The 227,798-nt window shown below is 61.2% G+C and carries 214 protein-coding genes, 2 tRNA genes, 1 other RNA gene and 1 riboswitch (2 of these 218 cut by a window edge); of the genes, 135 read left to right on the plus strand and 82 right to left on the minus strand.

Annotation, left to right across the window (positions count from 1 at the left end):
* Positions 1 to 109, minus strand: partial view of a porin family protein gene (locus DWU98_RS07035; protein WP_115495093.1) — the 5' end (the start) only. Its footprint begins 491 nt before the window's first position; only the first 109 of its 600 coding nucleotides appear in the window; its start codon is at positions 107 to 109; its stop codon lies beyond the left edge, outside the window.
* Positions 110 to 385: 276 nt separating this feature from the next.
* Here DWU98_RS07035 and tkt point away from each other — a divergent pair, with 276 nt between their 5' ends.
* Positions 386 to 2,380, plus strand: coding sequence for a transketolase (gene tkt / locus DWU98_RS07040; RefSeq protein WP_115494789.1), 1,995 nt, complete (start codon positions 386 to 388; stop codon positions 2,378 to 2,380).
* Positions 2,381 to 2,483: 103 nt separating this feature from the next.
* Here the strand turns inward: tkt and DWU98_RS07045 are convergent, their stop codons facing one another.
* Genes DWU98_RS07045 through DWU98_RS07060 form a run of 4 tightly spaced genes read right to left on the minus strand, consistent with a single transcriptional unit; the run spans position 2,484 to position 4,614 of the window.
* On the minus strand, positions 2,484 to 2,897 hold the full coding sequence (locus tag DWU98_RS07045; RefSeq protein ID WP_115494790.1) for a hypothetical protein: 414 nt from the start codon (positions 2,895 to 2,897) through the stop codon (positions 2,484 to 2,486).
* Complete coding sequence (locus DWU98_RS07050) at positions 2,894 to 3,382, minus strand: Mpo1 family 2-hydroxy fatty acid dioxygenase (RefSeq protein ID WP_230474739.1); 489 nt, start codon at positions 3,380 to 3,382, stop codon at positions 2,894 to 2,896. Before DWU98_RS07050 ends, DWU98_RS07045 begins: the two co-directional genes overlap by 4 nt.
* A complete protein-coding gene (locus DWU98_RS07055; RefSeq protein ID WP_115494791.1) occupies positions 3,382 to 3,714 on the minus strand; it encodes a DMT family transporter in 333 nt (110 codons plus the stop codon). Before DWU98_RS07055 ends, DWU98_RS07050 begins: the two co-directional genes overlap by 1 nt.
* 3 nt (positions 3,715 to 3,717) lie before the next feature.
* Complete coding sequence (locus tag DWU98_RS07060; RefSeq protein WP_115494792.1) at positions 3,718 to 4,614, minus strand: phosphoribosylaminoimidazolesuccinocarboxamide synthase; 897 nt, start codon at positions 4,612 to 4,614, stop codon at positions 3,718 to 3,720.
* Positions 4,615 to 4,705: 91 nt separating this feature from the next.
* Here DWU98_RS07060 and DWU98_RS07065 point away from each other — a divergent pair, with 91 nt between their 5' ends.
* The 8 genes from DWU98_RS07065 to DWU98_RS07100 all read left to right on the plus strand — a co-directional run bounded on the left by DWU98_RS07065 (position 4,706) and on the right by DWU98_RS07100 (position 12,908).
* Entirely contained in the window at positions 4,706 to 5,029 is a 324-nt protein-coding gene (locus DWU98_RS07065; RefSeq protein ID WP_115494793.1) for a c-type cytochrome, read from the plus strand.
* Positions 5,026 to 5,835, plus strand: coding sequence for a co-chaperone DjlA (gene djlA, locus DWU98_RS07070; protein WP_115494794.1), 810 nt, complete (start codon positions 5,026 to 5,028; stop codon positions 5,833 to 5,835). Before DWU98_RS07065 ends, djlA begins: the two co-directional genes overlap by 4 nt.
* 76 nt (positions 5,836 to 5,911) lie before the next feature.
* Positions 5,912 to 6,580 carry a ribulose-phosphate 3-epimerase gene (rpe, locus tag DWU98_RS07075; RefSeq protein ID WP_115494795.1) on the plus strand — a complete coding sequence of 223 codons (669 nt, stop codon included), beginning with the start codon at positions 5,912 to 5,914 and terminating at the stop codon, positions 6,578 to 6,580.
* 737 nt (positions 6,581 to 7,317) lie between these two features.
* Positions 7,318 to 8,007 (plus strand): proteobacterial dedicated sortase system response regulator, encoded by a 690-nt coding sequence (gene pdsR / locus DWU98_RS07080; protein ID WP_115494796.1) that lies wholly within the window; start codon positions 7,318 to 7,320, stop codon positions 8,005 to 8,007.
* Entirely contained in the window at positions 8,007 to 8,591 is a 585-nt protein-coding gene (locus tag DWU98_RS07085; protein ID WP_196239482.1) for a hypothetical protein, read from the plus strand. The genes pdsR and DWU98_RS07085 overlap by 1 nt, the downstream gene beginning before the upstream one ends.
* Before the next feature lie 10 nt (positions 8,592 to 8,601).
* Positions 8,602 to 10,608 carry an ATP-binding protein gene (locus DWU98_RS07090; RefSeq protein WP_115495095.1) on the plus strand — a complete coding sequence of 669 codons (2,007 nt, stop codon included), beginning with the start codon at positions 8,602 to 8,604 and terminating at the stop codon, positions 10,606 to 10,608.
* Between the two features lie 146 nt (positions 10,609 to 10,754).
* Positions 10,755 to 12,230 (plus strand): anthranilate synthase component I, encoded by a 1,476-nt coding sequence (trpE, locus tag DWU98_RS07095; RefSeq protein WP_115494797.1) that lies wholly within the window; start codon positions 10,755 to 10,757, stop codon positions 12,228 to 12,230.
* Between the two features lie 36 nt (positions 12,231 to 12,266).
* Positions 12,267 to 12,908, plus strand: a complete 642-nt coding sequence (locus DWU98_RS07100) for a hypothetical protein (protein WP_115494798.1) — start codon at positions 12,267 to 12,269, stop codon at positions 12,906 to 12,908.
* Between the two features lie 26 nt (positions 12,909 to 12,934).
* Here DWU98_RS07100 and DWU98_RS07105 read toward each other — a convergent pair whose 3' ends face one another.
* Positions 12,935 to 14,050, minus strand: coding sequence for a hypothetical protein (locus DWU98_RS07105; protein WP_115494799.1), 1,116 nt, complete (start codon positions 14,048 to 14,050; stop codon positions 12,935 to 12,937).
* A 352-nt stretch (positions 14,051 to 14,402) separates the two neighbouring features.
* On the opposite strand from DWU98_RS07105, the gene DWU98_RS07110 reads away from it, so the two are divergent.
* The 5 genes from DWU98_RS07110 (at position 14,403) to DWU98_RS07130 (ending at position 18,697) form a co-directional block, all read left to right on the plus strand.
* On the plus strand, positions 14,403 to 15,002 hold the full coding sequence (locus DWU98_RS07110; protein WP_115495096.1) for an anthranilate synthase component II: 600 nt from the start codon (positions 14,403 to 14,405) through the stop codon (positions 15,000 to 15,002).
* Positions 14,999 to 16,051, plus strand: coding sequence for an anthranilate phosphoribosyltransferase (trpD, locus tag DWU98_RS07115; RefSeq protein ID WP_115494800.1), 1,053 nt, complete (start codon positions 14,999 to 15,001; stop codon positions 16,049 to 16,051). Before DWU98_RS07110 ends, trpD begins: the two co-directional genes overlap by 4 nt.
* A 51-nt stretch (positions 16,052 to 16,102) precedes the next feature.
* Positions 16,103 to 16,897 (plus strand): indole-3-glycerol phosphate synthase TrpC, encoded by a 795-nt coding sequence (trpC, locus tag DWU98_RS07120; RefSeq protein ID WP_115494801.1) that lies wholly within the window; start codon positions 16,103 to 16,105, stop codon positions 16,895 to 16,897.
* A 17-nt stretch (positions 16,898 to 16,914) separates the two neighbouring features.
* On the plus strand, positions 16,915 to 17,601 hold the full coding sequence (locus tag DWU98_RS07125) for a haloacid dehalogenase-like hydrolase (protein ID WP_230474740.1): 687 nt from the start codon (positions 16,915 to 16,917) through the stop codon (positions 17,599 to 17,601).
* Between the two features lie 145 nt (positions 17,602 to 17,746).
* The gene (locus DWU98_RS07130; RefSeq protein ID WP_115494803.1) at positions 17,747 to 18,697 is read left to right on the plus strand and encodes a bifunctional helix-turn-helix transcriptional regulator/GNAT family N-acetyltransferase; all 951 of its coding nucleotides are present in this window, start codon (positions 17,747 to 17,749) and stop codon (positions 18,695 to 18,697) included.
* A 170-nt stretch (positions 18,698 to 18,867) separates the two neighbouring features.
* On the opposite strand, the gene crp is transcribed toward DWU98_RS07130, so the two are convergent.
* Complete coding sequence (crp, locus tag DWU98_RS07135) at positions 18,868 to 19,563, minus strand: cAMP-activated global transcriptional regulator CRP (RefSeq protein WP_115494804.1); 696 nt, start codon at positions 19,561 to 19,563, stop codon at positions 18,868 to 18,870.
* A gap of 297 nt (positions 19,564 to 19,860) precedes the next feature.
* Here crp and speD point away from each other — a divergent pair, with 297 nt between their 5' ends.
* A complete protein-coding gene (gene speD, locus DWU98_RS07140) occupies positions 19,861 to 20,646 on the plus strand; it encodes an adenosylmethionine decarboxylase (RefSeq protein WP_115494805.1) in 786 nt (261 codons plus the stop codon).
* A gap of 175 nt (positions 20,647 to 20,821) precedes the next feature.
* On the opposite strand, the gene coq7 is transcribed toward speD, so the two are convergent.
* Entirely contained in the window at positions 20,822 to 21,475 is a 654-nt protein-coding gene (gene coq7, locus DWU98_RS07145) for a 2-polyprenyl-3-methyl-6-methoxy-1,4-benzoquinone monooxygenase (RefSeq protein WP_425480219.1), read from the minus strand.
* Positions 21,460 to 22,689: a (Fe-S)-binding protein gene (locus tag DWU98_RS07150; RefSeq protein ID WP_115494806.1), complete on the minus strand. Its 1,230-nt coding sequence runs from the start codon at positions 22,687 to 22,689 to the stop codon at positions 21,460 to 21,462. The genes coq7 and DWU98_RS07150 overlap by 16 nt, the downstream gene beginning before the upstream one ends.
* Before the next feature lie 123 nt (positions 22,690 to 22,812).
* Between DWU98_RS07150 and rplM the strand changes: the two genes are divergently transcribed.
* From rplM to DWU98_RS07180, 6 genes are all read left to right on the plus strand, one after another.
* Positions 22,813 to 23,241 carry a 50S ribosomal protein L13 gene (gene rplM / locus DWU98_RS07155; protein ID WP_115494807.1) on the plus strand — a complete coding sequence of 143 codons (429 nt, stop codon included), beginning with the start codon at positions 22,813 to 22,815 and terminating at the stop codon, positions 23,239 to 23,241.
* Positions 23,242 to 23,250: 9 nt separating this feature from the next.
* Positions 23,251 to 23,643: a 30S ribosomal protein S9 gene (gene rpsI / locus DWU98_RS07160; RefSeq protein ID WP_115494808.1), complete on the plus strand. Its 393-nt coding sequence runs from the start codon at positions 23,251 to 23,253 to the stop codon at positions 23,641 to 23,643.
* Positions 23,644 to 23,710: 67 nt separating this feature from the next.
* A tRNA-Gln gene (locus DWU98_RS07165) sits at positions 23,711 to 23,784 on the plus strand.
* Positions 23,785 to 24,265: 481 nt separating this feature from the next.
* Positions 24,266 to 25,774, plus strand: a complete 1,509-nt coding sequence (locus DWU98_RS07170) for a hypothetical protein (RefSeq protein ID WP_147293249.1) — start codon at positions 24,266 to 24,268, stop codon at positions 25,772 to 25,774.
* A gap of 272 nt (positions 25,775 to 26,046) precedes the next feature.
* The gene (locus DWU98_RS07175) at positions 26,047 to 28,773 is read left to right on the plus strand and encodes an alpha-L-rhamnosidase (protein WP_230474755.1); all 2,727 of its coding nucleotides are present in this window, start codon (positions 26,047 to 26,049) and stop codon (positions 28,771 to 28,773) included.
* Positions 28,774 to 29,301: 528 nt separating this feature from the next.
* Positions 29,302 to 32,181, plus strand: a complete 2,880-nt coding sequence (locus DWU98_RS07180; protein WP_115494811.1) for a TonB-dependent receptor plug domain-containing protein — start codon at positions 29,302 to 29,304, stop codon at positions 32,179 to 32,181.
* A 237-nt stretch (positions 32,182 to 32,418) separates the two neighbouring features.
* On the opposite strand, the gene DWU98_RS07185 is transcribed toward DWU98_RS07180, so the two are convergent.
* From DWU98_RS07185 to DWU98_RS07215, 7 genes are all read right to left on the minus strand, one after another.
* Complete coding sequence (locus DWU98_RS07185) at positions 32,419 to 32,883, minus strand: GNAT family N-acetyltransferase (protein WP_115494812.1); 465 nt, start codon at positions 32,881 to 32,883, stop codon at positions 32,419 to 32,421.
* Between the two features lie 158 nt (positions 32,884 to 33,041).
* The gene (rpiA, locus tag DWU98_RS07190) at positions 33,042 to 33,680 is read right to left on the minus strand and encodes a ribose-5-phosphate isomerase RpiA (RefSeq protein WP_115494813.1); all 639 of its coding nucleotides are present in this window, start codon (positions 33,678 to 33,680) and stop codon (positions 33,042 to 33,044) included.
* A 48-nt stretch (positions 33,681 to 33,728) separates the two neighbouring features.
* Positions 33,729 to 34,181: an EVE domain-containing protein gene (locus tag DWU98_RS07195; RefSeq protein ID WP_115494814.1), complete on the minus strand. Its 453-nt coding sequence runs from the start codon at positions 34,179 to 34,181 to the stop codon at positions 33,729 to 33,731.
* Positions 34,178 to 34,786: a 5-formyltetrahydrofolate cyclo-ligase gene (locus DWU98_RS07200; protein WP_115495098.1), complete on the minus strand. Its 609-nt coding sequence runs from the start codon at positions 34,784 to 34,786 to the stop codon at positions 34,178 to 34,180. The genes DWU98_RS07195 and DWU98_RS07200 overlap by 4 nt, the downstream gene beginning before the upstream one ends.
* 73 nt (positions 34,787 to 34,859) lie before the next feature.
* A non-coding RNA gene (ssrS, locus tag DWU98_RS07205) (6S RNA) lies at positions 34,860 to 35,045 on the minus strand.
* A gap of 6 nt (positions 35,046 to 35,051) precedes the next feature.
* Positions 35,052 to 35,390 (minus strand): cell division protein ZapA, encoded by a 339-nt coding sequence (locus DWU98_RS07210; RefSeq protein WP_115494815.1) that lies wholly within the window; start codon positions 35,388 to 35,390, stop codon positions 35,052 to 35,054.
* The gene (locus DWU98_RS07215) at positions 35,383 to 35,607 is read right to left on the minus strand and encodes a TIGR02449 family protein (RefSeq protein ID WP_115495099.1); all 225 of its coding nucleotides are present in this window, start codon (positions 35,605 to 35,607) and stop codon (positions 35,383 to 35,385) included. Before DWU98_RS07215 ends, DWU98_RS07210 begins: the two co-directional genes overlap by 8 nt.
* A gap of 100 nt (positions 35,608 to 35,707) precedes the next feature.
* Between DWU98_RS07215 and DWU98_RS07220 the strand changes: the two genes are divergently transcribed.
* From DWU98_RS07220 to DWU98_RS07230, 3 genes are all read left to right on the plus strand, one after another.
* Positions 35,708 to 36,274, plus strand: a complete 567-nt coding sequence (locus tag DWU98_RS07220) for a UPF0149 family protein (RefSeq protein WP_115494816.1) — start codon at positions 35,708 to 35,710, stop codon at positions 36,272 to 36,274.
* Positions 36,271 to 37,581: an aminopeptidase P N-terminal domain-containing protein gene (locus tag DWU98_RS07225; protein WP_115494817.1), complete on the plus strand. Its 1,311-nt coding sequence runs from the start codon at positions 36,271 to 36,273 to the stop codon at positions 37,579 to 37,581. Before DWU98_RS07220 ends, DWU98_RS07225 begins: the two co-directional genes overlap by 4 nt.
* Before the next feature lie 344 nt (positions 37,582 to 37,925).
* Positions 37,926 to 39,992 (plus strand): phosphocholine-specific phospholipase C, encoded by a 2,067-nt coding sequence (locus DWU98_RS07230; protein WP_115494818.1) that lies wholly within the window; start codon positions 37,926 to 37,928, stop codon positions 39,990 to 39,992.
* A gap of 66 nt (positions 39,993 to 40,058) precedes the next feature.
* Here DWU98_RS07230 and pepQ read toward each other — a convergent pair whose 3' ends face one another.
* Complete coding sequence (gene pepQ / locus DWU98_RS07235; protein WP_115494819.1) at positions 40,059 to 41,378, minus strand: Xaa-Pro dipeptidase; 1,320 nt, start codon at positions 41,376 to 41,378, stop codon at positions 40,059 to 40,061.
* Positions 41,379 to 41,493: 115 nt separating this feature from the next.
* Between pepQ and DWU98_RS07240 the strand changes: the two genes are divergently transcribed.
* A complete protein-coding gene (locus DWU98_RS07240) occupies positions 41,494 to 42,612 on the plus strand; it encodes a hypothetical protein (RefSeq protein ID WP_158545002.1) in 1,119 nt (372 codons plus the stop codon).
* A gap of 41 nt (positions 42,613 to 42,653) precedes the next feature.
* Here the strand turns inward: DWU98_RS07240 and DWU98_RS07245 are convergent, their stop codons facing one another.
* From DWU98_RS07245 to rph, 6 genes are all read right to left on the minus strand, one after another.
* Positions 42,654 to 43,445 carry a DUF3050 domain-containing protein gene (locus DWU98_RS07245; protein ID WP_230474741.1) on the minus strand — a complete coding sequence of 264 codons (792 nt, stop codon included), beginning with the start codon at positions 43,443 to 43,445 and terminating at the stop codon, positions 42,654 to 42,656.
* A 343-nt stretch (positions 43,446 to 43,788) separates the two neighbouring features.
* Positions 43,789 to 44,127 (minus strand): PilZ domain-containing protein, encoded by a 339-nt coding sequence (locus DWU98_RS07250; RefSeq protein WP_115494821.1) that lies wholly within the window; start codon positions 44,125 to 44,127, stop codon positions 43,789 to 43,791.
* Positions 44,124 to 46,499 carry a DUF1631 family protein gene (locus DWU98_RS07255; protein WP_230474742.1) on the minus strand — a complete coding sequence of 792 codons (2,376 nt, stop codon included), beginning with the start codon at positions 46,497 to 46,499 and terminating at the stop codon, positions 44,124 to 44,126. The genes DWU98_RS07250 and DWU98_RS07255 overlap by 4 nt, the downstream gene beginning before the upstream one ends.
* Before the next feature lie 87 nt (positions 46,500 to 46,586).
* Positions 46,587 to 47,750, minus strand: a complete 1,164-nt coding sequence (gene hemW, locus DWU98_RS07260; RefSeq protein ID WP_115494822.1) for a radical SAM family heme chaperone HemW — start codon at positions 47,748 to 47,750, stop codon at positions 46,587 to 46,589.
* A gap of 1 nt (position 47,751) precedes the next feature.
* A complete protein-coding gene (gene rdgB, locus DWU98_RS07265) occupies positions 47,752 to 48,351 on the minus strand; it encodes an RdgB/HAM1 family non-canonical purine NTP pyrophosphatase (protein ID WP_115494823.1) in 600 nt (199 codons plus the stop codon).
* Between the two features lie 38 nt (positions 48,352 to 48,389).
* The gene (gene rph, locus DWU98_RS07270) at positions 48,390 to 49,118 is read right to left on the minus strand and encodes a ribonuclease PH (RefSeq protein ID WP_115494824.1); all 729 of its coding nucleotides are present in this window, start codon (positions 49,116 to 49,118) and stop codon (positions 48,390 to 48,392) included.
* Positions 49,119 to 49,192: 74 nt separating this feature from the next.
* On the opposite strand from rph, the gene DWU98_RS07275 reads away from it, so the two are divergent.
* From DWU98_RS07275 to DWU98_RS07305, 7 genes are all read left to right on the plus strand, one after another.
* Entirely contained in the window at positions 49,193 to 50,050 is an 858-nt protein-coding gene (locus tag DWU98_RS07275; RefSeq protein ID WP_115494825.1) for a YicC/YloC family endoribonuclease, read from the plus strand.
* Entirely contained in the window at positions 50,047 to 50,694 is a 648-nt protein-coding gene (gene gmk, locus DWU98_RS07280; RefSeq protein WP_115494826.1) for a guanylate kinase, read from the plus strand. The genes DWU98_RS07275 and gmk overlap by 4 nt, the downstream gene beginning before the upstream one ends.
* A gap of 88 nt (positions 50,695 to 50,782) precedes the next feature.
* Positions 50,783 to 51,619, plus strand: coding sequence for an ABC transporter ATP-binding protein (locus DWU98_RS07285; protein ID WP_115494827.1), 837 nt, complete (start codon positions 50,783 to 50,785; stop codon positions 51,617 to 51,619).
* The gene (gene mlaE / locus DWU98_RS07290; protein ID WP_115494828.1) at positions 51,616 to 52,389 is read left to right on the plus strand and encodes a lipid asymmetry maintenance ABC transporter permease subunit MlaE; all 774 of its coding nucleotides are present in this window, start codon (positions 51,616 to 51,618) and stop codon (positions 52,387 to 52,389) included. Before DWU98_RS07285 ends, mlaE begins: the two co-directional genes overlap by 4 nt.
* A gap of 37 nt (positions 52,390 to 52,426) precedes the next feature.
* Positions 52,427 to 53,302 carry an outer membrane lipid asymmetry maintenance protein MlaD gene (gene mlaD / locus DWU98_RS07295; RefSeq protein ID WP_115494829.1) on the plus strand — a complete coding sequence of 292 codons (876 nt, stop codon included), beginning with the start codon at positions 52,427 to 52,429 and terminating at the stop codon, positions 53,300 to 53,302.
* 23 nt (positions 53,303 to 53,325) lie between these two features.
* Positions 53,326 to 54,009 carry an MlaC/ttg2D family ABC transporter substrate-binding protein gene (locus tag DWU98_RS07300; RefSeq protein WP_115494830.1) on the plus strand — a complete coding sequence of 228 codons (684 nt, stop codon included), beginning with the start codon at positions 53,326 to 53,328 and terminating at the stop codon, positions 54,007 to 54,009.
* Positions 53,996 to 54,304 carry an STAS domain-containing protein gene (locus DWU98_RS07305; protein WP_115494831.1) on the plus strand — a complete coding sequence of 103 codons (309 nt, stop codon included), beginning with the start codon at positions 53,996 to 53,998 and terminating at the stop codon, positions 54,302 to 54,304. The genes DWU98_RS07300 and DWU98_RS07305 overlap by 14 nt, the downstream gene beginning before the upstream one ends.
* Before the next feature lie 79 nt (positions 54,305 to 54,383).
* Here the strand turns inward: DWU98_RS07305 and DWU98_RS07310 are convergent, their stop codons facing one another.
* Entirely contained in the window at positions 54,384 to 55,199 is an 816-nt protein-coding gene (locus DWU98_RS07310) for an MlaA family lipoprotein (RefSeq protein ID WP_230474743.1), read from the minus strand.
* Between the two features lie 265 nt (positions 55,200 to 55,464).
* On the opposite strand from DWU98_RS07310, the gene rpoZ reads away from it, so the two are divergent.
* The 5 genes from rpoZ (at position 55,465) to recG (ending at position 61,396) form a co-directional block, all read left to right on the plus strand.
* Positions 55,465 to 55,755 carry a DNA-directed RNA polymerase subunit omega gene (gene rpoZ / locus DWU98_RS07315; protein WP_115494833.1) on the plus strand — a complete coding sequence of 97 codons (291 nt, stop codon included), beginning with the start codon at positions 55,465 to 55,467 and terminating at the stop codon, positions 55,753 to 55,755.
* Positions 55,756 to 55,888: 133 nt separating this feature from the next.
* Complete coding sequence (locus DWU98_RS07320; RefSeq protein ID WP_115494834.1) at positions 55,889 to 58,057, plus strand: RelA/SpoT family protein; 2,169 nt, start codon at positions 55,889 to 55,891, stop codon at positions 58,055 to 58,057.
* Between the two features lie 170 nt (positions 58,058 to 58,227).
* Positions 58,228 to 58,719: a GNAT family N-acetyltransferase gene (locus tag DWU98_RS07325; RefSeq protein ID WP_115494835.1), complete on the plus strand. Its 492-nt coding sequence runs from the start codon at positions 58,228 to 58,230 to the stop codon at positions 58,717 to 58,719.
* A 97-nt stretch (positions 58,720 to 58,816) separates the two neighbouring features.
* Positions 58,817 to 59,200, plus strand: coding sequence for a RidA family protein (locus tag DWU98_RS07330; protein ID WP_115494836.1), 384 nt, complete (start codon positions 58,817 to 58,819; stop codon positions 59,198 to 59,200).
* An 81-nt stretch (positions 59,201 to 59,281) separates the two neighbouring features.
* Positions 59,282 to 61,396: an ATP-dependent DNA helicase RecG gene (recG, locus tag DWU98_RS07335; RefSeq protein ID WP_115494838.1), complete on the plus strand. Its 2,115-nt coding sequence runs from the start codon at positions 59,282 to 59,284 to the stop codon at positions 61,394 to 61,396.
* 82 nt (positions 61,397 to 61,478) lie between these two features.
* Here the strand turns inward: recG and DWU98_RS07340 are convergent, their stop codons facing one another.
* Positions 61,479 to 61,958, minus strand: coding sequence for a hypothetical protein (locus DWU98_RS07340; protein WP_115494840.1), 480 nt, complete (start codon positions 61,956 to 61,958; stop codon positions 61,479 to 61,481).
* Complete coding sequence (locus DWU98_RS07345; RefSeq protein ID WP_115495102.1) at positions 61,955 to 62,320, minus strand: tlde1 domain-containing protein; 366 nt, start codon at positions 62,318 to 62,320, stop codon at positions 61,955 to 61,957. Before DWU98_RS07345 ends, DWU98_RS07340 begins: the two co-directional genes overlap by 4 nt.
* A 148-nt stretch (positions 62,321 to 62,468) precedes the next feature.
* Between DWU98_RS07345 and DWU98_RS07350 the strand changes: the two genes are divergently transcribed.
* The 3 genes from DWU98_RS07350 (at position 62,469) to DWU98_RS07360 (ending at position 65,257) form a co-directional block, all read left to right on the plus strand.
* A complete protein-coding gene (locus DWU98_RS07350; RefSeq protein ID WP_115494842.1) occupies positions 62,469 to 63,398 on the plus strand; it encodes a nucleoside hydrolase in 930 nt (309 codons plus the stop codon).
* Between the two features lie 81 nt (positions 63,399 to 63,479).
* The gene (locus DWU98_RS07355) at positions 63,480 to 63,725 is read left to right on the plus strand and encodes a type B 50S ribosomal protein L31 (RefSeq protein WP_115494844.1); all 246 of its coding nucleotides are present in this window, start codon (positions 63,480 to 63,482) and stop codon (positions 63,723 to 63,725) included.
* Positions 63,726 to 63,961: 236 nt separating this feature from the next.
* Entirely contained in the window at positions 63,962 to 65,257 is a 1,296-nt protein-coding gene (locus DWU98_RS07360; protein WP_115494847.1) for a citrate synthase, read from the plus strand.
* Positions 65,258 to 65,320: 63 nt separating this feature from the next.
* Here DWU98_RS07360 and DWU98_RS07365 read toward each other — a convergent pair whose 3' ends face one another.
* Together DWU98_RS07365 and DWU98_RS07370 are read right to left on the minus strand one after the other, a co-directional pair.
* On the minus strand, positions 65,321 to 65,998 hold the full coding sequence (locus tag DWU98_RS07365; protein ID WP_115494848.1) for a hypothetical protein: 678 nt from the start codon (positions 65,996 to 65,998) through the stop codon (positions 65,321 to 65,323).
* Between the two features lie 72 nt (positions 65,999 to 66,070).
* Positions 66,071 to 68,602 (minus strand): penicillin-binding protein 1A, encoded by a 2,532-nt coding sequence (locus tag DWU98_RS07370; RefSeq protein WP_115494850.1) that lies wholly within the window; start codon positions 68,600 to 68,602, stop codon positions 66,071 to 66,073.
* A 406-nt stretch (positions 68,603 to 69,008) separates the two neighbouring features.
* On the opposite strand from DWU98_RS07370, the gene DWU98_RS07375 reads away from it, so the two are divergent.
* The 11 genes from DWU98_RS07375 (at position 69,009) to DWU98_RS07425 (ending at position 81,431) form a co-directional block, all read left to right on the plus strand.
* On the plus strand, positions 69,009 to 70,067 hold the full coding sequence (locus DWU98_RS07375; RefSeq protein WP_115494851.1) for a pilus assembly protein PilM: 1,059 nt from the start codon (positions 69,009 to 69,011) through the stop codon (positions 70,065 to 70,067).
* Positions 70,067 to 70,765 (plus strand): PilN domain-containing protein, encoded by a 699-nt coding sequence (locus DWU98_RS07380; protein ID WP_115494854.1) that lies wholly within the window; start codon positions 70,067 to 70,069, stop codon positions 70,763 to 70,765. Before DWU98_RS07375 ends, DWU98_RS07380 begins: the two co-directional genes overlap by 1 nt.
* Positions 70,765 to 71,433 carry a type IV pilus inner membrane component PilO gene (locus DWU98_RS07385; RefSeq protein WP_115494856.1) on the plus strand — a complete coding sequence of 223 codons (669 nt, stop codon included), beginning with the start codon at positions 70,765 to 70,767 and terminating at the stop codon, positions 71,431 to 71,433. The genes DWU98_RS07380 and DWU98_RS07385 overlap by 1 nt, the downstream gene beginning before the upstream one ends.
* Positions 71,434 to 71,438: 5 nt before the next feature.
* A complete protein-coding gene (locus DWU98_RS07390; RefSeq protein WP_425480220.1) occupies positions 71,439 to 71,969 on the plus strand; it encodes a pilus assembly protein PilP in 531 nt (176 codons plus the stop codon).
* 55 nt (positions 71,970 to 72,024) lie between these two features.
* The gene (locus DWU98_RS07395; protein WP_115494860.1) at positions 72,025 to 74,187 is read left to right on the plus strand and encodes a type IV pilus secretin PilQ; all 2,163 of its coding nucleotides are present in this window, start codon (positions 72,025 to 72,027) and stop codon (positions 74,185 to 74,187) included.
* A gap of 125 nt (positions 74,188 to 74,312) precedes the next feature.
* The gene (locus DWU98_RS07400; protein WP_115494862.1) at positions 74,313 to 75,305 is read left to right on the plus strand and encodes an AAA family ATPase; all 993 of its coding nucleotides are present in this window, start codon (positions 74,313 to 74,315) and stop codon (positions 75,303 to 75,305) included.
* Positions 75,302 to 76,231: a DUF58 domain-containing protein gene (locus DWU98_RS07405; RefSeq protein ID WP_115494864.1), complete on the plus strand. Its 930-nt coding sequence runs from the start codon at positions 75,302 to 75,304 to the stop codon at positions 76,229 to 76,231. Before DWU98_RS07400 ends, DWU98_RS07405 begins: the two co-directional genes overlap by 4 nt.
* Positions 76,228 to 76,731, plus strand: a complete 504-nt coding sequence (locus DWU98_RS07410; RefSeq protein ID WP_115494866.1) for a DUF4381 family protein — start codon at positions 76,228 to 76,230, stop codon at positions 76,729 to 76,731. The genes DWU98_RS07405 and DWU98_RS07410 overlap by 4 nt, the downstream gene beginning before the upstream one ends.
* Entirely contained in the window at positions 76,724 to 77,701 is a 978-nt protein-coding gene (locus DWU98_RS07415) for a VWA domain-containing protein (protein WP_115494868.1), read from the plus strand. The genes DWU98_RS07410 and DWU98_RS07415 overlap by 8 nt, the downstream gene beginning before the upstream one ends.
* On the plus strand, positions 77,698 to 79,656 hold the full coding sequence (locus DWU98_RS07420; protein ID WP_115494871.1) for a tetratricopeptide repeat protein: 1,959 nt from the start codon (positions 77,698 to 77,700) through the stop codon (positions 79,654 to 79,656). The genes DWU98_RS07415 and DWU98_RS07420 overlap by 4 nt, the downstream gene beginning before the upstream one ends.
* A 2-nt stretch (positions 79,657 to 79,658) precedes the next feature.
* Entirely contained in the window at positions 79,659 to 81,431 is a 1,773-nt protein-coding gene (locus DWU98_RS07425) for a BatD family protein (protein ID WP_115494874.1), read from the plus strand.
* Here DWU98_RS07425 and DWU98_RS07430 read toward each other — a convergent pair.
* Positions 81,418 to 81,939: an O-acetyl-ADP-ribose deacetylase gene (locus DWU98_RS07430; protein ID WP_115494876.1), complete on the minus strand. Its 522-nt coding sequence runs from the start codon at positions 81,937 to 81,939 to the stop codon at positions 81,418 to 81,420. The two genes, DWU98_RS07425 and DWU98_RS07430, sit on opposite strands and share 14 nt — an antisense overlap.
* Before the next feature lie 45 nt (positions 81,940 to 81,984).
* On the opposite strand from DWU98_RS07430, the gene DWU98_RS07435 reads away from it, so the two are divergent.
* Positions 81,985 to 82,491 (plus strand): MarR family winged helix-turn-helix transcriptional regulator, encoded by a 507-nt coding sequence (locus DWU98_RS07435; RefSeq protein WP_115494878.1) that lies wholly within the window; start codon positions 81,985 to 81,987, stop codon positions 82,489 to 82,491.
* A 52-nt stretch (positions 82,492 to 82,543) separates the two neighbouring features.
* Here DWU98_RS07435 and DWU98_RS07440 read toward each other — a convergent pair whose 3' ends face one another.
* The 3 genes from DWU98_RS07440 to DWU98_RS07450 form a co-directional block, all read right to left on the minus strand.
* Positions 82,544 to 83,989: a M20/M25/M40 family metallo-hydrolase gene (locus DWU98_RS07440; RefSeq protein ID WP_115494880.1), complete on the minus strand. Its 1,446-nt coding sequence runs from the start codon at positions 83,987 to 83,989 to the stop codon at positions 82,544 to 82,546.
* Between the two features lie 87 nt (positions 83,990 to 84,076).
* Positions 84,077 to 84,475, minus strand: a complete 399-nt coding sequence (mscL, locus tag DWU98_RS07445; RefSeq protein ID WP_115494881.1) for a large-conductance mechanosensitive channel protein MscL — start codon at positions 84,473 to 84,475, stop codon at positions 84,077 to 84,079.
* Positions 84,476 to 84,580: 105 nt separating this feature from the next.
* Complete coding sequence (locus tag DWU98_RS07450) at positions 84,581 to 85,267, minus strand: fumarylacetoacetate hydrolase family protein (protein WP_115494883.1); 687 nt, start codon at positions 85,265 to 85,267, stop codon at positions 84,581 to 84,583.
* Positions 85,268 to 85,608: 341 nt separating this feature from the next.
* Here DWU98_RS07450 and DWU98_RS07455 point away from each other — a divergent pair, with 341 nt between their 5' ends.
* From DWU98_RS07455 to DWU98_RS07475, 5 genes are all read left to right on the plus strand, one after another.
* A complete protein-coding gene (locus DWU98_RS07455; RefSeq protein ID WP_115494885.1) occupies positions 85,609 to 86,844 on the plus strand; it encodes an efflux RND transporter periplasmic adaptor subunit in 1,236 nt (411 codons plus the stop codon).
* 222 nt (positions 86,845 to 87,066) lie between these two features.
* Positions 87,067 to 87,753: an ABC transporter ATP-binding protein gene (locus DWU98_RS07460; RefSeq protein ID WP_115494887.1), complete on the plus strand. Its 687-nt coding sequence runs from the start codon at positions 87,067 to 87,069 to the stop codon at positions 87,751 to 87,753.
* 11 nt (positions 87,754 to 87,764) lie between these two features.
* Positions 87,765 to 88,934 carry an ABC transporter permease gene (locus DWU98_RS07465; protein WP_115494889.1) on the plus strand — a complete coding sequence of 390 codons (1,170 nt, stop codon included), beginning with the start codon at positions 87,765 to 87,767 and terminating at the stop codon, positions 88,932 to 88,934.
* Between the two features lie 14 nt (positions 88,935 to 88,948).
* The gene (locus DWU98_RS07470) at positions 88,949 to 90,265 is read left to right on the plus strand and encodes an ABC transporter permease (RefSeq protein ID WP_115494890.1); all 1,317 of its coding nucleotides are present in this window, start codon (positions 88,949 to 88,951) and stop codon (positions 90,263 to 90,265) included.
* 799 nt (positions 90,266 to 91,064) lie between these two features.
* Positions 91,065 to 92,159, plus strand: coding sequence for a fimbrial protein (locus DWU98_RS07475; RefSeq protein ID WP_147293251.1), 1,095 nt, complete (start codon positions 91,065 to 91,067; stop codon positions 92,157 to 92,159).
* Positions 92,160 to 92,229: 70 nt separating this feature from the next.
* On the opposite strand, the gene yedA is transcribed toward DWU98_RS07475, so the two are convergent.
* The 3 genes from yedA to DWU98_RS07490 form a co-directional block, all read right to left on the minus strand.
* A complete protein-coding gene (yedA, locus tag DWU98_RS07480) occupies positions 92,230 to 93,135 on the minus strand; it encodes a drug/metabolite exporter YedA (protein WP_115494894.1) in 906 nt (301 codons plus the stop codon).
* Positions 93,136 to 93,508: 373 nt separating this feature from the next.
* Positions 93,509 to 94,378: a methylated-DNA--[protein]-cysteine S-methyltransferase gene (locus DWU98_RS07485; protein WP_115494895.1), complete on the minus strand. Its 870-nt coding sequence runs from the start codon at positions 94,376 to 94,378 to the stop codon at positions 93,509 to 93,511.
* Positions 94,379 to 94,446: 68 nt separating this feature from the next.
* Positions 94,447 to 94,725, minus strand: coding sequence for a hypothetical protein (locus DWU98_RS07490; protein ID WP_115494897.1), 279 nt, complete (start codon positions 94,723 to 94,725; stop codon positions 94,447 to 94,449).
* A 76-nt stretch (positions 94,726 to 94,801) separates the two neighbouring features.
* Here DWU98_RS07490 and DWU98_RS07495 point away from each other — a divergent pair, with 76 nt between their 5' ends.
* Entirely contained in the window at positions 94,802 to 95,146 is a 345-nt protein-coding gene (locus DWU98_RS07495; RefSeq protein ID WP_115494898.1) for a Rieske (2Fe-2S) protein, read from the plus strand.
* 188 nt (positions 95,147 to 95,334) lie between these two features.
* Here the strand turns inward: DWU98_RS07495 and DWU98_RS07500 are convergent, their stop codons facing one another.
* The 5 genes from DWU98_RS07500 to DWU98_RS07520 form a co-directional block, all read right to left on the minus strand.
* On the minus strand, positions 95,335 to 97,152 hold the full coding sequence (locus tag DWU98_RS07500) for an SLC13 family permease (protein ID WP_115494899.1): 1,818 nt from the start codon (positions 97,150 to 97,152) through the stop codon (positions 95,335 to 95,337).
* Between the two features lie 309 nt (positions 97,153 to 97,461).
* The gene (gene trmB, locus DWU98_RS07505) at positions 97,462 to 98,157 is read right to left on the minus strand and encodes a tRNA (guanosine(46)-N7)-methyltransferase TrmB (RefSeq protein WP_115494902.1); all 696 of its coding nucleotides are present in this window, start codon (positions 98,155 to 98,157) and stop codon (positions 97,462 to 97,464) included.
* Between the two features lie 160 nt (positions 98,158 to 98,317).
* The gene (locus DWU98_RS07510; RefSeq protein WP_115494903.1) at positions 98,318 to 99,118 is read right to left on the minus strand and encodes a thiazole synthase; all 801 of its coding nucleotides are present in this window, start codon (positions 99,116 to 99,118) and stop codon (positions 98,318 to 98,320) included.
* Between the two features lie 10 nt (positions 99,119 to 99,128).
* A complete protein-coding gene (gene thiS / locus DWU98_RS07515; RefSeq protein ID WP_115495103.1) occupies positions 99,129 to 99,329 on the minus strand; it encodes a sulfur carrier protein ThiS in 201 nt (66 codons plus the stop codon).
* A 120-nt stretch (positions 99,330 to 99,449) separates the two neighbouring features.
* A complete protein-coding gene (locus DWU98_RS07520; protein WP_147293252.1) occupies positions 99,450 to 101,342 on the minus strand; it encodes a DUF6600 domain-containing protein in 1,893 nt (630 codons plus the stop codon).
* A 204-nt stretch (positions 101,343 to 101,546) separates the two neighbouring features.
* Here DWU98_RS07520 and DWU98_RS07525 point away from each other — a divergent pair.
* The 5 genes from DWU98_RS07525 (at position 101,547) to DWU98_RS07545 (ending at position 105,306) form a co-directional block, all read left to right on the plus strand.
* Positions 101,547 to 101,620, plus strand: a tRNA-Gly gene (locus DWU98_RS07525).
* A 41-nt stretch (positions 101,621 to 101,661) separates the two neighbouring features.
* Positions 101,662 to 102,114, plus strand: coding sequence for an ATP-dependent zinc protease family protein (locus DWU98_RS07530; protein ID WP_115494908.1), 453 nt, complete (start codon positions 101,662 to 101,664; stop codon positions 102,112 to 102,114).
* Positions 102,111 to 103,043, plus strand: a complete 933-nt coding sequence (gene rimK / locus DWU98_RS07535) for a 30S ribosomal protein S6--L-glutamate ligase (protein ID WP_115494909.1) — start codon at positions 102,111 to 102,113, stop codon at positions 103,041 to 103,043. Before DWU98_RS07530 ends, rimK begins: the two co-directional genes overlap by 4 nt.
* Before the next feature lie 309 nt (positions 103,044 to 103,352).
* Positions 103,353 to 104,039 carry a response regulator transcription factor gene (locus DWU98_RS07540; protein WP_115494911.1) on the plus strand — a complete coding sequence of 229 codons (687 nt, stop codon included), beginning with the start codon at positions 103,353 to 103,355 and terminating at the stop codon, positions 104,037 to 104,039.
* Positions 104,023 to 105,306, plus strand: coding sequence for a sensor histidine kinase (locus tag DWU98_RS07545; protein ID WP_115494913.1), 1,284 nt, complete (start codon positions 104,023 to 104,025; stop codon positions 105,304 to 105,306). The genes DWU98_RS07540 and DWU98_RS07545 overlap by 17 nt, the downstream gene beginning before the upstream one ends.
* Before the next feature lie 121 nt (positions 105,307 to 105,427).
* Here DWU98_RS07545 and DWU98_RS07550 read toward each other — a convergent pair whose 3' ends face one another.
* Positions 105,428 to 106,810 (minus strand): L-serine ammonia-lyase, encoded by a 1,383-nt coding sequence (locus DWU98_RS07550; RefSeq protein WP_115494914.1) that lies wholly within the window; start codon positions 106,808 to 106,810, stop codon positions 105,428 to 105,430.
* Positions 106,811 to 106,886: 76 nt separating this feature from the next.
* On the opposite strand from DWU98_RS07550, the gene DWU98_RS07555 reads away from it, so the two are divergent.
* Positions 106,887 to 107,165: a glutaredoxin family protein gene (locus DWU98_RS07555; RefSeq protein WP_115494916.1), complete on the plus strand. Its 279-nt coding sequence runs from the start codon at positions 106,887 to 106,889 to the stop codon at positions 107,163 to 107,165.
* Positions 107,166 to 107,256: 91 nt separating this feature from the next.
* Here DWU98_RS07555 and DWU98_RS07560 read toward each other — a convergent pair whose 3' ends face one another.
* The 3 genes from DWU98_RS07560 to DWU98_RS07570 are packed head-to-tail and all read right to left on the minus strand — an operon-like array spanning position 107,257 to position 109,030.
* A complete protein-coding gene (locus DWU98_RS07560) occupies positions 107,257 to 107,811 on the minus strand; it encodes a YceI family protein (RefSeq protein WP_115494917.1) in 555 nt (184 codons plus the stop codon).
* Positions 107,812 to 107,849: 38 nt separating this feature from the next.
* Positions 107,850 to 108,419 carry a cytochrome b gene (locus tag DWU98_RS07565; protein WP_115494919.1) on the minus strand — a complete coding sequence of 190 codons (570 nt, stop codon included), beginning with the start codon at positions 108,417 to 108,419 and terminating at the stop codon, positions 107,850 to 107,852.
* Complete coding sequence (locus tag DWU98_RS07570) at positions 108,416 to 109,030, minus strand: YceI family protein (protein ID WP_115494922.1); 615 nt, start codon at positions 109,028 to 109,030, stop codon at positions 108,416 to 108,418. The genes DWU98_RS07565 and DWU98_RS07570 overlap by 4 nt, the downstream gene beginning before the upstream one ends.
* A 103-nt stretch (positions 109,031 to 109,133) precedes the next feature.
* Between DWU98_RS07570 and DWU98_RS07575 the strand changes: the two genes are divergently transcribed.
* Positions 109,134 to 112,793: a hybrid sensor histidine kinase/response regulator gene (locus tag DWU98_RS07575; protein WP_230474744.1), complete on the plus strand. Its 3,660-nt coding sequence runs from the start codon at positions 109,134 to 109,136 to the stop codon at positions 112,791 to 112,793.
* Between the two features lie 70 nt (positions 112,794 to 112,863).
* On the opposite strand, the gene DWU98_RS07580 is transcribed toward DWU98_RS07575, so the two are convergent.
* Positions 112,864 to 113,286: a DNA polymerase III subunit chi gene (locus DWU98_RS07580; protein ID WP_115494925.1), complete on the minus strand. Its 423-nt coding sequence runs from the start codon at positions 113,284 to 113,286 to the stop codon at positions 112,864 to 112,866.
* 60 nt (positions 113,287 to 113,346) lie between these two features.
* Positions 113,347 to 114,840 carry a leucyl aminopeptidase gene (locus DWU98_RS07585; RefSeq protein WP_115495105.1) on the minus strand — a complete coding sequence of 498 codons (1,494 nt, stop codon included), beginning with the start codon at positions 114,838 to 114,840 and terminating at the stop codon, positions 113,347 to 113,349.
* Positions 114,841 to 114,936: 96 nt separating this feature from the next.
* On the opposite strand from DWU98_RS07585, the gene lptF reads away from it, so the two are divergent.
* The 4 genes from lptF (at position 114,937) to ltaE (ending at position 118,695) form a co-directional block, all read left to right on the plus strand.
* Positions 114,937 to 116,040: an LPS export ABC transporter permease LptF gene (gene lptF / locus DWU98_RS07590; protein ID WP_115494926.1), complete on the plus strand. Its 1,104-nt coding sequence runs from the start codon at positions 114,937 to 114,939 to the stop codon at positions 116,038 to 116,040.
* An 18-nt stretch (positions 116,041 to 116,058) separates the two neighbouring features.
* Entirely contained in the window at positions 116,059 to 117,165 is a 1,107-nt protein-coding gene (gene lptG, locus DWU98_RS07595) for an LPS export ABC transporter permease LptG (protein ID WP_115494927.1), read from the plus strand.
* Positions 117,166 to 117,181: 16 nt separating this feature from the next.
* Entirely contained in the window at positions 117,182 to 117,607 is a 426-nt protein-coding gene (locus tag DWU98_RS07600; protein ID WP_115495106.1) for a putative toxin-antitoxin system toxin component, PIN family, read from the plus strand.
* Between the two features lie 71 nt (positions 117,608 to 117,678).
* Positions 117,679 to 118,695: a low-specificity L-threonine aldolase gene (gene ltaE / locus DWU98_RS07605; protein ID WP_115494928.1), complete on the plus strand. Its 1,017-nt coding sequence runs from the start codon at positions 117,679 to 117,681 to the stop codon at positions 118,693 to 118,695.
* A gap of 63 nt (positions 118,696 to 118,758) precedes the next feature.
* Here ltaE and DWU98_RS07610 read toward each other — a convergent pair whose 3' ends face one another.
* Positions 118,759 to 120,030, minus strand: coding sequence for a polyhydroxyalkanoate depolymerase (locus tag DWU98_RS07610; RefSeq protein ID WP_115494929.1), 1,272 nt, complete (start codon positions 120,028 to 120,030; stop codon positions 118,759 to 118,761).
* A gap of 149 nt (positions 120,031 to 120,179) precedes the next feature.
* The gene (locus tag DWU98_RS07615) at positions 120,180 to 120,680 is read right to left on the minus strand and encodes an RDD family protein (RefSeq protein WP_115494930.1); all 501 of its coding nucleotides are present in this window, start codon (positions 120,678 to 120,680) and stop codon (positions 120,180 to 120,182) included.
* 91 nt (positions 120,681 to 120,771) lie between these two features.
* Here DWU98_RS07615 and xerD point away from each other — a divergent pair, with 91 nt between their 5' ends.
* The 7 genes from xerD (at position 120,772) to DWU98_RS07650 (ending at position 130,406) form a co-directional block, all read left to right on the plus strand.
* Entirely contained in the window at positions 120,772 to 121,695 is a 924-nt protein-coding gene (gene xerD / locus DWU98_RS07620) for a site-specific tyrosine recombinase XerD (RefSeq protein ID WP_115494931.1), read from the plus strand.
* Positions 121,696 to 121,818: 123 nt separating this feature from the next.
* Entirely contained in the window at positions 121,819 to 122,607 is a 789-nt protein-coding gene (locus DWU98_RS07625) for a thioredoxin fold domain-containing protein (protein WP_115494932.1), read from the plus strand.
* A 104-nt stretch (positions 122,608 to 122,711) separates the two neighbouring features.
* Positions 122,712 to 123,590 (plus strand): DNA ligase, encoded by an 879-nt coding sequence (locus DWU98_RS07630; protein WP_115494933.1) that lies wholly within the window; start codon positions 122,712 to 122,714, stop codon positions 123,588 to 123,590.
* Between the two features lie 236 nt (positions 123,591 to 123,826).
* On the plus strand, positions 123,827 to 127,687 hold the full coding sequence (gene purL, locus DWU98_RS07635) for a phosphoribosylformylglycinamidine synthase (protein ID WP_115494934.1): 3,861 nt from the start codon (positions 123,827 to 123,829) through the stop codon (positions 127,685 to 127,687).
* 89 nt (positions 127,688 to 127,776) lie between these two features.
* Positions 127,777 to 128,433 carry a hypothetical protein gene (locus DWU98_RS07640; protein WP_147293253.1) on the plus strand — a complete coding sequence of 219 codons (657 nt, stop codon included), beginning with the start codon at positions 127,777 to 127,779 and terminating at the stop codon, positions 128,431 to 128,433.
* Positions 128,434 to 128,646: 213 nt separating this feature from the next.
* On the plus strand, positions 128,647 to 129,513 hold the full coding sequence (locus DWU98_RS07645; RefSeq protein WP_115494936.1) for a glycosyltransferase family 2 protein: 867 nt from the start codon (positions 128,647 to 128,649) through the stop codon (positions 129,511 to 129,513).
* On the plus strand, positions 129,510 to 130,406 hold the full coding sequence (locus DWU98_RS07650; RefSeq protein ID WP_115494937.1) for a DMT family transporter: 897 nt from the start codon (positions 129,510 to 129,512) through the stop codon (positions 130,404 to 130,406). Before DWU98_RS07645 ends, DWU98_RS07650 begins: the two co-directional genes overlap by 4 nt.
* A gap of 24 nt (positions 130,407 to 130,430) precedes the next feature.
* On the opposite strand, the gene DWU98_RS07655 is transcribed toward DWU98_RS07650, so the two are convergent.
* The 3 genes from DWU98_RS07655 to DWU98_RS07665 all read right to left on the minus strand — a co-directional run bounded on the left by DWU98_RS07655 (position 130,431) and on the right by DWU98_RS07665 (position 133,327).
* Positions 130,431 to 130,913 (minus strand): DUF2127 domain-containing protein, encoded by a 483-nt coding sequence (locus DWU98_RS07655; RefSeq protein WP_115494938.1) that lies wholly within the window; start codon positions 130,911 to 130,913, stop codon positions 130,431 to 130,433.
* A 137-nt stretch (positions 130,914 to 131,050) separates the two neighbouring features.
* On the minus strand, positions 131,051 to 131,239 hold the full coding sequence (locus DWU98_RS07660; RefSeq protein WP_115494939.1) for a YbdD/YjiX family protein: 189 nt from the start codon (positions 131,237 to 131,239) through the stop codon (positions 131,051 to 131,053).
* A gap of 3 nt (positions 131,240 to 131,242) precedes the next feature.
* Entirely contained in the window at positions 131,243 to 133,327 is a 2,085-nt protein-coding gene (locus tag DWU98_RS07665) for a carbon starvation CstA family protein (protein WP_115494940.1), read from the minus strand.
* A 600-nt stretch (positions 133,328 to 133,927) separates the two neighbouring features.
* On the opposite strand from DWU98_RS07665, the gene def reads away from it, so the two are divergent.
* Positions 133,928 to 134,467: a peptide deformylase gene (def, locus tag DWU98_RS07670; protein WP_115494941.1), complete on the plus strand. Its 540-nt coding sequence runs from the start codon at positions 133,928 to 133,930 to the stop codon at positions 134,465 to 134,467.
* 85 nt (positions 134,468 to 134,552) lie between these two features.
* Here the strand turns inward: def and DWU98_RS07675 are convergent, their stop codons facing one another.
* The gene (locus DWU98_RS07675; protein ID WP_115494942.1) at positions 134,553 to 135,383 is read right to left on the minus strand and encodes an undecaprenyl-diphosphate phosphatase; all 831 of its coding nucleotides are present in this window, start codon (positions 135,381 to 135,383) and stop codon (positions 134,553 to 134,555) included.
* Between the two features lie 117 nt (positions 135,384 to 135,500).
* Between DWU98_RS07675 and DWU98_RS07680 the strand changes: the two genes are divergently transcribed.
* The gene (locus DWU98_RS07680; protein WP_115494943.1) at positions 135,501 to 136,673 is read left to right on the plus strand and encodes an acyltransferase family protein; all 1,173 of its coding nucleotides are present in this window, start codon (positions 135,501 to 135,503) and stop codon (positions 136,671 to 136,673) included.
* Between the two features lie 16 nt (positions 136,674 to 136,689).
* Here DWU98_RS07680 and DWU98_RS07685 read toward each other — a convergent pair whose 3' ends face one another.
* The 5 genes from DWU98_RS07685 to DWU98_RS07705 form a co-directional block, all read right to left on the minus strand.
* The gene (locus tag DWU98_RS07685) at positions 136,690 to 138,699 is read right to left on the minus strand and encodes a S1 family peptidase (RefSeq protein WP_115494944.1); all 2,010 of its coding nucleotides are present in this window, start codon (positions 138,697 to 138,699) and stop codon (positions 136,690 to 136,692) included.
* Positions 138,700 to 138,792: 93 nt separating this feature from the next.
* The gene (gene pyrF, locus DWU98_RS07690; protein ID WP_115494945.1) at positions 138,793 to 139,605 is read right to left on the minus strand and encodes an orotidine-5'-phosphate decarboxylase; all 813 of its coding nucleotides are present in this window, start codon (positions 139,603 to 139,605) and stop codon (positions 138,793 to 138,795) included.
* Positions 139,606 to 139,835: 230 nt separating this feature from the next.
* Positions 139,836 to 141,497, minus strand: coding sequence for an energy-dependent translational throttle protein EttA (gene ettA, locus DWU98_RS07695; protein WP_115494946.1), 1,662 nt, complete (start codon positions 141,495 to 141,497; stop codon positions 139,836 to 139,838).
* A 453-nt stretch (positions 141,498 to 141,950) separates the two neighbouring features.
* The gene (locus tag DWU98_RS07700) at positions 141,951 to 142,805 is read right to left on the minus strand and encodes a TolC family protein (protein ID WP_115494947.1); all 855 of its coding nucleotides are present in this window, start codon (positions 142,803 to 142,805) and stop codon (positions 141,951 to 141,953) included.
* 108 nt (positions 142,806 to 142,913) lie between these two features.
* On the minus strand, positions 142,914 to 144,503 hold the full coding sequence (locus DWU98_RS07705) for a dermonecrotic toxin domain-containing protein (RefSeq protein WP_147293254.1): 1,590 nt from the start codon (positions 144,501 to 144,503) through the stop codon (positions 142,914 to 142,916).
* Positions 144,504 to 144,670: 167 nt separating this feature from the next.
* Here DWU98_RS07705 and DWU98_RS07715 point away from each other — a divergent pair, with 167 nt between their 5' ends.
* The 3 genes from DWU98_RS07715 (at position 144,671) to nrdR (ending at position 147,539) form a co-directional block, all read left to right on the plus strand.
* Positions 144,671 to 145,612, plus strand: coding sequence for a hypothetical protein (locus DWU98_RS07715; RefSeq protein ID WP_115494950.1), 942 nt, complete (start codon positions 144,671 to 144,673; stop codon positions 145,610 to 145,612).
* A gap of 121 nt (positions 145,613 to 145,733) precedes the next feature.
* Complete coding sequence (gene glyA, locus DWU98_RS07720; protein ID WP_115494951.1) at positions 145,734 to 146,987, plus strand: serine hydroxymethyltransferase; 1,254 nt, start codon at positions 145,734 to 145,736, stop codon at positions 146,985 to 146,987.
* A gap of 21 nt (positions 146,988 to 147,008) precedes the next feature.
* Complete coding sequence (gene nrdR, locus DWU98_RS07725; protein ID WP_115494952.1) at positions 147,009 to 147,539, plus strand: transcriptional regulator NrdR; 531 nt, start codon at positions 147,009 to 147,011, stop codon at positions 147,537 to 147,539.
* Between the two features lie 145 nt (positions 147,540 to 147,684).
* Here the strand turns inward: nrdR and cysK are convergent, their stop codons facing one another.
* A complete protein-coding gene (gene cysK / locus DWU98_RS07730) occupies positions 147,685 to 148,641 on the minus strand; it encodes a cysteine synthase A (RefSeq protein WP_115494953.1) in 957 nt (318 codons plus the stop codon).
* 147 nt (positions 148,642 to 148,788) lie between these two features.
* Here cysK and ribD point away from each other — a divergent pair, with 147 nt between their 5' ends.
* The 35 genes from ribD (at position 148,789) to DWU98_RS07905 (ending at position 188,100) form a co-directional block, all read left to right on the plus strand.
* Complete coding sequence (gene ribD / locus DWU98_RS07735; protein WP_115495107.1) at positions 148,789 to 149,958, plus strand: bifunctional diaminohydroxyphosphoribosylaminopyrimidine deaminase/5-amino-6-(5-phosphoribosylamino)uracil reductase RibD; 1,170 nt, start codon at positions 148,789 to 148,791, stop codon at positions 149,956 to 149,958.
* Positions 149,959 to 150,036: 78 nt separating this feature from the next.
* A riboswitch (FMN riboswitch) is annotated at positions 150,037 to 150,212 on the plus strand.
* A gap of 129 nt (positions 150,213 to 150,341) precedes the next feature.
* Positions 150,342 to 150,983, plus strand: a complete 642-nt coding sequence (locus DWU98_RS07740; protein WP_115494954.1) for a riboflavin synthase — start codon at positions 150,342 to 150,344, stop codon at positions 150,981 to 150,983.
* Between the two features lie 86 nt (positions 150,984 to 151,069).
* A complete protein-coding gene (gene ribBA, locus DWU98_RS07745; RefSeq protein WP_115494955.1) occupies positions 151,070 to 152,161 on the plus strand; it encodes a bifunctional 3,4-dihydroxy-2-butanone-4-phosphate synthase/GTP cyclohydrolase II in 1,092 nt (363 codons plus the stop codon).
* A gap of 47 nt (positions 152,162 to 152,208) precedes the next feature.
* Entirely contained in the window at positions 152,209 to 154,419 is a 2,211-nt protein-coding gene (locus DWU98_RS07750; protein WP_115494956.1) for a beta-glucosidase, read from the plus strand.
* Positions 154,420 to 154,478: 59 nt separating this feature from the next.
* Entirely contained in the window at positions 154,479 to 155,429 is a 951-nt protein-coding gene (gene ldcA, locus DWU98_RS07755) for a muramoyltetrapeptide carboxypeptidase (RefSeq protein ID WP_115495108.1), read from the plus strand.
* 88 nt (positions 155,430 to 155,517) lie between these two features.
* A complete protein-coding gene (gene ribH / locus DWU98_RS07760) occupies positions 155,518 to 155,979 on the plus strand; it encodes a 6,7-dimethyl-8-ribityllumazine synthase (protein ID WP_115494957.1) in 462 nt (153 codons plus the stop codon).
* Positions 155,979 to 156,425 (plus strand): transcription antitermination factor NusB, encoded by a 447-nt coding sequence (gene nusB, locus DWU98_RS07765; RefSeq protein WP_115494958.1) that lies wholly within the window; start codon positions 155,979 to 155,981, stop codon positions 156,423 to 156,425. The genes ribH and nusB overlap by 1 nt, the downstream gene beginning before the upstream one ends.
* Before the next feature lie 235 nt (positions 156,426 to 156,660).
* Positions 156,661 to 157,620, plus strand: coding sequence for a thiamine-phosphate kinase (gene thiL / locus DWU98_RS07770; protein WP_115494959.1), 960 nt, complete (start codon positions 156,661 to 156,663; stop codon positions 157,618 to 157,620).
* Complete coding sequence (locus DWU98_RS07775; protein ID WP_115494960.1) at positions 157,617 to 158,114, plus strand: phosphatidylglycerophosphatase A family protein; 498 nt, start codon at positions 157,617 to 157,619, stop codon at positions 158,112 to 158,114. The genes thiL and DWU98_RS07775 overlap by 4 nt, the downstream gene beginning before the upstream one ends.
* A 226-nt stretch (positions 158,115 to 158,340) precedes the next feature.
* On the plus strand, positions 158,341 to 159,093 hold the full coding sequence (locus DWU98_RS07780; RefSeq protein ID WP_115494961.1) for a hypothetical protein: 753 nt from the start codon (positions 158,341 to 158,343) through the stop codon (positions 159,091 to 159,093).
* 26 nt (positions 159,094 to 159,119) lie between these two features.
* Positions 159,120 to 159,920 (plus strand): hypothetical protein, encoded by an 801-nt coding sequence (locus tag DWU98_RS07785; RefSeq protein ID WP_147293255.1) that lies wholly within the window; start codon positions 159,120 to 159,122, stop codon positions 159,918 to 159,920.
* A gap of 128 nt (positions 159,921 to 160,048) precedes the next feature.
* On the plus strand, positions 160,049 to 160,819 hold the full coding sequence (locus DWU98_RS07790; protein ID WP_115494963.1) for a hypothetical protein: 771 nt from the start codon (positions 160,049 to 160,051) through the stop codon (positions 160,817 to 160,819).
* A 39-nt stretch (positions 160,820 to 160,858) separates the two neighbouring features.
* On the plus strand, positions 160,859 to 161,827 hold the full coding sequence (locus DWU98_RS07795) for a potassium channel beta subunit family protein (RefSeq protein WP_115494964.1): 969 nt from the start codon (positions 160,859 to 160,861) through the stop codon (positions 161,825 to 161,827).
* Positions 161,828 to 161,906: 79 nt separating this feature from the next.
* The gene (hemP, locus tag DWU98_RS07800; RefSeq protein WP_115494965.1) at positions 161,907 to 162,125 is read left to right on the plus strand and encodes a hemin uptake protein HemP; all 219 of its coding nucleotides are present in this window, start codon (positions 161,907 to 161,909) and stop codon (positions 162,123 to 162,125) included.
* A gap of 124 nt (positions 162,126 to 162,249) precedes the next feature.
* Positions 162,250 to 162,819: a hypothetical protein gene (locus DWU98_RS07805; protein WP_115494966.1), complete on the plus strand. Its 570-nt coding sequence runs from the start codon at positions 162,250 to 162,252 to the stop codon at positions 162,817 to 162,819.
* A gap of 169 nt (positions 162,820 to 162,988) precedes the next feature.
* Positions 162,989 to 164,260, plus strand: coding sequence for an efflux RND transporter periplasmic adaptor subunit (locus tag DWU98_RS07810; protein WP_115494967.1), 1,272 nt, complete (start codon positions 162,989 to 162,991; stop codon positions 164,258 to 164,260).
* Between the two features lie 129 nt (positions 164,261 to 164,389).
* Entirely contained in the window at positions 164,390 to 165,112 is a 723-nt protein-coding gene (locus tag DWU98_RS07815) for an ABC transporter ATP-binding protein (protein ID WP_115495109.1), read from the plus strand.
* Between the two features lie 177 nt (positions 165,113 to 165,289).
* Positions 165,290 to 166,600, plus strand: coding sequence for an ABC transporter permease (locus DWU98_RS07820; protein ID WP_115494968.1), 1,311 nt, complete (start codon positions 165,290 to 165,292; stop codon positions 166,598 to 166,600).
* 15 nt (positions 166,601 to 166,615) lie between these two features.
* A complete protein-coding gene (locus DWU98_RS07825) occupies positions 166,616 to 167,848 on the plus strand; it encodes an ABC transporter permease (RefSeq protein WP_115494969.1) in 1,233 nt (410 codons plus the stop codon).
* A gap of 40 nt (positions 167,849 to 167,888) precedes the next feature.
* Complete coding sequence (locus DWU98_RS07830) at positions 167,889 to 169,205, plus strand: ABC transporter permease (protein ID WP_115494970.1); 1,317 nt, start codon at positions 167,889 to 167,891, stop codon at positions 169,203 to 169,205.
* Positions 169,206 to 169,215: 10 nt separating this feature from the next.
* The gene (locus DWU98_RS07835) at positions 169,216 to 170,442 is read left to right on the plus strand and encodes an ABC transporter permease (protein ID WP_115494971.1); all 1,227 of its coding nucleotides are present in this window, start codon (positions 169,216 to 169,218) and stop codon (positions 170,440 to 170,442) included.
* 50 nt (positions 170,443 to 170,492) lie between these two features.
* The gene (locus DWU98_RS07840) at positions 170,493 to 171,818 is read left to right on the plus strand and encodes an ABC transporter permease (protein ID WP_115494972.1); all 1,326 of its coding nucleotides are present in this window, start codon (positions 170,493 to 170,495) and stop codon (positions 171,816 to 171,818) included.
* A gap of 16 nt (positions 171,819 to 171,834) precedes the next feature.
* Positions 171,835 to 173,091, plus strand: a complete 1,257-nt coding sequence (locus DWU98_RS07845; RefSeq protein WP_115494973.1) for an ABC transporter permease — start codon at positions 171,835 to 171,837, stop codon at positions 173,089 to 173,091.
* 28 nt (positions 173,092 to 173,119) lie between these two features.
* A complete protein-coding gene (locus DWU98_RS07850) occupies positions 173,120 to 174,421 on the plus strand; it encodes an ABC transporter permease (RefSeq protein WP_115494974.1) in 1,302 nt (433 codons plus the stop codon).
* A 9-nt stretch (positions 174,422 to 174,430) separates the two neighbouring features.
* Positions 174,431 to 175,639 (plus strand): ABC transporter permease, encoded by a 1,209-nt coding sequence (locus tag DWU98_RS07855; RefSeq protein WP_115494975.1) that lies wholly within the window; start codon positions 174,431 to 174,433, stop codon positions 175,637 to 175,639.
* Between the two features lie 9 nt (positions 175,640 to 175,648).
* Positions 175,649 to 176,953 (plus strand): ABC transporter permease, encoded by a 1,305-nt coding sequence (locus DWU98_RS07860; RefSeq protein ID WP_115494976.1) that lies wholly within the window; start codon positions 175,649 to 175,651, stop codon positions 176,951 to 176,953.
* 1 nt (position 176,954) lies between these two features.
* The gene (locus DWU98_RS07865; protein ID WP_115494977.1) at positions 176,955 to 178,184 is read left to right on the plus strand and encodes an ABC transporter permease; all 1,230 of its coding nucleotides are present in this window, start codon (positions 176,955 to 176,957) and stop codon (positions 178,182 to 178,184) included.
* A gap of 10 nt (positions 178,185 to 178,194) precedes the next feature.
* Positions 178,195 to 179,520, plus strand: coding sequence for an ABC transporter permease (locus DWU98_RS07870; protein ID WP_115494978.1), 1,326 nt, complete (start codon positions 178,195 to 178,197; stop codon positions 179,518 to 179,520).
* Positions 179,521 to 179,532: 12 nt separating this feature from the next.
* Positions 179,533 to 180,750 carry an ABC transporter permease gene (locus tag DWU98_RS07875; protein ID WP_115494979.1) on the plus strand — a complete coding sequence of 406 codons (1,218 nt, stop codon included), beginning with the start codon at positions 179,533 to 179,535 and terminating at the stop codon, positions 180,748 to 180,750.
* Between the two features lie 41 nt (positions 180,751 to 180,791).
* The gene (locus DWU98_RS07880; protein WP_230474746.1) at positions 180,792 to 181,955 is read left to right on the plus strand and encodes an alpha/beta fold hydrolase; all 1,164 of its coding nucleotides are present in this window, start codon (positions 180,792 to 180,794) and stop codon (positions 181,953 to 181,955) included.
* Between the two features lie 142 nt (positions 181,956 to 182,097).
* Positions 182,098 to 183,441, plus strand: a complete 1,344-nt coding sequence (locus DWU98_RS07885; protein WP_115494980.1) for a sigma-54-dependent transcriptional regulator — start codon at positions 182,098 to 182,100, stop codon at positions 183,439 to 183,441.
* 282 nt (positions 183,442 to 183,723) lie between these two features.
* Complete coding sequence (locus tag DWU98_RS07890) at positions 183,724 to 185,097, plus strand: sensor histidine kinase (protein WP_115494981.1); 1,374 nt, start codon at positions 183,724 to 183,726, stop codon at positions 185,095 to 185,097.
* A gap of 56 nt (positions 185,098 to 185,153) precedes the next feature.
* Positions 185,154 to 186,098 (plus strand): SPFH domain-containing protein, encoded by a 945-nt coding sequence (locus tag DWU98_RS07895; RefSeq protein WP_115494982.1) that lies wholly within the window; start codon positions 185,154 to 185,156, stop codon positions 186,096 to 186,098.
* Between the two features lie 11 nt (positions 186,099 to 186,109).
* Positions 186,110 to 186,556, plus strand: a complete 447-nt coding sequence (locus DWU98_RS07900) for an NfeD family protein (RefSeq protein WP_115494983.1) — start codon at positions 186,110 to 186,112, stop codon at positions 186,554 to 186,556.
* A 281-nt stretch (positions 186,557 to 186,837) separates the two neighbouring features.
* Positions 186,838 to 188,100, plus strand: coding sequence for a threonine/serine exporter family protein (locus tag DWU98_RS07905; RefSeq protein ID WP_115495111.1), 1,263 nt, complete (start codon positions 186,838 to 186,840; stop codon positions 188,098 to 188,100).
* A gap of 124 nt (positions 188,101 to 188,224) precedes the next feature.
* On the opposite strand, the gene DWU98_RS07910 is transcribed toward DWU98_RS07905, so the two are convergent.
* The 3 genes from DWU98_RS07910 to DWU98_RS07920 all read right to left on the minus strand — a co-directional run bounded on the left by DWU98_RS07910 (position 188,225) and on the right by DWU98_RS07920 (position 191,131).
* On the minus strand, positions 188,225 to 188,557 hold the full coding sequence (locus DWU98_RS07910) for an H-NS histone family protein (RefSeq protein WP_115494984.1): 333 nt from the start codon (positions 188,555 to 188,557) through the stop codon (positions 188,225 to 188,227).
* Positions 188,558 to 188,867: 310 nt separating this feature from the next.
* Positions 188,868 to 190,565, minus strand: coding sequence for a proline--tRNA ligase (locus tag DWU98_RS07915; protein ID WP_115494985.1), 1,698 nt, complete (start codon positions 190,563 to 190,565; stop codon positions 188,868 to 188,870).
* Between the two features lie 119 nt (positions 190,566 to 190,684).
* The gene (locus DWU98_RS07920; RefSeq protein WP_115494986.1) at positions 190,685 to 191,131 is read right to left on the minus strand and encodes a DUF4124 domain-containing protein; all 447 of its coding nucleotides are present in this window, start codon (positions 191,129 to 191,131) and stop codon (positions 190,685 to 190,687) included.
* A 300-nt stretch (positions 191,132 to 191,431) separates the two neighbouring features.
* Between DWU98_RS07920 and pssA the strand changes: the two genes are divergently transcribed.
* From pssA to rimI, 3 genes are read left to right on the plus strand one after another with little or no spacing between them, the layout of a single operon-like run.
* A complete protein-coding gene (gene pssA / locus DWU98_RS07925) occupies positions 191,432 to 192,205 on the plus strand; it encodes a CDP-diacylglycerol--serine O-phosphatidyltransferase (RefSeq protein WP_115494987.1) in 774 nt (257 codons plus the stop codon).
* On the plus strand, positions 192,202 to 192,693 hold the full coding sequence (locus tag DWU98_RS07930; RefSeq protein ID WP_115494988.1) for a hypothetical protein: 492 nt from the start codon (positions 192,202 to 192,204) through the stop codon (positions 192,691 to 192,693). The genes pssA and DWU98_RS07930 overlap by 4 nt, the downstream gene beginning before the upstream one ends.
* Positions 192,693 to 193,163 (plus strand): ribosomal protein S18-alanine N-acetyltransferase, encoded by a 471-nt coding sequence (rimI, locus tag DWU98_RS07935; protein WP_115494989.1) that lies wholly within the window; start codon positions 192,693 to 192,695, stop codon positions 193,161 to 193,163. Before DWU98_RS07930 ends, rimI begins: the two co-directional genes overlap by 1 nt.
* A gap of 425 nt (positions 193,164 to 193,588) precedes the next feature.
* Here the strand turns inward: rimI and DWU98_RS07940 are convergent, their stop codons facing one another.
* Positions 193,589 to 194,122 (minus strand): Hcp family type VI secretion system effector, encoded by a 534-nt coding sequence (locus DWU98_RS07940; protein ID WP_115494990.1) that lies wholly within the window; start codon positions 194,120 to 194,122, stop codon positions 193,589 to 193,591.
* 229 nt (positions 194,123 to 194,351) lie between these two features.
* Positions 194,352 to 197,159: a valine--tRNA ligase gene (locus DWU98_RS07945; RefSeq protein WP_115494991.1), complete on the minus strand. Its 2,808-nt coding sequence runs from the start codon at positions 197,157 to 197,159 to the stop codon at positions 194,352 to 194,354.
* 285 nt (positions 197,160 to 197,444) lie between these two features.
* Here DWU98_RS07945 and DWU98_RS07950 point away from each other — a divergent pair, with 285 nt between their 5' ends.
* Together DWU98_RS07950 and tsaB are read left to right on the plus strand one after the other, a co-directional pair.
* Entirely contained in the window at positions 197,445 to 198,395 is a 951-nt protein-coding gene (locus DWU98_RS07950) for a hypothetical protein (protein ID WP_147293256.1), read from the plus strand.
* A gap of 27 nt (positions 198,396 to 198,422) precedes the next feature.
* Entirely contained in the window at positions 198,423 to 199,121 is a 699-nt protein-coding gene (gene tsaB, locus DWU98_RS07955; RefSeq protein WP_115494993.1) for a tRNA (adenosine(37)-N6)-threonylcarbamoyltransferase complex dimerization subunit type 1 TsaB, read from the plus strand.
* Between the two features lie 19 nt (positions 199,122 to 199,140).
* Here the strand turns inward: tsaB and DWU98_RS07960 are convergent, their stop codons facing one another.
* Positions 199,141 to 200,178, minus strand: a complete 1,038-nt coding sequence (locus DWU98_RS07960; RefSeq protein WP_115494994.1) for a YeiH family protein — start codon at positions 200,176 to 200,178, stop codon at positions 199,141 to 199,143.
* Positions 200,179 to 200,268: 90 nt separating this feature from the next.
* On the opposite strand from DWU98_RS07960, the gene DWU98_RS07965 reads away from it, so the two are divergent.
* A complete protein-coding gene (locus DWU98_RS07965) occupies positions 200,269 to 201,180 on the plus strand; it encodes a LysR substrate-binding domain-containing protein (RefSeq protein WP_115494995.1) in 912 nt (303 codons plus the stop codon).
* A 34-nt stretch (positions 201,181 to 201,214) separates the two neighbouring features.
* On the opposite strand, the gene ptsP is transcribed toward DWU98_RS07965, so the two are convergent.
* From ptsP to DWU98_RS08025, 12 genes are all read right to left on the minus strand, one after another.
* On the minus strand, positions 201,215 to 202,960 hold the full coding sequence (gene ptsP / locus DWU98_RS07970) for a phosphoenolpyruvate--protein phosphotransferase (RefSeq protein ID WP_115494996.1): 1,746 nt from the start codon (positions 202,958 to 202,960) through the stop codon (positions 201,215 to 201,217).
* A gap of 125 nt (positions 202,961 to 203,085) precedes the next feature.
* Positions 203,086 to 203,355, minus strand: a complete 270-nt coding sequence (locus tag DWU98_RS07975; RefSeq protein WP_115494997.1) for an HPr family phosphocarrier protein — start codon at positions 203,353 to 203,355, stop codon at positions 203,086 to 203,088.
* Entirely contained in the window at positions 203,348 to 203,740 is a 393-nt protein-coding gene (locus tag DWU98_RS07980) for a PTS sugar transporter subunit IIA (RefSeq protein WP_115494998.1), read from the minus strand. The genes DWU98_RS07975 and DWU98_RS07980 overlap by 8 nt, the downstream gene beginning before the upstream one ends.
* Before the next feature lie 43 nt (positions 203,741 to 203,783).
* Positions 203,784 to 204,677 carry an RNase adapter RapZ gene (gene rapZ, locus DWU98_RS07985; protein ID WP_115494999.1) on the minus strand — a complete coding sequence of 298 codons (894 nt, stop codon included), beginning with the start codon at positions 204,675 to 204,677 and terminating at the stop codon, positions 203,784 to 203,786.
* Between the two features lie 4 nt (positions 204,678 to 204,681).
* Positions 204,682 to 205,632, minus strand: coding sequence for an HPr(Ser) kinase/phosphatase (gene hprK, locus DWU98_RS07990; protein WP_115495000.1), 951 nt, complete (start codon positions 205,630 to 205,632; stop codon positions 204,682 to 204,684).
* Positions 205,633 to 205,878: 246 nt separating this feature from the next.
* Complete coding sequence (gene hpf / locus DWU98_RS07995) at positions 205,879 to 206,202, minus strand: ribosome hibernation-promoting factor, HPF/YfiA family (RefSeq protein ID WP_115495001.1); 324 nt, start codon at positions 206,200 to 206,202, stop codon at positions 205,879 to 205,881.
* Between the two features lie 165 nt (positions 206,203 to 206,367).
* Positions 206,368 to 207,846 carry an RNA polymerase factor sigma-54 gene (locus DWU98_RS08000; protein ID WP_115495002.1) on the minus strand — a complete coding sequence of 493 codons (1,479 nt, stop codon included), beginning with the start codon at positions 207,844 to 207,846 and terminating at the stop codon, positions 206,368 to 206,370.
* Between the two features lie 142 nt (positions 207,847 to 207,988).
* The gene (lptB, locus tag DWU98_RS08005) at positions 207,989 to 208,708 is read right to left on the minus strand and encodes an LPS export ABC transporter ATP-binding protein (protein WP_115495003.1); all 720 of its coding nucleotides are present in this window, start codon (positions 208,706 to 208,708) and stop codon (positions 207,989 to 207,991) included.
* 9 nt (positions 208,709 to 208,717) lie between these two features.
* Positions 208,718 to 209,347, minus strand: coding sequence for a lipopolysaccharide transport periplasmic protein LptA (lptA, locus tag DWU98_RS08010; RefSeq protein WP_230474747.1), 630 nt, complete (start codon positions 209,345 to 209,347; stop codon positions 208,718 to 208,720).
* Positions 209,298 to 209,960, minus strand: coding sequence for an LPS export ABC transporter periplasmic protein LptC (gene lptC, locus DWU98_RS08015; RefSeq protein WP_115495112.1), 663 nt, complete (start codon positions 209,958 to 209,960; stop codon positions 209,298 to 209,300). The genes lptA and lptC overlap by 50 nt, the downstream gene beginning before the upstream one ends.
* Positions 209,957 to 210,499, minus strand: a complete 543-nt coding sequence (locus DWU98_RS08020; protein ID WP_115495005.1) for a KdsC family phosphatase — start codon at positions 210,497 to 210,499, stop codon at positions 209,957 to 209,959. The genes lptC and DWU98_RS08020 overlap by 4 nt, the downstream gene beginning before the upstream one ends.
* 17 nt (positions 210,500 to 210,516) lie before the next feature.
* On the minus strand, positions 210,517 to 211,527 hold the full coding sequence (locus DWU98_RS08025) for a KpsF/GutQ family sugar-phosphate isomerase (RefSeq protein ID WP_115495006.1): 1,011 nt from the start codon (positions 211,525 to 211,527) through the stop codon (positions 210,517 to 210,519).
* Between the two features lie 186 nt (positions 211,528 to 211,713).
* On the opposite strand from DWU98_RS08025, the gene DWU98_RS08030 reads away from it, so the two are divergent.
* Positions 211,714 to 211,953: a BolA family protein gene (locus DWU98_RS08030; RefSeq protein ID WP_115495007.1), complete on the plus strand. Its 240-nt coding sequence runs from the start codon at positions 211,714 to 211,716 to the stop codon at positions 211,951 to 211,953.
* A 46-nt stretch (positions 211,954 to 211,999) separates the two neighbouring features.
* A complete protein-coding gene (gene murA / locus DWU98_RS08035; RefSeq protein WP_115495113.1) occupies positions 212,000 to 213,259 on the plus strand; it encodes a UDP-N-acetylglucosamine 1-carboxyvinyltransferase in 1,260 nt (419 codons plus the stop codon).
* 94 nt (positions 213,260 to 213,353) lie between these two features.
* Here the strand turns inward: murA and DWU98_RS08040 are convergent, their stop codons facing one another.
* From DWU98_RS08040 to purM, 3 genes are all read right to left on the minus strand, one after another.
* A complete protein-coding gene (locus DWU98_RS08040; RefSeq protein ID WP_115495008.1) occupies positions 213,354 to 214,055 on the minus strand; it encodes a DUF3108 domain-containing protein in 702 nt (233 codons plus the stop codon).
* Positions 214,056 to 214,096: 41 nt separating this feature from the next.
* Entirely contained in the window at positions 214,097 to 214,759 is a 663-nt protein-coding gene (purN, locus tag DWU98_RS08045; RefSeq protein WP_115495009.1) for a phosphoribosylglycinamide formyltransferase, read from the minus strand.
* Positions 214,760 to 214,849: 90 nt separating this feature from the next.
* Positions 214,850 to 215,920, minus strand: a complete 1,071-nt coding sequence (gene purM, locus DWU98_RS08050) for a phosphoribosylformylglycinamidine cyclo-ligase (RefSeq protein WP_115495010.1) — start codon at positions 215,918 to 215,920, stop codon at positions 214,850 to 214,852.
* Positions 215,921 to 216,017: 97 nt separating this feature from the next.
* On the opposite strand from purM, the gene DWU98_RS08055 reads away from it, so the two are divergent.
* The 6 genes from DWU98_RS08055 (at position 216,018) to DWU98_RS08080 (ending at position 220,396) form a co-directional block, all read left to right on the plus strand.
* On the plus strand, positions 216,018 to 217,010 hold the full coding sequence (locus DWU98_RS08055; protein ID WP_115495011.1) for a DUF2066 domain-containing protein: 993 nt from the start codon (positions 216,018 to 216,020) through the stop codon (positions 217,008 to 217,010).
* 45 nt (positions 217,011 to 217,055) lie between these two features.
* Positions 217,056 to 217,595, plus strand: a complete 540-nt coding sequence (locus tag DWU98_RS08060) for a CDP-alcohol phosphatidyltransferase family protein (RefSeq protein ID WP_230474748.1) — start codon at positions 217,056 to 217,058, stop codon at positions 217,593 to 217,595.
* A 63-nt stretch (positions 217,596 to 217,658) separates the two neighbouring features.
* On the plus strand, positions 217,659 to 218,807 hold the full coding sequence (locus DWU98_RS08065) for an AI-2E family transporter (protein WP_425480221.1): 1,149 nt from the start codon (positions 217,659 to 217,661) through the stop codon (positions 218,805 to 218,807).
* Positions 218,804 to 219,514 carry a DnaA regulatory inactivator Hda gene (gene hda / locus DWU98_RS08070; RefSeq protein ID WP_115495014.1) on the plus strand — a complete coding sequence of 237 codons (711 nt, stop codon included), beginning with the start codon at positions 218,804 to 218,806 and terminating at the stop codon, positions 219,512 to 219,514. Before DWU98_RS08065 ends, hda begins: the two co-directional genes overlap by 4 nt.
* Before the next feature lie 50 nt (positions 219,515 to 219,564).
* Entirely contained in the window at positions 219,565 to 219,963 is a 399-nt protein-coding gene (locus DWU98_RS08075; RefSeq protein WP_115495015.1) for a VOC family protein, read from the plus strand.
* Between the two features lie 70 nt (positions 219,964 to 220,033).
* Complete coding sequence (locus tag DWU98_RS08080; protein WP_115495016.1) at positions 220,034 to 220,396, plus strand: VOC family protein; 363 nt, start codon at positions 220,034 to 220,036, stop codon at positions 220,394 to 220,396.
* On the opposite strand, the gene DWU98_RS08085 is transcribed toward DWU98_RS08080, so the two are convergent.
* A complete protein-coding gene (locus DWU98_RS08085) occupies positions 220,385 to 221,188 on the minus strand; it encodes an inositol monophosphatase family protein (RefSeq protein WP_115495017.1) in 804 nt (267 codons plus the stop codon). The genes DWU98_RS08080 and DWU98_RS08085 overlap by 12 nt on opposite strands.
* A gap of 123 nt (positions 221,189 to 221,311) precedes the next feature.
* Here DWU98_RS08085 and DWU98_RS08090 point away from each other — a divergent pair, with 123 nt between their 5' ends.
* Positions 221,312 to 222,073 carry an RNA methyltransferase gene (locus DWU98_RS08090; protein ID WP_115495018.1) on the plus strand — a complete coding sequence of 254 codons (762 nt, stop codon included), beginning with the start codon at positions 221,312 to 221,314 and terminating at the stop codon, positions 222,071 to 222,073.
* Between the two features lie 89 nt (positions 222,074 to 222,162).
* On the opposite strand, the gene DWU98_RS08095 is transcribed toward DWU98_RS08090, so the two are convergent.
* Positions 222,163 to 223,485 carry a hemolysin family protein gene (locus DWU98_RS08095; RefSeq protein WP_115495019.1) on the minus strand — a complete coding sequence of 441 codons (1,323 nt, stop codon included), beginning with the start codon at positions 223,483 to 223,485 and terminating at the stop codon, positions 222,163 to 222,165.
* A 160-nt stretch (positions 223,486 to 223,645) separates the two neighbouring features.
* On the opposite strand from DWU98_RS08095, the gene DWU98_RS08100 reads away from it, so the two are divergent.
* Together DWU98_RS08100 and DWU98_RS08105 are read left to right on the plus strand one after the other, a co-directional pair.
* Positions 223,646 to 224,275, plus strand: a complete 630-nt coding sequence (locus tag DWU98_RS08100; RefSeq protein ID WP_115495020.1) for a DUF47 domain-containing protein — start codon at positions 223,646 to 223,648, stop codon at positions 224,273 to 224,275.
* Between the two features lie 57 nt (positions 224,276 to 224,332).
* Positions 224,333 to 225,457, plus strand: a complete 1,125-nt coding sequence (locus tag DWU98_RS08105; protein ID WP_115495021.1) for an inorganic phosphate transporter — start codon at positions 224,333 to 224,335, stop codon at positions 225,455 to 225,457.
* A 6-nt stretch (positions 225,458 to 225,463) separates the two neighbouring features.
* Here DWU98_RS08105 and DWU98_RS08110 read toward each other — a convergent pair whose 3' ends face one another.
* The gene (locus DWU98_RS08110) at positions 225,464 to 225,868 is read right to left on the minus strand and encodes a hypothetical protein (RefSeq protein ID WP_115495022.1); all 405 of its coding nucleotides are present in this window, start codon (positions 225,866 to 225,868) and stop codon (positions 225,464 to 225,466) included.
* Positions 225,869 to 225,949: 81 nt separating this feature from the next.
* Between DWU98_RS08110 and DWU98_RS08115 the strand changes: the two genes are divergently transcribed.
* Together DWU98_RS08115 and recQ are read left to right on the plus strand one after the other, a co-directional pair.
* Positions 225,950 to 226,285 carry an MGMT family protein gene (locus tag DWU98_RS08115; RefSeq protein WP_115495023.1) on the plus strand — a complete coding sequence of 112 codons (336 nt, stop codon included), beginning with the start codon at positions 225,950 to 225,952 and terminating at the stop codon, positions 226,283 to 226,285.
* 159 nt (positions 226,286 to 226,444) lie between these two features.
* On the plus strand, positions 226,445 to 227,798 hold the 5' portion of the coding sequence (gene recQ / locus DWU98_RS08120; protein ID WP_115495024.1) for a DNA helicase RecQ. Its footprint extends 461 nt past the window's final position; the window shows 1,354 of its 1,815 coding nt (coding positions 1-1,354); it begins with the start codon at positions 226,445 to 226,447; the stop codon falls past the right edge of the window.

Consider the following 227,798-nt stretch of genomic DNA (forward strand, 5'->3'; position numbering starts at 1 on the left):
CATACCAGCCTTGCTGAGCCGTCTGAGTGGGGGCGCTCTGCGCAAAAGCGGCGGGAACGGCGGCAAAACCCACCGCAGCAAGGGCCATAGCAAACAACGTCTTCTTCATGGAGTACTCCTTGTCATGCATTGATCAGGGCGGTCGGCGCGAGGGGGGAAGCCGAAGCCCCGTACGCACGTTTGGGGGTGTGCGTAGCCATCAGATGAGGCCGTCCGGAAATGATTCAATACCGATGAGTACAGTATTAAGTATCGATTAAGTCTGTAGAAAAAAGCGGTGAATACCTGCGCCACCACGGCGTACTTCCCGACAAGCCGGACGACAGAAAGCGAACGATCAGCGACAATAGCCACTTTTGCCGCCAGCCTTCGGAGATCAAACCTGATGACGTCTCGTCGCGTACTTGCCAACGCCGTCCGCGCTTTAGCCATGGATGCTGTCGAGGCAGCCAAATCCGGTCACCCCGGCATGCCGATGGGCATGGCTGACATCGCCGAAGTGCTCTGGAACGATTACCTGAAGTTCAATCCGACCAACCCGAAGTGGCCCAACCGCGACCGTTTCGTGCTCTCCAATGGCCATGGCTCGATGCTGCAATACGCGCTGCTGCATCTGACCGGTTTCGACTTGCCGATGGCCGAGCTCAAGCGCTTCCGTCAGCTGCATTCCAAGACCGCGGGCCACCCTGAAGCCAGCGAAACGCCCGGTGTGGAAACCACCACCGGCCCGTTGGGGCAGGGCTTCGCCAACTCGGTCGGTCTGGCGCTGGCCGAAAAGCTGCTCGCCGAGCATTTCAATCGCCCGGGCCACACCATCGTCGATCATCACACCTACGTGTTCATGGGCGATGGCTGCATGATGGAAGGTGTATCGCACGAAGCCGCTTCGCTGGCAGGTAAGTTGAAGCTCGGCAAGCTGGTTGCGATTTACGACGACAACAACATCTCCATCGACGGTGAAGTGGAAGGCTGGTTCACCGACGATACGCCCAAGCGCTTCGAAGCCTACGGCTGGAACGTGATCCCTCATGTGGACGGCCACGATGCCCAAGCCGTGAAAAAGGCCATTGCCGAAGCCACGGCGCAAAGCGAAAAACCCACGCTGATCTGCTGCAAGACCATCATCGGCTTCGGCGCCCCACATAAGCAGGGTAAAGAAGAATCGCACGGCGCCGCGCTCGGCAAGGACGAAGTCGCCGCCGCGCGCGACGAACTCGATTGGCGCTATCCGCCCTTCGAAATCCCGGCGGACATTTACGCCGCGTGGGACAAGAAACAGATCGGCGCAGAGCGCGAGCAGCAGTGGAACGAATTGTTCGCCACATACGAAGCCGCGCACGCGGAACTCGCCGCCGAATTCCGCCGTCGCACGGTGGGTGAACTGCCGGCGGATTGGGCCAAGCAGTCGCAGGCTTATATCGACAAGGTCAACGCCGATGGCCCCGACGTGGCTTCTCGCAAAGCCTCGCAGATGGCGCTGGATGCGTTCGGCCCGCTGCTGCCGGAAATGATCGGCGGTTCAGCCGATCTGGCCGGCTCCAACCTCACCATGTGGAAAGGCAGCAAGAGCGTCACCGGCCCGGATGGCAACTACGTGCACTACGGCGTGCGCGAATTCGGCATGAGCGCCATCGCCAACGGCCTGGCGCTGCACGGCGGCTTTGTTCCTTACGATGGCACCTTCCTGGTGTTCTCCGATTACGCGCGCAACGCGGTACGCATGGGCTGCCTGATTCCTGCGCACGTCATCCACGTCTACACGCACGATTCCATCGGCCTGGGTGAAGACGGCCCGACGCATCAGCCGGTCGAGCACCTCAGTTCGCTGCGCCTGATTCCGAACAACCGCGTGTGGCGTCCCTGCGATGCGGTGGAATCGGCGGTGTCGTGGAAGGTGGCGATCGAGCGCAAGGGTGAGCCGTCGTGCCTGATTTTCTCGCGCCAGACGTTGAAGCATCAGCAGCGCACCGCACAGCAAATCGCCGACATTTCGCGCGGCGCCTATGTGCTCTCCGATCCGGCCGATACCAAATTCAAGGCGATCCTCATTGCCACCGGCTCGGAAGTGGAGCTGGCGATGGAAGCGGCCCGCACGCTCGCGCAGCAGAACGTGCCGGTGCGCGTGGTGTCGATGCCGTGTACGGAAGCCTTCGACGCGCAGCCACTGGAATACCGCGAAGGCGTGCTGCCCCGCTGGTGTCGCGCACGCGTGGCGGTGGAAGCGGCCAGTGCCGATTTCTGGAGCAAGTACGTGGGCCTGGACGGTGAAGTGATCGGCATGACCACCTTCGGTGCTTCTGCGCCCGCACCAGCGCTGTTCGAGTACTTCGGCTTCACTGTGATGCACGTAGTGGATGCGGTGAAGCGGGTGGTTGGCTGATCGCTGTGTTTTAGCTCGTCGTCCCGGCAAGCGCCGGGACCCAGCGACGTCGCTCTTCTGGGTAGAAAAGACACTGGGCCCCGGCGTTCGCCGGGGCGACGAATCAAGTGCTTGCCAGCGTAGTGGCTATTCCGAAAACGATCGCCATCACCACCGCCACAGCAACGCACGCGCTACCCACGCGAATCCGCCGTGCATCCACGCGCGGAATCAGCCGCCACAGCGCTAGCACGCCAATCAGCATCGAGAGCACGAGCGACACGCGAAATGCGTTGCTGGCCATTAACGGCGCCAGCGGCGGACGCGTGATGCCTGTTTGCGCCGCCACGGCCGCTCCGATCAACAATGTCAGCAAGCTCCAGATCAGGCACGCGAGATAGGTTCGGTTGAACACCACCGGTGTGCCTTCGCTCCAGCGCAACACCAACCATGCAATCGCACTCGGTACCACCGCGCCAATACTGCCGAAAAGCACCCACCAGATAAGACTGCTGAGCAGTGCTAGCAAACCCGTCATGGACGATCCTTCACGCCGATTCGATCAAGAAATTTATCCATCAGCCACGCAGGACCGATAAGCAGGTAGGCCAGATCGGTAAAGAAGCTCGGTCGTTTTCCTTCGAACACATGACCGATGAATTGACCGATCCACGCCACCACAAAAACACCCGCACCCAGCCAGCGCATGCGCACTGGGCCAAGCGTGTCGAACAACTGGAAGCAGATCAATGCCAGCACCGCCAGCGCAATGAGCAACGCCGCGCCCAGCCGATGCGAATGCTTCCAGTACCAGGTGAACGCCAGAACGATCGCGAACACAGCGCATGCACCGGGACGCAGCAGCGATTCGGGCACGGGAATCGTCCATAGCAGCGCGAGCACGCTCCACACGATCAACGGTACGCATAGCCAATGGAGCAGCCGGTTGATCGGGTGCTGGTGATCGTGGCTGTAGCTGTCGAGCCAATCGCGCATGCTGCGTTGTTCGGCGGTCGACTTCATCAATGCGCGGCGCTCTTGGAGAAAAGGTTGAGCACCAGCACGCCGGCAACGATGAGGCCAATGCCAAGCATCGCAGCAGGATCAAGCTTCTGCCGATACAGCACGACACCGATGAACGCGATCAACGCCGTGCCTGCACCCGACCAGATCGCATAAGCAATCCCAAGCGGCACGCTGCGCAGTGCGAGGCTGAGGCAATAGAACGCCGTGCCGTAACCGGCGATCACCACTACGGCAGGTACGAGTTGGGTAAAGCCTTGCGAGGCTTTCAGTGCGCTCGTTGCGATGACTTCGGCAAGGATCGCGAGGCTCAGATACAGCCAGGCATGCATGGGTCAGTCCAGCGTGATGCCGGCCAGGCGCTGCAACGCCTCGCTGTATTTCGCGGATGTGCCTGCGATGACGTCCTTCGGAACGTTGGGTCCGGGCGCTTTCTTGTTCCAGTCCAGTGTTTCCAGGTAATCGCGCACGAACTGCTTGTCATAACTGGGTGGACTGATGCCCACCTTGTACTGATCGGCGGGCCAGAAGCGCGAGGAATCGGGCGTGAGCATTTCATCCATGACGTACAGCGTGCCGTGTTCGTCCGTGCCGAACTCGAACTTGGTGTCCGCAATGATGATGCCGCGTTCGGCCGCATAGGCGGCCGCCCATTGGTAGATGGCTAGCGTGGCATCGCGCACCTGTTCGGCCAGATCCTTGCCGACGGCGGCGATCACCGCGTCGAAACTTACGTTTTCGTCGTGATCGCCTACGGCGGCCTTCGTCGACGGCGTAAAGATCGGCTCAAGCAGCTGCTGTGCCTGGCGCAGCCCGGCAGGAAGCGTGATGCCGCACAGCGAACCCGTTGCCTGGTAATCCTTCCAGCCCGAACCGATCAGATAGCCGCGCGCGATCGCCTCCACCGGCACCGGCTTCAGGCGGCGCGTGACCACGGCGCGCTTTTGATACAGCGCCACATCCGTGCCCGGCGGCAGCACTTCTTCCAGCGGCGTATGTAGCAAGTGGTTGGGCATGATGTGCGCGGTCTTGCCGAACCAGAAGTTGGAAATCTGCGTGAGCATTTCACCCTTGCCGGGAATCGGATCGGGCAGCACCACGTCGAAGGCGGAAAGACGATCCGTGGCGACGATCAGCAAGCGGTTGCCCGACAGCGCATAGACGTCGCGCACCTTGCCGCGATGGATCAGGTCCAGGCCAGGCAGATTCGATTGCAGCAGGGTGGTAGGCACGGTGCGCTCCGGTGGGTGGGACTGGCTATTGTACCGGGCAGGCCACTGGACGCTGCTAGAATCGGTGGCTTTGATGCCTGTGTGCTTCCCGATGCAACTCCTACTGATCGCGGCACTCGGTTTGACCTGTGCCACGCCGGCGCTCGCCGCTGATCTGCCGCCCAAGCCCGTGCGGCTGGGTTTGTGCGCGGCGTGCCATGGTGAAACCGGCATGGCGCAGATACCCGGCGCGCCCAACCTGGCCGGACAGCGCCTGGATTATCTGCGCAAGGCCCTTCAGGAATACCGCGACGGTACGCGCAACGTACCGCTGATGCGCGCCGCGATCGGCCCGGTCAGCGATGCGGAACTGGATCAACTGGCGCGCTGGTACAGCGCGCAGGCACCGCAACCACAGGCTCACGCGCAACCATGAGCTACACCTATACGTTCTGGTTCGCCATGGCGGGCCTGCTGCTTGGCCATGGCTTCGTGGGCATGGGCGTGGGTGCGATCGTCGGCTTCGTGCTCGATAATTTGCGCTTCACCCAGCGGCGCACAGCCATTCCCGAAGCGGGTGGCTATATTTCGCCGCTGTTCGCGTTGCTGGGGGCCATCGCAAAATCCGACGGGCGTGTGTCCGAAGCGGAAATCGCCATCGCCGAACGCATCATGGCGCGCATGAGCCTGGACGCGGACGCGCGCCAGCAGGCCGTGCAGGCTTTCAACCGCGGCAAGCAGCCGGAGTTCGACGTCACCGGCCCGATCAACGCATTGCGCCAATGGGCGGGATTGCGTCGCGACCACGCGTTTCCTTTGCTTGATGTCGTGATCGAAACGGTGTTGGCCGAAGGCAGTCCGTCGCCGGAAAAAATGGCGATTCTTCGCCAGCTCGCCTTCGCCCTGCGCATCAGCGACATGGAATTGATGGCGCTGATGGCGATGAAAGGCTACGTGTGGCATGGCGCCGCCGGCGCGGGCGGGCGGGCATATGGCGCGGGCGGCGGCGGTTACGTACCACCGCAACGGAATACACTGGGGCCCGATCCCTACGCTGTGCTGGGCATCACGCGCGACGCCGACGAGCGCGCGATCAAGCGCGCCTATCGCAAACTCATCTCCGAACACCACCCCGACCGCCTGGGCGACCTGCCCGAAGAGATGCGCAAGCGCGCCGAAGGGCGCGCCAGCGAAATCAATGCGGCATACGAGCGGATCAAGGCCGAGCGCGGGTTCAAATAGGCCAAACCGGTCCCGGTACAATGGCGGCCTCGCGCCCCATTGCGGCGCGGCTTCTTACTGTTGGATGTGAGCCGCCATGAGCAAACAAGCCCCCGTTATCGCACCCTCCATTCTTTCCGCCGATTTCGCGCGCTTGGGGGAAGACACCGCCAGGGCGCTGGCCGCAGGCGGCGATTGGGTGCATTTCGACGTGATGGATAACCATTACGTGCCCAACCTCACCATGGGACCGATGGTGCTCAAGGCGTTGCGCGATTACGGCATCAGCGCGCCGATCGACGTCCATCTGATGGTCAAGCCAGTGGACCGCATCGTGCCGGATTTCGCCAAGGCCGGCGCCAGCCTGATCAGCTTCCATCCCGAAGCGAGCGAGCACGTGGATCGCACCATCGGGCTCATCAAGGACGCCGGATGCCGCGCAGGCCTGGTGTTCAACCCGGCAACCCCGCTGAACTGGTTGGACCACGTGCTCGATAAGCTCGATCTGGTGCTGATCATGTCGGTGAACCCCGGCTTCGGCGGCCAGAAATTCATTCCCGAAGCGCTGGAAAAACTGCGTCGTGTGCGGCGTCTGATCGACGACAGTGGCCGCTCGATCCGGCTGGAGGTGGACGGCGGCGTCAGCGCGGACAACATTGCCGACATCGCCGCGGCCGGTGCCGACACCTTCGTGGCCGGCTCGGCCATATTCGGGGCGCCCGATTACCCGACGGTGATCGGAAAGATGCGCGCCGCCATCGGCTGAAGGGTTCTCCAGAACGCGCTCTCCAGAACACGCTCTCCAGAAAAAGAGAAACCCGGCACAGGGGGAAGGCTGCGCCGGGCTGGAGGGGCGTCGGAAGACGCCTAGAGGAGACACCATCGACAGATGCAGCCTACGCGTCGGCTGAAGGACGGGAGGCTCGGCCGTCAATCAGACTCTGCAAGTTCCACGGCAATGGACAATGCGTCTGCCACCTATTCGGACCGGCTTCCCTGCCAATGGTTCCACCCCGACGCAAATTTTTTGAATAAAAAAACCCCCTCCGAAAGGGGAAGGGGAAGTAACACGTCGGACGAGGAACGATCGGAAAAACGGCTTAACTACGCGGTTTGGGTTGTCCGGTGGATCCGTCTCGCCGGATGGCGCGACCGACGAACCTCCCTGTGCGCCGGTCGCGCCTGCCTTCCACGGCATGCATCACACGGGAAACTCAATGAAAAGCCATCACGATGGCCAACAGCAGGGAGCCTAGAGCCAGCACCACGCGCAGCGGCTCGAACGTGCGAAGTTCGGCATTCGGATCAACGGAAGGGTCTGCGCGCATGGGTGGGTTTCTTAAGTGGCGTTGGCGATATGAAACCCCGATGCGGGGCGCCATGGCCGGCGCGTCAGGGGCGATCGAACGACGGAATGTGGCAGAACCCGGGCAAGCTCCTCGGCCGGCTTGCGCTGGCCGGTTCCGCATAGCAACCTGCGCGCCATCGTCATGAGGAGTCCACATGGGACGCAACATCGCCATCGTCGAAGATGAACCCCTTATCCGCGCCAACTACGTCGAAGCCCTGAACCGCTTCGGCTACGACACGCGCGGCTACGGCTCACGGCAGGATGCCTCCAACGCCTTCGCCATCCGCTTGCCGGAACTGGTCATCATCGACATCGGCCTGGGCGACGAACCGGAAGGTGGCTTCGACCTGTGCCGCGAGCTGCGCGCGAAATCGGCCACGCTACCGATCATCTTCCTCACTGCGCGCGATTCGGATTTCGATGTGATTTCCGGATTGCGTCTGGGCGCCGACGATTACCTCAGCAAAGACACCAGCCTGCACCAGCTTGCAGCACGCATCGCCGCCTTGTTTCGCCGCATCGAATCGTTGAAGGCGCCGGCCTCCAGCGAAACCGTCATCGGGCACGGGCCGCTCAAGCTCGAATCCGAACGCATGCGCGTGAGCTGGAACGATGTGGAAGTACCGCTCACCGTCACCGAATTCTGGATGGTGCACACGCTGGTGCGTTTTCCCGGGCACGTGAAAAACCGCGACCAGCTCATGCGCGAAGCCGAATTGGTCGTGGACGACGCCACCATCACCTCGCACATCAAACGCATCCGCAAAAAATTCATCGCGGTAGCTGCCGATTTCGATGCCATCGAGACCGTGCACGGCGTTGGCTACCGGTGGCGCCCCTGATGCGGCGACCATGGCTATTCGCCGGCCTGCTGCTATGCGCGGGTTCGACCGTCGCCGCGCAGGCCGATCAGACCATTCATGCCGACGGCCCCGCCGCTGGCACCGCGCCCGCCTGGAGCATCAGCACCGCGGCGCCTGCAGGCTGGACGGGCGACTGCTGCACCTACGCGCGCGCCATCGGCGTCAACTACGTGCTCTACCAGGGCGCATGGACCGGCAAACCGGAGCGGGTGATGGTACTCAACGTCTGGCCGTCCAAACTCCCCACGCTGGATGCGGAATTGCAGGACGATCGCAAGCAATACCTCGCGCACGACCCGCACGGCAAAGTAGGCATCTTCGCCATCGACAATCGCCGCATGCCATGCCGCGGCGTGCTGTATTCGGGCAGCGATCACATCGACGACGCCATCGTGTTCTGCGATCCGGGCAAAGCCGCCGGCGTTCGCTATAGCTGGTCGATGGCGATTGATGCGAGCGATCCCATGCGGCAGTCCTTGCTCGATGCATTCAAACGTGTGGCGCAGCGTTCCACCTATACCTTGAGCGCTCAGGTTTCGGGGTCTGACGGCAAATCACGGTAGATTGTCGTCCGTGAGCCTCCGCCAAAAACTCCTGCTCGTTGCCCTTTGCACCCTCGCACTGCCCATTGCGGGGTGGTTGTATGTGCGGCAGATGGAAGCCTTGCTGCGACAAGGCCAGGAGCAGGCGTTGACGGCGACGGCCACGGCGGTAGCGCGCAGTTTGGCGGTTACCGACGTTCCGCTGCCGCAGCCAGGACGTGGCTGGTATGTGCAGCAGGCGGTCAACCCCATCGTGATCGACGGTTACGGCGATGATTGGGCGCCGATGACGCCGTGGAGCCAACCACTCGGCAAGCAGGGCAAGCTGCTGCTGGCGGAGGACGACAATGGTTTCTACATGTACATCGACGTACGCGTGGCGCGCCGCACGCGTGCCGATGCGGACGATGCCAACGCCTTGTCCGCCGATCACATCATTCTCGATCTGGAGCAGGGCGCGCAGCATCGGCGCTACCTGATTGCCAGTGCGGCACCGGGCGCGTTTACTGCGTTGACGCTTGATCCGCCGGCGGGTGATCTGCCGGATCGGGTGATCGGGCAATGGCAGGAAGATGGCAGCGGCTACGACGCCGAATTGCGTCTGCCGCGCGGTCTGGGCTTGAGTGCGCTGGGGGTGGGTATCTATACCGCTGCCAACGGCGGTGATCCGCTGGCGGAAGATACCCGTCCGCTCTTGCGTTACTCGCCGGATCTTTCCCAGGAGCTGGCCCAGTTGGCGCCACAAGGCGCGCGCGCGCGCCTGCTCGCTCCGGCCGGCTGGTTGCTGGCGCAGAGTGGGCAGCTTACGACCTCCGGTCCGCAGCCGAGTTGGTGGTCGTCGGTGATGTATCGCTCGCTGCTCGCCAATCCGTTGGAAGATGCCGAAGCATGGACCAGCGACGCACCGCGCCTGGATCTGCCCGAGGTACAAACGGCGCGCCGCGGTGCGAGCAGCACGGTATGGCGACAGGGCGAAGAGCGTGACAGCGTGGTGCTGGCCACCACCGTGCCGGTCGTGCGCGGCCAGGACGTGGTCGCCGTACTGCTGATGGAACAGGCCAGTCGTGCGGTGCCGTTGCTGGCCAATCGTGCGTTCCTCAGCCTGCTGGTGACCAGCTTCGGCGTGATGCTGGTGGCTGGCGCTATCTTGCTTTTCTTCGCCACGCGCCTGAGTTTGCGACTCGGCCGGCTGCGCGATGCGGTGGAACGCGCGCAACTCGACGATGGCCGTCTGGATGGCCAAATGATCCAGGGGCATTTCCCGATGGCCGAAGCCGAAGACGAAATCGGCGATCTGGCGCGAAGCTTCCAGAAGCTTTTCGAAGCCGTGGGTGGTTATACCGATTACTTGCGCACGCTGGCGTCGAAACTCTCGCACGAGCTCAATACGCCGCTGGCAATCGTGAAATCCTCGCTGGATAACCTCGAACACGCCGAACTCTCAGACGAGGCGCAACCCTATCTGGCGCGTGCGCGCGATGGCGTGGCGCGCCTGGGTACGCTGGTCCGTGCCATGAGCGAAGCCAGCCGGATGGAACGCGCCATTGCCGCCGCCGAACCGGAGGACGTGGACCTGGTCGATGTGGTGCGCGGTTGTGCCGACGCTTACCGCCCACTGGCGGGGGCGCGGCGGCTGGAATGCATGCTGCCCGAGCAGCCCGCTCATCTGCACGGCGCGCCGGAGTTGATTGCGCAGGCGTTGGATAAGCTGTTCGATAACGCCCTATCGTTTACACCCGCTGACGGATGGCTGCGACTAAGCCTGCGTCCGCTCGATGACGGCGCCGAGATCGAGCTGGCTAACCAGGGGCCGCCACTGCCGGCTGCCATGCAGGGGCGCCTGTTCGATTCGCTGGTCAGTCTGCGCGACAAGGCCACGCCGGGCGATGCGCCACACCTGGGCCTGGGCCTGTACGTGGTGAGATTGGTCGCTGAACGCCATGGCGGCGTGGCCGCTGCGCGCAACCTGGACGACGGCAGCGGCGTGGCTTTCAGCTTGCGCTTGCATGGAATGCCGAGGCAACGGCTGGTGAGCTGAGTTTTATTTCAGGCGTGTGCCACCGCCCATCGCCCCGGCTTTCGCCGGGGCGATGGTTAATCGACAGCCGTCCGTTCGGGATGAGAGGGAAAGGGCTCAGATCGCCTACAATCGCTGTTCCTGCGTTTCACCGGACTCCCCTCAACGTGATTTCCCGCGACGAATTTGCAGCGCTCGCAGCGCAAGGCCACACGCGCATCCCGCTGGTGCGCGAAGTGTTCTCCGATCTGGACACGCCGCTGTCGGTGTACCTGAAGCTGGCCGATGGTCCGTACACGTTTCTGTTCGAATCGGTGGAAGGCGGTGCAACGTGGGGGCGCTATTCGATCATCGGCCTGCCGGCCAAGCGTGTTTATCGCCTGCGTGGGCACGAGCTGGAAGTGGAGGATGCGGGCGAAGTGGTCGAGCGCCGTCATCTGGACGATCCGCTCGCCGAAATCGAAAAACTGCGCCAGCAGTTCGATGTGCCGCGCCTGCCGCAATTGCCTGCGTTTAGCGGCGGCCTGGTGGGTTACTTCGGGTTTGAGACGATCGGCTATATCGAACCGCGCCTGGCGCGATGGGATCGGCCCGATGAACTGGGCACACCCGACGTACTGCTGATGCTGGCCGAAGAAGTGGCCGTGTTCGACAACCTCAAAGGCCGTCTTTATCTGATCGTGCATGCCGATCCATCGCAGCCGCAGGCGTATGCGCAAGCGCAGCGACGGCTCGATGCGCTCACGCATCGCTTGCGCCAGAGCGGCTCGGCCTACCCGCAGCTCACGCAATCGACCGCGCTCAACGAGAGCGATTTCAAATCCTCCTTTACGCGTGAAGCGTTCGAGGCGATGGTGGAGCGCGCCAAGGAATACATTCGCGCGGGCGACATCTTTCAGGTCGTACCATCGCAACGCCTGAGTGTCGGTTTCAACGCACGGCCGGTGGATGTGTATCGCGCATTGCGTGCGATGAATCCCTCGCCGTACATGTATTTTGTCGATCTGGGCGATACGCAGATCGTCGGCTCCTCGCCGGAAATCCTGGCACGCATGAAAGACGGCAAGGTCGTCGTGCGCCCGCTCGCTGGTACCCGCAAGCGCGGTGCCACGGATGAGGAAGATCGCGCACTCGAAGAGGAGCTGCTGGCCGATCCCAAAGAGCGCGCCGAGCACGTGATGCTGATCGATCTGGGTCGCAATGACATCGGACGCATCAGCGAAACCGGAACGGTGGAAGTCAGCGAATCGTTTGTCGTCGAGCGCTACTCGCACGTGATGCACATCGTTTCGCAAGTGCAGGGTGTCGCCAAGCCCGATCTCAGCTACATGGATGTGCTCAAGGCCACATTCCCTGCCGGCACGCTGAGCGGTGCGCCGAAGATTCGCGCCATCGAAATCATCCAGGAACTGGAACCCTACAAGCGCAATATCTATGCGGGCGCCATTGGCTGGATCGGCTGGTGGGGCGATGCGGATACGGCCATCGCCATCCGTACCGCCGTGATTCAGAACGGCCGTCTGCACGTGCAGGCTGGCGCAGGTATTGTGTACGATTCGGACCCGGCTTCAGAGTGGGAAGAGACGATGAACAAAGGCCGTGCATTGTTCCGTGCCGTGGCGCAGGCCGCCAAAGGGCTGTGACCCATGCGATCCATTGCTCAAGGCTGTAGCTGTTTCATGGCGCTATTGACGTTGACGTGTGCATCGCCATTGCTGGCGCGTGAAGCATCACAAACCTGGCCGGATACACCGCTCAGCCGCACGCAGGCGCTGGCTGAGCTGCAAACGTTAAACGCGCTTCTGCTCAGCCATCCCAGTGCCACGCTGACGCTGGAGCACTGGTGTGCCACGCATCATCTGGCGCCGCAGGCGAAAGTCATTGCCCAGCGTGTGCATGGTGCGGATAAGCCGCTGCCCGATGGCGCGCGCGCATTGCTCGGTATCGGTGCGGATGAGCCGGTGCGCTACCGTCGCGTTGCACTGAGTTGCGGCGAAGTCGTGTTATCGGATGCGGACAATTGGTACGTACCCTCGCGCCTGACTGCCGACATGAATCACCGGCTCGATACGTCCGACGTACCCTTCGGTAAGGTTGTGCAGCCACTGCATTTTCGCCGTCAGACGCTTTCCGCCGAGCTGTTGTGGTCGCCGTTGCCTGAAGGCTGGGATATGGGTGCGCCATTGCCGTCGACGAGTGACAAACCGTTGGCGATTCCCGATCACGTGCTACAGCACCGCGCGGTGTTGTATACCGCCGGCAATCAACCTTTCAGCCTGGTGATCGAAAGCTACACGCGCGATGTACTTGCGCGGCCCTGACGGTGCGTTGGGCTTGACGATTCACGCTATGGCCGTGGATCTAGCCATCGCCGCTTGAAGCGGTGGTCGGTGCTTGCGGATGCTACCAGCCGCATCTGGCCGATCAATCCAATAGCGGTGAGCGACGCGGCGAATGTAAAAAAGCGGTAGGTGTTCGCGGGGAAGAGCAAAAGATGGATGGCGACGAATGCCATCGGGATGATGAATATCGCGCCAAGAAGACGCCTGTCGGAGGGATGTGTTCGGCGTCCATTCCTCATCAAAAACCATAGGGCGAGGCCATAGATCACCATCTGCGGCTGCATCGTAAAACGGTAGGCCATCGAGCCGTATGGCCTGAGATAGTCGCCGATGGCCCGCGAAGGAACCAGCGTGGCGGGATAGGCTGTCTTGTGGATCAGTGATGTATTGAACAAGGTCAACCATCCATAAGCACCGTTACATCGCACGATCAGCCAATACAGCATCAAGGTGACTGCCATCGATGCGAGCGCGTACTTCTTGTGGCCGAAGATGAAGGCGTGGCCGAGAACCAGCAATGAGAGCAGCAGCAGGTCGGTTCTGATCGATGGCAACAACGCCGCGAGAACGAAGACCAGCATGCTGCCCCTGATTAGCGCGTAGACCGTCAGCAAAGAGAAGAAGCAAGCCAGCGCATCCGGTGTCGACAAGCTGGCGATGTCGAGGAATCCAGAGAACGCGACGACCACGGGAACGGCAACGGCCGGCGCACCGGTTTCATGCCCAAGCAAGCCAAGCAGCATGACCGAAAGCGCCGCAAACACGGCGCTCACGACGTAGGTCGATCGGGGGTAGCTCAGTCCCGTGGCATGAGCCATGCGGATCAGCCCGATATACAGCACGCGAATGCGATAGAACGGCAACTGTTGCGCCAGCGACAACGGATCGCGATAAACGGTTTGCCGATACTCGCCCTGTGTTACCAATAGATCGAACGTACTCGCGTTGACCTCGCTTCTCAAGCTGTCGTAGGTCACCGTGTTGAGGTCGGCGCCGTGATAGCCCTCGGCGCTGAGCGCCGCGGCTACGTAGCCAATCATGTCCCAGTTGTAGGCGGGCTTCTTCAGCCCGAAGCACAGCACGATCAGTGCGACGCATGCCGTCAGGACCAGCGCGGGCATACGTATGGAAGGCCTCGTGAGGCGCGCGGCGCTCGTTTTGTCGGTAGCCGTCGAAGGCATGCGAAAAACACCGGGTAGGAATCAGTGATGTGTGCCTCCTGCAGCGTATTCCCGTTGCGGTGGGGCGCAAGGAGGCTTGCATCGTTGGGGTCTGAAGGATTTGGCGACGCCCCCTGCGCAATATTATTGAGAACTACTCTCATTTGCTGATGAATTTGCCCTGCGTTCTTTGCGCACATGACGGTTTGGCATGAACAGGTCGACGCAAAGCAGATGACGGCACTAAAGGCCATCGCGCACAATGACCGCTCTGCCGCAGCGCGGCACGGCTCCCCCGCAGGATTCCCCACCCATGTTGCTGATGATCGATAACTACGACAGCTTCACCTTCAACCTCGTGCAGTACCTGGGCGAGTTGGGACAGGAGGTGAAGGTGGTGCGCAACGATGCGCTGGAGGTAGCGAACATCCGCGCGCTTAGGCCCTCGCACATCATGATTTCGCCAGGTCCTGGCACCCCGGACGATGCAGGCGTGTCCTTGGCGGTGTTGCGTGAGTTGAGTACGGAGATTCCGGTCTTCGGTGTGTGCCTGGGCCATCAGGCGATCGGCCAGGCATTCGGTGGCAAGGTGGTTCGCGCCAAGCAGATCATGCATGGCAAAACCTCCCCGGTGCGTCACCTGGGCACGGGCGTGTTTGCGGGTTTGCCCGATCCGTTCGAAGCGACGCGTTATCACTCGCTGGTGGTGGAGCAGGGGTCGTTGCCCGATTGCCTGGAAATCACCGCGTGGACCGAAAACCCGGATGGTTCCATCGACGAGATCATGGGCCTGCGCCACAAGACGTTGCAGGTGGAAGGGGTGCAGTTCCATCCCGAATCGATCCTCACGCAGCACGGTCATGACATGTTGCGCAATTTCCTGGGGCTGCCGTTGCAAAAGCTCGCCGCATGACCGGGCGCGCCATCACCATCACGCCGCAGGAAGCGCTACAGCGCACGATCGAGCATCGCGAAATCTTTCACGATGAAATGATCGCGCTGATGCGCCAGATCATGAGCGGTGAAGTGAGCCCGCTCATGACCGCCGCGATCATCACCGGCTTGCGCGTGAAGAAAGAAACCGTGGGCGAGATCACCGGTGCTGCCACGGTGATGCGCGATCTCTCAGCGAAAGTGGATGCGCCGCCGCATCCGCATTTCGTGGATATCGTGGGTACGGGTGGAGACGGCGCCTCCAGTTTCAATATTTCCACAGCGTCCATGTTCGTGGCGGCGGCGGCCGGTGCACGCATCGCCAAGCATGGTGGACGCAGCGTTTCGTCCAAGTCCGGCAGTGCGGATGTGCTCGAAGCGCTCGGCGCGTGCATCGAGCTGACGCCTGCGCAGGTGACGCAATGCATGGTCGAAACGGATATCGGCTTCATGTTCGCGCCCAATCATCATCCGGCGATGAAAATCGTCGCGCCGGTGCGCAAGGAAATGGGCGTGCGCACGCTGTTCAACATTCTGGGCCCGCTGACCAATCCTGCCGGCGCCCCGAACATTTTGATGGGCGTTTTTCATCCGGATCTTGTCGGCATCCAGGTACGCGCCTTGCAAGCGCTCGGCGCGCAGCACGCGCTGGTGGTGTGGGGGCGCGATGGCATGGACGAGATTTCGCTGGGTGCCTCGACCCTGGTCGGCGAACTTCGTGACGGCGAGGTGCACGAGTACGAGGTGGAGCCCGAGGATTTTGGCCTGGCCATGGCCTCCAGCCGCAACCTGCGGGTGGAAAACGCCCAGGAGTCCAAGGCCATGCTGCTCGATGCCCTGGAAAATCACCACGGCGTGGCGCACGACATCGTCTGCCTGAACGCCGGGGCCGCGCTGTACACGGCCGGGCTGGTCGCTACCATTGGCGGCGGCATCGAGCTGGCCCGGGCGACCATCGCTAGCGGCGCGGCTCGTGCCAAAATGGAGGCGTTCGTGGCAACGACCCGGAAACTGGCGGGTGGTTGCTAGCCTCGTCGTCGCCCTTGTCGTTTTCCCTCTCGCACGTGCCGATCAGTACTCATGACCGACATTCTTCAACGCATCCTTGCCCGTAAGGTGGAGGAACTCGCCGAGCGCAGCGCCAAGTTGCCGCTGAAGGAATTGTCTGCCCGCGTGGCCGACATGCCCGATACGCGCGGCTTCGCGGCCGCGGTCGAGGCGAAGATCGCCGCGGGCGAAGCGGCGGTCATCGCCGAGGTAAAAAAGGCGAGCCCGAGCAAAGGCGTGATTCGCCCCGACTTCGACCCCGTATCGATTGCGCGCAGTTACGAACTCGGCGGCGCTGCATGTCTGTCGGTGCTTACGGACAAGGATTTCTTTCAGGGCAGCGAGGATTTTCTGCGACAAGCGCGCGCCGCGTGTTCGCTGCCGGTGTTGCGCAAGGATTTCGTGATCGATCCCTACCAGGTCTACGAGGCGCGTGCGATCGGTGCCGATTGCATTCTGTTGATTGTTGCCGCGCTGGGTGATGCGGACTTGCTGGAGTTGTCCTTGCTGGCCGCCGATCTGGATCTGGATGTGCTGTGCGAAGTGCACGACGCCGAAGAACTGGAACGCGCACAGGCCGTGCCGGTACCGCTCATCGGCGTCAACAACCGCAATCTGCGCACGTTCGAAACATCACTGGAAACCACACTGGAATTGCAACAACTCATGGAATACGACCGCGTCCTGGTGGCGGAGTCCGGCATCCATACGCCTGATGATGTGGCGCGCTTGCGCGAGGCAGGCATCAACGCATTTCTGGTCGGCGAGGCATTTATGCGCGCCGCCGATCCTGGGCAGGAACTGAAGCGGCTGTTCGATACGCACTGATCATGGTTACAGGGGAAATGACTGATGCGCCGGTGCAAGCCGGTGGCGATACCGATGCATCGCGCACGGTGTTGTTCGATTTTGATGGCGTGCTGTTCCAGGGCGACGCCTTCGAACTGTTTATCCGCCATCGCTACGCCAGCTCGCCGATGCACAAAGTGCTGGCGGTGTTGACGATGCCCTGGTGGTTGTTGTGCGGCATCTGCTCTCGCAGGTGGGCGGCGCGGGCGCTGGTGCATGTGGCGCTTTGCGGGCTTGGCGCGCAGCGCTATCAAGGTGTCGCGGAAGCGTTTGCCGATCAGATCGTGCGCCGCCCGCGTGCGTTTTACCGCGATGGTTTGAATGCGCTGCGCAAACACCTTGCAGATGGCGATGAGGTCATCATCGTTACCGGTTGCGAGCGCATATTGGTAACGCGGCTGTTGCAGCAGCTTGGCCTGCCCGAAGTCACCATCGTCGCCTCGCAACTCAAACCCGGTTTGTTCGGCATGCGCACGCATGTGCACAACGTAGGTCGTCGAAAGATCCAGGGCCTTGCCGCCAAAGGCGTTGAGCGCTGGCGGCTTGCCTACAGCGATTCGTTCCAGGACATGCCCATGCTCAAGCAGGCGAGCGAGGCGGTGCTCGTCAATGGCACGCCCAAGTTGTGCAAGCGGGTGGAGAAGGCGATGGGTCGGGCGATCACGCGGGTGGCGTGGTACTGAAGCTTGCCTGTTGTCCATTTTTTCCACGCGCCGTCATGCCCGCTTTCGCAAGCGCGGCGGCGATGAGGTCACTGGGGCCCTCTCTTGTAATCCTTGACGTGCAGAGATACGTTAGTGCTTACGTAAGTGCTAACGGATACCCTGAATGTACCTTGCATCCCTTGGCAAACTCGCCCTTGGCAGCCGCCTGAAAGCCCTCAGTGACCACTTCTACGGCGCCGCCGACGAGGTCTACCAGACCCTGGGCGCCACGATCGAATCACGCTGGCTTCCGGTCTTGCGCTATCTATGGGATGTCGGGCCCAGCTCGGTCACGGAGGTGGCCGATGCCATTGGCCAGACGCACTCGGCGGTCAGCCAGCTCACCGACAAACTGGTGCATGCGGGCATGGTCCGACGTCAGCGCGATCCGGCCGATGGCCGCCGCACGGTATTGGTACTTACGGAGAAGGCACATGCTTCCCTCGCCGAGCTTGGCCCCATCTGGTGCGCCGTGCGGCGTGGCGTAACGTTCTCGCTGGAGGAGCATGCAGCGCAACTGCTGGATGCCATCGAGGCATGCGAACGCGCTTTGCAGGAACGCCCGGTCGTCCAGGCGATCTTGGCCGAGCACGCGGCCATCGAAGCCAGTCCGGTGGAGGTTGTGCCGTATGCGCCGGAGTTGCGCGAGCACTTCCACCGCTTGAACGCCCAATGGCTGGAGCGCTATTTCCGTATCGAGGAGATCGATGGCGTCGTGATGAGCGACCCGGAGCGTTACATCCTGCAACCGGGTGGTGCGATCTTTTTCGCCCGCTTGGGCGAGGACATCATCGGTACGTGTGCGTTGTTGCAGGAATCGCCCGGCGTGTTCGAACTCACCAAAATGGGCGTCGATGAAACATTTCGCGGCTTGGGAGCGGGCAAGCGCCTACTTGATGCGTGCATTGCCGAATTCCATCGACGCGAAGGGCACACGCTGTTTCTGGAATCCAACAGCGTCCTCAGGCCCGCGCTGCGCATGTACGAGAAGGCCGGCTTCGTATTGCAGCCGTCAATACGCCCGGGCTCGCACTACGAGCGGGCGGATGTGTACATGGTCTATCAGGATCGTTGACCGAACGCTCTGTGGAACGGGATTGGAGCCGAATCCTGCGGTGTCACTCCGGCGAAAGCCCTGGTCCAGCAACTTTCCCGTATGTATCGCTAAAAACGCCAGCCCCGGCTTTCACTGGGGCGGCGAGATAACACTTGGATTTCACGTCCACGAATGGAAGCGGAAAAAGCTTAGCGTGTGCCGCGCACCACGATGGTCTTGCCCGACACGTCGATCATCCCTTGCTCTTCAAGCTGCTTGAGCACGCGGCCCACCATCTCGCGCGAGCAACCCACGATGCGGCTCACTTCCTGACGCGAAATGCGGATCTGGGTGCCTTCGGGATGACTCATCGCATCCGGCTCCTGACACAGATCCAGCAGGGTGCGCGAGATGCGGTTGGTGACATCCATGAACGCCATGCGGCTGACCTGGCGCGAGGTACGCAGCAGGCGGTGAGTGAGCTGCGCGCCGATAGCGAAGAGGATCTTCGGGCATTCCTCGCGCAGCGGACCTTCCATCAGCTGGAACAGGCGCTCGTAGCTGATTTCGGCCATTTCGCATGGGCTGCGTGTGCGCACCATCGATTCGCGCTGCGCTTGCTCAACGAACAGGCCCATCTCGCCGATGAACTGGCCACGGCTGATGTAGGCGAGGATCAGTTCGCGACCTTGCTCGTCCTCGGTGCAGACGGCCAGCGAGCCTTCGATCACGTAGTAAAGGGTGTTGGCGGGGTCGCCGGGGCGGATGATGGCGGTCTTGCCCGGGTAGCGGCGCCGATGGCAGAGCCCAAGGAAACGTTCCATGGAGGCGGGGTCGGGCGCAAAGCCCAGCGGTGCCTGTGAACGTTCGAAGGCCTGTTGTAACTGGTATTTCAGTTGCACCACAGAAGTTTCCCCAAGCTGAGTTGGTCTCAAGGGCCGCCTTCCCGCGACCCGACTCTACGCGCCGTCCCTTGCAGCCCAGGCATTATGGCAAAGACGATGAATGCGGTGTGAGCTTTAAAGGTTCTGTTTTTATCCAATTTGACGCATAATTTGCAGTCTTCCGGACGGCGGCCGCTGCCATCGTTCGTTCACAAGGGGCGTGCAGGATAAGGGTCCAGCACGCTTTTCCAATCAGCGGGGACCCTTGTAGCTAACCCGCCTCACCTGTCGGCCGTGACCCGGCCATGGAGTGTCGCCGTGGTGAAACCCCTCCCGCGCCTGCGCCTGCAGGGCTTCAACAACCTTACCAAAGCCCTCAGCTTCAATATTTACGACATCTGCTATGCGGTGTCGGAAGATCAGCGCCAGCGCTACATCGAGTACATCGACGAGCAGTACGACGCCGATCGTCTAACGCAAATTCTTACTGACGTGGCCGAGATCATCGGCGCGAACATCCTCAACGTGGCCCGCCAGGACTACGATCCGCAGGGTGCGTCGGTCACCATCCTCATTTCCGAGGAACCGGTGGTGGAGAAGCTCGGCCGCGACACGATTTCCGATGCCGTGGTCGCGCACATGGACAAGAGCCACATCACCGTCCACACCTATCCGGAAACGCATCCGCACAACGGTATCGCGACCTTCCGCGCGGACATTGATGTTGCCACCTGCGGTGTGATCTCACCGTTGAAGGCCCTGAACTACCTGATCGACAGCTTCGAGTCGGACATCGTGGTGTGCGACTACCGCGTGCGCGGTTTCACGCGTGACGTGAGGGGCAAGAAGCACTTCATCGATCACAAGATCAACTCCGTGCAGGACTATCTGGCACGCCACATCCGCCAGAAATACGAGATGTTCGATGTGAACGTGTATCAGGAAAACATTTTCCACACGAAGATGCACATCAAGGACTTCGATCTGGATACGTATCTATTTGAAGCGCACGCGGACGACCTGTCGTTCAAGGAGCGCCAGAAGATCGAGCAGTTGCTTCGTCGCGAGATCGAGGAGCTGTTCCACGGGCGCAACTTGATGTAACGAAAAACCCGCCGAAAGGCGGGTTTTTTCTTTTGCCCTCGTTCCCCCTTTGTGGGGAGGATCGAGATGAGGGGCAATGCTCGCCCCAAGTTTCCTGCCATCTCACCGTCATTCAGCCCCGGCCTTCGCCGGAATGACGGTGAGTCAAAACTTAGGCTGATTTAAGCGTAAGGACTCAAACCCGATACGCCACCGTCTTCATCACCATCGACGTGGCCTGCATCATCTGCGGAATCGGAAACGGTAACGCAATGCCGCCACGCTCCCGCGCACGCTGCGCATGCAGCGCCTCCTCGTCTTGCATCTGTTTTAGCACCGCACGCGAACGCTCATCCTGCGCCGGCAGCTTGTCCATATGCTCGGCCAGATGTGCTTCAACCTGCTTTTCGGTTTCCACCACGAACCCAAGGCTCACCTTGTCACCCGCCAGCGCGGCCAGCGCGCCGATCGCATAGCTGCCCGCATACCAAAGCGGATTGAGCAGGCTCGGCTGGCTGTCCAGCTCGTGCAGGCGTTCTGCACACCAGGCAAGGTGGTCGGTTTCTTCGGCGGCTGCGGTGTTGAGGTGTTCGCGGTTTTCTTCCTGGCGTGCAAACGCCGCCTGTCCGTCGTACAGCGCTTGCGCGCACACCTCGCCGGTGTGATTCACGCGCATCAGGCCGGCGGCGTGGCGGCGTTCTTTGTCGTCCAGCTCCGCCGCGGCGACGCCGTGCGCAGGCGAATGACGATGTGCTTCCGGTGTGCCGGCCACGGTTTCCAGCGCGCGCTCGATGCCGGCCAGCAAGCGGTCGAGGGGAGTAAGCGTACGTGCGTTCATGACGGTATCCATTGCTGTGCGAGCAGGGTCAGTGGATGCAAAGTAGGCACGGTGGACGCGTGTTCGTCCAGCCCCGCGGCCAGATGCATCCGGCAGCCGATATTGGACGACAGAAGCCCTTGCACATCCAGCGTTTCGATGTGCGATAGAACGTTTTCCCGCAGCTGCGCGGCGCGTTCCGGGAACTGCAGCACATGGCTACCGGCGGCGCCGCAACAGTAGGGCGGGGTGGGAAGACGTTGCACGTCCAGTTGAGGAATGTGCTGCAGCAAGGTCAGCAAGGCACCATCGCTGCGCGCCACATTCGCTTGCGTGCATGGGACGTGCAGCGCAAACCGCGCGGGCAGCGGGCGAAAAGACAATGCGTCGGCACGCTCAGCCAACAGGCGGCAGGCATCTTCCACGCGCACATCCGGCAACGCGAAACGCAATGTGCTCAGGCAACCGGGTGACACGGTGACCAGATAATCCGCCTGGGCATCAGACCACGCTTGTCGAACGCGTGCGGACGCTGTCTCGGCCGCGCGGCTGGCACCATCGTGCAGGTCCAGTGCGCCACAACAAAATGCGGGCAGTCGAACCACGCGATATCCGGCCGCGATCAGCAACACCTCCACGGCGCGCTCCGCCTCGGCATCCTGCACGCTGGCCACGCATCCGGGAAATAGCGCGACGGTGCTCCCTCCCCCACCAGGCAGGGGAGGGCTGGGGCGGGGTAGCTTGAGCTTGCCTTGGACCCCAGCCCCCGCACCCCCGCGCAATAACGCCAAAGCAGCTCGCCAAGGGGCGTACTTCCGTCCAGGCACGAGAGAGCCAGCCCAGCCTGCCGCCCCTGTCCACCGGGCCAGCCGCGCCAGCCGCGCCAGCCATCGATTCAGCCGAGGCTGCTTCACCGCTTCCAGCAAAGCTGCTGGCCGCTGTGGCGCGGGTCCAAGCAGCCCCCGCGTCTGCACCAGCAACGCCTCATACTGGACTCCCGCCGGGCAAACCCGCTCACAGCTCAGGCAGCCCAGGCAGTGGTCCAGCGGTTCGCGCAACTCAGGGGTGACTGAGACCTGTCCCCGCGCCAGCGCCGCCGCGATGGCAATTCGCCCACGCGGCGACTCGGCCTCATTGCCGTCGAGGGCGTAGGTAGGGCACACCGGCAGGCATAAACCACACTGCACGCATTGGTCCGCCAGCACAGCGATGCGGGCTTGGGGGTTCTCAAGAAGCATACCGTTCATGCTATCATTCGCGACTCGCAGCCCACTTGGGCTTGCGCGGTAGATGAAAGCTTCGCTATCATCTCGCGCCTTTATTCACCGATTCCGCTTACCGCCCTACTGGCGGCAGACAGGTATTCCGAAATGAAAACGTTCAGCGCCAAGCCGGAAAGCGTCAAGCGCGACTGGTACGTGGTTGATGCCACGAACAAGACGCTCGGTCGACTCTCGTCCGAGATCGCGCGTCGCCTGCGCGGCAAGCACAAGCCCGAATTCACCCCGCACGTCGACACCGGCGACTATATCGTCGTGATCAACGCCGGGAAGGTGGCTGTCACCGGCGCCAAGCTGGACGACAAGATGTACCACCGTTTCACCGGCTACGTCGGCAACCTCAAGACCACCAGCCTGAAGGATCTTCTGGCTACGTATCCTGAGCGCGTCATCGAGATCGCCGTGAAGGGCATGCTGCCGAAGAACCCGCTGGGCCGCGAAATGTACCGCAAGCTCAAGGTGTACGGCGGCGCCGAACATCCGCATACCGCCCAGCAGCCGAAGGCGCTGGAAATCTAAGGAAGCATCATGGCGATTCAGCAGAATTACGGCACCGGCCGCCGCAAGACCTCCGCAGCCCGCGTGTTCCTGCGCAAGGGCACCGGCGCAATCGAAGTGAACGGCAAGAGCCTCGATGAGTTCTTTGGCCGCGAAACCTCGCGCATGATCGTGCGTCAGCCGCTCGAACTCACGCAGAGCGCCGACAAATTCGACATCAAGGTCACCGTTGCCGGTGGCGGCATCACCGGCCAGGCCGGCGCCATCCGCCTCGGCATCGCCCGTGCCCTGATCGAATACGACGAAAGCCTCAAGCCCTCGCTGCGTAAGGCCGGCTTCGTGACCCGCGACGCCCGCGAAGTCGAGCGTAAGAAGGTCGGTCTGCACAAGGCACGCCGCGCTACCCAGTTCTCGAAGCGCTAATCCTCACCCGAGGCAACGCTTCGACCGATCGGTGCACCAAGTCAGAGCGCACCGCCCGGAGAGACATTGGGAGATCGTCTAACGGTAGGACAACGGACTCTGACTCCGTTTATCTAGGTTCGAATCCTAGTCTCCCAGCCAAATACAAAAGCCCGCCCGCAAGGCGGGCTTTTGTATTTGGCTGGGAGGGTTCAGGAGGCGGAGTTGTTCGACAAATTTGTCGGGAACAAATTTGGACAGCGCGCAGCACTGGCCTCGGAGCGCGTAGCGCGGAGGGGTGAGCCCCATGGATGGGGTGAACAATCCTGGTCTTCAGCCAAACAGGCTTCCTAGGTTTTCCAAGGAAGCTTAGGAAATCAAAAAGCCCCGTTTAAGAGCGGGGTTTTTTTGTTGCTTATCGTCCAAAGTCATCTCGCGTTTTCGCAGAAAATGTTGCGAACTACCGGCGCTCCACCACAACCCTGACGAGTGCCACGCCAGCGTAGTGGTCAGGCCATAAATCCATGGTCGTGAGCCGAAACCCCTTCTTTTCTGCTACACGACAGGCCGCCTTGCACAGTCGCCCAGGCCGGCCTACAGTGGTCCGACTGCGGTGCGGGAGCACCCATAAGGGGGCGAGGCCATGGATCACAGTCCATTCGGTGGGGCGTTTCATCCCATAGCCATACCGGAAGTGAGAAGCCTCAGCGAGGGACAGACTCGCTCGCAGCAAATGCAGCCGTTTGCCTTACGACCCAAGAGCACCGCGTTCAGCGTGTTCGAAGGCACCACCACGCATGCGATGCCCGCGCAACAGACCAGCTGGACACAGCACGTGGCGGAAACGCCGATCCAAGGGCTAAGCACCAAATATGTCAAGCTGTTCACGTCCATGGGCTCGGTCGCCAATTTGACCAGAGCCAACAAGACATTGGTCAAAGGCGAAGGCGCATATGCCGGAACCAAGGCCTTGCAGTCGGCACAAACCGCGGCCAGTTTGCTGCGCATCAATGAAACGACTACGGCGTTCGGCAAGGAAGCCATAGGCGTTCCGACGCACGATGTCGGTGCCGGCATCATGGCCGAAGTACTGGCGCAGAAATGGGATGCAAAAACCCGAGGGGCTTCACTAGGCACCACCGGACTGCGAAAGACACTGGAAGCCAAGTACAAGCAGCTTGATTCCGTGGATGCGATGCGCAAGCAGGGAAAGGATGCAGTGTTGTCGCAGGTGTCCACCTCCCGCAGTGATGCAGCGTTGCGAGCGAGCGAGCGCGCTGCCGCAAAGGGCATTACAGATCCATCGGCAGTCAGTGCCTATGTGCAGAAAAAATTCCAGAAGCACGGGCTTGGCCCTGTTCCCGATGGCGTGTTGCCACTTGCGCAGCCGGGGCCTTTTAGCGGCGGTTTCTATCCGATCGTTCCGCAGCGGGTAAAAAGCCTGGCGTCGGTGCAGCAAGCGTCATGGGAATCGCAACCGTTCGTCGTGCGGCCTGGTGCAAGCCAGTCTCGCGTCTATGAAGGCAGCACCACGCAGATTGCGCCCACACAGGGGACGAGTTGGGAGCAGCACATCGCCACCCCTTCGCAGGACATGAGCTCCAAGTACACCAGCCTTTTCCCGAGCCTACTCGGCGTCTCCGACCTCGGACGCGCGAACAAGGCGTTGGTAAAAGGTGGTAGCGATACGCTAAGCCCGGAGCCAGGAAAGAATATTTGGCGCGGCAAAAGCTACAGCCCGCAAGCGCAACTCACAGCGACATTGTTGCGCGTGAACGAAACGACCACGGCGTTCGGCAAGGAATCGCTGGGCTCGCCAACGCACGACGCCGGAACCGGCATCATGGCCGAAGCACTTGCCATAAAGTGGCAGGCGAAGACTCAAGGCCAAGAGGTGAACACGACTAAACTAGGTGTCCATTTGACGGAAAAATTTCCGCAGTTAGATACCGTGGAGAAGATGCGCAAGCAAGGCCCGGACGCCCTGGTGGGACAAATAGCGCAGTCACGCATGAATGCAGCCGTGATGGCAGCGCAACGTGGCCACGCGAAGGGCAAGTCCGATATCAACGAATACGTGCAGCGCAAATTCGCCAAGCATGGACTGGGACAGGTTCCGAGCGGATGGGCGGCGAAATTCAAATCGCTTTGATAGGTATCTGATGAGGGGAACATAACGGCCGCGACCTGCGGCCGTTGTTACATGTGACAGGCGTGGATGAACGAATGTCCGATTTCTTTCGCCATACCCAAGACGGCTGGCGGATTGCTGAAGGCGCCGAATCCCATGTTTACACCCACCCATACAACGGGCTAAATAAAGCCCTTTCGAACGCAAATCGACAAGTCGTCTGCGCCGATCCCTGGCAGCGCGCATCGGTTGGGTATGTAGAGGCGAGCAAGGTGGCACTCACTCACGTGTTTATGATCACGCGTCGGCTCCGCGGTGGCGTTTTTCCCTTCGTGATGCTCTGGGTGGTCGCTTCGGCTGTGCATGCTGGGACTGATCTACAACTCCAATCCCTTACCACTGAGCATCAAACCCAGCCGCTAGCCATCGATGTCGCCTCGCCACGCTTCGCGTGGATCGTGACGCATGCGCCACGTGGGACAACTCCCGAGGCTTACCGTATTGAAGTGGCGCGCAGCACCGCATTGCTGGCGGTGGACCACCCTGACGTATGGGATAGCGGTCGCGTTGCGAGCAGGACCTCCTTCGACATCGATTACGCGGGACCGCCGCTTGCGCCCTCGAGCCGTTATTACTGGAAAGTGAGCGCGCAGACCTCGGCGGGCGAAGCTAGCGCCATATCCTGGTTCGAGACCGGGCCTTCGTCGCAGGAATGGTCGCACGCCGCGTGGATCGGCAAACCTCCTGGCCGAAGCATGGCCGCGCCATTGCTGCGGCGCGTGTTCCCTGTAGAAAAGGATTTGGTGTCGGCGCGGCTGTATGTGGCCGCGGGTGGCTACGCCGATGTGTCGATCAACGGACGTCCAGCGGGCAACGCCGTACTTTCGCCCGATTTCACTGACTATGACAAGCGCGTGCTTTACGTCGCGCGGGACGTAACGGCCCTGCTACGGCAAGAATCGGCCAATGCCATCGGCATCGAACTCGGGCGTGGCTATTACGGCCTGACCAACGCGGACGTTTGGCATTGGGAGAAAGCTCCCTGGCATGGCGAGCCGCGTGTACGCGTGCTCTTGAAACTTTGCTACGCGAATGGCCATTGTCAATTCACCGGAACGAATGCGGATTGGCGCGTGCACGATGGCCCCACGCTGCTGGATGATGTGTATGGCGGCGAAACCTACGACGCCCGCCGCACACAATCGGGTTTCGACACCACGAACTTCGACGACCATGACTGGCGAGCGGCCGCCGTGCTGCTCGCACCCAAAGGTATGCTGCAAGCGCAGCGCGAACCACCGGTGCGTGTAACGCAAACCCTTCAAGCGACCGCGGTGAACAAGCTGCGCAATGGCGGCTATGTGTTTGCTTTTCCGCGCGTCATTGCCGGTTGGGTCACGGTGACCGTGCGAGGGCAAGCCGGAGATACCATCGTTCTGCATTACGGCGAAAAGCTGCTCCCCGATGGCAGCGTCGACGATCGCGATGAGCACCACTACTTCGCGCATGGCTTGCAAACAGATCGTTTCACGCTCGCAGGAAAGGGCAGCGAGCAGTGGCATTCACATTTTTCCTGGAAAGGCTTCCGCTACGTACAAGTCGATAACTGGCCGGGTGCTGCACCGTCGCTTGGCGCGATGACGGCCCAGGTCATTCATACCGACGTATCAGTCATCGGCCATTTCAGCAGCAGCAATGCGTTGCTCAACTGGATCCACACCGCTGCTGTCGACACCTTGCTCAACAATCTCTACGGCATCCCCACTGACACGCCGATGTACGAGAAGAACGGCTGGACGGGCGATGGCATGCTCGGCGCGGACATGATGCTGCGCAACCTGGGCGCGGACACGTTGTTGACCCAGTGGGTGCAAGACATTGCCGACGCACGTAATGCCGCAGGTGCACCGTTGCTCATCGCACCTAACCCCGGATGGGGCGACGTGCGTGCGCCGCCGTGGCATGCCGCCTATGTGCTGGTGCCGTGGTCGTTGTATTGGCAACGGGGCAATCGTGCCGTGCTGGTGGATAACGTCGATGGCATGGCGCACTATGTCGACCTTGAATGTTCGCGTTCGCCCGATGGCATTGCCGATACTGCGCTGGGTGATTGGGTAAGCCCGAACACATCCGCTGACGGCGGCAACGCACCGGAGGACAAACGCGTTGCTGCGACGGCGTATCTGTATCGCATGGCCGAGACGATGGCGAAGATCGAGCGCGTGCTTGGCGACGATAGTGAAGCACAGCACTTCGACGCGATGGCCACGCGCGTGCGCGACGCTTTCAATCGGCAATTCTTCGACTCATCAAAAGGCCTTTATCGCGGTGAGAGTGATGATGGTGTAAGGCAAACACATCAATTGCTGGCACTTGGCTTTGGCCTCGTGCCTGCAGCGCAACGCACGCGTGTCGCGAACGCTCTGGTGCAAGCCGTGCATGCGCATGATGATCATCTGGATACCGGTGCGCTGGGCACCAAGCTGCTGCTGCCGGTGCTTACGGCGACTGGTCATGCCGGGGTGGCGTGGATCGTCGCAACGCAAACCCGTTTTCCGAGCTGGGGTTATTGGCGCGCGCATGGCGCGACCAGCTTGTGGGAGCACTGGAAGCTTCAAGCGCGATCGCGTGACCATTACTTTCTAGGCACCATTGATGATTGGTTGTTTGGGGATGTTGCCGGGCTGCAGCCGCTGGCACCTGGATGGCAGCGTATAGCCATCCATCCTGCACTTACCGCCTGGTTGAATCATGCCGAGGCAGACACTGTTACGCCTTATGGCCGTGTCGCCGTGTCGTGGTCTCGCGGCGCAGATGGGCTGCAATTAGATATTGAAGTGCCCGTTGGGAGTACCGCCGACGTACGCATACCGGCAGCAAAGCCAGCGACGATCGTGGAATCAGGGCGAGCGCTGTCGACGTTGCCATGGATTCATGCGTTGCACACCTGCGGCACCGACACGTGCTTCGATCTGGCGTCGGGGCGTTATCACTTTACACAAGTCGCGGCGCAGAAGTGATCCGCAAGCCGCCATCGCTCGTATTCCGTGTATGCGAACGGATGGGTTTGTGGCGCTATGGAAAGGTCGTTAAGGACACCGGATGTCCTGCTTGCGCTTTCGCTGCTCATTGATGCTCGGAACGGCGCGAAAGAACATTTGCATGCGCCGTAGTATGGAGCACTGATAATGCGCATCTGACGCACTGTATCTTCTGCGCGAAATAACTAAAACGTATCGGGCAACGAAATCCCTACCTGCAATTCGCGCTATTGCACACAAATCATAAGTGCGCGTGTTTGCTAGGAAATATTCTTACTACGAGCATGCCCGAAGACATTTGCAAAAGTATTTCGTCTTTCGTAAACATGACGTAAGCCTGAGCTCGGCAATGGAACGTTGCCAAGAGTTTTGGCTTTGGGGAAAAACGTCGCTATCGATTCTGCTCCGCTTTAGGGGGCCGAACGCGTGCGCCTTGTAGGTTACGAGGAGCGCTAGGGAAGGTGTCCGCGGAACAACTAAATCAACCGCAGATCGAGGGAGCCTTCCATGTTGAGAACACCTATCGCTGCAGCCGTGCTCGCTGCACTGTCGTTTGCCACGGTCGCCAACGCCAGCGCAGATACCACTCCATCCGTCGGCCAGGGCGCCGCGGTCGAGAACGTCGCGGTACAAGCGTCGCCTCAGGACACTTCTTCTTCGTCATCGGACTCATCCAACGCCGATAAAAAGGCCAAGCGGCTCGATACCGTTGTCGTCAGCGGATCGTTGATCAACAACGCGCAAATCCAGACCGCCACACCCACGTACACGATCACCGCGCAGGACATCAAAGCGCGTGGTTTCAATTCGGTGACCGAAGTGCTGCAGAGCTCGGTATTCGCTACCGGTTCGGTGCAGGGCCCGCAGGAGAGTGGTGGCTTCACGCAAGGTGCGCAGACAATCAGCCTGTACGGCTTGAATCCCGAATACACGCTTACGTTGATCGATGGCAAGCCGATTACGCAGTTCGGCCAGCTCTACAACGGGCAAAGCAACTTCACCAATATTTCGAACATTCCGCTGTCGATGGTCGATCACATCGACATCATTCCTGGTGGCGGTTCATCCATTTACGGCTCGCAAGCGATCGCCGGCGTGGTCAATATCGTGACCAAGCAACATATGGATGGCTTTGAAGTGCTGGTGCGCGCCGGTGGTTACGACGGTGGCGGCGGCGCGAGCCAGCGTCTGGCTATTTCGTTCGGTCACGATTACGGCAAGCTCAACGTGCTCGGTTCATTCGAATTCGACAATCAGTCGCCGATCTGGGCTTATCAGCGCAGCTTCACCGCGACCACGCCGCACGATGAGCCGGTGGCCACGATTCCCGATTACGGCAACATCTTCAATTACACCGGCGCGATTCAGGGCTATATCAGCCCGCCGAATGGTTGCAGCGGGATGAGCGGCCTGTTCAATGGCACGACCAACGAGACCACGTCTGCCGTCGCCGGCCGCTACGGCACGTATTGCGGTTCGACACATGTGCTGGGCTACACCACCATGCTCAACCAGAGTCGCAGCTATGACGGTATGCTGAAGCTGCGTTATGACGTGAACGATCACGTGCGTCTGTACAGCGACATCCTGATGGATGCACAGACCCAGAAATTCACGCCCGGCTCGGATTTCATCTGGTGGGGACCGATCGATTACCCCTCTGGCCTGATCGAAGATGCGAAGACCGGTGACATCCTGGATCCCGAACGCATCTTTGCCCCGGAAGAAGTGGGCAACAACTACTACAACGAGTTGACCCGTCAGTTCGATCTTATGTACCAGGCGGATGTTGGTGCGAACGGTACGTTCGGCGATTCGAACTGGAACTGGGATGTTTACTTCGTGCGCTCCGGTGACCGCACCAGCGAAACCTCGCCGGAACGCCTCGCGTCGGCGGTCGACAATTACTTCAATTCGATCCTCGGGCCGTCAGTTGGCTCAGATCCGAATACGGGGTTGAACATGTACAACCCCAACTATGCGGCGTTCTTTACACCGCTGACGCCGGCCCAGGTGGCCAGCTTCACGGTGCCCATCGAACAGAACTCCAATACCTGGGTTAACAACACCCGCGCGACGGTCAGCAATGACAGCCTGTTCCATCTGCCGGGTGGCGATGCGGGTTTTGCAGCGTTGATTGAGGGTGGCAGCGAGGGTTGGTATGAGCCCGCCAATCCGCTGGTCGCCAATGGCGATATCTGGGGTCTCACTGGTACGTCCGGCGGCGGCACACGTAACCACGTTGCGTCGGCCTTCCAATTGAACCTGCCGGTGCTAAAGCCGCTTACGTTCGATCTTTCCGGCCGTTACGATCATTACTCGCTTCCGTCGGGCGGCCAGACCAATGGCAAGTTCACCTTCAAGGCGGGTGTTGAATACCGCCCGTTCGATACATTGCTGCTGCGTGGTAACTACGCCACGTCGTTCCTGGCGCCGGACATGTCTGCGTTGTATCTGGGCCCCAGCGGCAATTATCAGGACGTGACCGACTATTACCTGTGCCAAGTTCAAAACGGCGGCAAGGATTGCGCCGCGGACTTCCAGGAACAGGTGAATGGCACCTTGTACTCCAACAAGGGCCTCAAGCCCACCACGGCCAAGAGCTGGACCGGCGGTTTTGTCTGGGCGCCGCTCACCAACATGAGCTTCAGCACGGACTTCCTGCACATCGCCATCACCAACGAAATCGCACCGCAGCCGGCCGATCTGTTGATGCGTCAGGATTCGCAGTGCTTGCTCGGCCAGCTTCCCACCACCTCGCCGGTGTGTCTGGCAGTGCTTGGACCGAACGGTAACGACGGCCAGGTCGTGCGCAATTCGGTGACCGGCATGGTCGATACGATCACCCAGTACTACATCAACATTTCCAACGAAGTCACCGACTCGATCACCTCTGAGTTCAAGTATCAGTTCACCCCAACCCGAGTGGGTACCTTCGGCCTGCAGTTCGATTACAACGACATGCTGAAGCATTCCTATCAGATCTACCCGGGCAGCATGCCGATCAATCAGTTGACCAACCCGCTGTACAGCTCTGAGTTCAAGAGCATCGTCAGCGGCGCGTTGAACTGGTCGTTCCACGACAAGTACTCCAGCACCTTGTACTGGCACCGCTATGGCGCCTCGCCCAACTACACCGGCATGGTGGACGGCCCCAATTACCCTGGTGCGGGTCACGTGGCCCCGTGGATTACGTTCAACTACAGCTTCAGTTATGTGCCGGTGCCGGGTCTGGAACTTTCGCTGCTAGTGAACAACCTGCTCAACAGGATGCCGCCCAAAGATCCGAGCTTCACCGCGTTCCCGTTCTTCAACACTGAGAACTACGACGTATACGGGCGCGAAATCATGGCGCAGCTGGATTACCAGTTCGGCGGTACCAAGTAAATTTGTAATGCCCCCGACTAGGCCGGGCTCGCAAGGGCCCGGCACTTTTTTGAGCCTCGCCGACCTTTGGGGGTGGAGATTTCCACCTCGGCACTCTTTATGATGCCCCCGATCGCTCCACGTTGAGGATGGCAACAGCGCAGGTGGCAAAGCCTAGCGCGATAGACGGCGCACCTGCGTTGTGTAAATCGACCGCTGCTGCTTACGCTGGTACAAAAGAGCCGGTAGCGCGGCCGGCTACAGCACCAGCGCTAAAAACTTCGTCCCCTCGATGGGGTTGAACACATAAGGCTCGATCGGCTCGAAGCCCATCGAGCGATACAGCCCCTGTGCGGTTGCCATGCTGGGCAAGGTATCAAGACACATGCGCGTGTAACCGGCTGCACGTGCTTCTTCGCAAAGCCGTTCGGCGAGCTTTCGTCCGAGTTGCATGCCGCGTGCTTGAGGTCGCACGTAAAGGCGTTTCATTTCGCAGCTCTTCTCGTGCAGAGGACGAAGCGCGACGCAGCCGAGCACTTCATTGCCTTGCCATGCGAGCAACAGGCGACCTGCCGGTGGCGCATATTTGCCAGGCAAGGAAGCGACTTCATCGTCAAAACGCTGAAAACCAAGATCGACGCCGAGGCTGTCTGCGTATTCGCGGAACAGCCGATAGACCTCACCGGCGTCTTGCGGAAATACAGCGTGCCTGATGTCTAGCATGACCAAGCTGCCTGTGTGAGAACTAGGTAGGCGATGCGACAACACTCATCGCGGCGACGCATACAGATAAGCAGGCGCGATTGCCGTAGCCCGCCATTTCCATTTCCAGGGCGCACACAATTTACCGGATGCCAGCGCGCCCGATATCGCGCGCTACGTCACATCAACGTGCCGCCCATCAACACCACATCGGCCGGACGTCGTGCGAACAGACCTACCGTAACGATGCCGGGAATCTGGTTCAGCTCGCTCTCCAGCGCTACCGGATCGGCAATCTGCCAACCGTGTACGTCAATCACCCAGTTGCCGTTGTCGGTGATGACGCCATCGCGCCAGACCGGGTTGCCGCCGCGTTTGACGATTTCGCGACCGACCAAGCTGCGCGCCATGGGGATCACTTCGATCGGCAGCGGGAATTTGCCAAGCAGGTTCACGCGCTTGCTGGAATCGATGATGCAGACGAATTTCTGCGCAGCTTCGGCAATGATCTTCTCGCGTGTCAGTGCGGCACCGCCGCCTTTGATCAGGCGTTTGTGCAGATCGCATTCATCAGCGCCGTCGACATACAGCGCAAGCGGGCCGGTGGCGTTGAGGTCGAACACGGGAATGCCGTGTTTCTTGAGTTGTGCGGTGGATTGCTCGGAGCTGGAAACCGCGCCCTGAATGCGATCCTTGATGCCAGCCAAGGCATCAATGAAGAAGGCGACGGTGGAGCCGGTGCCGACGCCGACGATCGCACCGTCTTCGACATACTTGATGGCGGCTTCGCCAGCCAGACGCTTTTCGTCGTTGCTCATGGTGAGGTCCTGAGACGCTGAGAGAAAGTTGTGCGCGGGAAAGACGGCTTATTCAAGCTCCAGAATGTACGTCCACTCCGCTGCATTCACGGGCATCACCGACAGGCGATTGCCTTTGCGCAGGAGCGTCATGCCTTCCAGCTTCGGATGATTCTTCAGCTCATCCAGCGTTATCACCCGCGTGAGCTTCTTGACGAACGCCACGTCCACCAGCATCCAGCGCGGGTTGTCGCGCGAGCTGGCGGGGTCGAAATACTTGCTCTTGGGATCGAACTGCGAGGGGTCGGGATACGCGTCAGTGACCACTTTGGCAACGCCCGCGATACCCGGCTCGGCGCAATTGGAGTGATAGAAGAATACCCCGTCGCCCACGCGCATCTCGTCGCGCATGAAATTGCGGGCCTGGTAATTGCGCACGCCATCCCATGCCTCGCGTTTCTTGCGCTTGAGGTCGTCAATGGAGAAGGTGTCCGGCTCGGACTTCATCAACCAATGATTCATGCGCTCTGCTCTCCTGCATGGCATTCGATGAGTTCGCGGTCGGTGGCAATGAAATCCAGCGCGATGTCCCAACGCTCGGCGGCGATGTCCTCCAATTCCTGAAAATCGTACGCAATGCCTACCAGCAAGGGTTCGGTAGGGCGTAGTTGATCCTTCAGGAAAGCGAAGCTGCGGTCGTAGTAGCCGCCACCATAGCCCAGGCGGTTGCCTCGGCGATCGAAGGCGAGCAGGGGCACGAATACCAGGTCGAGCTGGAAGGGAGCGAACCATTCATGTGGCGCCACCGGTTCAGGAATGCCGAAACGGTTGGGCTGGACCGGCTCGCCCGACGACCAGGGGGCAAAGCGCAGCAGGTTGTCCTGCCCGATCATCGGCAACAGGAACTGTTGCCCGCGCGTGGCCAGGGGCGGAATCACCAGGTTGAGCGGCAGCTCGCCGTCGCAGGCCCAGTAGCCGGCAACACGCTTGTCGGTGTGGTACTCGGGCAGGTGCTCCAGGCTGCGCCGCAAGCCCTGGGCGGCGCCGATGCGCTGGGGAGGGGTAAGGGCGCGGCGGCGTTCGGCCAGGCGCTGGCGTAGTTCACGACGTCGTGCGGCGGTATCCACGTCGCGCGTCTCCTCCAGGATCGTCCGGCCCCCGCTCCCGGACGCCATAGGGCGCCCGGGTGGGAATGAGGTGGCGTCAACCGCGATGCCGCTGCCCACCAAACGACCTTGATCCAAGCGGGATCAGGTGGGAGGGAAATTAAGGCCTAAAGGCTTTCCGCACGCGGCGGACATGCACAACAACCTTAAGTAACCGTCCCGGGTCGTATATAGGAACAAGGCAAATGTAAGAGTGTGCTGGCGCACACCGCAGAAAACGCCGTAGCTATTTTAGTTGCGCATCGAGTGCTGCTTCAAGCTTTCGGCGCAATGTCGCCAGACCGTCGGCGATATCCGATTCAGCAACGTTAGTGTTGCCGGTCGATGTCGCGTGCTTTTGCAGCTGCAAATATTCGTGCGTAATGCTGATGGCGGCGAGCACGGCAAGCCGGTCGAAGCCTGGCGTCTTGGCATGGCTGCGCAATTCGCGCATCTTGCGATCGAGAAAGCTTGCCGCTTCCAGCAAGCCCGCGCGCTCGTCCGGTGGGCAGGCGATCAAAAACTCGCGGTCGATCAGCCGCAGCGAAACCGGTTCGTTGATGGGCGTGCTGATGACGTCAGCCATTGTTCTCGAGCGCCTTGAGTCGTTGGATCATCGCTTCAACCCGGCTGCGCGCTTGTTCGTTGCGGGCCAGGAGACCCGCGCGTTCGCTCGCCAGTTGCTCCTGGCTGTGACGCAGGCTGCGGTTTTCTTCGCTTAGCCGATGGACGTGCTCAAGCAGCCGATCAAGCTGCTGACTTAGGGCGGCAAGCTCGTGTTGGGCGACGTCGGGAGTCTTCATGCGTGGAACTATATCAGGACCTTGGAAGAAATCTGCGAGGCAAATCGCTCGCGCACGGGAGTGCATTAAACTTGTGCCTTAGACCTTAACGGAACCCACGATGAGCGCCGCCGAACCTATCGGTTACGAGGAACTGGACCAGGTTGTCTCGCATCTGCGATTGTCCATTCCGGCCAGTGAGTTACATGGTTCCCTATGTGGTTTTCTGGCTGCCGGTGGCAGGCCGCGGGGTAAGCGGTGGGTACTTGCGGCACTGCAACTTGAACCGGCCGATACCACCGTTCCGGACGCCGATCACGACGTACTCGATCAACTGGCCCGCCAGAGCGAAGACGAACTGGCCGATCCGGAATTGATTTTCGAACCCCTCTTGCCGGCTGACGATCACCCCCTCCCTGAACGTGCGGATGCGCTGGTGGATTGGTGTCGCGGCTTCCTGGGCGGCTTCGGTCTGGGTGGCCCGGATGTGCACGGGCGCTTGTCCGAAGAAGCGCAGGAGATTTTGCGCGATCTGGCCAGCATCGCTTCATCCTCGCTGGATCTGGGTGACGTCGATGAGGATGAAGATGCGCTGATCGAAGTGCACGAATTCGTGCGCATGGGCGCCATGCTGCTGTTTACCGAGTGTCACATTTCCAATCATCCTTCCAGCGGCACGTTGCATTGAACATTGCTCTTGAGGAATTCGCCCGGCGCCGCCGACAACTGATGAAAATGGCGGGGGACGATGCAGTGGTGCTGATCGCCACTGCACCCGAGCGCATGCGTAATGCCGACGCCGCGTGGCCATACCGGCAGGATTCGGATTTCCATTACCTCAGTGGTTTCCCCGAGCCCGATGCCGTGCTTGCCTTGTTGCCCGGGCGCCAGCATGGCGAAGTCGTAGTGTTTTGCCGGGAGCGCGATCCGGAACACGAGCGCTGGCACGGGCCATCCATCGGCACCGAGCACGCTGTGGCCGAGTACGGCATGGACGATGCTTTCCCCATCGACGATATCGACGACATCCTGCCCGGCATGATCGAAGGCCGGGCGCGCGTTTATTGCCATTTCGGCCGCGAGCCGCAGTTCGATGCGCAATTGCTGGGCTGGATGCGTCGGCTGCGGCAATTGCGCGGTGGTGGTGTGGTGCCGAAAGAATTCGTGGCGCTCGGCCATCTTCTGCACGATCTGCGCCTGTACAAATCGCGTGCCGAACTGAAGCTGATGCGTGCGTCGGCCACCATCGCCGCGGAGGCGCATGTGGCGGCGATGAAAATGGCGCGACACAGCCGTTATGAATACGAAGTGGAAGCCGAACTCTTGCGCGTGATGCGCAGTCGTGGCGCCGTAGCGGCGTTTCCGCCCATCGTCGCCAGCGGCGTGAACGCTTGCACCATGCATTACCAGGCCAATCGCGCGCCGCTGCGGCAAGGCGATCTCTTGTTGATTGACGCGGGCGCGGAGCTGGAATGCTATGCCTCCGACATCAGCCGCAGCTTCCCGATCAATGGCCGCTTTAGTCGCGAGCAACGTGCCTTGTACGAGGTTGTGCTCACGGCGCAACAGGCTGCGATCGACGAAGTAAAACCGGGGCGTTCTTACAGCACGGCTCATGATGTGGCCATTCATGTGATCACCGAGGGCTTGTGCGCACTGGGCCTGCTCAAGGGCGATCCGGCCGAGGTCATCGCGCAGGGCAGCTACAAGCGATTTTTTCCAGCCAAGACCAGCCACTGGTTAGGCCTGGACGTGCACGACGTGGGTGATTACCGCGTGGACGGCGAGCCGCGTCTGCTTGAGCCTGGCATGGTGCTTACCGTGGAGCCAGGCATCTACATCGCACCGGATGACACGACTGTTCCCGATGCCTGGCGCGGCATCGGTATTCGCATCGAGGATGACGTGGCGGTTACGCGTGATGGCAATGACGTGCTGACCGTGGATGTTCCGAAAGGGGCGGAGGAGATTGAGGCAGTGCTGGCTGGGCGGTGATGAGCGCACTCCTTTCGATCACATTGTCCTCCCGCACCGTCATTCCGGCGCAAGCCGGAATCCAATTAGGCATGTAGTGCGGAGCAGGCCGCATAAAGCGTTTTGTGGGCTTCGCACTGCGTATGCAACTGGGTTCCGGCTGCGCCAGAATGACGATGAGGTAACACTGCACATTACGCTAGTGCGGGTGCAACGTATGCGGTGCGTGAAGATCGCTCGCCTGTTGTTGCAACCCCTGTGAGCTGCTGCCTGGTTCTCGTAGGATTCCCGCGAATGTCGCATGATTGCAACCTTGACACCGCAGCATCGCGCGGCGTCATCGATGCGCACGCCAGGGATATAGCATGACTTCAATGAATCGCCGCGAGTTTCTCAAGCTGCTTGGAAGCACGACGGCTGCATCAATGCTTCCAGCCAGCATCGCGCGCGCACTGGAAATTCCGGCCAACCGTCGCACGGGCACGATCGAAGATGTCGAGCACATCGTCATCTTGATGCAGGAAAACCGCTCCTTCGATCATTACTTCGGGTCCTTGAAGGGCGTGCGCGGGTTTGGTGATCCGCGTCCTGTGAATCTTTCTAGCGGCAAGTCGGTGTGGTACCAGCCCGACGGTTCCGACTATGTGCTGCCGTTCCACCCCGCAGCGCCGGATCTTGGCTTGCAATTCCTCGAAGACCTCGCGCACGACTGGACGAGTACGCACGCCGCCTGGAACGCTGGCCAGTACGATCAATGGGTACCGAGCAAAGGTACGACCACCATGGCGTATCTCACGCGCGAGGACATTCCTTTTCATTACGCACTCGCCGATGCGTTCACCATCTGCGATGCCTATCACTGTTCAGTGATGGGCCCGACCGATCCGAATCGCTACTACATGTGGACCGGCTGGGTGGGCAACGATGGCGAAGATGGCGGCCCGGTGATCGACAACGCCGAGGCCGGGTACAGCTGGTCCACCTATCCTGAGGTGCTGCAGAAGGCGGGCATCCGCTGGAAAATCTATCAGGATGCCGGCACTGGCCTGGATGCCGCCGGCTCCTGGGGTTGGACCGACGATGCCTATATCGGCAACTACGGCGACAACGCCCTGCTTTACTTCAATCAATACCGCAATGCGCAGCCAGGCAGCGCGTTATATCAAGGTGCGCGAACCGGTACGAGTCTTTCCGCCGGTGGCACGCTGTTCGATGAGTTGCGCAGTGATGTATTGGGCAACACGCTGCCGCAGGTGTCATGGATCGTCGCGCCGGAAGCGTATACCGAGCATCCCAATTGGCCGGCGAATTACGGCGCCTGGTATATCGGGCAAGTGCTGGATGTATTGACCAGCAATCCGGATGTTTTCAGCAAGACGGTGCTGTTGGTTACCTATGATGAAAACGACGGCTTCTTCGATCACATGGTGCCACCCTGCGTGCCACCGTCCGAGGCGCAGGGGCAATCGACCGTATCGACAGCCAACGAACTGTTTCCCGGCAGTGCTTATTCCCCCAGTGGTCCGTATGGACTGGGACCGCGCGTGCCGATGATCGTGGTATCGCCGTGGAGCAAAGGGGGGTGGGTATGTTCGCAGGTGTTTGATCACACCTCCATCAACCGCTTCATCGAATGCCGCTACGGGGTACCGGCGCCGAACATCACTGCATGGCGCCGGACTGTGTGCGGCGATCTGCTCAGCGCATTTGATTTTTCCAAACCCGATGGCACACGAGCGCCGCTGCCAAGCATCGCGGCGTACATGCCTCCGGATGATCTGCGTCATCCTGACTATGCGCCCAGGCCACCGCCGTATCAGGCGCTGCCGCCACAGGAACCGGGCGTGAAACCCGCGCGCGCATTGCCCTATGACTTATGCGCAGACGCTCGTTGGGACAATGGTCAGCTGCGCGTTGACTTCCAGAACCATGCAGGCGCGGGTGCGTGCTTTCATGTGCGTGCTAACGGCACATCAAGCGGCCCGTGGTATTACACCGTGGAAGCTGGAAAATCACTTTCCGCCGCATGGCCCTTGCAGGATGCCTATGCGTTGCAGGTCTACGGGCCGAATGGTTTCGTGCGTGGTTTCAAAGGGAATGCCCATTCACGCAAGACGATGTTGCGGATAAGCAGCCGCTGCGAACGGGGGCGGCTTGTGCTGACGCTCGCGAACGAAGGTCGCGAGTATTGCAACATCATGCTTGAAAACCTCTACAACGGCGAATCAATCTCGTACGTGCTTCAGCCGGGTGAACACGCTGAGAGACCTTGGTCCCTCGGTGATAGCTATGGTTGGTACGATCTGGTCGTGCGCAGCGATGCGGAGGCGGGCTACGTGCAACGTCTTGCGGGTCATGTCGAAACAGGTGAGCCCAGTGTCACCGATCCGGCGATCGGGCAGGCACGCTGGTTGAATGGGCAAAATCTCTAGCGGTTCGCTTGACGCACCGCCTGCCAGATACGACTGGCAGCCGTTGCGCTTTCAGCCATGCGGATGTCAGCTGAGCGATGCAAACGCGTTGCGAGTCAGATTTTCCGGTTCACCACCCGTGCATACCACATCGTCCTCGATGCGGATGCCGCCGTAGGGTCGGAAGGCATCGACCTTGTTCCAGACGATATCGCTGGATACAGGCTTGCCGCGAAGTTCTTCCAGCAGCATGTCGATGAAGTACAAGCCCGGCTCGATGGTGACCACCATGCCCGGTTCCAGCGCACGCGTCATGCGCAGATAAGGATGGCCTTCCGGACGAGGAATGCTACCCCCGCTTTGGCTGGCCTGGAAGCCGGCGACATCGTGCACTTGCAGGCCGATGGGGTGGCCCAGCCCGTGCGGAAAGAACGCTGACGTCACACCGGATTGCACTGCGCTTTGGGCGCTCATGCGAATCAAGCCGTGTTCGCGCAGTACCTCGGCTAGCACGTGATGGGCGTGGATGTGCAGTTCCGGATAGCTTTGCCCGGCCGTCACTTTCGCGGCAAAACCTTGCTGCGCGCGCTCGACGCTGTCGATCAATGCCTGGAACGCATCATGACCTGTTGCGGCATAGGTGCGCGTGATGTCGCTGGCATAACCGGATGCGCTAGCGCCGGCGTCGATCAGAAACGACCGGCTTTGTTCCGGCGGTACGCGGTCGAAGTGGGTGTAGTGCAGCACTGCACCGTGTTCGTTGAGTCCCACGATGTTGGCGTAAGGCAGCTCCGCATCGGTTTGGTCGGCGGCGGCGAGATAAGCCATGTGAATGCCAAATTCGCTTTCGCCGGCGCGAAATGCTCGTTCGGCCGCGCGATGCGCCCGCGCGCCCGTGCGACTGGCCTGGCGCATCAAGGCCAGTTCATAGGGTGTCTTGTAGCTGCGGTGCCAATGAAGATCATCGATGACGGCCTGCGGATTGTTTGCGTCCACACCGTCGATGTGCGGGCATTCGGGCGCGATCACCGCGCGGTTGCCCTTGGGCAGCGCGGCGACGGCTTCGGCGTGAGTGCGCACCACGGTAATGTCGAAATGGTCCACCCAGTAGCCGCTCGGCGCGGCCGGCACCACCTGCCAATAGTCGCGCGGCTGCACGAAGATCAGTTTCGGCTTGCCGCCAGGTGTGTAGATCACCCAGCTTCCAGGGGCGTCGGTCAGCGGCAGCCAGTGCCTGAAATGCGGGCTGGCGACGAAGGGGTAGTCTTGATCATCGAGAAATTTGCGCAGCGGCGTGCTGGCAGCCACCAGCAGATGATCGAAACCAGCCTGAGCCAATGCACGGTCCGCGCGCTCGCGCAGCGTGGCGATATGTTGGGCGTACAGCGGGGCAAGATCGTGATGCATGTGAGGGCCTTGCGATGCATTGGTCTCCAGCGTGCGAGTGTAGCGCGGGGCGGTGGCGAAGTCAGATTGCGCTTACATATTGATGAGTGATCACGCAATGCACGAATAGGCATGCATGAAGCGCTACAGCGGCCCCGCGGGGAGTACGCTGGATCGCATTTGCGCCGGCGCGCTCAGACAGCGAGAGAGACATCGCCTCATGAATGATACGACGCCTGTAATGCCTTCGCGATCAATGACAAACGAACCGTCCATGGACGTACCCGGCGTCGTTTTCACACCCGCCATCACACCTGAAAACCTGGGTGCGCTCATCCATAACGAAAAACTCGGCCGTCCCGTCCGCGTGCGTGGCTACGCAACCGATCTGCGAGTCTGTGAAGACGATCCAGAGCACTATCGCTGCGGCCGGCTCACCCTCGATGACAGCTCCATCGCCTTTCGAGTGCGGGCCGATACGTTGCTCGCCGAAGGAGAGCCTGCCGTCATCGTTGGCGTATTACATGTCAACAGCAAGCGGTGGGCGCTGGAGCTTCGGGGCCATTTTGAATCCGCCTGGCGACCGGCACCGCGCGTCCCTGTCGTGGTCATTCCACCCCGTCAGCGTTTACGGGTGTCGCTGACGGAATTCGCACGCCACCATTCCGTTACGGCGCTGGGATTTCTCGCAACGAAAACTGGTTGGGATGAAATGTACGCCACCGGACCAATGACGCAGCTCGCACAGTGCCATCGTGTGCCCATGTCGTTCACGGATGAAGACAGGTCCATCGAAAGCGTCACATGGCTGGCCAGGCTGCCCGCCATCAAGGCCATCGCGGTCGTGCGTGGCGCCGGGGAAAAGCTGACTTCGTTGGGCAACTCGCCGCGCCTGGCCAAGGCGCTCGTTGAGACGGGTTTGCCTTTTTATGTCGCCTTGGGCTGCCCTGGTGACGTATTGCTCTTGGATAAACACGCCGACGAATGCTTTGTCGCGGCACCGGACTTTGCAAGCCACCTGCGCGACCTCGAACGTGAACGTGTCGGCCACCAGAACGCCGACAGCATGGTTCAACAGCTACGGGCCGAACTGGTGGATATCAAACAGTCGATGCGCGATACCGAAGTGCGCCACGGTGAAGCGCTGCAGTCGTTGCAAGCGCAGCATGCCAGCGACAGCAGACACCGCATGCGCAACATGATCGTGGCTGCGATGCTGATGGTGCTTGGCTTGCTGTTATGGGAACTGCTGTGAGGCAAATCGGCAGGCGCCCGCGAAGGGGCGCCTGCGCGTGCTCATGCGGGCGCGTGGCTCAGCTGGCGTCTTTTCTCCAAGTGAGCCAGTAGGCCGTCCCACAGCGCAATGCGGGCGTGAAGCGCCTCAAGTCCGGCTTCCAATGCCGCTGAGTGCATGGCCACGTCGCCGTTGGAGACTTCGCGAATCAGCGTGCGCGCTGCTGGCCCGTGTTCGCCGGAATCCACCTCGATGTGGCGATCGAGGTAATAGGTCATGAGTGGAATGGTGGTGCGATCGATGTGCCACGCATCGAGCAGTTGGCGAAACATGTCGGGGATGACATTCTCCCGACCGTAGAAAAAGTCGCCGAGCACTTCGTGCGTGGGCTTTTCCAGGCACGTGCGCATCGTTGCCATCACAAATGACTGCACGGGTACGGGGGGCGCGATGGCCGCCAGGGCTTCGCCGACGTCCGCGCCGGTGCGCAGCAATGCCATCAGCCGATCGACCTGCTCGGTCGATGCACCGATGTCGCGCATGGCATGCAGATACAGGTCATAGTGGCTGAGATACCCAAGAGGCGTCTCGTCGCATTCCTCTCCGAGCACGATCTCGTTGATGAGGCGTGCAGCGTTGACGTTGATGGGTGCGATCCAGGGCACAGCTACCGTGGTGAGATCGGCCTGCAAGCGTTTGACCAGCGACATGAAATCCCACACCGCGAATACATGCCATTCCATGAAAGTCCGCAGTTCATCGATCGAGTGGATCGATTTGAACACCGGGTGATTGGCCAGGATGTCGTGCTGGATGGCGAGGGATGATTCCAGCGATTCGATGCTATTTACCATCATCATTCCTTGAATCAAATAATCATTTACTGGGGACGAGGCCACCCACGCGCGCATGCGTTATGTGCGGACAAGGATGGAGTGGATCGTCGTGATGGAACACGGAAACGCATTCCGTGCCAGAGGATTCTGCACTCAGCCAGCCAGATGCAGGGCCAGGATTGACGAGGTGACATCGTCGGCAATCACCGACGACTTACCGAGGACAATGGGAGACAGGGGCGCAAGAAACAGCAACACGTCGTGTGCGTGCTTCAACGGATTGCGTACGTCTTGACCGACGTGCCGTCAGTCTTGCGCTTCGCGGCCATGCTGCAAAGAGGAAAGCTAGGCGCGATCTATCTCAGGCGTGCAGCAGCCATCGCTCCAGATGCGCGGCATCGGACGTGCCGATGGCGATGATGCGGTAGCCCGACCATATCTGGCCCGGTGTAGCTGCCGGTTCATGCCATTGTTCCTGAATGCCTACTTCAATGGCCGGCATGCTGCCGTCATGGGCGGGCAGCGGCAGGTTCACCTGGTAGATGGCCTCGCTGCGCGGCGCATGATGGCTGATCAGCAGCATGCCGTTGCTGGAAAGATTGCCGACATGGCCGAGCGGCTGGCCGGTGATCACGTCGGTCACCGTGACGGCATAGTCTGGACGCTTGCGTGGTGCGCGACGTTGTTCGGGCGTGTTCATGGGCGCGCTTCCGGCAGCGGCGATGCGGGTCGCAGCAAGTTAGCGGTCAATGCATGCCAGGCGCGGTCGAGAAGGCCTTCCTGCTGCGGCGGCAGTTCGCGCACGCGGCCTTCAGCAATCGCGCGCGCCAGTTCTTGCAGGTTCATCATGTCGCCGCGCTGGCCGCGACGGTTGACGAACAAGCTGTTGCCTGACAAGGGCGAGAACCACGCCAGCTTGTATTGCGAGGTTTTGCCGGTCGTCGCGTCGGTGAATTCGAACCACGTGCCGAATGGCAATTGGCGCAGATGATTGTGGATGCGCGCCTCGCGCAAGCCGAGCGGCGGCACCACGGCCGCCTGCGTGGGCGGTTGTGGCGTTTCCTGGCTGCGCTGTTCGCCCAGCCGCTGGCGTTGTTTCAGGCGAATCGCCAGGTCGGTGGCGCTGGGCGCATCAGTCATGCGCGGAGCGGGGGTACGCGGCTTTGCGGCCGGGATGGGCGGGATTTCCGCCGCAGGTGGCGGTGCGGATGGCGCGAGTTCGACGTTGACGACCGGCTCGTGCACAGGCGGTGGGGGGATCTCGGCAACCGCCGGGGCGGTCTCGGCCGATGGCGTCGCCTCGGCGCTGATCAGGCGCTGCGCCACCTGTTCGGCTTCATCGGCATGCATGCCAATTTGTTGCAAGCCTGCTTCCACTTCCTGACGGAGCGCGGCCGGATCGCTCACCGGGAACTGGCCGAGCAATTGGTCGGTGATGCGCAATTGATGGCGGAACGCATCGCTGTGTTCGTCGTGGCGAAGAAGTGTCAGCGCCAGCACGTCGGTCCATGCGCGTTCGAGCAGGGTGCGTAGCAAGCCGCGCGGCGAGGCGGTGGCGAGGCGCTCGGTCATCAGTTCGTCGGCTCGATGCCGTGCCTGTTCCAGGCGCTCGCGACCTTGCATCGCTTCCACATGGCGACGTTCGGTCGCCTGCGCTTTGCGCACCAGTTGCCCGAGGTGATGTTCGATATCCGCCAGCAAGCTGGTATAGAGGCCAGCGGTGGGCGGTTCTTGTTGGGCGCGATCGACGAGCTGTCCGAGTTTGGCAACCAGTTGGTGATCGGTTTCGCCGTTGGGACCGTCGACCCAGTTTTCCATGGTATCGGCGAGCCTGCCCAGCAACTGGCGCGCGGGATGTTCATGCTGGTTGAAGAAATCGCGATCGGAAACGGCCAGGCGCAGCAGCGGCAATTGCAGACCGCCAAGCAGTGCATTTGCATCCGGGCCGTGATGCAACTGTTGTGCGAGTTGTTCGAACAACATCGCCACCAGTTCCACCGTGTCGCCTTGCTCGGGTGTCAAATGCATGCGCGCCGCGCCGGGCGGTAGACCGATGTTGAGTTGATACAGCAGTTCTTCGTGAAGGCGTTGCGCGCTGCGCAGCTCGCGGCTGGTGCGATCGGTGACCTGGACCATGTGCTGCTGCAAGGCCGAGAGCGCGGTTTGCAGTTCGTCCGGTGAAGCGGTGCGTTCACTGGATGTGGGTATGGGGCCGCCAGTGGTGCGCTGTCTTGCGAGCATGTCGCGCAAGGTTTCAAGCACGGCAATCGGTTCGCTGCCGTGCTCAGCGGCAGGGGCGGGTGTCGCTTGCGCCGCGGCGGGAGCGGCTGGCGGCGGGTTGGCATGCGCCGGGCCGTGACTCGGCCGCACGGCTGCGAAGGCGCGCAGTTGCGGCAGGATGCCATCGGCCAGCAACTTGGCATTGATGCCTTCGTACAGCGATATCAAGGTGCCGCTCACGCTGCTTTCGAATACCTGCAGCAAGATAAGGCGATGCTCCAGCGGAAGGTTGAACGGCTCGCTCGCGATGCGCAGGATGCGCGCCATATTTTGCGGGCCGGGTGGTAGTTGCTTGCCTTCCAGCGGTGGCGATGCCACCAATACGGCCAGTCGATAGGAGAGCTCGTACAGAAGCTGCCCGTTCTGCGCTTCGCTGCGCGCGGCGAGTTTTTCAACCGCAGCGTTGAGCTCGTGCTCAGTGCGATCGAGCAATGTGAGTGATTGCAAGGCCAGCGGCTGGGCCGCCTGGTCGTCTTGCGTATCCGCCATGGCTTCGAAACTCGCGCGCAACTTGGCGGAGAACGCCTGGATAAAAGCGTTGCGCCCTTGCTGCACCAGTTGGCGGCTGTCGAAGCAGCGTTGCTGTTCGAGATGATTGCGCGATCGCTCGGCCTGGTCGTACAGGCGTTTGTCGAAACGGTCCAAGCACAGCCGCAGCGTGGGCTCGACCCAGTGATCGCACAGTGTGCAGGCCACGTCGATCAGCTTGCGCACGCGCAAAGGCATCCGGCCCGGGTCGGCGTGTCGGCCGCTGGCAGCGAACGGTGGATGGACCTTCGGCTCGACATCCATGACTTGCGACCCCTTCAGTTCCCCAGGCGGAGTGTATGCCTGTTGAGGGGTCTCGTCATTGGGCGCAATGGCATACCCCGCGCGGAGTTAGTCCAGGAAGCTGGCCATCACGTCATTGAGAAAGCGCTGGCCCAGGGGCGTGGTGCGCAGATAGCGCGGATCATCATCCAGCCATTCTTTTTGACGGCCGGCGGCGAGGCGGCTGGCAATTCGATCGAGGGGAATGCCAGTGCGGGCGGGGAAGTCCTCCAGCGGGACGCCGTCCACCAGCCGCAAGGCGTTGAGCATGTATTCGAATGGCAGCTCGTCGGCTGGCACCGCAGCGTGACCGCCTATGCGGGCCGGGCCGCCCGCGGCTTCGAGGTAGGCGGTGGGATGGCGGATTTTCCAGCGCCGCAGGACAACACCGGAAGCGGTGTCCGTGATCTTGCCGTGCGCACCCGCACCCAGGCCCAGGTAATCGCCGAATGTCCAGTAATTGAGGTTGTGTGCACAGCGCTGCCCGGACCTTGCATAGGCGGATACTTCGTATTGCGCATAACCGGCATGAGTCAGTTGCGTCTGGCAAGTCTCCTGCATCGTCCATGCGGCATCGTCGTCGGGCAGCGGCGGCGGGTGGGTGGCGAAGACCGTGTTGGGCTCCAGGGTGAGCTGGTAATGCGAGACATGCGCTGGCTGCAGCGCCACCGCGCGATCCACATCGGCCCATGCACCGGATAGGGTTTGCTCGGGCAGGGCGTACATCAGGTCGAGATTGATGTTGTCCAAGCCCGCATCCTGCGCGGATTTCACCGCGGCCTCCGCTTCTGCCGACGAATGGATGCGCCCAAGACGCCTGAGTTTGTCATCGTCGAAACTCTGGATGCCGAAGGAGATGCGATTGACACCGGCTGCCAGGTAACCATCAAAACGTCCATGCTCGACCGTGCCTGGATTGGTTTCCAGGGTGACCTCGCACGCGTCTTGGAACGGCAGGCGCGCGCGTGCACCGTCCAGGAAGCGGGCAATCAGTTCCGGCGCGAACAGGCTGGGCGTACCGCCGCCGAAAAACACGCTGACGATGGGGCGGCCATGCAGTGCATCGCCCATGTCGCGTTGGTCGGCATCGAGATCGGCCAGCAGCATTTGCACGTAGTGCGCATAGGGCGGCTCGCCGCGCAGGCCATGCGAATTGAAATCGCAGTAGGGGCATTTTTTTACGCACCACGGCATGTGGACGTACAGCGCCAGTGGTGGTGCGGATAACGGCATCTCAGTCGCGCCGTTCGGCTAGGCGCGCATGCAACGTGGCCATGGCCTGGCCGCGGTGGCTGAGGCGGTTTTTTACGTCGCGATCGAGTTCCGCCGCGCTCAGCGATTGGCCGTGCGCAAGGAACAGCGGATCGTAACCGAAGCCCTGTTCGCCACGCGGTGCATCGAGAACGCGCCCATGCCAGCGGCCCTCTGCGATCAACGGTGCGGGATCCTCGGCGTGCCACAGAAGCGCAAGCACGCAGATGAAAAACGCACCACGCTGCTCCTGCGTAACGCCATCCAGTTCGCGCAACAGGCGCGCATTGTTGGCGTGCGCGTTGCCGTGGTTGCCGCTGTAGCGCGCGGAGTAGAGCCCCGGTGCGCCGCGCAGATGCGCTACGCAAAGTCCTGAATCATCGGCCAGTGCAGGGAGCCCGGTGATCTGCGATGCATGCCGCGCCTTGAGCAGCGCGTTTTCGACGAAGGTAAGGCCGGTTTCCTCGGCATCGTCCACGCCCAGTTCGGCTTGCGGGATTACCTGAAAATGGCTGTCGGCAAGCAAAGCGTTGAATTCCGCGAGCTTGCCGCGGTTGCTGCTGGCCAGGACGATGCGTTGCATGGAAACCTTCGTATGGAAATAAGAATGCCGCGCCCAGATCAGCCCAGCTCCAGCGCCGCGCGCTGCAAGCCAACCAGCTCGGTGATGCCTTTTTCAGCCAGATCGAGCATGGCGTCCATTTCGCTGCGACGGAAGGCGTGACCTTCGGCGGTGCCTTGAACTTCAATGATGCCGCCGCCGTCGTTCATCACCACGTTCATGTCGGTATCGCAGTGGGCGTCTTCGGCGTAATCCAGATCGAGCACCGGCATGCCCTGATAGACACCGACGGAAACGGCCGCCACGGCGCCGATGATCGGGTTGCGGCGCAGGTTCTCGCGCTTCATCAGTGAATTCACCGCATCGACCAATGCCACGTAGGCGCCGGTGATCGCTGCGGTACGCGTGCCGCCGTCGGCTTGGATGACGTCGCAGTCCAGCGTGACGACGCGCTCCCCCAGTGCCTGGCGATCCACGCAGGCGCGCAGGCTGCGGCCAATCAAGCGTTGGATTTCCATCGTGCGGCCGCCCTGGCTGCCACGCGTGGCTTCGCGCTGCGTACGGGTGGCGGTAGCGCGGGGCAGCATGCCGTATTCGGCGGTGACCCAGCCTTCACCCTTGCCGCGCAGCCACAGGGGCATCCGGTCTTCGATGCTGGCGGTGCACAGTACGCGGGTATCGCCAAAGGCGACCAGCACGGAGCCTTCGGCGTGGCGGGTGTAGTGGCGCTCGATGGAGATAGTGCGCAACTGGTCGCTGGCGCGACCGCTCGGGCGGGACACTGTCATGGCATGGTTGGGCAAGTAAGGGTCCTACAGTTTACCATTGACCACTTTCCATACTCTCCAGGGCCAAGGTTTCCATGATTCGCAGCATGACCGCTTATGCGTCCGCCGAAGTCGCCACACCTGCCGGGGCGCTGACGTGCGAGCTGCGCGCGGTCAATCATCGTTATCTGGAACTGAGCCCGCGCCTGCCGGAAGACATGCGCAGTGTCGAATCCGCGCTGCGCGAGCGCATCGCCACCCGCCTTTCGCGCGGCAAGGTGGATGTGATCGTGCGCCGGGGCGAGTCGCGTGGCGAATCCTTGCAGGTCGACAACGCCATGATTGGCCGCCTGTCCGAATTGGCCTCGGACATGGAAGCCCGCTTTCCGAGCATGCGCATCGAATTCACGGAGTTGTTGCGTTTTCCAGGCGTGCTGCAGCATGCGCAGGTCGATCAGGACGCGCAGCAGGGTTTGATGCTGGAGGTACTCGATCGCGCCCTGGATGCGTTCACCGCCACGCGCGAGCGCGAGGGTGCCAAGCTGGGCGATATGCTGCGTGAGCGCTTGGATGCGGTCGAACGTGTGGTCGCCGACGTACGTGGCTGGATGCCCGAGATCCGTGCCGCCTTGCGCGCGCGGCTGGAATCGCGCCTGGCCGATCTCAAGCAACCGGCTGACCCCGGCAGGCTGGAGCAGGAGCTGGTGTTGCAGGTCACGCGTTCGGATGTGGATGAAGAACTGGATCGCCTCAGCACACACATTTCCGAAACGCGTCGTGTGCTGGGTCTGAAGGAACCGGTTGGCCGGCGCCTGGATTTTCTGATGCAGGAATTCAACCGCGAGGCAAACACGCTGGGGTCCAAATCGGTCGACGCACGCACCACCAATGCCGCGGTGGAGCTGAAAGTGCTGATCGAGCAGATGCGTGAGCAGGTGCAGAACATCGAATGAGTGCGCCTACTTCAACGCTGGGAAGCAACGAAGGCACCTTATTCATCGTGGCCGCCCCCTCGGGTGCCGGCAAATCCACGCTGGTCAATGCCTTGCTCGAACGCGAGCCGGAGATTTCGCTGTCGACCTCCCACACCACGCGTCCGCCGCGTTCGGGCGAGCAGTACGGCCGTCACTATTATTTTGTTGAACGCAGCGAGTTCGAGCGCGAGGTCCTCGAGGGTATCTTTCTCGAGCACGCACAAGTACATGGAAATTTCTACGGTACGTCGCGCAGGACCGTGCAGGATCTTTTGCAGCACGGGCGTGACGTATTGCTGGAAATCGACTGGCAGGGGGCGGCGCAAGTACGCCAGAAAAAGCCCGATTGTGTGAGCGTATTCATCCTGCCACCCTCGCGCGCCGAACTGGAGCGCCGGCTGCGCGGGCGCGGCTCGGACAGCGAGGAAGTGATCGAACGGCGCCTGCGCAATTCGCGCGGCGAGATCGCTCACGCGCACGAGTTCGACTACATCATCGTCAACGACCGGTTCGAGGATGCGTTGGACAGTCTTCAAGCCATCGTGCGGGCCGTACGCCAGCGTAGCGTGTTGCAATGTCAGCGCCACGAAAGCCTGATCCACGAGCTATTGACCGAAAGCTGAACGAAAGCCCGGGATTACTGTACTGGGCCGCATAGCATTAGGCAGCCAGTTCAGTTACCGTTTCCACTTTCCCCCCACTCCCCAGGCCATGACAGACACCGTCCAAGCCCAACCCGACGATCGTGCCCTCGTGCGCATCCGTGGCCTGACCACGGTGCTCAACGGCAAGACCGTGTTCGACAAGCTGGATCTGGATATCCCGCGTGGCAAGGTGACGGCCATCATGGGCCCCAGCGGAACGGGCAAGACCACCCTGCTCAAGCACATCACCGGGCAGATGCGTGGCGACGCCGGCCAGGTGATGGTGGCGGGAAAGAACGTGCCGGAGCTGTCGCGGGAAGCGCTGTTCGAACTGCGCGAGCGGATTGGTTACCTGTTCCAGAATTCCGCCTTGCTGACCGATTTCGACGTGTTCGAAAACGTGGCCTTTCCGCTGCGCCAGCACACCAAATTGCCGGAAGTGCTGATCCGCAACATTGTGCTCACCAAGTTGCAGGCGGTCGGCTTGCGTGGCGCAGCGTCGCTGCTGCCCAGCGAGCTTTCCGGGGGCATGGCGCGCCGCGTGGCGCTGGCGCGTGCGATCGTGTTCGACCCCATGTTGATTCTGTACGACGAGCCCTTCGTTGGCCTCGATCCGATCGCTCTCAACCAGGTGCTCAAGCTCATCCGCACGCTCAATGAGACGCTGGGCATCACCAGTGTGCTGGTGGCGCACGAACTGGAGGCGATCAAGCAGGTCGCAGATCGTGTGTACTTGATCGCCAATGGCAAGGTCGTCGCGCAGGGCGACCCCAAGACCATTGCCAATGACGGCTCACCTTGGACGCGCCAGTTCTTCGGCGGCGAGGCCGATGGCCCGGTGCCGTTCCAATATCCGGCCGACGATTACGGGCAGGCCCTCGGTTTCAGGCAAGGTGCGGCATGAGTGCGCAACTAGGGCGCGAGAACATTCTCATCGGGTCGCTGGCGCAGATTGGCCGCTGCGGCCTGTTCCTGTTGCGCATCCTTACGGCGATTCCGCTAAGCATGCGCTATGCGCGTGAAACGGTACGTCAGTTGTGGTTCGTCGGCGCGATGAGCCTCACCATCATCATGACCTGCGGACTGTTCGTGGGCATGGTGCTGGGGCTGCAGCTTTATCACGTGCTAGCCATTTTCGGAGGCACGTCGGCTACGGGTTCCGTGGTGGCGCTGGCGGTGTATCGCGAGCTCGGGCCGGTGGTGACCGCGTTGCTTTTCGCGGGTCGCGCCGGGACATCGATCACCGCAGAAATCGGCCTGATGCGTGCGACCGATCAAATCGCTGCGATGGAAATGATGGCGGTGGATCCCATCGCCTACGTGATTGCGCCGCGTTTTCTGGCCGGCCTGGTCGCGATGCCGTTGCTGTGCTGCGTGTTCTGCGGCCTTTCGATCTTTGGCGGTCATCTGGTGGCGGTGGATTGGCTGGGCGTCGACAATGGCACGTTCTGGTCGAACATGACCGCGAACGTGAACGTATGGAACGACGTGGTCAACGGCCTGATCTGGAAAAGTCTGGTGTTCGGCGCGGTGATCTCGCTGATCGCCGTGTTCCAGGGCTATACCACGCCGCCGACCAGCGAAGGCGTGGCGTACGCCACGACACGCACGGTGGTGACCTCATCGATTGCGATTCTCGCGCTGGACTTCGTGCTCACTGCTTTCCTGATGTGACCTTTATGACCTACTGCTTTTTCCTGAGGACTTTGTCGTGAGCCAGAGAAAATCCTATGCCGTCGGCACCGGCTTGTTCATCGTGCTCGGCTTTGCCGCGCTGGCTTACCTTGCTACGCAGACAACCTCGGTCGTCAACAGCCACCAGGGCGCAAGCTATACCGTGGATGCGCAGTTCTCCGACATCGGACAGTTGAAGGAACGTGCGCCGGTGAAAGTGGCGGGCGTGCGCGTGGGTCAGGTGCAGTCCATCACCTTGGATCCGGGCAAGGCCGTGGCCGATGTCACACTGTTGATCGACAAGAAATTCAGCCAGATTCCCGCCAACTCCGTCGCCACGATCTACACCAGCGGCTTGCTGGGCGATCAATACGTCGGCCTGCAATACGGCAACGCCAAGGCCTATCTGGCTAATGGTAGTCACGTCGGCCTGACTAAGTCGACGCAGCCGCTGGAAGAAATGCTGAGCAAGTTCCTGGGTTCGAACGGTGCCGCCGATGCCATCGGGGGCACTTACAAGGTCACTGCGCACTTCACCAATGTGGGAGCGCTGACGGTCGGTGCTCCCGTGAAGATGGCGGGGGTGGCCATCGGCAGTGTGTCCGACGTGAAGGCCGATCCGGTAAAGCTGGACGCCACCGTCACGATGTCCATCAACAAGCAATACAACCAGATTCCGGATGATTCGGCCGCAGCCATATTCACCAGTGGTTTGATCGGCACTCAGTATGTTGCGATCCAGCCCGGTGGTTCGCCCAATTCGCTCAAGGAAGGCGACCAGCTGGTGCTGACACAGTCGGCCGTGCAGTTGGAAGATTTGATCGGCAAGTTCCTGGTCAGTGGTTCGCCCAGCGGCAATAACAACAATGCCGGTGGCAACGGTTCATCCAATCAGCCTGCCGGCAAACATTGAGCCGGCTTTACGAGGAGTCATCCATGTTGCGTCACCTGGCTATTGCCACCGCCATCGCTCTGGGCAGCGTCGTGATCGCCGCGCCGGCTTTCGCGCAGAGCGCATCCAGCGCGCAGCCGTCCGACGCGGCGACGCCGGAAGCTGTCGTGCAGGAGATTACCCACCAGATGGATACGCAGATCGCCGACCAAAAGGCGCAACTGCAGAACAACAAAACCAAGCTGGTGTCACTGATCAACCAGATCTTCAAGCCGCACTTCGACACCGACTGGGCGTCGATCCTGGTGCTGGGCATGCATGCACGCGAAGCTACGCCTGATCAGCGTTCGCGCTTTGCCAAGGCGTTCTACTCCTCGCTCACCAATCGCTATGCGGAAGGCCTGCTCAGTTACAGCAAAGGTTCGGTGAAGGTGCTGCCGTTCAACGGTGAACTCAACGACAAGTACACCGTAGTGAAGACCCTGGTGACCACTGACGACAAAAAGCAGATCGCAGTGAACTACGTATTCCACAAAACCGCTAATGGTGAGTGGATGGCGTACGACGTCATCATCGAAGGCATCTCCTACATCACCAACTATCGCAACCAGGTCGATGCTGAGATCAAGAAAGAAGGTCTCGACAAGCTGATCCTGGATCTAGAAACGCAAGGCGACAAGGCGTTGCAACAAATGGACCAGGAAAACAAGGGCAATGGCGCCAAGTAAATCCGGCCAATTCCTGCTGACCACCGATGCGCCCGATACGGTGCGTGCGACCGGTACGCTCAACTTTGCCACCGCAGCGAGTGCGCTTGCCGCGATGCGTGACGCGTTTGCCAAGAGTGATCACCCTACGCTGGATCTTTCCGGCGTGGACACGTGCGACAGCGCCGGCCTGGCCTGTGTGTTGGCGGCGTTATCAGGTGCGGATCAGGCGGGTCATCACGTGACTGTTTGCCACGTACCGGCCGGCATGCTTGCGCTGGCCCAGGTGTGTGGCGTCGAACCTTTGTTGCACTGATTGGCGGTCTAGCAATACAAACAAAAAACGGGGCCTCGATGAGGCCCCGCTTTTTTATACTCAGGCATGCGCCCGTCGGTCATTGATTGCCTGACGGTTGGCCCGACTTGTTCTGCTGCTGTTTTTGCTTCTGTTCCCACTGCTGCTGTTCTTTCAGGAGCTCGGAGGGGTCGAAGTTCTGGTTGCTGTTGTTCGAGCCCTGGCCCTGTTGCAACTTCAGCATCACGTCGGCTGGCGGATTGCCGTCGTAGATCTTGTTCAGACGGCTTTGGCGCCACGCATCGCGCACGAAGGCATAGGGATCGTAGGCGGTTTGCAGAAACTGGTCGGCATCCAGCAGCTGTGCGCGCATCTGGATGAAGTACACCACTTCGGGGATGTAGTACTGACCCCAGTGGAATTTGTGGTTACGTTCGAAGTAGCTCAGCGGGTCGAACAGGTAGCCGTCCACCGGATACTGCCAGACGTCGCGGAAGGTCGATGGACCTAGTAGCGGCACCATCAGGTAGTCGCCCTCGGGCACGCCCCAGCGGGCCAGGGTGATGCCGAAGTCAGTTTCCTTGAGCGGAATCTGCATCTTCGAAGCGGGGTCGAAGAAGCCGGCCACGCCCACCGTCATATTGATCAGCAAGCGGCCGGTATCGGCCATCGCATCGCTGGGCCGCGCCTGCAGCAGATTGTTGGCGATGCTGATCGGCAGCTTGATGGTGGTGAAGAAGTTGCTGATCGAGGTCTGCACCGGTTTGGGCGTGACCTTGGTGTAGCCCACGGCCACCGGACGCAGGACGTGCTTATCCAGCGCCATGTTGAAGGCGTAGCTCTTGCGGTTGAATTTCTCCAGCGGGTCGTCGGTGCGGGGTGGGGCGATGGCGCAGCCTGCGAGCAGCATGAGCATGGCGAACGCTGGTAAATGACGACTTAGTGCGGCAAGGCGAGGCAGGGAAGGCATCGAGTAGGGGTCCGCTGCAAGGGGTCGGGGAGGATTAATTGTACTTTTTAGTTCTATATTGTGCACGCTTACGAACTCATTTCGAGCTGGCATGCGGCGGGCGGGCATGATAGAGCTTGTTCATCATGGCCGCGAGCCTTCGCGTTGCCAGCAGGGTAGCCGGTCGATAAACTGTAAGGCCGCATAAGTTTTTATAGTTCAAGGATTTCCCATGGCCCGTATTACCGTGGAAGACTGCCTAGAGGTAGTCAACAACCGTTTCGAATTGGTGCTGATGGCGACCAAGCGTGCCCGCCAGCTCGCCAAGGGGGCCGACCCGGCAGTCAACCCCGATAACGATAAGCCGACCGTGTTGGCGCTACGTGAAATCGCCGACCGCCGCATCGACCAGATCACGATCGACGAAATCGACCGCGCCGAGCGCGAGCGTGCCGAGCGCGAAGCGCTGGAATGGGCCGCGCAGGAAGTGGACGACGACATCTCCAAAGGTGGAGATGACTGATGGATAGCGGTGGCTGTCGAAAGCGCACGCGTCGATCCGGTCGCACCGGACCGACGAGCAGCGCTTCGCGCCCCCGCATCCCTCAGTTCAACCCGGGCAGCGAGGCGATCGCCTGAACGGGCCTCGCGATTCCATGACCGCGGCCACGCATCCCGCATCCGTGGATACATCAGCGTTGCCCCCCTACGTATTGGCGCTGAAAGAGCGTCTTGCCTACCTGCCCGAGCAGAACGTGGGGCGTGTGCTGCGTGCCTACCAGGTGGGCGCGGTGGCGCACGAAGGGCAGACGCGCAAAAGCGGCGAGCCCTACATTACGCACCCCATCGCGGTAGCCGGCATCCTGGCCGAGTTCGGCATGGATGCGGAAACCATCATCGCCGCGATACTGCACGACACGCTTGAAGACACCGCACTCACGCGCACCGAGATCGCCCGCGAATTCGGCGAGCCGGTGGCTGAGCTCGTCGATGGCGTCACCAAACTAGACAAGATGCGCTTTTCCAACCGCCAGGAAGCCGATGCGGAAAGCTTCCGCAAGATGCTGCTGGCAATGGCGCGCGACTTGCGCGTGATCCTGATCAAGCTTGCTGATCGCCTGCACAACATGCGTACGCTTGGCGCCAAGGATACCGGCTCCCGCCATCGCATCGCGCGTGAAACGCTGGAGATCTACGCGCCCATCGCGCAGCGCCTTGGCATGAACAAGATCAAGGCGGAATTGCAGGACCTGGGCTTTCGCGCGCTTTATCCGGACCGCTACCGCGTGATCAGCGAGCGCATTCGCGCGGCGCTGGGCAACCGGCGCGAGGCGATGGGCCGCATCGAAGGCGCACTCACCACACGCCTGGTCGACGAGCATATTCCGGTGCGCGTGGTCGGACGCATCAAGTCGCCGTGGAGCATCTATTCGAAGATGCGTAACGAGCACAAAAGTTTTGCGCAGCTCATGGATGTCTACGGTTTCCGCGTCGTCACTGACAGCGCCATGAGCTGCTATATGGCGCTGGGTGTGGTGCATGCGCTGTACAAGCCGGTGGATCGTCGCTTCAAGGATTTCATCGCAATTCCCAAAGCCAACGGTTACCAGTCGCTGCACACGGTGCTGCTCGGGCCGTTCGGTGCACCCATTGAAGTACAGGTTCGCACCGAGGAAATGGATTCGGTCGCCGAACGCGGCGTGGCGGCGCACTGGGCCTATAAAACCGATAGTGGTCCGGCCAACAGTGCCCAAGCACGTGCGCGTGAATGGCTTGCTTCGCTCGCCGACAGCCAGGCGAACACACCGGAACCGGCGGAGTTCATCGAGAACGTCAAGATCGATCTGTTCCCGGATGAAACCTACCTGTTCACGCCGCGTGGCGACATCCTGTCCCTCCCGCGCAACGCCACGGCGCTGGATTTCGCGTACGCCGTGCACACCGATGTGGGTGACCACGCGGTCGCTGCGCGTATTGACAAGAAGCTATTGCCGTTGCGCACGCGACTGGAATCGGGACAACTGGTCGAGATCATCACCGCGCCCTCGGCGGTGCCCAATCCCGCATGGCTGGAATTTGTGGTCACGGGCAAGGCGCGCACGGCGATCCGCCAATACCTGAAACACTTGCAGCATGAGGATGCGGTCGATTTCGGCCATCGCATGCTCGACCGTGCGCTCGATGCGCTTGGCACCAGCCTGGACGCCATTGCGCCGGCTGCATTGGAAAAATTCCTGCACAAATCCAAGTTCAAACGATTGGAAGAACTGCTGGCCGAGATCGCCTTGGGCAATCGCATGCCTGATCAGGTGGCCAGTCAACTCGTCGCCTCGCGCGGCACGGCCAGTTCGCGCGGTGCGCAAATCACGCATCCGACCGAGAAGATCCACATCACCGGCGCCGAGCGAGGTGTGCTGAGTTTCGCCAACTGCTGCCATCCGTTGCCGGGCGACGAGATCATCGGCTACCTCTCGCCGGGCAAGGGCATCGTCGTACATCGCGCCGAATGCCCGAACATGGCCGAGCTGCGCAAATCGTCCCCCGAGCGTTGCGTGGATATCGAGTGGGATCGCGACGTACAAGGCGATTACCGCGCGGAGCTGCGTATCGAAGTCATCAACCGGCCGGGCGTGCTCGCCACCGTGGCTGCGGCCATCGCCGCCGCCGATTCCAATATCGAGAACGTGGAATACGTCGAGCGCGATATGGCGGCCGCCACGCTGCTGTTCACCATCGAAGTGAAGAACCGCAAGCACCTGGCCGACGTCATTCGGCGCGTGCGGCGCACGGGCGTGGTGAGTGGTGCGTACCGCTACCCGCTTTGAGCCATGCCGGGTGCTGTTTCGATAGGTGGGTCGCCCAGTTAGCAGTGCTTGACGAAACAGGGTGGTCGAGCTGCGAGTCTTGAGGAATCCCGATATAAACCCTATGGTCTTTCCAAGGGATTTTGTGCGCGCCGAACGCCCGTGCGCATATCTAGGGTAAGGACACAATCATGTATGACATAGCATGGGTCAGCGAGGCAGACCTCGACGGTATCACCACGCTGCTGCAGAACAACGCACCGTCACGTGGAGGTGCGCTGACCGGCGAGTTTCCACGCGACAAGGTTGTGCTCATGACGCAGGGTGATGCGCGGGTCATCGTGGCGCATCGAGAGGGCAACGTCGTCGGCGTCTTGTTCAGTTCTTCAAAACGCAACGTGTCTGCGCCGTCGGTTCGAGCGATGCTCGATGCGTGGCCCGGCAGCGACGATGCCTACATCTACGGCCCGGCGTGCATCGCCGACACCGAGCGCGGCCAAGGTCTACTGGCGAAGCTGTATACGGTCTTGCGGGATTACTATCCAAATCGCGAGGCGGTGCTTTTCATTCGCGCCGACAATGTCGCGTCCATCCGTGCGCACGAGCGTTTGGGCATGCATGAGGTCTCTCGTTTCCTCTTCGAGGGGTTCTGCTATCTGATATTTAGCGATCGTGCGGTCTGAGCGCTACGAACGAAACCTGAGGCCAATCGCATAGATCTCAAATGATCGTTTACCATCGTGCCTTGCTGCAGCAGGCAGCTTCCAAGGTAACGCCGACATGCCCACAACCATTATTTCTACCGACCGCGCTCCGGGTGCCATTGGTCCTTATTCCCAAGCCGTGCGCGCCGGCAACACCGTGTATTTCTCCGGCCAGATTCCGCTGGACCCGGCAACCGGCAAGCTGGTCGAAGGCGATATCGCGGCACAGACGCGTCGCGTTTTTGACAACCTGACGGCGGTGGCCGAGGCGGCTGGCGGTTCGCTGGCCAAGTTCGTGCGCGTCGGCATCTATGTGACCGACCTGGCCAATTTTGCGACGGTCAACCAGGTGATGGCCGACTACTTCCAGGCGCCATTTCCTGCGCGCTCGACGATCGAAGTGTCGGGATTGCCCAAGGGCGCACAGGTGGAAGTGGATGCTGTAATGGTGCTGGACTGATCGGCGGGCACGCGGGCGGCTGACATCTCTTGTCGGCAGTCTCACCCGCTTGCGCCGGCGTAGTCGACCAGGCTTGCATCAATGGCCGCTCCGAAAACTCAATCTCTGACTGCGACGCGTGACGACCCGGGCAAGTTGCCCGTCTCCGCGCTCGTGGGCGTGGGGCCGGCCTTGGTCGAGGCACTTGCGCGCCTGGGGCTTCATAGCGTGCAGGATCTATGGTTCCACCTGCCATTGCGTTATGAGGACCGTACGCACCTCACGCCGTTGGCGGATCTTCGCCCAGGTATGCGAGCGCAGGTAGTGGGTACGGTGGAAGCGGTGGAAAAAGGTTTTCGCTACCGCCCGCAACTAAAGGTGGCGATCGGCGATGGTGTGATGGAGACGCTGTTGCTGCGTTTCTTCCATTTCAACCGTGCGCAAGCCGAACAACTTCGTGTTGGCATACGTCTGCTCTGCTACGGCGAGGTACGCCAAGGGTCGGGCAGCCTGGAAATGGTGCATCCGCAATATCGGCGTTTGGCGGACGATGCGTCGGTCGAGCTCGACGAGCGTCTCTCGCCGGTTTATCCCACCACCGAAGGGCTGGGACAGAAGCGGTTGGGCACTGTCATCGCCAAGGCGTTGCAGCAACTTCCGGACGACGCGCAACTGGAGCTGATTCCGCCACCACTGTGCGCGAAATTCGGGCTTACGTCGTTGCGCGAGGCGTTGCTATATGTACATCGCCCGCCGCCGGATGCGCGCATGGATCAACTGATCCAAGGTCGTCACCCTGCACAGCAGCGCCTGGCATTCGAAGAACTGCTCACCCAGCACATGAGTCTCAAACGCCTGCGTGCAGCAGTGCGTGAACGACGCGCTCCCGTGTTGGGTGATGACGGCGTGCTGCGGCAACGCTGGCTGGAGGCGTTGCCTTTTCAACTCACGGGCGCGCAACAGCGCGTGATCAAGGATGTTGCCACGGATATCGCGCAACCACGTCCCATGCTTCGCCTCGTGCAGGGCGACGTGGGGTCTGGCAAAACGGCCGTGGCATGTGCAGCGGCGCTGGCTGCAGTGGAAGCAGGGCGCCAGGTTGCGCTGATGGCACCCACGGAGCTTCTGGCGGAGCAGCATCTTCGCAACTTTCGTCATTGGTTGGATCCTTTGGGGATTCACGTCGAATGGCTGGCCGGTAAGCAGCAAGGCAAAGCGCGCCAGCAGGCCATGCGTCGCGTGTTGGAAGGTGCACCGGTGGTGATCGGCACGCATGCCTTGATGCAGGAGGGTGTGGAGTTCGCGCGCCTTGGGCTGGTGATCGTGGATGAGCAGCATCGCTTTGGCGTGCAGCAACGTCTGGCGCTGCGTGATAAGGGTCTGGAAGGTGAGCTTGTGCCGCATCAATTGGTACTTACGGCGACACCAATTCCGCGCACGCTGGCGATGAGTGCTTACGCCGATCTGGATATCTCTGCCATCGACGAACTGCCACCGGGCCGCACGCCGGTGCAAACCGTAGCGATTTCAAACGCGCGCCGCAGCGAAGTCATCGACCGCATACGCGCTGCCTGCACGGAAGGCCGTCAGGCGTATTGGGTCTGCACACTGATCGAAGAATCCGAACAACTGCGCGCCCAAGCTGCCGAGGCCGCACACGCCGAACTCACGCACGCGCTGGCCGATTGTCGTGTTGGCCTGATCCACGGACGCATGAAGCCCAAGGAAAAGCAGGCCATCATGGATGCGTTCAAGGCCGGCGAGTTATCCGTGCTGGTTGCTACCACGGTGATCGAAGTGGGCGTCGACGTACCCAATGCCAGCCTGATGGTCATCGAAAACAGCGAGCGCCTCGGTCTCGCGCAACTGCATCAGCTACGTGGTCGCGTAGGACGTGGCGCCATCGCTTCCAATTGCGTCCTGCTTTATCAACCGCCGCTGGGACAGCTTGCGCGTGAGCGCTTGCAGGTGATGCGCGAAACCAACGACGGTTTTCGCATCGCCGAAAAAGATCTGCAGTTGCGCGGCCCGGGCGAAGTGCTCGGCACGCGCCAGACTGGCCAATTGAGTTTTCGCATGGCCGATCTGTCACGCGATGCGCATCTCTTGCCGGCGGTACAGCAGGTCGGCGAGCAAATGCTCGATCGTCATCCCGAGCGGGCCGCACGCTTGATCGATCGCTGGATTGGCGGTGCCGCGCGCTATGTTGGCGCATAGGAGCCTGGATGCCCCGTGTAGCATGAGAGGCAGTCCCTTCCTGTGGATTATGAGTGGCTACCTACTTCGGACGAAACCGTCGTTAGGACTTGCTCAACGCTTCGAGGCAGCGTGACTGTATTTTTGTATCGACACCTTTGGCGGATGCGACGGCTCTTAAAGCTTTGACTTTATAGTCTTTCGGTACTTCTTCGATGAAGGGGATGCCGCAAACGCGCGATATCGCCAGGATGTGGCGATCACCTTCGACCGGATCAACGATCTTCAGCACCACGGATGGATTTCTTGGCAATGCATAGGCAAGGGCAATAACCAAGCCTTCTGCGTTAGCGCCATCTGCGCCCAGGGCTAGCTTCGGTGCAAGCGCGACCCAATCAGCGTTGCCGCCCTCGATTTTGTCGAAAAGCTGTTCGGAGGCCTGATCATCCAGAGACGCGAAGAAATGCCCCGCTCCTTCTCGCTCAATGGCGGCTGCCACTTGAACGGGAGTTGTTATAGGTTGGGCTGCCAATGTGATCGCCGGCAGGCTAAGCGCGATCCCCAGCAAGAAGTACTTTGTCATGGCACCACCTTCAGTTGGCGATCTCCACTCGTCCAAACCTTCTCGCGAATAATTCTGTCCATGATTATGCAGTCGTTCGACGCAGAGCCTGGATGCCTTGTGCTGTCTCCATGCAGAAAAAAAGCATCTCGACCCAAAGTTCGTGTACCCGGCTCGGGAGTGAGTGACATGGCAAAATTTCCAACGTGGTCGGAACGATGCGGAGAACCGATCGTGTAGTAACCCTCAGGAATTGTGCCGGCGTCACGAACCGTTTGCATGGGGAAATTGTTCTTGCCTGCGCCATATCCCGAGTATCCGTGGCCGACGATGTGCTCGTTATGAGTCAGGGTTCCGGTGGTCTGGCTATACGTCCAAGTCATTTGAAAGTCCTTGCTGACATCGTTGCGGGTGACGACGCTAAAATGTCGGCGCGGTATCCTAAATAAGGCAATGACCGTGAAATGAGTAAGAGAGACCGCGCCTTGTGCTCTTTTTTTCCCCAACTAGCATCTTTATCCATTTGTGCGCATGACTAAGCCCCAACTCCTGATCGACACCGACCCGGGCGTGGACGATGCCCTTGCCATCCTCATGGCGCACGCGCACGCCGATGTGCTCGGCTTGAACATCGCGGCCGGCAATGTCGGTCTTGCACACACTGTGCGCAATGCGCGCACGCTGGTGGACTTATTGGGCGCGTCGACGCCGGTCTTTGCGGGGTGTGCGTCACCGCTGGTGCGCTTGCCGGAGGAAGATGCGGCATTCGTGCACGGTCGCGATGGAATGGGTGACGTCGGATTTCCGGAGCCAGTTGTTGGCGCTACCGATGAACACGCCGCGCTGGCTCTGCTACGCCTCACACGCGAGCGCCCGGGTCAAATCACGCTGGTGGCGCTGGCGCCGCTCACCAATATTGCATTGGCGCTTAAGCTGGATCCTTCGTTGCCAACGCGCGTGAAGCGCCTCGTGGTGATGGGTGGTGCCGTTACAGGCCATGGCAACACCGGTCGCGTACCGGCGGAATTCAATGTCGGGTTCGATCCTGAGGCGGCACACGTCGTGTTCGAAGGCTTTCCCCACTTCGATCTGGTGGACTGGGAACTCACCTTGCGCCATGCCTTCGATGAGGCGGAATTCGATCAATGGCTAACGGCCGGCGACCATCGTGCCGACTTCTTCGGGCGAGTGTTTCAGGTGGCGCGCCAGAGCAACCGCCGCAGCGGCCGAAAGGGCATCATTGCCGCCGACGCCCTGGCCATGGCCGTGGCCATCGACCCTACCGTGGTGAGGCGCAGCGAGCAGCGTCACGTGGGCGTCGAGCTGGATGGCCGTCTCACGCGCGGCGCAACCGTGGTGGACTGGGCGCATCGGCTGAGGCTGCCGGCGCAGGCCAACGTGGTGCTGGAGCTGGATCAGGCCAAGTTCGGCGCCATGGTGCAGCGGGCCTTAGGGGCCTAGCGGCAGGCAGTCCTGTGGCTTGACCAAGCCTTTGAGTGGCCGATACAATACCGCTCTTTTCACGCACGCTTTGAGTCCGTCATGAAGCCCGATATCCATCCGAATTACCGTCAGGTGGTGTTCCAGGATCTCTCGTCCGAGTTCGCGTTTCTGACGCGTTCGACGATTGCCGCCAAGGAAACCATCAAGTGGGAAGACGGCAACGAGTACCCACTGATCAAGGTGGATATCTCCAGCCATTCGCACCCGTTCTACACCGGCAAGCAGAAGGTCCTGGACGCCGGTGGTCGCGTGGACAAGTTCCGCCGCCGGTACGCGCAGAAATAATTGCCCGAAACCCGTCGTCCGCGGCGGGTTTACGAATTCCGCACAAGGCAGGCCTCGCGCCTGCCTTGCTTTTTTTGTGTCTGTCAATCCGACCATGCGCTGTCGGATCGTTTTGATGGTGATGTGCGATAATGGATCGGTTGCATCGGCGCTTCCCCACGTCGATGCGTCTTTCCCTCACCGGCTGGTGCCGTTTTGCGGTCGCCCCGGTGGCGACCCATGCGTAGGAGGTTTCTGTGTCCGATTCCAAATCCGTCAAGCTGGTTGATGAGTCCAACGGCCGTAACAGTGAGCTCCCTTTGCTCACCGGCACGCTTGGCCCCGCCTGCATCGACATTGCCCCCTTGTATAAGGACACCGGGCATTTCACCTACGATCCCGGTTTCGGTAGCACCGCTAGCACCAAGAGCGCCATCACTTACATCGACGGCGATCAGGGCGTGCTGATGTATCGCGGATATCCGATCGAGCAGCTGGCTGAGAAGTCCAGCTTTGTCGAGGTGGCTTATCTGCTGCTGCATGGCGAACTGCCGAACAAGACCCAGTTCTCCGCCTTCGAAAACGAGATCACGCATCACACGATGATGCACGAGTCGCACAAGAATTTTTTCCAGGGCTTCCATCACGATGCTCATCCGATGGCCATGCTGGCCGCATCGGTCGCGTCGCTGTCGGCGTTCTATCACGATGATCTGAATGTCGATAATCCGGAAGACCGCAAGCTTGCCGCGATCCGGCTGATCGCCAAAATGCCCACCATCGCTGCGGCCTGCTATCGCTATTCGATCGGTTGGCCGTTCCGTTATCCGCGTAACAATCTCGAGTATGTCACGCGCTTCCTGCACATGATGTTCGAGGTGCCGAGCGAACCACTGGAACTGAGCCCGGTGTGTGCAAAGGCGTTGGATCTGTTGTTCATCCTGCACGCCGATCACGAGCAGAATGCGTCCACGTCCACCGTGCGCCTGGTTGGCTCCACCGGCGCCAATCCGTACGCATCCATTGCTGCCGGTATCACGGCGCTGTGGGGGCCCGCACATGGCGGTGCGAACGAAGCCGTGCTCAAGATGCTTGAGGAGATCGGTTCACCCGACAATGTCGAAACCGCTGTCAAGCGTGCCAAGGACAAGAACGATAACTTCCGCCTGATGGGCTTCGGCCATCGCGTGTACAAGAACTTCGATCCGCGCGCGAAGATCATCCGCGAGATGTGCCACAAGGTGCTGGCGGAGATGGGCGTCAACGATCCGCTGCTCGACGTGGCCATGAAGCTGGAAGAGGCGGCGCTCAAGGACGATTACTTTGTCGAGCGCAAGTTGTATCCGAACGTCGACTTCTACTCGGGCATCATCTACAAGGCGCTGGGCATCCCCACCGAAATGTTCACCGTGATGTTCGCCATCGCGCGTACTGCGGGTTGGATCGCGCATTGGATCGAGCAGCACGAAACGCCAGGTTCGCGTATCGGCCGTCCGCGCCAGCTCTATGTCGGCGCCGCCCAGCGCGATTATGCGAGCATCGACAAGCGCTAAGCAAAGAGGTCTAGCCGTCCATATAAAAAACGCCCGGCTTGCCCGGGCGTTTTTTTATGCCGCTTATTTAAGTGCGGCGCCTAGTTTGCGTTCGAACTCATCGTGCTCGTCGCTGTCCTCGGTCAGCATGATTTCCACCGACGCCAACGATACGCGCCGCATGGGCTTCTCATCCACGCGGTCCAGGGGCGCTTGCCTGAGCGCATTATGCGGAAGTACGGTGATGTCGAACGGCAGATTGTCCGCGGCGAATAGCAGTACGGGGTACTCCACCTGTTCGTCGCGACTGATGCGCAGGCGGCGTGTTTGCGTTTCGTACGGCACGCCATGCTCGCGCAGATAGATGCCGACGGCTTCTGGATCGTCGCTGAAAACATGCAGGCAAACGGCTGAATGCGCATCGGCTGTGCCTTCCAGCACCGCGCCGACCAGTCGAGGTTCGAAGCTTTCCAGGAAGCGCATTGCTTCGATCGCGGCCTCGCGGCGTTCTCTGAGCAGTTTGGGTTGGCTTTCTGATTGAAACAGGCGTTGATGTTCGCGTAAGGCCTGTTCGATTTCGTGGTTGCGGGGAAGCGCCTGTTCGTCCTGGACGCCGAGTCGTTCGGCGGCTTTGCGTTTGGCGCGCTGGAAGTCGCGGATGCCGTGTTCGCTCATCAGGCGCGCCGCCTCTTGGGCGACGCGTAACCGGCTGCGTTGCACACGGTCTTGCGCGTGGATGCGATGGTGTTCGCCTCGTGCCATGCTGCGACCCTCGTATCGTTGTGTGCGGTAAGGGTGCTCTCGTTGAGAGCACCTTCAGACTACCGGAAAACCTCAGAAGATGTCGTTAGTCTGTTGTTGATCTTGGTTTTGTTGTTGTTGCAGAGCCTGGTTATGCAATCGGTCGATGTCTTCCACCTTGAAGATTTCCTGCATGGCGTTAGGGTCGTCCGCCGAGGTGGGCAGGCCAGTGTCGCGATTGATGAGCGTGGTGGTGATGCCGGGTGGCATGGGCAGGCTCTTTTCGGGGGCACCCTTGAGCGCGTCGCCCATATAGTCGATCCAGATCGGCAGCGCGGCCTTGGCGCCGAATTCACCCTTGCCCAACGAGCTGAAATCGTCGAAACCCACCCATACGGCCGTCGCAAGGTCGCCGTTGAAACCTACGAACCAGGCGTCGCGGTGGTCGTTGGTCGAGCCCGTCTTGCCGGCCAGGTCCTGACGATTGAGCGCCTTTGCTGCATACCCGGTACCCATCGGGGACTGGATGACATCCTTCATCAGTGAGGTAATGAGGTAGTCATTACGGATGTCGATGACGTGCGGCGCCAATACCGGTGGTGCCTTGCCGCTGTTGTGCACGTCGGCCGGCAATGCCGTTTCGCCCGCCATCGCCACGCTGGCGGCAGGTGCGGGGGCATTTGAAGAACTTGCTGACACGCCATTGGTCAGCATGTTCGCCGGCGGCGGCGCGGGTGGCGTGTTCTGCAGCAATCGTTCCGAACAGTCGGCACAGGCGCGCGCGGGATTGGCGACATACACCGGCTTGCCGTCGCGATCATCGATCTCGCTGATGAAGTACGGCGTGACCAAGTAACCACCATTGGCGAACACGGAAAAACCACGCGCCATGCTCAGCGGAGACACCGAAGCTGTGCCCAGTGCCATCGACAGGTTGTTCGGCAATGCATCGAGCGGGAAGCCGAAGCGTGTAACGTAATCGCGCGCATAACGTATGCCGATGGAGTCGAGCAAACGTACCGAAACCAGGTTCTTCGACTCGATCAATGCCTCACGCAGACGCATGGGGCCGGCGAACTTGTTGTCGTCGTTGCTGGGCGTCCACAAGCCGTTCGGCTGCGAGGGGTCGGGTAGCGCAATGGGCGCGTCGTTGATGATCGAGGCCGGCGTGTAACCACGCTCGAAGGCGGCCGAATAGATGAACGGCTTGAAGCTCGAACCCGGCTGACGTGCCGCCATCACTGCACGGTTGAATTTGCTGCGCTGGAAGTTGAAGCCACCCACCAACGACTGGATAGCCCCGTCTTCGGGATTGAGCGACACCATCGCAGCCTGTGCTTTCGGGATCTGCGTGAGCTGCCAGGCACCCTTGTCGTCCTGGATCACGCGGATGATGTCACCGGGTTTGAGCACGCTATCGACCTTGGTCGGTGCGGGGCCGGTGTGGTTTTCGTTGATGTAGGGACGTGCCCAATCCATGGCTTTGAGGTCGAGCTTGACGACCTGCTTGCTCGGCAGGAACACCGAGGCCTCCGTGGGCGAGGAGGCAATGACCAGCCCGGGCGTGAGGCCCGCCACGTCCATATAGCTGGACAGCAGACTGCTGTAATCGGTATCGCTGGCACCGGGCGGCAGTTCTTCATGCGCTTCGGGGCCACGCCAGCCGTGGCGGTGGTCGTAGATGGAAAGCCCGTCGCGCACGGCGGCAACCGCCTCTTGCTGACGGGTGCTGATGACGGTGGTCCTTACGACGTAGCCCTCGGTGAGGGCGTCGTTGCCGAGGCGGTCCAGCGCTTGCAATCGCGCCATTTCGGCCAGGTAGGGGGCGTCCACCTGGATCGGTTGCTCGTGCGGCGCCGCATCGTCTGGGGCGTTGATCGCCTGCGCGTACTGCGCCTGGTTGATGTATTTGTGTTCCAGCATCTGGCCCAGCACCCAGTTGCGGCGGGCGATCAGGCGCGACGTATTGGTCAGCGGATTGACCGCCGAAGGGAGCTGGAAGGTGGAGGCGATGGCCGCACACTGGGCAATCGTGAGCTGGTCCAGCCGTCGGCCGTAGTAATACTCCGCCGCGGCCGCCACCCCGTAGGAGCGATGGCCGAGGAACATCTTATTGAGGTAGAGCTCAAGGATCTGGTCCTTGGTGAGCTCGTTTTCCATGCGCAAGGCGATGAACATCTCGATCAGCTTGCGGGAGTAGAGCTTTTCCGGGCTCAGGAAGAAGTTGCGGGCGACCTGCTGGGTAATGGTCGAGCCGCCCTGGGTCTTATTGCCGCCGGAGGCCACCACATGCAGGCCGGCGCGCAACACGCCGCGCCAATCCACCCCGGGGTGGGTATAGAAGTCGGCATCCTCGGCCGAGAGCACGGCATGCTTGACCATGTCCGGCACCTGGTCGATGGAGACCGGGACGCGGCGCGTTTCCCCGAAGGTTGCAATCAATTTGCCGTCCGCACTCACTACCCTGAGGGGTACCTGCATGTGGTAGTCCTTCAAGATGTCTACAGAAGGAATGCGGGGGGAAACCAGCCAATAGGCCACCCCGATGGCTGCGGTAATCAGCAGAAGTCCGCTGAAACCCAGGATCAGCAGCCAGCGCAGGAAGGCTTTCAAGAATCGCGTCATGAGGTTAGGGGTGCTCTTCTTATTTGATGGGGCGTTAGCGGGCTAGGGGCGTCGGCAGGCCAGGGGGCCGCCAGGACGAGAGGCGGGAGGGGTGTGCGGGCAGGGCGGCCCCAGCGCTGGGATGGTAGTGGCGAGTTTATGTCCGTATTGGTACAGAGCATCCCATAGCGAGACTTAAGTCAAAACAGGTCAAAGTATAGATGTAGCAGTATGTGCGGCATCAGCAACGGGTTAGCAAAACCTTAATCGCGGAACGGGGCGGGTTGGTCTAAATGTGCAGACCATCACGCCAAAAGTCTCGAAGAAGTTCGCGTAGGCCGTTGCTATTGCGTTAATTTTTCGATCTAATGACCCGGCAATCCTGCCAGTATCTGGCGGAAGCGCCAGGGGTCAAGGGGGAATCGTCGTGGGGCTCTTTACACCCAAGAAGCCGCCGCTCGTGGGCGTCGACATCAGTTCGACGGCCGTCAAGCTGCTGCAGCTCAGCCAGACCGGAGGCCGCTATCGCGTTGAGCATTACGCGATCGAGCCGCTACCCCCTAATGCCGTCGTCGAAAAGAACATCGTCGAAGTCGAGGCGGTGGGCGAAGCCGTGCGCAGGGCGCTTGCGCGTTCGGGCGCAAAGATCAAGCACGCGGCGGCAGCAGTGGCCGGTTCGGCAGTGATCACGCGCATCGTGCCGATGGCGGCGGAACTCTCCGACGACGATCTTGAAAGCCAGATTCAGGTCGAAGCCAATCAATACATTCCGTATCCGATCGATGAAGTGAGCCTCGATTTCGAGGTGCTCGGCCCGGTGCGTGACAATCCCGAAATGAACAATGTGTTGTTGGCCGCGTCGCGCACGGAAAACGTGGATATGCGCGTAGCGGCATTGGACCTGGGCGGCCTTACCGCACAAGTGATCGACGTCGAAGCCTTCGCCATGGAGAACGCATTCACGTTGATCGCCGATCAATTGAACGTTGGGCGCGATGCACTGGTGGCAGTGGTCGATATCGGCGCGACCATGACCACGCTGTCGGTGTTGAAGAACCAGCGCACCATTTATTCGCGCGAACAGGTGTTCGGTGGCAAGCAGCTCACCGACGAAATCATGCGGCGCTATGGCCTCTCGTATGAGGAAGCCGGCCGCGCCAAGCGCAAGGGTGGTCTGCCCGACTCCTATGAGACCGAGGCGCTGCAACCCTTCAAGGAATCGCTGGTGCAGCAGATCAGTCGCCTGCTGCAATTCTTCTATGCAGGCAGCGAGTTCAGCAAAGTGGATCAGGTGGTGCTGGCAGGTGGCTGCGCGTCCATCGATGGCATCAGCGCGATGCTGGAAGAGCAACTCGGTCTGCCATGTGTGGTGGCCAATCCGCTGGCGCGCATGTCGCTTTCCAATCGCGTGCAGGCGCAGTCACTGACGCAGGATGCGCCGGCGCTGATGATCGCGGTCGGGCTCGCCATGAGGAGTTCAGACTGATGGCACACATCAATCTACTCCCCTGGCGTGCCGAGCGCCGCAAGATTCGTCAACGCGAGTTCTTCATGCAGCTGGGCGTGGTCGCCCTGGCTGCCATCGGCGTCCTCGTCGTATGGTGGTTGTGGATGGACTTGCGCATCGACAACCAGAACGATCGCAATGCCTATCTGAAAGACCAGATCAAGTTGGTCGATACACGGCTCGCAAAGATCCAGGATCTGGAAAAGGTCCGTGCGCAGTTGCTGGCGCGTAAGCAGATCATTGAGCAACTGCAAGCCAATCGTTCGCAGATGGTGCACTTGTTCGATGAACTGGTGAAAACCATTCCGGGCAGCGTGCGCCTGACGTCCATCAAGCAAGCCGGTGACCAGATGGTGCTGGACGGCGTGGCGCAATCCAACGCCAGCGTTGCAGAGTACATGCGCAATATCGAAGCATCGCCGTGGATGGGGCAGACCGACCTCAGCAAGACTGAGCACAGCCACGATGCATCGCGTATGCCCTATACCTTCGGCCTGACCGTGGCGCTCGCCAAACCCAAGGATGACGGCACAGGGGCTTCGTCCAGCGATACCCCGGCGTTATCGAGCACCAGCGCCTTGGCGCCACAAGCCAAGGCGAGCCTGACGACACCCCCCGCAACGGCGCCTACGCCGGCCAAGCCAGGCATCACGCCAGCTAAGGGAGGGGCGAAGTAATGAAACTCTTCGACGATCTGCGCAATCTCGACCGCAACAACATCGGCGGCTGGCCGAAGTCAGTCAAGACGTTTTTCACGGTGTTGCTGTTCCTGGTGATCATGCTCGTGGGCTGGTACATCGTTATCAGCGATCAGCAGGACACGCTGCAAAACCTCGCTGGTCAGGAAACGAAGCTCAAGCAGGAGTTCTCCGATAAGCAGGCCAAATCGGTCAACTTGGAAGCCCTGCAGCAGCAGCTGGATGAAATGAAGGACATGCTGCGCCAGTTGCTGCGTCAGCTACCCAGCAAGACCGAAATGCCTGAACTGTTGGTGGACGTTTCGCAGACGGCTCTTTCGGCCGGCCTTCAGCAGGAACTGTTCCAGCCTGGCACGGAAGTTCCGAAGGACTTCTACGCGGAGAAGCCAATCCAGCTCAAGATGATCGGCACTTACCATCAGTTCGGCGCCTTCATCAGTGGCGTGGCTTCGTTACCGCGCGTGGTGATTCTGACCATGCATGACGTTTCGCTAACCCCGCTCAATCCTGCGGGCAAGGGTGCCGAACCCGCGGCCAACCAGCTGCTGGTGCTGCAGGGAACGGTCAAGACCTACCGCTATCTCGATGATTCCGAAACCAGTGAGGCGAAAAACAGCAAGGTGAAGAAGCCCGGGGGGCGGAAATGAGAGCCATGATCGCCATGCGGCCCGTCCGCCTGATCAAGCTGTGCTTGCTGATCGCTACCGCGCTTGTGCTGGCTGGTTGTACACGCGGCATGTCGGACCTGCGTGACTGGGTGGCGCAGGAAAAAGCCAAGCGCGGCGCGCCGATTCCCCCGCTGCCGGTCATCAAGACCTTCGAAACCTTCAGTTATAGCGACCAGGACAAGCGCGATCCCTTCAGTCCTAGCGAGGACGAGTTGAACCAAGGCAACGGCCCGCGGCCGGATGCGGGTCGCCCGCGCGAGCCGCTCGAGGCCTTTTCGCTGGACAGCCTGAGGATGGTTGGCACGATCGGTGCTGGTTCGAACATAGAAGCATTGGTCAAGGATCCCGGTGGCGTGATCCATCGCGTGCACGTTAACGAATACATGGGCCAGAACTACGGCCGCGTCACCGCCATCAGTGGTGATCACGTCGACCTGGTCGAATTGGTTTCCAACGGCAATGGCGGCTGGGCGGAACGTCCGGCCAGCATCGCGCTCGAAGCGCAGGCGAAATAGGAATACAGGGGCTGATGCAATGACTAATTCCATCCAAACAGTCCGGAGTCGCGCCATGCGCCTGGCCAGCCGTTGCCTGATCACCTTCATGGTGCTGGGTGCCGCCTTGTGGGCGAGCGCTGCCCTGGCGACCAGCACGCTGCAAGACATCACCTATAAGACGCTGCCAGGTGGTCGCGTCCAGCTGCGCATGAGCTTCGACAGCAGCCAGGTCCCGCAGCCGAACATCTTCACGACCGAAAATCCACCACGCATTGCGATCGATTTTCCAGACACGGCCAACGATGCGGCGCGCCACCAGGATATCGGTGTCGGCACGACTTCAGGCGTGTCGGCAGTGTCGGCCGGTGGACGCACGCGCGTCGTTGTCGAGCTGATGCAGTCCTCGTCGTATAAATCAAGCGTGGAAGGCAATAGCCTGGTCCTGGTCGTCAACAACGGAACGGTGACGCAACCGGTGACCACGGCCGCCACGATCGATCCCTCCAAGGCGTTGCCTTCGGCCTTGAACGGACCGGCCATTACGAATATCGATTTCCAGCGCGGCGCTAACGGCTCGGGTCGTGTGGTGATCAACTTCAGCGGTTCGGGCGCTAATGCGAACATGCATCGCCAGGGCGATACCCTGGCCGTGGACGTCAGCAACGCCCAACTGCCCGTGAGCCAGGCGCAGCGCTTGAACGTATTGGACTTTGCCACACCGGTGCAGTCGATCTCGCCGAAGTCCACGCCTAATGGGGCGCACATCGACATCACGTTCAGTGGCGATGTTGAAGCGTCCTCTTATCAGACGGGCAGCCAGTACGTTGTCGAAGTGACGCCCAAAAAGCAGGAGTCGAAGAACACCAACCCCGGCTCCGACGCGCAGCCGGTGTACACGGGCAACCGGGTGACCTTCAACTTCCAGGACATCCCGGTGCGTTCGGTGCTGCAATTGCTGGCCGATTACTCCGGCGTTAACATGGTGGCCTCCGACACGGTGGGCGGCAGCATCACGTTGCGCCTGAACAATGTGCCTTGGGATCAGGCGCTCGACGTGATCCTGCGTGCCAAGGATCTGGACAAGCGCCGCGATGGCAACGTGATCTGGATCGCTCCGCAGAAGGAATTGGCCGATTACGAGCAGAGTGTTGCCGATGCGCGCTTCAAGGCGCAGGACAATGCGCCGCTCGTCACTACTTACATTCCGATCAGCTACGGTAAGGCGCAAGACATCGCCAAGTTGCTCACGACGGGGAGCATGCAGAGCGTAGCCGGGGGTGCCGGCGGCAGTGGTACCGCGAGTCAGCACCGAGGTTTCTTGTCCCCCCGCGGCAGTGTCACGTTCGATCTACGCACCAACACCCTGCTCATTAACGACACAGCCGAAAAGACGGCCGAGATACGTTCGATCGTTGCGCAGTTGGATCGCCCCGTACAGCAGGTACTGATCGAATCGCGCATCGTGATCGCGACCGACGACTTTGAGCGCGATCTGGGCGTTCAATGGGGCGTGAACGGCAACCGCACCAATCCCAGCGGCCAGGTTTTGCAAGTCGGCAGCGCTTTGGGTAGCACACAAGGCAACAACGGCTCGTCAGCCACTCTGGGCTCGGGCGGTTTGAACGTAAACTTGCCGGCGAGCCCCACCACCGGCACCGCATCGCAACTCGCCGCCGCCATCCTCGGCAAGAACTACGCCTTGGATCTGGAGCTCTCCGCGGCACAAACCGAAGGCCGCAGCCAGCTCGTTTCCAGCCCGCGCGTCATCACCGCCAACCAACAGGAAGCGGATATCCGCCAAGGTCAGGAAATCGGCTATGTGACGTTCCAGAACACCAGCGGCGGCTCGGGCACGAGCGGCACGGCGACGGTCGCGTTCAAGGATGCGGTGCTCGAACTGAAGGTCACGCCGACGATCACCGCCGACAATCGCGTCTACCTCGCGATCAACGTGAACAAGGATTCGCTGGACCATTACATCAACGTCACCGGCAGCGGCCAGGTACCGGTTATCGACACGCGTTCACTCAATACGTCGGTGTTGGTGGATGACGGCCAGACCGTCGTGCTTGGCGGCATCTACGAAGTGACCAAGACCGACAGCGTCGCCAAGGTGCCGGGCTTGGGCGACATCCCGGTCCTGGGGTATCTGTTCCGCAGCACGCAGCACATCAACGACAAGGACGAATTGCTAATCTTCGTCACCCCGCGCATCCTCAGCGATAGCCTGCAATAAGCGCGGATCGGTGTTAAAAAAGGGGCGGCCCGCAAGCCGCCCCTTTTGCGTTGCGAGGCCACATCCGCGCAAACTTTCCTACGCAGCTGTGGTCTCAACCCCACCCAGCAGTACAGGATTCTCGGATGGATATGCCCCAAGTCCCCACGCCCGGGCGTCTGCAACAAGCGTTTTCCCGTCTCCGCGATGACCTGCGGCAACACATCATCGGCCAGCCGCGGCTCATCGATTGCCTCTTGATCGCCTTGCTGGCCGATGGCCATCTTCTGGTGGAAGGTGCGCCCGGCCTGGCGAAGACCACGGCCGTCAAGGCACTGGCGACTCGCATCGAGGCGGATTTTCACAGAGTGCAATTCACGCCGGACTTGCTGCCCGCCGACCTTACCGGCACCGACATCTTTCGCCCGCAGGCGGGCACTTTCGAATTCGAACGCGGCCCGCTGTTTCACAACATAGTGCTGGCCGATGAAATCAACCGCGCGCCGGCGAAAGTACAGTCGGCGCTGCTGGAAGCCATGGCGGAGCGGCAGATTACCGTGGGGCGCAACACGTGGCGCTTGCCAGAGTTGTTCATGGTGATGGCAACGCAGAACCCGATCGAACAAGAAGGCACGTTTGCACTGCCGGAGGCACAACTGGACCGCTTCGTCATGCATGTCACGATCGGCTACCCGGATGCCGCGGCAGAACTCGCCATCCTGCGCCTCGCGCGTGAGCAGGCAGGCAAGCCCGCGCTCGCAGCTTCCATGGTAGCGTCCGTATCGCAGGAAGACGTATTTGCCGCGCGCGAAGAGGTGTTGCGCGTGCACATGGCATCCGCGCTGGAGCAATACCTCACGCAGCTCGTGCTTGCGACGCGTGACGCCGGGCGTTACGGCCCAGAGTTGAAGCGCTGGATTGCCTGGGGCGTCAGCCCCCGCGCTACCATCGCGCTGGATCGCTGCGCACGCGCACACGCCTGGCTGAGCGGCCGCGACTTCGCGTTGCCCGAAGACGTGCATGCGATCGTCTACGAGGTGCTGCGCCATCGCGTGCTGCTCAGTTACGAGGCCGAGGCCGAAGGCATTCGCAGCGATAAAGTCGTCAGTCGTTTGCTGGATCTCGTTCCGTTGCCGTGAACGCCGTCGTTGATAATCCGTCCGATGGCGATGGCCGCGTTAGTGTCTCGCTGGCCGAACTCATCGCCTTGCGCGCACGTGTGGCGCGACTGCGCGTGCCACCGCAAGACAGCCGCGCTACACGCGTAGGTACGCAAACGAGCCGTTTATATGGCCGTGGCATGGACTACGCCGAGTCGCGTGCCTATCAACCTGGCGATGACGTACGTCGCCTGGACTGGCGCTTGACCGCACGCATCGGCCGGCTTCACACCAAGCTCTTTCAGGAAGAACGCGAAGGTCAATTGCTGATCCTGCTTGATCGTCATGCGACCATGCATTTTGGTACACGGGTGCGCTTCAAATCGGTACAAGCAGCACGCGTGGCCGCCACCGCAGCCTGGTATGCCACCAAGGCGGGTGAACGAGTTGGCTTGATGACCTTCGGCGAAAGCGAGTATCTGCAACGCCCCCGTGGCGGTGTACGCGGCGCCCTGGATGTATGCGGTGCGTTGGCACGCAGTGAGGTGGGTCGCGCGCAGAATCGATCGCTTTCGTATGCACTTGGGCAAGTTGCGAAGCTGCAGCATGGCGCCAACCGCGTTCTATTGATCAGTGATGGGCAAAGTTGCGACGACGCGGCGCGGCTTCGACTTCCACAATTGATGCGGCACACCGCTGTGCGCATCCTGATTGTTGCCGACGTGCTCGAGCTGCAACCGGTGCCAGCCGGCAACTACCCCATCGAACACGATGGCGAGCGTCGCCACATGACATTGCAATCTAAGCCGCAGCGCGAGGCATTTCAGCAAAGCCTGGGCGCCGGACAGACTCGGCTCGCAGCCATGGCGGCCTCGCTGGGCATTCCGTGGCATACCATCGATACCGCTGCCGATCCTATCGATGCGGTCGCATCCCTCTTGCGCAATGGGGGAGGTCATCGATGAAAGGGCAGTTTCCACAATCGTCGGCCGACCTGCCACTGCGCGATATTCATCTTCCGCCCCCGCCGTCATGGTGGCCGCCTGCGCCGGGTTGGTGGATGCTGTTTGCGCTTGTCTGCATAGCCTGCATCATCGGCTTTGTCATTTATCGGCGTATGCGACGCGCGCGGATGTGGCGAGCGCGAATCATGAGCGAAGTGCGGTCATTGGCGACGCGTCATGTCGACGACGATGCTGCCTACGCTGCCGCGCTGCATCAGCTTCTGCGTCGCGCCGCATTGCGCTACGCGTCCGATGCACACCATTTGCAAGGTGAGCCGTGGCGGTGCGTACTGGCACAGGTACCTGTCGACGCGACTACGCTCGATGTGCTGATGACACTTGAGGCACGCATGTATCAGCCGCACGCGCCGTTCGATCGGGATGCAGCCGGGCACGCCGTGCATCAGTGGCTGCACGCCGCATGGCGGCGCGTAAAGCCGGTGGAGTTTGGGCATGCCTGAATTTGCGTGGCCATGGATATTTGTGCTGTTGCCGCTGCCGTGGTTGATCTGGCGTGTGTGGAAGCCGGTGTCACCAGGGCAAGCGCTGCGTCTGCCGCATGCGTCCTTGTCGTGGGGCCTGGGTGAACACGTTTCACCGCGCAACGCGGCCCCTTGGTTGCTGGCGTTGGGTTGGCTGAGTTTGCTCGTCGCCGGGGCGAGACCACAAATCGTAGGGCCGCCGCAAGCGCAGACACGCAGTGGCCGCGCCATGATGCTGGCCGTCGATCTGTCCGGCAGCATGGAGACGCCGGACATGGTGCTGGGTGGGCAGCAGCTCAGTCGTTTCGGTGCCGTGGAAGCGATCGCAAACGACTTCATTTCCCGGCGCAGCGGCGATGAGCTTGGCCTGGTCTTATTTGGCACCCATGCGTTTCTCGTCACGCCGCTTACATACGATCTCAATGCGGTGCGCGCGCAATTGCAGGGTGCGGCAGTGGGATTGCCCGGCACGCAAACCGCCATCGGCGATGCGATCGCCATTGCGGTGAAACGGCTGGCGGCGTTGCCACAGCAGGCGCGCGTGCTGATCCTGCTCACTGATGGGGTTAACAATTCCGGCAGCATTTCGCCACGGGACGCGGCGCGTGCCGCCAAAGCCGCAGGCGTGCGCGTCTATACCATCGGGATTGGCGCCACACGCATGACGGTGCCTGGTCTGTTCGGTGACAGCGTGATCAACCCGTCGGCCGATCTCGACGCAGACATGCTCACCTATATCGCTCATGAAACCGGGGGCCAGTTCTATCGCGCTACCGACGGCAATCAGCTTGCCGATGCCTATCGTGCCATCGATGCACTGGAGCCGATGCCGCAGCAGGGTCCCACGTTCCGTCCGCGGCATGACCTGTTCCGCGTGCCGCTTGCGGTGGCGGGCGTGTGTCTGCTGTTTGGTTTGCTGTGGCCGCGTTTGAAAGGGGCGAGCGCGTGAGCGAAGCCCTGCATCAGTTTCATTTTCTCCAGCCTATGTGGTTGTTGGGATTGCTGGCGTTGCCGTTGTTGATCTGGTTTGGCGCACGCAGTGATGCGTCGCACCGTGCCCTCAGCCGACTGGCCGACCCAGAACTGTTGCCACATCTGGTGAGCGGTACATCGCAACGCACGCGGCTACCGTCGGCATTGCTCGCTGTGGGATGGACGCTGGGTGTTCTCGCGCTGGCAGGCCCTAGCTGGAGCCGCATGGCCGAACCGATGTTTGCCGACCGCGCGGCGCAGGTTGTCGCGATGTCGCTATCGAGCCACATGTTGGCGCGCGATGTACCGCCAAGCCGTATCGAGCGTGCACGGTACAAGGCACGCGATCTATTGCAGGCCAATCACGACGGCTTGAACGGTCTGATCGGTTATGCCGGACAATCCTTTGTGGTGGCGCCGTTGACCGGCGACGCCCACAGCCTCGATACCTTGCTCGATGCCATGTCACCCGATGTCATGCCTGTCGACGGCGACAACGCCGCGCAAGCCATCGAACAGGGTGTCACCCTGATCCATGGTGCCAAGCTGAGCACCGGCGCAATCGTATTGATCACCGACGATGCCGACGACGCTGCTCAGGCTGCGGCCCGTTCGGCCCGAGCGTCCGGTGTGCACGTTTCGGTGCTGGGCATCGGCACGTCGCAAGGCGCACCCGTGCAACTGGCAGACGGCAGTTTCGCGCACGATGATCAGGGCAACATGATTGTTGCTCGTCGCAACGATCTAAACCTGCATGCACTCGCAGAGGCTGGCGGTGGTCGTTATCTCCCTATGACGGAAAATGGCGATGACGTGGCCGCGTTGCACGCTACCTTGCGTACACCCGGGCATGCATCGCTGGCACAAGGCCAGGAAAACGACGTGTGGCAGGATCGCGGCCCGTGGTTATTGCTGCCCTTGCTGCTGATCGTCGCCATGGCGTTTCGGCGCGGATGGGTTTTACTGTTGCCGCTGGTGCTGCTACCGCTGTTGCCGACGACAGCCAAAGCGTCGGGCTGGCAAGACTGGTGGCTTCGCCCGGACCAACAGGCAGCAAGCGCCTTGCAGCAAGGAAACGCCGCCAAAGCACAGCAGCTTGCCGAGGATCCAGCATGGCGCGGCGCGGCGGCATATCGCGCCAAGGATTACGCCGCAGCCGTGCAGGCGCTGGAACACGCCAACAATGCGGAGACGCAATACAACCTCGGCAATGCGCTTGCCAGGCTTGGCCGGTACCCGGAGGCGATCAAGGCCTACGATCGCGCGCTGCAAGTCAATCCGCACAATGAGGATGCGCGCACCAACCGCAGGCTTGTCCAAGAGGCCATGCGCCAACCTCCGAAAAACAAGTCCTCGTCGCAGCAGCAGTCGGGCAGTCAGAGCGGACAGAAGAATCCCAGTGGCCAGAACGGCCAATCCTCAGGGCAGTCGCAAAGCGGCCAGTCTGGGCAATCTGGCCAGCCACAACAGGGTCAGCAAGGCGATCAAAATAAAAACGATGCAGGCCAGAGTGGGCAAGATCAAAACGCTTCGGCGAGCAAACAGGGTACACAAAATCAGAATGCGCAGAACGCCGCGTCAGGTCGCGATCAACAACAACCGCGGCAGGACGCTAGTCACGCATCCAGCCAGGATGCTTCCAACCAGACACCTGCGCCGACGTCCAGCAACGAGCGGGAACAGGCAGAAAAAGCCCAACAAGGTTTGCAGTCGCAGTTGAATCAGGCACTGGCCAAAAAAGAACAGACAACGGCTGCGACGCCCACCCACGAGCTGGGCGCCATCGACAGCGATGATCCGCTGTCAAAACTGCCCAACGACGTGCGCCAGGATCTGCAACGCGTACCCGATGATCCAGGTGCGTTGCTGCGTAAGAAGTTTGAATTGGAATACCGCGAGCGCATGGGCGCGCAGCCGGTGGGAGGAAATTGAGCATGCGCCGGATATCACACGACCTGCGCACCCTCCAGGCAACGCGCTGGCGCTGGCTGGTGCTGCTCTGCCTGCTCGTGTCGTGGAATGCCTTCGCAACGAGCGTGCAGGCTACGCTGGATCGCAACGATGTACGCCTGGGCGAAACCGTTACGCTCAATCTGCGCATCGACGGCGATGCGAATGTGAATACGCCCAATCTCAGTGCGCTGGATAGCGATTTCGAAGTACTGGGCACATCCACCAACAGCACACTCAATATCGTCAACGGACAGCAGAGCTCCGAGTTGATCATAGGGGTCGCGCTGCGACCCAAGCACACCGGCGATCTGCAGATTCCGTCGTTGACCGTGGCCGGCAACCCAACGCAGCCGCTGACTTTGCACGTCGATCCTCCGGATGCATCGGCTGCCGCCAATGCCGGCAAGGAAGTGTTCGTCGACGTCACAGCGAATCCGAATCACGTTTATGTCGGACAGCAACTGCTCTACACGGTACGCCTCTTCTTCGATGTCAATCTCAACAGCGGCAATCTCGCCGATCCACAAGCCAGTGGCGTGGACCTGCGCAAACTCGGCAATGACGTGGATTACGAGTCGGTGCGCAACGGTCGTCGCTATCACGTCATCGAGCGACGCTATGCGTTGATTCCGCAACGTGCCGGACCGTTGACCATTCCTTCCATCGAATTCCAGGGCGAAGCGACTGACCCCACCAGCCCGAACGATCCGGGTGGCTTCTTCAACCCTGGCGGATTGTTCGGCAACACCACACCGGTGACCGCCGACTCGCCACCCGTCAACATCGATGTGCAAGCGCCGCCACCGGCCTGGGGTAAAACCACATGGTTGCCGGCGCGATCGCTGACGCTCAGCCTCGAAGGCGTGCCCAGCGATAACAAGCTCACCGTAGGCCAGCCACTCAATCTGCGCATGGTCGTGGAAGCGACGGGCCTCTCGGGCGATGCGTTGCCGGAGCTCAGCTTGCCGACGATTGATGGCGCGACGGTGTACCCCGATCAATCCAACACCACGACGCACGACGACGGTCAATGGCTGACCGGGCACCGCGAACGCAGCTTTGCGATTTTTCCGCAACGCACCGGGACACTCACCCTTCCACAAATCACGCTGACCTGGTTCGATGTGCAAACCGGGCAGAAGCGTGTCGCGACGCTGCCTGCGCACAGTTTCAATGTCGTCGCCGCGGGTGGCGCACCTGCTGCAACATCGTCATCGACGCAGCCTGCTGCGATGTCATCGCCGACTGCGGCCAGCAGCGTCGCTTCCTCGCTGGCAGCATCGCCTGCTGCGACGGCGCCGTCGATGGTCTGGCGCTGGGTTGCGTTGGGCAGTATTGCGCTGTGGTTGATCAGCATGGTGCTGTTCGGTGGGTTGTATTGGCGTCGGCGTTCATCGACGCTGGCGTCGGCGCACAAGAAGACCGACGACAGTACCGATTCAGCACGCGCACAACGCCAGGCGTTTACGGATGCCGCGCGCGGCAGCGATCTCGCCGTGCAGGCGCGACGTTTGCTTGCCTGGGCACGCGCCGAGCGGCCTGCTTTGCGAAACCTGGGTGAGGTCGCTGAAGCGCTGGCCTCCGAGGAGCAACGTGCGGCCATCGCGCTGTTGCAGCGTGAGCAGTACGCGAGTGTTTCCGCGCAGAAGCGCATCGATCTCGCCGCTCTCTTTGCCAAGGGGTTTGCGTGGCGGACGGATGACGTCCAGGCAGATTCGCCGCTACCGCCGCTTTATCCGTTCAAGCTTGATTGAGTGTTGCTTGCCAGATTGAGGCCATCCGCTCGTCGAAGCAGCAAAGCTGTACGTCCATCGAGGCATGCGTAGCTGGCAATTCGCGCAGGGTGGCGACGGCGACGCGAGCGGCCTGTTCCGGTGGGTAGCCATACACGCCGCAGCTGATGGCCGGAAAGCCGATGCTTCGAACGCCATGTTCAACGGCCAGCCCGATGCAGGATCGATAACAGTGCGCCAGTGCGGCCGCCTCCCCACGAAGGCCACCGTGCCAAACCGGCCCTACGGTGTGGATGACATAGCGCGCAGGTAACGCGAAACCGGACGTGATGCGCGCCTCCCCGGTAGGGCAGCGCACACCGGGCGCCACTTGCGGCAGAGCCCTGCAAGCTTCGAGCAAGGCCGGGCCGGCCGCGCGGTGGATAGCGCCGTCCACCCCGCCGCCGCCCAGCAGGGCCGGGTTGGCCGCGTTCACGATGGCGTCAACGGCCAAGCGGGTGAGATCGGCGGTAACGACACGCATGGGCATGTTTCGGCTTATGCTTGCATGAAAGCGATACTCAGGCGTTGCATCATGCCAAAGACGGAAGACATTTCCTTCGGTTACTTGCTGAACGACATTACCCTGCTGTTCCGCAAGCATTTTGACCGCCGCGCGGTGAAATTCGGTTTGACGCGTGCACAGTGGCGCGCCACCAAGGTGCTCTATCACCGGGAAGGCCTGCGGCAGACAGAGCTGGCTGAGTTCCTCGAAATGGAGCCGATCGCGGTGGGCCGCGTTATCGACCGCCTGCAGGCAGCCGGCTTCGTGGAGCGGCGGCCCGATCCCAAGGACCGCCGCGCCTGGCGCCTGTACACCACGGCCCAGGCGAGCGAGGTGATCGATGACATGGAGCGCATCGCACACGAATTGCGCCGCGAATGCACCGCTGGCGTCACCTACGAAGAAATGGTGCAGGCGATGAACGTGCTCACACGTTTGAAGGAAAACCTGCAGATGCTCGATGGGGTGGAGCCACCCATGGAAGAGCAGCAGGGCGAGAGCGAGGCGGCCGTTCCTTCAACCCTGCAAGGGCCTTAAATTTCGCACCCTCCCCCGGCTGGCAGGGGAGGGCTGGGAAATGGCGCGGCGGTTATTCTTCCGCCCCGTCGTGCGCAAACGCGCCAGGCGCTGAACCGAAATCACCATTGGCCTGCGCCGCCATGTAGGAGAACACGGCGTACACCGCCACGTTCTGCGCCAACTGCTTCGGATCGATCTTGTCCAGCGTGTCGTTGGCGGTGTGGTGCCAGTCGAAGTAGTAGGTGCCGTCCTGGGTAAGGCTGAGCGCGGCCATGCCTTTACCGTGCATCTGCGAGAGATCCGAGCCGCCGCCGCCAGGCCGCTTGGGGTCATAGGCCACGCCGATCGGTGCCAGCACCTTGGCGATCTGCTCGATGGCACCGCGCGCTTGCGGCTTGACGCTGGCGCTCATGCGCCAGACGGGACCTGAGCCGAAGTCCGACTCGCTGCCGAGCTGGAACGTGCTGACGTCGGCCGCGTGCTTCTCTGCGTAGGCTCGACCGCCCCACAGGCCCATTTCCTCGTTTGCGAACGCGATCACGCGGATGGTGCGTTCGGGGCGTTGCGGCAGGTCGTGGATCACCTTGGCCGCGCCTGCCGCGATCGCCACGCCAGCGCCATCGTCGATGGCACCGGTGCCAGGATCCCAGGAATCCAGATGCCCGCCGATGGCGACGACCTGGTCGGGGTATTTGCTGCCGGTGATCTCGCCGATCACATTCGCGCCGGTGTATTGCCCTTCGATGCCGCAATCCAGATCAAGCTTGACCGTGACCGGCTTGCCATAGGCCAGCACGCGCTCGAGCTGATCGGCGTCCGGGTTGGAGAGCGCGGCGGCGGGAATGCCTTTGTCGCCCGGCTTGAAGCCGGTGACGCCGGTATGCGGTATGCGTTCGTTCGCATCGGTGCCGGCCGAGCGCAGGAGATAGCCGGCGGCGCCTTTGGCCTCGGCGATGACCGGCCCTGCCACGCGGATCGGCGAGCCGATGCGGCCGTAATCGCGTCCATCCTTGTACCGCTGCATACGTTCGCCGATATAGACGATCTTGCCTTTGACGGTGGCCGGATCGGCGGCCTTCAAGGCATCAAGGTTGGGAAATTGCACGACCTGCGCGGTCAAGCCGCCTTTGGGCGTGCCCGGCGAATAGCCCAGCGCGATCAGCGTGAGTGGCTGCGGAAAGGGCGCAACGATCGCGCCGTGCTCGCTGTGGCGTACCCACAGTGGGTAGGTCACCGGTTCGGTGTACACCTTATCGAAGCCCAGCGCCTTGAATTTCGCGATCATCCACGCGCGTGCGCGCGGATCGTTCGGGCCGCCGGCGAGGCGTGCGCCGATCTCGGTGGTGAGGCCTTCCACCAGCTTGTAGGCGGTGTCGTCATGCATGGCCTTATCGCGCAATTGCTCGGCCGTCTGCACGGCTGCCGCGGGGATGGTGGTGGGCGCATCCGCGGCGCAAGCAAGGCCGGTAGCCAGCATCAGGCTGGCGGCGAGCAGTGTGAGGGAAGGACGATGCATGGGCGACTCCTGATGACGAGCCTCGCATTATGAGACTCGCATCAGGGCACGCTTAGGCCGAAAGTCATGCCCGTGCAGGCAGGCCGATTATTTGTTTTTCAGCAAATCGCGAATTTCCGTGAGCAGCGCCACTTCCGGCGGCGTGGCTGCAGCGGCCTTGGTATAGAACTTATTGACGATCTTCACCAGGATGAAGATGGCGAACGCCACAATCACGAAGGCAATGATGGCGTTGATGAAGCTGCCGTAGCCGACCGCCACTTCCGGAATCTTATGCGCGGGATTGCTGTTGTCGGCGGGCCTGATCACCCATTTCATCGCGGAAAAATCGATACCGCCGGTCGCCCAGCCGAGCGGCGGCATGATGATGTCATTGACCAGCGACGTCACGATTTTGCCGAACGCCGCACCAATGACCACACCCACTGCCATGTCGACCACGTTGCCGCGCATGGCAAATTCCTTGAACTCCCGCAACATGCTCATTGTCGTCTCCCAGGTTATGTGCCCGATGGCGTGATGGACTGTAACGATGCTCCGATTAATACCTCGTGGGCGGCCTCATGGATCCATCGCGACGATAACCCTTCATCACACGATGCGCCCTTCAAGTACCGCAATATGTTCCAGTTCTGCACGAAAGTGATCGCCGCGCGCGAGCGCCGCAACCCCTGCCGGCGTACCGGTGAACAGCAGATCGCCTGGCTTGAGTTCGAACAGCGTCGAGAGCGTGACGATGATATCCACGACACTGTGCACCATCTCCCCCAGGCGACCTTGCTGACGCAACGTGCCGTTTACATCCAGGCTGATGCGCGTGTCGGCGTGAGGCGAGGCCTCCTGCGCCATGCGCAAGGCGGACACCGGCGCGGAATGATCGAACGCCTTGGCTACGTCCCAAGGGTGCGCTTTGGCCTTCGCCAATGACTGCAGATCGCGCCGGGTCAGGTCAAGCCCGACGCCATAACCGAAGATGGCCGCCGTCGCCTGTGCGGCATCCAGGTTTTTGCCGCCGGCCTTCAAGGCCACCACCATCTCTACTTCGTGATGAAGATCAGACGTGGCCGATGGATACGGTACATCGGCGCCGTCAGCGACCACCGCGTCGGCCGGCTTGCAGAAAAACATCGGTGCCGAGGCATCCACCGCCGCGCCCATCTCACGTGCATGTTCGGCGTAATTGCGGCCGATGCAGAACACGCGGCGAACAGGAAAGCGCTCCTCGCTGCCGAGGATGGGCAGGCTAGGAATGGCGGGGGGATCGATGACGTAGCACATGCAATAGGTTCCTGATTAGCGTCGGGCTCTTGGCCACGCAAAGGCCTGCTTCTGCAAGGAGGTTAGCAGCTCTGTACGGCCGGTTGGGAGGAAGGCAGCCATGACAGGTATTTCTCAAATGTCAGCAGTCAATGCACGCCATAGCGCGAAGTCAATCCCACGCAAGGAAAAATGCGGCAGCCTATGCAACCTTGTGCGAGGGGTGGCGATGATGTCGATTCGCTGCTTCCTCGCGCGTCATAGACATGACAGATGTCATCGGCAAGGGTTGATGAGCGCACGTAGCGGCTAAATGCCAGGCTCGTTATCGTGCATGCATCGGGGACAACGGGATAAAAAGCGTGAGCAACACCGATCTTCTGAAGGAACTGCGGATCGAGCGTCATCAGCGCGATGACCACGGAAAGGGTTCAGGCCGCTGGCCGTGGATCATTGGCGTGGTTGTGCTGGTGTTACTGGCGGCGGGCGCAGGCATCTGGTGGTGGTCCGGTCACCGTGCCGTATCGGTGCATGTTGCGCAGGCCGTCGCGGCCAGTGCCGACCCTTCCGCCGGCGCGGTGCTGCAGGCGACCGGTTATGTCACCGCACGCCGTCAAGCGACCGTATCGGCCCAGATCACCGGCACGCTCACTGCGGTGTTGATCGAAGAAGGCGATCACGTCAAGGACGGCCAGATCCTGGCAAAGCTCGACGATAGCCAATACAAAGCCGCACTCGACACGGCGGTGGCGCAAGCCAAGGCGGCGCATGCATTGGTGAATCAATATCAAGTGCAGTTGGCGCAGAACCTGCGTGATGCATCGCGCGATGAAACGCTGGCCAAGCAAGGGCTGGTATCCAAACAGGCCGCCGAGCAGGCACGCACGCTCGCCGACAGTGCGCGCGCGCAACTCATCTCGCAGCAGAAGAATGCGGTTGCGATGGATGCGCAAGTGGTCGAGGCGCAGGTCAACTACGATTACTGCTACATCCGTGCGCCATTCGACGGCGTGATCACCACCAAGGATGCGCAGGTCGGCGAAGTGGTGTCGCCGTTCTCCGCTGGCGGCGGTTTTACGCGCACCGGCGTTGGCACCATCGTGGATATGGATTCATTGGAAGTCGATGTCGACGTCAACGAGGCGTACATCGGCCGCGTCACCCCCAGCATGCCGGCCGAAGCCGTGCTCGATGCCTATCCGGATTGGCGTATCCCCGCGCACGTCATCGCGATCGTGCCGGCAGCCGATCGCGGCAAAGCCACCGTGAAAGTGCGTGTGGCGCTGGAAAAGAAGGATGCTCGTCTCGTCCCGGACATGGGGGTGCGCGTTTCCTTCCTGGAAACAAAACCGGCTGTGGCGACACAAGCGCCCAAGGGTGTGCTCGTGCCGGCCAAAGCCATCGTAAAGCGCGATGGCAACGACAGCGTATTCATCGCTTCGAATGGCAAGGTACATCGGCAGGCCGTGCAGCCAGCGACGCAGGCGTTTGGTGACATGCGCCTGATACCCGATTCGGTGAATGTGGGCGACAACGTCGTGGTATCGCCGCCGGATGATCTGCACGACGGCTCGAACGTAAGCGTGCGAACGCCATGAATCCGCGCGCGCCGGTTTTCTTTCAGTGTAGGAATCTGCGCAGTTTCCTGCGTAGAAGTCCTGCCTTGTCGTCATTCCGGCCTTCGCCGGAATGACGGTCAAGTAAACGTAGATAGCACCGCAAGGTATGCAGACGGGTAGGCAGCTTGCGGGCAAGGGCAAGACATAGGCGGCGTGCATTTCTGACACACGTCCAATGCATTCACTCGGGAGGTTGTAGCTATGGGTACGTTGATCGAGATCCGCGATCTTTCCAAAGTCTATGAACGCGGCAGGCAGCGAGTCGAAGTACTGCACCACATCAATCTCAACATTGCCGAAGGCGATTTCCTCGCACTGATGGGCCCGTCCGGTTCCGGTAAGACGACGCTGCTCAATCTGACGGGTGGCCTCGACACGCCAAGTGGTGGCAGCATCACCGTCGGCGGAGCGCGGATTGACCAACTGGGTGCCGGTGCGCTTGCGCGTTGGCGCGCATCGAACGTGGGCTTCGTGTTCCAGTTCTACAACCTCATGCCGATGCTGAGTGCACAGCGCAATGTCGAGCTGCCGCTATTGCTGACCAAGCTCTCGGGCGCGCAGCGGCGCAAGAATGCGGCCATCGCGTTGCAGCTGGTGGGCCTGGCGGATCGCGCTTCACACAAGCCGTCCGAACTTTCCGGTGGTCAGCAACAGCGCGTGGCGATCGCGCGCGCCATCGTGTCCGATCCGACCTTGCTGGTCTGCGACGAGCCTACGGGCGATCTGGATCGCCAATCGGCTGAAGAAGTGCTGGGCCTGCTGCGTCAGCTCAATCGCGAGCATGGCAAAACCATCGTGATGGTGACCCACGATCCGAAGGCCGCGGAGTATGCCGATCACACGCTGCATCTGGATAAGGGCACGCTGGTCGAACAGGCTGTGGCCTGAGGAGGTTTGCGATGAAATACCTTCATCTCATCTGGGCGGCGCTGTTCAGGCGCAAGGCGCGGACCTTTCTTACGCTGGTATCGATCGCGGCGGCGTTTTTGTTGTTCGGGATGCTGGATGCCGTGCGTACCTCGTTCGATCAGGCCGGCAAGAGCGCCAATGGCGCGCAGCGCTTGCAGACCGGATCCAAGCTATCGTTCATCGATACCTTGCCGCAGGGTTTGGGTGTGCAGATCGCCACCGTGCCTGGCGTGAAGTCGGTGGCTTATTCCAACTGGTTCGGCGGTGCCTATCAGGATCCGCACAATCAGGTCTTCACGTTCGCCGTGAGCGACAACTACATCGACCAGTACCCGGAAGTTTCGGTCAGCACCGATGCGCGCAAGGCGTTCATGGATACGCGCACGGGCATTCTGGTCGGCGACAAGTTGATGGAGAAATATCACTGGAAGATCGGCGACCAGATTCCGCTGCAATCGAACATTTTTCCGCAGCAGAATGGCAGCAAGGACTGGACCTTCAACATTGTTGGCGTGCTTCATCCCACCGAATCCAGTGTGGCGTTCTATAGCCAGATCATCCTGATGCACTGGAAGTACTTCGACGATGCGGTGATGAAGGGTTACAACAATGGCCAGGTTGGTTGGTTCGTCACACGCGTCAATGACGTGAACCAGGCCGACAAGGTGGCCAGAGCCATTGATGCGCTTTCCGCCAATTCCGATCATGAGACACGCACACAGACCGAAGCGGCTGCGACGGCGTCCTGGATGAAGCAGTTGGCGGATATCGGACTGATCGTCGGTTCGATCATGGGGGCAGTGTTCTTTACGCTCCTTTTGCTTACCGGCAACACGATGATGCAAGCGGTGCGTGAACGCACGTCAGAGTTGGCGGTGCTGAAGACGCTGGGTTTTTCCGATCGCGGCGTGCTGAGCATGGTGCTGGCCGAATCCGTGCTGATGGTGCTCCTGGGTGGCGTGATCGGTATTGGGTTGGCGGCATTGCTGATTCCAGGCGTGAGCGCGAGCAGCGGTGGCATGCTGAATCTGCCGACGGTGGGTACCAGTAGCTGGTTGCTGGGCATCGTGCTGATGGTGGTGATCGGCCTGATCGTAGGCGTCATTCCCGCATGGCGGGCGATGCGTCTGAACATCGTCGATGCGCTGGCCGGTCGATAACAGGAGACAAGGACATGAAGTTTCTATTCAATCTCGTGGTGCTGGTGCTCCTGATTATCGCGCTATGTCTGTGGGTGGCGTTGCCATGGTATGGGGTGGCTGCGCTGGCTGTGATATTCGTCGTGTGGATGGCGATCAGCCGTCGGGGCCGACAAGCTGCATCTGTTACCGGCGTGGGCGTCAGCACGCTCAGGCAGCGCTTGGGTTCTTCGTCAGTGGTCGTGATCGGCATTGCCGGCGTCGTGGCGGTGCTGGTCGCGCTGCTGGCGATGGGCGAAGGCTATAGCGAAACGCTGCGCAAAACCGGCAGCGACGATACGGCCATCGTGCTGCGTGGCGGTTCGGCCAGCGAAGTAAGTTCCGTGTTGACTCGCGATAGCATTCTGGTGATCGAACAAGCCCCCGGCATTGCGCGCGACAAGCAGGGCAAACCGATCGCTTCGGGTGAGATCGTGGTGGCGGCCAACTTACCGGTCAAAGGCGGTGCGCCGGACGATGAAGGCAGCGTGCAAGTGCGCGGCGTTGGCGATCAGGCATGGGCGCTGCGCCCCAACGTGAAGATCATCGCCGGCCGCGCGTTCCAGCCGGGCATGCGCGAACTGGTGGTCGGGCAGGGTGCCCAGCGGCAGTTCGCGGGGCTGGAGCCAGGGCATGAGGTGAAGCTCGGCACGCAGACCTGGAACGTGGTCGGTGTATTTGCCTCGGATGATGCGTACGACTCGGAAATCTGGGGCGATGCCAACGTCATCGCGGAAACCTATCGCCGTGGCAGCAGCCGCACCTCGGTTTTCGCCAAGCTTACCGATACCAAAGGCTTCGATACGTTCAAGGCAGCGTTGGCGAGCGACCCGCGTTTGCAGGTGGATGTGGATACCACGCTCAACTACTTCAGCAAGCAATCCGAAGGCATGAGCAAGGTGATGCGCGTGATGGGCATTACCGTAGGTTCGATCATGGCCATTGGCGCCATCTTCGGTGCGCTCAATACCATGTTCGCCGCCGTCGCTGCGCGCGCACGCGAAATCGCCACGTTGCGCGCCATCGGCTTCCGGGGCGTGCCGGTGGTGGTGGCGGTCATGCTGGAAACCATGATGCTGGCCTTGCTTGGTGGCGTGGTCGGTGGCTTGCTCGCGTGGCTGATATTCAACGGATGGACTGCATCCACCTTGGCGGCCGGCACCACCGGGCAACTTGCATTCACGTTCAGCGTAACGCCGTCCCTGCTCTGGGAGGGGCTGAAGTGGGCGCTGGCGATCGGCTTTGTCGGCGGATTGTTTCCAGCATTGCGTGCCGCACGCTTGCCCGTTACCACTGCTTTGCGTGAGCTGTGACGCCGTCAGTGTGTCTACCCGTTCTTCCGTCCTTCCCCGGTGTGCGGGGAAGGGTCGTTTTATCTGTCGTGTGCCGATCGGATTCGTTCAAGTAGCTTGCGGCCCGAGAGACTACAAACGGCGACTTACCCTGCGGCGCCTCGCCATTGGTTTTATCGCTTCGTTAAAACGTTGATCGGCAATGCGCGTGCTTGCGCTGGATAGCCAAGCACCGATCGCCCTGCGTTCAATGCGCGCATCAATAGGGTGGCGTGCGCGCGCATTTTTTCCCGCGAAGCCTATAGGCGGTGGAAACGGTAACTCCCCATGCGCCGGGAATGGCGCATTGGGTGAAGTAACTATGTAACGCCATACGCAATGGCGAAGGCACCATCATCTATCGCACGGACGGTCATGCATACGCGTCATGCGCGTATCGCGGCCCACAAGCCGATAGGGCGATAGGGATGGTCTTGGCAATGAGTGAGTACGGTTCTGGCTAAGCGTGCTCTTTTTGCGCGGCGTCCGGTGAATCGGTGCATGTCGTCGATCGCTGCACGATCCGCCTTGGGAGGGACTAATCTTTTTTCAGAATTTCCTGATAGTGAATCGAGCAACGCTGTGGATAATTGCGCGGTTGCCCATGGATGAAATATCGGAATTGTTCCAGCAGCGAGGCTTCGTGTCGAATGTCCTCAAAGACCTGCATCGTGCTGTGCCGTGTGGTCCGTTCGCGTTCTTACTGGCGTGGTGCAGCGTTGCAGTTGAACATGCATCAAATCATTTGACGCTTTTAAGAAAAAAATGAAAAGGATCGAACTTGATCACCATGTCAGCGAACAAGCAAATTTATGATTTTTTATCGCTAGCTGACTTGCGATGCGATGGATCTCTTCGTGATGGGAAACGGAAAATGGAATTTTGCAATGTGAAATTGTTACTCCGCTCAAGCGCACTGCGTGGTTTGCTCTTGGCGCTTGGGTTCGTTGGCATGCTTCTGCTCGGGCAGAATGCACGCGCGCAGGGTTGCCTGACAACGCCGTCTGGGAATACGAGTCAAACTTATAGTGTGCCAACCCCGCTGACCTTTGACCCAAAGACGCCAAACGGTACGGTGCTCTTTAGCCGAACGGTGACCTTTCCTGGCTTTAACGTGAGCTGTATCGGAGCGACGGCGACGTTGGTCTATTCGTTTGCAGGACTCATAGCTCCAACGAATGGTGTATTTCCGATAGCAGCAGGAGGGCAGCCAGCCTACATCGGAGTGCGCGTCACGTTTAATGGTTCGCCGGTGACCTCCAACCCGGTCACCGCCAGGACGATCTCGGGAAACGTGAATATAGGGTCGAATACCTATACATACGAATTTATCAAGATGGGGCAGCCGCCCTCTAACGTGACCAACCTTTTGATGCCATGGGTAAAGGCCGATGTGCTATTAAATGGGACTAACAATCTTGCAGAACCCAATTATTGGGCACCTAGTTCATCGTTAACCATCATTCCGTTGGTCCGGACATGCACAACCACCACGTCTAATATCACGATCCCATTGGGAAGCGTGGCGGCCCGCACACTCGGCGCCATCGGCAGTACCTCGCCAACGAGCAGTCCGCAGAGCATTTCCCTTAGCTGCAGCAACAATCCAAGTGTCAGCATGGTATTGAAGGCCACCCAGGCTGCGGGTCAAAGCAATAACACGGTAGTAGGCCTCACTTCCGCATCATTGGCGCAGGGCGTGGGCGTGCAATTGCTTTACAACAATAACCCTCTGGCGATTAATGGCTCGGTCACGATCAGCAATGCGGCCGGTGCGACCTTAAACGTGCCGATCGCGGCCCGCTATTACCGCACGGGAGCTTTGACCCAAGGTTCGGCGAACGCCGCTGTAACCTTGCAATTCACCTACAACTGAACGTTCAAACACATGATGTCGATGCATTTGACGCCATGTGTGAGTCGCGCGCACCAACCACTCAGTGCATTCACCGCCGCCGCGCCAACGTAATGATGACCACGCCGAGCAGGATCACGGCCATGCCGGCGAGGTCGTAGGGGCCTACCTTCTCACCCAGCAGCAACACGCCAAACAACACGGCGATAGGTGGATTGACATAGGCATAGCTGGTCGCAAACGCGGGCCTTGCATGCTTGAGTACATAAAGATAGGCACTGAATGCAACGAGTGAGCCGAACACGACCAGATAGGCAGCGGCCAACGTAGCGTGCACGGTGGGATGCGATGGTAACCGCTCGCCGCTTGAAAGACCGACGATAAGAAGTGCAATGCTGCCGCAGAGCATTTGCGCTGCCGTGTTCATCATGCCTACTGGCATGTCTTGGCGACGGCTCCACACGGAGCCGAACGCCCATGCCATGGATGCAACGATGAGCGCGACAGCGCCAATATGCGAACCGGATAACGCGCTGCCGAAATTGAGGACAATCACGCCGACGAAACCAATCAGCAGGCCAAGCGTTTCGCGTCGTGTTGCCCACTCTCCATACAAGCCTGTAAAGACGGCTGCAAACAGCGGCATGGTGGCAACCGCGACCGCGGAAATACCCGAACTCACGCTTTCTTCGGCATAGCACACCAGGCCATTGCCAAAACCCAGCAGCAACACGCCCGTTACGGCTGCGTTCCGCCACTGGCGCGCGTTGGGAAGCGCTGTTCCGCGTAAGCGCAGATAGCCAAACAGCAGCAAGCCGGCGATGGCGAAGCGAACCCCGGCAAGCAGGAAGGGCGGGTAGCTCTCCAGCGCGATGCGTATGCCCAGGTACGTGGAGCCCCAGATGATGTACAGCGCGAACATCGACAGAGGCACCCAGGTGCCTGCGCGGTTTTGCGCGTGCGTTGTGGAAAGCGTGTTGGTGGCGGAGTCGTTCATGAGATGTCTGCTGGGCGGCAGACGTAACGATACCTGGGTGGCGGGTATCGCAGTAGCGAAAGGCTTGCAAGATTGCGTTGATGGGCAGTCAAAGCATGGGCGATGCAGCCCTGTCTGTGCATCCTCGTGAAGGATTTTCAGTGCCTCAGCGTCATTCCGGCGAAGGCTGGAATCCAGTACAAATACGCGTCCGAAGGACACAAGATTCTTGTGTTGAGTGCTGCGCACGACATGTTTGCACTGGATGCCTCGCTTCTCAATGCCGGCATCAATGTGCCCTCCCCGCCTACTGGCCTTCGCCGGAATGACGGTGAGGCAAGGTTGTTGTGGGCGGAAATATTAGTGATCAATGTCCGGAGAGGGTGGATTGAGATCAGGGGGATTCGCCCGCGTTACGCTGCTCTTCCTGTGCCAACAACGCGCGCTTGCGCTCCACGCCCCAACGCCACCCGCCTGGCGAGCCATCCTCGCGCACGATGCGGTGACATGGAACGATCAGTGCCAGTCGATTGTTGCCGCAGGCCTGGCCCACCGCGCGCGCTGCACCCGGCTTGCCGATTTCCGCGGCAAGTTCGCCATAGCTTTTGGTGATGCCGGCGGGGATACGCGTCAGCGCTTCCCACACGCGCCATTGAAATGCTGTGGCGGCGACATCGAGCGGCGGCATATCCGGCGCTTCGCGATCGCTCCAGCCCAGCTGGCTTGCGATACGGGCGATCACGGCATCCAGCCATTCTTCGCGGCCGTTGTCGACGCGCTCGCGGCTGGCTTTTGGAAATTCATCGGCCAGCCGTTGTTCCAGTTCTTCATCGTTCGCACCGAGCGTCACCGCGCAGATACCTTTCGCGGTGGCCGCCACCAGCAACTGGCCTAGCGGTGTGCCAGTCGTGGTGTAACGGATGCTCGCGCCTGCACCGCCCGCGCGATAGCTGGCCGGCGTCATGCCGAGCAGGCGATTGGTATGTTCATACACGCGGCTGCCGGAACCGAAACCGGCGTCGTAGACCGCGTCGGTGACGGCTGCGCCTTCACGCAGCGCACTTTTGAACTGGCCGAAGCGACGCGCGCGATGGTATTCGGCAGGACTCATCCCATAGCGGCGCCGAAATGCCCGTTGAAGATGACTCGGGCTCAGTTTGGCTGCATGCGCCAAGGCGTTGAGCGAGGGCGCTTCTGTGGCGCGCTCGATCAGCGCGCGGACGCGTTCCAGCGGAGCTTCAAGGGTGGCGAGGGAGGTGCGCATGACAGTACCCGAAGGGGATTTGCCGTCAGCTTAGAGGGGCTGCCCAGATGCAGCTATCCGAATCTTGCTTAGTGATGTGTCACCGGGCGGGAGCTGTGGATGACCACGTATTCGCCTTCCAGCACTTCCGGCTGGCGAGCCTGCTGAGGGGCGGCACCGGGTACTGCGGCGCGACCGCGCTTCCATTGCCGCCATACCAGCCACAGTGCACCGCCAACGGTCAGCACGCCGGCGACAACCAGCCCGAATACCATCAGCACGCCGATCACAACCAACCCCAGCACCACAGACAACGCCTGGGCGAGCGGGTGACGGCGACGATGCAGGAACGGTAGAACGACGCGCATGTTAAAAATCCGTATGGTAAAATCAACGACTTACGTGCGTAACGATGAGGCCACGGGGCCTCCAAGACAAGTGCCGATGGAAACAGCCGCCAACCCGCGCCGTCTATGCCGGCTCCATGAGATGCCCGACGGCGAAGCGATCGCGCTGGACGTAGCGCTGCCGGAGGGCGTAGAGAGCGTGATCCTTTTGCGGCGGGGCGAACACGTCAATGGGTGGCTGAACATTTGCCCGCATGCGGGCAGGCGGCTGGATTGGGCGCCGGGTAAATTTCTGCTTTCCAAAGGCATGCTGGTGTGTGCCGCGCATGGTGCATGTTTCAACACGGACAACGGGGCATGCGTGAGTGGTCCGTGCCGGGGTGAAAGCTTGCGGGCGATACCGGTGCGCGTGGAACACGGAGATGTCGTGCTGGACGCGTAATGCGCTTTGCGCACTGGCTCTTCGCCGCTGCAGGTTTCTCCAGGACGTGTCTCGGCGTCACTCCGGCGAGACGAATACCACTGTTTGTGCGCTCGGGATGGCTCGCCGGGCAGTAGTTGTTTCTTGCCGTCATTCCCGCTTTTTCGGGAATGACGGCCTTGAAGAGAATATAAGCGGCCCCGCTGGCATCAACGGTACATAAGGTTGATGGCCACCAGCGTGATCACCAGCACGATAAACGTGAGGGGCACGCCCGCGCGCAGGAAGTCCCTGCTGCGGTAGTCGCCGGGGCCGGTCACCATCATCAGCGCCGGATGGCCGGAACTCAGCAAAAACGTGTTGGACGAGGACACCGCCACAATCAACGCATAGGCCGACGGATTGCCGCCGGTCGCCACCGCCACGCTGATCGCCACCGGCACCATCATCACCGTCGCGCCGACGTTGGACATCACCTGCGAGAACAGCAAGGTGAGAATCGCCAGCGACGTCTGCAGGACCCACGGCGATGCGTGCCCCAAATGCAGCAATACTTCCTGCGCTACCCATGCGGCGGTGCCGGTGGAATCCATCGACCAACCCAGCGGAATCAGGCAGGCGGTAACGAAGATGGTTTTCCAGTTCACGGCCCGGTACGCCTCGTCCATGTTCAGCACGCCCGAAAGCAGCATGCCGACCGCACCCGTCATCATGGCAATGGAAAGGTCCAGGTTGGTGAACAAGGCAAGGCTTTTGGCCAGCAGAAAGAAACCGACCGCCTGCCATATTTTGTTCGGGCGCTGCTCTTCGCGCGGGATATCGGTAACGACGACGAGATCTTTGTCTTCGGAGACGTCCTGCAGGGCTTTCCAGCTCGAATGCAGCACCAATGTATCGCCGGTGCGCAGGCTCACAGCGCGCAGATCGTCGCGATAGACCTGATCGCCGCGCGTCACCGCCAGCACGGAGATCCCGTAGCGCTTGCGTAAACGCAATTCGCCGACCGACTGCTTGAGGAAGCGCGAGTTGGGCGGAATCACCGCTTCGGAAATACCCGCGCGCGTGGGATTGAACAGCTCGCCCAATTGCCGCATGCGCGGCGATACGCGGCAGAGCTGATTGTTGGCGAAGCGATTGAGTTCATCGCGCGGGCCCAACACGCCTAGCACCGAACCGACCCAGATCACCTGATCGGCCGGCGGCGCCATGCGCGCGTCGTTGCCGCTCTTGATCGCCAGGATCAGCGGCGCACCATGCAATTGCTCCACTTCGCCGATGCTCATGCCGACCAGCGGGCTTTCGGCGGTGACGGTGAGTTCCGCCGTTTCACCGACAATGCCGTAGGTTTCGGCGAAGTAGCTTTCGGTACGGCCCGGCGTCACCTTTTGCCGTTCGTCCTCGCGGTTAGGCAACAGCTTGTTGGTGTAGAGGTAGAAGAACAGCACACCCGCCACGGCCAGCGCCAAGCCCACCGGAGTGACGCTGAAGAGTCCGAACTTAGGTACCGTTTGCGCACCGGGGGGTAGGTTGGCGTTGGCGCTGGCGATCAGGTCGTTGAGCACGATCAGCGGCGAGTTCGCGATCAGCGTGGTGTTGGTGGCGGTGAGAATGCAGAACGCCATCGGCAGCAGCAGGCGCGAAATCGGCACGCCGGTGCGTGCGGACAGACGGCTGGTGACGGGAATCATCAGCGCCGCGAGGGCCTGGCTTGGGATCACCGCGCTGAAGAGGCTGGTGACGGCGTTGATCACCAACCCAAGGCGGGACTCCTTGCCACGCGCCATGCGCATCACGAATTGCGCGGTGAGGCCGAGCACGCCGGCACGATCCAGCCCGGCGCCCATGATCATGATCGCCATGATGGCGATCACGGCGTTACCGGCAAAACCATTGAACACGCGGTCGGAGGGAATCAGGCCGGTAAGGCCGATCACCACCACCACCAGCAGCGCCACCATGTCGGCGCGGATCCACTCCAGCACCAGCATGAGCATGGTGAAGCACACCAGCCCCAGCACGAGAATCATCTCGGGGGTAAGGGTCAGCGCCACTGTCGACCGTCCCTGGCGGGCGCTTGGGGCTGTATGCGTCGGGGCAACGATTGCTTCACGCGATGACTCATCCCTGTTTAGCGCGGAAGTATAAGTCTGCTTAGGTGCTTGCTGGTGAACCGCGGCCGCATCGAGGAGCGTCGCACCTGCGATAGATCGGCCACCTCCCCCGCGTGCAGGGGCGGGGCGGGGTGGGGTTGTGTGAGCTTGCCGCGCAGGTGGCTTTCATCGCGAGATGGCCTCACCCCCCCCAGCGCTCCCCTGGTGCAGGCGAGGGCGTACATGTCAGGCTTTTCGATACAGCAAATCCCACACGCCATGCCCGAGTTTCAATCCGCGGCGCTCGAAATGTGTTTCGATGCGCCAGTCCGGTTTCTCGGAAAATTGGCCAGGCGCCAGCTCATTGCGCCAATCGGGCGATGCTTCCATCACCTCCAGCATGTGCTGCGCATACGGCTCCCAATCGGTCGCCAGATGAAGCAGGCCGCCAGCGGCCATACGCGTCGCAAGCAGTGCAACGAACGGCGGCTGCACGATCCGCCGTTTGTTGTGGCGCTTCTTGTGCCATGGGTCGGGAAACCAGATGCGTGCCTCGGCCAGGGTGCCGGGAGCGATCTCGTTTTCCAGCACTTCCACCGCGTCGTGCTTGTAAAGCCGCACATTGCTGGCGTTTCGCGCGGCCAAGGCATTCATGAGCCGGCCCACGCCGGGGCCGTGCACTTCAATGCCAAGGTAGTCGCGCGCTGCATCGTGCTCGCTTGCCCACGCCAGGGCTTCGCCATTGCCGAAACCGATTTCCACTACGCGCGGCGCACGGCGACCAAAATGCGCGTCGAAGTCCTGTGGCTTGCCCGTGTAATCCATGCCGAAGCGCGCCCAATGCGTTTCGAACGCGCGTTGCTGAGCGGGTGTCATGCGACCTTCGCGCAGGACGAAACTGCGGATGCGGCGGAGGTGTGCGTTGTCGTGGTCGTCGGTCATAGGGAAGGCTAACTCACCCTCTCCCCGGAGGGGAGAGGGCTGGGCCGAGCGGACGCTCTTGCGTTGAAATGAAATCGAAGCGCGGTTTCCGTTGGGGCTTGAGGCAAGCCTTGACTCCTCATCCCGTCCCTCCCCCGGAATAGAGACGATGTAGCGCGTGTCAGCCGATCGTGCCGTCGATCGGGCTCGATGCCGACGCAAACCGCTTGCGCGGAATCCGTCCTGCGCGAAATGCAGCGTGACCTGCTTCGACGGCCAGCTTCATCGCGTGTGCCATCAGCACCGGGTCTTTCGCGCCGGCAATGGCGGTATTCATCAGCACACCATCGCAACCCAGTTCCATCGCAATGGCAGCGTCGGAGGCGGTGCCCACCCCGGCATCGACGATCACCGGCACCTTCGCGTTCTCGACGATTTCCAGCAGGTTGTATTTGTTCTGGATCCCTAAGCCCGAGCCGATGGGCGCGGCCAGCGGCATGATCGCCACGCAGCCGATGTGCTCCAGTTTCTTGGCGAGGATGGGATCGTCGCTGGTGTAGACCATCACATCGAAGCCGTCGGCCACGAGTTGTTCGGCGGCCTTCAAGGTTTCCACCACGTCGGGAAACAGCGTGCGCTCATCGCCCAGCACTTCGAGCTTTATCAGCGTATGGCCGTCCAAAAGTTCGCGCGCCAGGCGGCAGGTGCGTACCGCATCCACGGCGTTGTAACAGCCGGCGGTGTTGGGTAGCAGGGTGAATTCGCCGGGCGGCAGTGCGTCGAGCAGGTTCGGCGCATTCGGATCCTGGCCCAGGTTCACGCGGCGGATGGCTGCGGTGACGATTTCCGCGCCGGCGGCCAAGGTGGCGCGGCGGGTTTCGTCCAGATCCTTGTATTTGCCGGTGCCGGTGAGCAGGCGCGAGCGATAGCTCTTGCCGGCAATGACCAGGGTATCCGTCGTGTCGTGCGTTTTGATGTTCATATGCCAGTGCTCAACCACCGCCGATGGCGTGGACGATTTCTACCTTGTCGCCATTGCGCAGCGCATAGGCGCTGTGCTGACTGCGCGGCACGATTTCATGATTGACTTCCACAGCCACGCGTCGTCCGGCATAGCCGGCTTCGTTGAGCAATTGCGTAACCGTGAGGTCGTCTGCGCAGTCCTGCGGATGGCCATTGAGGGTGATATGCATTCGGCCATTGTAGCGGCAGGTGTCCGGCTTTAGCCCGTTTTCATGGGTTTCACCCAGCGAACACGGCATTTTGACCGCGAAAAACGGCCGTGCTCTGTACCGAGCACGGCCGCGCGGGAACTAATGCTTGTTGTCGTCCCTCGCCGGCGGCGAAGAGTGCGGGTGCGGCGGCGCGCTCTGCGGGTGCGATTGCGGCTGCGGACGACCCATCTCCGGATGCGCATAGACCGGTGGCTGATAAGAGGGCCGCATCGGTTCATAGGAGGGGTTGGGCTCGTAAGGACGCGCTTGCTCCTGAGGCACGTACTGATGGGCCCGCTCTGCCGCTTCGAAGCGCTGCTGCTCCGATTCGATTGACGGCGTCGGCGCATAGTGCGGCGCCTGCTGAATCTGCTGGGCCGGCGCGAAATGCGGCACCTGCGGCAGGGTCGCCTGGTGTGGTTCGGGCGTGGCGTAATGCGGAAACGCTTGTCCCGATACCACCCTTGGTGCCGCGTTCGGTTGCACTTGGAGCACGCGCACATTGGCGGCCGGCCGAGCCGTGTTTGCCGCCATCGCCGCTGCAGGTGCATTCACCGCGACAACCGGGCGGCTGAAGCCTGCTGCCGGCAGCGGGTGGGTATGTGCCACGCGCGGCTGACCGAAGCTTGCTGGTGAGGGGCGCTGCAAGCTAGCCGGTGACACCACCGCAGCGCCGGCCACTTGCCGCGCATCCATGTGCATCTGGTTGCCTTGCACGTTGCGTGCACTGGCAAACGCCTGGGCGGAGACGGCCGTAAAGGCGTGCGGCACATCGCGGTTCACATAGTTCACGCCGGTGACCGGACGTCCTGCGCGATAGAACCCGTATTGATGATCGATGGCGCCGACCAACGCCGCATGGTTGTAACCGCGGCCTATCGCGATATTACTGGTGTTGACGTTGGCGTAATAACCGCGCGAGGCGTGATACCACGGGTTGTACACCTCGTGCGGACCCAGCGGGAACCAGCCTACCGGGCCGCCACGGCCGATGCCCACAAAGGCCACCAGTGCTGGTGCGTAGATGGATCTGACCCCTCTGGGGCCGGGCATCCATCCCCAGCGATCGTGCAGGAATGCCCAGCGGCCATAGTGGTACGGCGCAAAGCCCCACGGCATCCCGTCCACCCAGGTCCAACCCCACGGGCCAATCCACACCCAGTGGCCAAAGGTGTAGGGCGCCCAGCCGACGGCCACCCCAGCGGGGTACCACACGGCGCCGTAGTCGTCGTCCTCTTCCCAATCACCGTATTGATTCAGATCCTGGCCGCCCACGACGTCGTTGGATACGTACTGAGCATTGGCGGTGTTGGCGTATTGCGCATCGCGGTCATTGCACCAGGCGTCGAATTCGTCGCGGCTGTCGATCTGGCTGACCGTCATCCCGTTCAAGGATGAATCGGTGAATGCATAACTGCGCCCGCTGAATACTTGCCGCTGCGCGTTGTTTTCGCCGTAGACGATGCCACCACCCCCGAACACGGTGACGGTGCTGCCATTTCCATTGGGGCCCACGTCGATGCGAAAGGTGCCGGGTTGGTTGATCACCAAGGCAAGCGTCGGTGTATCGATCTCGTAGGTGGCGCCCTCATCGAGGGATTGCACGGTGATGCTCAGCGTGCCTTGCGTCAGTTCGAACTGACCGATCTGGCCGTTGAGATTGAGCACACCGATATCGGTCTGGCCATTGATGCGCAGGGCCGCGCCGCCCAGGTCCAGCTCGGCGCGCGCACCGGGGCCGCCCGATAGCTTGTCGCCATTGGTCAGCGGCCGGTTGATGTCGGCGGCGCTCCACTCGGTGCTGCCGGCCGGGAGCAGCCCCAAGTCGCCTTGCGCGTAGGAAAGGCGCGCGACCCGTGCTGGCGGATCGCCGGAGGCTGGATCGTTGCTATCGGTCTGGGCCTGCGCCACGCCCGTAGCGAGCAGTAGCAAGCAGGCCAGTAAAACGGACCATCCTCTGGAAAATGACGTCGCATTCCTCGGTACAGGCATAAGTTCCTCCGTTTGCTGACCGCACGTGTCCGTGTATGTGCCAATCATCTTGCGCAGGGATCATGAGCGCTGGCTTAGGGGCGCAGCGACCGTTGCCTGCGGTTTATAAAAACGCATAGGCGCGTATTTTGTGGACCGGAAGGACGCGCGGTGTTGATGCAGGATTCCCAAAGGCCGCATCGGCCGGTTACCATCGCCCACCACGCGGGTGTAGCTCAATGGTAGAGCTGTAGCTTCCCAAGCTACTGACGAGGGTTCGATTCCCTTCACCCGCTCCACTCTCTCCCCCCGAGATTCAGACCCGACAGCGTGAGCTGACATGGCGGACGTGATCACCCTCGGCTGGCGGGAACGGCTGGCATTGCCTCAGTTCGGCATCGCCTCGCTCAAGGCCAAGCTCGATACGGGCGCCCGAAGCAGCTCGCTGCACGTGGATCAATTGGAAACCTTCACACGTGATGGTCAAACCTGGCTGCGCTTCATGGTTGGGCTGGGCCGGCGAGCCGTGCGGCAGGTGCAATGCGAGGCGCCTGCGTGCGACCGTCGCGTGGTGGTCGATACCGGCGGCGGGCGCAGCGAGCGCTGGTTCATTCGCACCGAAGTGATGCTGGCGGGCGAGCGATTCGAAGTTGACATAAATCTGACGGATCGTCGGCACATGCTGTTCCCTATGCTATTGGGGCGCACGGCATTGGTCGGGCGCTTCACGGTTGACCCCGCACGTTCTTACACCCTGCCCAAGTACGCGCACACGATGGTGGATAAACCATGAAAATCGCTGTCCTTTCGCGCAATACGCGACTTTATTCCACGCAGCGATTGGTTGAAGTTGCCCGCGAGCGCAGACACGTAGTGCGCGTGCTCGATCCGCTGCGCTGCTACGTGCGCATTGCGCCTGGCGAGGTGGAAATCCGTTACAAGGGTAAGGCGCTGCACGATATCGATGCGGCCATTCCACGCATCGGTACATCGAGCACGTTTTACGGCACGGCCGTGCTGCGCCAGCTGGAAATGATGGGTGTGTACACACCCAATCCTTCCGATGCCGTGTTGCGCGCACGCGACAAATTGCGCTGCCTGCAGATGCTTGCCGCCAGAGGCCTGGACATGCCTGTAACGGTATTTGGCGACAATCCAGACGACACCACCGATGTGCTGGACATGCTGGGTGACCCACCGCACGTGATCAAACTCAACGAGGGTAGCCAGGGTACGGGCGTGGTGCTGGCCGAAAAACGCAGTGCGTCGCAAAGCGTGGTGGAAGCCTTCCGTGGTTTGTACGCCAACTTCCTGGTGCAGGAATTCATCGCCGAAGCCAAAGGCAGCGATCTGCGCTGCTTCGTGGTCGGTGGCGAAGTGGTCGCGGCGATGCAGCGCGATGCGGTGCCGGGTGAATTTCGCGCCAACCTGCACCGTGGTGGCACCGCGGTGGCCGCCGAACTAAGTCCGGCGGAGCGCAGCATCGCGATCGCCGCTGCCGAAGCGCTGGGGCTGGGCATCGCCGGCGTGGATCTGCTCCGTTCCAAACGCGGGCCGCTGGTGCTGGAGGTCAATGCTTCGCCGGGTTTGGAAGGGATCGAGGCGGCATCGGGTGTGAACGTCGCCGAACACATCATCTGCCACCTGGAGCGGCACGTTGCGAAGGGATCGAAGCGGGTCACGGTTCCGGCGTCCCAATCGGGCAGTCGATCCGCGCGTTAACCAAGCGGTGAGTGCGGGTTAACTGTCGCGTAACTGCCGTCCGCCTATAAAGGCACCACTGTTTGTTTGCTCGCCACTTCAATCGCAAGGGCGACAGCAGACGACGGTATCGGGGCAGTAGCTTCAGCCCGGATGCAGCGACGCACGGTCGCCGTATCCGGGCTTTTTCTTTGTGGATACGGCCTTTCGTTACGGTTCCTTTCCCTCCGATGAGCGATTGTTAAGGATGGCGCTTAACATTTGCGCCATTCACTCGTTAAGCTTGGAACACCCCCCGGCCTGTGCGCCGGTTGCGTAGCGGAGAAACGCATGCGCGTTCTAGTTATTGAAGATAACAGCGATATCGCGACCAATATCGGCGATTACTTGGAAGATCGCGGCCATGTCGTGGACTTCGCAGGAGATGGCGTCACCGGCCTGCATTTGGCGGTGGTCCACGACTTCGACGTCATCGTGCTCGACCTCACCCTGCCGGGCATGGATGGCTTGGACGTGGCTCGCAAGCTGCGCCACGAGGCCCATAAGCAGACCCCCGTGCTGATGCTGACGGCCCGCGATGCGCTCGAACAGAAGCTCACTGGCTTCGAATCGGGCGCGGACGACTACATGACCAAGCCCTTCGCCCTGCAGGAGCTGGCTGCGCGCCTGGAAGTGCTGGCGCGGCGTGGCAAAGGTCCGCAGAGCCGGGTGCTGAAGGTCGCCGACCTCACCTACAACCTGGACACCCTTACGGTGACCCGCGACGGCAAATCCATCCAGCTCAACCCGATCGGCTTGAAGCTGCTGCAGGCGCTGATGGAAGCCAGCCCCTCCGTGGTCACGCGCCAGGATCTGGAACAGAAGGTGTGGGGCGAAGAACTGCCCGACAGCGACAGCCTGCGTGTGCACATCCACGGTCTGCGTGCCGCGATCGACAAGCCGTTCGAAAAGGCCTTGATCCACACCAGACACGGCATCGGTTACCGCATGGTCGATCCGGATGCAGTCCAGGCGTAAGCTGCGTTTTCGGCTGCTGGTCTCGTTCGCGCTGTTCGGTTTTGGCCTCAGCGCGTTGTTTGCCATGGCCTCACTGTATGTGCGCGCCAAGGTCGAAGATCAGTTGGTAACGGCTGCGCTACAAGGTGACATCGATCAAGGCGTAGACAAAACGCTCGCCGGTCAGATGGGTCAGTCAGAGCTGATCGAGGCTTGGATCCAGAGCGATCGCACGCTCTACAAAATGCCGTTGGCGTGGCAAAACCTGGATACCGGTGTCCATGATTTGTACGGTGTAGATGCCAGCGGACATCTCAAACATTACAAGTTGGCAGTACGTCGGAAAGATGGTGTCATTGGTTTCGAACGCTACGACATCAGTCGAGAGGATCTTGGCAAGCGGCAGTTGATTACGGCATTGAGCACGGCGGTAGTGCTTTTCAGCCTGCTCTCGCTGGCCATCGGGCTGTGGCTTTCGCGGAAGGTCCTCAAACCAGTCACCGAACTCGCCAGAAGACTGCGTGACTTCCGTAAGAGCGGACGTGCGGAGCCTCTCGCGCAACATTTCGCAGATGACGAAGTAGGCGAGCTGGCACAGGCCTTGGACGAATATTCCACGCGCCTTACCGCCATGGTCGAGCGCGATCGCGAATTCAACTCCGACGTCAGCCATGAACTGCGCACGCCGTTGGCAGTGATTTCCAGCACCACGGAGTTGTTGCAAGGTTCGCCCGATCTCACCGACAAGCTGCGCGAACGCTTGAAGCGCATCGAGCGTGCATCGCGTCAGGCTACGGAGTTGATCGAAGCGCTGTTGCTGCTCTCCCGTGCCGAGCGTCGCGGCCCTACGCGTGGCGAAACCACCGATGTCGCGAAGCTGGCTGCCGATGTCATCGAAAGTCAGCGGCCGCAGATCCGCGATAAACCCATCGAAGTCGAACTGCTGCAACAGGATTTGGTGACGGTGAATGCCCCAGCATCGGTGTTGTCGGTGGCACTCACCAACCTGATTGGCAACGCCATCAAATACACGCTCGAAGGCCGCGTCAAAGTAGTGGTGGACAAAGGCCGCGTCGACGTGATCGACACCGGCCCCGGCATCAAGCCGGAAGATGCGGAGCGCTTGTTTCAGCGAGGCGTGCGCGGCGAAGGTGCGGGCGGTAGCGGTGCAGGCCTGGGCCTGGCGATCGTGCGTCGTTTGTGCGAACTGTACAGCTGGGACGTGTCGATGAGGCCGCGTACGGATGGAAATGGCGCCGTCGCTACCATTGTTTTCGAGCGGTCATGATTTAACGGCTGGTCGCCGTTGCACGAAACTCCCTATTGCTCCAGCGTCATTCCGGCCTTCACCGAAATGACGTTGAGGGGATGTCGCGCGTCTGCGCGGGCACGAGGGTCCTAGGGAAACCTCAGCACTCGATTACATTCACCGCCAGCCCACCACGCGACGTTTCCTTGTATTTGTCCTTCATGTCACGCCCCGTGTCGCGCATCGTCTTGATCACCTTGTCCAGCGAAACGCGATGCTTGCCATCGCTCTTCAATGCCATGCGACTGGCGTTGATCGCTTTCACCGAACCCATCGCATTGCGTTCGATGCAGGGAATCTGCACCAGGCCGCCGATGGGGTCGCAGGTCAGGCCGAGGTTGTGCTCCATGCCGATCTCGGCGGCATTTTCGATTTGGTGAATCGAGCCGCCCAGCGCGGCGGTGAGGCCGCCGGCCGCCATCGAGCACGCTACGCCTACTTCACCCTGGCAGCCGACTTCCGCGCCGGAGATGGAGGCGTTCTCTTTATAGAGAATGCCGACCGCAGCAGCGGTGAGCAGAAAATCGACAATGCCCTTTTCGTCGGATTTCGGGCAGAAGCGATGGTAATAATGCAGCACCGCCGGCACGATGCCGGCGGCACCGTTGGTGGGGGCGGTAACGACGCGGCCGCCGGCTGCGTTTTCTTCATTCACCGCCAGTGCGTACAGATTGACCCAGTCCAGGATGGTCAACGGATCCTTGAGCGCCGCTTCCGGCTGATTGCGCAATTCCGACGCCATCGCCGGTGCACGACGCCCCACTTTCAAGCCACCAGGCAGCACGCCGGGCGAACGCAGGCCGCGCTCAACGCAACCTTGCATGGCTTTCCAGAGAACGAGCAGGCCCGCGCGCACGTCGGCCTCGCTGCGCCACACTTTTTCGTTTTCCATCATGAGCTGGGCGATGGTCATCCCGTGCTGTTCGCACAGGGCCAGCAGTCGGTCGCCGCTGTCGAACGGGTAGGGCTGCTCGGTGGTATCGGCAACGATGCGATCTTCCGCAGCTTCATCATGGTTGACCACGAAGCCGCCGCCCACTGAATAGTATTCGCGCGTGGCCAGTTCGTTGCCTTCCGCGTCGTAGGCGGTGAAGCGCATGCCGTTGGTATGGAAGGGAAGCTTCTGGCGCTTGTTGAAAACGAGATCGCGCTTTTCGTCGAACTCGATCTCGTGCTTGCCCAATACACGAAGGCGGTGTGTGGTGCGCACGCGCTTGAGAATGTCCGGAATGTGATCCGGGTCGACCGTATCGGGGTGTTCGCCCTCGAAGCCGAGAATCACGGCCTTGTCCGTACCGTGCCCGCGGCCGGTCATCGCCAGCGAGCCGTAGAGCTCCGCGCGTACGCGCGCGACGCGGTCGAGCACGCCTTTTTCCTCCAGCCAGCGCTCGGAAAAACGGGCGGCCGCGCGCATCGGGCCCACGGTGTGGGAGGACGAAGGGCCGATGCCGATCTTGAAAATATCGAAAACGCTGACAGCCATGCGGGCACTGCGATGACGGGGAGGAAGCGTTTATTCTACGCGCACGTTTCCACTAAGGCATTCCGCAAGCGCACGTATGGCTGACTTGGTGCTTTACCAACGCGACTACTGCCATCTCTGCGACCAGGCCCTGGCCGTGCTGGCCGAGGCGCGCGTGCCGGATTTTGACAGCGTTTGGGTGGATGACAGTGACGAGCTGGAGGAGCGTTACGGCGTCCGCGTACCGGTATTGCGGGACTTGCGCAGTGGGCGGGAGTTGGACTGGCCGTTCGATGCGACCGCGGTGGTCCATTGGATGGAGGCGGTCGACTCGCCCGGCCATCATCATTCCCGCGAAAGCGGAAGCGCTCCATAACAGCGAAGCTGCTCAATCCATGTTGAGGCAAAAGGCGACGATGGATTGTCGCCTCCGCGAGCAGGAGGGAAGCAAGAAAGGATGGGGCGGCTCACTTCCCGGCTAGCACCAGATGCGCCGTGACCTTCACGTCCGGCCCGATCACTGACGTATCTGCGTACTGGCCGCCGCCCACGCCAAAATCAAGCCGCTTCACCGTGCCGCTCACATCCAGCGTAGCGCTTTGGCCTTGCGGCTTGAACACCACGCTCACGCTGACGGGTTTGGTCACGCCGCGCAGGGTCAGCATGCCATCGGCAATCACCTGATTGCCCTGCTGGTGGAAGGTGGTGGTCACGAAATGCGCTTGCGGGTATTTCGCGACGTCAAAGAAATCGGTTCCGGGCAGCGCGCTATCGCGATCGTTGTCGCCGGTTTTGGCCGTCGCCAGGGTCACCGTGACGTCAAATTTCGATGTGGCGAGTTTGGCTGGATCATAGCTGATGGCTGCGGTCCATTTTTCAAAATGCCCATCGAAGCTGCTGCCCTGGAAGTTGCTGGTGAAGCCTAGCGTGCTGCCTGATTGCACGGTGTAATCGGCAGCATTGGCCACGCATGGTACTGCCAACGCGAGAAGAAGCATGAGCGAGGGGGGGCGAATCGTCATCTGGGTTCTCCATATACGTGTGCGCATAGTCAATCAGCCTATCCTTGCAACTTGTTTTGACGCACGCGCGCGAACGGCAGCATGCGCCGCAATACGTTGTCCTGATCGAAAAAGTGATGTTTGAGTGCTGCGCCGACGTGTCCGATCAGCACCAGCAACAGCAGGTAGAACAGCCATTCGTGGACGCCGTGGGCGATGCGGGCAAGATCTTCGTTCTTCGCCGCCAACGCCGGCAAGTTGAACAGCTTGAACCATTGCAGCGGATAACCATGCAGCGAATTGAACAGCCAGCCGCTCAGCGGCATCGCCAGGATGAAGCCGTAGAGCAGCACGTGCGTGAGGTGCGCCACAATGCGCTGCCAGCGCGGCATCGGTTCATCTTCCGGCGCGCCGTCGTAGAGGCGCCAGGCCAGGCGCAGCGCGAACAACGCCAGAATGGTCAAGCCGATCGATTTATGCAGCGCGTACACCGTGATCTTGCTCATCGACGGCGACATGCCGGTCATCAGCAAGCCCCACACGCCATTGACGAGGATCCCCAGCGCGACGATCCAATGGAACAACTTGGCGACCGCTCCCCAGCGGTGGTCATTACTGCGCAAACTCATTGATGCTCCTTGTCAGGGGCGGCGTTGTCGCGAATGCCTTCCAGCTCCAGCCAGATGGCGACGGTATGGCCCACGGCATTGGGAAAGCTGTTGATGCCGAATGTCGTTCGATCGAGCGATGCGGTGGCGGAAAAGCCGGCCACCGTGTGCAAGCCGTAGATCGTCTTGCCGATGCGGTTGACGCGAAAGGGGATGTCGAGGGGCTGACTTACGCCATGCAGCGTGAGTGTGCCGTGCAGCACACCGTGCGTATCGTCCTTGCGTTCCACCGACGTGCTGACGAAGTGCGCGGTCGGATAGGTTTTGCAATCGAGCAGCGAGGCTTTGCACGCCGCTTCGTTCCAGGCGGCATCGCCCATGTCCACGCCGCGCATGTCGATATCCAACGAGGTGCTTGATTTGGACCAGTCGTGCGCATCAAAACGCAACCAGCCATCCGCGATATGCAATCGCCCCAATGGGCGCGAAAAACCATCGTGATCGATGCTGAAGACGATCTGGCTGTGCACCGTGTCATAGTGGTACTGATCCGTCTCAGCGTGGGCGGCCTGCTGCGTCCAGAGGCAACCGAATCCGAGCGTCCATAGCAGGCAAGCGAAGCGTCGATTCATGTCCGGAAGTCTGGCCGAAATGCCCAGGGCGCGCCAGCGCCGACCTCGGAACGGATTGTTGCAATTTGGCGAACAGCACGTGCGGCCATGCGATGAATTTGGCATGCTTCCCCTTTGCGGGCCGGATACAGACCAGGGTGACGACCCGTTCGACGTGCCTGAGGGGGCCACTGTGGCGGTTTTCATGTTGGGGTTGGCCTTCCTGCTGGGTGCTTCGGCGCCGCGCAGTGCGATGTCGGCCACCTCCACGCCTGCCCCGGCCGCGGCTATCCATGCGCCTGACTCTGCCCCGCTGCCCACACCGCAATTCCGTCGCTATGGCATGCAGGACGGGCTACCCAGTAGCGTCGTCTATACGGTGGCGCAAGACCATGATGGTGCCATGTGGTTTGGCACCAAGGGGGGTATCGCGCGATTCGATGGCGTGCATTTCAACGTGTTCCGGCATATCGAAAACGACCCCGACTCCCTCTACAGCAACGAAATCTCCACATTGATCGTCGGGATGTACGGCAAGGTCTGGGCGGGTGGACTGGATGCGGGCCTGAATCGCTACGACCCCACCACCGGCAAGTTCACGCACTGGGGGCATGATCCGTCCAATCCGCAGAGCCTGGCGAGCGATCGCGTGTGGGTGATTGCGCAGACGCCCGACGGTACGGTGTGGGTCGGCACCGGTGAAGGGCTGGATCGCCTGCAGCCCGATGGCCGCGGTTTCGAGCACACGACCAATTCGTTGCTGGGTCTGTATCCCAGCGATTTCGGCGCGATTGGTGCGTTGTACGCCGATCACAAGGGTCGTCTTTGGATCGGCTCGGAGCGTGGATTGTTCCGCCGCGAAGTGGACGGAAGCATCACTCGCATCAACGCGGCCGATCCCACTCAATCGGTGGAAGCCTGGCGCATCGAAGGTCAAGGCGATGAGGTGCGCGTTGCCACCGAGCGCGGCTTGCTGATCGTGGGTAGCGACGATGTGGCGCGCCTGTTTGGCGAGCCGGTCATTCCGCACGACACCAACATCATGAGCAGCGCGCGCGATGCGTCTGGCCGCTTGTGGATCGGCACGCAGCGAGGCATGTATCTGCAGGTGCGCGCGCACGGCCCGATCATCGAGCTGGCCAATCAACCGCTGCTTTATGGCGATCTGCCGGGCACGTGGATGTACCAGACGCTGGTCGATCGCGAAGGCGGCTTGTGGGTCACGATGATCGACGGCGGCATTGCCTATCTCGCTCCGGGCTGGAATCGCTTCAGTCGTTTCACGCATGTTCCCGACGACCCGTCCAGTCTGCGCGATTCAATGGCCACCACCATGGCACGCGGCCGTGATGGTCGGCACGTATGGGTGGGTGAACGCGACGGACGCATCGATCTGCTTGATCCGATCACCGGAAAGGTGGAGCACGTGCTCAGCGGTTTGGGTGCGCGCATCGGCGGCATGACCGAAGATTTTCGTCAGCGCTTGTGGATTGCCGCACAGGGTGCACTGTATCGCTACGACTATGTGCACGATCGGCTGGATCAAGTCGATCCGCAGCGACGTCTGCTCGATCGCCCGCTTGAAGTGGAGCCGGGTCCCGACGGCATGATGTATGCGCGCACGTTCGGCCATGGCGTGTTCCGTATCAATCCCGACACGCTGGCAATCACGCCGGTTGCGATGGATCGGCCGAGCGAGAAGGTCATGTGGGGCAGCCAGTTGATGCTCTACAAGGACACGTTCTGGTATGGCAGCGACGGCGGCCTGATGTGGCTCGATCGCGCGCGCGATCGCTTCGCCATGGTGCCCGGTATACCCACCGGCAAACCCATCGACGCGTTCGATTTCGACCGCACCGGTTTGTGGGTCGCGACGGAAGATGGCTTGTCGCATTACCACCGTGACGGCCAGCGGATGGTGCTCGATCGCTCGGTGGGGGTTGCGCAAGGTTGGCCATCGCTGCGCGCGGTGGACATCGATGTGGATTGCCTTGGGCGCCTGTGGGTATTCAGCATCGATGGCTTGTGGCGCTTTGATCCTGCACAAAACAGTTTTCATCAGATCGGTTTGCAGAACGGTTTGGCGAACGGTGAGTTCGGACGTGGCTATGCGTTGCTGCCCAATGGTTATCTGTATGCGGCGACAAACGGCGGCGTGGTGGGTTTTGATCCGGACAAGGTGGATCCTGCAAACGTGGCGCCAACGTTGTCCGTTACGCAGATCACTGTGCAGCACAAAGGGGTGACCAGGCAGCTTCCGGTGGATGCGCAGCCCATCAAACTCGGGTGGCGCGACCGGCAGCTTCGCGTGCAGGCACGTGTTTTCTCCTACATCAATCCGGTCGCCAACCAGTATCGCTTCCGCCTCAACGGTTTCGATAGCGACTGGGTGGATCTGGATAACCACGGTGAACGCGAATTCACCGGTCTGCGCAGTGGTGATTACACGCTGGACATCATGGCGCGCGGTTCTGAAGGCGGCTGGATGCAGTTGGCCGAACCGTTGCACATCACCGTGCAATCGCCACCGTGGCTTCGCTGGTGGGCATGGTTGCTATATGTCGGTCTTATCGCTGCCATCGCCTTCCTCGCCTTGCTGGCGTGGCGCCGCCGCCTGGCGCACGCCCATCGCATCCAACTCGCCGAGCAGCGACATCAGATCGCCGAGCAGGCGAGCGCGGCGAAGACGCAATTTCTCGCCACGCTCAGCCATGAAATCCGCACACCGATGACCGGCATGATCGGCATGGCCGAATTGCTGCTGGCGACATCCTTGAACGATACCCAGCGTGAATATGCCGAATCGATGCAGCGCGGGAGCAATGCCTTGCTCAAGCTGCTCAATGACGCTCTGGATCTGGCGCGCATCGAAGCCGGCAAGCTGGTGCTCGACCCGGCGCCGTTCGAATTGCGTCCCATGCTGCAAGATGTCGTGCGTCTGCAAAAAGGTGCCGCGCACGCCAAAGGGCTCGTACTGAGCTTGGATGTGGGCGAGGAGGTGCCTGCATCACTTGTCGGCGATGCGCTGCGCATTCGGCAGGTGTTGTTCAACCTCGTCAACAATGCGGTCAAGTTCACCGCGCGCGGCAGCATCCAGGTCCGTACAACGTGGGCCAACGATTCGCTATCGCTGCACGTGAGCGACACCGGTCCGGGCATTTCCCCGACCAGTCGCGTGCGCCTGTTCAGCCGATTCGAACAAGAGGAAGGTCCACAACGCAGCATCGGCAGCGGTTTAGGGCTGGCCATTTGCAACGAGCTGGTGGTGATGATGGGCGGCACACTGCTGCTGGAATCAACCTTGGGCAAAGGCAGCACCTTCAGCGTAAAACTGCCTTTGAAGGTTGCACAGAAAACGACACAGGCAACGCCCAGTGCCGTCGACCACGGACGCTCGCTCGAGGTGCTATTGGTGGATGGCGATGCCAAGGATGCCAGCGCAATGAGCGGCATGCTGGAACAACAAGGCCATCGTGTGCGCTATGCCAACCACGGGTTGAACGCACTGGCCGAACTTGCGCTGCGATCCTGTGATGTGATTCTGCTCGAACTGGATTTGCCCGGCATCGATGGTTTCCAGGTGGCGCAATTGATCCGCCACGGCGCCGTCGTCGGCGAGCACATACCTATCGTGGCAATGAGCGCACGTGACGATGAAGAGCTGATCATTCGCGGACAGCAGATGGGCATCGATGCCTTCGTGCGCAAGCCACCGGCAGGTGCGCAAATTGCGGCGGCATTCCAGGATGCGTTGCTGGCGCGGAAGGAAGTCGATCCCGCCTGAGCTGAGGCGTTTCAATTTGCGGGGAGTGCCCAGTGCGGCAAGCTGCATCGGCATCCTTTACGCCCGCGCATCACATGTCGAATTTGCTGACGTCGAAGCCGAGCCGCTGATATTCACGCCAACGCACACGCGAGCCTTCGCGTTCGGTGGGGTCGGCTGCAACCACTTCTAGTACCCGTTCGCCGTACTGTTGTGGGCATTGTTCGCGAAGATTGATGATGAGCGGCCGCGCCGGTGCATCGACACCGGGCGGTGCAATCAGCACGGCGGTACCCGCGTCGTCATCATCGCCCGCCAATTGATGCGGGATATAGGCATCCTCATCGAATGACCACAGCAATTCATCCAATGCCTCGGCCTGCGCAAAATCACGGGTGAGGACGAGCACAGGTTGCTGCGCGGCAAACGCTTTGCGTGCCAGTTCGCAGACCAGCAGCAGTGGCTGCTCGCTGAAGCGCGGTTTGGCGATGAGATAGAAGTCGGCGCGCGGCATCGTGATCAATGCTCAGTGAGAGAGGCGGGAACAGGCGTGCATGCCCTGTTCCCCATGTCATCAGCCGGCGCGATCGATCAACCATTGCGCAAGCAGCGGCACCGGGCGGCCCGTAGCCAGGCCCTTGCGGCCTTCGTCCCACGCGGTGCCGGCGATATCCAGGTGCGCCCAGCGCTGGCCTTCGGTGAAGCGCGAAAGGAAGCAGCCGGCCGTGATCGCGCCCCCGTTCTTGCCGCCGATGTTGGCGACGTCCGCAAAGCCGGAGTCGAGCTGGGCCTGATAGTCGTCCCAAAGCGGCAGGCGCCACGCGCGATCGAGTGCGGCTTCGCCGGCATGCAGCAGTTCGTCGGCCAGGTCGTCGTGCTTGCTCATCAGTCCGCTGGCGTGCTTGCCCAGCGCGATGACGCACGCGCCAGTCAGTGTGGCGGCGTCGATCATTGCCTTGGGTTGGAAGGTTTGTGCGGTGTAGGTAAGCGCGTCACACAGAATCAGGCGGCCTTCGGCATCCGTGTTGAGCACTTCGATGGTGATGCCCGAAAGGCTGGTGAGCACATCGCTGGGACGGTAGCTGTCACCATCGGGCATGTTTTCCACCGCCGGTACAACGCATACGAGGTTGAGCTTCAAACCCATTTTTACAGCGGAAACGAACGCGCCGAGCACACCCGCCGCGCCGCCCATGTCGAATTTCATTTCTTCCATGCCCGGGCCGGGCTTGAGGCTGATGCCGCCGGTGTCGAAGGTGATGCCTTTGCCGACGAAGGCATACGGCTTCTCGTCCGCGGCACCGCCCTTGTATTCGAGCACGACCAGCTTGGGCTTGTTGGCCGAACCACGACCGACGGCGAGCAACGAGCCGAAGCCGAGCCGCTCCATTTCTTCGTGGTCGAGCACGTTGCAGCTCACCGCTGCCTGGGCGTGCGCATCGGCGAACTTTACGGCTTGCGCGGCGATATGAGCCGGGTTGCAGATGTTCGGCGGCAGGTTGGCCAGCTCGCGCGCAAAACGCACGCCTTCGGCGATCGCGGCGGCCTGGTCCAGACCTGCTTGCGCCGATTCGTCGGCGGCGAAGGCAAGGCTGCCCAGTTCGGGCTGCGCGCTCTTTTCGCGCGGCTTGAAGGTGGCGGTGTAGCGATAGGTGGCGTGATCGGCGGCGAGGGCGGCGGTGCGCGCACGCCAGGCGAGGTCACGACCGGGTACGTCGATGTCGGCCAGGAAAGAGACGGCGTTGTCGATCGGCAGGCGGGCGAGCGTGCGTGCGGCCTCCAGGTTCACTTTCTGAAAGCGCGCGGCATCGAAGGTCTTCTGGCTGCCCAGGCCCACTACCAGCACACGCTTGGCCTGCACACCCTCGGGCGCGAACAGCACCGTGCTGCTGCAGGCCTTGCCGGTGATGTCGCCGCTTTCCACCTGGCGCTTGATGGCACCGCCGGCGGCGCTGTCGACGTGTGCCGCAGCGCTGGTCAGCAGACCGTTCTCATAGACGCCGACCACCACGCAGGGTGTTTCGACGGCTTCTGGGGCGACGGAGACAAGGCTGAATTGAAGCGTCATCATCAAGTTCCTGCGGAAGACCGGTCTTCACCAACCGGCTACACTTACGGTTTGCCTCCCCGGACGGGGGAGGCATGGAACCCATAATTCTATCGCATGCTGAGCATCCTAGACCGGTATTTTCTGCGCGAGCTGGGCACGACCATCGGCGCCACAGTCATTGTGCTGCTGGTGATCATGGCCGGCACCACCTTCGCGCACGTGCTCGAGCAGGTGGCCAAGGGCAGCTTTCCGGCCAGCGTGATGTTCCAGGTGCTGGGGCTGAACATGGTGGACACCATGTCCAGCATGATCCCTCTGGCTGGCTTCCTGGGCGTGCTGCAGACGTTCGGGCGCATGTATCGCGAGAGCGAGATGCATGTGCTGGCGTCCTCCGGCATGGGCATGGGCGGCCAGCTGCGGCCGATGGCGATCGTCACCGTGATCCTGCTCGTGGCCGTGAGCGCGGTTTCGATGTGGCTGGGGCCGCTGTCCTCGCGCACGTCCGACAACTTGGTGGCGGCGGCCAATCGTTCCGTGATCGCGGCGGGCCTCGACGCAGGCCGCTTTACGGAACTCCCCGGCAAGGGCGGCATCATCCTGGTCGATACGCTGAGCCGCGACGGCCAGCAGCTTGGCCGCACCTTTATCGCTGCCGAACGCACCAACAGGGACGGCAGCCTGGTCATGAAGATGGCCACCGGCCAGCACGGTCATCTGTATTCCAACAGCGACAGCAGCGATCGATACCTCGCGCTGTATGACGGCTGGCAGTATGAAATTCCGCTCGGTGCAGATAACTGGCGTCGCATGCAGTACGAGCGCAATGACAGCGCGCTTTCGGCGGTCCAGTCCGACGATGAAGAAGATCCGATCCACAATCTCAACATGGTTGACCTACTGCACAACACCACACCCGACGCACGCGCTGAATTCGCGTGGCGCACAGTGGTGCCGTTGATGACGCTCGCGCTCTTGATGCTGGCGATGCCGCTGTCCAAGCAAACGCCGCGTGAGCCGCGCTATGGACGTCTGTTGATCGCGGTGCTTGGCTTCTTCCTTTACTACAACCTGCTGGAGTTGTGTCGCGGTCAGCTTGCCAAAGGGCACTGGCATCACGCCACGCCCATGTGGTTGCTCAGCATGGCCTTATTCGTGTTTGCCGCATGGAACTTCCGTAGCCAGTACACAGCGCGCGCGCCGCGCAAGGCGAGGGCCTGATGGATAGGGGTGCGAAACATGCGGGCTAGTTTGCGCGTCAAGCGCGTGGATTGGCTGATCGGCGTAACCGTGTTCGGTTCGCTGTTGCTGGTCTGGCTGGTGCTGAGCGGCCTGGACGCGATGATCCAGTTCGGGCGCCAGCTCGGTTACATCGGCCGTAACGGTTACACCCTCAGCAATGCGATTTTCTACATCGTGGTGACGATCCCGCGCCGCATGTACGAGATGTTCAGCTTCGCAGCGTTGATCGGTGGCCTGCTCGGCCTGGGCGGTCTGGCATCCACCGGCGAACTCACGGCGTTACGCGCGGCAGGCATGTCGCGCCTGCGCATTGCGGTGTCGGCGATGGGCGTGGTCGCCGTGCTGGTGGTGGGCGTGGTGATCATGGGGGAAACCGTTGGCCCATGGGGTGACCAGCAAGCCAATGCGTTGGAGCTGCGCCTGCGTTCGGGGGGGAGCCTCGGTCTTACCAGCAGCGGTCTGTGGGCGCGCGACGGCGATCGCATCATCAACGCCAAGACCAGCGCATTGCGCACCAAGGACAATCATTCCTTCGTGCAATTGGACGACGTGCGTGTATTCACCATTACGCCTGATGGTCGGCAGCTGAGCCGTTTTGACGAGGCCGCCACGGCTGAGCAAGTCGGTAAGCAATGGGTGCTCGATCACGTGCGTACCACCACCGTTGATGACAAGGGTGCGCACAGCGCTACGTCGGACAGGGAATACTTGGATTCCAAGCTCGATCCAGAGGTGCTCCAGCAATCGCTGGTGCAGCCGCAATACCTGGCCATGCGCGATCTGCAACACATCATTGCGTACAAGCGCAAGAACGGCGAAAACACCAGGCCTTACGAAACGCCCTTTTGGGGGCGTGTGATGTATCCGCTCAATGTGCTGGTGCTGGTGTTGTGCACGATGCCGTTCGCGTTCGGTGCGTTGCGTTCGGGCGGCTTGGGCAAGCGCATCTTCATGGGCATGATCATCGCCATAAGCTGGTATTTCGTGCAGAAAGCCATCGTGAGTTTTGGCACGGTCTACGGCATTCCACCGCTGGTCGCGAACGTGCTGCCGGCGGCGCTGCTGGTCTTCATTGCGTGGTTCTACTTCCGCAAGCATGCGTGAGGCGATTGCGCGTTACGTGCTGGATACCAATGCCTGCCTTGATCTGTTCGTCTTCGACGATCCGCAGTGCACCTCGCTGCTGGCAGCGGTGCGTGCAAGTGAGATCGAACTGATCACGCGCGAGGATTGCCGTGCGGAATGGCGTGCCGTGCTGGCCTATCGGCGGCTTAAACTGAACCAGGAACAGCGTACGCGGGCCGCTGATGTCTTCGATCGCTGGGTGCACTGCGTGTCGAGCGCGAATCTGGCGGCAGATGCACCCGCGCTACCGCGCTGCCGCGACCGCGACGATCAGAAGTTCATCGAACTGGCGTATCAGGCCGACGCTGTGGCGCTGCTGACGCGTGACGACGAATTATTGCGGCTCGCCCGACGCGCAAAACGTGACTTCCAGTTCGCCATCCTGCCACCCGCGTTATGGCGCGAAGCGCTAAGCGGCTGAAGACGACTTGCCGACGGGCAGCGCGAGCGGCAAAGTGATGCGTCCCCTTCGTCAGCCTAAAGAGGTACCTCATGGACTGGGTCGATCTGCGCAGCGATACCGTCACCAAGCCCACGCGCGCCATGCGCGAGGCGATGCTCAACGCTGAGGTCGGCGACGACGTCTACGGCGAAGACCCGACCGTCAACACGCTGCAGCAGCGGCTTGCCGACGATCTGGGGTTCGAAGCGGGATTGTTCGTACCATCGGGCACGCAATCGAACCTGCTGGCGCTGATGTCGCATTGCGAACGCGGGGACGAGTACATCGTTGGCGCGGATGCCCATACCTATAAATTCGAAGGCGGCGGCGCGGCGGTGCTCGGTTCCATCCAGCCGCAGCCGATTCCTCACGATAGCGACGGCACCCTGTCGTTGGAGAAGGTCGCCGCCGCGATCAAGCCGGTCGATCCCCATTTCGCACGCACGCGCCTGTTGACGTTGGAGAACACCTGGCACGGTCGTGTGTTGCCGCTCGATTATCTGCAGGCCGCGCACGATTTCACGCGTGAACGCACCTTGTCCCTGCATCTGGATGGCGCGCGGCTCTACAACGCAGCCATTGCGTGCAATGTCGCGGCGCGCGAGATCACAAGCCATTTCGACAGCGTTTCGGTCTGTTTGTCGAAAGGACTTGGTGCCCCGGTGGGTTCGGTGCTGGTGGGTTCGGCAGCGTTGATCGACAAGGCGCGGCGTTGGCGCAAAGTAGCGGGTGGCGGCTGGCGTCAGGCCGGCATGCTTGCCGCAGCGTGCATGCATGCGCTCGATCACCATGTTGCGCGGCTGGCGGACGATCACGCGCGTGCGGTGCGTCTTGCCGATGGCTTGCGTGATATGCCTGGCGTCAAACTGCTGGGACAGTACACCAACATGGTGTTTGTTGACGTACCGGCCGAACGGTTGCGCGAACTGGATGCGCACCTGCGCGCGGCGTCGATACGCATCAGCATCGGCTATTTGCCCACGCTGCGGTTGGTGACGCATCTGGATGTGGATGATGCGGGCGTGGAACGCGTGCTTGATTCGTTCAGATCATTCTTTGAACGCTAATCGCTCAGTTTTTTGCCGTCACTCCTGCTTTCGCGGGAATGACGGCTACGGCCAGCCCACAGATCAGGCGCGCTTGGTCGACACCAGCGTCATATCCGAACGACGAATAAAATCACGGATCTGCGGATAGACGATCTCGCGCCAACGACGCCCACTGAAAATACCGTAGTGGCCGGCACCTTCGATCATCCGGTGCGCGCGACGCGACGAGGGAATGCCGGTGCACAGATCGTGCGCGGCTTCTGTCTGGCCAATACCGGAAATATCGTCCAGCTCACCCTCGATGGTGAGCAGGCTCGTGCGTTTGATCGCGCTAGGGTCCACGCGTTCGCCGTTGACTTCCCACAGTCCACGCGGCAGCAGGAATTGCTGGAACACGGTGTTGATGGTGTCCAGGTAATACTCCGCCGGCATGTCGAGCACAGCGTTGTATTCATCGTAGAACTTGCGATGCGCCTGGGCGTCTTCCAGGTCGCCGCGCAGCAGGTTGAGATAAAAATCCCAGTGTGAGCTCAGGTGACGGCCAGGGTTCATCGCCACGAAGCCGGCGTGCTGCAGAAAGCCCGGATACACCTCGCGGCCGTGCCCGGGATAGTTCACCGGTACCGTGTGGATCACGTTGCCTTTGAACCAGCTCAGCGGCTGCTGCATCGCCAGGTTGTTGACGCTGGTGGGGCTGCGGCGCGGATCGATCGGACCACCCATCATCGTCATGCTGCGCGGTGTGGGTTCGCCGCGCGCGGCCATCAGGGAAATGGCGGCCAGTACCGGCACCGTGGGCTGACATACCGAAATCACATGCAACGATTCAGCGCCGATGTGGCGGATGAATTGCTCGATCGTCGCCACGTAGTCATCCAGGTGGAACGGCCCGGCGGACGCCGGAATCATGCGCGCGTCGGTCCAGTCGGTGATGTACACCTTGTGATCGAGCAGCAGCGCGCGTACGGTGTCGCGCAGCAGGGTGGAGTGGTGCCCCGAAAGCGGCGCCACCACCAATACCACCGGCTCGGCTTTCATTTTCTCGATCAGCTCCGGATCGTCACTGAAGCGCTTGAAGCGACGAAGCTGGCAGAACGGCGTTTCCAGGTCGATGCGCTCGATGATCGCGACCTGCTTGCCCTGCGGGTTGGTGATGCTGTGGATGTCGAAAGAGGGCTTTTCGTAATCCTTGCCCAGGCGATGGATCAGCTCATACCCCGCCGCCATGCGCTGCGCGCCCGGCAACTGGGCCAGAGGGCTGCTGGGGTCGGTGAGCATGCGGGCGCTGGCTTCGGCGTAGTGGCTCAAGGGGCCAAGAAAGGCGCGCTGCCATTCATGAAACTGATAAAGCATGGGGAAATGGGACCGGGCGGCTAAAGTCATATGATAACTCGTTACGCACCCTGATGCTGCGTTGCAGAACGACCCAATCACCTCGAATATCAGACACTTACGTAGTTAGCCCGAAACCGGGCTGTCTCATGCATCGGGCGACGTCGCATTCAGCCGGTCCGGCGCACCTCTGAACCCGCCACCCAATCGTGGACTGCGCGCCGGCGCCGATCCAATAGCGCCACGCCAAACCATACGAACCAGGCCGCCGCCACGCTCCAAAGCGCAACGGGCAGTCCGAACGTGGGCGCAAGCAGCAGCAGCAGCAGGGGTAGACTGCCTGCAATCACGCGAAGCAGGGCCTGCCGGAGCGTGAGCGGTCCACCGTCGATGGCGGCTACGCGGATGCGCCACGGCCGCATCCCCAGCGTCTGGCCGCCGCGTAGCCACGAAATCAGGAAATAACCCGCCACCACCAGCCCCTGCAGCGGCTGGTACCACCATGCGATATGCACGTGTCCCAAACGCGTGATGAGCATGCCGCGCGTCGCCAATTGGCAGATCAACCCGACCACCATCACGATGGCCAGCACCGCGACGATGTCGTACAGCAGCGCGAACAAGCGCTTCCAGAGCGGGCAGGTGAGTTCGAACGTGGCCGTTTGCGTCATGGGTCTGCTCAGTCAGCGTGGAGTGCTGTCGCGTCCGGCGTAAAGGGTGTCGAGCTTGCGCCGCGTTCGCACAACACGCAGCATCGTGCACATGAAGCAGAGCGCGCGTAAAGAACCCGTCGCCATGACCGAGGCCGACGGCCAGGATATCGAAGCCTTTATTGAACGCGTCTGGTCAGAGGACGGCTTGGCCGAGCGTACACTCGAAGCCTATCGGCGCGACCTGGAAATCCTTGCCCGCTGGCTGGCGGCCCGGGGGCGGCGCCTGCGCACAGCGCGGCGCGAAGATTTGTCGGCGTTTCACGGATCACAGCCGGTGGCTGTGCGTTCGATGGCGCGTCGCCAATCGGTGTTTCGCCGCTACTACGCCTCCGTCGCGCGCAACGAACCGGGCTTCGAAGACCCCACCTTGCTGATCGAGCGTCCGAAAACACCGCGTAGCCTGCCCAAGGCGTTGGCCGAACGGGAGATAGAGGGGCTGCTGCATGCGCCGGATGTTTCCTCCACGCTGGGGCTGCGCGATCGCGCCATGCTGGAGCTCATGTATGCCTCGGGCCTGCGCGTGTCCGAACTGGTTGAGCTGCCGCTGACGGCACTCAACACCCGCCAGGGCGTGCTGCGCGTGACCGGTAAAGGCGGCAAGGACCGGCTGGTGCCCGTGGGCGAAGTGGCGCTGGAATACATCCAGTCCTATCTGCAACAGGCCCGTCCTGTACTTGCCAAGGGTAGGCAGCCGCAGGCGCTGTTCTTGAGCAAACGCGGCGAGGGCATGACGCGGCAAATGTTCTGGACCCTGGTCAAGCGTCACGCCGTGTCGGTGGGCATCAATGGCAAGCGCATTTCGCCGCATGTCCTGCGGCACTCCTTCGCGACGCATCTGCTCAATCACGGGGCAGACCTGCGCGCCCTGCAGATGTTGCTGGGACACAGCGCATTGAGCACCACGCAAATTTATACGCTGGTGGCGAAGGAAGGCTTGAAACGGCTACACGCTCAACATCATCCACGCGGTTAGCGGCGTAGCATGAAATGGATCACGTGTAGAGCTTGTCCGACAGGTGATTCCCACGGTGCCGTACCATCGATATGCCATACTCGGCTCGTTTCACTCACGTCGATAGCGTCGCGAAGAGGTTGTATGTCCAAGAAGTTCTGGCTGTTGCTCTGCACCGGTGCGCTGGCGCTGCACCTGGGCGCGGCAATGGCGTCCTCGGTCGCCATTTCGACGCCCCCGCCAGCCGCCAATACCCCCGAAAATATTGTGCGCCAGACGCTGCTGCGCCTCGTGCCCAAGGCGCACATCGATCAGATCACGCCCGCGCCATTGCCTGGTTTCTATCAGGTGATCGCCTCCGGTCATCTGGTCTATATCAGCGGCGACGGCAAGTACGTGCTCAACGGCGACTTGATCGATGCCAGCAAGGGCGAGAGCCTCACCGATGACGCGTGGGCGGCTTACCGCAAAACCGAGTTGGCCAAGGTGCCGGTGTCGGATCGCATCGTGTTCGCGCCTGAGCATCCCAAATACACGGTGACAGTTTTTACCGATGTCACGTGTCCGTATTGCCGCGTGCTGCATGAACAGATCAAGGCCATCAATAAAGAAGGGATTGCCGTGCAATATCTGGCATGGCCGCGCTCCGGCGTCACCGGTGATGACGGTAAACCCACCGAGACGTACAAAGAAATGGTGGCCGTCTGGTGCGCCGCCGATCGTAATGATGCCTTCACCCAAGCCAAGCAAGGTCGCGCACCCAAGTCGGTCGACTGCAAAAATCCCGTCAAGGATGAATTTGATCTTGGCCTGCGCCTGGGCGTAACCGGCACCCCGGCGATCTACGCCGAAGACGGCACGCTTATCGGCGGCTACCTTGCGCCGCCGGAATTGCTGCAAGCGGCGCAGGAGCACTCCGCGAAGGGAGGTTGACCTCTCGATCCGCACGCAATGTGTTAGGACAATGCGAACCGGTCGCCGCCTCAGCGTGGTACGCGAGGCGGTCATGGAAACAGGTTCGCTCACAAGGACGTGTCATGTGCAAATCAACAGCATCCGCACGCGCGCTGCGCGTCTTGCCGTCGTTAATCGGGGTAGCTCTGCTTGGGCTTGCGGTGGCGCAGCCGGTGTATGCGGCGGCGGATCCTTCACCGGTCATGCTGGCCAATCCGTATCACTCGGGCGTTGCGCTTGGCGATTACTGGGTCAGTGAAAAATACGACGGCGTGCGAGGCTATTGGGATGGCGAGCACTTGCGCACGCGCACCGGTGCGATCATCGCCGCGCCCGCATGGTTTACCGCGAACTGGCCGAAAACCCCGATGGACGGCGAGCTGTGGGCGGGGCGCGGTCAGTTCGAACGGGCATCTGGCACGGTTCGTCAGGAACTCGCCGATAACGACGCATGGCGCCATATCCATTACATGGTGTTCGATGTACCCGGGCAACCCGGCACCTTCGATCAGCGCCTTCCCGCGCTTGAAGCGCTCGTTACCCAGCTCGGCCTTCCGTGGGTGCAGGCCGTCGCCCAGTTCAAGGTCGCCAATGAAGCCGAACTCAAGCATCGTCTCGACGACGTGGCGCAGGGCGGTGGCGAAGGCCTGGCGTTGCATCGGGGCAGCTCGCTTTACCATGCCGGGCGCACGGGCGATCTGCTGAAATTCAAGCCGTTCGATGACGCCGAAGCCCGGGTGGTCGGCCATGTGCCTGGCAAGGGCAAGTACGACGGCATGATGGGCGCGCTGCTGGTGGAATTGCCAGATGGCACGCGTTTTCGTATTGGCACCGGGTTTTCGGATGAGGTGCGTCGCCATCCTCCGGCCGTTGGCAGCATGGTCACGTTCCGCTTTCAGGGCACGACGTCCGGCGGCAAGCCGCGGTTCGCGCGATTCATGCGCGTGCGCGATCAGCTTTAGCCGCGTGGAATGTCAACCCCTTCCCCTACGAGCGAGAAGGGGACGCGAGCGAAGCTCGCTCTCGGCTCGATGACCACCTACCCGCTTTAGGCAGGGGAGTGATCATTCGCCGGCTGGGATACGACCAATCAGGTCCTAGGAGCGCGCTGGGCGCCGGGATCCTTCACAGAGAGGGCAGGGGTTGCCCCGCTCGGGTACAATAAGCCGATCCATCGCTTAGCGCCTTTTCCCCCGCAATGATCGCACTCGACGGGCAGAGCGCCCTCTCGCCTTTTCGCCTGGAACGTCTCAACGCTCGCCTGGATGCCCTGCATCGTGGCGTGCGGGTGCAGGCGTGCTGGTTTGTCTATTTCATCGACGCCGCCACCGAGCCCGAGGGCGAGCAGCGCAAGCGCTTGCTGGAAGCCTTGGAGGCCAGGGACGGGAAGCCGGAAATGGCCTCGCTCTGGGTCGTGCCACGCCTGGGCACCATTTCGCCCTGGTCGAGCAAGGCCACGGACATCCTGCACGACTGCGGCTTCGACGTCCGTCGGGTCGAGCGCGGCACCGCTTATCAGGTAAGCGGCCTGCCATCGATCGACGATGCGAACTACCGCGACCTGCTCGCGGTGCTGCACGATGCGATGACGCAGTCGGTGCTCACACGCCTGGAAAACGCACAGGGCTTGTTCCTGGCCGGTCAGCCGGGCGACCTGGTTCATATCCAGCTCGGTTCCGACCCGCACGCCGCATTGACGCGCGCCAACACCGAATTGGGTCTGGCGCTGGCCGAGGACGAGATCGATTACCTCGCTGAGCGCTATGCCGAACTTGGCCGCGATCCTACCGACGCCGAACTTTTCATGTTTGCGCAAGCCAATTCCGAGCACTGCCGTCACAAAGTGTTCAATGCCAGCTGGACGCTGGACGGCCAGCCGCAGGAGAAAAGCCTGTTTGGCATGATCAAGAACACGCACCAGCGTTCGCCTGCCTACACACTCTCTGCGTACAAAGACAACGCCGCCGTGATCGAGGGTCTGGTGGGCAAGCGTTTCGTTTGCGGCACCGATGGCGTGTGGCGCGCAAACGAAGAACAGATCGAATACGCGATCAAGGTGGAAACGCATAACCATCCCACCGCAATTGCACCCTGGCCTGGCGCGGCGACCGGTGCCGGTGGCGAAATTCGCGACGAAGGTGCAACCGGACGCGGCGCCAAGCCCAAGGCCGGCCTGACCGGTTTCTCCGTGTCGGACCTGCGCATTCCCGGTCATGCTCAGCCGTGGGAAATTGAACGTCCGCTGCCGCCACGTATGGCCACTGCGTTTGAGATCATGCGTGATGGCCCGCTCGGCGCGGCCGCCTTCAACAACGAATTTGGCCGTCCGTGTCTGGGCGGCTATTTCCGGACCTACGAACACGAAACCGGCGAAGCCGGCTTGCGGCGCGGCTATGACAAACCGATCATGATCGCTGGCGGCCTGGCCAACATGCGCAGCGAACACGTGCAAAAGCGCGATGTGCAGCCGGGTCATGCGGTGATCGTGCTGGGTGGCCCGGCGATGCTGATCGGCCTGGGTGGCGGTGCAGCGTCGTCGATGGCATCGGGTGCATCCAGCGCGGAACTCGATTTTGCCTCCGTGCAGCGTGACAACGCGGAAATGGAACGCCGCTGCCAACAAGTGATCGACGCGTGCTGGTCGCTGGGCGAACACAATCCCATCGTCAGCGTGCATGACGTGGGCGCCGGTGGCCTTTCCAACGCCATTCCCGAATTGCTCAACGACGCTGGCGTGGGCGGCGAGATCGATCTGTCAAAAGTGCCATGCGACGATCCATCGCTGTCGCCCATGCAGGTGTGGAGCAACGAATCGCAGGAACGCTACGTGCTGGCCATTGCGCAAGAACACCTGCCGCAATTGGAAGCCTCTTGCGTGCGCGAACGCTGCCCCTATGCCGTCGTCGGCACTGCTACGCAAGAGCGTGTGCTGCGCGTGACCGATCCGCGCCGCAACCTCACCGTGATCGATTTGCCGATGGACGTGCTGTTCGGCAAGCCGCCGCGCATGCATCGCGATACCAACCACATCAAGACGCGCGTCGATGTGATCCCGGATCTCAGCGGCATCGGCATGGATGAAGCGCTGATGCGCGTGCTGCGCCTGCCTACCGTGGGCAGCAAGAGCTTTCTGATCACCATTGGCGATCGCACGGTCGGCGGCTTGTGCACGCGTGACCCGATGGTGGGGCCGTGGCAAGTGCCGGTGGGCGATTGCGCGGTGACATTGATGGATTTCGAAGGCTATCAAGGCGAAGCGATGGCGATGGCCGAGCGCGCGCCGGTGGCGTTGCTGAGCAGCGCCAACGCTGCACGCCTTGCGGTGGGCGAGGCCATTACCAACCTCGCCGCTGCACCGATCGAGGAGCTGGGCGAAATACGCCTCTCCGCCAACTGGATGGCGGCGGTCAATCATCCTGGCGAAGACGCTGCCTTGTTCGATGCCGTCAAGGCCGTGGGCATGGAGCTGTGTCCCGAGCTCGATATCGCCATTCCAGTCGGCAAGGATTCGCTCTCCATGCAAACCGTGTGGAGCGACGGCGATACATCCCAGCGCACGGTTGCGCCGGTATCGCTGGTGATCACGGGTTTTGCGCGCGTAGGCGACGTGCGGCGCACGCTTACGCCCCAGCTCAAGCTCGATCGCGGTGATTCCGATGTGTGGCTGATCGATCTCGGTGGTGGCCGCGCGCGTCTTGGTGGCTCTGCGCTCACGCAAGTGTTCAATCGTGGTGGCGGCGTACCGCCCGATCTGGACGACGCCAAGCGCCTGAAGGCGCTCTTCGCGCTGGTGCAGGAAGCTAATCGCGAAGGCCTGCTGCTGGCCTATCACGACCGCTCCGACGGTGGGGTGATCATCACCCTGCTGGAAATGGCTTTCGCCGGTCATTGCGGCTTGGAAATCACGCTCGATGGATGGGGCGAAGCGGCGCTGCGCGCGCTGTTCAATGAAGAACTCGGCGCCGTGCTGCAAGTGGCTTCCGCCAATCGCGAGGCCTTCGAGGCGCTGCTGATCAAGCACGGCCTGGCCGGCATGAGCAATCGCATCGGCCGTCCGAAGGAAAAGCTCGGCATCAAGGTGTTCCTCGCCGGCGATACCTTGTTCAAATGGAACTGGACGCAGTTGTTCAAGGCTTGGAACGAAACCAGCTACGCGATGCAGCGCCTGCGCGACAACCCGCTCAGCGCGGATGCGGAACTTGAATGGCGCATTGATGATGCCGATGCGGGCATCAGCCCCAAGCTCACCTTCAATCCGGCCGAAGACGTCGCGGCGCCGTATACCAGCAGGGGCGCGCGCCCACGCGTGGCGATCCTGCGCGAGCAAGGTGTAAACGGCCAGGTCGAAATGGCGGCAGCGTTCACACGTGCCGGCTTCGACGCGGTGGACGTGCACATGTCCGATCTCGCCGCCGGCCGCATTACGCTCGATGACTTCCGTGGCTTTGCCGCATGCGGTGGATTTTCCTTCGGCGACGTGCTCGGCGCCGGTCGCGGCTGGGCGGCATCGATTCTCTACAACGACATGTTGCGTGCGCAGTTCGGTGCTTTCTTTGCCGATTCGAGCAAGTTTGCACTTGGCGTGTGCAACGGTTGCCAGATGATGAGCCAGCTCAAGGACATCATTCCCGGTGCGCAGCACTGGCCGAAGTTCCTGCGCAACGCATCCGAGCAATACGAAGCGCGCCTTGCCACGCTCGAAGTACTGGAATCGCCCAGCATCTTCTTCAAAGGTATGACCGGCTCGCGCATTCCCGTGGTGGTTGCACATGGCGAAGGTCGGGTGAACTTCCCGCAATCGTGCAGCCCTGCCAAAGCAGGCAGTGCGGTCCGTTTCGTGGACAACCGCGGCAAGCCCACCGATCATTACCCGCTCAATCCCAACGGTTCGCCCGGTGGTCTTGCGGGCTTCACCGCCGCGGATGGGCGTGTGACGATCCTCATGCCGCATCCGGAGCGCGTGTTCCGCACGGTGCAGATGAGCTGGCATCCGGAAAGCTGGGGCGAGGATTCGCCATGGATGCGCATCTTCCGTAACGCTAGGGTGTGGTGCGGCTGAGGCCACCCCCTTTACGAGGCGGATGGCCGGCGTGGTCGCTGGTCATCGCCTTCGGGGTAGTGCTTGCGTGTGTGCCGTGGTGGGTTGGTTTGCCGCTGTTGCTGGGTATGGCGGCTATCCAGATTGCGCATGTGCCACGCCTGCAGCGTTATACCGGCACGCTGCGCTATGCGCTGCGTTGGGGCTTGGCCGGTCTATTAGTGGCCAGTTATCGCGCCTATGACGATCACAAGCTCGGTCTTACGTTGACGCTGTTGGCGGCGCTGGCAGGGTTTTCGCTGCTGGTGCTGCTGGAGTCATGGCAGGATCGCAAACCGCAGCGCAACGCTGCCGTGGCTGCGGCATCACCGGATTGGAGCGAGCTGGCGCTTGCGCCAATTGGACCTGCGGACACCTTGATCGAGCTCGCGCCGCCGCATTGGCGTGCGTTGGAAGGCGATGGGAACGATGAGCTGCCGCCCGACATCACGAGACTAGGCACAGGCAACTATCGTGTTGGTACCGGCGCACTCATCAAAGACGTGGAAGCGCAGTTTTCCGTGGCGCCCGGGAAGGGTTGGCTTGCATGGCACATGGCGGCACGACGCGGCGTGGTGCTGTACGATCGCGCTCGCGGCGTGCAATACCGGTTACGCGGCTGGCAACTGTACGGCTGGCATGTGGACGAAGCCTGGCTGAGCCGCAGTGACGATCAGCCGCCGTCGGCGTTGTCGCATGTGTTGGGGCAGGATCAGCGCGAAGAGTAAGGACACAATTACTCAAGATGCCTGAAGTACCTCACCGTCATTCCGGCGCAGGCCGAGGTGCTTCACAACAGCGAAGTTGGTCAATCCAGTTCAAATAACCGTCCGAAGGACACAAGATAATTTTTGAGTGCTGCGCACAACGTGTTGAAACTGGATTCTGGCCTGCGCCGGAATGACGTTCGCTTCGGTTGAAGTCAGTACGATCGGAATCACATGCCAGCTCCCTCGCCATCCCAGCCGTTACTCAGTGTCATCATCGTTTCCGCCGACAGCGGTCCGAGCCTGCGTGATTGCGTCAAAAGCGTGCTGGCATGCACAACGCCGCTGGAGGTGCTGCTGATCGACAATGCATCGTCCGACGGCATTCCGCAGGCGATTGCGCGTGCACGGGAAGGTGATCCGCGCATCAATGTGATCTACAACCACGCCAACCTTGGCTTTGGCCCGGCAGTGAATCGTGCTGCGGCTAAAGCACGCGGTAAAGCGTTTTTGATCCTTAATCCGGACTGCCTCATCGATCAGGCCGCATTGCAGCGCTTGTTGGACATATTGGCGACAGAAGAGAAGGTTGGGCTGGTGGGTGCGGTGGTATGCGATGGGCAAGGTGTGCCCGATCCGGCGTCGCTTCGTCACGATCCGCTGCTGGGCCGCGCGCTCGCCACCATGTTCAAGCGCGACGGTGGCGTGCATGTGGAAACGATTCCCGATCATGTCGTGGAAGCCGAAGCCGTTTCCGGCGCCGTCATGTTGATGCCACAGCGCGTGTTCGAATGGTTGAACGGTTTCGACGAAGCGTATTTCCTGCATTGCGAGGATCTCGATCTGTGCCGTCGCGTGCGTGACGGAGGCTGGCGTGTGCTGCTGGCCGGTGATGTGCGCGTGCTGCACGGTAAAGGCGGATCGAGCCGGCATCGTCCCGTGTTCGTGAGTTATCACAAGCATCGAGGCATGTGGCGGTGGTTTTACAAGTTCGATCCTGCCGCACGCAAACCGCATGTCGCGGCCGTGGTATGGCTTGGCATATGGGCGCACTTTTTGCTGAAAATTCCAGGGCAATGGTTGCGGATGGCTAGGCGATGAGCGCCGCGTCGCGCGTGAGCGTGCTGGCGACCGTCGGGTTGCTGCTGATGACGGCGGTGTGGGGTTCCACCTTCGTGCTGATCAAGGGTGTGCTCGATCACATGTCCGTGGCGGATTTTCTCGCCGTGCGTTTCGTGGTGGCGGCCATGGCGATGTTCGCGCTGTTTCATCGGCAAGTGGCGCACATGCCGCGTCGTCAGCTGGTGCGCGGCGTGATGCTGGGCGTCTTGTACGGTGTTGGACAACTGCTGCAGACCTGGGGACTTGCGCTGATTTCACCAAGCGTCAGCGGCTTCGTCACCGGCATGTACGTGGTGTTTACGCCGATACTTGCCACGCTGCTGCTGCGCCAACGCACGCCGGTCACGGTGTGGCTGGCGGTCGGCCTGGCTACGTTAGGTCTGGCCCTGCTATCACTCAATGGTTTTTCGGTGAACGCAGGTGTTTGGCTCACGCTCGCCTCCGCGTTGCTCTACGGTTTGCACATCGTCGCGCTGGGGCAATGGTCGCGTGCTGACGAAGCCTTCGGGTTGTCCGCCGTGCAAATGGCCGCCATCGCAATCATCTGCCTGCTCGCCACCGCCGGTCACGGCGGCCCGATGCTGCCGCCCGATCGCGGTGCGTGGCTGGCGGTGCTGTACATGGCGCTGGTCGCTGGTGCTGGTGCCATGCTCATGCAGACCTGGGCGCAGGCCCATCTTCCCGCTACGCGCGCGGCCATCGTGATGACCACCGAGCCGGTCTTTGCCGCAGCGTTCGCCGTCGCATTCGGCAGCGATGTGCTCACCTGGCGCATGCTGTGCGGCGGTGGGCTGGTGTTGGCTGCGATGTATCTGGTCGAACTGACACCGCGCCGTGAACCGCCAGCCGAAGCATTACATCACGAGGTATAAGCACCGGCGCGCAGGCGTGCACACTCACTTGCGTGCATGGGGTTGCATGGCAATCCGGACCAGGTACACCACGATCACGATATTGCCGATCAGGGCGCCCACTTTAAGCCAGTTGAACTTGTGGAATACCTCGTACGCTTCCACTGGAACCAGCGAGCCGGTGGCGATCACAGTGAACCATTCGGCCCAATGTTTGCGCAGCCACAAGCCCGTGCCTTCCGTGGCGAAAATAGCGGCATAGCCGAGCGCTACGATGCCGATTGCGATGAATTTGCTCGGGCCCATTTCCTCCAGCAAACCGACCAGGCGCCAGCGCAGGCCGTGGGTGTCCTGCAGCGGCAGGTTTTCCAGCAGGTGAATCAGGTGATCGAAGTTTTCCTCGCGGCGCAGGCCAAACGCCACGGACGCGATGAAGACCAGGCACACCGTCTTGATCGCCTTGTAGATGGCAATCACGCGCAAGCCGAAACTGTGTCGCGCCTCGATCTCGGAAATGGGTTTGGTCATGCGTCAGTAGCCGCTGGCATCGATGGCCCAGGTCAACGCCAAAAGTGTAATTGGTGGGAGATATAAAAAGGCCACGTCGTAATGCGGACATGGCCCGGCTTTTTCCAGGGTGACCAAAGGCAGGTAAGGCGTGATTCTCAGCAGCAACGCCCGCCCGTGCCCTTGTAGCGGGCGACTTGGCGATCCCGGAAAAACTCCGCGTAGGTGGGAATTTTCCGCTCTGGATGGTGCGTGCGCAGGTGCGTGACATAGACCTCGTAGTCAGGCACGCCGCAACTGAGCCGGGCGGTCTGCACCAATCGTTGCCAGATTCTCAGCAGTGTCATGGGTCAAATACTCCCGCTCGCGAGGCTTGCCAAGGCTACGCGGGGTGCTTCGTGTGCCGTTGGCGCGCTGGCGCGCAAAGCCTTGATGATGGCGTAAATGCTGAAGCCAAGCATGGTCAGCACCAGCAGAATGAACACCGCCGTGAGCGTGGCGTCCACGGCATTGTTGGTGATGATGCGCTGCATTTCACCCAGATTCTTGGCTGGCGCCATCAAGGTGCCTTCTTGCATGGCTTGTGTGTACTTCTGCGCGGCAGCGGTAAAGCTGATCGGGCCAATCACCTTTTCGAAGCCGGCCGTGAGCGTGCAGATGACCAACCATAATGCGGGAATGCCCGGTACCCATGCATAGCGCTCGCGCTTGAGCTTCACCGTCACCACGGTGGCAAGCATCAGCGCGATCGCCGCCAGCATTTGATTGGCGATACCAAACAACGGCCACAGCGTGTTGATACCGCCCAGCGGATCCACCGCGCCCTGGTACAGGAAATAACCCCACAGCGCCACACAAATCGTGGTGGCAAGTATGTTGCCGATCCATGATTCGGTGCCCTTCAAGGGTTCGTGCACGAGGCCGGCGATTTCCTGGATCATGAAGCGGCCCACGCGCGTGCCGGCATCCACCGTAGTGAGAATGAACAGTGCTTCGAACAGGATCGCGTAGTGATACCAGAACGCGACCATGCCTTCGCCGGGGAGAATGTTGTGCAGCAGTTGTGCCATGCCCACCGCCAGGGTGGGCGCGCCACCGGCGCGACCGAGCACCGTGGTTTCGCCGATTTCGTGCGCGGTGCGTACGAGTTCGTCCGGCGTGACCACAAAACCCCATTGGCTGATCACGGTAGCCGCGTGCTCGACCGTGGTGCCGACGATCGCCGCCGGTGAATTCATCGCGAAATACACGCCCGGATGCAGTGACGCCGCAGCGATCAACGCCATGATCGCCACGAATGCTTCCATCAGCATGCCACCGTAGCCGACCATGCGTGCCTCACCTTCATTTGAAAGCAGCTTTGGTGTCGTGCCCGAGGCGATGATCGAATGCCAGCCTGACACCGATCCGCATGCGATGGTAATGAACAGGAATGGGAAGAGTTGCCCCTGGAACACCGGGCCGGTGCCATCAATGAAACGCGACACGGCCGGCATCTGCATTTGCGGCGCGGCGAAGATGATCGCAATCGCCAACAGCAGGATCGTGCCGATCTTCAGGAACGTGGATAGGTAATCGCGTGGCGCCAGCAGCAACCACACCGGCAACACCGAGGCGATATAACCGTAGATGATCAGCAGCCAGGCCAGCGATTTGGCGTCGAAATCGAACAACGACGCCAGTGCAGGCGTCGCTGCCACGTGCGCACCGTAGGCGATGGATGCCAGCAGCAGCACCAGGCCGATGAGCGAAACTTCCAGGATGCGACCCGGCCGCAGCCAGCGCAGATACACGCCCATCAACAGCGCGATGGGAATCGTGCAAGCCACCGAGAACGTGCCCCATGGGCTGTGCGTGAGCGCCTTCACCACCACCAGCGCCAGCACGGCCAGCACGATCATCATCAAGGCCAGCAGGCCGAACATGGCGACCACGCCGGCCAGCGGACCCAGTTCTTCACGCAGCATGTGGCCGAGTGATCGGGCGTCGCGGCGCACGGACAAACCCAACACCATGAAATCTTGCACCGCACCACCCAGCACCACGCCGAACAATATCCACAAGGTGCCGGGCAGATAGCCCATCTGTGCCGCTAGCACCGGCCCTACGAGCGGCCCGGCGCCGGCAATGGCCGCGAAATGGTGACCGAACACCACCCATTTGTCGGTGGGTACGTAGTCCAACCCGTCATTGCGCAGCACCGAGGGTGGCGCGCGGCTGGGATCCATCTGCAGCACGCGGTGCTCGATGAATTTTCCGTAGAAGCGGTAGCCGATCAGGAAAATCGCCACGGCCGCGGCAACCAGCCAGATCGCGTTGATCGGCTCGCCGCGTTGCAATGCGATGACCGCCAGGCATGCTGCGCCGATGATGGCAAGGATGGCCCAGATGATCTTGCCTAGCGTGCTGGTAGGCCTTGCCGCTGTGGTTTCCATGAAAGCTCTCCGGGTCAAGACTTCATGCGCCCACCCAGGACGTGCTCCAGCCATGCCGTCCGGCTGGCGCGGGATTCTGTCTGATCCCTAGGGTCGTCCTGTCGGCGCTGTGGGTCAATAGCTGCGGTCTGAAAGGGCGACGTGGCCAGGTTTGAAGCGTTACGTCGCGTAATGTTTGAATCCGCAGACCACCGACGGTTATCCGTGAATGATGCATGGCTCGCACGGCGTGGTCGTGCAGATATCATCCAGGCATGACGAGGGCCATGACCTTCTAAACGAGCGGGCGTCTAGATGATGTTGGCAGAGCGACAGCCGAGTCGTCGCGTGAGCTTTTCCTGATGCGTGCGTCTCGCTTCGCTTCCTACGATCACGTGGGTCTTCCATCACGTGAATCGATGTGGACGGCTTGGATTCGCGCCACGTCGCCCACAGGAGTAAAACCTGCCCTCAGATGGTTTCGTTTCCTGTCCTGCGGAACCATGGGAAGTCTCAGGAAGGTAAAGACGCGGATGTCGAATGTTTCACGGAGAGCGGACATTTCCCGCCACGTCCGTTTGAGATAGGGTCTATTCCAGGGCCGCGTTGCGAGAGGTTGGCATGATTCGCGAAATTCTTAAGATGGGTGATCCGCGCCTGCTTCGTGTTGCGCCGCCGGTGCCCGAAAGCATGATCGGCAGCGCCCAGTTGGATGCGCTCATCGCCGACATGTTCGAAACCATGCACGCCGCTGGCGGCGTCGGTTTGGCTGCGCCGCAGATCGGTGTCGATCTGCAATTGGTGATCTTCGGCTTCGAACATTCCGAACGGTATCCGGATGCACCGTCGGTACCGCAGACCATTCTGCTCAACCCGGTCATCACCCCCTTGTCACAAGACATGGAGGAGGGCTGGGAAGGTTGTCTTTCCGTACCGGGCCTGCGCGGTGCGGTCAACCGCTATTCGCTCATCCGCTACGAAGGCATCGACCCCAAAGGCGAGCGCATCGACCGCACGGCAGAGGGTTTCCATGCACGCGTGGTACAGCATGAATGCGATCACCTAATCGGCCGCCTTTATCCCTCGCGCATTACCGACTTCACCAAGTTTGGTTTTACCGAGGTGCTGTTTCCTGGGATGGATGTGCAAGCCGACGAGTGATTCGCTCGCACGCTTTCATCTGAAGCCTTGCGGTCGCGCTTGATGAGGGCGGGTTTTACCGCAAATCTTCGGTAAGACGACGGGCTCAGCCTGGTTGCGGATGCAACAGGAACCAGCCAAGACAGACCACACCCGCCACGATGCAGTAGGTGCCGAACGACGTCAGCCGTCCACGCCCTTCGAAATAGCGCATCAGGAAACGCAGGCTGAGCCATGCCGCGATCGCGGTCAGCACGCCGCCGAGGAAGGCATCGCCCAATTGCTCAGGAGCCTTGAAGAGTTTGGGAATTTCCAGCAATCCTGCAGCGAGAATGATGGGTGTGCCGAGCAGGAAGGAAAACTCCGCCGCTTTTTCCTTGTCCAGCCCCGTGGCGGAACCGGCGATCATGGTGAGACCGCTGCGGGAGAAGCCCGGAATCAAGGCGCCGATCTGCGCCAGCCCGATCAGAAATGCCTGGCGGAAGTTGAGCTTCTCCGGCGCCTTGTGTTGACGCGTGCGCTCCAATCGGTCACCGAGCCACAGCAGCAGGCCATTGGCGATGAGCGCCACTGCGACGATGCGCAGGTCCTTGAACAGCGCTTCCAGGCGCTTTTCCAGCAGCAGGCCCACCACGCAAGCGGGAATCGTGCCGATGATCAACGCCCACATCAGATGGCCTTCGTCGTTCTTCTTTCCTCTAAGCGTGGCCGCGAAGCCGCCGACCAACGCAATCCAGCGATGCCGGAAATAGCCCAGCAGCGCCAGCGCCGTGCCTAGATGCAAGGCCACAAGAAAGGGGATGAGCTGAGGCGCATGCTTGTCGATATGAAGCCCGAACAGGCCAGGTACCAGCAGGGTATGACCGAGGCTGCTGACGGGGAAAAGCTCAGTCACGCCTTGCAGCACGCTCAGGAAGATCAGAAACCACAAGCTCACGCGTCGATCCTTACTTGGGTGGCAGGGACGGATCGCAGGCGGCGTGGCTTGCCCGGGCTGCGATTAAGCCGTCATTATCAAGGACAAAGATGAGCGAAATGCAAATAGGGATGATCCATGGCGGGTGCAGAGGCGGCACGGGCGACTGATTTACGCAATCCTGACATTGATCTGCTGCGCGGCCTATCCATTCTACTGGTGGTGTTGCACCACATCGGCCTGCGCATCCCGCTCACGCACGGCATTCTGGCGGAGTACGTTCCGAGATTCGTGCTGGGTGCGCTCAACTACAACGGCTACGAAGCCGTATTCATGTTTTTTGTGATCTCCGGGTTTTTGATCACCCGCAATACGTTGCGGCGTTATGGCAGCCTGGGGCAGATGGATGCGCGCGATTTCTATGCGCGTCGCTTTGCGCGCATTGTGCCGTGCCTCGTCGTCCTGCTGCTCGTGCTGAGCGCGTTGCATCGGTTGGGCGTGGAGGGCTACGTGATACACAGAGCAGGGCAATCGTTGCCGCGCGCTTTGTCGGCCGCGCTGGGTTTGCACCTGAACTGGTACGAGGGGCATTACGGTTACCTGCCTGCAAACTGGGACGTGCTTTGGTCGCTGTCGATCGAAGAGATGTTCTACCTTGCCTTCCCGATCGCGTGCCTGATGATTCGGCGGACATCGGTGTTGCTGGTGCTGCTCACGGTATGCGCATTGACGCTGCCGTGGTCGCATGCCGCGTTGAAGGACAACGAGATCTGGCAGGAAAAAGCGTATCTGCCCGGCATGGCCGCCATCGCCATCGGCGTGGTGGGCGCGATGCTCGCCGATCGCTGGCCATTGCACGGGGCGTGGAGCCGGCGGGCGTGGCGGCTGGCAGGCGGTGCAGGCATCGTGGCGGTGCTCTTCGCCGGGGCATGGATATGGTCGCTGCTTCGCGATGGCTATCTGCTGATGCTCACCATCAGTGTCATGGTTTTACTGGTAAGTTCGCGCGGCGGGCACGCACAAGCATGGCGCGGCCTGCGCTGGCTGTGTTCATTTGGACGGCTAAGTTACGAGATCTATCTTAGCCACATGTTCGTTGTACTGACGGCTGTGCGCGTCTTCCACGCGTACGGATCAAACATGAAGTGGGGTGTGCTGTGGTACGCGCCGACCGTCTTTGCCTGTTGGCTGCTGGGGTTGGGCGTGGACCGGCTGCTGTCCACGCCGTGCGAACGATGGTTGCGCTTTCGCTTGATGAAGCGCCCCCCATCCGGGCTGCCGATCATGCCGCCCCATCCGGCGAGTGAGTGATGGGACGGCAGCCGATTCAATCGGACGACTTCACTTTGAGCTGTTGCGTCAGGGTCGCGAGCTTGGCTTTCATGTCGTCAGGCGAGTGCGTTCCCTGCGTGGCGTAGAAGGCGGTGTAGAGCTCTGAAGGCTCGGTGGCCCCTGGCGGGTCGATCACGGTGGCGATATCCATCTCGTCGCCGTCGTTATAGGGCGCGCCGTCGTACGGATGCTGCTTGTGCGCCAGTTTGCCCCAGGCTTGTTTGAAGTCGTCGTCCAAGTCGGCGCTGGGTGCGATATGGCGCTTGATGCTGATGCGGTCCGGATCGGTGGCATTCATGCGGATTTGCACCACTGCCGTTTGCAGGGTGAGCGCACCGTGGTTCGGGTAGTAACCCACGCCGACCTCAAGCATGTTGTCCGGCGTGACGCTTTGCAGTGTCGAAGGATAATCGAAGGCGATGTTACCCGATTGATAGCTGAAGCGCTTGCCGTAATCGAAGTCGATGCGGGCATCCTTCAAGACGTCGGGAAGCAATGACGGTTCGGCGAGGAATTCCTTCCATTGCGCCAGCGTGCCGCCGTAGTCGACGTTGAGGAAAGCGGTGAGCGCCTGCAAGTCGATTATGCTGTCATGCGTGACCACCGAAGGGGCCATCCGCAGCATGATCGCGTAGCCATCCGGCACCGGCAGCGCAAACACCACCATTTGCGCATTGATGTACGGCAGTGACCACACGGACACCTTCCAGTGCCGCTTCCAACTGTCGGTATAGGTGGTATGGGTCGTGGGGTCGCCCATGGATGTGATCTTGATCTTCTCCGGGCCGATCGGGCGGGCCCAGTAGCCGGTCTTTAGGAGCAGCCCCATCATCCGCTTGGGGTCGTCGTAGAACGTGGCTGCTGCCATATCGTCCGGACGGCGCAGATGCACCAGGAAGTTGTGGCCGACGTAGCCGTTGGCGACATAACCGTTTCCAGTGAGCGGAACACGGCTCAGTTCGTGTCCGGTGTACACCCATTGATCGCTGCGATCGCGAACGATCAATTCGGGGAACAGGCTTACTTCGGGCGCATCGTGAAGAATGTGGTTGGAACCGGCACCGTGTGGAAACAGTTCGCCCGCCTGCTGTTGCAACAGCGCTTTCAACTGATCCTCGTTGTTGCGGTAGAAGAGCTTCAGATACGTGGCGTTGAAATCCGCGTAGCTGGCAGGCAAGGGAAATTCCGCCTTGAACGTTCCGTTCTGATCGTCTTCCATCACGTCCAATTGATAGGACACGCGTTTGTCGATCGTGGCCTTGTCATCCGGCGCGTTCAGCACTTCGCCGATCGGCAAGGCGTAGTTGAGGTTCTCGTTCGGCGATTTCATCAACACGACGCCGATCACCTTGCCATCCTGATCGAGCAGCGGGCCGCCGCTGTTGCCCGGCGAGGCGGCTGCGGAAAAGCGCATCCATTTCCAGCGACCGTTTTCGTCTTCCGGCGTATCGGAGGTATAGAGACCGTCGCGGATCACCACGCCCGTGCCGAGTGCATTGCCCACGGCGTACACCAGGCTGTTCAAAGCGGGCTTCGTATTGGTTTCCAGCGCGGCGTTGCCGCTGGGTTGTTCCTTCAGCGAGAACATGACGAAGTCTTGCTGCAGGGAAAATTTCTCGATCTTGTCGATGGCGTACACGTGTCCGCTGGCATCGCGCAGCGCAGGTGGCCCGGTAAGGTCGCCCACCGCAACCAGCAACACATGGCCCGCGGTGACGTAATGGTTATGTCCCAATGCGAACGCGGTGCCGACGGAAAAATATTTGTCGGTGCGTTCCTGGTAAGGCAGCAGATCGAGCGGTAGCGGTTTTTCGTAGGTAAGCGGATCGTTCGCCTCCCTGGGAATCACCACTTCGAAGGTGGCCGCGTCGATTTTTGCGACCAATGAGGGATCAGGGCTGGCAGCATGGGCGCGTTGCGCTGAGCCCAGTAGTAAAAGTGCGGCCAGACCGAAGCCGCTTATCGTTGAGAAGACGTTTCGAACCCAGCCACTCACTATCAGCATACACTCCCTCTCTAGTACCCCGCTCGGCATAGAGCCGATGTCCGCTCCAGATACTGACACAGTGCGGTTAAGCGGGGGAGGGTAGGTCAGGCGTTAACGGAACAGGTTGATGGTGTCGCGCAGTTCGATCGTGGCGTTGCGCGCGGCCTGGGTGAAATCCGTGCCGTTGCCGGCGTAAAGAATCGCGCGGGAGGAGTTGATCATAAGCCCGCTGCCCGCCGCCGTGCGGCCGTTGCGGACCACCGCCTCCACGTCACCGCCTTGCGCGCCGATGCCCGGCACCAGCAGCGGGATGTCACCGATCAAGGCGCGCACCTGGGCCAGTTGTTCCGGCCAGGTGGCGCCGGTCACCAGCGCACAGTTGCCGTGCGTGTTCCATTCCTGCGCAATGAGGCGGGCGACATGCTGGTACAACGGCTTGCCGCCGACATCCAGATCCTGCAGATCGGCCGCGCCCGGGTTGGACGTGTGACAAAGCAGAATCACGCCCTTGTCGGCACGGTCGAGGAAAGGCTGGATGGAGTCGCGCCCCAGATAAGGGTTCAGCGTGACGGCATCCGCACCGTAGCGTTCGAACGCTTCGGTGACGTAATGCTGTGCGGTGCTGCCGATGTCGCCGCGTTTGGCGTCGAGAATCACCGGAATACCGGGATGCTTGACGTGGATGTGTGCGATCAGACGCTCGAGTGTGTCCTCCGCGCGCAATGCGGCGAAGTGCGCGATCTGCGGTTTGTACGCGCAGACGAGGTCGGCAGTGGCGTCGACGATGGCGCTCACGAATTCGAACACGGCATCCGCACGATCTTTCAGATGCGCGGGAAATTTCGCGGGTTCGGGATCGAGGCCGACGCAGACCAGGGAGTTGTTGCCGGCCCATGCGGCTTGCAGGGATTGCATGAAGTGCATCGGAAATGTCTCCTTATCGCTCGCTGCCGTTTTCGACCCGATCAGGGGCGCTGCTTACCGAACCGCCGTCATTCCCGCGGAAGCGGGAATCCATCTCGCATTGATGCATCTGTTGAAATGGATTTCCGCTTTCGCAGGAATGACGACTTTGAGGGTCTGTGCCGCCGTACTGCGACCTTGGACCTTCACCTCGGCCCTTTCTCGGAGGAGTGACGCAGTAGAGTGCGGTCTCAGGCCAGCTTTTTGTACTTCACGCGATGCGGCTTCGCCGCTTCATCACCCAGGCGGCGCTTCTTGTCCGCTTCGTATTCGTTGTAGTTGCCAGGGAAGAACTCCACGTGCGAGTCGCCTTCGAATGCAATGATGTGCGTGGCGATACGATCGAGGAACCAGCGATCATGCGAAATCACCATCGCGCAGCCCGGGAACTCCAGCAGGGCATCTTCCAGTGCCCGCAAGGTTTCGATATCCAGGTCGTTCGACGGTTCGTCGAGCAGCAGCACGTTGCCGCCCTGTAGCAGCGTTTTGGCCATATGCAGACGGCCACGTTCACCACCGGACAGATTGCCCACGATCTTCTGCTGATCGGTGCCCTTGAAGTTGAAGCGGCCGATGTACGCGCGCGATTGGATTTCGAAATTGCCGATGGTGAGGATGTCCGATCCGCCCGAGACTTCCTGCCACACGTTGTTTTTCGCATCGAGCGCGCCGCGCGACTGATCGACGTAGGCGAGCTTCACGGTATGGCCGATCTTCACTTCGCCGTTGTCGGGCTTCTCCACGCCAGTGATGAGCTTCATCAGCGTGGATTTTCCCGCGCCGTTCGGACCGATCACACCGACGATGGCGCCCGGTGGCACCTTGAACGACAAATCGTCGATCAAGAGGCGATCGCCGAAGGACTTGCTGACGTTCTTGAACTCGATCACTTCCTGACCCAGGCGCTCGCCCGGCGGAATGAAGACTTCGTTGGTTTCGTTGCGACGCTGGTATTCAACCGAATTCAGCTCTTCGAAGCGGTTCAAGCGCGCCTTGCCCTTGGACTGGCGGCCCTTGGCGGCAGAGCGCACCCACTCCAGTTCCTTCTCGATCGCCCTCTGGCGGGATTTTTCCTGCTGTGCTTCCTGCTTCAGGCGCTGGTCTTTCTGTTCCAGCCACTCGGTGTAGTTGCCCTTCCACGGAATGCCGCGGCCGCGGTCGAGTTCGAGAATCCACTCGGCGGCGTTGTCGAGGAAGTAGCGATCATGGGTGACAGCCACCACGGTACCCGGGTAATCCTGCAGGAAATGCTCCAGCCACTCGACCGATTCGGCGTCCAAATGGTTGGTGGGCTCATCCAGCAGGAGCATGTCGGGCTTGGACAGCAACAGGCGGCACAGCGCGACGCGGCGCTTTTCACCGCCGGAGAGCGGGCCGATCGTGGCATCCCACGGCGGCAGGCGCAGCGCGTCGGCGGCCACTTCGAGCTGGCGCTCGAGCGCATGCGCATCGTTCACGGCCAGCACGTTTTCCAGCGCCTGCTGCTCGGCGGCGAGCTTGTCGAAATCCGCGCCTTCTTCGGCGTAAGCGGCATAGACCTCTTCCAGGCGCTTCTGCGCGTCGAAGATCACCGAGACGCCTTCTTCCACCGCCTGGCGCACGGTTTTCTCCGGATCCAGTTCCGGTTCCTGCGCCAGATAGCCGACCTTGATACCCGGCTGCGGACGGGCCTCACCCTGAAAATCCTTGTCGACGCCAGCCATGATGCGCAGCACCGTGGACTTGCCCGCGCCGTTCAAGCCCAGCAGGCCGATCTTGGCGCCGGGAAAGAAGCTCAGCGAGATGTCTTTGATGATCTGGCGCTTCGGGGGGACGATCTTGCTGACCCCATTCATGGTGTAGATGTATTGCATGCTGGCTCCGTTGGCGTGCGCGTGGCTGGCCCGTGGGGGACAGGCGACGCGCAAGGGCGTGGGTTCTCAAGCCCCGTAGTATAGCCGTTTATGGGTAAGCGCCGGTGACAGCCGCGTGTGGTTCGCCGCCCGATTACCGGCCGATAGCGGCTTGTTCGCCGCTTTTCGCGCATGCCACGGCAGGAACCGGCGTGTACCGATTGTCAGCCGGCTGGTAATCGGTTGGAGCACGCCTCTTTGGGGTGCGCGTAAAAGAGCGTTTGAAGTACACCGGCCTTCGGCTGCCCCTGACGTAGCACGGGCATGAAAAAGTGAAGTTCAGGGAGAACGGAGTGCGCGTACCTTCAAGGGGTGCGCGAGGGTAGTCGCGATGCGCCACTACAAGCACGGCATCAGCAAACGTGACCTGCACAGCACGCGCACATCGCTACAGCGCTTGCATGACCGGCGACTTCAAGCGGAAGAATTCTGTGCATCGCTGAGTTCAACCATGGCGTCGCCCAGTTCTTCGGTCGCGGATTGGAAGCTGGCATCGGCATCTCTAAGCCTTTCATGCGCGGCAGTGAGCCTGTCATCGGCATCGATCAGTTGACCGGATACAAGGTCGAATTGTGCGTCGGCATCTCGGTACGCTGCTTCAAGATTAGGTAAGTCATTCTCTATATTGAGCCTTTCTTCCGCTGAGAGGTTTTCGTGCTGAAGAGATGCTCTTGCTTGGGTAAGGCGGCGGCTTGCTGCATCAACCGCCTCATTGGCGCTATTGAAGGAGGAATCCGCGTTGTCGTATGCGTTGGTCGCCGCGACAACTTCCTCATCAGCCTCGCGAAATTCTCTCTCGGCGTCTCCAACTCGCGCCCGGGCCTCGCCAAGTCGCGCTTTAGCCTGCTGGATTCGATGAGCGCGAACCTCTTTGGAGGGATCCACGCCGCCCTTCAACCCGTCAACAACATTCCACCCGCCCGCGTCATCGCTCATCGCCTGTTTGGACGTCTGTTTGAGCACACCCGTTTGTGGATCGCGCGTATAGAGGGTTTGCGGTACGCCCGCCTTCGCGATGCCTTTGACGTAGTAGGCTGTCGAATCGCCCGGCAAGCTTACGCTGGTGGGGTGATCGGACGAGACGAATGTCGACGCCATGCCAGAGGGCTGTCCTGTTCGTGGCGTGGTCGAAAAACCGGCGGTTTCCGGCGGGGTTACCGACACGGGAGCAGCCTTGGTGGAGCCGCTGCCTTCGTTGGCCCCTGACTCCTTCGTGCTGGTGTGAACCGATTCCGGACTGACCTCCGGATGAATATTGATCCTGAACATGACAAGCGTGCTTCCTGCAAAATAGGTAAGCCAACGATAGAGATACCGCGCGCAACGTGGTGGTACATGGTTAGCGCTGCGGCACTCTCGCTGTGATGCGTCAATGCATCACAAGGATTTGTTCCAGTTGTTCACGCCATAGCGCGCCCAATGGAGCTGCGTATTACCGGCATTGTTCGGGTCGTCGACGTCCATCGGATTGCCAGGTTTGCTGGGATCGAGCGTGGAGTGTTCTTTTTGCAGAGCTTGTATGAGGGGGTAGCCGTAGTCGACGCCGACAGACAAACGAGGGTGGATTTTCGCCAAGCCTGCCGAAAGGAGATCGATGCCTAACGAGAAAGCGCCATCGTCCTGTTGGGATTTTGTTTTTCCCAAAAATATTCCCGCCAGGCCCGAGGCGAATGGTAGAGGCATATAGTCCATTACCCGAATGGCTTTCTTTTTGGTGACGTCGCTATTGGACGTAATATCGAAATCCGCATCCTCTTTGTCGTGCCGTTGGTTGATGGCGGCGAGGCTGCCGAAAGGATCGTTATGAATCTCCTTCTGATCGAACGAGACAGGATACGTAAAACCGTTTTTTATCCACTGCCAAGTTACATTCGCCTTTTCAAAAAAGCCGTCGGCTCTAAGGGTCCCTAGCACGCCAGGCCCTCCCGCGCGCCCATTGACGTCGTTTTCGGAGAAATGCTTTACGGCAAAATCTGTCAGGCCATCATCCTTGTTTCCACAAAGCTTGGTGCCCCAATGGTGAGTGAAGTCATCCTGGTCGGCGAACGTCGTTACCGGCCTGTCCTCCCCGCGGAAATACGTCAGAACCCGATCTTTACCGACAATGACGAGGCCGTCGTTGGATTGGTATCCATTGAACGCGAAGGGATAGACCTTGGGCGGATCGCTGTCATTGGGATCGGGGTTGAAGGCGCGCTTGGCCAGGGCATAACTTTTATCGTCCAGCTCGCCCAGGGCATGCTGCATATCGATGTCGAGCATGGCACGTAACTTGGAAACGTTGCGCGCCTCATCGCCATGCGCCTTATAAAACTGGTCGATCTTATTCTTGTAATAAGTCTTGAAGTCCAGGTCGCTTAGCGAATCATAAAACGCATGGGAGTCGATCACGTCTTTTTCATCCGTGGCCGATTGCTTCGGATCGTTACTGGTGGAGATATGAAAGCGCTTCGACTCTTTTGAAATCAGCGTGTACAGGTTGCCATAAGCGATTTGGGATAACGGTGTGGAATGGATGAGGCGACCCACACCCGCCTCTTTATCCGTAGGCGGGTACGCCGGACCTGCCCTGCTCGGCACCTTCTCGTTGATGGGCTCATATTCATTCAAATAGGTTTTGTCGGGATCGATCTCTATACCAAAGTGATCCTTGATGAATTGCTTCATGTAGGAAGCGGATTCGCCATGATACGAAGGGATAGTTTCAGCAAGCTGCTGTGATTTGAAAATCAATCCCTCGTTGCGCGACTCAAGGTCTTCCCGCACATCCGGATCCATCGATGAGGTGCTTGGGGCCGTGGCAGGGACATCCACCGAAGATCGGGAAGGTGGCCGGGCGAAAGGGGATGCATTCGCCGTTACAGCGGGCTGGCTCGATGCAGACGACGATCGGCCTGGCGCGGCGGTCGGAAACGTATCGGTATAGGTGGGAGATAAAGCGGGAAGCGTTGCGGATGTGTTGATCATGGTCACTCATCGCATAAGTAAGTATGAAAATGAGGAATGGCCTGTTCTTGCATCCTCGTGCCGATTATCGGGCGTCGACGGGAGCGCCCGGCGCTAACCATGTATTACCGCGTCGTGCGCAGTATCTCTATCGTGGGCTTACCTACTTTGCAGGAGGCATGCTTGTTATGTTCAGGATCAACAGTCACCCGGATATCCATCCGGAATCGGTTCACGCCAGTACGAGAGAGTCAGGGGCCAACGAAGGCAGCGGCTCCACCAAGACCGCACCCGTGTCGGTGGCCTCGCCGGAAACCGCCGGTTTTTCGACCACGCCGCGAACGGGACAACCCACTGGCATGGCGTCGACATTCGTCTCGCCCGATCGCCCCGCCCGCGTAAGCTTGCCGGGCGATTCGACGGCCTACTACGTCAAGGGCAGCTCGAAGGCGGGTGTGCCTCAAGCCCTCTATACGCGCGATCCACAAACGGGCGTACTCAAACAGACGTCCAAACAGGCGGTGAGCGATGGCGGCGGATGGAAAGCTGTTGACGGTTTGAAGGGTGGCCTGAACTACAGCCCTGAAGCGAGAGCGGCCCGACTCCAAGACGCGCAGCATCAATATGACCTGGCTGTGCAGAGATTAGGGCGTGCCCAAAGCGGCCTCCATGAAACCGAGCAAGAATATGAAGCGGCTCAGAACCTCGTTTATCAGGCAAAAGGCCGTGTGGTTACCACCAAAGACAACATCAGGGTCGTAAGTGAAAGGATCAATTTTTGGCAAACAGAAAGAATCAAGGCTCGGAACGATTTGGCCGGAGCCCAAAGCCAGCTCACGTCGATCACAGACTCTGAGAATGCCTCCGCGGCCAGGTTGGTCCACGCGCAATCGCAACTGATAAATGCCTCGCGGTCTCTCAATGTGGCGGAGCGCCGACTCCGAGATGCCAACAACACCATGCAGACCGTGCAGCGCCAACTCGCAGTGAGTCGTCAAGCGTTGATGAGTCATGAAACGGCACTCACTACGGCTGCCGACCAGCTGACGTCGTCCCAGAATGCGCTTCGCACGGCCACTGCTGACGTCAGTGAGGCCTCTGAAGCGTTACGCAACGCCCAGTCGCCGTAGGGTGCGGGCATCGGGCCGTACATAGTACGGTAGGCGGCGACAAACGGGGGTGGTGGCCGTAAGCCCCCTTGGCTATTACACTTTTAAGTCTTGACCCCGCACGCATCCCCATGAGGCCCGAATGTTCCCGAAGCATCAAACGATTGCCGGCTATGACGATGAGCTGGCCAAGGCCATTGCCGACGAGGCCCGCCGCCAGGAGGACCATGTCGAGCTGATCGCTTCGGAAAACTATGCCAGCCCACGCGTGCTGGAGGCCCAAGGTTCGGTACTCACTAATAAATACGCCGAAGGTTATCCGGGCAAGCGCTATTACGGTGGTTGTGAATACGTGGATGTGGCCGAACGGCTCGCGATCGAGCGCCTCAAGCAACTGTTTGGCGCCACCTACGCCAACGTGCAGCCGCACTCGGGCTCGCAGGCCAATCAGGCGGTGTATTTCGCGCTGCTCAATCCCGGCGACACCATCCTGGGCATGAGCCTGGCGCACGGTGGTCACCTCACGCATGGCGCGAAGGTGAATATCTCCGGCAAGCTGATGAATGCCGTGCAATACGGCGTGAACGAACACGGCCTGGTCGATTATGACGAAGTCGAGCGTCTCGCCCTGGAGCACAAGCCGAAAATGATCGTGGCCGGCTTCAGTGCCTACTCGCAGGTGATGGATTGGGCCCGTTTCCGTGCTATTGCCGATAGGGTCGGCGCTTATCTTTTCGTCGACATGGCGCACGTCGCAGGCCTGATTGCCGCGGGCGTCTATCCGAGCCCGCTGCCGCACGCGCACGTGGTCACCTCCACCACGCACAAGACACTGCGCGGTCCGCGCGGTGGTTTTGTCATTGCCAAGGACGCCAGCGAGGAGCTGGAAAAGAAGCTGCAATCCATCGTGTTCCCCGGTATCCAGGGTGGCCCGTTGATGCACGTGATCGCCGCCAAGGCGGTTGCGTTCAAGGAAGCACTGGAGCCCTCGTTCAAGCACTACCAGGCACAGGTTGTGAAGAACGCCAAGGCGATGGCCAAGACGCTGATCGAGCGCGGCTACAAAGTGGTTTCCGGCGGCACCGAAAACCACTTGATGCTGATCGATCTGATCGGGCGCGAAGTGACCGGCAAGGATGCCGAGGCGGCCCTCGGCAAGGCGCACATCACAGTGAACAAGAACGCGGTGCCGAACGATCCCCGCTCGCCGTTCGTAACCTCCGGCCTGCGCGTGGGTACCCCTGCCATCACCACCCGCGGTTACCAGGAAGCGGACGTGGTTGAGCTGACGCAGTGGATCTGTGATGTGCTGGACGCGCCGACCGATGAAAGCGTCATCAAAGCCGTGCGTGAGAAAGTATCCGCACAATGCAAGAAATTTCCGGTTTACGGCTGACAGGCCTGTTCACACGCGCTGATGCATTGCCCTTTCTGCCAGCATGAAGACACCCGCGTGATCGATTCACGCCTCGCCGACGACGGCGCCACCGTGCGTCGTCGCCGCGAATGTCCGCAATGTGGCGAACGCTTCAATACCTTCGAAACGGCAGAGCTGAAGCTGCCGGCGATCGTAAAAAGCGGCGAGCGGCGCGAAAGCTTCGATGAACGCAAGTTGCGCACCAGTTTCGAACGTGCTCTGCAAAAGCGGCCAGTGGCAAGCCACGACGTGGACGCCGCGGTCCGTGCGGTGATCGATGATTTGCGTAAAAGCGGTGAGCGCGAAGTGCCTTCACGCCATGTGGGCGAGCTGGTGATGCGTGAGCTGAAGAAGCTCGACCAGGTGGCGTACGTGCGTTTTGCATCCGTCTATCGCAAGTTCGAAGACGTGCATGCGTTCCGCGAAGAGATCGAAAAGCTGGAGCGTGATTTGCCGGGGCTGGAGAACTTGCAGCTTTCGTTGCTGGGCGAAGCGGCTGCGGCGGCGAAACGTGGGCATCGCAAAGGTTGACTGTTCCGCGGACTGCTCCCACCCCTACGTGCAGTAGGGGTGGAGTGAAGCACAATCGCCATGAAGTGGGGTAGTGGGGCAAGCGCGTGCAACCCCACCCCAACCCTCCTCTGCAAGCACGGGAGGGGATAGATGCACCCGGTGCTCAGCCAAGGCTTTCCAGCCACGCATCATCAGACCCTTCTTCCACGCCTTCAAACAGGAACGTGGACAAGTAGCGCTCACCTGTATCGGGCAACATCGCCAGAATCACGCTACCTTTCTCGGCCTGCTCCGCATATTGCAGCGCTGCCGCCACCGTAGCGCCGGAAGAAATGCCGACGAAAATACCTTCTTCCTTCGCCAACCGGCGCGCGGTGTCGCGCGCAACCACTTCATCCACCGGCAAGTCCACATCGAACACCTTGCGGTTGAGCACTTCGGGGATGAAGTCCGGTGTCCAGCCCTGGATCTTGTGCGGTTGCCAGGGCTTGTCCTGGAGCATAGAAGCGCCAGCCGGCTCGGCGACCACAATCTTCACGTCCGGCCGGGCGACTTTCAGCACCTCGCCTACGCCGGTGAGCGTGCCGCCCGTGCCCCAGCCGGTGACAAAGGCGTCCAGGCGTTTGCCAGCGAAATCACGCAGGATTTCCGCGGCCGTGGTGTTGCGGTGATAGGCGGGATTGGCCGGATTCTGGAACTGGCGCGGTAGGAACCAGCCATGCTTTTTTGCCAGTTCTTCAGCACGACGCACCATGCCCGTGCCGCGTTCGGCGGCGGCAGTAAGGATCACCTTCGCACCGTAAGCGCGCATCAGCTTGCGGCGCTCGACGGAAAACGTTTCCGTCATGATGGCGACGAACTTGTAGCCGCGCGCCGCACACACCATCGCCAGCGCAACACCCGTGTTGCCGGAGGTGGCTTCCACCACCGTGTCGCCGGGCTTGAGCAGCCCTTTGTGTTCCGCATCGAGAATCACCGCGATGGCGAGACGATCCTTCACCGAGCCGCCCGGATTGAAGGCTTCCACCTTCGCATAGAGCGTTACGTGCGAAGGCGCCACGCGATGCAGGCGGACGACGGGCGTATGGCCGATGGTGTCCAAAATGGTGTCGTGAATCATGGCCCTGGGTCCTGGCAAGGTTAAGATTTGGAAGGCTACTCCCGATCTTGGCGGCGCGACAAATGCCGCCTCATCGCGCACACTGACGATCATGCATATCCATAGTCACACGCTTCCATGACATTCTCTGCCATCGATGCTAAGCACATGGCGCATGCGCTGCGCCTGGCCGAACGGGGCCTTTTCACCACGCAGCCCAATCCGCGCGTGGGCTGCGTCATCGCCCATGGCGAGCGCGTGGTGGGGCAGGGTTGGCACCAACGTGCCGGCCAACCGCACGCGGAGGTGTACGCACTGCGTGAAGCCGGTGAACAGGCGCGTGGCGCCACCGCGTATGTCACGCTTGAGCCATGTGCGCATCATGGCCGCACGCCACCTTGTGCGGATGCGTTGATTGCCGCCGGCGTCGGGCGTGTGGTGATCGCCGCGGAAGATCCTTTTCCGCAGGTGGCCGGAAAAGGCATGGAAAAACTGTGCGCTGCAGGCATCGCCGTGGAAAGCGGTTTGATGCGGGATGCGGCGCGCGCGATCAACATAGGGTTCTTCAGTCGGATCGAGCGCCATCGTCCCTGGGTGCGCGTGAAATTGGCGATGAGTCTGGATGGCCGCACGGCGCTGGCGAACGGCGCCTCAACCTGGATCACCGGCGAAGCTGCTCGTGCGGACGTGCAACGCTGGCGCGCCCGCAGCAGCGCCATCCTCACCGGTGTTGGCACGGTGCTCGCCGACAACCCGCAATTAACCGTGCGCCTTACTCCCTCTCCTACGTGCAGTAGGGAAGGGCTGGGATGGGATGAAGCCAACTTCGCGGCAAGCTCAAGCAACACCACCCCAGCCCTCTCCTGCGAGCAGGGGAGGGGGCAGGCTTTGGCGCCCGTACCACCGCTTCGAGTCGTGCTCGACCGCCGGCTGCGTACCCCCGCGGGCAGTCACATTTTGGACGGCCAAACGCCGACGCTGCTGCTGCATGCCGCGGATGCAACCTTTCCTGACGATCGCTTCACTCACGTAGAGTGCGCGGCTGTTGCGGAGAGGGGCGATGCGCTCGATCTGAGCGCTGTCCTCACCATGCTTGCCAAACGCGATTGCAGCGAGCTGCATGTCGAAGCCGGCCCCACGCTGTGCGGCGCGTTGTTCGCCGCCGGGCTGGTTGATGAGCTGTTGCTGTATGTGGCGCCGGTGATGCTGGGCGACGCGGCGCGTCCATTGCTGCATTTGCCGGCACTCACGGACATGGCGGCGCGTTGGCACCTGCATGTCATCGATCAGCGGCAGGTGGGCGTGGACTGGCGAATCCGCCTGCGTCCCCAGGCGTGAACGGTGAATCCGCCGCTCGAGGCCGAAACGGGGCCGCGCGGGTGCTAAACTTTGCCGGCTGGCTCGTCCGGCGAAAACAAACGTCTTCAGGGCGGGGTGGAATTCCCCACCGGCGGTAGAGGCCGTAAGGCCTGAGCCCGCGAGCGCTTCCGGTCATGCCGGGAGGTCAGCAGATCCGGTCCAATGCCGGAGCCGACGGTCACGCTGTTCCGGTTCGCCGGGATGGCTCAAAGTCCGGATGAAAGAAGACGGCGACACGCACCGCGCAAGCGGTGCGTGGGCCTCATGCCTTGGGGCGTTCCCACCTTTGCTTTTGCGTGGAGAACGTTCATGTCTATGCATCACATCCGGTTTTTCCACACCTTCTCCGCCGAGGTGTGCTGATGTTCACCGGCATCATTCAAAGCGTTGGCCGCATCGGGCGGCTGGAGCCGCGTGGCGGCGATGTGCGTCTGCACGTCGATACGGCCCATCTCGATCTTTCCGATGTGCAATTGGGCGATAGCATCGCGGTATCGGGCGTATGCCTGACCGTGGTCACGCTGGCATCGCGCGGGTTCGCCGCCGACGTGTCCAATGAAACGCTGTCGCTCACGACGTTGGGCAAGCACAAACCTGGCGATCCGGTAAATCTGGAAAAGGCGTTGCGCCTCGCCGATCGTTTGGGTGGCCATCTGGTATCGGGCCATGTCGATGGGGTGGGCAAGGTGGTTGCTGTCGCCCCCGATGGCCGTTCGCAGCGGTGGACGTTCGAGGTGCCCGCATCGCTCTCGCGCTATATCGCATCGAAAGGATCGATCTGCATCGATGGCACCAGCCTCACCGTCAACGCAGTGGACGGCCATCGCTTCGGAGTCAACCTTATTCCCCATACGGTGGAACACACGGCGTTCCATGCCAGAAGCGCGGGAGATGCGGTGAATATCGAGGTCGACGTGATTGCACGTTATGTGGAACGGCTGATCGGTGGCAGCGAAGCGTCGCGGATCGATGAGGCATTTTTGAAGCAGCACGGGTTTGCGTAATTGATGTAGCCGAAGCGCTAAGGAGGATCTGGGCGCTTCGGCATACCCGCAGATTTCGTGCTGTTAAAACCATTTAGGACAAAACCATGGCATTCAACACCATCCCCGAAATCCTCGAAGACATTCGCGCCGGTCGCATGGTCGTGATCGTCGATGACGAAGACCGCGAAAACGAGGGTGATCTGGTCATGGCCGCACAAATGGTGCGGCCCGAGGACATCAACTTCATGGTGCGTGAGGCGCGCGGTCTGCTGTGCCTTACGCTCACCGAACAGCGCACGCGCCAGCTTGGCTTGCGGCCGATGGTGAGCGACAACACCTCCCAGTACCACACCAACTTCACCGTTTCGATTGAAGCGGCCGAAGGCGTAACCACCGGCATTTCCGCACACGATCGCGCGCGCACCATCCAGGTGGCGGTGAAGTCCGATGCCAGGCCGCAGGATCTCTCCCAGCCCGGCCATATCTTTCCGCTCACCGCGCAGCCTGGTGGCGTGCTGACGCGCGCCGGCCATACGGAAGCGGGGTGCGATCTGTCCGCGCTCGCAGGCCTGGAGCCGGCCGCCGTGCTGATCGAAGTGCTGCATGACGACGGATCGATGGCACGTCGCCCGGAATTGGAAATCTTCGCGCAAAAACATGGCCTCAAGATCGGCTCCATCGCCGATCTGATCCGTTACCGGCTGGAAACGGAAAAGACCGTGCAGCGCGTCTACGAAGAAGACGTGCAGACAGAATTCGGCGCATTCCGCCTCGTGGCGTATCGCGACGCGATTCGCCACGGTCTTCATTTCGCCCTGGTGCGTGGCGAGGTGAACGGGGACAACCCCGTGCTGTGTCGCGTGCACGTGCGCAACACCTTGTCCGATGTGTTGCATCTGCAACGCGAGGATCTGGGCCTCACCGTCACCGCCGCATTACGTCGCATCGCCGATGAACATCGCGGCGTGCTGCTGGTCTTGTCCGGCGAGGACACCCCGGAAGCGCTGCTGCGTCGCCTCAACCGGCAGCCGGCGCTGCAGGAGCCGAGCGACCAGCATCAGGAGTGGCGGCAGCACGGTCTTGGCGCGCAAATACTTACCGACCTTGGCGTGCGTCGTCTGCGTGTCTTGGGCACACCGCGCAAATTGGTGGGTCTGGCGGGTTTCGGGCTGGAAGTTATGGAGTATGCCGAGTAACTTGCTGGGGTCATGATTCCCAGCCCGTTGTCGACAAAAGGTCCAGGATGAAGCCGAAAATCATCGTTGCGCGCACCGCGCTGTTTATGGCGCTTTCACTCGTATGCACCGCTTCGGTGTTTGCCGATCAGGCAAGTTCACCCGATCAGCGTGCGGCGAAGCTGGAAAAGCGCATGTCACAGGACGACCTGCATCACATGGTGCAGAGCTACAACGACATGTCGACGCCGCAACAGCAGCCGGGTGCCATCGGCGCCGCCGGCTACGTGCCGGCGCTGCCGAAACTTGGTATTCCCGCCTTGCAAGAGAACGACGCCGGCATCGGCGTGCATAACTACCCTATCGACCAGGGCCCGGGCAAACCGCCCAAGCATGTGCGCGGCGAAGCCGGCAATGCCACACCTTTGCCATCGACGTTGGGCATCGCTGCCACATGGAATCCCCAGATTGCGTACGACGGCGGCCGCATGATTGGCGGTGAGGCGCATCGACAGGGGATCAACGTGTTGCTGGCCGGTGGCATCAATCTCACGCGTGAACCGCGCGATGGGCGTACGTTCGAATACCTCGGCGAAGATCCGCTGTTGGCGGCACGCATCGATGGCGCGGAAATTCGCGGCATCCAATCGCAACACGTGATTTCCACCATCAAGCATTACGCGTTGAACGATCAGGAAACCAACCGTCTGACGGTCAGCTCCAACATCGACGAGCGCTGGATGCGCGAATCGGACCTGCTTGCTTTCGAACTGGCCATCGAAGACGGCCATCCCGGGTCGGTGATGTGTGGCTATAACAAAGTCAACGGCGTGTGGGATTGCTCCAATAAGCATCTGCTCGACGATATTCTCAAGGGCGACTGGAAATACCCGGGTTGGGTGATGACCGACTGGGGCGCCGATCATGATGTGATGGATGCGATGGCCGGTACCGATCAAGTCTCCGGTATCGATCCGGGCAACGGCGCCAGCCTCGGCAACACGGCGAGCACGTTCGGCACACCGCTGCTGCAGGCCATCGAGAAGGGCCAGATTCCGCGTGCCCGTCTTCAAGACATGGTTCATCGCATTCTGCGTTCGATGTATGCGGTGGGCTTGTTCGAGCATCCGCCGGCGGTCAAGCCGCTCGATGCGGAGGCCGACGCGCAGGTGTCGCAGCGCACCGAGGAGCAGGCCATCGTGCTGCTCAAGAACGATCACGATCAGCTTCCGCTGAGCACGCGCACCATCAAGACCGTGGCGATCATCGGCTCCCATGCCGATGTGGGCGTGTTGTCCGGCGGTGGCTCCGCAGAAGTGTGGCCGATCGGTGGTCCGGCGATCCCTGCGGTCAAAGGGCCGGATTGGCAGTGGAAAGTCTACGATCCTTCGTCGCCGATGAAAGCGCTGCAAGCGCTGTTGCCGGGCGCGAAGATCACCTATGACGACGGCAGCAATCCCGCTAAAGCGGCAGCGTTGGCGAAATCCGCCGACATCGCCATCGTGTTCGCGACGCAATGGACATGCGAAGGCGTGGATCAACCCAATCTTTCGCTGCCCGACAACCAGGATGCGTTGATCGACGCCGTCGCCGCGGCCACGACGCACAGCGTGGTCGTGCTGGAAAACGGTGGCCCGGTGAAGATGCCGTGGTTGTCGAAGGTGGGCGCCGTGGTGGAATCGTGGTACCCCGGTGCGCGCGGTGGTGAAGCGATTGCCGACGTGCTCACCGGCAAAGTGAATCCATCAGGTCGTTTGCCGGTGACCTTCCCGCAGGACGAACAGCAACTGCCGCGCCCGCAGATTACCAACGCGCAAACGGTCGATTACAACATCGACGCCGCCGCCGTGGGCTACAAGTGGTACGACGAAAAGAACCTGCAGCCGCTGTTCCCGTTCGGCTTCGGTCTTTCCTACAGCCACTTCGACTACAGCGATTTGCATGTCAGCACGCAACGTGACCATGTAACGGTCAGCTTCAAAGTCAGCAACAGCGGTCAGCGTGCCGGCATGGATACGCCGCAGGTTTACGTTGGCATGCCGACCGATAGCGGTGAAGCGCCACGCCGGTTGGCGGGGTTCGAGAAAGTAGCGTTGCAGCCGGGGGAGAGTCGCACCGTGACCGTCGCGATCGATCCGCGCCTGCTTGCGATTTTCGATGCGCCGGCCCATCGCTGGAAAATCACCGCTGGCAGTTATCCGATCCAGGTTGGGCACTCATCGCGGGATTTTGTGTTGAGTGGAGCGACGACCGTTGCTGCAGCCACGATGGCGCCCTGAGTGAAACACGCATCCGCATTACGTGACGTTCCATCACATTGTTCGAGGATTTTCTTGCCATGCAGGCCCATTCCTGCCGTGTACGCCTGATCGCTCCATCCGGTTATCCGCACGATCGCGAAGCTGCTTTGCGCGGCGTCACGCGTCTGTATGACGCCGGTTGTCTGGTGGACGGGCTGGAGGTGCTGGATCGCATCGACCTGCGTTACGCCGGCAAAGATGCACAACGCATCATGGATATCAACGATCTGGCCACGCTCGATGAGCTGCCTGATATCGTGCTCGCCATCCGCGGCGGTTACGGCGTTACGCGCCTGCTCGAGCATTTGCGTTACGAGGCATTGCGCGAGCGCCTTGCCGGCCAGCCGATCGCCTTGGTGGGGCATAGCGATTTCACTGCGTTGCAGATGGCGCTGTATGCGAAATGCGGGCTGGTGACGTTCGGCGGCCCCATGCTCGGGCCGGATTTCGGTGCGCAACGGTTGAGCCCCCTCACCTGGCGGCATTTCTGGCGCACGCTGAGCTCGCCGCATGGCAACGCGAGCTGGGATTGCGGCGAAGCGACGGAACTGGACCTGCAAGGACCGCTGTGGGGCGGCAATCTGGCGATGGTGTGCAGCCTGCTGGAAACACCCTACTTTCCGCAGATCGAGGGCGGCATCCTGTTCGTGGAAGACATCGGCGAGGCGCCGTTTCGCGTCGAGCGCATGCTTTACCAGCTGCACCTGTCCGGCGTACTGAAGCGTCAGCGCGCCCTGATCCTGGGCGACTTCACCCAATGCCGCCCGGCCGCCTACGACAACGGTTACGAACTGGCCGATGCCATCCTGCAGATCCGCCGCGTGGCCGGTATTCCGGTGCTTTCGGGCATGCCGTTTGGCCATGAGGCGGACAAATTCACCTTGGCCTTTGGCGTTCCGGCGCGGCTGCGCGTGGTCGGGCAACGGGCCACCCTGGATTTCCATGGCTACCCGCACCTGCGCCAGCCGCACGAGCCCTCCATGGGCTGAGCCGCCCCATCCCAAGCATCCCCCCGTCCAAACCCGTAAAATAGCGCGCCCCCGAAGCGGGCCGCCCGCACACAGGAATCCAAGCAGCATGAAGATCATCGAAGGCGATTTCGCCAAGTCCAACGGTCGCTTTGCCATCGTCGCCGGGCGCTTCAACGGCTTTGTCGTCGAGCCGCTGGTGGCCGGCGCGCGCGATGCGCTGGTGCGTCACGGCGTGGCTGACGATGCCATCGATCTGATCCGCGTGCCTGGTGCGTGGGAAATTGGTCTGGCCGCACACAAGCTGGCGCACTCGGGCCAGTACGCGGCGGTGATTGCGCTGGGCGCGGTCATTCGCGGCGCCACGCCGCATTTTGACTTCGTCGCCGGCGAAAGCGCCAAGGCGCTTACGCAGGCCGCGCTGAGTTCGGGCGTTCCGGTGTCCTTCGGCGTGCTCACCACCGATACCATCGAACAGGCGATCGAGCGCTCCGGCACCAAGGCCGGCAACAAGGGCGCCGACGCCGCCATTGCCGCGCTGGAAATGGTCAACCTGTACGGAAAGCTGTAATGAACTCGCGACCGGAAGGCATCGACCTCGCCGCACGCTCGCGCGCACGCCGCCGCGCTTTGCAGGCGGTCTATGCCTGGCAGATGAGCGGCAGTGCGATGAAAGCGGTGATCGAGCAGTTCCGCCACGAGCAGGATATGGAAGTGGCCGATCAGGAGTATTTCGAAGATCTGCTGCGGGGCGTGGAAGCGCACCTCGGAGCGCTGGATGAAGCGCTCAAACCCTATATCGATCGCGACGTCGATCAGATCGACCCGGTCGAGCGCGCGGCGCTGCGTCTGGCGGCTTACGAATTGACGTACCGACCGGACGTGCCGTATCGGGTGATCATCAACGAGGCGATTGAAGTCACCAAGCGGTTTGGCGCCGATCACGGGCATAGTTATGTGAACGGTGTGCTGGACAAGCTGGCCGCGCAGGTTCGGGTTACCGAGAAGCGGAGCTGAGCGATAACCCCCTGCATGAAGCTTGATGAGCGTCGAGCTTCATGTGTGCGAAATGCAGTTCGCTCCCTGCGTGCAGGGGAGGCTAGGGTGGGGCCACGAGCGAAGCGCGTGTCGTCCGTCGTCGTCGGCATGGCGAAGGCACTGCTGAATGCCATCGCAAGGCTGCTTCACCCCAGCCCAACCTTCCCCTCCTACCCGTAGGGGAGGGGGCAAATCCCAGTGTAGGTGGAGCCCCATGGAATTTTCGCTCATCGACCGCATCCGCGAACGCACGGCCCAAGGGCGCGACGATGTGCGCCTGGGGATCGGCGACGATGCTGCGCTGCTCGCCGTGCCGCAAGGCCAGGAACTGGTGGCGGCTATCGATACCATGGTCGAAGGTGTGCATTTCCCGCGCGGTACATCCGCGGCCGATATCGGCTGGAAAGCGTTGGCGGTGAATCTCTCCGATCTCGCTTCCATGGGCGCGATCCCCGCGTGGGCGCTTCTTGCGTTGACGCTGCCCAACGCGGATACGGCCTTCATCGACGACTTTGCAGACGGCTTCGCACAACTGGCACGAACGTTCCGGCTTGCATTGGTAGGGGGTGACACGACCCGCGGCATGTTGACCATCAGCGTGGCGGTGCACGGCTTCGTGCCGCCCGGCAAAGCGCTTTTGCGCAATGGTGCGCGCGTGGATGATGCGGTACTGGTCACCGGCACCCTTGGCGACGCTGCAGGTGGTCTGTATCTGAAGCAGCACGATAAGCGCATCGATGCGCCATCGACGTATCTTGCGAACCGTCTTGATCGCCCCACGCCACGTGTCGCCGCGGGGCTGGCTTTGCGTGACCGCGCCAGCGCATGCATCGATGTTTCCGACGGCCTGCTTGCCGACCTCGGGCATATCTGCACGGCCAGTGATGTTGGCGCGCAGATCGAGGCCCATTTGCTGCCGCGTTCGTCCGCGCTGCTCGATCGGTTCGACGACGTCACTTCGCGCGATTTCGCGTTGACCGGCGGGGATGATTACGAGCTGTGTTTCACCGTGCCATCGCAGCAGGTGGCTGCGGTGCAGGCGGATCTGGCAAAACTTGGCTGCGGTGCCACACGCATTGGCCGTATCGTCGAAGGCCGCGGCATCAGCGTTCGCGATGCGGCAGATCGCCCGATCGAATCGGCGCACCGAGGTTGGGATCATTTCGCCCCATGAGCGAACGGACAGTGCTTACCCCCGCGCAGCGTCGCGCACTGCTTTCCACACCGGCCGGTTGGCTGGCCTGTGGTTTCGGATCCGGCCTCACGCCGGTGGCCCAGGGCACATTCGGCTCCCTCGCGGCGATCCTGCCTTGGCTGCTGCTACGCCACCTATCGCTGCCGCTGAATGGCGTGGTGATCGTTATCGGCTTCATCATCGGCGTACGGGCCTGCGATGTCGCCGGCCGCAGGCTGGGCGTGGACGATCACCGCAGCCTGGTGTGGGACGAATTCATCGGCCAATGGATCGCCCTGCTGCCTGCGCTGGTGGCCCCGTGGTGGGCGGTGGCAATCGGTTTCCTGCTGTTTCGGCTGTTCGACGTCTGGAAGCCATGGCCGATCCGTTATCTGGATCGGCATTTGAAGGGCGGCCTCGGGGTGATGGTGGACGATGTGGTCGCCGGCTGTTTTGCCGCCCTGATGCTTGCCGCGTTGCTGACGTGGGCATGACGTTTATCGTAGGAAATGGCACCCGCACCCCGGCTGCCTTGTGAGCGCAAAATGATTTGGGCATGATCGCCCACGTAGGGGCGGTTCATTCTTTGCAGGCAGCCTGGCGTCTCACGTCAGGATCGACAAAACAGGGGACAATATGGGCATTCGGGATCGGGCTCTTCGCCCTGGCGTGGCTGTGAGTGCATGCACGCCATATGCAAGAGCGGTTGTCGCGGGCGTGATGTCGTTCGCCATCGCCGGTTGTGCTACGGCACCAAACCAGCCTGTTCAGAGTTCGGCTTCGCTGGCTAACGTTTTCAGCGATACGAATGCTTATGCCGAGCAAGCGTTCTCTCTGGGCGCGTTGCCGGCAAGCGTGCGTGACACGTTGAACGCAAACGATGTGGCCACGTCTGAGTTGAGCTTTCATCGCATTACCATTCAGGCGCGCAGCAAGTGGTTCAAGATGGGTACGGATGCGCCACAGAATTTCACCGAGCACGTCACCTACGACAATCTCGGCAAAGGCGTGATCAGAGCGATTTCCACTGACTTTTCGAATGGCTTTACCTATCGAACCGAGATTTCGCTGACCTATCGCAATTACGTGGGCCTGATGATGCAGAAGTTCGCCAGTTCCGCCACGGCGATGCCGGCGGTTTCCGCCGTACTGCAGTTCGATCGTTTCGAGCCGGCATTAAGTTCCGACAAACTGGCGTACACCATGCGCAGCGGTTACATCGGTAAGCCGGGATTGACCCAGCCTTGGCAGATCGTCTGCCAGCTTGGCAGGTCGTACAGCGGCACGGTGGTCAACGCGCATATCGCCGGCAACGTGCGTGAGATGAGTTGCCAGAGCGTCAATGCCAATGGCGTTACCACGGAAGTACGCGACTACGTTTACCTGCAGCAATATGGCCTCGCATTGACCAGGGCTGTCAAAAGTGCGTCCAGCGACTACACCGTGGACCTGGTCGATTTCAAAGCCGAATGACGGAACAGCCCGAGGGGGACGAAAGGATGTTTGCAGCTAAGAGAATGATCTGCGGCGTAGGCGTTGCGGCGTTGACGGCGAGCCTCGCCGGATGCGTGCCGCCACCGCCGCGCCCAGCGACCACGACGCGCAATGCGATACCGGTCAGCAGCGTATTTCAGGACAAGGAATCCTACCTGGCGCAGCATTTCACGCTGACCTATCTACCTAAGTCGGTGCAGGACACTGTCGAGCAAGCGGGAATAGCCCCGGTAGGCTTTGACCGCTTGCACATGACCACGCAAGTGACAGTGCAGAACACCACCACCGGCGCACCGACCACGTTTATCGCGTCGCTTCTGTACGAGAACGCCGGCAACGGGCTGGTGCGGGAAATCAGCACATTGCAGCGCAACGGCTTTGACACCTCGACCTTGTTCGTATTGTCCTATCGCGGTCTGTACTCACTTCGTTCGCAGACCTTCCAGTCGACCGCCACGGCGTGGCCGCCGCTGCTGGAGACCAAGCAGATCACGCACTACGACACTGATTTCACGACCGATCACATCAGTTACATCTATCGTGGCGGCCTGGGTGGAAGGCCGCAGATGACCTCGCCCATGCAGGTAAGCTGCACGGCGGGCAAGCACTACAGCGCGTCGGTCTTGCATGCGAACATCGGCGGCAACGTGCGCGAGTTCAATTGCCAGATGCAGAACAGCAATGGCGTCCTCACTTCAACCACTACCTACGCCTATTTTGAAAAATACGGCCTGGCCATTCCGATAAGCTCCAAAACGCCGACGAACGAGCTCTCTACCACCATCCAAGAGTTCAGGGCGGAATAAGCTGCGTTTGCGCGTGCCGGCGTCCGGCGCGCGCTGTCTTTCGTGCCTGAGCGCCGATATGACCATGCTTACGGAATGGCAAGCGACCTTGCTATCGTAGGGGCCTCTTCGCAGTACTGAGGTTATCCATGAGCATGGCAACGACGAAAAAAATGCTGGTTGCAGCGGGCATGGTGCTGCTTGCCGGCATGCGCGTCGGTTACGCGCAGGAAGCACCGCCGCCAGAGCCCGCTCAGGACCCAAACGGGTACTTCGCGCAGCATTTCGCGTTCGACGCACTCAACCCTGATGTGAAAAGCGCGATCGCCAAGGCGAACCTAGCTCCGGTGCCATTCAACCGAATCGTGCTGCATACCCGGGAGGTCGTCACGACTTCCGGACAGGCTCAACCTTCCACCTTCACCGCCAGCATTGTGCTTGAAAACGCCGGGCATGGCCTCGTACGCCGCGCGGAAGCCGTGCAAGACAACGGCAACCTCATGGGCACGCGCTTGGACCTTACCTATCGCGGCTACTTCTCGTTTCTCACGCAAAGCATGGCGGCGCGAAGCAATACGTCGCCGCCGATGCAGGAGTCACGCAAGATACTTCGCTTCGATACCGGCAGCAGCGGCCACTTCGCCATGGTGTATCTGTATGGCGCCACCGGTCAGGCGACCTTTGCCGATCCCGGCCAGTACCTGTGCGATAGCGGCAAACAGTACAGCGCATCGCAACTTAATCCGGGCATCGAGGGGGCGGCCTTGGAAGTGACCTGTCGCACCATCGATTCCAATGGCATCGACGTCGACAAGGTCACGCTGGCCTATCTGGAAAAATATGACGTTGCCATAGCGCTGCGCGTGCATAACGACGAACACACGATGGATAGCGCCATCCTCGATTTCAACGCGCAGTGACGCATCTACCACACCTTGCGCTCGAACCAGGAGAACCCGATGCAATACCGTCGTCTCGGCCGCACCGGCTTGCAGGTGTCCGCACTTTCCTTCGGCGCATGGGTTACGTTCGGTCGACAGGTGGGTCGTTCTGAAGCACGCGAGCTGATGGCGCTTGCGTGGGACCGTGGCGTCAATTTTTTCGACAACGCCGAAACGTACAACCACGGCGAGGCCGAGCGCTTGATGGGCGATGTCCTGGCCGATCTGCGCTTTGCGCGCGACAGCTACTGCGTGTCGAGCAAGGTGTATTTCGGCGCGGCCCAGAAGCCGCGTCCCACGCAGCGCGGGCTTTCGCGCAAGCACGTGATCGAAGCGTGCAATCAAGCGCTGGAACGATTGCGCGTCGGTCACCTGGATCTGTATTTCTGTCATCGCCCCGATCCGGAAACACCGATCGAAGAGACGGTGGCGGCGATGGATACGCTCGTGCGCCAAGGCAAGGTTTTGTATTGGGGCACCAGCGAGTGGCCTGCGGCGACCATCCACGAAGCGCATCGCATCGCGCAGGCGATGCATATGTATGCGCCGGTGGTGGAACAACCGCAGTACAACCTGTTGCATCGCGAACGCGTCGAGCAGGAATACGCGCCGCTGTACGCCAGCTACGGCATGGGCACCACGATCTGGTCGCCGCTGGCGTCGGGTTTGCTGAGCGGCAAATACGGGCAGGGCGTTCCCGAAGGTTCGCGCCTTACGCAGCCGGGCTATGAATGGCTGCGCGAGATGGTGCTGGGGGAAGGCGGTGAGCGCGTGGAAAAGGTGAAGCGCCTGCCGGCCATTGCGGCCGAGATGGGCGCCACGCCGGCACAGCTTGCTATTGCGTGGTGCCTGGCCAATCCGCACGTTTCTACGGTGATTCTCGGCGCGAGCCGGAAAGATCAGTTGGAGCAGAACCTTGCCGCGCTGGAGGTATTGCCGCGTTTCGATCTGGCGATGAAGGAGCGGCTGGAGCAAGCGCTGGCGTGAAGACCCGGCGGCGTCGCGGGTTGACTATCAAATGAGAATCATTATCATCTGATCGTCACACTGACGATGGAGTACCACCATGTCCGCCACCGGCACGCTGCTCACCCTCGCCCGCACGCCGCCGCTCCCGGTTTCGCCGAGCCGGGATGCATCCGACCACACCACGCACGCATCGCCGATTCGCCGCATTTCCAGCCAGCGACTGCTTGCCGGCGAGCGCGAGCTGGTGATCCAGCACATGGGCAGCGAATACCACCTGCGCCTCACGCGCAACGGCAAGCTGATCCTCACCAAATAACCGCGGCAGTGATGAGCCTTGAGGCTTGTTAGCTCGTCGCCCGGTGTTCGTCGGCGACGGTAAACCACCACACGCTCCGCCAGCACGTTTTGCCAGCCGAGTCCACGCATAGGAGATACCCCTCATGTTCGGCTGGCTGGCCGCTCGTTCCATCCCGCTTTGCCGACGTGCGCCGCGTGCGTTGGCGTCCAGGCGCATTCGGCCCATCACGCCGCACGCATGGCTCGACCTGTTGCCCGCGCTTGGTAGCGTGCTCTATCTCCACACACGCTCGACAGCAGTGATGGGCGATGTATTCCCATCGGGCATGCTGGTGTCTCATCGCGCGTTCGCGCCTTTGCTCGAGGCGCGCTGGCTGGTAGCTGTCTGCGTGGTGACAGACGATGGTCCGCGCGAATGGTGCGAATGCGTGGATCACCTCGGCCGCACCCGCGCACGCTGGCATCTATTACCCGATAGCGATTACCTCGCCTGGGATGCATTGACTGCTTCCTGCCAGGCCGATACCGACATGCTCGCGCGCATCGATGCGCAGCCGTTGCGACCGGATCACGCGTGTGTGGTGAACTTCCGCGTGCGCCATCTTGCCGGCCTGGACGTACTGGAACACGACACGGCCGTAGCGCTCTCGCCGTTGGGCGATCATCTGGCTGCGCGTATCGCGCACGCCGAGGCGGTGCTGCTGGCTTCATAGCCACTGCAGCGTCTGTCCGCTGTCCGGCGACTGTCCGCGGACAGCGGTACCTATGCGTTTACCCTACGCAAGTCGTTGATTGGTAGCACATAAAAGCGCGTCCGCGAGCTGGCACGCAGATTGCTGAACATGGTGTGGGGCCGTACTGTCCGCGGCCAAGGACTTCACCATGATTCGTGACACTTCAGCCCAAGACCGCCTGGTCGAGGTCAAACCCAATCCACGCAAGAAACTCATGTGGATCGGTGGCGCCATCGCCGCCGTGGTGGTCGTGGGCTTCTTCATACCTGGCATCGCGCGGTTGTTCTCGGCGGACTCCTCGGTCAGCGCGTCGCGCCTGGCGTTTGCCACGGTCGAACGCGGCCCCTTCGTGCGTGACATCGCCGCCGAAGGTCAAGTGGTGGCGGCGGTGAGCCCTACGCTCTACGCCACCTACGGCGGCGCGGTCACATTGAAAGTGCATGCGGGCGACACGGTGAAGAAGGGCCAGGTGCTCGCCGTGATCGACAGCCCCGAGCTCGTCAACAAGCTCGCGCAGGAAGAATCCAACGCCGACGCCATGGAAGTGGACTACCTGAGTGCGCAGGTGAATGCGCGTACCAAACAGTCCGAAATGCAGAAGGCGGATGACAACGCCAAGATCGACGAAATAACGGCTGCACGCGACTACGACCGCTACGAAACCGCATACAAAGCCGGCGGCGTGCCGGAGATGGACGTGGACAAAGCGAAGGACACGCTGCAAAAAGCCAAGATCGCGCTGTCGCATGCACAGAGCGACCTTAATCTGAACAACGACAGCGGCGCGTTCGCCGTCCGGGCGAAGAAGCTCGCGCATGATCGCCAGGTACTGCTGGTGCAGGATCTGCGTCGGCAGGTCGACGACCTCAATGTGCGCTCACCGGTGGATGGTCAGGTCGGCCAGCTTTTCATCGCCGAACGCGCCACGGTAGCCAAGGATGCACAACTGCTCAGTGTGATCGATCTGTCCGCGCTGGAAGTGGAAGTGAAGGTGCCCGAAAGCTTCGCACGCGACCTGGCCGTGGGCATGGGCGGCGAAATCAGCGGCAACGACAATACCTGGAAGGGGCTGGTCAGCGCGATTTCGCCCGAAGTGGTGAACGGCGAAGTGGCCGCGCGCGTGCGCTTCGAAGGTGGCACGCCCAAGCAGTTGCGCCAGAACCAGCGTCTGTCCGTGCGCATCCTGCTCGATCAGCGCAGCAACGTGCTTACAGTGCAGCGCGGTTCCTTCGTGGATGAATCCGGTGGCAGCTATGCGTACGTCGTGCACGACGGCATCGCCACCAAGACCCCGATCCGCGTGGGCGAAAGCAGCATCGACAAAGTGGAGATCCTCGATGGCCTGAAGGAAGGCGACAACATCGTGATCTCCGGCACCGACAACTTCAAAGGCGCACAGCGAGTGGTGATCAGTCGCTGACCAATACTCCCTCCTCTGCATGCAGAGGAGGGCTGGGGTGGGGTGAGCCCTTGCGGCGAGCCTTCACCCCCTCCCAGCCTCCCCTGCATGCAGGGGAGGGGCAAAAAACTAAACCGAAGGATGAAAACCATGCTGAAGATGACGCACCTGTCCAAGGTCTATCGCACCGAAGTGGTGGAAACCTATGCGCTTCGCGATTTCAACATCAATGTGAAAGAAGGCGAGTTCGTGGCGGTGACCGGCCCTTCCGGCTCCGGCAAAACCACCTTCCTCACCATCGCCGGATTGCTCGAAACATTCACTGGCGGCGAATACCACCTCGACGGCGTGGAAGTCAGCAACCTTGACGACAACGCGCGCTCGAAGATCCGCAACGAAAAGATCGGTTTCATCTTCCAGGCGTTCAACCTGATTCCCGATCTCAACGTGTTCGACAACGTGGAAGTGCCGCTGCGCTATCGCGGCATGAAAGGGCCCGAACGCAAGGAGCGCATCATGAGCGCACTGGAGCGCGTGGGCCTGGCCTCGCGCGCCAAGCACTACCCGGCGGAATTGTCCGGCGGTCAGCAACAGCGCGTTGCCATCGCCCGTGCGCTTGCCGGCACGCCCCGTTTGCTGCTCGCCGACGAACCGACCGGCAACCTGGATACGCAGATGGCCCGCGGCGTGTTGGAACTGCTCGAAGAAATCCATCGCGAAGGCGCCACCATCGTGATGGTGACGCACGATCCGGAGCTAGCTGCGCGCGCGCAGCGCAACGTGCACATCATTGACGGTCAGGTGGTGGATCTGGCTGAAGACCCGCGCTTCCACACCGCTTACACCGCGGCAGCCGGTCAGGTACGCAGCTAACTCGTTCCTCTGCTTGGCAGGAGGCTGGGGCGGGGGTGTTTGAGCATGCCGGATAGCTCCCATGCCCCGCGAAATTCCCCGCCCCGTCCCAACCCTCCCCTGCCGATGCAGGGGAGGAAGCCGATGCGACAAGGTGCGTTGCGGGCGTTATTCAGACATCGAAACCAAAGGCCATTCATGTTCACTTACTACATCCAACTCGGCCTTCGCAGTCTCAAGCGCAATCCAGCGCTCACCGCGCTGATGGTGATGGCGATTGGTTTTGGCGTCTCCGCGTCGATGATTACCTATTCGGTATTTCGCGCCGTGTCCGGCAACCCGATACCGGAAAAATCGTCGCAATTGTTCGTGCCGGAGATCGACAGCTGGGGGCCGGGCCTCAATGAAAAAGGCGAGCCGCCCGGCGCGTTGAATTATGTCGACGCGATGGCCTTGATGAGAGCGCATCAATCCAAGCGCATGACGCTCATTTACCAGATCGGGTTGTCAACGCTGCCCCGCGACGCCGATAGCGTACCGGTGGCCAGCAACGGCTATGCCGTAACGGGCGACTTTTTCACCATGTTCGATGTGCCGTTTCTCTACGGTAGCGGTTGGAGCACTGCCGACGACGATGCGCGCGCAGCCGACGTCGTGCTCAGTCGGGAATTCAATCAGCGCATGTTCGGCGGGGCCAACAGCGTAGGACAGAAAATCACGCTTTCCGGGCACGATTACCGCATTGTCGGTGTGACCAAACGATGGAATCCCTCGCCGCGCTTTTACGATGCATGGGGCGGCAGCGGCTTTGGCGATCCACCTGATTTCTATCTGCTGCTCAACCGCGCGCTCGATCTGCATACCGACAACGTGGGTCGAAACAGTTGCCGTGGCGCGATCACCTACAACGGCTGGGATCAGTATCTGCAGAGCAATTGCATCTGGCTGATGCCGTGGGTGGAACTGGATACGACCAGCGAGGTGGCCCGTTACCGCAACTTCCTGGAAAGCTATTCCGCCGATCAACAACGCGCAGGCCGATTCGGCTGGGCACCCAATGTACGGTTGCCCGACGTAATGACATGGCTCGACGTTCAGCACATCGTGCCGCCGGAGAGCCGCATTTCGCTGATCGTGGCGATGAGCTTCTTCATCATCTGCCTGGTCAACACCATCGGTTTGCTGCTTGCGAAGTTCATGCGCAGGGCCGGCGAAATTGGCGTGCGCCGCGCGCTGGGTGCTACCCGTCATGAAATTTACGCGCAATACCTGGTCGAGGCTGCGGCGGTCGGGTTGACCGGAGGACTGCTGGGACTGCTGCTGACTGCCATAGGCATGTCGGGTGTGGGGCTGTTGTTTGAACCGGAGATCGCGCAGCTTGCGCATATGGATCTGTCGCTGATCGGCCTGACGTTGGTGGTGGCTATCTTCGCCACCGTGGCCGCTGCGTTCTATCCGGCCTGGCGTGCTGCGCAAGTGCAGCCGGCCTGGCAGCTGAAATCCAATTGAGGCGAGGGAGCACACATGCATATCCAGCCCATTCTCGCCGCGCTGCGCCGCCATAAGGCAGGTACGGTTCTGATCGCGTTGCAGATCGCGTTGACGTTGGCGATCGTGTGCAATGCATTGTTCATCATCAATCAGCGCCTCGCGCACATCGACGAGCCCAGCGGCGTCGACGAAGCCAATCTGTTCGTGATCGCGAACCAGTGGGGAGAGCAGTACTCCACGCAGGAAGCGGTGGAAAGAATCGAACAGGACCTCGTCACCCTGCGGCAATTGCCGGGCGTGCAGGACGTTACGAGCTCCAACAACTATCCGATCAGGGGCATCAGCAACGACAACTTCATCACCATGACGCCGGATCAACGTGCCCCCACAAGCGATGCGGCCTACTACATGGGGGATGCCAATTTTGTTCGTACGCTCGGTCTCAAGCTGATCGCGGGGCGCGATTTCAGGCCCGAAGAAGTGCAGAACCAGGGGCTCAGGCAGACCGTCGATCCGTCCGTCGCCATCATCAGCAAGGCGATGGCCACGAAGCTGTTCCCGAACAGCGATGCGCTCGGCAAGCACTTCTATGCCATGACCCCCAACCCGATCACGGTGATTGGCATCGTGGATGTATTGCATCGGGGCGACGTAAGCACGTGGAGCGCACCCTATATCGGTGAATCGATGATCGTGCCGGTCCGACCCGCCGACCCCTACGGCATTTACTACATCGTGCGTACCAAGCCCGGTCAGCTCGCCGCGGCGATGCGCGCAGCACCCAAGGCGCTGTATGCCGAAAACCGCATGCGCATGATCGATCCCAAAGACGGTTTGCTCAGCTTTGCGCAGGTGCGTCACCGCGCGTTCGAGAGCGATCGTGGCATGGCGATCCTGATGAGCATCATTTGCATCGTGCTGCTGGCGATCACCGCGGCAGGCATCATTGGCCTGACCAGTTTCTGGGTGGGACAGCGCCGCCGCCAGATCGGCGTGCGCCGTGCGCTTGGCGCGACGCATCGCGACATCATGCAGTACTTCATGACGGAAAACCTGCTGATCAGTTTGGGTGGCCTGGCCATCGGCGTGGTGCTGGCATTTGGCCTCAACCTTTGGCTGCACATACATCTTGAGCTCAAGGTGTTGCCGTTGACGTATGTACTGGGCGGCACGGTGATCCTGCTGTTGCTGGGGCAGGGCGCGGTATTCGCGCCGGCCTTGCGCGCCTCGCGCGTGCCACCGATCGAAGCGACGAGGCCGGCATGAATACCTATTCACGCCTAAACGCAGGGGAACGGGGGTGCCGATGTTTGCTTACTATCTAAGGCTCGGCTGGCGTAGCTTGCGGCGCAATCCCTTGCTGACGGCGCTGATGGTGTTTGCCATCGGCGTCGGTGTGGCCGCGTCAGCGACGACGTTTGCGGTATTTCATGCGGCATCCGGCAATCCCTTACCGGATAAATCCGCGCAGCTGTTCGTGCCGCAGATCGATATATGGGGGCCGGCCAGTCGCTCGGCCGGGCGCGACCTGCCCGATGCGCTGAGTTACCCCGATGCCATGGCATTGATGCGCGATCACAAAGCAGCACGGCAAACCGCGATCTATCCGATGGCTTCGACGGCGATTCCCCAAGACCCGACGCGCGAACCGTTTGCCGTGAACGGTTACGCCGCGTATGCGGATTTCTTTCCGATGTTCGAAGCGCCTTTTCTCTATGGCAACGGTTGGAACGCTTCGCAGGACGAGGCGCACGCCGGTGTGGTGGTAATCAGCCGTGCACTCAATCAGCAGTTGTTTGGTGGCGCGAACAGCGTAGGCCGCACGATTCGTCTGGATGATCACGATTATCGCGTGGTGGGTGTCCTGGATGAGTGGAACCCGCGCCCGCGCTTCTACGATGTCAACAATTCTGACGGCTTTTCCGATCCGCCGGACTTTTTTGTGCCATTCACGCGCGCCATCGACCTGCAAACGGAGACGAATGGCAACAGCAACTGCTATGGCAGCGCAGGACGCGATGCGGGATGGAAGGGCTGGATCCAATCCGATTGCGTGTGGGTGTCGTTCTGGGCGGAACTGCCCAATCGTGCGGCGGTCACCGCTTATCACGACTACCTGATGGCCTATGCGTCCGAGCAACAACGCGTAGGCCGCTTTCATTGGGCGCCTTTCGTGCAGTTGCACGATCTTATGCAGTGGCTGGATTACGAAAAGGTTGTGCCGCCGGAAACACGCATTTCGATGCTGCTGTCGCTGGGTTTCCTGTTGGTTTGTCTGGTGAATACCGTTGGCCTGCTATTGGCCAAGTTCATGCGGCGCGCTGCAGAGATCGGCGTGCGACGCGCTCTGGGTGCATCGCGTCGCGAGATCTGGCTGCAGTATCTGGCCGAAGCCTTGATGATTGGTGTGGCGGGCGGCGTCGTGGGCCTGGTGCTGACGGGCGTCGGCATGCTGGGTATCGGGCTGGTGTTCGATCCGGACATTGCGCGTCTGGCACGCATGAGTCCGAGTGTGATCGGGCTCACCTTGCTCACGGCCGTCGTGACCACGCTCGCTGCTGCGCTTTATCCCACCTGGCGTGCGGCTCGCGTACAGCCGGCGTGGCAATTGAAAGCCAACTGAGGCGACGACGATGCAGATACGCCCCATCCTCGCCACGCTTCGCTATCACAAGGCAGGTACCTTGCTGATTGCGCTGCAGATCGCCCTGACACTGGCCATTGTGTGCAATGCGTTATTCATCATCCACCAGCGACTGGGGCAACTCTCGCGGCCAAGCGGCGTGGATGAGTCAGACTTGTTGCTGGTGCACAATCAGTGGGCGGGCAAACCAGACGCCGACGAGGTGGCGTCCATGATGGCTTCGGACCTCGCCACGCTGCGCAATCTTCCTGGCGTGGCGAACGTGTACGCCACCAACACGTATCCGCTGAGCGGTGAAGGTACCGTTTTCGGCATCGGGCATAGTCCGGACAAGAAAACCTACACTGACAGCACCGCGATCTATTTTGTCGATGACAATGCGCTGGCCACGCTCGGCTTGAGACTCATCGCTGGGCGGAACTTCCGGCCCGACGAAATAGGTGCCAGCAGCAAACACAGCAAGATCGAACCCGACGAAATCATCATTACCCAGGCGCTGGCGCACCATCTGTTTCCGGATGCTTCCGCAGTCGGTAAAGCGGTCTACCTTAGCCGCAAGCCCAGCATCATTATTGGTGTGGTCGGGCGCATGCGCACGCCGTGGGTCGACTCGAGCATGGCCAAGTGGGACGAATATTCCACGCTGCTGCCTTACCGCCGATTGGAAGGCTATACGGAGTATGTGATTCGTACGCAACCGGGGCAGCTCGACGATGTGGCCAGGCGAGTCAAAGCTACCTTGTATGCCGCCAATCGCATGCGGGTCATTAGTCCAAAGAATGGCGTTCGCACCTTCGCCGATGTGGGTGCCCAGGCGTACAACAGCGATCGCGGCATGGCGATTCTGATGGGGGCCATCAGCCTGATCATGCTGACCATCACCGGTGCCGGCATCGTGGGACTTACCAGTTTCTGGGTGGGTCAGCGGCGCAAGCAGATCGGTGTTCGCCGCGCGCTGGGCGCCACGCAGCGCGACATCCTCAGTTACTTCCTCACGGAAAACCTGCTGATCGGCGTGGCCGGCGTGATCGTCGGTGGCGTGCTGGCCATTGGCCTGAATCTTTGGCTGATGAATCAGTTCGAGATGGAAAAGCTTGCCATGGGATATGTCGTGGCGGGTGTGGCGATATTGCTGGTGCTTGGACAGGGCGCGGTGCTGGCTCCCGCACTGCGCGCATCCAAGGTACCGCCGGTTGAAGCAACGCGGTCGGTTTGAAGGACGAAGCCCTCACCAGAGGGGTCATCAACGCAATGAGGGAGGCACCCATGTTGGGTTATTACATTGATCTGGCGATACGCAGTCTCAAACGAAGCCCCGGCCTCACGCTGTTGATGATATTGACGGTGGGCTTTGGTGTGGCCGCATCCATGGTCACCTATTCCGTATTCCGTGCGGTGTCGGGCGATCCCATTCCGTGGAAATCGGCGCAGCTTTATGTGCCACAGATCGAGATGTGGGGACCGAAGGGGCATGGTGGTCCAGGCGACAATGGCGATCCGCCGGATGCGATGGATTACACCGACGCCATCGCACTGATGCGTGATCACCGCGCCAGATACCAATCGGCGATGTACATGATTACGCCCTCGGTCGTGCCTGCGGAGGCGGGTAAGCATCCCATTAATGTCGAAGGGCATGCGGTTTTCAATGAGTTTTTCCCAATGACCGATGCGCCGTTCAAATACGGCAGCGGGTGGAGTGCGTCCGATGACGATCAGCGCGCGGCTGTTGCAGTGATTAGCGAGAAGCTCAATCAGAAGCTATTCGGCGGCGCCAACAGTGTGGGCAAGGTCGTCGACATCGACGGCAAGGATTACCGCGTTGTCGGTGTGCTGAACAAGTGGGAGCCACAGCCGCGTTTCTACGACGTGTCCAATACCGGGGGGTTCACTACCAACGCGGATGATGTGTTCATCCCATTCATGCGCGCCATCGACGTGGACATGTCCAACGATGGCAACACCAACTGTGCTGAGACGCCTGCACAGTCGGGCTTCAAGGGGCTGCAGCTTTCCTCGTGCATCTGGATCAGCTACATGGTGCAGCTGGACAGTGCCGCGCAAGCCAAGGCGTATAAAGATTATCTGGATGGCTACGCCCGCGAGCAGCAGAGGTCCGGTCGTTTCAGCTGGCCGCCGAACAATCGCTTGCGCGATCTGCACGCGTGGCTCGATGCCGAGCATGTGGTGCCTTCTGATACCGAGGTTTCCCTGCTGGTCGCCATTGGCTTGCTGCTGGTCTGCCTCGTCAATACAGCGGGGTTGCTGCTTGCGAAATTCTTGCGTCGTAGCAATGAAATCGGCGTGCGCCGTGCCATTGGTGCACCCCGTTCGGCCATCTATGCGCAGTTTCTGGTGGAGGCGGGCATCGTGGGTTTAAGCGGTGGTGTACTCGGGCTGTTGCTGACCGGCGTCGGTATTCATGGCGTGAGCTGGGTCTTGCCCAAAGACATCGCAAATCTCGCGCATTTGGATGTGCAGCTCTTGCTGCTGACGCTCATCGTTGCCGTGGTCTCGACCATGCTTGCCGGCATCTATCCCACTTACCGTGCCTCGCGGGTTCAACCCGCATGGCAGCTGAAGTCGAACTGAGAATAAGGAACCGCTTATGAGCCTCCATCCTATTCTTGCAGCGTTGCGCAAACACAAGGCGGGCGTCGTGTTGATCGCCTTGCAGATTGCCCTGACGCTGGCGATCGTGTGTAACGCCGTATTCATCATCTACAGTCGCGTGGAGAAGGTGAATCGGCCCACCGGCATCGATGAAAGCAATCTGTTGCTCATCACCCAGCAATGGGTGGGGGCGCCAAGCATGGACACCCCGGCCGGCGTGCAGCAGCTCGACAGCATGCTTCGGCAGGATCTGGATACGCTCAGGCGCATGCCGGACGTGATGTCGGTGTCTTCGATTACGTCGCTGCCGCTGCTCAATTCCAGCTGGGTCGGCGGCGTTTCATTGACGCCCGGCGCGCAGACGCCCGGTAAGAACGATATCCATACCGCCATGTATTTCGGCGATGACCAGATGGTGGGTACGCTTGGTCTGCAGATGGTGGAGGGGCGCAATTTCAACGCCTCTGAGATCACCAACAAGGGCATGCGCGACCAAACCGAGCCTTCGATAGTGATCGTCACGCAGGATCTGGCCAAACGCCTTTTCCCGCATGGATCGGCGGTGGGCAAGGTCGTGTACTTCGATGGTGGCAATGCGCCGAGCACCATCATCGGCGTGGTCAAGCGCATGCAAACTCCCGCCGTCGGCTGGGGCGATAATTTCACCTGGTATTCGACCTTGATGCCCACTCGCATCAATGCGACGTTCTCGCGCTACATCGTGCGCACCCGGCCGGGCCAATTGGATGCCGTGGCGCACCATGTCGCTACGGCGCTTTACAACAGCAATCCGCTGCGTGTGATCGATGATGACGATGGCATCAAGCGGTTCAGCGACATCCGTGCCGATGCTTACCGTGCCGACATTGGGATGGCGGTGCTGATGGGTGTTGTGTGTCTGATTCTGCTGGCAGTGACGGCGGCCGGCATCGTCGGGCTGACGAGTTTCTGGGTGGGACAGCGCCATCGTCAGATCGGTGTGCGGCGTGCGCTCGGGGCGCGCAAGATCGACATCCTGCATTATTTCCAGCTCGAAAATCTGATGATTGCAGGCGCGGGTGCGCTGATCGGCATCGCGCTTGCCGTCGGTTTGAACCGACTACTCATGAGCAAATTCGAGATGGACAGCATGCCGGTTTACTACGTGCTGGTCGGACTGGCGGTAGTGATGTTGCTGGGACAGGTTGCGGTATTCGTGCCGGCGCGGCGCGCGTCGAACGTTCCACCGGTCGTGGCGACCCGATCGGTCTGATGTAACAGGACAAGCACAAGGGGGAGGCATGATGTCCTATTACTTCGGTCTGGCGATGAGGAGCTTGCGGCGCAACCGCATGCTCACCGCGCTGATGGTGCTAACGCTCGCGCTTGGCATCGGCGCGTCGATGACTACGCTGACGGTGCTGCGGCTCCTTTCCGGCGATCCGTTGCCGGGAAAGAGCGCGCAGCTCTATTACGCGCAAATCGACCCGTATTCCAAGGACGAGCCGTTCTCGCGCAGCGGCAAGATGCCCTGGTTGATGAGCTACACCGATGCGATGAATCTGCTCGACGCGCACAAAGCGCCACGACAGGCGGCGATCGCGCAATCGCAAATCAAGCTGATACCGCCGGATGCGCGGCGCCGGCCCTTTTTCAGCGATGGCGTGATGACCACGGCTGACTTCTTCACGATGTTCGATGTGGACTTCCAATACGGCAGCGGCTGGAGTGCGCAGGACGATCGCAATGCCGCGCCGGTGGTCGTGATTTCCGATTATCTCAATGAACAGTTTTTCGGCGGCGGCAATAGCGTAGGGCGCAGCCTGCGCCTGGGCGACAAGGACTTCCGCATCATTGGCGTGCTCAAGCCCTGGGCGCCACAACCGCACTTTTATGCACTGCACCTGGGTGGCTCCGACTATGGCCGGGGCGCCGCTGTCTTTCTGCCGCTGCGCGCTGCGCGCACGGCCGGCATGGAGCCGCGCAATACCTTTTTCTACGCACCGGGCGACCGGCAGGTGCTCGAAACCGCACCGGTAATTTGGCTAGGTTTCTGGGCGGAACTCCCCGATAGCAGTGCTGCGGCGGCGTACCGGCAATTTCTCGCCGATTACGTGCAGCAGCAGATCGCACTCGGTCGCTTTCAGCAGAGCCATGTCAAACTGTCGAACCTGATGACCTGGCTCAGCGATCAGCAGGTCGTGCCCGATAAGGTACGCATGCAGACGGGCCTCGCTTTCAGCTTCCTCGCTATTTGCATCGTGAACACGGTGGGCTTGCTACTGGCCAAGTGCCTGCGCCGTTCCGGTGAGATCGGCGTGCGGCGCGCCATGGGCGCTTCGCGCTCGGCCATCTTCGCGCAATTCATGATGGAAGCGGTCTTGCTTGGCCTGGCCGGTGGCGTGCTGGGTTTCGTGTTCACCGAATTCGGCCTGTGGTGCATTCGTCAACAGCCCGCGGAATACGCGAGCCTTGTCCACCTCGATGGACGAATGTTCGCGGTGACGTTTGGAATGTCCCTGGCAGCCAGCCTGTTTGCAGGCGTGCTCCCAGCCTGGCGCGCGTGCAAGGTGGCGCCGGCGCCGCAACTCAAGGCTGCGTGAGGAAGCGATATGGAAATTCGTCCGATTGTGGCCAGCCTGAAAAAGCATCGCATTCCGGCCGTGCTGATCGTGCTGGAAATTGCGCTTGCCTGCGCGGTGTTGTGCAACGCGGTTTTCATGGTTCACCAATGCATTGCCAGTGTGAATTCATCGAACGCCATCGACGAGGCGGGCATGTCGGTTATCACCGTCGGCGGCATCGATGCATCGCAGGCACCGGCGGCGATCGTGCGTGATCTGGCCGCATTTCACTCCATTGCCGGCGTCAAGGCGGCCGCGGCCGTTGATCGCGTGCCGCTGGATCACGACGTATGGTTAGGAAGTTATAGCGCAACACCGACTGAAGCTGGGTGGATCAATTCATCGATCTATTTTCTCGGCGACGGTGGCGAGCGTGCAATGGGGTTGCGGCTACTACAAGGTCGCTACTTCACGCCGGAAGAATATGCGGGTGGAGCAGTAGGCGCCGATGGTAAATCGACTAGCCACGTCGTCATCATCAATGAGAGTGACGCCAAGCGGCTATGGCCTGGGCAGAATGCATTGGGCAAGCAGCTCTACAGCGATGAGACAGTGTGGACCGTCATCGGCGTCGTCGCAGACGTACTGGCACAGGCGCCGGATTTCTCGGGCGGCACTGGCAAGTATTCGAGCGTCTTTTTTCCGCTGCGGCCGGATGTGGAACTCGGTCGCTATGTGCTTCGCAGCAGCCCGGCCGATCGCGATCGCGTGCTGGCGCAGGCCATGCGTGCCCTGGGCACGCTCGAACCGGGTGCGGTGCTGGAAGGGCACGCTTATGTGGACATGCGTTCCGCTTACTTCGCTGATGTACGCGGCATGGCCTGGATGCTGACGCTGGTCTGCGCGGTGATGTTGGCGGTCACGGCGCTGGGCATCGTGGGCCTCACCAGCTTCTGGGTCGGGCAGCGGCGGCGGCAGATCGGCATTCGCCGTGCGGTGGGGGCCACGCATGCGCAGATCCTGCGCTACTTCCAGACGGAAAATTTTCTGCTGAGCACGGCAGGTGTGCTGCTGGGTGTGGTGCTCGCCGTGGCAGCCAACCTGTATCTCGTACGGCATTACGAAGTGGGGCATTTGCCTTGGTCTTACCTGGCAAGCAGCGTGCTTGCCTTATGGGTGCTCGGCCAGGTGGCCGTGCTTGGTCCAGCGTTGCGCGCCGCGGCGGTACCGCCGGTGGTGGCGACGCGATCGGTGTAAGGAGCGCACATGTTCGGTTATTACCTTGATCTGGCCGTGCACAGTCTCAAGCGCAACAAAGTGCTGACGGGTTTGATGGTGCTTGCCATCGCCATGGGTATTGGCGCGAGCATGACGACACTTACCGTGTTGCATGTGCTTTCCGGCGATCCGCTGCCGGGGCGAAGCGGATCGCTGTACACGCCACAAATCGATCCGTTGGACCTGAACAACTATGCGCCCGGCGTTGAACCGCCGGACCAGCTTTCATGGATCGACGGCAATTACCTGCTCAAGGCCAAGCGTGCCACGCGACAGGCGCTGATGACCGAAGGCATGGTGCCGCTGCAACCGGCGCAACCGAGCATCGATCCATTCCATGCGGTAGCGCTTTACACGACCGCCGATTTCTTCCCTATGTTCGGCGTTCCTTTCCAATATGGTAACGGCTGGGGCAACGCCGATGACGACGCCAAAGCGCGTGTGGTCGTGATCAGCGCCAAGCTCAATGACAAGCTGTTTGGCGGGAAAAACAGCGTAGGCAAAGAGCTGCGATTGCAAGAGAAAGCATTTCGCATCATCGGCGTGCTAGGCGACTGGCATCCGCAGCCGCACTTCTACCAGCTCTACATGGGTAGCTACGCAGATGACGAAGATATCTTCGTGCCATTTTTCACGTCACGCGATTTGCACATGGAGCATGACGGCAGTACCGACTGCTGGGGCAATAGCGGTGGCGATCCGAATAATCTGGAGCATGTCAATTGCACATGGCTGCAGTTCTGGGTTCAACTCGATACGCCCCAAGCCGTTGCAGCGTACAAATCCTTCCTGGTGAATTACTCGCAGGAGCAGCACGATAACGGCCGCTTTGCGCGTTCTCCCAACGTGCGCCTGCGCAATGTCATGCAATGGCTGGATTATCAGCAAGTGGTGCCCAGCGACACACGCTTGCAAGCGTGGCTGGCAATAAGTTTTTTGGTTGTGTGCCTGGTCAACACGGTGGGATTGATGCTCGCCAAATTCATGCGTCGGGCTGGCGAGCTGAGTGTGCGCCGCGCGCTCGGTGCATCGCAGCGTGCACTGTTCGGGCAGCTGCTGATGGAGTCGGGGATTGTCGGATGCGTCGGCGGCGTAGCCGGCTTGCTGCTGGCCCTGCTTGGTTTGTGGCTTGTGCGCCAGCAACCGGCCGATTACGCAAAGATCGCGCACATGGATGCGTCCATGCTGGTGGTGACGTTCGCGCTTTCGATCTGTGCGAGCCTGTTGGCCGGGTTGCTGCCGGCATGGCGTGCCTGCCGGGTGACGCCGGCTTTGCAGCTGAAGGCGAACTGACATGGACATCAAGCCGATTTTTTCTACCTTGCAGCGGCATAAGTTCACTGCGTGCCTGCTGATCATGGAAATCGCGCTCACCTGCGCGATCGTGTGCAACGCCATCTTCCTGATCGGACAGCGTTTGCAGCTCATGCAAACACCCACCGGCATCGCCGAGCACGAATTGGTGTATGTGCAAATGGCCGACATCAGCGACCGCCCCGATGTGATGGCGCGCACTGAGGCTGATCTTGCTGCATTAAGGCAAGTGCCCGGCGCAAAGTCGGTGATGTTGATCAATCAACTTCCGTTCGGTGGCTCTTCGTCGAACATGGATATCAAACTCAGCCCCGAGCAAACCAAAACCACCATCAGCGTGGCCCAATATATGGGCGAAAACATGCTGTCCACGCTTGGCGTGCATCTTGTGGCTGGTCGCGATTTTCGTCCGGACGAGTTTGTCGACATCGATAAGGTGTATGCGGCGTTGCGCGCCGGAGACTTGACTGCGATACCCAAGCCTGTGCTGATTACGCAAGCCATGGCCGAGCGCTTGTGGCCCGGACAGAATCCGCTCGGCAAGCAACTGTATGTAGCGCAAGGCATACCGTTGACCGTGATAGGCGTAATGAAGGAATTGGTGCGCCCCAACCAGCGTAATAACGGCCTCCATTACAGCCTGTTCAATCCGGTTCGCATGCCCATGTCCTCGGGCACCTATTACGTGCTCCGTTGCGCATCGCAAGACCGCGAGCAGGTACTCAGATCAGCGGTGGTCAAACTCAGGAAACTGGATCCCAACCGCATCGTGCTGGACAAGGGAACATGGGATGAGATGCGTCGCGATTATTTCCGCGACGATCGCGCGATGGCGGGCATTCTCGTGAGCGTCTGTCTGGCGCTGCTGATCGTGACTGCATTGGGTATCGTGGGGCTGGCCAGTTTCTGGGTGGCGCAGCGCAATCGCAGCATCGGCGTACGCCGTGCGCTCGGCGCCACGCGCGGCAACATCCTGCACTACTTCCAGACCGAAAACTTTCTGCTCACCACCATGGGCATCGGGCTCGGCATGGTATTGGCCTATGGCATCAACCTGTTCTTGATCGTGCACTACGAAGTGCCACGGTTGCCGTTGATGTATTTCCCGATTGGCGCGCTGCTGTTGTGGATGATCGGGCAGGCGGCGGTATTGGGGCCTGCGCTGCGCGCGGCCGGGGTGCCACCGGTGGTCGCGACGCGTTCGGTATAAGGAGAGGAGCGTGTTCGGTTATTACATCGATCTTGCATTGCGCAGCCTCAAGCACAACAGAGTGCTGACCGGCTTGATGGTGCTTGCCATTGCAGTGGGCATTGGCGCGAGCATGACAACGCTCACGGTCATGCATTTGCTTTCGGGCGATCCGCTGCCGGGCAAAAGCGCCACGCTGTTCTATCCGCAACTCGATCCGGATACGTCGGTCGCCAGTTCGCACAGTCAGCCCACGGACGTGATGGACTATCGCTCGGCCATGGACCTGTGGAGCGCACACCGGGCCGATCGCCAGACGATTGTGGTGGATAGCGATCTCAAGGTGACGGCTCCGGATGCGAACGTGCCGCCGCTGATGATGACGATGCTTTCCACCACGGCTGATTTCTTTCCGATGTTCGACGTGCCGTTTCAGTATGGTTCTGGCTGGAGCGATGATGACGATGCAAGGCGCTCGCGCGTAGCGATCATTTCCGCATCGCTCAACGATAAGTTGTTTGGTGGCGCCAACAGCGTGGGGCGAACGTTGCGCCTGCGCGATACGGACGTCCGCATTATCGGCGTGCTCAAACCGTGGCGTCCCTCGCCGCTGTTCTACACGGTCCGTGGGGGGCGCTTTGCGCACGGAGATACGGCAACGTTCTATGGAAAAATCGAGGACGTTTTCGTACCGCTATCCAGCGGCCTGGAAATCAATGATGGTAATTTTTATCAGTTCAACTGCTGGGGCATGCCCAAGCGCACCGGACATTTGATCGATGCGCCGTGCGAGTGGGTGGCCGTATGGGTGCAACTGAACAATGCCGCGAAGCAGGCCGATTATCGGCGCTTCCTTCACGATTATGCCGAGCAGCAGCAGTCCCTGGGCCGCTTTACACACGCGGAGAACACACGTTTGCCAAGCCTGATGGAATGGCTCGACTACAACGGCGTTGTGCCAAGCGATGTGCATCTGCAAACAGGGTTGTCTTTCGCTTTTCTGGTGATCTGTCTGTTGAATACCGTGGGATTGTTGCTCGCCAAGTTCCTGCGCCGTGGTGGCGAGATCGGCGTACGCCGCGCACTCGGCGCCTCGCGTGGCGCGATCTTCGCGCAGTTCCTGGTGGAGGCCGGTGTGGTGGGCTTGCTCGGTGGCGTTGCCGGCTGGTTGTTGACGTTGGTGGGGCTGTGGCTTGTGCGCCAGCAGCCCACGCCCTATGCCGACATGGTGCATCTGGACGCTTTCATGTTTGTAATCACATTTGCGTTGGCCATTGTAGTCAGCCTGTTGGCTGGTGCGCTGCCCGCGCTGCGCGCCAGTCGCATGGCGCCGGCGTTTCAGCTGAAGGCACAGTAGGAGGAGCACGGGATGGAGATTCGCCCCATTCTTAGCGCATTGCGTCGCCATCGGCTTGCGACGTTGCTGATTGCGCTGGAAATCGCGCTGGCTTGCGCGGTGTTATGCAATGCCTGTTTTCTGATCATCGCTCGCGAGCAACGCACGAAACTCAACAGTGGCGTGGACGAACGGTCGCTGGCCTTCGTCAAAGTGACAGGTTTCGACGATGCGGCGGCGCGGGACCTGAACGCTCGCATGCTCAGTGGCTTGGGGTCGATTGCCGGCGTGCAATCGGCCAGCGCCATCAACACCGTACCGTTTGGACAGAATGCCGGGACGGTTGGCATGTCGCTCGACCCTGCCATGAAACACATCAACGCCGTGGTCGACATCTATCTCGGTGGACCCGGCAGCTTCAGGGCGTTGGGAGTAAAGCTGGTGGCAGGCCGATTGCCACAGGCAGACGACTACGCGCCGATCGAGAATTACTTTCCCAAGGATGCGCAGATATGGGTGACGCGTTCGCTGGCCGATCACCTTTGGCCCGGCGAAAATCCGCTGGGCAAGGATTTTTACTGTTTCGGGCCTTTTCGCTATCGCGTGGCAGGTGTGCTTGATCACCTGGCTATTGCCATGCCTGGCAGTCGCGGGCCGTACAGTGTGGATTGGTCGGTATTCATTCCGGTGCAACCCGGGCCTTTCCTTACCGGCAGCTATCTTGTGCGTGCAGCGCCCGGCGACATACAGCGCGTCATGCGCGATGCGCGCGCCGTCGTCGCCAAGGTCGCGCCCGATGTGGTGTTCGACTCGGATGAATCCGGTACCCTCAGCGACCTCCGCCACACTTATTTTCAGAACGACCGTGCCATGGCGCGGGTGCTGATCGGGGTGATCGTGGCTTTATTGCTCGTCACTGCACTGGGCATCGTGGGCCTCGCCAGTTTCTGGGTGCAGCAGCGGCGCAAACAGATTGGCATTCGCCGCGCGATCGGCGCCACGCGTGGCGACATCCTGCGTTATTTCCAGACGGAGAATTTCCTGATCGTGTCGATGGGTATCGTGCTGGGCGTGATACTCGCCTACGCGCTGAACCTGGTGCTGATGAAGGCCTATGAGGTGACGCATCTGCCACTGGGCTATCTGCTGGCGAGCGCGATCGTACTGTGGTTGCTGGGGCAGCTTGCTGTACTTGGGCCAGCCCTGCGTGCGGCCGCCGTGCCGCCGGTCGTGGCGACACGATCCGTATGAACAGCGAACGACATCGCTGAAAAAATGACATGAGGACACGCATGAACTCGCATCAACGATTGAAATGGTTATTGCCACTGGTGGTGGGAATGCCGATGGTTATCCACGCGTCGGCATCCAGGCACGATGCCGCGCAAGACACGCCCAAAACCATGACGCGCGCCGAGGTGACCGGCATCATCGCCGACAGCCGCCGCATCGTTTCGCCCAACGGCGTCGAGGCCATGGTGAAGGTGCACATCAACGGCATCGATCAATGGTTGTCCATTCGCGGCAAGGATCGCCGCAATCCGATTCTGCTGGTGCTGCACGGTGGGCCTGCGTCGCCAAGCATGCCCGACGATTACACCTATCAAACGCCGTGGGAGGATTACTTCACCGTGGTGCAGTGGGATCAGCGCGGTACCGGCAAGACCTACGCGGCCAATACCGAGCAGCAGATGGCGCCGGGCATGACCATCGAAGGCATGACGGACGATGCCGCACAGGTCGTGCAATACCTGCGCCAGCATTACGGCAAGCAGAAGATTTTCCTGCTGGGCCACTCGTGGGGTACGGTGTTGGGCACGCGCCTGGCGCAGGCCCATCCCGACTGGTTCTACGCCTATATCGGCGTGGGGCAGGTGGTGAACGTGCGTCGCAATGAGGAAGTGGGCTACAACTTCGCATTGCAGCAGGCGAAGGCGGCCGGCAACACGACGGCGATCAAGGAACTTCAGGCCATCGCGCCTTACCCGGGCACGGGGCAGCTGACGCTCCAACGCCTGGGTGTGCGCAGCAAGTGGGAGATGTATTACGGCGGCCTGACGTACGGCCGGCAGAATTACGATTACGTGTCCAACGCCGAGGAGCTATCGCCGGACTACAGCTCACCCGAGCTGGACGCGATCGGCAAAGGCAGCGCCTTCACCATCAACCATTTGAAGGCGCCACTGCTTTCGGTGGATTTTGACGACGCTACCCACTTTCGGTGCCCGGTCATTCTGTTTGTGGGCGCGCATGATGAGACCACCTCCCACGAGCTGGCCGAACATTGGTTCGACACGCTCCAGGCACCCTCCAAGCACATGGTGATCTTCGCCGATTCCGCCCACATGGTGATGCAGGAGCAGCCGGGCCGCTTTCTGGTCCATCTGGTTACCGACGCCCTGCCGCTGGCGCAGGCGGCGCACGACGCCGCGCCTGCGGAGGTGACGAAAGGTTAGGCCGGCTCGCCGCTCAGGGGCCTGGACCGCCAGTAAAGGCCCCTGAATCCGGCGATGTGAACGAATTTGATATACGTAGGACGACGGGCATGGCAACCTTTTCGGCGGGAGCGGCATCCATGCCTGCATGTGTAGACGACGAATGCGTACCGTACTGATCATTGACGACAACCCTTCCGTGGGCGAGGCGCTCTCGTTGCTGCTGTCGCTGCATGACGTGCGCCCCCTGGTTGCGCTCACGCCCGACGAAGGCCTGGCCATGCTGGCGCGCGAATCGGTGGATGTGGTGATCCAGGACATGAACTTCACCGCCGATACCACCTCCGGCGAGGAGGGCGTGGACCTGTTCCGGGCGATCCGGCAAAGCCACGCGGATCTCCCAGTCATCCTGCTGACCGCCTGGACGCACCTGGAAACGGCGGTGGAACTGGTGAAAGCCGGCGCTGCCGATTACCTCGCCAAGCCGTGGGACGACACCAAACTGCTGGCCACGGTGGAAAACCTGCTGGAGCTGTCCGAGTCCACGCGCGAGGTCAACCGCACGCGTCAGGAGCGCCGCAAGCGCCGCGACGCGCTACAGCGCAAATACGATCTGGACGGCCTGGTGTTCGCCTCCGAAGCCATGGCGCGCACGATCGATCTGGCCTGCCAGGTGGCGCGCTCGGACGTGCCGGTGCTGATCACCGGCCCCAACGGTTCGGGCAAGGAACGCATCGCGGCCATCGTGCATGCCAATTCTGCGGTGAAAAACGGGCCTTTCGTGGCCGTGAACTGTGGTGCGCTGCCGGGCGAACTGATCGAAGCGGAGTTGTTCGGCGCCGAGGCCGGTGCCTACACCGGTGCCAACAAAGCGCGCGAAGGTCGCTTCGAACTGGCCGATGGCGGCACGCTGTTCCTGGATGAAATCGGCAACCTGCCGCTGCCGGGGCAGATGAAGCTGCTGCGCGTGCTGGAAACCGGGCAATTCGAACGGCTTGGTTCCGGGCGCACGCGCAAGGTGAAGGTGCGCGTGCTCAGCGCGACCAATGCCGACCTCAAGGCGATGATTCGTGCCGGCACCTTTCGCGAAGATCTCTACTACCGCCTCAACGTGATCGATGTGAACCTGCCGCCGCTGTCCGAGCGCATCGACGACATCCTGCTGCTGGCGGACCACTTCCTGGCCGGCCGTGCGCAGCTGAGCGAGGCAGCACGCGAGGCGCTTTTGACCTATCCATGGCCGGGCAACGTGCGCGAACTGAAGAACGCGATCGAGCGCGCGGCGTTGCTGGCCGGCGGTGGTCCGATCAGCCCCGAGCAGCTCAATCTGCCGCAGCACGCCGGGGCGGCCGCGATGCGTAATCTCGACGAACCCAGCCGTGAAGTGGTGGAGTCGGCCTTGTACAAGGCCGATGGCGTGGTCAGCCGCGCCGCGCAAACGCTTGGGTTGTCGCGCCAGGCGCTTTATCGCCGCATGGAGCGGTACGGGCTGATGACGCAGACGTGATTTTTCGCGCCGTTATGGCTTTAGGTATCTTTCACCTTGGGTCTCAGCAGCACGTCGTCCCGGCGAAAGCCGGGACCCGGTGACTTTCCGTAGCAAAGCCGTTGGGCTCCGACTTTCGCCGGGGCGACGTTCGATCCTGGAACGGGAATATCTCCATGGGCCTACGTGCGGCACTGTGGCTATTCCGGCAGTGGTGCACATTCACGACAACGTGTAGAACACCGGCATGCCATGCGGAGACCCTCTGATGCCTCAACGCGCAAACGAAGCCTGGATTGCCTTATGCGTCTGAGATCATTGGAAGGCCGCCTTGCGTTGTGGCTGGCGTTTGCCGCGCTGACGGGTGTGCTGGTCTATGTCGGTGTTACGCGCTGGCCATTGCCGCAGATGGTGGGGTGGCTGCACGACAATTTGAGCAAGTCCATTTCCCAGCCCGATCACACGCAAGCCATTCTCATCTGTGCGGCTGTGCTGGCACCGTTGTCGTGGTGGTTCGCCTACATCGTGATGAACCCGGTCAAACGCCTGCTGCGCGCGCTCGAAGGTGCGGTGGCCAGTTATCGCGATGGCGATTTCAGCATTTCCATCGCGCTCGACCGCCACGATGAACTTGGTGATCTCATCCTCGTGCACAACGAACTGGGTCAGACGCTGCGCGAGCAACGGCAGAACCTCGCGCAACGCGAACTGCTGTTGGATACGGTGGTGCAGAACACCCCAGTCGCCCTCGTGCTGACCGATGCGAACGGGCGCGTGGCCTATGCCAACATCGCGGCGCGTCATCTGTTCAACGAAGGGCGTAACCTCAATGGCCTGCATTTTGCGACGCTGATCGCCGATTCGCCGGAGGCCTTGCGCAAGGCCACCGAGGGTTCTGAGGACGCGCTTTTCAGCGTGGAAATGGATGGCATGGAAGAAACCTTCCATCTTTCGCAACGCGCGTTCCGGTTGCAAGGCAGGCCGCACCGCCTGCAATTGTTTCGTCGCATGACACGTGAATTGTCGCGTCAGGAAGTGGCGGCGTGGAAGCGTGTGATCCGCGTGGTCAGTCACGAGTTGAACAACTCGCTGGCGCCGATTTCCTCGCTCGCTCATTCCGGTGCGGAACTGGCGCGACGCGGTGATGTGCAACGATTGCCCGGTGTGTTCGCCACCATCGGCGAGCGTGCGCGTCATCTGCACGGTTTCATCGATGGTTATGCGCGTTTCGCCAAGCTTCCTGCGCCGCGTCCGGTAGCCATTGAATGGCGACCGTTTCTGGATGCGCTCGCACTGCATTGCCGCTTCCAATTGATGGGCGAGGTACCGTCGCAGACCGGTTGGTTCGATCCGGTGCAGATTGAACAAGTGCTCATCAACCTGGTGAAGAATGCCCACGAATCGGGCAGCGTGCCCGAGGGCGTGACGTTGTCGCTCAGCGTGATCGGGCACGAATTGCGTATCGAAGTGGCCGACCGCGGCCCGGGCATGAGCGAAGCCGTCCTGGCGCAAGCCTTGTTGCCGTTCTACTCCACCAAGCGCTCGGGCACCGGTCTTGGGCTGGCCTTGGCGCGCGAGATCAGCGAGGCACACGGCGGGCGTATCGCGCTGGCCAATCGCGAGGATGGCGGCTTGCGCGTCACGCTGATGCTGCCTCAGACGGCGACCACCATGTGAGAGGGACGCACTGAGTCTGCCCTATACTCGATCTCCATCAACAAGGAGGAGATGCCATGGGTACCATTTTTGCGTTGGTCGTGGTGGTGGTGGCGGTGATCGTGCTGGCAAAGCTGGTGCGCATTGTTCCGCAAGGTTATGAATGGACCGTCGAACGCTTCGGCCGATATACGCGCACGCTCACCCCGGGCCTGCATTTCCTGATTCCCTTCATCTACGAAATCGGTCGCAAGATGAACATGATGGAGCAGGTGCTGGATGTACCGAGCCAGGATGTGATCACCAAGGACAACGCGGTCGTACGTGTGGACGGCGTAGTGTTCTATCAGGTGCTCGATGCGGCCAAGGCCGCCTATGAAGTGGCGAACCTGGAGCAGGCCGCGCTTGCCCTGGTGATGACTAACATCCGCACTGTGCTCGGTTCGCTGGATCTGGACGAATCGCTGAGTCAGCGCGACGCCATCAATGCCAAGCTGCTTGCCGTCGTGGACGAGGCGACCCATCCGTGGGGCGTGAAGGTCAACCGCATCGAGATCAAGGACATCGCGCCGCCACGCGACCTGGTCGATTCGATGGCCCGTCAGATGAAGGCCGAGCGTGAAAAGCGCGCGCAGATCCTGGAGGCCGAGGGTTTGCGCCAGGCGGCCATCCTCAAGGCGGACGGTGAAAAGCAATCGGCCATTCTCGCGGCGGACGGCAAAAAGGAAGCCGCGTTCCGTGAAGCCGAGGCGCGCATTCGCCTGGCCGAGGCCGAAGCGCAGGCCACCAAGCTGGTGTCCGATGCAATCGCCAGCGGCAACGTCAATGCACTGAACTATTTCGTCGCCAACAAATACGTCGAAGCACTGAAGGAAATGGCCCATTCGCCCAACCAGAAGATGCTGCTGATGCCGGTGGAGGCGACGGGCATCATCGGTTCGCTGGCGGGTATCACGGAGCTTGCGCGAGAGGCGCTGGGACAGCAGCAGGGTCGTGTGACCGCGCCTTCGCGCGCGCCTTGAGAGGGCTGGTCATGTTCGCGAACGTCGCTGCGCATTACCTATGGTGGATCGTGGCGCTGGTGCTGCTCGCCGTCGAGGTGATCATGCCCGGCTATTTCATGCTATGGATCGGCATCGGTGCGGCCGCAACGGGGGTGCTCGTGTTGCTGATGCCTGGGCTGTCGTTGCTGACTCAGGCGATCATGTTCGCGGTGCTGGCTTTCGTGTCGTGCGCGGTCTACGGGTACGCCGTGCGGCCTGCGTTGCAAAAGGGTGAGCACAACGAGGGTCGGCTCAATCGGCGCGGCGAGCAACTTATCGGCCGTCGTTATGTGTTGATCGAGTCGATCGTCAACGGTCGTGGCAAGGCAAAGGTCGGCGATGGGCAGTGGCTGGTGAGCGGGCCGGATCTGCCGGCGGGTAGCACCGTGGAAGTGGTGGCGGTGGATGGCGCTACGCTGAAGGTCAAGCCGGCCTGACCTGCTCGTGGTGTCACGGAATGATTCCCTCCCCTGCGTGCAGGGGGCAGCGTCGGACTGCACGAGCTTGCCACCCGGCGAGAAATCATCGCGGGCGTGGCTTATCCCAACCCAACCCTCCCCTGCCCGTAGAGGAGGGAGCGGACATTCGCACGTACGGCTATCGGCCCAAGGCCTGAGTGCTTATCAAGCAACGCGCTTCCGGGTAAGAATGGGGCCATGCCCGCACCTGTCATCCGATCGCCCGCTGCATGCTTCGCCACCCTCGCGGTGGCTTGCGCATGAGCGTCCAATTCGCCACCACGGCGCTCAATACCCGCATCGCCTTTCTGGTGGAACTCGCCACCCGCTTGCACAAATACGGCGCCGCTTCGCCGCGTCTGGAAATGGCGATTGCCGGGTCCGCGCAACGTATCGGCTTGAGCGCGGATGTGTGGTCCAGCCCCACGGCCATCATTATCTCCTTCGCCGACCTGGCACATGGCGAGGAAGGGCGCCTGGCGCAGGTGACGCAGGTGATACGCCTGCTGCCAGGCGATGTGAATCTGGACAAGCTGTGCCGCGCCGATGAAATAGCCGATCGGGTGATTGCCGGTCAGCTGGATCTGCGCGAAGGCTTTCGCCTGCTGCGTGCACTGGAGCTGCCTGACACGCCCTGGCAGAAGACAGGCGTGATCGCCAGTTATGGTTTGTCGGCGGCAGCGATCGATGCGCTGTTCCTGCACAGCTCCTGGGTGGACCTCATCGTTGCGGCGTTCGTGGGGACGATCATCGGCACGATCACCATTCTTTCCGGCACGCGTCCGCGCCTGCAGGTTGCCAGCGATGCGATCAGCGCTATGGTGGCGACGCTGGTCGCCATCGTCTTCAGTGCCTTCGTGGTGCCACTGGCGATCAAATCGGTCGTGCTGGCCGGTTTGATCGTGCTGGTGCCGGGGATGTCGCTGACCACGGCCGTGCGCGAAATTTCCAGCCAGCATCTGGTCGCCGGCATGGCACGCATGGGTGGCGCGATGTCAACGCTGCTCAAACTCACTTTTGGCACGGTGGCGGCGACCCAGATATGTGCGGTGTTGGGCATCGAGCCGCGCGATTTTCAGCTGCCGGCGTTGCCCGGGTGGATGGATTATCCGGCCCTGCTCGTGGCGGCGATCGCCTTTGCCATGCTGTTCCGCGCGGCGTGGCGCGACTGGCCGGCCGTTATCGCGGCGGTGATTTTGGGGTATCTCGCCACCCGCTTGGGCGGCTCCATCTCGGTCAACCTGGCCGGTGCGCCGTTCGGTGTGTTTCTGGGCGGTTTGTTGCTGAGCGCGCTGGCCAATCTATATGCGCGCTATGCCGGGCGTCCCGGGGCCGTGATACGCGAACCGGGCATCCTGCTGTTGGTGCCGGGCAGCGTCGGGTTTCGCAGCGTGTCCTACCTGCTGCAACGCAATGCGTCGTTGGGATTCGATACCGCGGTATTGCTGGTGACGATCTTGATTTCGCTGGTGGCGGGGCTGATGTTCGGAGAATTGCTGATTGCGCCGCGAAGGTCGCTGTAGCGTAGTCAAACCTATCGGTTTCAATCTGGCCTCGCCGTCATTCCGGCCTTCGCCGAATAACGATAAAAAGTAAAAACGCCGGCATTGCCGGCGTTTTTGTCGAAGCCCGAAAAAAACCAGAAAATCAGATCGCCAGATCCTTTTCCTTCTTGCCGGCTTTCAGTGCATCGTTGAACCAGCGCGGGCGCTTGCCGCGACCGGACCAGGTTTGTTCCGGATCGGCCGGATTGCGATATTTCGGAGCCACGGAACCCAGGCCGCGACGTTTGCCGCCGCGCACAGCGCCGCCCGCACCGAATATTTCTTCGAAGGTGACGCCCTCGGCCTTGAGCAATGCGTGCACTTTTTCGCGCACCTTGGTGGTGCGTTCTTTCTGCAGCTCATGCTGGCGCGCTTGCGCTTTCTGAATCAGGTCATTGAGCTGGTTATGGTTGAGGCTCTTGATGTCGATGGCCATGCAGCGGACTCCGGTAAAAGAAAAATGAGTAACAGATTCCAGGTTGTTGGATTATGAATATGCCTGGATGCAATGATTGATTTTCTCGCAATGAAGACAAAATTGTAAAGCACAGCGAGTTAAAAATAATCATTTTCCTTATTAATTGCCGGAATGATCCTTACGTGAAACGCATCTCTTTGCGTGAGCGAAATGCGGCATTGTCATGCCGGTGAATGGATTCACCGGGAGTGGCGTGCCCGCGGGTTTCGCTGTGCCAGCGCACAAAAAAGGGCGCGCGAGGCGCCCTTTTTCGCAAAGGCCTCATGCGTCAGCCTAGTATTTCAAATAATTCGTCGCGCGTAATGGAACTGCTTTCGGCATCGGTGCGAGCTCGATATTCCAGGGTACCGGCGGCCAGCCCGCGCTCGCTCACCACAACGCGATGGGGAATGCCGATCAATTCCATGTCGGCGAACATTGCACCAGGGCGCAAGCCGCGATCGTCCAACACCGTTTCAATGCCGCGTGCGGTGAGTTCGTTGTAAAGCGATTCGGCCGCGGCGCTCACTTCCGGTGAATTTTTCGGATTGATGACGCACACGGCCGCACGCCACGGCGCCATCGCTTCGGGCCAGATGATGCCAACATCGTCATGGCGCTGTTCGATGGCGGCGGCCACGATGCGGCTGACGCCGATGCCGTAGCAGCCCATCAGCATGACCTGCTTCTTGCCCTGGTCGTCGAGCACGGTGGCGTTGAGGGCCTCGGCGTATTTGCTGCCGAGCTGGAACACGTGGCCCACTTCGATACCGCGCGCGATCTGCAAGGTACCGTGGCCATCAGGCGCGGGATCGCCCACCACGACCTGACGAATATCTTCGACGCGCGTTATGCGCGCATCGCGTTCCCAGTTGGCGCCGGTGTAGTGCGTGTCGTTGGCGTTGCCGCCGCAAATGAAGTCGGCCAGCACCGCAGCGCTGCGATCGACGATCACGGGAATGGTATCGGGCAGCCCAACAGGGCCAATGAAACCGGGGCGTGCCCCGATGGCGGCGAGGATTTCCTCCTCGCTGGCCAGCACGGATTCGTCCGGCAACTCCGGCAGCTTGCTGGCCTTCACTTCGTTGATGTCGTGATCGCCGCGCAGGCACAGCGCCACCAGGCCTTCGTTGCCGCGCACAAGCACGGTCTTGAGAATACGATCGGCGGTTACGCCGAAATGCCTGGTGACATCGTCCACCGTGCGAACGCGCGGCGTGTCCACGCGCTGCAACGACGCAGAAGGCGCAGGACGGCCGATGGCAGGCGCCACCGCTTCGGCTTTCTCCATGTTGGCCGCGTAGTCGGACTGATCGGAGTAGGCGAGCAGGTCTTCGCCGGACTCGGCGATCACCTGGAACTCATGGCTGGCATTGCCGCCGATGGCGCCGGTGTCCGCCTGCACGGCCCGGAACGTGAGCCCCAGGCGCGTGAAGATGCGCGCGTAGGCCTGGTACATCACTTCATACGTTTGGGCCAGCGATTCCTGCGTGAGATGGAACGAGTACGCATCCTTCATCAGGAATTCGCGCGCGCGCATCACGCCGAAGCGCGGGCGGATCTCGTCGCGGAATTTGGTCTGGATCTGGTAGAAGTTGATCGGGAGCTGCTTGTAACTCTTCAGTTCGTTGCGTGCGAAATCGGTGACGACTTCTTCATGCGTGGGGCCGTAGCAGAACTCCTGCTCCTTGCGATCCTTGATCTTCAGCAGCTGACCGCCGAATTTCTGCCAGCGGCCGGTTTCCTCCCACAGCTCGCGCGGCTGCACCGAGGGCATCAGCATTTCGATGGCGCCGGCGCGGTTCATTTCCTCGCGCACGATGTGCTCCACCTTGCGCAACACGCGCAGCCCCAGCGGCGACCACGTGTAAAGGCCGGAAGCGAGTTTGCGGATCATGCCGCTGCGGATCATCAGTTGATGGCTGACGATTTCTGCGTCGGCGGGGACTTCCTTGACGGTGCCCAGGTGAAATTGGCTAAGGCGCATGGGGTGGGAGCTGCAGGCGAAGTAAAGGCGCGATTATAGCCTGCAGGCCGATTGACGCTGCGAAGGGGGCACGATGCGGCATTCGGCGCATGCCGCGTCCTGCTATGTCCCTCGTATCGTTACTGATTGCTGCAGAACTGGTTGAACTGGGCTTGGGCGGAGTCGAGCTGTTGCTTGCGTTGGTCCGCACTGAGCAACTGCTGTTGGCCGTTCGACCCATTCATGACCACCGGGGCGCTGCCTTGCAACGCGCGAATGTTGGAGGTGAGCGAGCCGCACAGCTTGGCGCGGTTGTCGGGGGTGTCGGCCATGGTGGTGCTTTGCGAGCTGTCGCCATTCTGCGCGCTATCGCCGCTTTGCGAGGAACTGCCGGACGTGCTGGACGAGGCTGCTGCTGCCGGTGCGGACGTATCCGTGCTCACATTGACCTGGCTGTATTTGGTGCCGGTGGGCGGTGGCGTTTCGGAGAAATGGGTGGTGCCGTGGGCATCGGTCCATTTGTAGACCTGGGCGCAGGCCAGCGGTGCGACCATCAACAGCACCAGGGCAATGGAAAGGCGACGCATGGGCGGCTCCGGCAGGGAAGAGAGATGAATAGGATGATCTGATCAATGCTGCGTAGGTGGCATGATGTCCACAAGGCCCGCAGGCTATGGCGCGGCAGCCGGGGGCCTTCTGGACATCACCCTTCGGGCCGGTGAAGCCCACGTAGCATCGATCAGAGCATGCCTAGTTAACAACCGGCGCGGTTCGGACTCAAGCGGCTGGCCCGGGCGGAGTGTCAAGAACGTGCGAGTTGGCACGTTTGGAGGGGTGTTTCGCTACTCCCCTGCTACACTGAACCGCATCCCGTCACGGATGGATTCATGAGCGAGACACCAGCCCGGGTGCCGCGGCATCGCGGTATCTACCTTCTGCCAAACCTGTTCACGACCGGCGCCATGTTCGCCGGGTTCTATGCCATCGTCGTCAGCATCGGCGGCCGGTTCACGGAGGCTGCCATTGCCGTTTTTGTGGCGGCCCTGCTGGACGGCATCGATGGCCGCGTGGCGCGCCTGACCCATACGCAGAGCGAGTTCGGGGTGCAGTACGACTCGCTGTCCGATCTGGTGAGCTTCGGCCTGGCGCCCTCGCTGGTGATGTACAACTGGTCACTTTCCAGCCTGCGCGAGTATGGTCCGCTTTACGGCAAGATCGGCTGGGCCGCCGCGTTCATTTACGCTGTCTGCGCCGCGTTGCGCCTGGCGCGCTTCAATACCCAGGTAGGTGTGATCGACAAGCGCTACTTCCAGGGTCTGCCCAGCCCTGCGGGGGCGGCCGTTTGCATGTCTTTCGTCTGGAGCATGGAAAACTGGGGCATCTCCGGTGAAGAACTGGACATGTTCGTACCGTTCATGGCTGTGATCGTAGGCTTGTTGATGGTGAGCCGCCTGCGTTATTACAGCTTCAAGTCCCTGCCGATGGGGGACAAGGTGCCGTTTCTGTGGATTCTCATTGCCGTGCTGATCCTGGTGCCGTTCTTCGTCGACCCGCCGCGCGTGCTGCTGGCGGTGTTTTCGCTTTATCTCCTGTCCGGGCCGGTGGTCACGCTCTGGGGCGTCGCCACGCGCCGCAAGCGCCCGCGTCGCGGCGCCGTATGAACGCCGGTGTCGCCAGTACCGCACATCGCGCCCGCGTGCTGCGTGCGTTGGGCGTGGTGACGTGGCGCCGTCGCGATATGCATGCAAGTGTTGCGGTGGCACCGGAGCAAGTGCCGACGACAACGATCAGCCAGGCGCTCGCCAGCGCGAACGTGGTGGTCGTGATACCCCCGGCTTGCAGCGTGCGCGAGAGGGATCTGCTCGGTCGCGCGTTATCTGGCTTGGGTCCGCAGCTTGCGCGTGCGCCATGCATCGAAGCCGTCGATGGCGAGAACCTGCATGTACCGCATGCGCCCGCCTATCTGGTATTCGGGCAGGCGCAAGCCCACGCGCTTGGGCGCGTACTGCCGGCAGAGGTCATGCGTGATGCGCACATCGTGTTGGCCGATACGCCCTCAGAGATTCTCGTGCAAGCGGTCGCCAAGCGCCGCTTATGGCAAGCGTTGCGAATGCTACGTCGCGCGCTCGCCGCAGGAGTCCAACCCTGATGGTTGCCGTGGCGCGCCCCTCGTTAGAGATGCGCGCAATGCGACGCGAGGACCTGCCACGTGTCAGTGAACTGGAAAATGCCTCTTACGATTTTCCATGGAGCATAGGCATTTTCGGCGACTGCCTGAAGGCCGGCCACCCGTCATGGGTGTTGTGCGCGGACGGCCGCATCATCGGTTATGGCATCCTGTCCATCGGTGCGGGCGAGGCTCACGTGCTCAATGTATGCATTGCCCCGTCCGAGCGGGAGCAAGGGTTCGGGCGCCATCTCATGAGACGCCTATTGGATATCGCGCGGTGGAACGGCGCCGAGCGCGTGTTTCTGGAAGTGCGGCCGTCTAATCCGAACGCGCATGCGTTGTATATATCGCTAGGCTTTCATGAGATTGGAAGACGGCCACGTTATTACCCGGCGCACCAAGGGCGTGAGGATGCGATTGTGATGACGCTGGAATTTCCTGGGACGTGAGCCGACTTTGCGGTGCGGCTAAGCCCATTTCCTTCCTTCTTCCTAGCGATCAGCCAAAATTCTTTCTGTGACGACGCTCCCATGTAGGCAGGCGCTGATTGTGGCGGCCTGGGCGCATCACTAGGATCAATTTGTCTGGACGAACTTTTACAGGGAGCTGTATGCGCCATTTCGTCAAGGGCTGCGCGCTTTCGTTTGCTTTTGTCGCCACTGCATGCGCGCAGGCCCAACAGCCATTGCCAGAGCATGTCACTGGATCAGATGAGGGAACTATTGCTTGCAAGACAGAAAAGGCGATGGTTACGTTAATGAGGGCTTCACCCGCATTGACCACAAATGAAGAAGTGTTGAAGCGTCTCATCAAGAGTGGTGATTGCTTAATCATGCCGCACGGATGGCTTGTGCTGGAGGCGCATGATCCACCGTTAGATCAGCAAAATGACCACGCATCCCAGTGGATGATTCGTACGCCACACGGAATCGTCCATATGTGGGGGACCCCTTTTGGTGGCGATTGAGTCATGGTCCTTCCACTCTTCGATATCTATCAGAGAAAGCTTTTCGCCGTGGTTTTTTGTCTGTGCAGATGGGTCCTTGATATTGTGGACTTGAGGTGTGACGGCGACGATTTTCACGTTGCGCAGGGTCATGTTGAAGTATTCGACTTCGCGGCCGGCCTCATCGACGCGATACCACTTTATTTCGGCGGATCTCAAGGTATCGCCGCGCGAGAGTCGCATGTAGAGAATAGGCGAGGAGCGATCGATTTCTTTTTCGATGACGAGGGGCATATGCAGGCGGGTGCCTAGCAAGCGCCCGGTTACGCTATCGGCGGGGGCATGCATGCCATGTTTGAAGCTCAGTACTTCAATGCTTCCCTCACGGCCGACGACTTGGCTTGAGCCGCGGATGTCACTGCCGTCGATGTCTTTTAGCCACAAATGCAGGGGAATTGCCACGCGCGATCCTTAGCCGTTGGTATCGGCGCAGTGTTACGCATGGTGGCAGATGAAGCCGTCGGATGATTCAGTGTGCTTGGGCCGCATTCGAGAGACAGCATGTGTCAGGTAAGGCGGTAAGCGGAGCAAGCATGAGTACCGAAAACGGAGGTTTGCTCGGTATAACCTGTGTCGCGGGGTTGGCCCTCACCCTAGCCCTCTCCCCGGAGGGGAGAGGGACTGTTTTGCGCTAGCCAAGCTTGTCCATCTGCTCACGCAGGGCGCCCAGCTGCGTGCTCCAGTCGGTGATGCGCTGCCGCTCTTGCGTTACCACTTCAGCGGGGGCGTTTGCCACGAAGTTGGCGTTGCCAAGTTTGGTCTCGCACTTCTTGATTTCGCTTTCGATCTTCGCGATTTCTTTGCTGAGGCGCGTTTTCTCGGCGCTGAGGTCGATAAGTCCCGCGAGTGGGATCAGTACGCGTAGAGTGCCGACTACGGCAACTGCGGCGGCGGGTTCATTTTTCCCCGAATCAATCCACTGTGGCGCCTCGACGCGTGCGAGAAAGCTGATCTGCGCTGCAAATTTTTCGACGCGTGCGCGATCGCCGGCATCGCCATCGGCCAGCAGCAACGGGATGATCTTGCCGGGCGCTATGTTCATTTCGGCGCGAATACGACGAATGCCGCTGAGCACGTTCTTGAACCACTCGATCTCGGCGGTGGCAGCTTCATCAATGGCGATGTCGTTCGCGTTCGGCCAAGGGCGCTGGAAGATGCTTTCTGCACCGAAGCCAAGTTTTGGCGCCACCGATTGCCAGATTTCTTCGGTGATGAATGGAATGATCGGATGCAGTGCGCGCAACACCGTTTCCAACACCACCAGCAAGGTGTGGCGCGTGGACGCTGCAGCGGTTGCATCATCTCCATTGAGCGCAGGCTTGGACAGTTCCAGGAACCAGTCGCAGTATTCGTTCCACACGAACTCATACAGCGACTGCGCGAGCAGGTCGAAGCGGTAGGTAACGAAGTGTTGATCAACCTCGACCAGCGTCTGCTTCAGTCGCGTGAGAATCCAGCGCTCTGCCTCGGTGGCTGGTGCTCCTGAAGGAGCGGGTAGTTCACCTTCCGGCAGATTCATCAGCACGAAGCGCGCCGCATTCCACAGTTTGTTGCAGAACGCTTTGTAGCCTTCGGCGCGCTTGATGTCGAAGTTGATGGTGCGGCTGTAGCTGGCCAATGCCGCGAAGGTGAAGCGCAGTGCATCCGTGCCGATGGCGGGGATGCCTTGCGGATAATCCTTGCGGATACGTTTTTCGACTTTCTCGCGTACCTGCGGAATCAGCAACGACTTGGTGGATTTTTCCACCAGCGGCTCCGCCTCGATGCCGTCGATCAAGTCCAAGGGATCGAGCGTATTGCCCTTGGACTTGGACATCTTCTGGCCTTCCGCATCGCGCACGATGGCGTTGATATACACCTCGCGGAACGGCACGTTGCCGGTGAAGTACAAGGTCGCCATCACCATGCGCGCGACCCAGAAGAAGATAATGTCAAAGCCCGTGACCAGCACGGCGCTAGGCAGGAAGATCTTGTCCTGCTCCCAGTTGGCGATCACGTCGCCGCGTTCGTTCTTGATCGGGCCCTTTTCAGGCCAGCCGAGCGTGGAGAACGGCCACAGCGCCGAGCTGAACCACGTATCGAGCACGTCGTCGTCTTGCTTGAGCGCACCCACCGGCGCGACCTCAGCGTGTTTGCGCGCGTCGGCTTCGTCTTCACCGACGAAAATGGTGCCGGCTTCGTCGTACCACGCTGGAATGCGATGACCCCACCAGAGCTGGCGGCTGATGCACCAGTCCTGGATGTTTTCCAGCCACTGCGTATAGGTGGTGGTCCAGTTCTCCGGCACGAATTTGATATCGCCCGAACGCACGGCATTGAGCGCCGGTTCGGTAATTGCCTCGCGGCCTTTTTCGCTGGTGAGATCGACGAACCATTGGTCGGTGAGCATCGGTTCGATCACCGCATCCGAACGCTGGCTTACCGGAACCTGCAATTTGTGCGGTTTGGTTTCGATCAGGAGGCCTGCGGCGTCGAGATCGGCGAGCACGACTTTGCGCGCTTCGTAGCGATCCATGCCTTGATACTTCGCGGGTGCGTTTGCGTTGACCTTGGCATCGAGCGTGAAAATCTCGATCGGCGCGAGTTTGTGACGCTGGCCGATCGCGTAGTCGTTGAAATCGTGCGCCGGGGTAATCTTCACGCAGCCGGTACCGAATTCGCGGTCGACGTAGTCGTCGGCGATCACCGGAATCTGACGGCCGGTAAGCGGCAGCGTCAGCGTCTTGCCGATCAGGTGCTGATAGCGCTCATCATCCGGATGCACGGCGACTGCCACGTCGCCCAGCATGGTTTCCGGACGCGTCGTTGCGACGACGACGCTTTCACTGCTATCGGTAACGGGATAGCGGATCGACCACATGTGTCCATCGCGCTCGACATTGTTCACTTCCAGATCCGACACCGCCGTGCCCAGCACCGGATCCCAGTTCACCAGGCGATTGCCACGGTAGATCAAGCCGGCGCGGTACCACTCCACGAATACCTTGCGCACGGCGGCAGACAAGCCTTCGTCCATGGTGAAACGTTCGCGCGACCAGTCGGCGGCGACGCCCAGGCGGCGCATCTGGTTGGTGATGGTGGAACCCGATTCCTCCTTCCACTGCCATACGCGTTCGACGAACGGCTCACGGCCCAGGTCGTGGCGGCTTTTGCTCTCCACAGCGAGCTGGTTTTCCACGATTTTCTGCGTGGCGATGCCGGCGTGATCGGTGCCGACCTGCCACAAGGTATTCATGCCGCGCATGCGCTGGTAGCGGATCAGCATGTCCATCACCGTCTGTTGGAAGGCATGGCCCATGTGCAGGGTGCCGGTGACATTCGGCGGCGGCAGCAGGATGCAATAGGGTTCGCCGTGTCCGGACGGCCGGAAGACGCCACTGGCTTCCCAGCGGGCATACCATTTCGACTCGATCGGGCGGGGCTCGAAACTCTTTTCCATCGGGGACTCGCGGTGGCGCGCCGGGGCTGGCGCGCGTGAATAGGTATACGAACAAACCCGCATTGTAAGGGGCGGGGGAGGGTGTGCCAAAGCGATGAGCTCCCACCCCTGCGTGTAGTAGGGGCGCTAGGGTGAGGTGAAACAACCTCGCGACGCGTTAAAGCTGCCCCGCGAGCGCGTGCGGCCCCATGCCCGACCCTCCCCTGCGGATGCCCCGGGGGAGCGGTTAGCGCATCCGCTATAGTTCTTGGTTGATTTCACAGGCATTCCATCGGGATCGGGCGCATGGAAATACGGAACGAGGTCGATATCGTCACAGCAGGGCCGCCCAAGCCGGCCACGGGAGGCATTCGACCCAGGGTGGTAGTGTGCATGACCAACCACGAGCGCCCGGACTGCGCGCGGATCAATCAGGAAATCATCAAGCTTAACTATCCCCACTCCTGGCCGATCGTGCATGCCTGCTCAGGCCCCAGCTACGCGCCGCACATGGAAGACGTGCTGGTGCGTTGCCAGCCGCGCGACGTCATCGAAGGTGCACTGAACTTGCTGCAGCAGTCCTGTCGCGCTGCGGTGGAGATCTACAACCCGCAGTATCTGGTGCACGTGGAGGCCGATACCTGGGTGTTCGATCAGGGAGTGATCGAGCGTTACATCGAGCTGCTTGATCGCCATCCGGATGCTTACCTGGCGGCATCCACATGGAGTACCGATCAGCGCGTGCAGTGGCGCCGCCTGCGGCATCCCTTCGCAAAAGTGAAGCTGGGTGTGGCCCGGGTGCTCAATGCCATGGGCAACGATTTTGGCGTGAAGCGCAAACAGACGTTGTCGACGCAGTTCTTCATCGCGCGTAACGATCCGCGATTTTTGAAGATGATCGATGGCATTCAACCCACCCTCGACAACACGCTGGAATACGATTTTTATCGCGCGTTTGTGACCGAATTCGGCGAGCGTGCGGTGATCCACATCAAGGAACGCGAGCCGGTCCATCCCGATAACCGGCACTGGTGCCCGGCGCTGACGCTGCATGCCCAGCACTGGCCGGAGCAGTTACAACGACCAGCGTTGCCAGCGGAGGGTTCTTCACACGAAGGCGTTTCCGGTCAGTACGACATCCCGGGCAAGAAGGAGGTGTTGGCTGCCCACGGTTTCAAGCATCTGGGACCGGCGATGCGTCAATTGCTGGATGCGAGCGATACCTGCTACTACAACCCCAAGGCCAAGCGCTATTAGAGCGGCACTTGGTGCGAGAATGGCCGAATGAATCTCTTAGCCATCGAAACTGCCACCGAAGCGTGCTCCGTCGCCCTCGTCCATGGCGAGACGATCATTGCCCGCACCGAGCTGGCGCCGCGCCGTCATGCCGAGCGTGTATTGCCGATGGCGGACCAATTGCTGGCTGAGGCGGGCATCGGCAAGCACGCGCTCGATGCCATCGCCGTAGGGCGTGGGCCCGGTGCGTTTACCGGCGTGCGCCTGGCGGTGTCGTTGGCGCAGGGTATGGCGATCGCACTGGATCGCCCAGTGGTGACGGTTTCCTCGCTGGCTGCGCTGGCGCTGGAGGCGCCGGAGGATGACGCCGCGATCCTCGCCGTGATCGATGCGCGGATGGGCGAGATCTATGCGGCCTGCTACCAGCATGATGGGGAAGGTGGCGTGATCGCGCTGGATGAAGAGCGTGTCACGACGGCCTCATCGCTGGTGTTGCCGCAGGAGGATGCCTGGAACGTGGTCGGTACCGGCTGGGCTGCGTATCGAGAGGCGCTGCATCAACGTCTGGGCCGGGAACCGCGCTCTGCGGACGGCGCCTGTTATCCGCAGGCGCGCCACGTCGCCACCCTGGCCGTGCGCGAGTTCAAGGCTGGCCGCGCGGTAGCGCCCGAGCAGGCCTTGCCGGTGTATCTACGCGACAAGGTCGCGCTGACGCTGGTGGAGCAAGGAAAGGAGCCGCCCCCGTAAGCGCGGGCCTCTTACGGCGTTAGAGTTGGCCGATCACCAACTGCACCAGCAAGCTGCTGATCGATACCGCAGCCCATACCCCCAGTCCCAGCAGAATCGGTCGTACACCCGTCGAAGCCATCTTACGCAGATTGGCCGACAAGCCGATTGCGGTGAGCGCCACGATGATCATGAATTCGGCACCCAGGTGAATCGTCGGCAGGATCGCCGCCGGCAACACGTTTGCCGTGCGCACGGCCGATGCCACCAGAAACCACAGGATGAACCACGGGAAAATCCGACGCAGGCTGAAATGGCTAGCCACGCCAGCGTGCTTGGCAGCGCGCTTTTCGCGCATGGCCACCACGAGGGCCAGGATCAGGCAGATGGGAATGATCAGCGTGGCGCGCGTGAGCTTCACGATCGTGGCGTAATCGCCTGCGCCGGTGCTGTAGCTGTAGCCCGCGGCCACCACCGAGGAGGTGTCGTTGATCGCGGTCCCGGCCCACAAACCAAAACCCAGGTCGGAAAGATGCAACGCATGCCCAAGCAGCGGGAACAACAGCACCGCGATGATGTTGAACAAGAAGATAGTGGAGATCGCGAACGCGGTGTCGTGATCATCCGGCTTGATGATCGGCGTCACCGCAGCAATGGCCGAGCCCCCGCAGATCGCGGTGCCCACGCCGATCAGCAGCTTGAGCTTGTCGTGCACCTTCAGCACCCGGCCAAGCAGCAGGGCGGTACCAAAGGCTACCGTGATGGTCACCAGCGTCACCGATAGCGATTCCAGTCCGGTTTTCGCCACCTGGGTGAGGCTTAGGCCGAACCCCAGCGCGATAATCGACCACTGCAGGATCTGCTTGCTGGCGAACTGGATGCCTGGATTGAAGCTCTCGCCCGGGGAAAAGAGGTTGCGCACGGCGATGCCGATGAGGATCCCGAACACCGGGCCGCCAATCAGCGGCACCGCGCGGCCCAGCCACCACGCTACCAGGGCGATGCCCAGGGCGAGCAGCAGGCCAGAAGCCCGAAGGCGCAGGCCAGGTGAGGCAGAGGAGATCGAGATGGCATTCATGGCGGACAACTCCGGGGGATGGAGCTATTGTCCGATTCGTCATGTATTAGGAAAATTTGAAATATCTAATCGAACCCATAAAATAGGCTGATGATCAACGTCAGCCTGCGTCAGCTCGATGTATTCGTGCAGATCGCCCTGCACGGCAGCGTGCGCGCCGCCGCCGAGCGCCTGTACCTCACCCAGCCGGCCGCCAGCATGGCCTTGGCTGAAATGGAGCGGCAACTCGACGCCCCCGTATTCGACCGCGAGCGCGGCCGGCTGCGGCTGAACGCGCGCGGGCGCGAACTGCTGCCGCTCGCCCAGGAACTGCTCGAACGCCATGCCGAATTCGGGCGTCGTGCCACCGGCAAAACCACCGTGCTCGCCGGCGAGTTGCGCATCGGCACCAGCAACACGGTCGGCAACTACCGCGTGGGTGAGTTGCTCGGCGAGTTCGTGCGCGCTTATCCGCAGGTGGCCATTCGCTTGCGCGTGGCGAACACGGACGGCATCGCCGCAGCTGTGCTGGATCACAGCCTGGATGTTGGCTGCGTGGAGGGACCTGTTACCCATCCGCTGCTGGAAGTCCATCCTTGGCGCGACGACACACTAGTCGTCTGCGCGCCGCCGGATCACCCGCTGGCAAAGAAGCGCGGCTTGAAGCCTGAACATTTTGCCGGCGCGCGCTGGATTTTTCGCGAACCGGGCTCAGCCACGCGCAGCACTACCGAGCGTGCGCTGGCACAGTTGCCGCCGGGCGAAACAGTGATGGAGCTCGATCAGATCGAAGCGATCAAGCAGGCGGTAACGGCAGGCTTGGGCATTGCCTGTTTGCCCGAAGTGGCGGTGATCGATGCGCTGGCGACGGGGCGCCTGGTTGCATTGAAAACGCCGTTTCTGGATTTAGGGCGGAAGCTTTCGATGCTGGTGCATCGGGAAAAATATCGCGGCGCGGCGCTCGAGGCGTTTTTGCATTCCGTAAGCGATCACAGTGTCACCACTGGCCGACATCATCACTAGTTCGTGGCCCCGGCGAAAGCCGGGGGGCAGGTGATCAATGCTCGCCACACCCGCCGGTAATCGCCAGCAGCATCGCCTCGGCTTCTTCATGTGTACGTGCACGAATCAGCCGCGGTGCAAAGCTGCGCAACTTGGCGTGATCGAGCGAGGTGAGCCGATCGCGCACATGCAGGATGCGACTGGGATGCATGCTGAAATCGCACAGGCCAAGCGCAAGCAACAAGGCCGTGAAGTTTTCATCGCCGCCGATCTCGCCACATAGGCTCACCGGCTTGCCCGCGCGCCGGCCGGCGGAGATGACGTGAGAGATCAAACGCAGCAACGCCGGCTGTAGTGGGTTGTAGATGTTCTCCAGCGCATCGTTGCCGCGATCGGCGGCGAGCACGTACTGCGCCAGATCGTTCGTGCCGATGGCGAGAAAATCGGCATGTTCGAGCAACGCCCGCACGTTGAGCGCTGCGGCCGGCACTTCGATCATGGCGCCTAGCTGCAGTTTTTCCGGCAGGTCGATGTTCTCGCGCTTGAGTTCCTGTCGCGCGAGCTTGAACAAGGTACGCACCGCGATCAGTTCATCCGGTTGCGTCACCATCGGCACCAGCACGCGCACGGGTCCGTAGCAGGCTGCGCGCAGGATGGCGCGGATCTGCGTGGTGAACACAGCCGGATGACGCAGTGACAAGCGCACCCCGCGCACACCTAATGCGGGGTTTTCTTCGCCACGAATAGCCAGGCCCGCTGCATCGGCTTTATCGGCGCCGAGGTCGAGCGTGCGGATCGTTACCGGCGCACCGCCCATGCCTAGGACCACGTCGCGATAAGCGTTGAACTGCTCATCTTCCGATGGCAAGCCCTTGTGGCGCAGGAACAGGAACTCCGTGCGATACAAGCCGACACCGTCCGCACCGCGCGCACGGGCGAGCGCGACGTCGCTGGCCGATTCGGCGTTGGCGAGCAGGCGGATATCCACGCCATCGCGCGTGCGCGTGGGTGCGTTCGCCAGAGTTGCCAGGCGCCGTCCTTCCAGCGCCGATTCGCGCTGCCACGCGCGGTAGCGGGCGAGATCCTGTGCATTGGGATGCACCACGGCTTCGCCATGCTCCGTATCGAGCAGGATCAGATCGTCGTCGTGGATGGTGGCAAGCGCATCGCGCGTGCCCACCAGCATCGGCAGGTTGAGGCTGCGCGCGAGGATGGCGCTGTGCGAATACGGGCTGCCCGAACTGGTGATCACGCCCAGCAGGCCGTTGCCGGCCAGATGCGCCATATCCGCCGGCGCAATGGTATCGGCGACCAGGATCTCACCGACGCGCGCGGCCAGCTTGCGTTCCTCCGCACTGGTCTGGCGTTGCAGCGCGGAGATGACGCGACTGATGACCTGGTCGACGTCTTCCATGCGGCTGCGCAAATAAGGGTCATCCATCGCGGCAAACACATTGGCGAGACGGTCGCGCTGTTTCTTCAACGCAGCGCCGGCGCGGTAGCGGCCGATGGTGATCATTTCATCCAGGCCGCGCAGCAGCTCCGCATCGTCAAGCAGAAGGCTGTGCGCGTCGATGAATTCGTTGACTTCGCGTGCCAACGCACCGTGCAGCTTGCCGCGCAGTTCGTGCAATTCCTGTCGCGCGGTGTCCAGCGCCTTATGAAGTTGCTCGAGCTCGGAGGGGATTTCTTCTTCGGTAAGCGGTCGCGTATCGACCAGGTAGCGACTGGGCTGGACCAATCGTGCGCGGCCCAGGGTCATGCCGCGCGAGGCCATGGTGCCCGAGAGGATTTGCCTCATGGGCTTGATCCGGCATGGGCGTCAGGAGCCCAGGACGAGGCATGGCAAACGCCAGCAGGGTGACGCAGGTAAGCCACACGCACGGTGCGTGTTTCCTGTTCTGTGTGCCCCGTGCGCTGCTTCATTCATGCCCCTTCATCGAATTTGCGTTCGAACAGATCTGCCACGGCGCTGAGCGCCGTCGATTCGTCTGGCCCATCGGCACGGATGGTGAGCGGCGTGCCAATGCCCGCTGCCAGCATCATCACGCCCATGATGCTTTGGGCATTCACTTCGCGGCCCTTGCTGATCAGCCATACGGTGGATTTGAAACTTTGCACGAGTTGCACCAGCTTGGCCGATGCGCGGGCATGCAAGCCCAGTTTGTTGGAGACGACGATATCTTTTTCAAGCATGATCGATGAAGATTCCTCCGCGACCGCCGCTGGCCGCGATTTCAGCAAGTTCATCCAGCGGCTTGTCGGCATAGTTGAGTACGCGCAGCAGCATGGGCAGGTTCAATCCCGAAACGCAGCGCAGCCTTACGCCCGCCGCACTCAACGACAATCCGATATTGCAGGGCGTCGCGCCATACAGATCGGCCAGCACCAGCACACCGTCGCCCTGATCGAGTTCCCGCGCATGCTTGGCCGTCAGCGTGCGCGTGACATCGGGGTCGGCCCGTGCGGGCACTTCCACGGTGGCGACTCTCAGCGGCAGCTTGGGCAGCACGTGACGTGCGGCTTTCACCAGCGCCTGTCCAACCGACTCGTGGGTCATCAGAAGCACGCCGACAGTCATGACACGGCGGCTTCTTTCAGGTTTGTCAAAGACAACATAAACATCACTCAAGTTCGCGATGAAAAGTGAGAACGCCTTCGCGGGTAGTGCGATAGTGCGCGGCGAGTTTCTCGACCAGATACACCGAACGGTGGCGACCGCCGGTGCAACCGATGGATATGGTGACGTAGCTGCGATCGTCCGCTTCGAAGCGGGGCAGCCAGGCGTCCAGCCAGCGTGCGGTATCGGCGACGTACTCGCTTACTTCCGGCTGACGTTCCAGGAACTCACGCACCGGCGCATCCTTGCCAGACAAGGGGCGCAGCGTGGGTTCCCAGTGGGGATTGGGCAGGCAGCGCGCGTCGAAGACGAAATCCGAGTCCAGTGGCAGTCCTCGCCGGAAGGCGAAGGACTGAAACATCAGCGTGAGCCCGTCGGCGGTCTGTGCGTAGCCGGTGGCGATCAGTCGCCGCAACTGGTGAACGTTCAGTTCGCTGGAATCGATCACGCGTTCGGCGATCGCCATCAGCGGGCGAAGCCGCCGGCGCTCCTCGGCGATGGCATCGGCCAAGGACATGCCGCGTACGGCCAGCGGATGGCGGCGGCGCGTTTCCGAATAGCGCTTGATCAGCACCGCATCGCTGCAGTCGAGGAAGATCAGGTGTACGTGCACGGTGGCCGCGAGCACCGACAGCACTTTGGGCATGTGCCGGAAATCTTCGTCCCGATTGCGCACATCCACGCCCACGGCAATGCGCCGGCGATGACTATCGCCACGCGTAGCCGCTTCGACCAGCTGCGGGAGCAGGGCGCTGGGCAGGTTGTCGACGCAGTAGAACTCCAGATCTTCCAGCGCGCGCAGGGCGACTGTCTTGCCGCCGCCGGACATGCCGGTGAGCACCACCAGGTGGATGGCGTTGGGATCGTCGTTGTCGATTAATCGTTCGTATTGACTCATGCGATCACCAAGGGGGCAGCCGACGCATCTGATGCGCCTGGCGGTCCATGAAGCTTTGGGCCGGATCGATACCTTTGCTCTTCAACATATGGCTGCGCACCGCCGCTTCCACCAGTACCGCCAGGTTGCGGCCGGGCGCGACGGGGAGGGTGATCATGGGTACCTGCACGTCGAAGATTTCGCGATGGCCCACGTCACCCGTCAGGCGGGTGAGCCCATCCGTATTCTCGCCATCGCGCAACGGTTTGAGATGGACAACCAGACGCAGGTATTTGGATGTCTTTACCGAGGTGTGGCCGAACATTTCGCGCACGTTGAGCACACCAAGGCCACGTACTTCCAACAGATCCTGCAAGAGTTCAGGACAGGCGCCGTCGATGACGTCCGGCGCGATCAGCGTGAATTCGGGGGCGTCATCGGCCACCAGGCGATGCCCGCGGCTGATCAGTTCGAGCGCCAGTTCGCTCTTGCCGGAGCCCGCATCGCCGGTAATCAGCACGCCGATGGAAAACACTTCCAGCAATACGCCGTGCAAGGTCACGCGCGGCGCCATGGTGCGCGCGAGGTGGTATTGCATCCAGGTGAGCAACTCGTGACCGCGCTTGGCGCTGATCCAGAGCGGGGTGTCGGTTTCTTCCGCTACTTCGCGCAGATCCGTGGGGATCGGCTGGTCTTTGGTGACAATGAACGCCACTGGACGCGTGGCGGCGGCCTTGTGAACCACTTCCCAGCGCTGACGCGAGTCCAGACTATCGAGATAGCTCAATTCCTCGGTACCGATGATCTGGATCTTGTTCGGGTAAATGACATTGAGATAACCCACCAGCGACGGGCGCCGGGCCGGCGTGGACCCATATTCGAGCACGCGCGTTTCGCCGCGCATGCCAGCCACCCAGCGCAATCCCATGCGCTCGTGGATATCGTCGAAGAGTTGTCGGGCGGTGAGTCGTTCCAAGAGATTCCTCTGTGCCGCGTGGCGACCTCATTGAGGCGGCGGCAGAGGATATTGTGCCAGTTTTTACGTCTAGCTCTTCCATACGGGAGGGGCGGGCGCGGCGGCTCGCCTTTTCTTGCGAGGAGCCGGATGACGGGGCAGGCTGGCGGGAGAGGTCTTTCCCGAGGGGCGATGGGATGGGGGCGGCCGTTGGCCCCTCACCTTCGCCCTCTCCCGGCGGGGAGAGGGCGTTATAGGCAGGTGATTTCAACCGAATTGTCGGATTTCTCTCACTTCACGTTGATGCTTGTCGCACAGTTTTTCACGATATCTTCGAAGCTGATCAACGAGCTTGTCGAACAATACGTCGATCGAGGCATACATATCGTTCTCGGTGGCTTCGGCGTGCAGCATGTTGCCTACGACTTTGACGGATCCCTCGGCACGTTGTTGGAGTTTGTTGACCGAAAGAACCACATTCAGGCTGACGATGCGATCGTCGAGGCGAGTCAATCGATCGAGCTTGGTCTCCACATGACTGCGAAGGGCCGGGGTGACATCGATCTTTTGACCACTGAGCTGGAATTGCATGGTGCGCCTCCTTCTAGAGCTGACCGCCAAGGGCGGTGTTGATCGGCGCGAGGATCATTTCGCGAAAACTCGAAATGATCGTTTGCACCGTGAAGCTAGACGTTGGTTTCAATATGGGATCGTTCTTCGGCGTCGCAAGTTCCCGGCATCACCGGAATGCTGAACTCAGCTATTGCGCTGTCGTTCGCTCGAGCTCGGAATACGCAGGATTTCCCGGTATTTCGCCACCGTGCGGCGCGCTACCTGAATGCCTTTGTTATGCAATTCCTCGGCGAGCGCCTGATCGGAGAGCGGTTTGCGCGGATCTTCGTTATCGACAAGTTTGCGCAGCATCGCCTGGATGGCGGTGGCCGATGCGCTGCCGCCATCTTCGGTAGAAACGCCGCTGGAGAAGAAATACTTCAGCTCGTACGTGCCACGCGGCGTGTGGATGTACTTGCGGGTAGTTACACGTGAAATCGTCGACTCGTGCATCGCGACCTCCTCGGCCACTTCGCGCAGCACCAACGGTTGCATCGCTTCCGGGCCGTAGTCCAGGAACGCGCTTTGCCGCCGCACAATGGCTTCGGCAACCTTTAAGAGTGTTTCGGCACGCGACTCCAAACTTTTAATCAGCCAGCGCGCCTCCTGAAGCTGTCCGCGCATCCAGCTGGCGTCATCGCCGCGCGCCCGCGCGATCAGGCCGCAATAATGCTGGTTGAGGCTGAGCTTGGGCTGGCTGTCGGGGTTGAGTAGTACGCGCCAGCGCGTGCCGTCTTTGCGGGCGTAAACGTCCGGTGCCACGTATTCGACCGGCGTGGTATCCAGCGCCGCACCCGGGCGTGGGTCGAGGCTGCGGATGAGGATCGCCGCGGCGGTGGCTTCCTCCTCCGTCGCGTGCAGGCGGCGGGCGAGCTTGGCCATGTCATTGCGGGCCAGCAGTTCCAGCTCGCTCTCGACGATGCGCAGCGCCAGATCGCGGTAGGGCGTGCTGGGGTCGAATTGTTCGAGCTGGGCGCGCAGGCAGTCAGGCAGGTCGATACTGGCGACACCAGCCGGATCGAAGTGCTGCAACTGGCGACGCACGATTTCTACTTCTTCAGCCGTCGCTTTGAGGTGTGGCGGCAACGCGGCGAGCACTGCGTCGATGCCCTCGGCGAGGTAGCCGTCGGTATTCAATGCGTCGATCAGTACTGTGGCGATCGCTTTCGCACGCGGATCCATCGGCGTGAGATTGAGTTGCCACAGCAGGTGTTCCTGCAACGATTCGGGCGCAGCGTTTTGCGGCTCGATGCCTTCGTCATCGCGATTGTTCGAGGAACCGTTGCCGCTGCCGTTGCTGGACGAAAAATCGATGGGCTCGTCGGAGCTCATTTCCGGTTCGGTCCACTCCGGCGCTTCGTCGTTGGCATCGCTGCTGGATGAGCCCTCGCCATTTGCGCCGATCGGCGTTTCGAATTCGTCGTCGAACTCGCCGTCGCTTTCGGTTTCGTCGTGTTCCGCGTTGGCGTCTTCGTCGAATTCGAGCAGGGGGTTGCTCTCGGCGAGCTGACGTAACTCAGCAGCCAGCTCCAGTTGCGACAATTGCAGCAGACGAATGGCCTGCTGCAATTGCGGCGTAAGAGCCAGCTGTTGATTGAGACGGAACTGGAGCCCTGGTTTCATGCCTGCCCGAAGGGGTGAGTCGACCTCATCCTAACCCTTCGATTGGACGCCGGCCATAGCTGTCGTGGCCCAGATACGACGGTAGTGCATAGGGATGTGAAACCGCGCAAATTCGACTTGAGCGGACGACAAAGTTGGAGTATTACAAACGGAATTCCCGCCCCAGGTAAACCTCACGGACGCGCTCGTCGGCCAGGATATGCGCCGGGGTGCCACGGGAAAGTACCTCACCTTCGTTCATGATGTAGGCGCGGTCGCAAATACCCAGCGTCTCGCGCACGTTGTGATCGGTAATCAGCACACCGATGCCGCGTTCTTTAAGGTGCCGAACGATGCGCTGGATCTCGCCCACTGAAATGGGGTCCACGCCCGCGAACGGCTCGTCAAGCAACATGTAACGCGGTTGCGCGGCGAGGGCGCGGGCGATTTCCACACGACGACGTTCGCCGCCGGACAGGCTGATGCCTTTCTGGCCGGCGATGTGCGCGATTTTCAATTCGTCCAGCAGGCTTTCCAGTTCGGCATCGCGCTTGCGCTGATCCAGGCCTTCGCGCAATTCCAGCACCGCCATGATGTTGTCGGCGACGCTCAGGCGACGGAACACCGAGGCTTCCTGCGGCAAATACCCGATGCCGAGCTTGGCGCGCGAATGCATGGGCAACCCGGTGATGTCTTGCTTGTCGAGTTTGATCGCACCGCCATCGGCTTCGATCAGGCCCACGATCATGTAGAAACAGGTGGTTTTGCCAGCGCCGTTCGGACCGAGCAAACCCACCACTTCCCCTTGGCGAATCGAAAATGCGAAATCGCGCACCACCTGGCGTGCGCGGAAACTTTTTTGCAGGCCTTCTGCGGAAAGCATGAGTATGGATTATCCCTTGGTCGGCGCGCTGCTGGCAGGCGCTGGCGTGCTGCTGCTGGAAGATGACGCGGGGTTTGCCGCGGGGCTGGCCGGCTTGGTGGACTTGGCGGGCGCGGGCGGCGTGGTCGGGGCGCCGTGCTTGGGCGGCGGCAGCGGTTTTTGCTTGGGCAGGAAGGTCATGGTGACCTGCCCGCTATTGCCGCTCTCGCCGACCATGTAACCCGTGTTCGTGTTGTAGGTGAGCTTGCTGCCGTGAGCGTCGCCCTTGTTCTGCTGATGGACGAAGGCGTTGCCGGTGAGGATCGCGATGCTGTTGATGTTGTCGTAATACAGCTGATCGGCATCGCCCGTCATGAGGTTGCCGTTGTCGTCGATCTGCTCGATATGCGGACGCTTCTGCGGTGTGCCGGTCACGATGATGTGATCGACCGAGGTGTCTTCCTTGGCGGTCCAGATCTTGGCGACGTCGCCCGTCAACTTCATGGTGCCCTGAATGATCAGGACATTGCCCTTGAAGGTGCTGACGGAGTTGGGCTGGTTGTAGCCGTCCATGCTGTCGGCGTGCACGATGTGAATGGGCTGATTGCGATCATCCTGCCTTGCCAGTGCCGGCTGCAGCAGCAACAGTCCTGCAGTCAACAGGCTTAGCCGTAGCATTGTTCTGGCTCGAATACAGGAAGCCGTGGACGTCATGGAGCAACTCCAGATGGTTATCGTTGAGGCTGGCACGCATGCCGACGCCGTTCATTACGCTTGCTCCTTGCGTCATGGTGGCCGGATCCGCCGTTTCCATGCGGTTCTCCTTCGGCCAGCCGGTGACATTGGAGGTACATAATGTTGCCATGGGACCTAGCGGGTAGGCAGGTCGATGCATGTACACCGTGCCGTCCAGCCGCATTTCCGTGCCGCTTTTGTTCACCCAGCCGAACGGCGCATTGCCGTACCAGTCGGGTACGCCAGGTTTTTTCGCGGTGATCTGAAACACGGGCGCGTTGATATACAGCGACTCATCGCCCGCGCGACGGTCCATGCGCGGCGCAGTCATAGTGAAGCTGAGCAGGCCGTTGACGTCGTAGCTCCACACCTTGGAGTTGTAGAGTACGTAGTCGGAAATCGGCGGCCCGATGAAATCGTTGACCGGCGGCGCGCCCAACACCCAGCGCTGCAGCATCCAGCTTGCCGGGGCGGCGATGGCGAGCAGCGCGATCGCGACGTACGTGCGATTATCGCGCAGGGTCTGGCGCAGACTCACCGCCACTGCTCCTGCTCGACGGCGCTCTTGCCCTGCGCATGCAGGATTACATCGCACACTTCGCGCACCGCGCCCATGCCGCCAGAAAGCTGTGTTTGCCAATGTGCGCGCTGCGCCACCCACGGGTGCGCGTTAGCCACGGCGACCGCGAAGCCCGCGAGGCCCATGGCAGGCAGATCGGGTAGATCATCGCCTACGAAAGCGGCTTGTTCGGGGGTGAGCTCAAGCGCTTCCAGCATCTGGCGCAGGCATTCGCGTTTGTCGGATTGGCCCTGGTAGACGTGCGCGATGTTGAGTTCTTCGGCGCGCAAGGCAACCGGATGGCTGATGCGTGCGCTGACAATCGCCACTTCCACGCCATGGGCCTGCAGGCGCTTGAGACCCAGCCCGTCGTGCACGTGGAACACCTTGGTCTCATGCCCGCTTTCGCTGTACCACAGGCGTCCGTCGGTAAGCGTGCCGTCTACGTCGAACGCGGCCAGACGGATTCTGGCAGCGCGGGCGAGCACGTCCGCAGGCAGGTTGGAAAGATAATCCATGGGTCGAGTCAAACCTTTTAAACCACGCGTGCGCGCAGCAAGTCGTGAATGTTGAGGGCGCCGACCACGCGTTGTGTGTTGTCGACCACCAGCAGGGCGTGAATCTGATACTTCTCCATCAACTGCGCCGCTTCGATGGCGAGTTTGTCGGCACCGATCACCTTGGGACCGCGCGTCATCAATTCATGTACGCGTGCGTTGCGCAGGTCCACGCCATCGTCATCGAGTGCGCGACGCAGGTCACCGTCGGTGAACACGCCCAGCAAGCGCTGATCGGTGTCGACCACGGCGGTCATTCCCAGGTGCTTGCGGGTCATTTCCATCAGGGCTTCGGTGAGCGTGGCATCGGGCGGTACCATCGGGACGCCCGGGCCGGTGTGCATCACATCGCTGATGTGCAGCAACAGTCGACGCCCCAGGCTACCCGCCGGGTGGGAACGCGCGAAGTCCTCGGAGGTAAACCCGCGCGCCTCCAATAACGCGATGGCCAGGGCATCGCCCATCACCAGGGCCGCGGTGGTGCTGGCGGTGGGGGCCAGGCCCAGCGGACAGGCCTCGGCCGAGATGCCGGCGTCCAGGTGGACGTCGCACTGGCCGGCCAGCGAGGAATCAGGGTTGCCGGTAATGGAAATCAGCGGAATGCCCTGGCGCTTGATTACCGGCAGGATGAAGAGGATTTCGTCCGTCTCGCCCGAGTTGGACAGCGCCAGCACCACGTCCTGCGGCAGGATCATGCCCAGGTCACCATGGCTGGCTTCACCCGGATGCACGAAAAAGGCCGGCGTGCCGGTGGAGGCCAGGGTGGCGGCAATCTTGCGCCCCACATGCCCGGATTTGCCCATGCCGGTGACCACCACGCGCCCCTTGCAGCCCAGGATCAGGCGGCAGGCGTCGACGAAGGCTCGGTCGATGCGCGGCTCCAGCGCGCGGATGGCGGCGGCTTCCGTGGCGATCACCGTGCGCGCGCTGCGCACGATGGCGGCGGCATCCACCCGGGTGGCTTTGGCTTTGGCGATGGGTGCGTTCATGCGTCCTCAGGGGGGGGCGGGCCAGGGCAAACCACAGCAAGCGACCACATGCGTCGTTTCTGCGACAGCGGATTTCCATTAACATGGCATATTCGCATTCTATCTTGATGCCTGTCGCCCATGGCTCACCCTGTACTGGTTGGTGGCCGGCGTTCAGCATCGTAAGCATTTGCATTTGGAAAACCGATGGACGCAGCCAGCATCCAGGCAATGATCGAAACGGGCCTGCCCGGCGCAAAGGCCAGCGTGCAGGGTGACGATGGGGTGCATTTCGAGGCCGAAGTAGTAGCCACGCAGTTTGCCGGCAAGCTGCCGCTGGCACGGCACCGCCTCGTTTACGCCACCCTGGGTGATCTCATGGGTGGCGCTATCCACGCCCTCGCACTCAAGACTCTGACGCCCGATGAAGCCGCTGCGCGCCGTTGACGTTGCCGCGGCCGCTCCCGGTTTCGCTTTCTTCAAGGATTCCCCGATGGCCAAAATCCTGATCAACGGCGGCGAGCCGCTACGTGGTGAAGTGGGCATTTCCGGCGCGAAAAACGCCGTGCTGCCGATTCTCGCTTCCTGCCTGCTAGCCGATGAGCCGGTCACGATCAGCAACGTGCCGCACCTGCACGACGTCACCACCACCATGGAGTTGCTGGGCCAGATGGGCGTGCAGCTCGTGCTGGACGACCGCATGAAGATCCAGGTGGACCCGCGCTCCACCGATCGCTATTTCGCGCCGTATGAGCTGGTGAAAACCATGCGCGCCTCGATCCTGGTGCTGGGGCCGCTGGTGGCACGCTTCGGGCAGGCGGAAGTATCGCTGCCCGGCGGCTGTCAGATCGGTTCGCGCCCGGTGGATCAGCATATTCGCGGCCTGCAGGCGCTCGGCGCGCAGATCGAGGTCGAGAACGGCTACATCAAAGCCCGCGCCAAGCGCTTGAAAGGCGCGCGCATCGTGATGGACATGGTCACCGTCACCGGCACTGAGAACGTGATGATGGCGGCCGTACTTGCCGATGGCACCAGCATCATCGAGAACGCCGCGCAGGAACCTGAGGTGGTGGATCTGGCCAATTGTCTCAACACGCTGGGTGCGCAGATCGAAGGTGCCGGTACGTCCACGCTGGTGATCCACGGGGTGGAGCGTCTGCATGGTGGCCATTACGAAGTGCTGCCTGATCGCATCGAAACCGGCACGTTCCTCGTGGGTGCGGCGATGACGGGCGGCAAGATCCGCGCCCGCAACGCACGCTCAGACACGATGGACGCCGTGCTGGTGAAGCTTGAAGAAGCCGGCGCGCACATCGCCACCGGTCCGGATTGGATCGAGCTGGACATGCAGGGCCGCCGCCCGAAATCGGTGAATATCACCACGGCGCCGTACCCGGCGTTTCCCACTGACATGCAGGCGCAGTTCACCGCGCTCAACTGCGTGGCCGAAGGGGTGGGCGTGATCACCGAAACCGTGTTCGAAAACCGCTTCATGCACGCGCACGAGCTGCAGCGCCTGGGCGCGGATATTCGCCTGGAAGGCAACACTGCGATTATTCGCGGCGTGGACAAGATGAGCGGTGCGCCGATCATGGCGACCGATCTGCGTGCATCGGCGTGCCTGGTGCTGGCAGGGCTCGTGGCACAGGGCGATACCACGGTCGATCGCGTGTATCACATCGACCGCGGTTACGAGAACATCGAAGAAAAGCTCAGTACGCTTGGGGCGAGGATCCGGCGTCTGCCGACGTGACGTCGGCGCTTCGCAGGGTGTGACACTTGCACCTCGCCCCGGCGTTCGCCGGGGCGAGGTGCATTAGCGTGTGCGTCCGCCTTAGTGATGCAATTTACGGCGAGCTGAAACGAACAAGCTGCAGTTCAATATCGCCGCCCTCGCTTTGCGCCATCTTCACCGGCAGCGGATAGGGCTTGGCATACCACGCATCGAAATGCTTGTCCGAATCGGTGCGCGTCACACGTTCGGCTTGGAAGCTGCCCGCTGGCACTTTTACCGCTTCCGAACCTTGCACCTTGAACTGTTGTTGCTCCACGCGCTGCTTCACACCCACCGGCAGTGTCACACTCTGGCTGCCGCCGTGCAGCGCCAGACCCAGCGCATACGGCAGGGTGTTGCGATCGACCATGCCAGGTGCGGCAGCATAAGTGGTCGGGCCTTTGCCCTCATCCACGCGCACTTCTTTGCTGCTCCAGTTCACCTGCATGGTGCGCTGCTTGGTTTTGAAGGCGGAAACTTTGGAGGTGTAGGTTTCGGTCTCCGGCGCGTTGTTGTTCCAGCGAAAACGCGTGATGTCATTGGAGTTCAGGCCCAGCATGGCAGCCAGTCCCGACGTGCCTTTGATCTGATTGCTGTATTCGTATTCGCCGTTGCCGACTGATTTCAATGTGATCGTCGCTTGTCCCATCGCTTCGCCCTGCCGCGAAACTTGATAGACGGCCGTGAACGGCGTCGGCTGTGCAGCAAACGCGACAGTGGAAACGACCAGCGCGAAGCCGGCGAGGAGTGAGCGGGTGAGGTTTTGTGTGCGCATGGATCGGGAGTGTACGCGCGCAGGCTGAACGCGCGATGGCATTAAGGCGCAAGCTGTCCGTCTTGCCACCGCAAAGGTTTGCGAAGTATTTGTCCGTCGAGGCGGATACCTTCTTCGCTCAGCGCCAATCGGCCAGCGGCAATCAATTCAACCACGGCGGGTAGAAGTTGGTGTTCCATCGGCAGCAGGCGTGCTGCCAACGTGTTCTCGTCGTCGTCTGCTTCGATTGGAAAGGTGATCTGCGCAATGACGGGGCCGCCATCGAGTTCCGCCGTGACGTAATGCACGCTGGCGCCATGTTCGAGATCGCCCGCCTTCAGTGCGCGACGATGCGTATGCAGCCCGCGATATTTTGGTAGCAGGGAAGGATGGATATTGATCATCCGCCCAGCCCAGGGTTTCAGTGCATCGCCGTCGATGATGCGCATGAAGCCGGCAAGCACCAGCAAGTCCGGTTTGCTTGCGCCGATGCGATCGAATAGCGCGACATCGTAAGCACGACGTTCGGCGTATTGGCGCGGATCAAGCACGGTCGTCGGCACGCCTGCACTTTGCGCGAGCCGGAGCACCGGCGCATCGGCTTTGTCGCTGGCGACCAATACGAAATCCACCGGCAACTCGCCGCGCTCGCGCGCAGCCAGCAATGCGGCGAAGTTGCTGCCACGGCCGGAGGCGAGGATGGCGATGCGCAGAGGTGCGGGCATAAAGGTCGTCAGGGGCAGAAATGCATGCTGCCGTCCTTCCCGCTTTCGTCGGGAACGACAGATAAAGCAAGGGCGAGGTCGTTCGCTATATCAACCAATATGCACGCGCTCGTCGCCTTGCGCCGGCACCACTTCGCCGATCACCCAGCTCTTCAAGCCGTGCTTTGACAGTAACGCCGACGCAGCACTTACTGCATCACGCGGCAACAGCACCGTAAAGCCCACCCCGCAATTGAATGTGCGCCACATTTCTTCACGCGCCACATTGCCTTCGCGCATCAGCCAGTCGAACACCGGCGGAAGCACGATGGCGGATGCATCGATATTCAAGCCCAGGCCATTGGGTACCACGCGGATGATGTTTTCCTTCAGGCCGCCGCCGGTGATGTGCGCCATGCCGTGAACAGGAACTGTTGAAGATGGGTGTGCGGAGTTTTGCGAGGGACTCGCATTTGCCTTGAGCAGCTCCAGCATCGCTTTCACGTAAATGGTGGTGGGTGCCATCAGTGCATCCACCAGCTTCACGCCGCCCAGATCCAGATCCAGTGGACTGCCGGCACGTTCGACGATCTTGCGAATCAGCGAATAACCGTTGGAGTGCGGGCCGGAAGAAGCCACGGCCAGGATCACGTCGCCCGCCACGATGCTGTCACCGCTCAGCAGCGCATCTTTCTCCACCGCGCCAACGGTGAAGCCGGCCAAGTCGTATTCGCCCGGCGGGTACATGTCGGGCATTTCGGCGGTTTCGCCACCGATCAGCGCGCAACCGGCCAGTTCGCAACCCTTGGCGATGCCGCCCACCACCGCCACCGTGGTATCCACGTCCAGCTTGCCGGTGGCGAAATAATCGAGGAAGAACAGCGGCTCCGCGCCCTGCACCAGCACGTCGTTCACGCACATGCCGACCAGGTCGATGCCAATGGTGTCGTGACGGTTCAACTGTTGCGCCAGCTTGAGCTTGGTGCCTACGCCGTCGGTGCCTGAGACCAGCACCGGTTCCTTGTAGCGCGTGCCGAGGTTGAACAAGCCGCCAAAACCGCCCAGCCCACCCATCACTTCAGGACGGAAAGTGCGCTTGACCAGCGGCTTGATGCGTTCGACCACGGCATTGCCGGCATCGATATCCACGCCAGCGGCGCGGTAGGTGAGGGCGTCGGACATGGCCAGCCTGCTCTGCGGAAACGTCCAATGATAGACGTTAAGGGCTGGATTGGGCAGACTTTTACCTGTTCCCCATCCCTAAAACGGCCCGTTGCCCATGCGCCTGTCACGCCTGCTGATCGCCACCGTGCTGTTTGGTCTCTTCCTGGGCGTGCCTCCTGCCGGGCGCGGCCAGACGACATCGCCCTATACGGTGGTCGTACCGGTGTCCGACACCAGTGCGGCACAACGCAACCAGGCGTTCCAGACCGCGCTGGGGCAGGTGCTGGTGCGCGTGTCCGGCGGTCAGGACCTCGTCGATAAGCCGGGCTACGCCGAAGCGCTGCAAAACGCTGCCGGCATCGTCAAGCAGTTCCAGTACCAGGGTGACGGCGGCAACCCGCCCACCTTCACCGTCACGGTCAGCTTCGATCAGGGGGCGGTACAGCGGCTGGTAACCCTATTGGGCGCCACTGCGGCCGGCGTGAGGCCGCCGTTGCTCCTGGTGGTGTCTGGCAGCGACGGCAAGCTGCTGGACAAGAACGACCTGGGCACACTCGGTAGCGCCGTGAGCAAGCATGGCTATCAGGTCAGCTTTCCTGACCCTAACCAGTTGCCCGATCTGGGCCAGTTGGCCAAGGCCGATCCGGCGGCGATGTCGGCCATCAGCCGGCTGTATCACACCGGCCTCGTACTGGTGGGCAGCATGCATGCGAACGGCGCGGACTGGACGCTGATCAGCGGTGGCCAGTCGCAGCATTGGAACGCGCAGGGCACTAATCAGGACGATATGTTCGCCGACGCCGGGAAGGCCGCGACGGATCGCCTGGATCAAGCGTTCAATGTGATCAGTACCACCCAGTCGAACGGCAAACTGTGGGTCTCGGGTCTGCACTCGGCCATGGATTACGCCAATCTGCTGGCAACGTTGCAGGCCGATCCGTCCGTACAGACCATTTCTACCGTCAGCGCGCAGGATGACGGCGTGCTGCTCACCGTCAAGGCGAGCATGTCCTTAAGTGACCTGGTGGCCAATCTCACCGCGGGTGGCCGGCTGATGGAAGGCACCTCGCACGACGGTGCGGATGCCAGCTTGCGCTGGCTGCACTGAGCGGTCGCCGCGGTGCCGCCCGCGTCGCCATCACGGCTGAGGCATTTGCCGAACGCTATTTCCGTGCTGCGCGTCGTGCTGGTGGCCCCGATCGGCTGGTTGCTGTGGCATGCGGCATGGCCGTCCGCATTGGGGTTGGTGGCCGTGGCGGGTGTTTCGGATGGGCTGGATGGCTTTCTGGCGCGTCACTATGGCTGGCAGAGCCGACTTGGCGGCATGCTCGATGCCATCGCGGACAAATTGCTGCTGGTCTGCTGCTTTGTGATTTTGGCGTGGCTGGGGGAGATTTCGCTCTGGCTGGCCGCCGTGGTGTGCGGGCGCGATCTGATCATCGCCTGCGGCGCGTTGGGCTGGCGCCTCTTGATCGGTCCGATCGAACCTCGGCCGAGCCTGTTGTCGAAGGCGTGCACGCTGGCGCAGATCGTTTATCTGCTGGCGGTTTTGCTGGCGCTGGTACGCTGGCCGATGCTGCGTTCGGCAACGCTTGGCTGGGTGGTGGCGGCTTTGTGCGTGGCAAGCGGCCTGGACTACGTACTGCGCTGGTCCGGACGAGCGTGGCGCGCATGGCACAGCGCAAGACTTTGATCGGTCCGTCACATCGGCCACACTTCCTTCTGTTCGCCCCACGTTGACGAGCTTTCCGTGTCCATAAGCCAAGAGACATCCCGCCGCTGGCAATTGCTGGCCATCACCGTAGCCATTGGGTTGCTCATATGGCTGCTTGCGCCGGTGCTGATGCCGTTCGCGCTCGCCGCGATGCTGGCTTATCTGGGCGATCCCCTGGCCAATCGGCTGGAGCGGTTCGGGCTGGGGCGCACGCTTGCGGTAAGCATTGTCTTTGTCGTGTTGATTCTGGTCATCGCTGCCGCGTTGCTGCTGCTGGTGCCATTGATCGCCCGCCAGATCGAAAACCTCGTGGAAAACTTCCCGCATTACGTGGAGTGGAGTCGCGACCACGCGCTGCCCTGGCTGCAGGCCAAGCTGCATCTTGATCCCAGGGCGTTCGATACCGATCGCATGGTTGACCAGGTCAAGCAGCACATGGGTTCCATCGGCAGCGTGATCGGAACCATCTCGCGCTCGAGCATCAGCGTGGTGGCGTGGCTCACTAATCTGGTGCTGATCCCGGTGGTGTGGTTCTACCTGTTGCGCGATTGGGAACGTCTCGTGGCGTGGATCGATCGCATGCTGCCGCGTTCGATCGAACCCACCGTGGCGCATCTGGCGCGCGAGTCCGATGCGGTGCTCGGTGCATTCGTGCGCGGGCAACTGCTGGTGATGCTGGTACTGGCCATTTATTACGGCGGCGCGTTGACCGCGGTTGGTATTTCGGTGGGGCCGCTCATCGGCATGGTCGCCGGTTTGCTGAGCTTCGTGCCCTATCTGGGTTTCATCACCGGTTTTGCGGCGGCCATCATTGCCTCGCTGGTGCAGCATGGTGATTGGCTGCACTTGCTGATGGTGGTAGGTGTGTTCGTGATCGGCCAGTTGCTGGAAGGTTATGTGCTGGTACCGCGGCTGGTCGGAGAGAAAATCGGCCTGCATCCGGTCGCGGTGATTTTTTCAGTGCTGGCGGGCGGTTATTTGTTCGGCTTCCTTGGTGTGCTGCTTGCGTTGCCGGCGGCGTCGGTCATCCTGGTGCTGCTGCGTTATCTCGCGCAGCGCTACAAGCTCAGCGATCTGTACACCGAGGAGGGCGAGCCCGATAGCGTGATTGCGGAAGTCGATGTATCGGTACGCGAAGATCGCACCGGTCACGTGGATGTGTCCGTGATGAAAGACGACGATCCATCATGACAACGCAACTTCCGCTTGGTCTGCGCTGGCCGCGTCGCCAGCGTTTCGAGCATTTTCACGTCGGCGCCAATGCGGCTGCCGTGGCAGCGGTGCAGGCGCTCGCCACCCAGTCGGACGCACCGTGGCTGTATTTGAGCGGTACCGCGGGCAGTGGCAAGAGCCATCTTCTGATGGCGGCCTGCCACGCAGCGCACGAAGCTGGCCGCACGGTGCAATATCTTCCGCTGCGCAATCTGCACGATCACTTCATGGCGATTCGCGGTGTTGCAGGCAGCCAACTCATTGCACTGGACGATCTGGATGTGCTGGCCGGCGAGCGCGAAGCCGAACATGCGCTGTTCGATCTGTACAATCGCGCACGCGCCGAAGGCACTGCACTTATTTTCACCGCGCAAGCCGCGCCCGCGCAGCTTGCGCTTGTTCTCCCGGACCTGCGTTCGCGGCTTGGTGCTTGCACGCAGTTCACATTGAAGCCGCTTGATGATAGCGAGCGCCGCGAAGTGCTCAAACGGCAGGCTGGCGTGCGCGGCATTGAACTGGACGATAGCGTGCTCGATTGGCTGTTTGCTCGTTACGCACGCGATCTGGGCGCACTGCTCGATTTGCTCGAACGACTGGATCAGGCTTCACTCGCGGCGCAGCGACGGGTCACCGTACCGTTTCTGCGCGCATTCTTGCGCGAAGAAGCCGCCCAGTCGCCCCACTGAACGTCTTTCAGCACGAGACGTTAGCGAAAATCAGCAGAGGAGTTCGACTCATGGCGAAAGCGATCACTCCATTTCTGATGTTCGACGGCGCTGCCGAAGAGGCGATGACCCTCTACCTGTCTCTGTTCGATAACGCGCAGATCCTTTCGCTTGAGCGATGGGGTGCAGGGGAAATGGGCGTTGAAGGAGCCATCAAGAAAGCCAGCTTCACCTTATGCGGCCGTTCGTTTCATTGTTCAGATAGTGCGATCAAGCACGGTTTCACTTTCACGCCGTCGCTCTCTCTTTTCGTCGATCTGGAGAGCGACATGGAACTTGAGCGTGTTTTTTCCGAACTTGCAAACAACGGTCATGTACTGATGCCGCTCAACAACTACGGCTTCAGTCGAAAATTCGGCTGGGTGAGTGATCGCTTTGGCGTGTCGTGGCAGCTCAATTTGCCCGAGTAGGTTCGATGTCGGACGCAGAATCGAAGCTGCGCGCCATCTGCCGGAACAAAATCCGAACCTGGGAGGATGTATGCCGAATGCATTTCGTGCCGCACGCGATGTCATCATCCGCACGCATGCGTGGGATGATGCCGTTGCGTTTTATACGTCCGTGCTCGGCCTGGAGGTTGTGCACCGAAGCGAGAAATTAGTGGGCTTGGAGGCCGGGGCGTTTCGTCTGTATGTGGAAAAAGGCGAAAACCACGGCCCGGTATTCGAATGGCTGGTGCCGGACGTGCCAGCAGCCAAGCACGCCTTGCTCGCGCGAGGCTGCACCGTGGTGGAGGAAGACGCGAGCGCGCCGCGTTGCTACATCCGCGACCCTTACGGTTTGACGTTCAATATTGGCCAATCCGACGCAAGATGCGGTGGTCGTGGCGGTTTATGCCTTTAGCAACGATGGTGTTGCCTGTGCGCCGATCGCTTCCACCATCGCCTTCACCACATGAAGGTTGCCCGCGATGATGTTCCCGCTCTCAGGAATGCCATCGCGCCCGGCGAAGTCGCAATACTGGCCACCCGCTTCGCGTACCAGCAGCACGCCAGCTGCCATATCCCAGGGCTTGAGGCCGATTTCGAAGAACCCGTCGTAACGGCCTGCTGCGGTATAGGCCAGATCGAGTGCAGCCGAACCCGAGCGACGAATGTCTTCCGCGTGTGCAAGCAGGGAGCGCGTCATCGCCAGTTGCGATTCCAGATGCGCGCGCTGGCGATAAGGGAAGCCGGTGCCGATCATCGCGCCAGCCAGGCCTTCGCGTTTGCCGACACGAATACGGCGATCGTTGAGATAGGCGCCGTCGCCCTTGCTGGCGGTGAACAGTTCGTCGCGCAGCGGATCGAACACTACCGCATACACCGGCTCACCCTTGTCGAGCAGGGCGATGGACACGCTGAAGTGCGGAATGCCGCGCAGGTAGTTGTGTGTGCCGTCCAGCGGATCGATCACCCACACCAGCGGGCCCTTGCCCACGCTACCGCTTTCCTCGGCGAGGATGGCATGGGTGGGATAGGCGCGACGCAGTTCCTTGACGATTTCAGCCTCGGCCAGCCGGTCGACCTCGGATGCGAAATCCATGCGTTGCTTTTCAACGACATTGAGGCCGTCGATGCGGTTCATGTAACGCAAGATCACGTTACCGGCGGAGCGTGCGGCGCGTACCGCGACGTTGACGGCGGGTCTGGTCATGGCTTTGGCTTGGCAAAAGAACGGGTTAGCGGTCGGCAATGGTAGCAGAGAGCAGGGTGGCCTGCCTGCAAGGTGCGACGGTGCACTATCCTTGCCAGCCCCAAAACATGCCAGTGTCCGCGCATGACCGCCGCCTCCGATCTTTCCAGCCGCCTCCGTTTTGTCCTGGTCCGCACCTCCCACCCGGGAAATATCGGCAGTGCAGCCCGCGCCATACGGACCATGGGGTTTACCCGCATGGACCTCGTTTCGCCCCACCGTTACCCGGATCGGGAGGTGACCGCCATGGCCGCCGGTGCGGACGACGTGCTGGACGGTGCCCGCGTGCACGCCGGCCTGATCGATGCGCTGGCGGGTACCAGCATGGCCTTTGGCCTGTCGGCGCGCCGGCGTGAAGTGAATCTGCCAGAACTGACGCCGCGTGAAGCAGCCGCCCAGGCACTTGCCGCGGCCGAACGCGGTGGACAGGTCGCGCTGGTGTTCGGCAACGAACGTACCGGATTGGAAAATGAAGAATTGGCGCGCTGCCACGCGATGGTGCGCATCCCCAGCGTGGACGATTTCAGTTCACTCAACCTTGCACAGGCGGTGCAGGTGATGGCCTACGAGCTGCGCGTGGCGATGCTGGGAGAGACGATGCCTGCACCGCCGCCGCTGCACGATGAGCCGCCCGCTGACGCCGCGCAGATGGAACGCTTCTTCGAGCATATTGCCCAGACCTTGGACGATATCGATTTCCACAAAGGTCGCTCGCCGACAATGATCATGCTGCGTCTGCGCAAATTGTTTTTACGTGCGCACATGGATGAGCGCGAGTTGCGCATGCTGCATGGGATTTTGGCCGATGCCCAGCGGATGGCGCAGTTGGCTAACGAGAAGAAGTAGCGCTTGTTCGTCGCCCCAGCGAAAGCCGGGGCGACGGTATGACCACCATCGAAGTTCGAGAAGCTTGGGCTGAAGCGGTTAAAGCAGCATCACTGCTCATCGTCCGCCAACTCGATCTGCGGCGCCGGCGTTACCAGCAATTTATCGATACGCGCGCCATCCAGATCCACCACTTCGAAGCGGATGCCGCGCCACGCGAATACTTCGCCGGTCTGCGGAATATGCCCGAGCGCAGCCATCACCATGCCGGCCACCGTGCGGAAATCGTGCTCGTCTTCGCCGGGAAGGTGATCCAGGTGCAGCAGCTCGCGCAGATCGTCGGTGGAAAGCGAGCCGTCGATCAGCCAGCTACCGTCTTCGCGTTGCACGATCGGTGAATGTTCCTCGCCGCCGCCATGGCCAAGCTGGCTGGCACCGACCACGGCGGCAAGCAGGTCATTGAGCGTGACCACGCCGTCGATGTCGCCGTACTCGTCCACCACCAGCGCCATCGGCGTTTCGGCGTCGCGAAATTCTTCCAGCAAGTCGAGCGCCCGCGCGGTGGCAGGCACGTAGAGTGGCTTGGCGAGCGTGCGGAACAGTTCCAATTTACCCACAGCGATGCCGCCGAGCAGGTTCTTCACTTCCATCACACCAACGATGTCGCTTTCATCGCCGCGATAGACCGGATAGCGTGAGTAGGAGGTCTGCCGCAGCACGTCCAGGTTTTCCTCCTGCGGCGCGTTCACGTCCAACCAGGCGATGCGCGTGCGTGGCGTCATCACGCTGTCCACGGTGCGGTCACCCAGGCGCAGTACGCGGTTGACCATCGCCTGTTCGTCGGCGTCGAGCACGCCTTGTTCGGTGCTTTCGGCGACCAGCAGGCGAATTTCGTCTTCCGTTGCCGCGCTTTGGCCGCGGTCCTGCACGCGCATCAATTTGAGCAGCAAACTGCTGGATCGGTTGAGCATCCACACGAACGGCGCAGTGGCGCGCGAGAGCACCAGCATGGGCATGCCGATGATGGTGGACACCTTCTCGGGGGCGGACAGCGCCATGCGTTTGGGCACCAGTTCGCCGATTACGATCTGGATGAAGGAAATCACCATGAATCCCAGCACGATGCCGATCACGCGCGTATACGGCACCAGCCACGCGACGTTACTGCCGCGCAGCAAGTCTGCGATATGGGTACCGATGGCGTCACCGGCCACGGCACCGGTGATCAGCATCACCAGGGTGATGCCCACCTGGACGGTGGACAGGAAATGCTCCGGCGCCTCGGCATGGCGCAAGGCGATGCGCGCGCGGCGGCTGGTGCGGGCCATCTGCTTGAGGCGGCTCTTGCGCGAGGCCACGAGCGCCATTTCCGACAGCGCGAAGAAACCGTTACAGAGGGCGAGAAGGACGACGAGCGCGAGTGTAGTCAGCATCGCGACAGGGCATGGGGTGCGGGCATGCCTCCAGTGTAAGGCACCGTTGGAGGGTCGGCGAGCCCGTCTGGGCAACCCGGGTCAAGTGGTGCGATGCGGCAGGGGTGTCCTGTAACATTCCCGAAATACATGGCTTCCTGCCGCCTCAGACTGCATCCGCATGTTTTCACTCCAGACGATTTTCGGCAAAGGCGACAAGTTCTACGGTCTGCTCGAACAGAGCGCGGAGGCCGCGCGCGAAAGCGCCAAGGCCCTGCATGACCTGGTCACCCAGGCCGACCACGCCCCGATCATGGCCGCCTTCGCGGCCGCACGTTCGCGCGAAAAAGCGCTGGCGGCGCAGATCAGCGAAGGGCTGGTGAACTCCTTCGTCACCGCGCTGGACCGCGAGGACATCGAGGCGCTCAATACGGCTTTGTACAAGATTCCCAAAAGCGTGGAGAAATTCGCCGAGCGCTACGAGATCGTCGCCGGCCGCTTGCAGGGCATGGATTTCGGCCAGCGCACGCTGGTGCTTGCGCGTTCCACCGATGTGGTGGCGCAGATGATCGGCGAGCTGCGTCGCGGCTTGCGTATCGATCCGGTGAAAAAACTGCAGGACCGCCTGCAGAGCCTGGAATCGGAAGGCGACCGCATGCTGCTTGCGCCGTACCGCACGCTGTACCTGGAAAGCAACGACGCCATGCGCGCGATGTTGGCCAAAGATCTCTTCGAACTGCTCGAAAAGGCCATCGACAAGTGCCGTGACGTGGGCAACATCGTTTATTCCATCGTGTTGAAAAACTCCTGAGGAGTACGCCTTGCACGTCTTATGTCATGCGTGGCGCGCGCTGAAGGGAGTGCGCGCATGAGCCTTGGCCTCGTCGCGGTGGTGGTGCTGATCGCGCTTATCTTCACCTACATCAACGGCTTTCACGATACCGCGAACTCGATTGCCACCGTGGTGGCCACCAAGGTGCTGTCGCCAGGACAGGCCGTGTTGCTGGCGGCGGTCACCAACCTGCTTGGCGCGATGTGGGGCACGGCGGTGGCTGCAACCATTGCAGCAGGTATCGTCAACACCGGTGTGGTGCAGGCGGGGCCGGAGCTTTTGATCTGCGCGCTGCTGTCGGCCATTGTGTGGAACCTGATCACGTGGTGGCTGGGTTTGCCGTCCAGCTCCAGCCACGCGCTGGTGGGTGCGCTGGTCGGGGCGGCCATTGCCGAATCCGGCGGTCGCTTCGCGGCGGTGATCTGGGCGCAGGGCGGCATGCACTGGTGGGAAGGCAAGGGCGTGCTGCCCAAAGTGGTGATGCCGATGGTGGTGTCGCCCCTGATGGGTTTCGCGCTGGGCTTCCTGCTGATGGGTGCCCTGTATGCGCTGCTGGCCTGGTTTGCTTCGCGCAAGGGCTTTCTGCGGTATCTCGGGCGCACGCCGTTCGTGAACAGCTTCTTTGGCAAGGCGCAGATCCTTTCGGCGAGTGCCATGGGTTTGGCACACGGCATGAACGATGCGCAAAAGAGCATGGGCATCATCGCCCTCGCATTGGCCAGTGCCACCGCGGCGGGACAGTTCGACGGTCTGCCGAACTGGCTGTCGTTCTTGCGCATTCATGAGTCCGCAGCCGGGGGCTTTGCGGTGCCGCACTGGGTGGCGGCGGTGTGTGCGCTGACCATGGCCGGCGGTACGGCCGGCGGCGGCTGGCGCATCATCAAGACACTGGGTCACAAGATGGTGAAGCTGCATCCGATCAATGGCTTTGCGGCGGAAGGCAGCTCGGCGCTGGTGATTCTGGGCGCGTCGGTATTTGGCTTGCCGGTGTCGACCACGCATGTGGTGTCCTCATCGATCATGGGTGTCGGCGCGGCCAAGCGTTTCAATGCCATCCGCTGGTCGGTGGTGGAACGCATGATCTGGGCGTGGATTCTCACGCTGCCGGTGACGGCGCTTATTGCATATGGGTTTGTGTACGTGGCGCGGCAGTTTGGTTAGGTCTCGCTAAAAGCTGTCGCCGCTGTCCACGATCAACTGTTCGAGCTCATCGCCCAGCGTGCCCAGCTCCATGATCAGCCGCATCAGCTCCTGCCCATTCACCAGTTCGTAGGGCCGGTTCTCGCACAGGTGCAGGTAGGGCGAGCCATCAAGGTCGGTTACCGCCAGAAAGCCCACGCGCTGCTCCCAGTTGAAGCGCAGGCAACGTTTGGGGTCGGCGCCGGATAACGGTCCGATCGGCGTGGAAACGCGCAGGTAGCGACGCCCGTTCTCGTCTTCCAGCTCGGCCAGGTAGATGCCTTGGTGGCGCCCGTGCGCCACCGTCAGATCGAAACTGATCACGTACGGATCGTTACGCCGCAAGGTATGCAGGCTGCTGATCAGCGAACGCACGGCTTCGAAATGATGCATGTTTCCGATCCTGGAGACGACGGCTGGTACTCTGCCACGAGTCGGGAACGGGCGGATCAAATCCGCGTAAAGTGCGCTGTCATGAAAGAGGAATATTTGCGGGTCTTCGAGGCCATCGCGGCCATTCCGCCGGGGCGTGTCGCCAGCTACGGCGCCATCGCCGCGCGGGCCGGTTTGCCTGGGCGGGCGCGATTGGTCGGTCGCCTGTTGGGCGAGGTGCCTGATGGCATGACCTTGCCATGGTTTCGCGTGCTGCGTTCCAGCGGCCACATCGCCATGCCGCCCGGCAGTCGCGGTTTTCGCGAACAATGCCGATTGCTGCGCGCCGAAGGTGTGGAGGTGAAGAATGGACGCGTGCCGCTGTCGCGTTTCGGGTTGGATGCGGATGTGGATAGGCAATTGTGGGGCTTGCCGTAAATTTTCCCACTAAATGGGAGAATGGCCCGCACTCACCGCAACGGTCATTTCTGACGCGCTGCATGACTCGAAGGCTCGATGCGAAAGAAATAAGCTTGTTCGCACGATTGCCTCCCCACGCCAACCCTCTCTCCGTAGGGGAGAGGGAAAAAACCAAGCATGTCCGCCACACCTCTGCATATCCTTCAAAGCATCTTCGGTTACGCCCAGTTTCGTGGGCACCAGCTCGCCATCGTCGAACACGTTGCCGAAGGCGGTGATGCGCTGGTGCTGATGCCCACGGGCGGAGGCAAATCGTTGTGTTACCAGATTCCCGCACTTCTGCGCCAAGGCATTGGCATCGTGGTTTCGCCGTTGATCGCGTTGATGCACGATCAAGTCGATGCGTTACGCGAAGCGGGCGTTGCGGCGGCCTATCTCAATTCCAGCCTTGCGGCGCAAGAACAGCGAGAGGTGGAGCGCAAGTTAATGGCTGGCGAGCTGGATCTGCTGTACGTGGCACCTGAGCGCCTGCTCACGGGGCGCTTTCTTGAGCAGCTCGATCGTACGGAAGTCGCCTTGTTCGCCATCGACGAAGCCCATTGCGTCTCGCAATGGGGGCACGATTTCCGCCCCGAGTACCGTGAACTCACGGTTCTGCATCAACGTTATCCGCACGTGCCGCGCGTCGCGCTCACGGCCACCGCGGACCACCGTACACGCGACGAAATCGTGGAACGCCTGGTGTTGCAGGATGCACGCCAGTTCGTCTCCAGCTTCGATCGTCCCAACATCCATTACACCGTCACACAACGCCATAATCCCCGCAGCCAGCTGCTAGGGTTTCTCGACGGGCATCGCGGCGATGCGGGCATCATCTATTGCCTCAGCCGCCGCAAAGTGGATGAAACGGCCGCGTGGCTCGCCGAAGCGGGTATCGAAGCGTTGCCCTATCACGCCGGGCTCGACGCGGCCACACGCACGGCCAATCAGCAGCGTTTTCTACGCGAAGACAGCGTAGTGATGGTGGCGACCGTCGCGTTCGGCATGGGTATCGACAAGCCGGATGTGCGTTTTGTTGCGCATCTGGATTTGCCGCGCAGCATGGAAGGCTATTACCAGGAAACCGGACGCGCCGGGCGCGACGGTCTGCCAGCGGACGCGTGGATGATTTACGGCTTGTCCGACGTGGTGACGATGAGCCAGATGATCGCTCAGTCCGAATCAGGCGACGAGCGCAAACGCGTGGAACGCTCCAAGCTCGATTCGCTGCTCAGCTATGCCGAAGCCACGCAATGCCGGCGCGAATTGCTGCTCTTCGCCTTCGGTGAAACCTTTCACGGACCGTGCGGACATTGCGACAACTGCACGCAACCGCCCAAGACGTGGGACGCCACCGTTCCCGCGCAAAAGGCGCTTTCGGCGGTGTATCGCAGTGGCCAGCGTTTTGGGGCGGGACACGTCATCGACATCTTGCGCGGCCTGGACAATGAACGCATGAATCAGCTCGGTCATGATCGGCTGAGCACCTTCG

It is taken from the genome of Dyella monticola (assembly GCF_003363155.1).
Taxonomy (GTDB): Bacteria; Pseudomonadota; Gammaproteobacteria; order Xanthomonadales; family Rhodanobacteraceae; genus Dyella_B; species Dyella_B monticola.

Bases quoted from the DNA above. Each gene is read 5' to 3' on its own strand.
- hda (WP_115495014.1), top strand. From the start codon at position 218,804: ATGACAACGCAACTTCCGCTTGGTCTGCGCTGGCCGCGTCGCCAGCGT.
- ptsP (WP_115494996.1), bottom strand. From the start codon at position 202,960: ATGAGGCAAATCCTCTCGGGCACCATGGCCTCGCGCGGCATGACCCTG.
- DWU98_RS07380 (WP_115494854.1), top strand. From the start codon at position 70,067: ATGGCACACATCAATCTACTCCCCTGGCGTGCCGAGCGCCGCAAGATT.
- DWU98_RS07240 (WP_158545002.1), top strand. From the start codon at position 41,494: ATGAAGCGCTACAGCGGCCCCGCGGGGAGTACGCTGGATCGCATTTGC.
- DWU98_RS07795 (WP_115494964.1), top strand. From the start codon at position 160,859: ATGCAATACCGTCGTCTCGGCCGCACCGGCTTGCAGGTGTCCGCACTT.
- DWU98_RS07705 (WP_147293254.1), bottom strand. From the start codon at position 144,503: ATGATCAACACATCCGCAACGCTTCCCGCTTTATCTCCCACCTATACC.
- pyrF (WP_115494945.1), bottom strand. From the start codon at position 139,605: ATGCACTTCATGCAATCCCTGCAAGCCGCATGGGCCGGCAACAACTCC.
- DWU98_RS07905 (WP_115495111.1), top strand. From the start codon at position 186,838: ATGAGCGTCCAATTCGCCACCACGGCGCTCAATACCCGCATCGCCTTT.
- DWU98_RS07440 (WP_115494880.1), bottom strand. From the start codon at position 83,989: ATGCATCGTCCTTCCCTCACACTGCTCGCCGCCAGCCTGATGCTGGCT.
- thiL (WP_115494959.1), top strand. From the start codon at position 156,661: ATGGAATTTTCGCTCATCGACCGCATCCGCGAACGCACGGCCCAAGGG.
- purM (WP_115495010.1), bottom strand. From the start codon at position 215,920: ATGTCCGACGCCCTCACCTACCGCGCCGCTGGCGTGGATATCGATGCC.
- DWU98_RS08085 (WP_115495017.1), bottom strand. From the start codon at position 221,188: ATGACCAGACCCGCCGTCAACGTCGCGGTACGCGCCGCACGCTCCGCC.
- DWU98_RS07055 (WP_115494791.1), bottom strand. From the start codon at position 3,714: ATGCATGCCTGGCTGTATCTGAGCCTCGCGATCCTTGCCGAAGTCATC.
- DWU98_RS07435 (WP_115494878.1), top strand. From the start codon at position 81,985: ATGCCAAAGACGGAAGACATTTCCTTCGGTTACTTGCTGAACGACATT.
- ribH (WP_115494957.1), top strand. From the start codon at position 155,518: ATGAAGATCATCGAAGGCGATTTCGCCAAGTCCAACGGTCGCTTTGCC.
- ltaE (WP_115494928.1), top strand. From the start codon at position 117,679: ATGGACTGGGTCGATCTGCGCAGCGATACCGTCACCAAGCCCACGCGC.
- DWU98_RS07980 (WP_115494998.1), bottom strand. From the start codon at position 203,740: ATGACTGTCGGCGTGCTTCTGATGACCCACGAGTCGGTTGGACAGGCG.
- murA (WP_115495113.1), top strand. From the start codon at position 212,000: ATGGCCAAAATCCTGATCAACGGCGGCGAGCCGCTACGTGGTGAAGTG.
- DWU98_RS07685 (WP_115494944.1), bottom strand. From the start codon at position 138,699: ATGCTGATAGTGAGTGGCTGGGTTCGAAACGTCTTCTCAACGATAAGC.
- DWU98_RS07175 (WP_230474755.1), top strand. From the start codon at position 26,047: ATGATCACGCGTCGGCTCCGCGGTGGCGTTTTTCCCTTCGTGATGCTC.
- tkt (WP_115494789.1), top strand. From the start codon at position 386: ATGACGTCTCGTCGCGTACTTGCCAACGCCGTCCGCGCTTTAGCCATG.
- DWU98_RS07885 (WP_115494980.1), top strand. From the start codon at position 182,098: ATGCGTACCGTACTGATCATTGACGACAACCCTTCCGTGGGCGAGGCG.
- DWU98_RS07850 (WP_115494974.1), top strand. From the start codon at position 173,120: ATGATGTCCTATTACTTCGGTCTGGCGATGAGGAGCTTGCGGCGCAAC.
- DWU98_RS07510 (WP_115494903.1), bottom strand. From the start codon at position 99,118: ATGAACATCAAAACGCACGACACGACGGATACCCTGGTCATTGCCGGC.
- DWU98_RS07170 (WP_147293249.1), top strand. From the start codon at position 24,266: ATGGATCACAGTCCATTCGGTGGGGCGTTTCATCCCATAGCCATACCG.
- DWU98_RS07285 (WP_115494827.1), top strand. From the start codon at position 50,783: ATGACAGACACCGTCCAAGCCCAACCCGACGATCGTGCCCTCGTGCGC.
- DWU98_RS07945 (WP_115494991.1), bottom strand. From the start codon at position 197,159: ATGGAAAAGAGTTTCGAGCCCCGCCCGATCGAGTCGAAATGGTATGCC.
- DWU98_RS07365 (WP_115494848.1), bottom strand. From the start codon at position 65,998: ATGGCACGAGGCGAACACCATCGCATCCACGCGCAAGACCGTGTGCAA.
- DWU98_RS07495 (WP_115494898.1), top strand. From the start codon at position 94,802: ATGGAAACAGCCGCCAACCCGCGCCGTCTATGCCGGCTCCATGAGATG.
- mscL (WP_115494881.1), bottom strand. From the start codon at position 84,475: ATGAGCATGTTGCGGGAGTTCAAGGAATTTGCCATGCGCGGCAACGTG.
- DWU98_RS07045 (WP_115494790.1), bottom strand. From the start codon at position 2,897: ATGACGGGTTTGCTAGCACTGCTCAGCAGTCTTATCTGGTGGGTGCTT.
- DWU98_RS07425 (WP_115494874.1), top strand. From the start codon at position 79,659: ATGCGCCGGATATCACACGACCTGCGCACCCTCCAGGCAACGCGCTGG.
- DWU98_RS07340 (WP_115494840.1), bottom strand. From the start codon at position 61,958: ATGACAAAGTACTTCTTGCTGGGGATCGCGCTTAGCCTGCCGGCGATC.
- DWU98_RS07880 (WP_230474746.1), top strand. From the start codon at position 180,792: ATGAACTCGCATCAACGATTGAAATGGTTATTGCCACTGGTGGTGGGA.
- DWU98_RS07785 (WP_147293255.1), top strand. From the start codon at position 159,120: ATGTTTGCAGCTAAGAGAATGATCTGCGGCGTAGGCGTTGCGGCGTTG.
- djlA (WP_115494794.1), top strand. From the start codon at position 5,026: ATGAGCTACACCTATACGTTCTGGTTCGCCATGGCGGGCCTGCTGCTT.
- DWU98_RS07210 (WP_115494815.1), bottom strand. From the start codon at position 35,390: ATGGCTGACGTCATCAGCACGCCCATCAACGAACCGGTTTCGCTGCGG.
- DWU98_RS08055 (WP_115495011.1), top strand. From the start codon at position 216,018: ATGCGCCTGTCACGCCTGCTGATCGCCACCGTGCTGTTTGGTCTCTTC.
- def (WP_115494941.1), top strand. From the start codon at position 133,928: ATGATTCGCGAAATTCTTAAGATGGGTGATCCGCGCCTGCTTCGTGTT.
- DWU98_RS07740 (WP_115494954.1), top strand. From the start codon at position 150,342: ATGTTCACCGGCATCATTCAAAGCGTTGGCCGCATCGGGCGGCTGGAG.
- DWU98_RS07220 (WP_115494816.1), top strand. From the start codon at position 35,708: ATGAGCGCCGCCGAACCTATCGGTTACGAGGAACTGGACCAGGTTGTC.
- DWU98_RS07300 (WP_115494830.1), top strand. From the start codon at position 53,326: ATGTTGCGTCACCTGGCTATTGCCACCGCCATCGCTCTGGGCAGCGTC.
- DWU98_RS07630 (WP_115494933.1), top strand. From the start codon at position 122,712: ATGTGCAAATCAACAGCATCCGCACGCGCGCTGCGCGTCTTGCCGTCG.
- nusB (WP_115494958.1), top strand. From the start codon at position 155,979: ATGAACTCGCGACCGGAAGGCATCGACCTCGCCGCACGCTCGCGCGCA.
- DWU98_RS07180 (WP_115494811.1), top strand. From the start codon at position 29,302: ATGTTGAGAACACCTATCGCTGCAGCCGTGCTCGCTGCACTGTCGTTT.
- DWU98_RS07250 (WP_115494821.1), bottom strand. From the start codon at position 44,127: ATGAACACGCCCGAACAACGTCGCGCACCACGCAAGCGTCCAGACTAT.
- purN (WP_115495009.1), bottom strand. From the start codon at position 214,759: ATGCCCGCACCTCTGCGCATCGCCATCCTCGCCTCCGGCCGTGGCAGC.
- lptG (WP_115494927.1), top strand. From the start codon at position 116,059: ATGCGGGCTAGTTTGCGCGTCAAGCGCGTGGATTGGCTGATCGGCGTA.
- DWU98_RS07655 (WP_115494938.1), bottom strand. From the start codon at position 130,913: ATGACCAAACCCATTTCCGAGATCGAGGCGCGACACAGTTTCGGCTTG.
- rpiA (WP_115494813.1), bottom strand. From the start codon at position 33,680: ATGAGCAACGACGAAAAGCGTCTGGCTGGCGAAGCCGCCATCAAGTAT.
- DWU98_RS07915 (WP_115494985.1), bottom strand. From the start codon at position 190,565: ATGCGCCTTAGCCAATTTCACCTGGGCACCGTCAAGGAAGTCCCCGCC.
- DWU98_RS07855 (WP_115494975.1), top strand. From the start codon at position 174,431: ATGGAAATTCGTCCGATTGTGGCCAGCCTGAAAAAGCATCGCATTCCG.
- DWU98_RS07330 (WP_115494836.1), top strand. From the start codon at position 58,817: ATGCCCACAACCATTATTTCTACCGACCGCGCTCCGGGTGCCATTGGT.
- DWU98_RS07775 (WP_115494960.1), top strand. From the start codon at position 157,617: ATGAGCGAACGGACAGTGCTTACCCCCGCGCAGCGTCGCGCACTGCTT.
- hemW (WP_115494822.1), bottom strand. From the start codon at position 47,750: ATGCCGTTATCCGCACCACCACTGGCGCTGTACGTCCACATGCCGTGG.
- DWU98_RS07950 (WP_147293256.1), top strand. From the start codon at position 197,445: ATGGAAATACGGAACGAGGTCGATATCGTCACAGCAGGGCCGCCCAAG.
- DWU98_RS07615 (WP_115494930.1), bottom strand. From the start codon at position 120,680: ATGACGCAAACGGCCACGTTCGAACTCACCTGCCCGCTCTGGAAGCGC.
- DWU98_RS07570 (WP_115494922.1), bottom strand. From the start codon at position 109,030: ATGAATCGACGCTTCGCTTGCCTGCTATGGACGCTCGGATTCGGTTGC.
- pepQ (WP_115494819.1), bottom strand. From the start codon at position 41,378: ATGCATCACGATCTTGCCCCGCTGTACGCCCAACATATCGCCACGCTG.
- DWU98_RS07530 (WP_115494908.1), top strand. From the start codon at position 101,662: ATGGCGGACGTGATCACCCTCGGCTGGCGGGAACGGCTGGCATTGCCT.
- ettA (WP_115494946.1), bottom strand. From the start codon at position 141,497: ATGCAATACATCTACACCATGAATGGGGTCAGCAAGATCGTCCCCCCG.
- DWU98_RS08040 (WP_115495008.1), bottom strand. From the start codon at position 214,055: ATGCGCACACAAAACCTCACCCGCTCACTCCTCGCCGGCTTCGCGCTG.
- DWU98_RS07415 (WP_115494868.1), top strand. From the start codon at position 76,724: ATGCCTGAATTTGCGTGGCCATGGATATTTGTGCTGTTGCCGCTGCCG.
- DWU98_RS07050 (WP_230474739.1), bottom strand. From the start codon at position 3,382: ATGAAGTCGACCGCCGAACAACGCAGCATGCGCGATTGGCTCGACAGC.
- DWU98_RS07390 (WP_425480220.1), top strand. From the start codon at position 71,439: ATGATCGCCATGCGGCCCGTCCGCCTGATCAAGCTGTGCTTGCTGATC.
- DWU98_RS07660 (WP_115494939.1), bottom strand. From the start codon at position 131,239: ATGACACTGCTGAGAATCTGGCAACGATTGGTGCAGACCGCCCGGCTC.
- rimI (WP_115494989.1), top strand. From the start codon at position 192,693: ATGGTTGCCGTGGCGCGCCCCTCGTTAGAGATGCGCGCAATGCGACGC.
- DWU98_RS07805 (WP_115494966.1), top strand. From the start codon at position 162,250: ATGTTCGGCTGGCTGGCCGCTCGTTCCATCCCGCTTTGCCGACGTGCG.
- DWU98_RS07490 (WP_115494897.1), bottom strand. From the start codon at position 94,725: ATGCGCGTCGTTCTACCGTTCCTGCATCGTCGCCGTCACCCGCTCGCC.
- DWU98_RS07565 (WP_115494919.1), bottom strand. From the start codon at position 108,419: ATGAGTTTGCGCAGTAATGACCACCGCTGGGGAGCGGTCGCCAAGTTG.
- DWU98_RS07545 (WP_115494913.1), top strand. From the start codon at position 104,023: ATGCAGTCCAGGCGTAAGCTGCGTTTTCGGCTGCTGGTCTCGTTCGCG.
- rpsI (WP_115494808.1), top strand. From the start codon at position 23,251: ATGGCGATTCAGCAGAATTACGGCACCGGCCGCCGCAAGACCTCCGCA.
- rph (WP_115494824.1), bottom strand. From the start codon at position 49,118: ATGACAGTGTCCCGCCCGAGCGGTCGCGCCAGCGACCAGTTGCGCACT.
- DWU98_RS07965 (WP_115494995.1), top strand. From the start codon at position 200,269: ATGATCAACGTCAGCCTGCGTCAGCTCGATGTATTCGTGCAGATCGCC.
- DWU98_RS07790 (WP_115494963.1), top strand. From the start codon at position 160,049: ATGAGCATGGCAACGACGAAAAAAATGCTGGTTGCAGCGGGCATGGTG.
- hpf (WP_115495001.1), bottom strand. From the start codon at position 206,202: ATGCAATTCCAGCTCAGTGGTCAAAAGATCGATGTCACCCCGGCCCTT.
- DWU98_RS07875 (WP_115494979.1), top strand. From the start codon at position 179,533: ATGGAGATTCGCCCCATTCTTAGCGCATTGCGTCGCCATCGGCTTGCG.
- DWU98_RS07130 (WP_115494803.1), top strand. From the start codon at position 17,747: ATGTACCTTGCATCCCTTGGCAAACTCGCCCTTGGCAGCCGCCTGAAA.
- DWU98_RS07195 (WP_115494814.1), bottom strand. From the start codon at position 34,181: ATGAATCATTGGTTGATGAAGTCCGAGCCGGACACCTTCTCCATTGAC.
- DWU98_RS07715 (WP_115494950.1), top strand. From the start codon at position 144,671: ATGTTCAGGATCAACAGTCACCCGGATATCCATCCGGAATCGGTTCAC.
- rplM (WP_115494807.1), top strand. From the start codon at position 22,813: ATGAAAACGTTCAGCGCCAAGCCGGAAAGCGTCAAGCGCGACTGGTAC.
- DWU98_RS08030 (WP_115495007.1), top strand. From the start codon at position 211,714: ATGGACGCAGCCAGCATCCAGGCAATGATCGAAACGGGCCTGCCCGGC.
- DWU98_RS07465 (WP_115494889.1), top strand. From the start codon at position 87,765: ATGAAATACCTTCATCTCATCTGGGCGGCGCTGTTCAGGCGCAAGGCG.
- mlaE (WP_115494828.1), top strand. From the start codon at position 51,616: ATGAGTGCGCAACTAGGGCGCGAGAACATTCTCATCGGGTCGCTGGCG.
- DWU98_RS07085 (WP_196239482.1), top strand. From the start codon at position 8,007: ATGCGGCGACCATGGCTATTCGCCGGCCTGCTGCTATGCGCGGGTTCG.
- DWU98_RS07105 (WP_115494799.1), bottom strand. From the start codon at position 14,050: ATGCCCGCGCTGGTCCTGACGGCATGCGTCGCACTGATCGTGCTGTGC.
- DWU98_RS07575 (WP_230474744.1), top strand. From the start codon at position 109,134: ATGCTTCCCCTTTGCGGGCCGGATACAGACCAGGGTGACGACCCGTTC.
- DWU98_RS08115 (WP_115495023.1), top strand. From the start codon at position 225,950: ATGAAAGAGGAATATTTGCGGGTCTTCGAGGCCATCGCGGCCATTCCG.
- DWU98_RS07840 (WP_115494972.1), top strand. From the start codon at position 170,493: ATGTTGGGTTATTACATTGATCTGGCGATACGCAGTCTCAAACGAAGC.
- ribD (WP_115495107.1), top strand. From the start codon at position 148,789: ATGGCGCATGCGCTGCGCCTGGCCGAACGGGGCCTTTTCACCACGCAG.
- DWU98_RS07520 (WP_147293252.1), bottom strand. From the start codon at position 101,342: ATGCCTGTACCGAGGAATGCGACGTCATTTTCCAGAGGATGGTCCGTT.
- ribBA (WP_115494955.1), top strand. From the start codon at position 151,070: ATGGCATTCAACACCATCCCCGAAATCCTCGAAGACATTCGCGCCGGT.
- DWU98_RS07975 (WP_115494997.1), bottom strand. From the start codon at position 203,355: ATGCTTGAAAAAGATATCGTCGTCTCCAACAAACTGGGCTTGCATGCC.
- DWU98_RS07555 (WP_115494916.1), top strand. From the start codon at position 106,887: ATGGCTGACTTGGTGCTTTACCAACGCGACTACTGCCATCTCTGCGAC.
- DWU98_RS07500 (WP_115494899.1), bottom strand. From the start codon at position 97,152: ATGATTCTCGTGCTGGGGCTGGTGTGCTTCACCATGCTCATGCTGGTG.
- DWU98_RS07895 (WP_115494982.1), top strand. From the start codon at position 185,154: ATGGGTACCATTTTTGCGTTGGTCGTGGTGGTGGTGGCGGTGATCGTG.
- DWU98_RS07890 (WP_115494981.1), top strand. From the start codon at position 183,724: ATGCGTCTGAGATCATTGGAAGGCCGCCTTGCGTTGTGGCTGGCGTTT.
- DWU98_RS08100 (WP_115495020.1), top strand. From the start codon at position 223,646: ATGTTTTCACTCCAGACGATTTTCGGCAAAGGCGACAAGTTCTACGGT.
- DWU98_RS08020 (WP_115495005.1), bottom strand. From the start codon at position 210,499: ATGGATTATCTTTCCAACCTGCCTGCGGACGTGCTCGCCCGCGCTGCC.
- DWU98_RS07610 (WP_115494929.1), bottom strand. From the start codon at position 120,030: ATGCTTTATCAGTTTCATGAATGGCAGCGCGCCTTTCTTGGCCCCTTG.
- DWU98_RS07370 (WP_115494850.1), bottom strand. From the start codon at position 68,602: ATGACGCGATTCTTGAAAGCCTTCCTGCGCTGGCTGCTGATCCTGGGT.
- DWU98_RS07345 (WP_115495102.1), bottom strand. From the start codon at position 62,320: ATGACTTGGACGTATAGCCAGACCACCGGAACCCTGACTCATAACGAG.
- DWU98_RS07395 (WP_115494860.1), top strand. From the start codon at position 72,025: ATGCGCCTGGCCAGCCGTTGCCTGATCACCTTCATGGTGCTGGGTGCC.
- DWU98_RS07385 (WP_115494856.1), top strand. From the start codon at position 70,765: ATGAAACTCTTCGACGATCTGCGCAATCTCGACCGCAACAACATCGGC.
- DWU98_RS07550 (WP_115494914.1), bottom strand. From the start codon at position 106,810: ATGGCTGTCAGCGTTTTCGATATTTTCAAGATCGGCATCGGCCCTTCG.
- lptF (WP_115494926.1), top strand. From the start codon at position 114,937: ATGCTGAGCATCCTAGACCGGTATTTTCTGCGCGAGCTGGGCACGACC.
- DWU98_RS07780 (WP_115494961.1), top strand. From the start codon at position 158,341: ATGTCGTTCGCCATCGCCGGTTGTGCTACGGCACCAAACCAGCCTGTT.
- DWU98_RS07185 (WP_115494812.1), bottom strand. From the start codon at position 32,883: ATGCTAGACATCAGGCACGCTGTATTTCCGCAAGACGCCGGTGAGGTC.
- xerD (WP_115494931.1), top strand. From the start codon at position 120,772: ATGAAGCAGAGCGCGCGTAAAGAACCCGTCGCCATGACCGAGGCCGAC.
- rpe (WP_115494795.1), top strand. From the start codon at position 5,912: ATGAGCAAACAAGCCCCCGTTATCGCACCCTCCATTCTTTCCGCCGAT.
- DWU98_RS07305 (WP_115494831.1), top strand. From the start codon at position 53,996: ATGGCGCCAAGTAAATCCGGCCAATTCCTGCTGACCACCGATGCGCCC.
- thiS (WP_115495103.1), bottom strand. From the start codon at position 99,329: ATGCATATCACCCTCAATGGCCATCCGCAGGACTGCGCAGACGACCTC.
- DWU98_RS07065 (WP_115494793.1), top strand. From the start codon at position 4,706: ATGCAACTCCTACTGATCGCGGCACTCGGTTTGACCTGTGCCACGCCG.
- DWU98_RS07860 (WP_115494976.1), top strand. From the start codon at position 175,649: ATGTTCGGTTATTACCTTGATCTGGCCGTGCACAGTCTCAAGCGCAAC.
- DWU98_RS07230 (WP_115494818.1), top strand. From the start codon at position 37,926: ATGACTTCAATGAATCGCCGCGAGTTTCTCAAGCTGCTTGGAAGCACG.
- rpoZ (WP_115494833.1), top strand. From the start codon at position 55,465: ATGGCCCGTATTACCGTGGAAGACTGCCTAGAGGTAGTCAACAACCGT.
- DWU98_RS07150 (WP_115494806.1), bottom strand. From the start codon at position 22,689: ATGAACGGTATGCTTCTTGAGAACCCCCAAGCCCGCATCGCTGTGCTG.
- DWU98_RS07355 (WP_115494844.1), top strand. From the start codon at position 63,480: ATGAAGCCCGATATCCATCCGAATTACCGTCAGGTGGTGTTCCAGGAT.
- DWU98_RS07485 (WP_115494895.1), bottom strand. From the start codon at position 94,378: ATGCGCACCTCCCTCGCCACCCTTGAAGCTCCGCTGGAACGCGTCCGC.
- DWU98_RS07900 (WP_115494983.1), top strand. From the start codon at position 186,110: ATGTTCGCGAACGTCGCTGCGCATTACCTATGGTGGATCGTGGCGCTG.
- DWU98_RS07215 (WP_115495099.1), bottom strand. From the start codon at position 35,607: ATGAAGACTCCCGACGTCGCCCAACACGAGCTTGCCGCCCTAAGTCAG.
- DWU98_RS08025 (WP_115495006.1), bottom strand. From the start codon at position 211,527: ATGAACGCACCCATCGCCAAAGCCAAAGCCACCCGGGTGGATGCCGCC.
- DWU98_RS08090 (WP_115495018.1), top strand. From the start codon at position 221,312: ATGACCGCCGCCTCCGATCTTTCCAGCCGCCTCCGTTTTGTCCTGGTC.
- DWU98_RS07960 (WP_115494994.1), bottom strand. From the start codon at position 200,178: ATGAATGCCATCTCGATCTCCTCTGCCTCACCTGGCCTGCGCCTTCGG.
- DWU98_RS07275 (WP_115494825.1), top strand. From the start codon at position 49,193: ATGATTCGCAGCATGACCGCTTATGCGTCCGCCGAAGTCGCCACACCT.
- recG (WP_115494838.1), top strand. From the start codon at position 59,282: ATGGCCGCTCCGAAAACTCAATCTCTGACTGCGACGCGTGACGACCCG.
- DWU98_RS07460 (WP_115494887.1), top strand. From the start codon at position 87,067: ATGGGTACGTTGATCGAGATCCGCGATCTTTCCAAAGTCTATGAACGC.
- DWU98_RS07650 (WP_115494937.1), top strand. From the start codon at position 129,510: ATGAGCGCCGCGTCGCGCGTGAGCGTGCTGGCGACCGTCGGGTTGCTG.
- DWU98_RS07400 (WP_115494862.1), top strand. From the start codon at position 74,313: ATGGATATGCCCCAAGTCCCCACGCCCGGGCGTCTGCAACAAGCGTTT.
- DWU98_RS07830 (WP_115494970.1), top strand. From the start codon at position 167,889: ATGTTTGCTTACTATCTAAGGCTCGGCTGGCGTAGCTTGCGGCGCAAT.
- DWU98_RS07560 (WP_115494917.1), bottom strand. From the start codon at position 107,811: ATGACGATTCGCCCCCCCTCGCTCATGCTTCTTCTCGCGTTGGCAGTA.
- rimK (WP_115494909.1), top strand. From the start codon at position 102,111: ATGAAAATCGCTGTCCTTTCGCGCAATACGCGACTTTATTCCACGCAG.
- pssA (WP_115494987.1), top strand. From the start codon at position 191,432: ATGAGCGAGACACCAGCCCGGGTGCCGCGGCATCGCGGTATCTACCTT.
- DWU98_RS08075 (WP_115495015.1), top strand. From the start codon at position 219,565: ATGGCGAAAGCGATCACTCCATTTCTGATGTTCGACGGCGCTGCCGAA.
- DWU98_RS07815 (WP_115495109.1), top strand. From the start codon at position 164,390: ATGCTGAAGATGACGCACCTGTCCAAGGTCTATCGCACCGAAGTGGTG.
- DWU98_RS07845 (WP_115494973.1), top strand. From the start codon at position 171,835: ATGAGCCTCCATCCTATTCTTGCAGCGTTGCGCAAACACAAGGCGGGC.
- rapZ (WP_115494999.1), bottom strand. From the start codon at position 204,677: ATGAGTCAATACGAACGATTAATCGACAACGACGATCCCAACGCCATC.
- gmk (WP_115494826.1), top strand. From the start codon at position 50,047: ATGAGTGCGCCTACTTCAACGCTGGGAAGCAACGAAGGCACCTTATTC.
- DWU98_RS07255 (WP_230474742.1), bottom strand. From the start codon at position 46,499: ATGGATGTCGAGCCGAAGGTCCATCCACCGTTCGCTGCCAGCGGCCGA.
- DWU98_RS07430 (WP_115494876.1), bottom strand. From the start codon at position 81,939: ATGCCCATGCGTGTCGTTACCGCCGATCTCACCCGCTTGGCCGTTGAC.
- nrdR (WP_115494952.1), top strand. From the start codon at position 147,009: ATGCATTGCCCTTTCTGCCAGCATGAAGACACCCGCGTGATCGATTCA.
- DWU98_RS07245 (WP_230474741.1), bottom strand. From the start codon at position 43,445: ATGGTAAATAGCATCGAATCGCTGGAATCATCCCTCGCCATCCAGCAC.
- DWU98_RS07825 (WP_115494969.1), top strand. From the start codon at position 166,616: ATGCATATCCAGCCCATTCTCGCCGCGCTGCGCCGCCATAAGGCAGGT.
- DWU98_RS07585 (WP_115495105.1), bottom strand. From the start codon at position 114,840: ATGACGCTTCAATTCAGCCTTGTCTCCGTCGCCCCAGAAGCCGTCGAA.
- cysK (WP_115494953.1), bottom strand. From the start codon at position 148,641: ATGATTCACGACACCATTTTGGACACCATCGGCCATACGCCCGTCGTC.
- DWU98_RS07920 (WP_115494986.1), bottom strand. From the start codon at position 191,131: ATGCGTCGCCTTTCCATTGCCCTGGTGCTGTTGATGGTCGCACCGCTG.
- DWU98_RS07865 (WP_115494977.1), top strand. From the start codon at position 176,955: ATGGACATCAAGCCGATTTTTTCTACCTTGCAGCGGCATAAGTTCACT.
- tsaB (WP_115494993.1), top strand. From the start codon at position 198,423: ATGAATCTCTTAGCCATCGAAACTGCCACCGAAGCGTGCTCCGTCGCC.
- DWU98_RS08110 (WP_115495022.1), bottom strand. From the start codon at position 225,868: ATGCATCATTTCGAAGCCGTGCGTTCGCTGATCAGCAGCCTGCATACC.
- DWU98_RS07470 (WP_115494890.1), top strand. From the start codon at position 88,949: ATGAAGTTTCTATTCAATCTCGTGGTGCTGGTGCTCCTGATTATCGCG.
- trpD (WP_115494800.1), top strand. From the start codon at position 14,999: ATGACCGGGCGCGCCATCACCATCACGCCGCAGGAAGCGCTACAGCGC.
- DWU98_RS07580 (WP_115494925.1), bottom strand. From the start codon at position 113,286: ATGCCGCGCGCCGACTTCTATCTCATCGCCAAACCGCGCTTCAGCGAG.
- DWU98_RS07325 (WP_115494835.1), top strand. From the start codon at position 58,228: ATGTATGACATAGCATGGGTCAGCGAGGCAGACCTCGACGGTATCACC.
- DWU98_RS07910 (WP_115494984.1), bottom strand. From the start codon at position 188,557: ATGGCCATCGACATCAAGAGCCTCAACCATAACCAGCTCAATGACCTG.
- hemP (WP_115494965.1), top strand. From the start codon at position 161,907: ATGTCCGCCACCGGCACGCTGCTCACCCTCGCCCGCACGCCGCCGCTC.
- DWU98_RS07625 (WP_115494932.1), top strand. From the start codon at position 121,819: ATGTCCAAGAAGTTCTGGCTGTTGCTCTGCACCGGTGCGCTGGCGCTG.
- DWU98_RS07700 (WP_115494947.1), bottom strand. From the start codon at position 142,805: ATGTTCAGGATCAATATTCATCCGGAGGTCAGTCCGGAATCGGTTCAC.
- pdsR (WP_115494796.1), top strand. From the start codon at position 7,318: ATGGGACGCAACATCGCCATCGTCGAAGATGAACCCCTTATCCGCGCC.
- DWU98_RS07100 (WP_115494798.1), top strand. From the start codon at position 12,267: ATGGCGCTATTGACGTTGACGTGTGCATCGCCATTGCTGGCGCGTGAA.
- glyA (WP_115494951.1), top strand. From the start codon at position 145,734: ATGTTCCCGAAGCATCAAACGATTGCCGGCTATGACGATGAGCTGGCC.
- purL (WP_115494934.1), top strand. From the start codon at position 123,827: ATGATCGCACTCGACGGGCAGAGCGCCCTCTCGCCTTTTCGCCTGGAA.
- DWU98_RS07110 (WP_115495096.1), top strand. From the start codon at position 14,403: ATGTTGCTGATGATCGATAACTACGACAGCTTCACCTTCAACCTCGTG.
- DWU98_RS07930 (WP_115494988.1), top strand. From the start codon at position 192,202: ATGAACGCCGGTGTCGCCAGTACCGCACATCGCGCCCGCGTGCTGCGT.
- DWU98_RS07410 (WP_115494866.1), top strand. From the start codon at position 76,228: ATGAAAGGGCAGTTTCCACAATCGTCGGCCGACCTGCCACTGCGCGAT.
- DWU98_RS07680 (WP_115494943.1), top strand. From the start codon at position 135,501: ATGGCGGGTGCAGAGGCGGCACGGGCGACTGATTTACGCAATCCTGAC.
- yedA (WP_115494894.1), bottom strand. From the start codon at position 93,135: ATGAACGACTCCGCCACCAACACGCTTTCCACAACGCACGCGCAAAAC.
- ldcA (WP_115495108.1), top strand. From the start codon at position 154,479: ATGCAGGCCCATTCCTGCCGTGTACGCCTGATCGCTCCATCCGGTTAT.
- coq7 (WP_425480219.1), bottom strand. From the start codon at position 21,475: ATGGATACCGTCATGAACGCACGTACGCTTACTCCCCTCGACCGCTTG.
- DWU98_RS07835 (WP_115494971.1), top strand. From the start codon at position 169,216: ATGCAGATACGCCCCATCCTCGCCACGCTTCGCTATCACAAGGCAGGT.
- DWU98_RS07810 (WP_115494967.1), top strand. From the start codon at position 162,989: ATGATTCGTGACACTTCAGCCCAAGACCGCCTGGTCGAGGTCAAACCC.
- rdgB (WP_115494823.1), bottom strand. From the start codon at position 48,351: ATGCAACGCATCGTCCTGGCCAGCAGCAACCGCGGCAAGCTCGCGGAA.
- DWU98_RS07750 (WP_115494956.1), top strand. From the start codon at position 152,209: ATGAAGCCGAAAATCATCGTTGCGCGCACCGCGCTGTTTATGGCGCTT.
- trpC (WP_115494801.1), top strand. From the start codon at position 16,103: ATGACCGACATTCTTCAACGCATCCTTGCCCGTAAGGTGGAGGAACTC.
- lptB (WP_115495003.1), bottom strand. From the start codon at position 208,708: ATGCTTTCCGCAGAAGGCCTGCAAAAAAGTTTCCGCGCACGCCAGGTG.
- DWU98_RS07310 (WP_230474743.1), bottom strand. From the start codon at position 55,199: ATGCTCATGCTGCTCGCAGGCTGCGCCATCGCCCCACCCCGCACCGAC.
- DWU98_RS08105 (WP_115495021.1), top strand. From the start codon at position 224,333: ATGAGCCTTGGCCTCGTCGCGGTGGTGGTGCTGATCGCGCTTATCTTC.
- DWU98_RS07125 (WP_230474740.1), top strand. From the start codon at position 16,915: ATGACTGATGCGCCGGTGCAAGCCGGTGGCGATACCGATGCATCGCGC.
- DWU98_RS08080 (WP_115495016.1), top strand. From the start codon at position 220,034: ATGCCGAATGCATTTCGTGCCGCACGCGATGTCATCATCCGCACGCAT.
- trmB (WP_115494902.1), bottom strand. From the start codon at position 98,157: ATGACCGACGACCACGACAACGCACACCTCCGCCGCATCCGCAGTTTC.
- DWU98_RS07540 (WP_115494911.1), top strand. From the start codon at position 103,353: ATGCGCGTTCTAGTTATTGAAGATAACAGCGATATCGCGACCAATATC.
- DWU98_RS07450 (WP_115494883.1), bottom strand. From the start codon at position 85,267: ATGTGCTACGTCATCGATCCCCCCGCCATTCCTAGCCTGCCCATCCTC.
- DWU98_RS07820 (WP_115494968.1), top strand. From the start codon at position 165,290: ATGTTCACTTACTACATCCAACTCGGCCTTCGCAGTCTCAAGCGCAAT.
- DWU98_RS08000 (WP_115495002.1), bottom strand. From the start codon at position 207,846: ATGAAACCAGGGCTCCAGTTCCGTCTCAATCAACAGCTGGCTCTTACG.
- DWU98_RS07665 (WP_115494940.1), bottom strand. From the start codon at position 133,327: ATGGAAACCACAGCGGCAAGGCCTACCAGCACGCTAGGCAAGATCATC.
- DWU98_RS07350 (WP_115494842.1), top strand. From the start codon at position 62,469: ATGACTAAGCCCCAACTCCTGATCGACACCGACCCGGGCGTGGACGAT.
- DWU98_RS07645 (WP_115494936.1), top strand. From the start codon at position 128,647: ATGCCAGCTCCCTCGCCATCCCAGCCGTTACTCAGTGTCATCATCGTT.
- DWU98_RS07320 (WP_115494834.1), top strand. From the start codon at position 55,889: ATGACCGCGGCCACGCATCCCGCATCCGTGGATACATCAGCGTTGCCC.
- DWU98_RS08095 (WP_115495019.1), bottom strand. From the start codon at position 223,485: ATGCTGACTACACTCGCGCTCGTCGTCCTTCTCGCCCTCTGTAACGGT.